Here is a 227699-nt window from a genome sequence, read left to right on the forward strand (position 1 = left end):
GCGAGGCGTCGGGCGACGTGTACGCGTCGACCGACGGCGTCGCGAAGGGCGCCTACGTCTTCGCCGCCGCGAAGAACGGCACGCCCGACGTGGTGCTGATCGCCACCGGCTCGGAGCTGCAGGTCGCCGTCGAGGCGCGCCTGAAGCTCGCGGAGGAGGGCATCGACGCGCAGGTCGTGTCGGCGCCGTGCCTCGAGTGGTTCGACGAGCAGAGCCCGGAGTACCGCGAGTCGGTGATCCCGTCGGCCGTCAAGGCCCGCGTCTCGGTCGAGGCCGGCGCCACGCTCGGCTGGCACAAGTACATCGGCGACCAGGGCCGCGCGGTCGGCATCGACCACTTCGGCGCGAGCGCCGACGGCGACTTCCTGCTGCAGGAGTTCGGCATCACCACCGAGCACGTCGTGGCCGCCGCCAAGGAATCGCTGGGCCGCTGACGCGGTTCCAGTCCACGAACACGAGGAGCTGACATGAGCATCACGGACACCGAGACCGACTCGAACACCGCGGCCCTCTCCCGCGCGGGCGTGAGCATCTGGCTCGACGACCTGTCGCGCGAGCGGATCGCGTCGAAGGGCCTGCAGAAGCTGATCGAGGAGAAGGACGTCGTCGGCGTGACGACGAACCCCACGATCTTCGCCGCCGCCCTCGCCAAGGGCGAGTCCTACGACGAGCAGGTCAAGGAGCTGAAGGCCAAGGGCGCCGACGTCGCCCAGGCGATCTTCGAGATCACGACGAAGGACGTCTCGGACGCGGCGGACGTCTTCAACGACGTCTTCCTCGCCTCGAACGGCTACGACGGCCGGGTCTCCATCGAGGTCTCCCCCGAGCTCGCCCACGACACCGAGGCGACGATCTCCGAGGCGAAGCGCCTCTGGGGCACCATCGACAAGCCGAACGTCATGATCAAGATCCCGGCGACGGTCGAGGGCCTGCCGGCCATCACCGCGGCGATCGCGGCGGGCATCAGCGTCAACGTCACGCTGATCTTCTCGCTCGAGCGCTACAAGGCCGTCATCGACGCGTACCTCGAGGGCCTCGAGCAGGCCGCCGAGGCCGGCATCGACCTGTCGACGATCCACTCGGTCGCGTCGTTCTTCGTCTCCCGCGTCGACACCGAGGTGGACAAGCGCCTCGACGCCGTGGGCACCGACGAGGCGAAGGCGCTGAAGGGCAAGACGGCCGTCGCGAACGCCCGCCTCGCCTACGAGCTCTTCGTCGACGAGTTCGGCACCGAGCGCGCGATCGAGCTGCAGGAGAAGGGCGCCAACCGTCAGCGCCCGCTGTGGGCCTCCACCGGCGTGAAGGACCCGAGCCTGCCCGACACCTTCTACGTGACCGATCTGGTCACGCACGGCGTCGTCAACACCATGCCGGAGAAGACGCTCGACGCGGTCGCCGACCACGGCGACATCACGGGCGACACGATCGTCGGCAAGTACGACGAGGCCCGCGAGGACCTCGCGAAGATCGCCGCCGTCGGCGTGGACGTGGCCGAGGTCACGCTGCTGCTCGAGCGCGAGGGCGTCGACAAGTTCATCGTGTCCTGGCACGAGCTGACCGACACGGTCGCGAAGGCGCTCGAGTCCGCCTGATCGACCTCTGAACGCGGCCGGTGCGATCCGCACCGGCCGCGTTCCCCTGCGCGTCGCGAAGGAGACGACTTGAACGCGCCCCTGATCGGTCCGGGCAGCAACCCCCTCCGGGTCGCCGCGGACCGGCGGCTGAACCGCATCGCGGGCCCCTCGGCCCTCGTCATCTTCGGCATCACGGGCGACCTCGCCCGCAAGAAGCTGATGCCGGCGGTGTACGACCTCGCGAACCGCGGCCTGCTCCCGCCCGGCTTCGCGCTCGTCGGCTACGGCCGGCGCGGGTGGACCGACGAGCAGTTCGCGCAGACCGTCCGGGAGGCCGTGCAGGCCTCCGCGCGCACGCCCTTCCGCGAGGACGTGTGGCAGCAGCTCGCGCGCGGCATCCGCTTCGTGCAGGGCACGTTCGACGACGCGGCCGGCTACGAGCGGCTGCGCGACGCCCTCGACGCGCTCGAGCGGGACCGCGGCACCCTCGGCAACGCGGCCTTCTACCTCTCGATCCCGCCCAAGGACTTCCCGCAGGTCACCGAGCAGCTGTCCGCCGCCGGCCTGGCCGAGCAGCGGGACGGGCGCTGGCGCCGCGTCGTCATCGAGAAGCCCTTCGGCTCCGACCTCGCGACCGCCCGCGAGCTGAACGCGGTCGTCGAGCGCGTCTTCCCCGCCGACGCCGTGTTCCGCATCGACCACTACCTCGGCAAGGAGACCGTCCAGAACATCCTGGCGCTCCGCTTCGCCAACATGCTGTTCGAGCCGATCTGGAACGCGAACACCGTCGACCACGTGCAGATCACGATGGCCGAGGACATCGGCGTCGGCGGTCGCGCCGGGTACTACGACGGCATCGGCGCCGCGCGCGACGTGATCCAGAACCACCTCCTGCAGCTGCTGGCGCTCACCGCGATGGAGGAGCCGGTCTCCTTCGACGCGAAGGACCTCCGCGCGGAGAAGGAGAAGGTGCTGTCCGCCGTGCGCCTCCCCCGCGACCTCGGCACCGCGACGGCGCGCGGCCAGTACTCCTCGGGCTGGCAGGGCGGCGAGCGCGTCGTCGGCTTCCTCGAGGAGGACGGCATGGACCCGGCCTCGGTCACCGAGACCTACGCCGCGATCAAGCTCGAGATCGGCACCCGCCGCTGGGCCGGTGCGCCGTTCTACCTCCGGGCCGGCAAGCGCCTCGGCCGCCGCGTGACGGAGATCGCGGTCGTGTTCAAGCGCGCCCCGCACCAGCTCTTCGCCGAGAGCCAGACCTCGCTGCTCGGGCAGAACGCGCTCGTCATCCGCGTGCAGCCCGACGAGGGCGTGACGATCCGCTTCGGCTCGAAGGTCCCCGGCGCCGGGATGCAGGTGCGGGACGTGACGATGGACTTCGGCTACGGCCACGCCTTCACCGAGGAGAGCCCGGAGGCCTACGAGCGGCTCATCCTCGACGTGCTGCTCGGCGACCCGCCCCTCTTCCCCCGCCACGAGGAGGTCGAGCTCTCCTGGCGGATCCTCGACCCGGTCGAGGAGTTCTGGGCGTCGGGGGGTCGGCCGGAGCAGTACACGCCCGGCACCTGGGGGCCTGCGTCGGCCGACGCGCTGCTGGCCCGCGACGGACGAGTCTGGAGGCGCCCGTGATCGTCGATCTGCCCGGAACCACCGTCGCGAAGGTCAGCCGCGAGCTCGTGCGGCTCCGCGCCGAGGGCGGCGTCGTCGCGCTCGGGCGCGTGCTCACCCTCGTCATCAGCACCGCCGGCGGGGCCGAGGAGGAGGCGATCAGCGCCGCGAACGACGCCTCGCGCGAGCACCCGATGCGCGTGCTCGTCGTCGTGCACGAGCCGGGCGGCCCGACCGCGGCGCCGCGGCTCGACGCGCAGATCCGCGTCGGCGGCGACGCCGGTGCGAGCGAGGTCGTGGTGCTCCGCGTCGCCGGCCCGGTGGGCGCCGACGAGGAGAGCCTGATCACCGGCCTGCTGCTCCCCGACGCGCCCGTCGTGGCATGGTGGCCCGGCGCCGCCGTGCCGGACGTCGTCGCCGCGTCGCCGCTCGGCCGGATCGCCCAGCGGCGCATCACGGACGCATCGGCGCAGCCCGATCCGCAGCGCGCGCTCGAGCACCTCGCCGCCACCTACCGGCCGGGCGACAGCGACTTCGCGTGGACCCGGCTCACGCTGTGGCGCGCCGTGCTCGCGGCCGCGCTCGACCAGCCGCCGTACGAGCCGATCGAGGCCGTCGAGGTGTCGGGCGCCGCGGACTCCCCCTCGACCGAGCTGCTCGCCGCCTGGCTGCGCCTCGCGCTCGACGTGCCGGTCACGGTGGTGCTCTCCGACCGCTCGACCGGCTCGAGCGGGATCCACGGAGTCCGGCTCCGCCGGGCCTCCGGCACCGTCGACCTCGAGCGGGCCGTGCCCGACGTCGCGACGCTCTCGCAGCCGGGCCAGCCGACCCAGGACGTCTCCCTGCCCAGGCGCAGTCTGCGAGACTGCCTCGCGGAGGAGCTGCGGCGCCTCGATCCGGACGACCTCCTCGGCCAGGTGCTGACCGAGGGGCTGCCCGGACTGGACCGCGGCCTCGCCGGTACCGCGACAGCGACTGGAGGATCGTGACCAACGAACGCCGAGTACTCGTCCACCCGGACCTCGACTCGCTCATCGCTGCGGTCGCCGCGCGGTTCCTCACGAAGCTGACGGACCTGCTCGACGAGTACCACGAGGTCAACATCGCGCTGACCGGCGGCACCGCAGGCGGCCAGGGCGTGCAGCACGCCGTGCGGGACTCGCCGATGCGGGGCGCCATCGACTGGTCGCGCGTGCACTTCTGGTGGGGCGACGAGCGCTTCCTGCCCAAGGCCGACCCGGACCGCAACGAGGTCCAGGCCCGCGAGGCGCTGCTCGACCACATCCCGGTCCCGCCGGAGAACATCCACCCGTTCCCGGCCTCGGACGAGGTGCCGGACATCGACGAGGCCGCGCAGGTCTACGCGGAGGAGCTGCGGGCGCACGCCGACCCGAGCCTCCGCCTCACGGTGCCCCGCTTCGACATCACGTTCCTCGGCGTCGGCCCCGACGGGCACATCGCGTCGCTGTTCCCGGAGCACGACGTGCGCATCGACGACGACCGCCTCGTCGTCGCGGACCGCAACGCCCCGAAGCCCCCGCCCGAGCGCCTCAGCCTCACCCTCCCGGTGATCAACAGCTCGCAGCGGATCTGGCTCGTCCTGTCGGGCGCCGAGAAGGCGTCCGCCCTCGGGCTCACCCTCGCCGGCGCGTCGCCGATCGAGGTGCCCGCCGCCGGGGCGGAGGGCCGCCGCCGCACGGTGTTCTTCGTCGACCAGGAGGCGGCGGAGCAGGTCCCGCAGAACCTCATCGCCTCGAGCTACTGAACGCTGCAGCACGACGGAAGGCCCGGTCCAGCACGGACCGGGCCTTCGTCGTACGAGGGCGTCAGCTGTCGGCGCTGATCTTCCCGCGACGGATGCGGAGCTGCTTCAGCGCGTCCTCGAGCAGGCTCGCGGCCTCCTCGTCGGTGCGGCGCTCCTTCACGTACGCGAGGTGCGTCTTGTAGGGCTCGTTCTTCTGCACCGACGGCGGGTTCGCCTTGTCGCGGCCCGCGGGCAGGCCGGAGGACGGCGAGTCGATCGTCGAGGGGATCTCGTCCGCGGGCAGGTTCGCCGCGAAGTAGCGGACGGTCTCGTTGCCCAGGGCGTCCCAGTAGGAGACGGCCACGCGCTCCGCGTGGTGCCCGTGATCCTGCTCGCCCATGGGACCCGCGCCGACTCGAGAGCCGCGGATCGCACTACCGCCAGAAGCCATGTGTACTCAGTTCCTTGTCGTCAGGCGCCGAAGCGGGTGAGGAGGCCGAGCACGACGATGCACGCGAACCAGACCAGGCCGAGGACGACCGTGATCCGGTTCAGGTTGCGTTCCGCGACGCCCGATGCGCCGAGGCTCGAGGTGACGCCGCCGCCGAACATGTCGGACAGCCCGCCTCCACGACCCTTGTGCAGCAGGATCAGCAGCGTGAGCAGGATGCTCGTGATCGCGAGGACCACGAGCAGCACGGCCTGCAGGATCTGCATCCGGATCTCCTCCTGTCGTCGCAGCCGACGTTCAGCCGCGGCAAGTATAACCGCCCGGCCGTTCGAGCCCAGGAGGTGTCGTCGGCGCGGTCCCCCGCGCCGACCGTCGAGCCTATTCGGGCTAGGCGCCCACGTGGTCCGGGAAGCGCGCGATCCCGGCGAACTCGACGGGGTCGAGGCTCGCGCCGCCGACCAGCGCGCCGTCGACGTCGGGCTTCCGCATGAAGCCGGCGATGTTGCCGCTCTTCACCGAACCGCCGTAGAGGATCCGGGTCGCCGCGGCGTCGTCGGCGCCGAGCGCCTCCGCCACCGCGCCGCGGATCGCCGCGCACACCTCCTGCGCCGTCTCGGGCGTCGCGACCTTGCCGGTGCCGATCGCCCAGACGGGCTCGTACGCGATCACGACCGGGGTGCCCGAGGGCACGCCGGCGAGGGCGGCCGCGGTCTGCCGCACCGGGACGGCGCTCGTGCCGTGGCGCTCGAGCTCCTCCTCGGTCTCCCCCACGCAGATCACGGGCACGAGCCCGTGCCGCACGGCGGCGAGCACCTTCGCGTTCACGACCTCGTCGGTCTCGCCGTGGCCCTGCCGGCGCTCCGAGTGCCCCACGATCACGTAGGCGCAGTCGAGCGCCTTCAGGAACGCGCCGGACACGTCGCCGGTGTAGGCGCCGCTGTCGTGCGGGGACAGGTCCTGCGCCCCGAGCCCGACCGTGAACCGCTCGGCGTCGACGAGCGTCTGCACGCTCCGCAGGTCCGTGAAGGGCGGGAAGACCGCGACCTCGACCGCCTTCGGGTCGAAGGAGGCGTCCTTCAGCGTCCACGCCAGCTTCTGCACGAGCGCGATGCCCTGCAGGTGGTCGAGGTTCATCTTCCAGTTGCCGGCGATGAACGGTCGCCGGGCGCTCACGCCTCCGGCTCCCAGCCGAGGACCTCGAGGCCCGGGAGGCGCTTGCCCTCGAGGAACTCGAGGCTCGCGCCACCGCCGGTGGAGATGTGCCCGAACCGGTCGTCCGCGAAGCCGAGGGTCCGCACGGCCGCCGCGCTGTCGCCGCCGCCGACGACGGAGAGCCCGTCCACCTCGGTCAGCGCCTGCGCGACCCGCTCGGTGCCGTTCGCGAAGGCCGGGAACTCGAACACGCCCATCGGCCCGTTCCAGAACACGGTGCGCGACCCGGCGATCGCCGCGGCGAAGGCCTCGGCGGTGTCGGGCCCGATGTCGAGCCCGATGCCGTCGGCGCCGAAGGGGGACGACTCGATCGCGTCCGACGGCACGGTCTCGTGGGCCGCGTCGGGCGCGAACGCCGCCGCGACCACCACGTCCATCGGGACGAGGAGCTGCACGCCGAGCTCGTCCGCCCGCCGCAGGTACTCCTGCACGGTCGGGATCTGGTCCTGCTCGAGCAGGCTCTTGCCGACCGCGTGCCCCTGCGCCGCGAGGAACGTGAAGAGCATCCCGCCGCCGATCAGCAGCGTGTCAACACGCGGCAGCAGGTGGTCGATGACGCCGAGCTTGTCGCTGACCTTCGAGCCGCCGAGGACGACCGCGTACGGCTTCTCCGGACGCTCGGTCAGGCGCTCGAGCACGGAGAGCTCACCCGCGATGAGCAGGCCCGCGGCGCTCGGCAGCACCTCGGCGAGCTCGTACACGCTCGCCTGCTTCCGGTGCACGACGCCGAAGCCGTCCGACACGAACGCGGTGCCGTGCTGCGCGAGGGCCTCCGCGAACGCGCGGCGCTCCCCCGCGTCCTTGCTCGTCTCCCGCGGGTCGAACCGGAGGTTCTCGAGCACCGTGACGGCGCCCGTGCCGGGCTGCGCGTCGGCCGGCGTGCCGGGCACGAACGCGACCTCGCGGCCGAGCAGCTCGCCGAGGCGGACCGCGACGGGCTCGAGGCCGTACTTCGCGTCCGGCTTCCCGTCGGGCCGGCCGAGGTGGCTGATGACCGTCACCGAGGCGCCCGCGTCGAGCAGGCGGGTGAGGGTGGGGACGCTCGCGCGCACGCGGCCGTCGTCCGTGATCGCGCCGTCCTTCAGGGGGACGTTGAGATCGCAGCGGACGACGACCCGCGTGCCGGCGAGGTCCCCGATCGAGTCGAGGGTTCGCAGCGCCATGAGGACTAGAGGCGGGCGGCCACGTAGTCGGTCAGGTCGACGAGGCGGCTGGAGTAGCCCCACTCGTTGTCGTACCAGCTCGACAGCTTGACCTGGTCGCCGATGACGCGGGTGAGCTCCGCGTCGAAGAGCGACGAGTGCGGGTCGCCGACGATGTCGGCAGACACGATCGGGTCGGTCACGTACTTGAGGATGCCCTTCAGCGGGCCGTCCGCGGCCTCCTTGTAGGCGGCCTTGACCTCGTCGACGCTGACCGGGCGCGACGCGGTGACGGTGAGGTCGGTGATCGACCCGACGGGCACCGGCACGCGGAGGGCGAAGCCGTCGAGCTTGCCCTTCAGCTCCGGCAGCACGAGGCCGATCGCCTTCGCGGCGCCGGTCGAGGTCGGGATGATCGACAGCGCGGCGGCGCGGGCGCGGCGGAGGTCGCTGTGCGGGCCGTCCTGCAGGTTCTGGTCCGCCGTGTAGGCGTGGACCGTCGTCATGAGGCCGCGCTCGATGCCGAAGGCGTCGTTGAAGACCTTGGCGAGCGGCGCGAGGCAGTTCGTGGTGCAGGAGGCGTTCGACAGGATGTGCATCGTGTCGGGGTCGTAGGTGCCCTCGTTGACGCCCATGACGAAGGTGCCGTCCTCGCCCGTCGCGGGCGCGGAGATGATGACCTTCTTGGCGCCGGCCTCGAGGTGCTTGCGGGCGTCGTCGGCCTTCGTGAAGCGGCCGGTGGACTCGATGACGACGTCGACGCCGAGGTCGCCCCAGCCGAGCTGGGCCGGGTCGCGCTGCTCGAGGACCTGGACGGGCTTGCCGTCGACCACGATGCGGTCGCCGTCGAGCTCCACGGACTCCTTGAGGATCCCGGCGGTCGAGTCGTACTTCAGGAGGTGCGCGAGGGCCTTGTTGTCGGTCAGGTCGTTGACCGCGACGATCTCGATGTCGCTGCCCTTGGCGAGCGCGGCCCTGAAGTAGTTGCGACCGATCCGGCCGAAGCCGTTGATGCCGACGCGAGTCGTCACTGTTCCTCCGTGATCAGGCGCGCCGGGACGACGCGCGAGGGGGTGCGGGGCCCGCCGCCAGGTCGGCGGCGGGCGCCGCGATCACGGTACCAGCAGGCCCGAGGTCTGCTTCTGGGCGGTGGTGAAGCGCTGCTCCACGTTCGCCCAGTTCACGATGTTCCAGAACGCCTTCACGTAGTCGGCGCGGACGTTCGCGTAGTCGAGGTAGTACGCGTGCTCCCAGACGTCGAGCAGGAGCAGCGGCACGGTGCCGGCCGGGAAGTCCTGCTGCTGGTCGTGGAACTGCACGATGATCGGCCGCCGGCCGATCGAGTCGTAGACGAGCGCGGCCCAGCCGGAGCCCTGCACGCCCATCGCGGCGGCGGTGAAGTGCGCCTGGAACTTGTCGAACCCGCCGAACAGGTCGTCGATCGCCGAGGCGATCTCGCCGGTGGGGCGGTCGCCGCCGTCCGGCGACATGTTGGTCCAGAACACCGAGTGGTTGACGTGGCCCGCGAGGTTGAAGGTGAGGTCCTTCGTCAGCTTGTTGACGTTCGCGAGGTTGCCGCTCTCGCGCGCCTCCTGCAGCTGGTCGAGCGCCGTGTTCGCGCCGGTCACGTAGGCCTGGTGGTGCTTGCCGTGGTGCAGCTCCATGATCCGGGCGCTGATGCTCGGCTCGAGGGCGGAGTAGTCGTACGGCAGCTCGGGCAGGGTGTAGACGGGCATGGTGCCTCCTCCTTGACGTTCGCTCAGGAGCCTATGACCGGCGGTCGCAGGCCCGCTGGGACTTCCACGGGGAGGAACCGGGCGGCGCCCGCGGCATTCCCGCGAGCGTCGACCGGAGGGCTCAGTCCGCGATCTCGGCGGGGACGGCGGCCTCGGTGTTGGGGATGCCCTCCTCCGCGGCGCGCTTGTCGGCGAGCGCCAGGAGGCGGCGGATCCGGCCGGCGACGGCGTCCTTCGTCATGGGCGGGTCGGCGTGGTGCCCGAGCTCGTCGAGGCTCGCGTCGCGGTGGTCGAGCCGCAGCTGGCCGGCGTAGCGGAGGTGCTCCGGGATGGTCGGGCCGAGGATCTCGAGCGCGCGCTCCACGCGGGCGCAGGCCGCGACGGCCGCCTGGGCGCTGCGGCGGAGGTTCGCGTCGTCGAAGTTGACGAGCCGGTTGGTGTTCGCCCGCACCTCGCGGCGCTGACGCAGCTCCTCCCAGTTCTTGACGCTGCGCTTCGCGCCCATGTGGCCGAGCATCTCGCTGATGGCCTCGCCGTCGCGGATGACGACGCGGTGCACCCCGCGGACCTCGCGGGCCTTCGCCTGCACCTGCAGGCGGCCCGCCGCGCCGACGAGCGCCATGGCGGTCTCGTTGCCGGGGCAGGTGACCTCGAGCGCGGCGGAGCGGCCCGGGTCCGTGAGGGAGCCGTGCGCGAGGAACGCCCCGCGCCAGACGGCCTCGATCTCGTCGGGAGACCCGGTGGTGAGGCGGTTCGGCAGCCCGCGGATCGGGCGGCGGCGCGCGTCGAGCAGCCCGGTCTGCCGGGCGAGGGTCTCGCCCCCGTCGACGACGCGGACCAGGTAGTGGTTGTTGCGGCGGACGCCCGAGGCGGACAGCACCGTCATCTCGCTGCGAACGCCGTACAGCTCGCTCAGGTCGCGCCGCACGCGGCGGGCGAGCTGCGGGGTGTCGAGCTCGGACTCGACCGCGATGCGGCCGGAGATGAGGTGCAGACCGCCCGAGAAGCGCAGGATCGTCGCCAGCTCCGCCGCCCGCACCGACGTCTTCCCGACGTCGACCTGGGTCAGCTCGTCCTTCACCTCAGCGGTCAGTGCCAATGCTCGCGACTCCCCGTCTCTCCCCCGGCGTCACCCGTCTGCGCGATTCCCGATCGGCGCACGTCGCGGGTGACGACGACCGGAACAGTGTCGCACCCGCGGCGCGTCGCCGCACATCAGGCGGCGTTCAGAGACGCGTGCTGCTATTCGCGACCGAGGTCGCGGTGCTTCACGTTCACGACGACGCCCGGCTGAGCGCCGATCAGACCCGCGATGCGCTCGACGACGGCGACGGAGCGGTGCTTCCCGCCCGTGCAGCCGATCGCGATCGTCGCGTGGCTCTTGTTCTCGCGCTGGTAGCCGGCGAGCACCGGCCGCAGCGCCTCCGCGTAGCGCTCGACGAACTCGAGCGCCCCCGGCTGGCCCAGCACGTAGTCCGACACGTCCTGGTCCTTGCCCGTGTGCGGGCGCAGCTCCGGCACCCAGAACGGGTTCGGCAGGAAGCGGGCGTCGGCCACCATGTCGGCGTCCGTCGGGACCCCGTACTTGAAGCCGAAGCTGGTGATCGTCACCCGGACGCCCGGGGCGTCGTCGTCCGCGAACAGCTCGTTGATCGCGTTCGCGAGCTGGTGGATGTTCAGCTCGGACGTGTCGATGATGATGTCGCTCTGCTCGCGCACCGCGGCCGTCATCGTCCGCTCGGCGGTGATGCCGTCGAGGATCGTGCCGCTGCCCTGCAGCGGGTGCGGGCGGCGCACGGCCTCGAACCGGCGCACCAGCGCCGCGTCGTTCGCCTCGAGGAACAGCAGGCGGACCTGCGGCCCGTCGACGCCGCCGGTGCCCGCGTCCTTCAGCTCCGACAGCAGCTGGCCGCCGCGCACGTCGACCACGACCGCGATGCGGGCGAGCCGCTCGTCCGAGTGCCCCGCGAGGTCGAGCAGCGGCCGCAGCATCTGCGGCGGCAGGTTGTCGACCACGTACCAGCCGAGGTCCTCGAGCGCGTTGCTCACGGTGGACCGGCCCGCGCCGGACATGCCGGTGACGACGAGGACGGAACGGGCGGACGGCTCCGTCGCGGGAGCCGTTGCCTCGGACGTGGCGTCCGTCATGACGGGAGGGCCCTCCGCACGGTCGGGGTTCAGGTGCGCCCAGCCTACCGGGGCAGCGGGACGCCCTGATCCGCCGCCGCATCCGCCCCGGCCTCCTCGAGCGCCTCGTCGGGCGCCACGTCGGGATCGGGGCCGAGCTCCTGCTCCGCCCCGGGGTCGCCCCCGTGCAGGCGCTCGACGACGGCGGCGGCGAGCACCGGGCCGAACCCGGGCACGTCGGCGATGTCCTCCGCGGTCGCCCGCCGGAGCCGGGCCACCGAGCCGAAGTGCTTCAGCAGCTGCTTCACCCGGGACTCGCCGAGACCGGGGACCGCCGCGAGCTGCGACCCGATGTCGCGCTTCCGCCGGGTCCGCTGGTGCGTGATGGCGAACCGGTGGGCCTCGTCGCGCAGGCGCTGCACGAGGAAGAGGGCGTCGCTGTTGCGCGGCAGGATCACCGGGAAGTCGCTGTCCGGCTGCCAGAGCTCCTCGAGCCGCTTCGCGATGCCCGCGAGCGCGACGCCGGTCACGCCGGCGTCCGCCATCGCGCGCTGCGCGGCGGCGACCTGCGGCTGCCCGCCGTCGACGAGCAGCAGGTTCGGGCGGTAGGCGAAGCGGTCGCCCTGCTGGGCCGGTGCGGCCTCCTCGTCGTCCAGGTGCGCGAGCCGCCGGCTGAGGACCTGGTAGATCGAGTCCGTGTCGTCCGTCGTCGACGCGACGTTGAAGCGGCGGTACTGGTCCTTGCGCGGCAGGCCGTCCTCGAAGACGACCATGGACGCGACGACGTCGGTGCCGGCGAGGTGGGAGACGTCGAAGCACTCGATCCGCAACGGCGCCTCGTCGAGGCCGAGCGCCTCCTGCAGGTCCGCGATGGCCTGCGAGCGCGCGGTGAAGTCCGCGCTGCGCCGGGTCTTGTAGAGCATCAGGGCCTGCGCCGCGTTCCGCGCCGCGGTCTGCGCCAGCGCCGCCTTCTCGCCGCGCTCGGCGACGTGCAGGCGGACCCGGCCGCTCCCCCGCAGACCCTCGTTCTCGCGGCCCTCCGCGCGGCGCTGCGACAGCCAGGTCGTCAGCTCCTCGGCGTCGTCCGGCAGCTCGGGCACGAGCACCTCGCGCGGCGGGTGGACGTCGTCGTCGTAGGCGTTCCGGAGCACGGTCTCCACCAGCTCGCCGAGCGCGACGTCGAGCTCCTTGTCGACGACCCAGCTGCGGGTGCCCCGGATGCGGCCGCCGCGGACGATGAACTGCTGCACGCTCGCCGCGAGCTCGTCGTCGGCGATGCCGAACACGTCGGTGTCGACCTCCTCGCGGAGCACGACGGCGCTCTTCGACAGGGCGGCGTCCATCGCGCCGATCGCGTCGCGGAGGCGGGCCGCCTCCTCGAAGTTCAGGGCGGCGGACGCCTCCTGCATGCGCCGCGTCAGGTCCGCGCGGAACCGCTGGTCGCCGCCCGCCATGAACGTCGCGAGGTCCTCCGCGAGGTCGTGGTGCGCCTCCTTCGGGATCCGCCCCACGCACGGGGCGGCGCACTTCCCGATGTCGCCGAGCAGGCACGGCCGGCCGGTCTGCTCGGCGCGCCGGTAGGTCGTCTCGGAGCAGCTGCGCACCGGGAAGACCTTGAGCATCAGGTCGAGCGTCTCCCGGATCGCCCAGATCTTCGTGTACGGCCCGAAGTACTTGGCGCCCTTGAGCTTCCGGTTGCGCGTGATGAGGACCCGCGGCACCTCGTCGCCGAGGGTGATCGCGAGGTACGGGTACGACTTGTCGTCCCGGAACTGCACGTTGAACGGCGGGGCGAACTCCTTGATCCAGCTGTACTCGAGCTGGAGCGCCTCGAACTCCGTGCCGACCACGGTCCACTCGACGCTGCCGGCGGTGAGGACCATCCGCCGGGTGCGGTCGTGCAGGGCGCGCAGCGGCTGGAAGTAGTTGCTGAGCCGGGCCCGGAGGTTCTTCGCCTTCCCGACGTAGAGCACCCGGCCCCGCGGGTCGCGGAAGCGGTAGACGCCCGGCGAGGTGGGGATCTCACCGGTGCGCGGCCGCCAGCTGACGGTCTCCGCCATCAGGCCTCCACCGCCGTCACGCGGAGACGGCGAGCGCCTGCTGCGGCAGGATCTCGGCGAGGAACCGACCCGTGTGGCTGGTCGGCGTCTCCGCCACCCGCTCGGGCGTGCCCTCGACGAGCACCGTGCCGCCGCCGGCACCGCCCTCGGGGCCCATGTCGACGATCCAGTCGGCCGACTTGATCACGTCGAGGTTGTGCTCGATGACCACGACCGTGTTGCCCTTGTCGACCAGGCCGTTCAGGACCTGCAGCAGCTTGTTGACGTCCTCGAAGTGCAGACCGGTGGTCGGCTCGTCGAGCACGTAGACCGTGCGGCCGTTCGTGCGGCGCTGGAGCTCGGTCGCGAGCTTCACGCGCTGCGCCTCGCCGCCGGACAGCGTCGTCGCGCTCTGCCCGAGCCGCACGTAGCCGAGGCCCACGTCGACCAGCGTCTTCAGGTAGCGGTGGATCGCACTGATCGGCTCGAAGAACTCGGCCGCCTCCGCGATCGGCATGTCGAGCACCTCGGCGATGTTCCGGCCCTTGTAGTGCACCTGGAGCGTGTCCCGGTTGTAGCGGGCGCCGTGGCAGACCTCGCACTGCACGTACACGTCGGGCAGGAAGTTCATCTCGATCTTGATCGTGCCGTCGCCCTGGCAGTGCTCGCAGCGGCCGCCCTTGACGTTGAAGCTGAACCGGCCGGGCAGGTACCCGCGCGCCTTCGCCTCCACCGTCTCGCTGAACAGCGTGCGGATGCGGTCGAAGACGCCGGTGTACGTCGCCGGGTTCGACCGCGGGGTGCGGCCGATCGGCGCCTGGTCCACGTGCACGACCTTGTCGAGGTCCTCCGTGCCGGTGACCCGCTTGTGCTTGCCCGGCACCTTGCGCGCCCCGTTCAAGCGGTTGGCGAGCACCCGGTAGAGGATGTCGTTCACCAGGGAGCTCTTGCCCGACCCGCTCACGCCGGTCACCGCGGTGAGCACGCCGAGCGGGAAGTCGACCGTGACGTCCTTGAGGTTGTTCGCGCTCGCGCCGACGACCTGGATCCGACGGCGGCGGTCCACCGTGCGGCGCTCGGCCGGCACCTCGATGGCGCGGCGGCCCGCGAGGTAGTCGCCCGTGATGGAGGCGCGGTCCTCGAGCAGCGAGCGGTAGTCGCCGGAGTGCACCACGGCGCCGCCGTTCACGCCGGCGCCGGGTCCGATGTCGACGATCCAGTCCGCCGTGCGGATGGTGTCCTCGTCGTGCTCGACGACGATCAGGGTGTTGCCGAGGTCGCGCAGCTTCACCAGGGTGTCGATGAGCCGGCGGTTGTCCCGCTGGTGCAGGCCGATGGAGGGCTCGTCGAGCACGTAGAGCACCCCGGTCAGCCCCGACCCGATCTGCGTCGCGAGCCGGATGCGCTGGGCCTCGCCGCCCGACAGCGTGCCGGCCGACCGGGACAGCGTCAGGTACGTCAGGCCGACCTCGAGGAGGAACTCGAGGCGCGCCCGGATCTCGCGCAGCACCTGCGCGGCGATGCGGGCCTCGCGCTCGGTGAGCTGGACGGTCTCCATGAACCCCGCGGCGTCCGAGATGGAGAGCTCGGCGACGTCGGCGATGCTGCGCCCGTCGACGAGGACCGACAGCACCTCCGGCTTCAGCCGCTTGCCATGGCAGACCGCGCACGGGACCTCGCGCAGGTACTCGGCCCACCGCGCTCGCTGCACGTCGGTCTCCGCCTGCAGCCAGTTGCGCTCGAGGTACGGGATCACGCCCTCGAAGCCCTGCGTGTACGACATCTCGCGCCCGTAGCGGTTCTTCCACTTGACGCGGACCTCGAAGTTGTTGCCGTGCAGCACCGCGTCGCGCACGTCGTCCGGCAGCGCCTCCCACGGGCTGTCGAGCGAGAAGCCGAGGTCGCGGGCGAGGCCGCCGAGCATGCGCTCGTAGTAGTTGTAGAGCTGCTTGCCCTGGTTGCTCCACGGCACGATCACGCCCTCGCGGATCGACAGCGACGGGTCGCCGAGCAGCAGGTCCGCGTCGACGGCCATGCGCGTGCCGAGGCCGGAGCACTCCGGGCACGCGCCGAACGGCGCGTTGAACGAGAAGGTCCGCGGCTCGATCTCGGACAGCTGGATCGGGTGGTTGTTCGGGCAGGACAGCTTCTCGGAGAACGTCTGCCAGGACGCGTCGCCCTCGAGGTCGACGAAGTTGACCTGCACGAGCCCGTCGGTCAGCCCGAGCGCGGTCTCCAGCGAGTCGGTGAGGCGGGTGAGCCCGTCCGGGCGGGACACGAGGCGGTCGACGACGACCGCGATGTCGTGCTTGTACGACTTCTTCAGCGGCTTCGCGTCCGCGAGCTGGACCGTCTCCCCGTCGACGACGGCGCGGCTGTAGCCCTTCGCCTGCAGCTCCTTGAAGAGGTCGACGAACTCGCCCTTCTTCTGCTGCACGACCGGGCTGACGACCTGGAACCGGGTGCCCTCCGGCAGCTCCATCAGGCGGTCGGCGATCTGCTGCACCGTCTGGCTGGCGATGACCTCGCCGCAGACCGGGCAGTGCGGCACCCCGATGCGCGCCCAGAGCAGGCGCATGTAGTCCCAGACCTCGGTGATGGTGCCCACGGTCGAGCGCGGGTTCCGGTTCGTCGACTTCTGGTCGATCGACACGGCGGGCGACAGGCCCTCGATGAAGTCGACGTCGGGCCGGTCGACCTGCCCGAGGAACTGCCGCGCGTAGGCGGACAGCGACTCGACGTAGCGGCGCTGGCCCTCGGCGAAGATCGTGTCGAACGCGAGCGACGACTTGCCGCTGCCGGACAGACCGGTGAACACGACGAGCGAGTCCCTGGGGATCTCCACGTCCACGTCGCGCAGGTTGTGGACCCGGGCCCCCTTGACGCTCAGCTTGGCGTTGCCCGCCACCCTCGAGATCGGCACCGCAGAAGGATACGGAGCCCGTCCGACAGCGCTGTGCGCAATCGCGGTCGGCGACCGTCCGACCGGGTCAGGTCCCGGTCGCACCCGCCTGCACGAGCGCCGTCCGCAGCCGGTCGCGCTCCTCGACGTACTCGCGGCACACGGCGACGAACCGTTCGGCCGACCGGTCCGGCCAGTACGGCGACAGGTAGTAGGCCACGAGCTCCTCGAGCACCGCGCGCCCGCCCTCGTCGGCCAGCTGGGCCGCGACGACCGCCGGTGCGTCCGCGGCCTCGTCGGGCGGGAGGCGGCGGACACGGGCGAGCATCCCCGAGTCGGCCGTGACCGAGGCCGGTCCCGCCGGCGCGGTCACGACGAGCGGCCGGAGCGACGGCAGCCACGCGGTGGCGACAGCGGACACGTCGCTGACGAGCACGTCCGCCCGGGCGAACGACGCCTCCAGCGGCTCGTCGTCGGCGGCGATCACGCGGTGGTCCGCGCCGGCGGCGCGCACCGCGGCGAGCACCGCCGCGTTCGCACCCGCGTACTCCCCCGACGTCACGCCGATCAGGGGGTGGGGCCGGTAGAGCACGCGGTACCGGCCGTCGGCGAGCAGCGCCTCCACCAGGGCGACGCCGTGCGTGAGGACCGAGCTGTAGGCGACCGACGGCTGCGCGCCCTCCCACGTCGGCGCGTAGAGCACGGTCGGGCGGTCCCCGGCCGGCCGCGCCTCCCCCGGAGGCGCGGAGAGCGTCACGGGCTGCCCGACGACCACGCAGCGGCGCTCCGCGTCGAAGCGCATCAGCCGGGCCCGGACGCGGTCGACCGCGGCCTGCCCGGGCGCGAACACCGCGTCGTACGCCTTCAGCTGGTTCGACGCGGACACGCCCTTGTCGCTGTCGCCGTGCCCGATGTAGGCGTGCAGCAGGGAGGCGAACCGGAGGCACTCGAAGTTCGCCGACGCGTGGCCGACGTAGAGCGCGAGCGCCACGTCGGAGCGGGCGATCACCCCGTCGAGCGCGCCGTACCGGGCGAACGTCACGACCCGCACCCCGGTGCGCTCCCGCAGCGCCGCGGCGACCCGCGAGTCCTGGCAGACGATCGCGACGCCGAGCGCCGCGTCGACCTCCGCGAGCGTCGGCAGCCACGGCAGCAGCTGGTAGAGCTGGTCCGGCGGCCCGGGGAAGAAGACGATGACCCGCCCGTCGAGGCGGCCGCCGGGGAGGGCGGCGTCGTCGCCGAGCCGATCGACCATGGACCGGGGGAAGAACGGCGATCGCCGCACCGCGCGGATCGCTCTGCTCTGGGCGCGGCGACGCAGGCCGTGGAGGGTGCGTCGCATCGGGGCGAGTGTAGCCACCGGCCCCCTTCCGGCTCCCGCCCGCCTAGGCTTGCCGGGATGGCCGCAGCCCTGGACCGCGAGGACCTCTCCACCGGGTGGACCCCGGTGCAGGACGTGATCGGCCCGCTCGTCGGCGGGGTGTCCGCCGACGTGCTCTACGCGACCGGCGCGCGCTTCGAGGGCGCCGAGGCGACGCCGTCGGGCGAGCGCGCCCGCCCGGTCGTCGCCGCCGGCACGACCGCGTCCTTCGGCGCCTACTTCAACGCCTTCCCCGCCGCGGTCTGGCGGGCGTCGACCGCCGCACGCCGGGTGCGGCTGGCCCTGCGGCTCGACGGCCCCGCGGCCGTCGTCGTGGTCCGCAGCGACGCAGCGGGCCGGCGGGCCCAGGGGGTCGCCGCGACCGCCGGCGAGGACGGCGCGCTCGAGGTCGAGGTGCCGCTCGGCGACGCCGACGGCGGGTTCGTCTGGTTCGAGATCGCGGCCGACCGCGACACCGCGGTGCTGGCCGGCACCTGGTCCGTCGACGCGGCGCCGCTGCGGGGCGGCCGCGCCGTGCTCGGCATGCCGACCATGGACCGCGGCGCCTTCGTCGCGGCCAACCTGCGGCGCGTCGCGTCCGCGCCCGACCTGCTCCGCCAGGTGCGGCGCATGGTCGTCGTCGACCAGGGGGACGCGGCGGTCGCGGACGACCCGGAGGTCGCCGCGGCGGCCGAGGCGCTGGACGGCGCGCTGCGGATCCTGCGGCAGCCGAACCTCGGCGGGTCCGGCGGCTACTCGCGGATCCTGCAGGAGGCCGTCGCCGAGCCCGGCGCCGACGTCGTGGTCTTCCTCGACGACGACATCCAGGTCGAGCCCGCGTCCCTGCTCCGCTCGCTCGCGTTCGGCCGCCTGACGAGCCGCCCCACGATCGTCGGCGGCCAGATGCTCGACCTCGGCGACCCCGCGGTCGTGCAGGCCGCGGCGGAGCGCGTGACCCGCGGCGCGTTCTGGTGGACGGCGGCGGACGAGCGCACGTCGACGCACGACCACGGCGCCCTGCCGCTGCCGGACGCGCCGTGGGTGCACGCCCGCCGCGACGCCGACTACAACGGCTGGTGGATGTGCCAGTTCCCGCTCGAGGCGGTCCGGCGGCTCGGGTCCGTGCTGCCGCTGTTCCTCAAGTGGGACGACGCCGAGTACAGCCTGCGCGCGGCCGAGGCCGGCGTGCCGACGGTGAGCCTGCCGGGCGCCGCCGTGTGGCACGTCGCGTTCCGCTCCAAGGACGACTCGATCGAGTGGCAGGCGTTCTTCCACGCCCGCAACCGGCTCGTGGTGGCGATGCTGCACGGCGGCTCGCCGCTGCGCGTGGTCGGGCACGGCCTGGCCATCGACGTGAAGCAGCTGCTGGCGAAGCAGTACCCCGCCGCCCGCCTCCGCCACGCGGGCGTCCGCGCCGCCCTCGAGGGCCCCGCGGCGCTCGAGCGCCGCGACGACCTGCAGCGGGCTCGGGCGATCGCGGCCGCGGACCCCGCCCTGCCGCGCCTCCCCCTCGCCGAGGGCGACCGGGCCCGGGCGCTCCGGCCGCGCCTCGCGGCGCCCTCGGGCGCGGGGCTCGCGACCTGGGCGGTGCGCGCGGCGCTGCGGCAGCTGCTCGTCGGCGCGTCCGGGCCGCTCGTCCGGGTGCCGACGGCGCAGTGGTGGGTGCTCGCGCGCTTCGGCCGGGTCCTCGCGCCGACCGCGGACGGCGAGGCGCTGCTGCTGTTCGCGACGGACCGCGCCGCGCTCCTGCAGGGCCTCGCCGAGGCGTTCGCGCTGCACCTGCGCCTGCTGCTGCGCTGGCGGCGGACCGCCGCCCGGTACCGCCGGGCCGCGCGCGACCTCGCGTCGCCGGAGGCCTGGCGCCGCCGCTTCACGGCCTGACGCGGTCGCGCGTCCTGCACGGCGTCGCACGCCGGGCACCCGTCGCCACCGCGGCTCGGTCCACGAGCCGCGGAGCGACACAGGCTTCGATCCGCTCGCGGATCGAAGACCATGAACTCAGACCAGGTGCCCGGCCTTCGACATCTGCCGGAGCTCGCCCTTCAGCTCGCTCAGCTCGTCCCGGAGGCGCCCGGCGAGCTCGAACTTCAGCTCGTTCGCGGCCTGCAGCATCTGGGTGTTGAGGTCCGCGATGATGCTCTCCAGCTCGGCGGCGCCCTTCGCGGCGAGCCCCTCGCGCCGCAGGTTCGGGACAGGCTGCTTCTTCCCGCCGCCGTCCTTCGACAGCATGCGGTCGGTGTCCGCGGCCTCGCGGGCGAGCTGGTCCGTGATGTCCGCGATCCGCTTGCGCAGCGGCTGCGGGTCGATCCCGTGCTCGAGGTTGTAGGCGACCTGCTTCTCGCGGCGGCGGTTCGTCTCGTCGATCGCCTGGGCCATCGACGGGGTGATCGTGTCCGCGTACATGTGCACCTGGCCGGAGACGTTGCGCGCCGCGCGGCCGATGGTCTGGATCAGCGAGGTCGACGAGCGGAGGAAGCCCTCCTTGTCGGCGTCGAGGATGGCGACGAGCGACACCTCGGGCAGGTCGAGGCCCTCGCGCAGCAGGTTGATGCCGACGAGCACGTCGTACACGCCCTGGCGCAGCTCGGTCAGCAGCTCGACGCGGCGCAGGGTGTCGACGTCCGCGTGGAGGTACCGCACCCGCACCCCGGCCTCGCCGAGGAAGTCGGTGAGGTCCTCGGCGCTCTTCTTCGTCAGCGTCGTGACGAGCACGCGCTCGTTGCGCTCGGAGCGGGCGCGGATCTCCTCGAGCAGGTCGTCGACGCGGCCCTTCGAGGGCTTGATCACGATCTCCGGGTCGATGAGGCCGGTCGGGCGGATGATCTGCTCCACCACGCCGTCCGCCATGCCGAGCTCGTACCGGCCCGGCGTCGCGGACAGGTAGACGGTCTGCCCGACCCGGTCGGAGAACTCCTCCCAGGTCAGCGGCCGGTTGTCGAGCGCCGACGGCAGGCGGAAGCCGTGCTCCACGAGCACCCGCTTGCGGGAGGCGTCGCCCTCGTACATCGCGCCGATCTGCGGCACGGTCACGTGCGACTCGTCGATGACGGTGAGGAAGTCGTCGGGGAAGTAGTCGAGGAGGCAGTGCGGCGCCTCGCCCGGCGCCCGGCCGTCGATGTGCCGCGAGTAGTTCTCGATGCCGTTGCAGAAGCCGATCTGCTCCATCATCTCGAGGTCGAAGCCGGTGCGCATGCGCAGCCGCTGCTCCTCGAGGAGCTTGCTCTCGCGCTTCAGGACGCCGAGGCGGTCGTCGAGCTCCGTCCGGATGGTACCCATCGCGCGCTGCATCGTGTCGGGGCTCGCGGCGTAGTGGGTGGCCGGGAAGATCGAGACGGCGTCGAGCTTCGACAGCACCTCGCCGGTCAGCGGGTGGAGCGAGTAGAGCGCCTCGATCTCGTCGCCGAACATCTCGATCCGGACGGCGTGCTCCTCGTAGACCGGGATGATCTCGATCGTGTCGCCGCGGACGCGGAACCGGCCGCGCGAGAAGTCGATGTCGTTGCGCTGGTACTGCATGCCGATGAACCCGCGCACCAGGGCGTCGCGGCTGATCCGCTGCCCGACCTGCAGCGCCACCATCGCGCCCAGGTACTCCTCCGCCGCGCCGAGGCCGTAGATGCAGGACACGGTGGAGACGACGACCACGTCGCGGCGGCTCAGCAGGGAGTTCGTCGTCGAGTGCCGGAGGCGCTCGACCTCCGCGTTGATCGACGAGTCCTTCTCGATGAAGGTGTCCGTCTGCGGGACGTACGCCTCCGGCTGGTAGTAGTCGTAGTACGAGACGAAGTACTCGACGGCGTTGTTCGGCAGCAGCTCGCGGAACTCGTTCGCGAGCTGCGCGGCGAGGGTCTTGTTGTGGGCCAGGACCAGGGTCGGTCGCTGCACCTGCTCGATCAGCCACGCGGTCGTGGCCGACTTGCCGGTGCCGGTCGCGCCCAGCAGGACGATGTCGGGCTCGCCGGCCTTGACCCGGCGGGTCAGCTCGGCGATGGCCGCAGGCTGGTCGCCCGAGGGCTTGTACTCGCTGACCACCTGGAACGGGCGGACGGCACGCGTGGGTCGCATGGACCAACGGTAGATCCGGGCACCGACAGCGGTGCGCCCGTACGCTGCAGGCGTGCAGGTCGACGCCGAGCACGGCCGCGGCCGCTCCATCGCCGCCGTCGCGTTCAGCGCCTCCTCCGTGCAGGCGGGCGCCGCGGTCGGCGCGACGCTCTTCCCGCTGGTCGGGCCGTTCGGCGTCACCGCCGTGCGGCAGGTGGTCTCGGCGATCACCCTGCTCGCGATCGCCCGGCCGCCGCTGGTCCGCCTCGGGGCCCGTCGGCTCGCGCCCGCCGTGCTGCTCGGGCTCGTGCTCGTCGGGATGAACTTCTCCCTCTACTCGGCCGTGGAGCGCGTCGGGCTCGGCCTCGGCGTGACGATCGAGTTCCTCGGCCCGCTCGCGGTCGCGCTGCTCGGGGCGGGGCGCGCCTCCCGCCGGGACGCCGCGGCGCGGGTCGGTTGCGGCGCGCTCGCCCTCGCCGGCGTCGTGCTCATCACCGACCCGCTCACCGGCGCGACGCCCGACCCGCTCGGCCTGCTCGCCGGTGGCGCGGCCGCCGTGCTGTGGGCGGCCTACATCCTGCTGAGCCAGCGGGCCGGCGCCCTGCCGGGCGTCACCGGCACCGCCGTCGCGGGCCTCACCGGCACCGTGCTGACGCTGCCGGGCCTCGTCCTGCTGCTGCTCGCCCTGCCCGCCGACGCCGTGGTCCACGTGCTCCTGCTCGGCGCGGTCACCGGCGTCCTGTCGAGCGCGCTCCCCTACTCGATCGACCTGCTCGTGCTGCGGCGCATGCCGCGGTCGCTGTTCGGGATGCTGCAGAGCCTCCACCCCGTCGCGGCGGCGGTGTTCGGCCTGCTCGTCCTGCACCAGGTGCTCGGCGGCGTGCAGGTCCTCGGGATCGCCGCCGTGTGCGCCGCGAACGTGCTCGCGGTGCTCGCGACGCGGCGCCGCTGACGCCGCGGCCCTCAGCGGGCGATGCGGCCCCAGAGCGCGTCGACGGCCGCGAGGGTCGCGTCGAGCGACCCGCTCGTGTCGACGAGGTCCGTCGCGAGCGCCCGCCGCTCGTCGTCGGACAGCTGCGCGGCGACCCGGGCGCGCGCGTCCTCCTCCGACATCCCGCGCAGGGAGACGAGGCGCTCGACCCGCACGGCCTCGGGCGCGTCCGCGACGACGATGCGGTCGAACTCGCCCACCCCGCGCGCGTCGATCAGCGGCACGTCGTAGACGACGACCGCCCGGGGGTCCTTCGCGAAGGCGGCGCGGAACGCGGCGTGCGAGCGGTGGAGCACCGCGGGGTGCACGATGCCGTTGAGGAGGTGCCGCTTCGCGGGGTCCGCGAACACGATCCGCCCGAGCGCGGCGCGGTCGAGCGAGCCGTCCTCCCGGAGCACGTCGTCCCCGAACGCCTCGCGCACCGCCTCGAGCGCCGGCTCCCCCGGCTCGACGACCTGCCGGGCCAGCGCGTCCGCGTCGACGACGACCGCCCCGAGCTCGCCGAGCCGCTGCGCGATCGTGGACTTGCCGGAGGCGATGCCGCCGGTCAGCGCGATGAGGGGCACGCCCCGAGCGTAGGCCCGGGGCGCGTCGGCGCGCAGGGCCCGGCAGGATGGCGGGGTGCCCGGGTTCGTCGCGTCGCTCGGCGCGCTGCACGAGCCGGACTTCCGCCGGCTCGTCACGGGCACGGCGATCAGCCGGTTCGGCAGCGGGCTCGCGGGCGTCGCCCTCGCCTTCGCGGTGCTCGACCTGACCGGCTCCGCGGCGGCGCTGGGCCTGGTCGTCGGGGTCCGCTCGATCGCGAACGTGGCGCTGCTGCTGCTCGGCGGGGTCCTCGCGGACCGGCTGCCCCGCGGCCTGCTGCTGACCGGCAGCTCGGTGCTGAGCGGGGTGGCGCAGCTCGGCGCGGCCGGCATCGTCGCCGCGCGGCTCGACCTCGTCTGGGTCCTCGCCGCGCTGGCGGCGGTGAACGGGGCTGCGAGCGCGGTCTCGCAGCCGCTCGCGACCGCGCTCGTGCCGCAGACGCTGCCGGCCGACCGGCTGCAGGAGGGCAACGCGCTGGCCCGGATGAGCGGCAACACGACGAGCCTCATCGGCACCGCCGTCGCCGGTCTCGTGGTCGCGGTCGCGGGCTCCGCCGTCGCGGTCGCGGTGGACGGGGTGTCCTTCCTGCTCGCCGCCGCGATCTGGGCCGGCCTCCGCGCCCCCGCGCCCGCCCGCGCCGAGCGGACGACGCTGCTGCAGGACCTCGCCGCGGGCTGGCACGGGTTCCGCACCCGCCGCTGGCTCTGGACCGTCGTCGGCGCCTTCACGCTCTCGAACCTCTGCTACGCCGGGGCCGTCCTGGTGCTCGGGCCCGTGCACGCCGACGCCACCATCGGCCGGCCCGCCTGGGGCCTCGTGCAGGCCGCGCTCCCCGCCGGGCTCGTGCTCGGCGGGCTCGTCGCGCTGCGGCTGCGCCCCCGGCGTCCGCTCGTCGTCGCGATGCTCGCGACCGTGCCGTTCCCGCTCACCGGGCTGGCGATCGGCCTCGTCCCCGTGCCGGCCGTGCTCGTGCTGCTCGTCCTCCTCGCGGGCGTCGGCGCGGAGGTGTTCGAGGTGCTCTGGGAGACGACGATGCAGCGGCGCGTGCCCGCCGACCTGCTCGCCCGGGTGTCGTCGTACGACCTGCTCGGGTCCTACATCGCGATCCCGGTCGGCCAGCTCGCCGCCGCGCCGGTCGCCGCGGTGCTCGGGGTGCGGACGACGATGGTCGCGGCCGGCGCGCTCGGTGCGGCGGCGCTGCTCGCCTGCCTGCTCGTCCGCGACGTGCGCGCCGAGGAGCCCGCCGCGTGAGGGGCGGCGGCGCGTCGCCGCGCGTGGGATGATTTCTACGACGGGTAGACGGACGGCGGCCCTGCCGTCCCGAGCACGAGGCGGGAGGCACGCGATGCAGTCGCTCGGTGAGCTGGAGCGCACCGCCCTCGAGCAGCTCTGGGACGCGGACGAGCCGCTGACCCCCGGCGCCCTGCGCGACCGGCTGGGGACGGGCGACGACCGCGGTCTCGCCCTCACGACCGTGATGACGGTGCTCAGCCGGCTCGAGAAGAAGGGCTTCGTCGCGCGCGACCGCTCGACCCGGCCCGCGACCTACGCGCCGGTCCACGCGCGCGAGGAGTACGTCGCCGAGGTGATGCACGACGCGCTCGGCACCGCCGGCGACCGCACCGAGGCGCTCGCGCGGTTCGTGGGGCGCGCCTCCGCCGACGAGACGGCGGCGCTGCGGCGCCTCCTCGGCCTCGACTGAACCGATGATCCTCGCGGCGGCGCTGCTCGCCGTCCTCGCGATCCTGCTCGCGTGGCCGGTGCCGCTGGCCGTCGCGCGCAGCGCGTGGCCCGACCGCGCGCCGGGCACCGCGCTGCTGCTCTGGCAGGCCATCGCGCTCGCGGGCGTCCTCTCCCTGATCGGGTCGCTGCTCGCCGCGGGGCTCGCGCCGTACGGGGACCACCTCCTGGCCGCGCTGCGCGCCTTCGCGTCGGAGAGCGTCCGCGGCTCCCTCCCGCCCGGCACGACCGCGCTCTCCGGCCTCGCGCTCGCGGCGGCCCTGCTGCTCGGCGGCCACCTCGTCGCGAACCTCGTGCTCACGGTCGTGCGGACCGAGCGCCAGCGGGCCCGGCACCGGAGCCTGCTGCTCATGCTCAGCGCACCGATGCCGGAGGCGCCCCGCACCCGGCTGCTCGACGCCGAGGCGCCGATCGCCTACTGCCTCCCCGGCACGGCGCGCAGCCTGACGGTGCTGTCCGCCGGGCTCGTCGACCTGCTGAGCGACCAGGAGGTGCAGGGCGTCGTCGAGCACGAGCGGGCGCACCTGCGGCAGCACCACGCGCTCGTGCTCGTCGCGTTCCGGGCCTGGCGGATCGCGCTCCCCTGGTTCCCCGTCGCGAGCCGCGCGCAGGACGCGGTCGGCCTGCTGACCGAGATGCTCGCGGACGACGAGGCGCGCACCAAGGTGCCGGACCCGGTGCTCGCGCGCGCGATCACCGCGGTCGCGAGCGGCGGCGGCGTGCTCGGCGAGCCCGGCGCGGACCAGCCCGCGGCGGACCCGTCCTCCGTCGAGCGGCGCGTCCGGCGGCTGGTCCACCCGGCGCCCGTGCCGGGCTACGTCCGCGTCCTGGTGCCGCTCGCGGCGATCGCGCTCGTCGTCGTACCGCCGGTGCTGCTCGCGGCCCCGGCGTTCACCGGCTGACCGCGGGTCGCGGGAGCACCGGCGACCCCGGGCTCAGGACGGCCCGGGAACGCCGAAGGGCGGCTCCCCGACCGGGGAACCGCCCTCCTGCGTGCGATCGATCAGCAGCCGATGATCAGCGGCTGGCGAGACGCTCGCGCAGCGCCGCGAGCGACTCGTCGTCGGCCAGGCGGCCGGCGGACGAGGTGTCGCTCGTGAAGGTGTTCGCGGCGACGGCCTCGGCCTCGTCCGCGAGCTGCTTCTGGATCTGCGCCTTGTGCGCCTCCCAGCGGGCCTGCGCCGCGGCGTACTCCTGCTCCCACTTGTCGCGCTGCTCCTCGAAGCCCTCGCGCCACTCGTTGGTCTCCGGGTCGAAGCCCTCGGGGTACTTGTAGTTGCCCTGCTCGTCGTACTCGGTGAGCATGCCGTAGAGCGCCGGGTCGAACTCGGTGCCCTCGGGGTCCACGTCCTCGTTCGCCTGCTTGAGCGACAGCGAGATGCGACGGCGCTCCAGGTCGATGTCGATGATCTTGACGAACACCTCGTCGCCGACCGACACGACCTGCTCCGCGAGCTCGACGTGACGGGCCGACAGCTCCGAGATGTGGACGAGGCCCTCGATGCCGTCCGCGACGCGGACGAACGCGCCGAACGGCACGAGCTTCGTGACCTTGCCCGGCGCGACCTGACCGATCGCGTGGGTGCGGGCGAAGACCTGCCACGGGTCCTCCTGCGTCGCCTTCAGCGACAGGGAGACGCGCTCGCGGTCCAGGTCGACCTCGAGCACCTCGACGGTGACCTCCTGGCCGACCTCGACGACCTCGCTCGCGTGCTCGATGTGCTTCCACGAGAGCTCGGAGACGTGCACGAGCCCGTCCACGCCGCCCAGATCGACGAACGCGCCGAAGTTGACGATCGAGGAGACCGTGCCCTTGCGGACCTGGCCCTTGTGCAGGTTGTTGAGGAACGTGGTGCGCGACTCGGACTGCGTCTGCTCGAGCAGGGCGCGGCGCGAGAGGACCACGTTGTTGCGGTTCTTGTCGAGCTCGAGGATCTTCGCCTCGAGGCTCTGACCGAGGTACGGCGTGAGGTCGCGGACACGGCGCAGCTCGATGAGGGACGCCGGCAGGAAGCCGCGGAGGCCGATGTCGACGATGAGGCCGCCCTTGACGACCTCGATGACGGTGCCGGTGACGACGCCGTCCTCCTCCTTGATGCGCTCCACGTCGCCCCAGGCGCGCTCGTACTGGGCGCGCTTCTTGGAGAGGATCAGCCGACCCTCCTTGTCCTCCTTCTGGAGGACGAGGGCCTCGACGTTGTCGCCGACGGCGACGACCTCGTTCGGGTCGACGTCGTGCTTGATGGAGAGCTCGCGCGAGGGGATGACGCCCTCGGTCTTGTAGCCGACGTCGAGGAGGACCTCGTCGCGGTCGATCTTCACGACGGTGCCCTCGATGAGGTCGCCGTCGTTGAAGAACTTCAGGGTCTTCTCGACCGCGGCCAGGAAGTCCTCTGCAGAGCCGATGTCGTTGATCGCGACCTGCTTGGGGGCCGATGCGGTCGGTGTGAGAGTCATGGAGTTGATGAGGTGGTTTCTGTCGGGTCGCGACGTGCCGGACGGCCGCCGCGACGTGCGGATGGAGTTGTGGCGGATCCGGCGTCGAAGTGCGACCCGGGACCCGGGCGACCCTCGGGCGACGGCGCCGTCCGGAGGCCTGGTGCGAGCGGCGGCCGAGCGGTCGCGCACGCGATCCAGCAGTCTACCCGCATTCCCCCGACACGGGGAGGGCGTCCGCTCAGCCGAGCAGGGCGGTCCGGAGGGTGTCGAGCCCCATGCCGCCCTGCAGCAGGACGCGGCGGTGCCAGGCCTTCACGTCGAAGCCGTCGCCGGCCCGGAGCGCGGACTCCGCGCGGAGCTCCTCCCAGATCCGCTGGCCCACCTTGTACGAGGCGGCCTGCCCGGGCCACCCGCAGTAGCGGTCGACCTCGAAGCGGAGGATCGCGTCGTCCATGTGCACGTGGCGGCGGAACAGCTCGAGGGCCGAGTCGCGCGTCCAGACGGCGCCGTCCGGGTCGCGCTTGCCGAGGTGCAGGCCGATGTCGATGACGACGCGTGCCGCCCGCATCCGCTGCCCGTCGAGCATCCCGAGCCGGTCGGCCGGGTCGTCGAGGTACCCGAGCTCCTCCATCAGCCGCTCGGCGTAGAGGGCCCAGCCCTCCCAGTAGCCCGAGGTGCCGGCGTTCCGGCGCCACGTGTTCAGGTCCCGGTTCGTCAGCGCGGTCGCGATCTGGAGGTGATGCCCGGGCACGCCCTCGTGGTACACGGTCGTGGTCTCGCGCCAGGTCGTGAAGCGCTCCACGCCCTCCGGCACGGACCACCACATCCGGCCCGGCCGCGAGAAGTCGTCGGTCGGCGGCGTGTAGTAGATGACGCCCGAGTGCGTCGGAGCGATGCGGCACTCGAGGGTGCGCACCGGGCCCTCGATCGCGAAGTGGGTGCGCCCGAGCTCCTCGACCGCGGCGTCGGACAGCCGCTGCATCCACGCCTGCAGCGCGGCGGTGCCGTCGAGGCGCTGCGCCGGGTCCTCCTCGAGGGCGGCGATCGCGTCCTCGACGGTGCCGCCCGGCACGATGCGCTGCGCGACCGCCTCCTGCTCGGCCGCCATCCGGCCGAGCTCCGCGAGCCCCCACTCGTAGGTGTCGTCGAGGTCCACGGCGGCGCCGAGGAATCGGCGGGACTGCAGCGCGTACAGCTCGCGCCCCACGGCGTCCGCCTCGTGCGCTGCCGGCCCCACCTCGGTCTCGAGCACGCCGGCGAGGCGCTCGTAGGCCTCCGCGGCCGACCGGCCCGCGGCGGCGACCTCCTCGGCGAGCGCGGCGGGCACGCCCGCCTCGGCCGCCTGCGCGGCGAGCGACGCGAAGGTGCCGCCGGGACCGGCGAACTCCCGGGCCTGGTCGGCCGCCAGCGCGACCTGCCGCCGCGCCGGCACCGCACCGGTCCGCACGCCCAGGCGGAGGCGCTCCTCGTAGCCGGCGAGCGCGCCGGCGACGTTCGCGAGCCGCGTGCGGATCCGCGCCCAGTCCTCCTCCGTCGCGGTCGGCTCCAGGTCGAGCACGTCGCGGATCCCCTGCACGGGCGACTCGATGTTGTTCACGTCGCGCAGCGGCAGCCCGGCCTCGCGCTGCTCGACCGAGAGCTCGAGCTCCCGCGTCAGGTCGGCCTTCGTGACCGCGTCGACCTCGTCGACGGCCTCGGCCGCGGCGAGGCGGCGCAGCACGGCGCGCTCCGCCTCGTCGTCCGCGGCCAGCCCGTCGGGCGACCAGTCCGCGTACCGGCCGTCGAAGCCCGGCCGGCCCAGGTGGACCGCCTGCTCCGGGTGCAGGGCGACGGAGGCGTCCATCCACTCCTCCGCGATGCGGTCGATCTCGGTCGGGGTCCTGCCTGCCTGCATGCGGCGACGGTAGCCGGTGCCGACCGGGCGGGGCCGGGTCCGCATCCCGTGTACCCGGCGGCAGTGTTGCGCGTCGTTACACGCGTGCAACGCGGCCCGGCGTACCGTGGCCGCAGTAGCCCGCCGGCGTCAAGGGTGTCGCTGGTCCACCCCGACGCGCGCTTGGAGACGACACATGTGCCGACTGCTCGGCTCCGCCTCCCCGGTGCCCGCGACCGTCGAAGCGGTGCTCGGCGGCGGGCAGCGGCAGGTCTTCACCGACATGGCCCGGCTGCACCGGGACGGCTGGGGCACCGCGTGGCGCGACGAGCACGGCGCGATCCGCCGGCACGTGCGGCCGGCGACGGCGGTCGGCGACGCCGACCTCGAGGAGACCCTGGCGAGCGGCGCGTCGACCGCCCGCATCGTGCACCTCCGGCTCGCCACGATGGGGCTCGCCTGCTCGACCGAGAACACCCACCCCTTCCTCGCCGACGGGATGGCGTTCGCGCACAACGGCTCCCTCGAGCCGGCCGGCCCGATCGAGCGGCTGATCGGCGCCGAGCAGCGCGCGACGCTCGAGGGCACGACCGACAGCGAGCGCTACTTCGCGGCCGTCCGGACCCTGGTCGCCCGGGGCGCGAGCACCTTCGACGCGCTCGTCGAGACCGTCGCCGCGCTGCGCATCGCCTACCCGCACCGCAGCCTGAACGCGCTGCTGCTGACCGGCACGGAGCTGTTCGCGGTGCACGCGAGCGAGGACGTGCCGATCCCCCACGGCGTCTTCGCCGCGAGCGGCATCCCCGCCGACCTGCTCCCCCGCCACCACGTCGACGCGTACTACCTCATGCGATCCCGGCGCGGCGAGGACGGCTCGACCCAGTTCGCGTCGAGCGGCCTCGACATCGCGGGCTGGGAGCCGCTGCCCGCGGAGACCGTGACCCGGGTCGACCTCGCGACGCTCGCGACCGAGACCGTGCCGCTGTCGGCCGCGGGCCCCGTGGGGCTGGTCGCCTGAGACGTCGGAGGGGCCCGGCGCCGTCCGGCGCCGGGCCCCTCCGACGAGGGCACCTGCCCGCTACTCCTTGTCGAGGTCCGTCGACAGCAGCTCGACCAGCGAGTCGAGCGCGGCGTCCGCGCCGTCGCCGTCGGCGGAGAGGGTGACCTCCTCGCCGTGGCCGATGCCGAGCGACAGGATCCCGAGGATGCTCGCCGCGTTGACGCTCTTGCCGGCCTTGGTCGTCAGCGTCACGGGCACGCCCGCCTTGGCCGCGGCCTGGCTGAAGAGGGACGCCGGCCGCGCGTGCAGGCCGACGCTCGATGCGATGGAAACGGTGCGCTCAGGCATGGTGCTCCTTGGTTCAGGTGGGCGGGCGGGAGCCCGGTCGGGTCAGTCGTCGTCCTCGTCGGGCGTGAGCAGGGTGTAGACCTGCTCGGCGCTCGTCGCGTTCCGGAGCTGCTCGGCCTTGTCCGGGTCGAGCAGGATCTCGGCGAGCTGCGAGAGCAGGGCGATGTGCCCGCCGCCCGCGGCCGCGATGCCGACGCAGACCGAGACGGCGTTGCCGTCCCAGTCGACGCCGTCCGGGAACCGGAGCACGACGAGGGCGTCGCGCTTCACGGACTCCTTGCCGGCGAGGGTGCCGTGCGGGATCGCGACGCCCTCCCCGACGAAGGTCGAGACGGTGTTCTCGCGCTGGATCATCGCGTCGACGTAGGACTCGTCGACCGCGCCCGCGGCGACGAGCGCCGCGCCGCACTGGCGCACCGCGTCGAAGCGGTCGCTCGCGACGGCGTCCAGCCGGATGGAGTCCTCGGCGAGGAGGGACGTGAGTGCGGCGTCGGCCATGGCTCAGACCTCGACCGTCGTGCCGTCCTGGATCGCCTTGACGATCTTCGCGACCTTCGGGTCGCCCAGGAACAGCTGGAACGGGACGACCGGCACGTCGGGGACGACGCCCTGCGCGCGATCGGCGAGGCCCGCCTGCGTGACGACGACGTCCGCGTCCTGCGGGATGTGCGCGACGGGCGAGTGCTCGACCACGACGCCGCTCTTCTTCAACTGCTTCTTCAGCTGACCGGCCAGCATGACGCTGCTGCCCATGCCCGCGTCGCACGCGACGATCAGCTTCTTGATGCTCGACCCATCGATCGTGGTCATCGACTTCCGCTCCTTCGCTCCGGTCGTTGCCGACCCTACTTCACCCGTGCTGGGGCACACTCGGGGTGCTCCCCGCACATCGTCCTCAACGCGCTCGGGGCGGGAGCAATGCCCCCGCCCCGAGTGTTCGATGAATCGATCAGGCGCCGGCGACCGCGGTCTTCCGGCCCTTGTTCGCGGCGTTCTGCGCGTTGGCCTCGTCGAGGTCCATCGCGGTGCGCTCGTTGCGGCCGAAGCCGAGCAGGAGCATGCCGACGACGAACGAGACACCGGCGGCGATGACGACGCCGATGAGGTTCGCCACGATCGTGCCCGGGGCGGACACGAGGATGTAGGCGATGATCGAGCCCGGCGAGGCGGGGGCGATGAGGCCGCCGCCGAGGAGCACGAAGGTCAGCACGCCCGCGGCACCGCCGACGATCGTCGCGATGACGAGGATCGGCTTCATGAGCACGTACGGGAAGTAGATCTCGTGGATGCCGCCGAGGAAGTGGACGATCATCGCGGACGGCACGGTCGGACGCACGGCGCGCGGGCCGAAGAGCCACATGGCGACGAGGATGCCGAGGCCCGGGCCGGGGTTCGACTCGATCATGAACAGGATCGACGTGCCGCCGCCCTGGGCCTGCTGCGTGCCGAGGGGCACCAGCACGCCGTTGCCGATCGCGTTGTTCAGGAACAGCACCTTCGCCGGCTCGACGATGATCGACGCGAGCGGGAGCAGCCCGGACTCGACGAGGAAGTCGACGACGGCGCCGAGGCCGGTGTTGATCGCGATGATGATCGGCCCCAGCACGTAGATGCCGATGACCGCGAACGCGCCGCCGATGATGCCGGCGGAGAAGTTGTCGACCAGCATCTCGAAGCCGGAGGCGAGCTTGCCGTCGACCAGGCGGTCCCACAGCTTCAGGACGAGCGCCGTCAGCGGGCCCATGATGAAGCCGGCGAGGAAGTTGGGGCCGAGGCCCGTGATGTCCTTCGGGACGGGCAGGCCGGCGGGAGCGATCTGGAGCGCGACCGGGGCGACGACGGCGCCGATCGTGGCGATCGCGCCGACGACGGCACCGCGCTGCCCGTGGACCAGGCGGCCGCCGGTGTAGCCGATCAGGATCGGCAGCAGGAAGACGATGATCGGCCCGACGACGGTCGAGACCGTCGACGAGAAGGACGTCACGTCCTTCGGGCCGAGCCCGAACCAGGCGCGGGCGATGAGGTTCACCCAGCCGTTCTCGATGGTGAGCGCCGTGATCAGGCCCCAGGCGATGAACGCGCCCAGGTTGGGCATGATCATGCCTGCGAGGAAGGCGCCGAAGCGCTGGATCGCCGCGCGCGGGCCGGTGCCCGTCACGGTCGGCGTGAATGCGGACATTGTCCTTGTTACCCCTTTGTAGCGAGTCCGATGTGCGGATGCAGCGAGTTCCATCAGCCCCGGAAGTCCCGGGCCGACTGCATCCAAGTCCGAAACGTTGATCGTGTCAACCACGACGCGATCACGATTCGACCCGCTGCCGGGGCACCCCGTCAGTGGGCGGCGGCGTCCCAGTCGTGACCCGTCCCGACCTGCACCTCGAGGGGCACGCGGAGCGTCGCCGCGTCGCGCATCCGGGACTCGACGATGGCGCCGAGCTCGTCCTCCTCGCCGGGCGCGACCTCGAGCACGAGCTCGTCGTGGACCTGCAGCAGCAGGCGGGAGCGCAGCTCCCGCTCCGCCATGTCCCGGCCGACGCCGATCATCGCGATCTTCATGATGTCGGCGGCCGTGCCCTGGATCGGCGCGTTCAGCGCCGCGCGCTCCGCGTTGCTGCGCAGCACCCGGTTCGGGCTGTTCAGGTCCGGGAACGGGCGCCGGCGGCCGAAGATCGTCTCGGTGAAGCCGTCGACGCGGGCCTGCTCCACGACGTTCCGCAGGTAGTCGCGCACGCCGCCGAAGCGCTCGAAGTAGCCCTGCATCAGGTCCTCCGCCTCGCGGCGGTCGATGCGCAGCTGCTGCGAGAGGCCGAACGCCGACAGGCCGTACGCGAGGCCGTAGGACATCGCCTTGACCTTCGTGCGCATGAACGGCGTGACGTCGCCGGGGTCGACGCCGAAGACGCGCGAGCCGACGAAGCGGTGCAGGTCCTCGCCGGAGTGGAACGCCTCGATGAGGCCCGCGTCCTCCGAGAGGTGCGCCATGATCCGCATCTCGATCTGCGAGTAGTCGGCGGTGAGCAGGGTCGGGTAGCCCTCCCCCGCGACGAAGGCGCCGCGGATCCGCCTGCCCTCCTCCGCGCGGATGGGGATGTTCTGCAGGTTCGGGTCGTTCGAGGAGATCCGCCCGGTGGTCGTGCCGGTCTGCACGTAGGTCGTGTGGATCCGGCCGTCCTCCGCGATGCCGCGCTGCAGCGTCTCGATGATCTGGCGGAGCTTCGACGCATCGCGGTGCTGCAGCAGCACGTCGAGGAACGGGTGCGGGTGGGAGGCCTGCAGGTCCGCGAGGGAGTCGGCGTCGGTCGAGAAGCCGGTCTTCGTGCGCCGGGTCCCCGGCATCCCGAGCTCGCCGAACAGCACCTCCTGCAGCTGCTTCGGCGAGCCGAGGTTCAGCTCGTGGCCGACGATGGCGTAGGCCTCGTCCGCCAGCTCGGCGATGCGGGTCGAGAGCTCGGTGTTCAGCGCGTCGAGCGCGACGGCGTCGACCGCGACGCCCGAGGACTCCATCCGGGCGAGCACCTCGAGCGTCGGCAGCTCGATGTCGACGAGGACCTGGAGCGTGCGGTCGTCGAGGCCCTCCCGCAGCACGTGCGCGGCGCGCAGCACGTACCACGCGTGCGTCGGCGCGGGGCTGCCGCCGCCGACGTCGGGGACGAGCTGGTTCGGGTCCGCCTCGGGCAGGCGCTCCTGCAGGTAGCGGTCGACGACCTGGGCGAGCGTCTTCTCCTGCCCGCTCGGGCGCAGCAGCCAGCCCGCGAGCAGCGTGTCGAACGCCGTGCCCCGCAGCATCAGCCCGCTCGCCGACAGCGCCTTCAGCTGCGTCTTGGCGTCGTGCAGGAGCTTCGGCGCGGTCGGGTCCGCCAGCCACCCCTCGAGCGGGGCGTAGTCGGCCCGGTCGGGCTGCCACGGCAGGTCGACCGTCTCCTCCGCGCCGGCGACGCCGATCGAGACGACGCGACCGCCCTGCGTCTCCACCTGCAGGCCGAGGCCCTCGGGATGGGCGGCGCGCATGCGGTCGAACCAGCCCTGCAGCTCCTCGTCGAGCAGCTGCTGCGGCGCGGGCGCGGGCGGTGCCGCGTCGGCGTCCTCCTCCGCCTCGGGCGCGGAGCCGGAGACCCCGCCGCCCTCGAGCTTCAGGACGCGGTCGAGCAGGGTGCGGAACTCGAGGCGCTTGAAGACCGTGCGGACCGCGTCCTCGTCGATGGGTCGCCGCACGAGGTCGCCGGGGCCGACCGGCAGCTCGACGTCGGTGAGCAGCCGGTTGAGCCGGCGGTTGCGGGCGGCGTTCTCCCACTGCTCGCGGAGCTTGTCGCCGACGACGCCCTTCACCTCGTCGCGGTGCTCGAGCAGGTTCTCGAGCGAGCCGTACTGCTTGATCCACTTGACGGCGGTCTTCTCGCCGACCTTGTCGATGCCGGGCAGGTTGTCGCTCGTCTCGCCGACGAGCGCGGCGATCTCCGGGTACTGGTACGGCTCGATGCCGTAGCGCTCGTTCACCTTCGCGACGTCGTAGCGGGTGAGCTCGCTCACGCCGCGGACCGACGGGTAGAGCAGGGTGACGTCCTCGTTGACGAGCTGGATCGAGTCGCGGTCGCCCGACACGACGAGCACCTCGTAGCCCTGCTCCCGGCCCTGCACGGAGAGGGTCGCGAGGATGTCGTCCGCCTCGAAGTCCTCCTTCGTGACGGAGGCGACGTTCATCGCCTTCAGCGCCTCCTGCAGCAGCGGGATCTGGCCCTTGAACTCCGGCGGCGTCTCGCTGCGCGTGCCCTTGTACTCCGGGTACTCGCGGTTGCGGAACGAGAAGCGGGAGATGTCGAAGGCGACGGCGAGGTGGCTCGGGCGCTCCTTCTGCAGCAGGAGCAGCAGCATCGACAGGAAGCCGTGGATCGCGTTCGTGTGCTGGCCGTCGGAGGTGGTGAAGCTGTCGACCGGCAGGGCGTAGAAGGCGCGGAACGCGAGCGAGTGCCCGTCCACCACGAGGAGCGTCGGCTTCGAGGCGTCGGGCATGATGCCAGCGTAGTGAGCGCCGCCGACGCTCCCAGAGCGCCCCCGGAGGCCCCGATGCAGCTCCCCGACCACCTCGACCCGGAGCTCGTGGAGCGCCTCGTCGGCACTCGCGGCGGCGAGCTCGCCGTGAGGATGGGGATCGAGTTCCTCGAGCTCTCGGCGACCCGCTCGGTCGCGCGGATGCCCGTCGAGGGGAACCGCCAGGTCGTCGGCCTCCTGCACGGCGGCGCCCACGTCGTGCTCGGCGAGAGCCTCGGCAGCGTCTCCTCCGCGATCCACGCGGGCCCCGGCCGCTACGCCGTCGGCATCGAGATCAACGCGACGCACAGCCGCTCGGTCACGGAGGGCTTCGTCACGGCGACCTGCGAGGCGCTCGTGCTCGGCCGCACGCTCTGCACCCACGAGACCGTGATCCGCGACGAGGCGGGCAACCGCTGCTCGACGGTGCGGATGACGAACCTGCTCCGCGACGCGCGCTGACACGCCCCCGCGTCGCGCGGTCACCGCGGCGATGCGCGGTCCGCATGCCGACCGCGCGACGCCAGGACGACCGCGCGACGCGGGGTGCGGGCTACTTCTTGGGGGCGGAGAGCTGCTCGATGACCGCGGCGGCGACGTCGTGCATCGTCAGGCGGCGGTCCATCGACGCCTTCTGGATCCAGCGGAACGCCTCCGGCTCCGTCAGGCCCATCTTCTCGTTCAGCAGGCCCTTGGCGCGGTCGACGAGCTTGCGCGTCTCGAAGCGCTCCACCATGTCGGCGACCTCGGACTCGAGGGCGACGATCTGGGCGTAGCGGGCGAGCGCGATCTCGATCGCGGGCAGCAGGTCGGCGGGCGTGAAGGGCTTCACGACGTAGGCCAGCGCGCCGGCCTCGGTCGCCTGCTCGACGAGCTCCTTCTGGCTGAAGGCGGTGAGCAGCACGACGGGCGCGACGTGGTCCTTCGTGAGGCGCTCGGCCGCCTTGATGCCGTCGAGCTGGGGCATGCGGACGTCCATCACGACGAGGTCGGGACGGAGCTCGGTCGCGAGCTGGACTGCGGTCTCGCCGTCGCCGGCCTCGCCCACGACGTCGAATCCGTTGTCACGCAGGATCTCGACGATGTCGAGACGGATCAGGGATTCGTCTTCCGCGACGACGACGCGGCGAGGCGCGTTGGAAACGGTCTCTGCCACGTCCGAGAGCCTAGGGTATGGAGGCGCACCGGCCGGTGTGGCGGAACGGCAGACGCGGCGCACTCAAAATGCGCTGTCCGTGAGGGCATGTGGGTTCGAGTCCCACCACCGGTACAGCGATCCCGACCCCAAGGAGTGGTCTCGAGTCCCTCGCCCGGGAACACCGGCCGTGGGGCCCATCGCTTCGCTCGCACCTCGACCAGCGGGCAGCGGCGCGGGGCGGCGCGATCAGCGCAGCCGCCTGACCGCCGTGCCGCGGGTCAGCGCCCTCGGGATCTCCGCGACCGCCTCCACGCGGTCGAGCAGCGCAGCCACGGCCGCGTCGTCCGCGGCCGCATCGACCTCGACGACGTAGGCGACGCCGGTCGACGCCCACGTCGCCGGGTCGAAGCCGCCGGAGACCGCGACGCGCACGCCGAGCACGTCGACGCCCGCGTCCTCCGCCTCGCGGTACACGTCGTTCAGCACGCAGCCGCCGACCGCGACGTGCAGCAGGTGCGCGCCGGTGAACGCGCCGCGCACGCTGACGCCGCCCTCCGTCCAGCGATGGGGCGAGACGAACAGCGGCTCGTCCTCGCGGAGCGTGCCGGCCGAGACGGACACGGGGTACGTCTCGGCCACCGTGGACCTCAGACCAGGCGCTGGTAGGCGGGCGCGGCGCCGCCGATCGCGTCGCCCATCACGTGGACGCGCACGTCGTTCGTCGAGCCCGCGATGCCGGGAGGGCTCCCGGCGATGACGACGACCTTCTCGCCGCGCGAGCAGCGGTCGATGCCGAGCAGCACGTCGTCGACCTGGTGCATCAGCTCGTCCGTCGTCGTGACGCGCGGCACGAGGAACGTCTCGACGCCCCAGCTGAGCGCGAGGCGCGACCGGATGCCGGGCTCGGGCGTGAACGCGAGCACGGGGATCTGGGAGCGGAGGCGCACCATGCGGCGCACGGAGTCGCCCGACTCGGTGAAGACGCAGAGGTACTTGGCGCCGACGAAGTCCGCGACCTCGGCTGCGGCGAGCGTGATCGCGCCGCCCTGGGTGCGGGGCTTCGTGCCGAGCGGCTTGATGCGCTCGAGGCCGTGCTCCTCCGTGGAGGAGACGATGCGGGCCATGGTGGAGACGGTGACGACGGGGTACTCCCCCACGCTCGTCTCGCCCGAGAGCATGACCGCGTCGGCGCCGTCGAGCACCGCGTTCGCGACGTCGGAGGTCTCGGCGCGGGTCGGCACCGGCGAGGAGATCATCGACTCGAGCATCTGCGTCGCGACGATGACGGGCTTCGCGAGGCGCCGGGCGATCTCGCACGCCTGCTTCTGCACGATCGGCACCTGCTCGAGCGGCAGCTCGACGCCGAGGTCGCCGCGGGCGACCATCACGCCGTCGAAGCTGTCGATGATCGCCTCGAGGTGCTCGACCGCCTGCGGCTTCTCGATCTTCGCGATGACGGGCACGCGGCGCCCGACCTCGTCCATGATCTCGTGCACGCGGGTGAGGTCGTCCGGGCTGCGGACGAAGGACAGCGCGATCAGGTCGGCGCCCAGCTCGAGGCCCCAGCGCAGGTCGGCCTCGTCCTTGTCGGACAGCGCCGGCACGTTCACCGCGACGCCGGGCAGGTTGATGCCCTTGTTGTTCGAGACCGTGCCGGCGACGACCACGCGGGTGCGCACGCGCACGCCGTCGGTGTCGATGACCTGCACGCGGACCTTGCCGTCGTCGATCAGGAGGAAGTCGCCCGCCTTGACGTCCTGCGGCAGGCCCTTGAACGTCGTGCCGACGAGCTCCTTCGTGCCGAGCACGTCCTCCGTCGTGATCGTGAAGACGTCGCCCTCGGCGAGCTCGTGCGGGCCGTCCGCGAACCGGCCGAGCCGGATCTTCGGGCCCTGCAGGTCGACCAGGACGCCGACCGCGCGGCCGGAGGCGTCGGAGGCCTCGCGGACGTTGCGGTACACCGCCTCGTGGACCTCGTAGCTGCCGTGGCTGAGGTTCATCCGGCAGACGTCGACGCCGGCGTCGATCACGGCTCGGATGTTCTCGAGGCTCGACGTGGCGGGGCCCAGCGTGGCGACGATCTTGGCGCGTCTCATGCGGTGCGGTTCCAGCTTTCGGTGCGGCGGGTGGTGCGGGTCGAGGCTAGCCGCATGACGCGGACGGGGACGAACCGGCGGAGGGTCAGATCGCGATGGCGCGGTCGGTCGGCCGCACCGGGGCGGGCAGCTCGGTGCGGCCCTCCAGGTACGCGTCCACCTCGGCGGCGACGCTGCGCCCCTCGGCGATCGCCCACACGATCAGCGACTGCCCGCGGCCCGCGTCGCCCGCGACGAACACGCCCGGCTCCGAGGTCTGGAAGCGGTCGTCGCGCGACAGGTTGCCGCGCTGGTCGAAGGGCACGCCGAGCTGGCCGGCGAGGTCGTCCTGCTCCGGGCCGGTGAAGCCCATCGCGAGCAGGACCAGGTCCGCCGGGATGAGGCGCTCGGTGCCGGCGCGCGGCACGCGGCGGCCGTCGAGGTACTCGGTCTCCGCGACGCGCAGGGACTGCACGCGGCCGTTTCCGTCGTCCACGAACTCGACGGTCGAGGCGAGGAACTCGCGGTGGCCGCCCTCCTCGTGGGAGGTCGAGACCTCGAACACCGTCGGGGACATCGGCCACGGCTGCGAGTCGCTGCGGGTCGCCGGGGGCTGCCGGCCGATCGCGAGGTTCGTCACGCTCGCGGCGCCCTGGCGGTGGGCGGTGCCGACGCAGTCCGCGCCGGTGTCGCCGCCGCCGATGACGACGACGTGGCGGTCCTCGGCGGTGATCTGGCCGGGCACGTCGTCGCCCGCGACCGCCTTGTTCGCCTGCACCAGGTACTCCATGGCGTAGTGGATCCCGTCGAGGTCCCGCCCGGGGATCGGCAGGTCGCGCGGCACGAGCGCGCCGGTGGCGACCACGACGGCGTCGTACCGCCGGCGCAGCTCGTCCCAGGCGATGTCCTTGCCGATCTCGACGCCCGCGCGGAAGCGGGTGCCCTCGGCGATCATCTGGTTCAGCCGCTGGTCGAGCCGCGACTTCTCCATCTTGAACTCGGGGATGCCGTAGCGGAGCAGGCCGCCGATGCGGTCGTCGCGCTCGTAGACCGCGACGGTGTGCCCGGCCCGGGTGAGCTGCTGCGCGGCGGCGAGGCCGGCGGGGCCGGACCCGACGACGGCGACGGTCTTGCCCGTGAGCCGCTGCGGCGGGTGCGGCTGCACCCAGCCGCGCTCGAAGGCCTGGTCGACGATCGAGACCTCGACCTGCTTGATCGTGACCGCGGGCTGGTTGATGCCGAGCACGCAGGACGACTCGCACGGCGCGGGGCAGAGGGTGCCCGTGAACTCCGGGAAGTTGTTCGTCGCGTGGAGCCGCTCGATGGCGAGGCGGCCCTCGCCGCGGTGCATCAGGTCGTTCCACTCGGGGATGAGGTTCCCGAGCGGGCAGCCCTGGTGGCAGAACGGGATGCCGCACTGCATGCAGCGGCCGGCCTGCCGGCGCAGCTCGCCGGACTCCTGCTGCTCGTACACCTCCTTCCAGTCCATGAGGCGGAGGGAGACGGGACGCCGCGGCGGGAGCTCCCGCTCGCGCGTCTTCAGGAAGCCCTTGGGGTCAGCCATGGTGCCTGCCGATCGGGGTCGATGAGGAGGAAGAAGAAGGGCGCGAAGCGCCCCGGCGGCTCATGCCGCCGAGACGCGGAGGCGCGCCAGCGCCGGAGCAGCGCGCCGCGACGGGGCCGGCGGAGCCGGTCGCGGCGGGGGCGCTCCAGGAGAAGGCCGGCTCACCCATTGGTGGCCTCCAGGATGCGGCGCCAGACGACGTCGCCGTCGGGGTCGAGGCCCTCGCCCTCGGCCTCCGCGCGCGTCGCGAGGACGGCGGCGTAGTTCCGGGGCAGCACCTTGACGAACTCGCCGACGACCGTCTCGAAGCCGTCGAGCATCCGCTGCGCGAGCGGGGAGCCCGTCGTCTCGACGTGGCGGGCGAGCAGGTCGCGGAGGATCTCGGCGTCGGCGCTGTCCATCGGCAGCAGGTCGAGCTCGCCGGCCCGCGCGTCCGTGTTCACGCGCTCGGGCGAGAGCCGGTGGACGTAGGCGGTGCCGCCGGACATGCCCGCGCCGAGGTTGCGGCCGGTCGCGCCGAGGATCACGGCGAGTCCGCCGGTCATGTACTCGAGCGCGTGGTCGCCGACGCCCTCGACGACGGCGGTCGCACCGGAGTTGCGGACGAGGAAGCGCTCCCCCACGACGCCGGAGATGAACATCGTGCCCTGCGTCGCGCCGTAGCCGATGACGTTGCCCGCGATCACGTTGTCCTCGGCGGCGAACGCCGCGTCGGCGTGGGGCCGCAGGACGATCTCGCCGCCCGAGAGGCCCTTCCCGACGTAGTCGTTGCTGTCGCCGATGAGGCGGAGCGTGATGCCCGCGGGCAGGAACGCGCCGAAGGACTGGCCGGCGGAGCCGGTCAGCACGACCTCGATCGAGCCGGACGGGAGGCCGTGCTCGCCGTGGCGCTTCGTCAGCTCGTGGCCGAGCATCGTCCCGACGGCGCGCTCCGTGTTGCGGACCGGCAGCTCGATGCGGGTCGTCCCGCCGTTCGCGAGCACGTCGGCGGCCCGCTGGATCAGCAGGTTGTCGAAGTGCTCCTCGAGCTCGTGGTCCTGCCCGACGCGGCGGGTGCGCGGCTCCTCGTCGGCGAAGGTCGGGCCGACGAGGATCGGCTCGAGGTCGAGGCCGTCGGCCTTCCAGTGCTCGACCGCCGCGTCGACGTCGAGCAGCTCCTTGCGGCCGATGACCTCCTCGAGGCTCCGGTAGCCGAGCTGCGCGAGCAGCTCGCGCACCTCCTGCGCGATGAACTCGAAGAAGTTCACGACGAACTCCGGCTTGCCCGTGAAGCGGGCGCGCAGCTCGGGGTTCTGCGTCGCGACGCCGACCGGGCAGGTGTCGAGGTGGCAGACGCGCATCATGACGCAGCCCTCGACGATCAGCGGGGCGGTCGCGAAGCCGAACTCCTCCGCGCCGAGCAGCGCCGCGACGAGCACGTCGCGGCCCGTCTTCATCTGGCCGTCGACCTGCACGGTGACGCGGTCGCGCAGCCCGTTCAGCATCAGCGTCTGCTGCGCCTCCGCGAGGCCGAGCTCCCACGGCGTGCCCGCGTGCTTCAGCGAGTTGAGCGGGGAGGCGCCCGTGCCGCCGTCGTGGCCGGAGACGAGCACGACGTCGGCCTTCGCCTTCGTCACGCCGGCCGCGACCGCGCCGATGCCCGACTGGCTGACGAGCTTCACGTGCACGCGCGCCGACGGGTTCGCCCGCTTCAGGTCGAAGATGAGCTGCTTCAGGTCCTCGATCGAGTAGATGTCGTGGTGCGGCGGCGGCGAGATCAGGCCGACGCCCGCGGTGGAGTGCCGCGTCCGCGCGATCCACGGGTACATCTTCGCCGGGGGCAGCTGCCCGCCCTCGCCGGGCTTCGCGCCCTGCGCCATCTTGATCTGGATGTCGTCGGCGTGCGTCAGGTACATGCTCGTGACGCCGAAGCGGCCGGACGCGACCTGCTTGATCTTCGAGCGGCGCTCGGGGTCGAGCAGGCGCTCGACGTCCTCGCCGCCCTCGCCGGTGTTCGACCGGCCGCCGAGCCGGTTCATCGCGATCGCGAGGGTCTCGTGCGCCTCCTTCGAGATGGAGCCGTACGACATCGCCCCGGTCTGGAAGCGGGTGACGATCGAGTCGATCGACTCGACCTCGTCCAGCGGCACCGGCTCGCGGTGCGCCGAGGCGAAGCGGAACAGGCCGCGCAGCGTCATCAGGTCGGTCGACTGGTCGTCGACGAGCTTCGTGTACTCCTTGAACACGTCGTATCGGCGCGAGCGCGTGGAGTGCTGCAGCCGGAAGACGGTCTCGGGGTTGAAGAGGTGCGGCGGCCCGCCGCGGCGCCACTGGTACTCGCCGCCGGTCGCCAGGCCCACGTGCGTGAGCGCCGCGTCCTCCTCCGGGAACGCCGCCGCGTGCCGCGCCGCGCTCTCCGCCGCGATCTCGGGCATGCCGATGCCGCCGAGCTTCGTGGTGGTGCCGGTGAAGTACTCCTGCACGAACTCGGCGGAGAGGCCGACGGCCTCGAACGCCTGCGCGGCCGCGTAGGAGGACACCGTGGAGATGCCCATCTTCGACATGATCTTCAGCACGCCCTTGCCGAGCGCCTTGATCAGGTTCCGGACCGCCTTCTCCGGCGTGATGCCCGTGATGGTGCCGGAGCGGACGAGCTGCTCGACCGTCTCCATCGCGAGGTACGGGTTCACGGCGGAGGCGCCGTAGCCGATGAGCAGCGCGACGTGGTGCACCTCGCGCACGTCGCCCGCCTCGACGATCAGGCCGACCTTCATCCGGTTCTGCTTCCGGATCAGGTGGTGGTGGATCGCGGAGATCATCAGCAGGCTCGGCACCGGCGCGAGCTCGCGGCTCGAGTCGCGGTCGGACAGCACGATGTACTCGGCGCCGCGCTCGATCGCGCGGTCGACCTCGGCCCGCATCGCCTCGATGCGGTCCTCGAGGGCCCGCTCGCCGTCCTCGACCCGGTAGAGGCCGCGCACGACCGTCGTCATCGCCGAGCCCGGCGTCGCGTCGATGTGCTGCAGCTTCGCGAGCTCGTCGTTGTCGATCACCGGGAAGTCGAGGACGACCTGGCGGGCGTGCTCCGGCGTGGAGGCGAGCAGGTTGCGCTCCGGTCCGAGGCCGAGCTTCAGGGAGGTGACGACCTCCTCGCGGATCGAGTCGAGCGGCGGGTTCGTGACCTGCGCGAACTGCTGCACGAAGTAGTCGAAGAGCAGCCGAGGCCGCTTCGACAGGATCGCGATCGGGGTGTCGGAGCCCATCGCGCCGAGCGGCTCGGCGCCCTTCTCGCCCATCGGGCCGAGCAGGATCCGCACCTCCTCGTCGGTGTAGCCGAAGGTCCGCTGCCGGCGCTGCACGGAGGCGGGCGTGTGCACGACGTGCTCGCGCTCGGGGAGGTCGGCGAGGCGGATGCGCGCGTGCTCGAGGTACTCGCCCCACGGCTTGCTCGTCGCGAGGGTCGACTTGATCTCGTCGTCCGCGATGATGCGGCCCTCGACGGTGTCGACGAGGAACATCTTCCCGGGGCGGAGCCGGCCGCGGCGGGCCACGCGGCCCGGGGCGATGTCGAGCACGCCGGTCTCCGAGGCGAGCACGATCAGGCCGTCGGTCGTCTCGAGCCAGCGACCCGGGCGCAGCCCGTTTCGGTCGAGGGTCGCGCCGACGAGCGATCCGTCGGTGAAGACGATCGCGGCGGGGCCGTCCCACGGCTCCATGAGGCCCGAGTGGTACTCGTAGAACGCGCGCAGGTCGGGGTCGAGGTCGGGCTGGTTCTCCCACGCCTCCGGCACCATCATCATCACCGCGTGCGGGAGGCTGCGGCCGGAGAGGCTGAGCAGCTCGACGACCTCGTCGAACGACGCCGAGTCGCTCGCGCCCGGCGTGCAGATCGGCAGCAGCGGCGCGACGTCGCCGATCAGCTCGCTCGAGAGCTGCGACTGGCGGGCCCGCATCCAGTTGCGGTTGCCCTGCACGGTGTTGATCTCGCCGTTGTGGGCGATCATCCGGAACGGCTGCGCGAGCGGCCACGACGGGAACGTGTTCGTCGAGTAGCGCGAGTGCACGAGCGCGAGCGTCGAGGCGAACCGCTCGTCGGACAGGTCCGGGTAGAACGGCTCGAGCTGCAGGGTCGTGACCATGCCCTTGTAGACGACGGTCCGGCTCGACAGCGACGCGAAGTAGGCCTGGTGCTCGCGCTCGGCGCGCTTGCGGAGGCGCATCGCGCGGCGGTCGAGGACGATGCCGGCCGGCCGCTCGCCCTCGCCGCGGTGCACCGCGGCGAGGAAGAGCTGCTCGATGACCGGCATCGCGGCGCGCGCCTGCGTGCCGATCGTCTCCGGGCGGGTCGGCACCGGGCGCCAGCCGAGGACCTCGAGGCCCTCCTCCGCCGCGATCGCCGCGACCGCGGCCTTCAGCCCGTTGCGCTCGCGGGCGTCGGTGGGCAGGAAGCCGAGGCCGACCGCGTACTCCCCCGCGCCGGGCAGCGCGAAGGGCGCGACGGCGGCGAGGAACTCGTGCGGGACCTGCGTGACGATGCCCGCGCCGTCGCCGGTGCCGGCGTCGGAGCCGACGGCCCCGCGGTGCTCGAGGTGCCGCAGCGCGTCGAGGGCGTGGTCGATGATGTCATGGCCGGGCGTCCCGCGGAGCGTCGCGACCATCGCGAGCCCGCAGGCGTCCTTCTCGGCGGCGGGGTCGTAGAGACCCGTCGCGGCCGGCACCGTGCTGAACGGCATGCCCGTACGGGGCGGGGTGTCGATCATGGCGTCCTCCAGGGAACCCGGGATCGGGGGGACTGTGATCGGGACGGCGTCGGCCCGTCGTGCGATTGCGGCGCTGCCGCCGATGCGGACGGCGGTCGTGTGCTCCGCCGTGTCACCTCACCGGGACGAGGTCGGGGCTCCGCTTGTGGCGGGCACCTCGGCCTGATCCGCGTCGGGATCGTCCTCGAGGTCCGCGGCGGTGTAGCGGGATACTACCGGCGCATCGGGCACCCACTCGCGCCCCGGCCGGTACACGGAGGTCTCGACCCCCGGGTGGCGACGGCGCGACCACAGGATGATCGCGAGGCCGAGCAGGATCGAGAGGAACGCGGCCCACACGTTGACGCGCAGCCCGAGGTAGACCGTCGTCGGGTCGATGCGGATCGACTCGAAGACGCTGCGGCCGATGCCGTACCAGATGAGGTACATCCCGAGGGCGCGGCCCCAGCGGAGGGCGACCCGCCGCTCGATCAGCAGGATGAGGACCGCGCCGGCGGTGTTCCAGACCAGTTCGTAGAGGAAGGTCGGGTGGAACAGCGTGCCCGCGGGCAGCCCGGCGGGGAAGGCCGCGTTGCTGGTCGGCACCTCGAGGCCCCACGGCAGCGTGGTCGGCATGCCGTAGAGCTCCGTGTTGAACCAGTTGCCGAGCCGGCCGACGGCCTGGGCGAGCAGCATGCCGGGCGCGAGCGCGTCGGCGAACGAGAGGAAGCGGACCCCGGTCCAGCGGCTGGCGATCCAGACGCCGACCGCGCCGCCCAGGATCGAGCCGAAGATCGCGTTGCCGCCGTTCCAGATCGCGATGGCGTTGAGCCAGGTCGCGCCGTCGGTGAGCGGGTGCTCCGGGCCGAAGTAGTCGCCGACGTGGGTGAGCACGTGCCAGGCGCGGGCGCCGATGAGCGCGAGCGGGACGGCGACGATCGCGAAGTCGACGACGACGCCGGGCTGGCCGCCCCGCTTCGTCAGGCGCCGCGACGTGAGCAGGACGGCGACGATGATGCCCGCGAGGATGCACAGCGCGTAGCTGTGGATCGTGAAGATGCCGATCGAGAACGAGGCCCAGGAGGCGGGCGGGCTCGGGATGGACGCCGGGATCACGGCCTCGAAGATACCGGCCGGGTGCGACTCCCCCGCTCGCCGCCGCCGGATCGTGACCCGGGGTCAGCGGCGGCGGGTGCCCTCCGCGAGCCCGTCGGCGGCGTCGGCCAGGGCGTCGAGGCCCTCGCCGAGCGCGGAGACGAGGCGGCTGCCGACGATCGCGCCGTCGGCGTAGCCGAGCACCTCCGCCACCTGCTGCCCCGTCGAGATGCCGAGGCCGACCGCGAGCGGCTCGTCGGTCACGTCGCGGAGGCGCTCCACGAGCGTCCGCGCCGCCGAGTCCACGTCGGAACGGGCACCCGTGATGCCCATCGTCGACACGACGTAGGTGAAGCCGCGGGAGAGCTCGGTCGCGCGCCGGATGCGCTGCTCGGAGGAGGTCGGCGCGGCCAGGAAGACGCGGTCGAGCCCCTCGGCGTCGCTCGCCGCGAGCCACTCCCCCGCCTCGTCGGGCACGAGGTCCGGGGTGATCAGGCCCGCGCCGCCCGCCGCGCGCAGGTCGGCGGCGAACCGCTCGACCCCGTAGGAGAGCACGGGGTTGTAGTAGGTCATGCAGAGCACGGGCACGTCCGGCGAGGCGCGGGTGATCTCGCGGACCGCCTCGAAGGCGTGGCGGAGGCGGAAGCCGTTTCCCAGCGCCTTCGTCGTCGCGGCCTGGATCGCGGGGCCGTCCATCACCGGGTCGGAGTAGGGCAGGCCGAGCTCGAGCACGTCGACGCCGTGGCGGGTCAGCGTGATCGCCGCCTCGATGCTCGTCGCGAGGTCGGGGTAGCCGATCGGCAGGTAGCCGACGAGCGCGCCGGCGCGCTCCTGCTTCGCCGCGCGGATCCTCGCCTCGACGACGGACCCGGTCACTCCTGCACCGCGCCGCGGTCGACGAGGTCGAACCAGCGCGCCACGGTGGTCGTGTCCTTGTCGCCGCGGCCCGAGAGGTTGATCAGCAGCGTCGCGTCGGGGCCGAGCTCGCGGCCGACCTCGAGCGCCCCCGCGAGGGCGTGCGCGGACTCGATCGCGGGGATGATGCCCTCCGTGCGGCTGAGCAGCCGGAGCGCGTCCATCGCCGCGGCGTCGGTCACGGCGCGGTAGGTCGCCCGGCCGGAGTCCGCGAGGAAGGCGTGCTCGGGGCCGACGCCCGGGTAGTCGAGGCCCGCGGAGACGGAGTGGGACTCGACGGTCTGCCCGTCCTCGTCCTGCAGCACGTAGCTGCGGGCGCCGTGCAGCACGCCGGGGCGGCCGACGGAGATGGTCGCCGCGGTGCGCGGGGTGTCCGCGCCGTCGCCGCCCGCCTCGAGGCCCCAGAGCGCGACGCCCGGGTCGTCGAGGAAGGCCGTGAAGATGCCGATCGCGTTGGAGCCGCCGCCGACGCACGCGAGCACGGCGTCCGGCAGGGCACCGGTGCGCTCGAGCATCTGCGCCCGCGCCTCGTCGCCGATGATCCGCTGCAGGTCGCGGACCATGGCCGGGAAGGGGTGCGGCCCGGCGGCGGTGCCGAAGATGTAGGTCGTCGTCGCGACGTTGGTCACCCAGTCGCGCATCGCCTCGTTGATCGCGTCCTTGAGCGTGCGGGAGCCGGACGTGACGGGCACGACCTCGGCGCCGAGGAGGCGCATGCGGGCGACGTTGAGCGCCTGGCGGTCGGTGTCGACCTCGCCCATGTAGATGGTGCAGTCGAGTCCGAACAGCGCCGCGGCCGTCGCGGTCGCGACGCCGTGCTGGCCGGCGCCCGTCTCCGCGATGACGCGCTTCTTGCCGATCTTGCGCGTCAGCAGCGCCTGGCCGAGCACGTTGTTGATCTTGTGCGAGCCGGTGTGGTTCAGGTCCTCGCGCTTCAGGAACACCCGGGCGCCGCCCGCGTGCTGCGCGAACCGCGGTACCTCCGTGAGCGGCGACGGGCGGCCCGTGTAGTCGCGGTGGAGCGCGGCGAGCTCGTCGCGGAAGCCGGGGTCGACGCGCAGCTCGTCCCACGCGGCGGACAGCTCGTCGAGCGCGGCGACCAGCGGCTCCGGCACCCAGCGTCCGCCGTAGGCGCCGAAGTACGGGCCGGTGCCGGAGGGGCTCGGCGCGAGGGTGTCGGTCATCGGTGGGCCTCCTCGAAGGCGCGGATCAGGACGGCGGGGTCGCCGGTGACGAGGGCCTCGCCGACGAGCACGACGTCGGCGCCGGCGGCGCGGTAGTCGGCGACGTCCTCGGGCGTGCGCACCGCGGACTCGGCGACCTTGACTACGCCGTCCGGGACGCGGCCCGCGACGCGGCCGAACAGGTCGCGGTCGAGCTCGAAGGTGTCGAGGTCGCGGGCGTTCACGCCGAGCAGGCGGGCGCCGGCGTCGAGCGCGCGGTCGACCTCGCGCTCGTCGTGGGTCTCGACCAGCGCGGTCATGCGCAGGTCGTGGACGAGGGCGAGCAGCGGGCGGATCTCCTCGTCGGTCAGCGCCGCGACGATGAGCAGCACGAGGTCGGCGCCCGCGGCGCGCGCCTCGAGCACCTGGTAGGCGGACGAGACGAAGTCCTTGCGGAGCACCGGCACGCGCACGGCGGCGCGGACCGCCTCCAGGTCGGCGAGCGAGCCGAGGAAGCGGCGCTGCTCGGTGAGCACGCTGATAGCGCTCGCCCCCGCGTCGGCGTAGGTCGTCGCGAGCGCGGCCGGGTCCGGGATCGCGGCGATGCTGCCGCGCGACGGGCTGGCGCGCTTGACCTCGGCGATCACCTTCACGCGCGCGGGGTCGGGCGCGAGGGCCGCGAGCGCGTCGAGCGGCGGCACGGCGGACAGCGCGGCCCGCTCCACCTCGATGAGGGGGCGCTCGGCCTCGCGGGCGCGGGCGTCCTCCGCCGACCCGGCGGTCAGGTCGGCGAGCAGACCCCGGAGGGTCCCCCCGGCCTCGGTCAGTGCGAGCCCCCGACGCGGGAGCCGCCGACGCCGAACCCGAGGGCCTTCATGACGCCGCCGACGATCAGCCCGATCACGACGAGCGCGGCGCCGACGAAGACGAGCGCGTAGGCGTCGAGGAAGAGGGAGGCGGTGGCGATCGCGAAGCCGATCAGCATGATGACGACCGCGGTCCACGCGGCGGGCGAGGATCCGTGGCCGGGCTCGTCACTGATGTTCGACATGCGCTCGATCCTACCGGTCGGGCCCGTCGGGGCCGTCGGTGGGATCGGCGCCGCGGCTGAGCGCGTCCCACTCCGCGATCGGGTCCGTCGAGCGCGCCGCGGCGGCGTCCGCGCGGAACCGCCGCCCGCCCGTCGACCAGCGCCTCCCGCGGACGAGCACCACGATCCCGAGCAGGGCGGCGAGCACGCCGGCGGCCGGGCCGACCTCCGGCCACACGGTGCCGGACCGGGCGGTCACGAGGCTCCGCGCGTCCGCGACGCCGGTCACCGCGGTGACGGCGGCGGCGGTGCCGACCGCGTCGTCGAGCACGCTCGGCAGGGCCGCGGCGACGATGCCGACGCCGAGCAGCACGAGGACCGCGCCGAGCACGACGCGGGCGATCGGCCCGGCGATCGTGAGCGCGACGCCGAGCGCGAGCGCGACGATCCCGAGCGGCGCGAGGGCGGGCGCGGCGGCCTGGCCGGCGACGACCACCGGCTTCTGCACGCCCGAGACCACGGCGGTGGCGAAGGGCTGCGTGGAGGCGAGCACGGCCAGGGCGCCCGCCGCGAGCGCGCCGAGCACGACGAGGAGCCGTTCGCGGGCCGGGCTCACGCGGGACCGACCTGCCGCATGGCGCTCGCGACGGCGACCGCCTTGAGCGGTGCGGTCGCCTTGTTCCAGCTCTCCGCCCACTCGAGCTCCGGCATGGAGTCCGCGACCAGGCCGCCGCCGGCCTGCACGCGCGCCACCCCGTCCGCGATGAGGGCGGTCCGGATCGCGATCGCGAGATCGAGGTCGCCCGCGAAGTCGAAGTAGCCGACCACGCCGCCGTAGACGCCACGGCGGGCGGGCTCGAGCGCGTCGATGATCTCGAGCGCCCGCGGCTTCGGCGCCCCGGAGAGCGTGCCCGCGGGGAACGTCGCGCGGAGCACGTCGACCGGGCCGACGCCGGGGCCGGCCTCCCCCTCCACGCTCGAGGTGATGTGCATGATGTGGCTGAACCGCTCGATGCGCATGAACTCGGTGACCTCGACGGTGCCGGGCAGGCAGACCTTCGCGAGGTCGTTCCGCGCCAGGTCGACGAGCATCAGGTGCTCGGCGCGCTCCTTCTCGTCGACCCGGAGCTCGGCGGCGAACGCCTCGTCCGCCTCCGGGGTCGCGCCGCGGGGCCGCGAGCCGGCGATCGGGTGGCTGAACACCCGGCCGTCCTCGACCTTGACGAGCGCCTCCGGGGAGGAGCCGACCACGGCGAGCGGCGCCCCGTCCGGGCGCTCGAGCGCGATCAGGTACATGTACGGCGACGGGTTCAGCTGCCGGAGCACGCGGTAGACGTCGAGGGGGCTGGCGCTCGTCGGCAGGTCGAAGCGCTGCGCGACGACGACCTGGAACACGTCGCCCGCGCGGATGTGCTCCTTCGCCGTCTCGACCGACGCGAGGTAGTCGGCGCGGGGCGTGCGCGCGGTCGGCTCGGGCCCGATGCCGAAGTCGACCTCGGCCAGCGACGCCTCCGTCGGCGCGGCCAGCCGGCGCTCGAGCGCGTCGAGACGGCGCTGGGCGTCCGCCCACGCGGCGTCCTCGTCGACCGCCTCCGCGTCGTCGTGCAGCACGGTCGCGATCAGCGACACGGTGCCGCCGAGGTGGTCGACCGCGACGACCTCCGACGCGAACACCATCCCGATCTCGGGCACCGGGTAGTCGGCGGGCGGCGGGGAGGGCAGGCGTTCGAGCAGCCGCACGGCGTCCCAGCCGATGTAGCCGACCAGGCCGCCCGTGAGCGGCGGCAGCCCGGGCACGCGGGGCGACGCCCAGTGCGAGTGCAGGTCGTCGAGCGCTTCCAGGTAGTCGCCGGTGATGCCGCCGCTGCCGAAGGCGCGGGAGGCGGGCAGGCCCCAGTCCTGCCAGATCGGCCGGCCGCGCTGCTCCGTCAGCGCGCCGAACGCGGCGACGCCGACGAAGGAGTAGCGGGACCAGATGCCGCCCTGCTCCGCGGACTCGAGGAGGAACGACCCGGGCCGCATCCGGCCGTCGGCGCGGAGGGCGAGCTTGCGGAAGATGCCGAGCGGCGTCTCGCTGTCCGCGAAGAGCACCCGGACGACGGGTACCACCCGCCGGCCGGGCAGCTGCGCGGCGAACTCCTCGCGGGTCGTGGTGCCGGGCATCCGGCTCATGCGGTCGCTCCCGTGCTGTCGGCCGTCGTGGCGGCGATCGGGTGGGTGTCGAAGCACGCGTGCGCGCCGGTGTGGCAGGCGGGGCCGACCTGGTCGACCTCGACGAGCAGCGCGTCCGCGTCGCAGTCGAGCGCGGCGCCGCGCACGTGCTGCACGTGGCCGGAGGTGTCGCCCTTCCGCCAGTACTCCTGCCGGGAGCGCGACCAGAAGACGACGCGGCCCTCGGTGAGCGTGCGGCGCAGCGCCTCCCGGTCCATGTACCCGACCATGAGCACCTGACGGGTCGACGCCTCCTGGATCACCGCGGGCAGCAGGCCGTCCGCACCGAACCGGGCGAGCGTCAGCGCCTCGTCGGGGTCCAGCACCGGCGCCTGCTCCGTCATCGACCCGTCTCCCGTCGCACCGTGACGCCCGCGTCCGCGAGCGCCGCCTTCACCTGCCCGATCGTGAGGAGGCCGCGGTGGAACACGCTGGCCGCGAGCACCGCGTCCGCACCCGCCGCGACGGCCGGGGCGAAGTGCTCGAGGCCGCCGGCCCCGCCCGAGGCGATCAGCGGGACGCCGCTGACCTCCCGCACCGCCTCGATGAGCCGCAGGTCGTAGCCGGCCTTCGTGCCGTCCGCGTCGATCGAGTTGAGCAGTAGCTCCCCCGCGCCGAGGCCGATCGCCGTCGTCGTCCACTCGATCGCGTCGATGCCCGTGCTCGTCCGGCCGCCGTGCGTCGTGACGGACCAGCCGGAGGGGCTGCGCGGGTCGTGCAGCACGTCGAGCGAGAGCACGCAGACCTGCGCGCCGAACCGGCCCGCGATCTCCGCGATCAGGTCGGGGCGGGCGATCGCGGCGGAGTTCACGCCGATCTTGTCCGCGCCGGACTGCAGCAGCCGGTCGACGTCGTCGACGCTCCGCACGCCGCCACCGACCGTGAGCGGCACGAACACCTGCTCCGCGGTCCGCCGCACCGTGTCGAGCAGCGTGCCGCGCGCCTCCACGGTCGCGGTCACGTCGAGGAAGGTGATCTCGTCGGCGCCGGCCTCCGCGTACCGGGCGGCGAGCTCGACGGGGTCGCCCGCGTCCTCGAGGCCCTGGAAGCGGACGCCCTTCACGACGCGGCCGGCGGCGACGTCGAGGCACGGGATGACGCGGGTCGCCAGCGCCATCAGAGCCTCGCGGCGTGGATCGGCGTGACGAAGATCGCCCGGGCGCCGAGCGCGTAGAGGCGGTCCATGATCAGGTTCATCTCGGTCCGCTTCACCAGGACGCGCACCGCCGCCCACTCCGGGTCGTGCAGCGGCGTGACCGTGGGCGACTCGTAGCCGGGCGCCAGGGCGGCGGCCTCGTCGAGGAGGTCGCGCGGGACGTCGTAGTCGACCATCACCCAGCGCCGGGCGACGAGCACGCCGTTGAGGCGCCGCTCGAGCACGTCGAGGCCCTCGGCGCGCGCGGCGCCGGAGATCAGCACGGCGGTCGACTCGAGGATCACCGGCCCGAAGATCTCGAGGCCCTGGGCGCGGAGCGTCGTGCCCGTCTCGACCACGTCGGCGACCGCGTCCGCGACGCCGAGTCGCACCGCGGTCTCCACGGCGCCGTCGAGGTGGACGAGCGAGACGTCGACCCCTTCCCGCTCGAGGAAGGCGCCGACGAGGCCCGTGTAGCTCGTCGCGACCTGGAGGCCGCGGAGGTCCTCGAGGTGCGCGAAGCGGCCCGCCGGTCCGGCGAAGCGGAAGGTGGACGACGCGAAGTCGAGCGCGGCGACCTCCACGGCCGCCGAGCCGCTGTCGAGCAGCAGGTCGCGGCCGGTGATGCCGACGTCGAGCGCGCCGGACCCGACGTACGTCGCGATGTCGCGGGGCCGGAGGTAGAAGAACTCCGCGTCGTTGCGCGGGTCGGAGACCGTGAGCTCCTTGGGGTCACGGCGGAGCCGGTATCCGGCCTCGCCGAGCATCTGCGCGGCGGTGTCGGCGAGCGCGCCCTTGTTGGGCACGGCGATCCTCAGCATGGGGGTCTTTCCTGGTCGAGTCGGTCGGGGCGGGATCTCGTCAGAGATGTCGCCAGACGTCCTCGAGGGTCAGGCCCTTCGCGACGAGCAGCACCTGCAGGTGGTACAGCAGCTGCGAGACCTCCTCGGCGAGGCGGTCGTCGGTCTCGTACTCCGCGGCCATCCAGACCTCGGCGGCCTCCTCGACGACCTTCTTGCCGATGCCGTGCACGCCGGAGTCGAGCTCCGCGACCGTGCGCGAACCGGCCGGACGCTCGACGGCCTTCGCCGACAGCTCGGCGAACAGCTCCTCGAACGTCTTCACGCGCTCAGGGTATCGGTCCCCCGCGGAGCGCCGCCGCGAAGGGTTGGCGGAGGTGCGTGCGGAGGCGTGCTCCCCTGCTGCCCGTCCGCCTGCCCGCCTGCCTCGCTGGTCCGCGCGCACCTCCCCACCTACTCCGCCGGCCCATGCCATCCGTCTACCTGCGCTGCCGGTCGAGGTCCGAGCACAGCGAGCCTCGAGACCACCCCACCCCCGCTGGTCGACGTAGGAGCGCAACGAGCCTCAAAATCACCCCCTTCCGTTGGTCGAGGTACGAGCGAAACGAGCCTCGAGACCACCCCACCCCGCTGGCGAGGTGCGAGCGAAGCGAGCCTCGAGACCACCCCACCCCGCTGGTCGAGGTGCGAGCGAAGCGAGCCTCGAGACCACCCCGACGACCGCGTTCGTCCGCTTCAGCATCAGTAGGACACGCCGTTCCGCTGAACGGAAAACCCCTGACTTGATCCGGGATGCAGTGTCGGTGCCTCGTGCTCGAATACCTGCATGAACCGGAACGCGGAGGCCCTGCAGCAGCAGGTCGACGCGTACGTCCACGGCTTCGACCGCGTCTCCGCCAGCGGGCGGTTCGACGACGCCTCATCGGACGGGCCGGTCCGGCTGCTGTCCGACCAGGAGCTGCTCGAGGCGACCGATTCGGTGAGCCGGCTCGTCCGCCTGGCGGAGTCGGAGCGAGCGAAGCTCGCCGGCGAGATCGCCCGCCGGAGCGAGATCCGCGACGAGACCAACCTCGCCCGCACGATGGGAACGAGCTCTCCCGCGGCGTTGCTCGCGCAGGTGGCAGGCATCCCGCGCGAACAAGCCGGAACCATCACCGCGCTCGCGACCGCAGTTCAGCCGCGCGAGGCCATCGACGGGACGCCGCTCCCGGCCAAGCGCGCCCACGTCGCTGCCGCCCTCGCATTGGGCTGCCTCGACGTCTCCGTCGCGGCAGCACTCGTCCGGTCGTTGAAGAAGGTCGAGAACGGGCTCACCCCGCTCGAGCTGGAGGAGCTCGAGCGCCAGCTGGTCGAGCGGTGCCAGGAGGGCTACACCGCGGACGAGCTCCTCGAGCACTTCCGACTGGTTCCGGCATACGCGTACCCGGAGGGCAACGGGCCCACGGACGGTGACCTCGCCGGGCAGGCGACCGTCACCAAGCGGAAGCTCGACAACGGTTTGACCCGGTGGGTCCTGGACCTCGACCCGCTGACCGCGGGGTTCTTCGAGACCGCGCTCGATGCGAACACGTCCCAGCGCCGGTTCCAGCTGGTGCTCGACGACGCGCCGAAGCTGGACGACAAGGACCTGCGTCCGTTGAATAAGCGGCGCGTCGACGGGGTGCAGCGGATCGCGAAGAAGGTCCTGAAGATCGACGACGGCCACGTCGCCGGAACCGCCGTCACGATGCTCGTCACCATCTCGGAGGAAGCCTTGCGCACCGGCATCGGCCATGCGCTGCTGCCGGGGTGCATGGAGACGATCTCCGCTGCGACGGCACGGATGCTCGCCGCCGAGGCCGAGATCATCCCCGTCGTGCTCGGCGGGGACTCGCAGCCCCTCGACCTCGGGACCGGGCGTCGGTTCTTCTCCGAGGCCCAACGGCGAGCGATGGCCGTCAGGGACCAGGGCTGCGCGGGCCCGAACTGCGACGCGCCGCTCTCGTGGTGCGACGCGGCGCACATCGATCCCGCCGGATACGGATCCACCTCGATCGAGAACGGGATCTTGCTCTGCTGGCGGTGCCATCGACTGCATGACGAGCACGGGTGGCAAGTCGCGAGAGAAGACGGGCGGTGGTGGTGGACGCCGCCGCCGCATGTCGATCCGCGAGGGAGGCGACGGCCTGGTGGGCCGGTGCCGCCGGTGAACCTCTCCGCCTGACCGAGCTCGAGCATGCGGGGTGGTCTCGAGGCTCGCTGCGCTCGCACCTCGACCAACGGATGCTGAGCGAGTGCGCGTGGCTGTGCGCGACCGTGCGCTCGGGTCAGCGCGTGGTGGCGAGCTCGCGGAGGTGCTGGATCGCCGCGTCGGGGTCCTCCTGGCCGAAGACCGCGGAGCCCGCGACGAAGGTGTCGGCACCCGCGGCCGCGGCGGTCGCGATCGTGTCCGGGCCGATGCCGCCGTCGACCTGCAGCCAGACGTCGCGGTCGCCGATCGCAGCGCGCACCCCGCGGACCTTGTCCATCAGGTCCGCCATGAAGGACTGGCCGCCGAAGCCCGGCTCCACCGTCATCACCAGGATCTGGTCGTACTCGCCGATCGTCGTGAGGTAGGGCGAGACGTCGGTCGACGGCTTGATCGCGATCCCGGCCCGCGCACCGGCCGCCCGGATCGCGCGGGCCGTCGCGATGGGCGACGCGGCCGCCTCCGCGTGGAAGGTCACCGTGTGGGCGCCCGCCTCCGCGTAGCCGGGGGCCCACCGGTCCGGGTCGTCGATCATCAGGTGCACGTCGAGCGGCAGGGCGCTCACCTGCGCCAGCCGCTGCACCGTCGGCAGCCCGAACGTCAGGTTCGGCACGAAGTGGTTGTCCATCACGTCGCAGTGGACGAGGTCGGCGGACGGGATCCGCGCGATGTCCGCGGCGAAGGCGGTGAAGTCGGCGGACAGGATGCTCGGCTCGATGCGGACGACCACGCCTCGACCCTATTCGCCGGGTCGTTCGTGTCCCTCCGGGTTCACGCGTCCCAGCAGGAGACCAGGTTCGCCTTGGGGTTGAACGCGTACGACCAGGACGTGTTCACGCGGTGGGTCGTCTTGCCCGTCGCGGACGAGAACGTGTTGGCCCGCACGTGATAGCGGTACCGGTCACCGCCGGCGTAGGCCTTGGCGGAGTGCCCGGCGGCGACCACGATCGAGCACGACGTCGAGGAGTTCACCTCGGTCGAGTTCGAGATCTCCAGCGAGGCCGTGACATCCGACCGGGACGCCCCGAGCGCGACGCCCACGGTCCGCGTCATGCTCTTGCCCTTCGACACGGTGCACGTCTGCTTCGCGTTCGACGCGGGGCAGCCGCCGATGACGTGGCTCTTGTCGACGTAGTTGTGCGTGACGGACTTGTCGACGACGTCGTAGGTCGTGACCGAACCGCCGCCGATCTGCGGAGCCGCCACGGCCGCTCCCGCGCTGGCAGCCGGTGCCACCGCGCAGACCGTCGTCAGCACTGCGGCGATCGCCCACGTCATCCTCATACCGTCTCCCCTGTCGACCCGAAGGATGCTCATGGAATCGGGCCGCGCGATGCTGCGCAACGCGTCCCCCTGGGTTCCGGGGGTCGCGCGCTCAGGAGGGGCTGGGGACCGCGACCGCGGGGTCGAGCTCGGTCGCGAGGTCGTGCTCGCGGAGGAAGACGCCGACCACGGCGCGGAACGCCTCCGGGTGCTCGAGGTGCGTGCAGTGGCTCGCGTCCGGGAACACCCGCGAGCGGACGTCCGGGATGCGCTCCACGAACGGCGCCCAGGTCTCCGGGGTCGCCTCGTCGAACTCCCCCGCGACGACGAGCGTCGGGGCCGCGACCTCGCCGAGCCGGTCGACGATCGTCCAGTCCTGCAGGGTGCCCGTCACGAAGAACTCGTTGACGCCGTTCATCGTGTGGTAGACGGTCGGCTCCGCCTCCATCTGCCGCTCGGTGTCGACGAAGTCCTGCGGCGCGGGGACGACCCGGCACACGTGCCGCTCGTAGAAGACCCGGGTCGCGTCGAGGTACTCGGGGTCGTCGGTCGTGCCGTCCGCCTCGTGCCGATCGAGGGCGCTGCGCACGTCCTCGGGCAGCTGCGCCCGGAGCGCGTCGGCGCCCTCGACCCACAGCCGCATGGAGGCGGGCGAGTTGCAGATCGACAGGGACGCGAGACCGGCGGGCCGCGTCACCGCGATCTCGGCGCCGAGCATGCCGCCCCAGGACTGGCCGAGCACGTGGTACCGCTCGAGGCCGAGCGCGTCGACGACGTTCCGGAACTCGTCGACGAACAGCTCGGGCGACCAGAAGTCGCGCGGCGCGTCGGGGCGGTGGCTGCTGCGGCCGCAGCCGACCTGGTCGTAGTGCACGACGGTGCGGCCGGTCTCGTCGGCGAGCGCAGCGAGGTTCCGGACGTAGTCGTGCGCCATGCCCGGGCCGCCGTGCAGCACGACGAGCGGCAGCGCGCCCTCCACGGGCGCCGTGGACGTCGTCACCTGCACCCAGGTCTCGAGGTCGCGGAACGGCACCATGCGGGTCTCGACGGGCATGCGACCAGCATGCACCCATTGGTCCGAGGGAGACCTTCTGCCCGCCCGCCGTCCGACGGGCTGTGCGACGCTGACGGCAGGAGCGAGGAGGGTCGCGGGTGGATCCGGACGAGCGGCTGCGCGCCTGGGGCGCCGAGCCGACCGGCGAGCGCTGGACCACGCCCTCCTCGGACCTCGCCGCCGGGGTGCTCGCGGGTGAGCCGGTGATCGTGAAGGCCGCCCGCATCGAGGAGGAGCGGCGCGGGAACCGCCTGATGGCGTGGTGGAGCGAGCACGGCGGCCTCCCGGTGCTCCGCGCCGACGGGGACGCGATCCTGATGCGGCGGGCGGGACGGAGCCTCCTCGACCTGCCGCTCGCGGAGGCGGACCGGGTGATCGCGGACGTCGCGGTCGGCCTCCGCGCGCTCCCCGCACCGCCGTTCCCGCTCGTCCCGCTCGCCGTCTGGTTCCGCGACCTCGTCGACCGGCCGCACGCCGACCCGCTGCTCGACCGGGCCGGGGCCGTCGCCCGGGAGCTGCTCGCCCGCCCGGCCGCGGCCGTCGTGCTCCACGGCGACCTCCACCACGGGAACGTGCTCGACCAGGGCGGGCGCTGGGTGCCGATCGATCCGAAGGGCCTCGTCGGGCACCCCGCGTTCGACGTCGCGAACGCGTGCTGCAACCCGAGCGCGGAGGCGGCCGCCGACCGGCTCGACGCTCGGCTGGCGCTGTTCTCGACCCGGCTCGGCCTGGACGTCGGCGAGCTCGCCGACTGGGTCCTCGCGTGGTGCGGGCTCTCGATCTGCTGGGCGTCGGAGGCCGGTCAGGACCTCGCCTGCCGCACCGTCGCCGAGCGGCTGCTCACCAGCCGGTCGTGAGCACCTCGTCGAGCCGGGCGACGAAGAAGTCCGCCGCGTCCTCCGGCAGCACGAGCGGCGGCTTGATCTTCAGCACGTTCTTGAAGTCGCCGGTCGGCTGCACGATCACGCCGAGGTCGAGCAGCCGGTCGCAGACGAGGGCCGTCTCCGCCGTCGCGGGCTCACGCGTCGCGCGGTCGCGGACGAGCTCGACCCCGAGGTAGAGCCCCTCCCCGTGCACCGCGCCGATCAGCGGGTGCCGCTCGGCGAGCGCGAGGAGGCCCCGCTTGAGCCGGCCGCCGACGGTGCGGGCGCGCTCCTGCAGCCCCTCCTCGCGGATCACCCGGAGCACGGTGGAGGCGACGACGGACGAGACCGGGCTGCCGCCCGTCGAGGAGAAGAACGAGCCCTCGGACGCGAACCGCTCGGCGACGTCCGCGGTCGTGATCACCGCGCCGACCGGGAAGCCGTTCCCGAGCGACTTCGCGAGCGTGACGACGTCGGGGACGACGCCCTGCTGCTCGAACCCCCAGAACCAGCGCCCGAGCCGCCCGAGGCCCACCTGCACCTCGTCGGCGATCGCGACGCCGCCCGACTCCCGCACGGCCGCGTAGACCTGCTCCAGGTACCCGTCGGGCAGCGGCACGCCGCCCGCGTTGCCGAAGAACGGCTCCGCGAGGAACGCCGCGGGCGGGCGCCCCGCGGCGGCGAGCGCGCGGATCGCGGCCGCCGCCTCCGGGCCGTAGCGGTGCGCGTCGGCGTCGCGGTGCCGCCCGCGGTAGTCGTTCGGCGCGTCGACGACGTGCACCCAGTCGGGGCGGGTGCCGAGCGCGTTCGGGTTGTCGGCGACGGAGGTGGAGACGGCGTCGCTCGCGAGCGTCCAGCCGTGGTACGCCTCCGCGACCGCGACGACGTCCTTCCGGCCCGTCGCCGCCTGGGCGACCCGGATCGCGAGGTCGACCGCCTCCGACCCGGAGTTGACGAGCAGCACCCGCTCGAGCGGCTCGGGCAGCGCGGCGGCCAGCGTCGCGGCGAGGTCGGCGATCGCCCGGTAGTGGAACCGCGAGTTCGTGTTCAGCAGCGCGAGCTGGCGAGCCGCGGCCGCGGTCACGGCCGGGTGGGCGTGGCCGATCGCCGTGACGTTGTTCACCATGTCGAGGCGGGCGCGGCCGGTGGTGTCGACGAGGTGCACGGCCCAGCCGCGCTCGATCCTGGGCGGCACGGCCCAGTAGTGCTCCTGCACGCCGGCGAGGACGCGCTCGCGCCGGGCGAGCAGGTCGGGTTCCGACGGCAGGGGCTCGAGGCCGAGCAGCGGCCCGGGGTCGGCGGTCAGCGCGAGCCACCCGGCCGCGTACTCGGGCCGCACCATCGGCGGCACCTCCGGCGCGCCGGCGACGACGACCTGGACCTCCGCGCGACCGCCCGCGGGCACCACCGCGAGCGCGTCGGCGTCGGCCCGGGCGCCGTGGACGCGGAGGACGACGCCGTCGCCCGCGAGCTCGATCGGCTCGCCCGGGCGCACGACCCCGGGCCAGGGCCGCCCGAGCCGGAGGTCCTCGGCGCCGGCCCACAGGGTCGCACCCGTCGGCACGGTCGGCGCCGAGACCGCGTCGAGGACCCGGGCCGCGCCGATCCGCGGGACCCCGGCGCGCGCGACGAGCGGCGCACCCGCCGCGGCCGCGACGCGGTCGTCGAGGCCGGGCTCCAGCCACGCGCCGCCGTCGGCGTGCGGGGACTCGACGCCGAGGTCCACCTCCCGCAGCCCGCGCGCGAGCGGGACGCCGCCTGGCAGGCGCACGGGCCGAGTCCGGCCGAGCGCGTCCCGGATCAGCCCGGTCATGACGGCGGCGGGCACGGCGGTCGCCTCGGCGAACATCCGCCACTCGCGGTCGAGCGCGGAGGACGCGTACGCGTTGTCGCGGTCGAGCGCGACCTGCTGGGCACCGCTGACGACGAGGACCGCGCCGCGCAGCTGCACGAGCGGCCACAGCGCGTCGAGCTCGGCGTCGTCGAGCGGCCGCACCGCGTCGAACGCCCGGACGGCGGGCAGCACGGTGAAGGGCTCGCCGCCCGGGTGGTGCAGCAGGCAGGACAGCGTCACCGCGAGCTCGGAGACGCGCCAGCCGCGCGAGACGTCGCCGAAGTCGATGACGCCGTCGGGCAGCCGCCCGTCGGCGCCGGCGACGAGGTTGTCGTCGGTGAGGTCGAAGTGACCGGCCTGCAGCGGCAGCCCGGCGGCGATCCCGGCGACCGTCGCCCACGCCGCGTCGGCGGCGCGCCGCACCGCGTCCCGGCGCTCGCGGTCGGGGTGCGCGCCGGCGAGCAGGTCGACCACGCGGAGCGACTCGCGGAGGTCCCACTGCAGCACCCGGTCGAGGCCGTCGTGCTCGAAGTCGGCGAGCGCCGCCGAGACCCGGCCGGCGACCGCGCCCATGCGGGCGACGACGTCGGGTGCGAGGCGGCCGCGGTCGACCAGCGTGCCGCCCGGCAGGAACCGGATCACGCGGGCGGTCGTCTCGCCCGCGGGCGTCGGGAAGCGGCCGGACGCGGACCGGCCGTCGCGCTCGAGCACCGTCGCGATCCGCAGCTCCGGCGCCGCGGCCTGCACGGCGGCCGCCGCGGCGTCCTGGGCAGCGGTCTCGACCGCCGGGAAGGCGGCGTTCGCAATCCGCAGCACGCCGGCGGGCCCGTCGTCACCGCGGATCAGGAAGTTCTGGTCCTGCTGGCTGCCGAGCGGCTCGAGCCGGCCGGGCACGCCGAGGGACGCGGCGATCCCGGCCGCCTCCTCCGCGGTGAGGTCGGGGGCCAACAACTCGCCGGCGGCGAAGAAGTCGAACGCGGACTGCACGATCCCAGCATCCCGTACGCCCGCCCGCGCCTCCGATCGACCGCCGCCCGGCCCGGTCAGTCGCGCGTGAGCAGCTGGATGAACATCGCGTCGGTGCCGTGCCGGTGCGGCCACAGCTGCGCCGCCGTGCCGCGCTCCGCGTCGTGGAGCCGGCGCCCGCTCAGCGCGTCGACCACGGGCGCGGTGGGCAGCGCCCGCAGGCCCGGGTGGCGCTCGAGCGCGGCCGCCACGACGTCCGTGGTCTCCGCGATCACCGGCGAGCAGGTGACGTAGGCGAGCACGCCGCCGGGCAGCAGCGCCGCGACCGCCGCGTCGAGCAGCTCGCCCTGGAGCACGGCGAGCGGCGGCACGTCCTCCGGCCGCTTCCGCCAGCGCGCCTCCGGACGGCGGCGGAGGGCCCCGAGGCCCGAGCAGGGCGCGTCGAGCAGGACGCGGTCGAAGCGGCGGTCCCCCGACGCGAATCGGCGCCCGTCGCCGGTCTCGACCGGGCCGGCGCCCGGCACCGCGGCGAGGGCGCGCTCGACCAGGCCGGCGCGGGCCGGCGTGATCTCGTTCGCGACGAGCTCCGCGCCGCCCTGCCGCGCCTCCGCGGCGAGCAGCGCGGCCTTGCCGCCGGGGCCGGCGCACAGGTCGAGCCAGCGCTCGCCGCGCCGGACCGGCCGCGCCCGCGTCAGCGCGAGGGCGGCGAGCTGCGAGCCCGGGTCCTGCACGCGGACGACGCCCTCGGCCACCGCGGGCAGGCGGCCGGGGTCGCCGCCGTCGAGCTCGACGCCGATGGGCGACAGCCGGTGCGGGCGCAGAGGCAGGCCGTCGCCGTCGACGAGCGCGTCGCGGTCCGCGAGTCCGGGCAGCGCGGCGAGGCCGACGGGCGGCGCAGCGTCGTCCACCTCGAGCAGCGGCAGCAGGTCGCCGCCGCCGTCCGCCATGGCGGCGAGCGCGCGGTCGAGCTCCCGCACGACCCAGACGGGATGGCCGGTCGCGAGCGCGGCGCGCTCGGCGGGGTCCTCGACGCCCTCGACGAGCAGGGCGGTCCAGGCGTCGGCATCCCGTTCCCCGACCCGGCGCAGGACCGCGTTCGCGAACCCGGCCGCGCCGCGACCCGCGACCTCGCGCGCCTGCTCGACGGCCTGGTGGACGGCCGCGTGCCGGGCGGTGCGGAGCGCGAGCAGCTGGTGGGCGCCGAGGCGCAGCACGTCGAGCACCGGCGGGTCGATCCGCTCGACCGGGCGCCCGGCCGCTGCGGCGATGATCGCGTCGTACCGGCCGGCGAGCCGGAGCGCGCCGTAGGCGAGCTCGGTGGCGAAGGCGGCGTCCTCGCGCGACGGCCTCCGCCGCTCGAGCAGGACGGGGAGGAGGAGGTTGGCGTAGGCGTCGCGCTCGCGGACGCCGGCGAGCACCTCGAGCGCGATCGCGCGCGCCGGGCTGACGGCCGACCCGCGGGCGCTCACGCGAGCACCGCCCCGGTGCCGGCGCCGCGCAGCCAGGCGTCGGCGGGCATCGCGCCGCGGCCCTCGGGCTGCACGCGGAGCAGCTCGAGTGCGCCCTCGCCGCAGCCGACGAGCACCTGCCGGCCCGCGGCCGCGACCACCCCCGGGTCGAGGCGGGGCGTCTCCCGCGCGGGCGCCGCCTCCAGCACCTTGAGGCGCCGGTCGCCGGTGGTGGTCCACGCGCCGGGCTCGGGCGTGCAGCCGCGGATGCGCGCGAACACGCGGTCCGCGGGCTCCGTCCAGTCGAGGCGGCCGTCCGCGAGCTCGAGCTTGGGCGCGAGCGTCGGCTCGCCCTCCTGCGGCACCGCGACCGCGGAGCCGTCGGCGAGGCGGTCGACCGCGCCCGCGAGGACCCGGGCGCCGATGCCGGCGAGCCGGCCGAGCAGGTGGCCGGCGGTCTCGAGCGCGCCGATCTCGACGGGCTCGCTCGCGAGCACCGGCCCGGTGTCGAGGCCCGCCTCGAGCCGGAACACGGCCACGCCCGCCGTCGTGTCGCCGGCGATCAGGGCGCGCTGCACGGGCGCGGCGCCGCGCCAGCGCGGCAGCAGGGAGAAGTGCAGGTTGACCCAGCCGAGCCGCGGCGCGGACAGCAGCGGCTCGCGCACGAGGCCGCCGTAGGCGACGATCACGGCGAGGTCGGCGCCGAGGTCGGTGAGCTCGGCGGTCTCCGCGGGGCCGAGCCGGCTCGCGCGCAGCACCGGCAGGCCGAGCGCCGTCGCGCGCGCCTCGACCGGCGACGTCGTGAGCACCCGCTTGCGGCCGAGCGGCGCGGGCGGGCGCGTGACGACGCGCACGACCTCGTGGTCGGACGGGGCGAGCGCGTCGAGCGAGGGCACGGCCGCCTCGGGGGTGCCGGCGAAGATCAGGCGCATCCCGTCAAGCCTGGCACGGCGCATGCGGACCGACGACGGCCCGTCGTGAGGCGCGGCGCGTTCAGCGCCGCGCTACGACACCGACTTCGATCCGCCTGCGGATCGAAGGCCATCAACTCAGAAGGGCTCGTGGGGGTCGAAGCGGACGCGGAGGACCGGGGGCGGCGGCGCGGGCGGCTTCGGGCGCCGGGCGCTGCCGTGCTTGAGGAGCGCCTCCTTCGCCACCGCCGCGACCCGCCTGCCGGCGCCGGTGGGGAAGCGGACGACCGCGCGCTCCCCCCGCTCCTCGGGCGCGCGGGTGAGCAGATCGGCCCCGACGGCGGCCCAGGCGTCGACGAGCTCCTCGACGGCACGGACCGGGCCGGTCGCCGCCGCGAGCCGCACGGCGGGCGGGAAGCGCAGCTCGCGGCGGTCGCGCAGCTGCCGCGCGGCGAAGTCGGCAGAGCGCCACGTCGCGAGCGCCGTCGCCACGTCGCCGGTGACGCCGACGAGGTGCACGGGCGCGTCCGGCGCGGCGAGCATCGCGGCGGAGGACCACCAGCGGAGGCAGTCCTCCGCGACCCAGAGCGACTCCCGCAGCAGCATGCGGGCGCCGTCGAGCAGGAGCACGGCGCGGTAGCCGCCGGGCGCGCGCGGCTCGGCGCCGCGGGTGGCGATGACGAGGCGCGGGCCGCCCTCGACCGCGTCGTGCACGTGGTCGCCGTCCGCGACGACGACCGGCACGCCCGGGAACGCGCGGCCGAGCTCGTGCGCGGTGCGGCCGGCGTCGATCGGCGGCGGCGCCTCCCCCGCCCGGAGCGCCCGCAGCGCGGCGTCGCCGGGCTTCGCGACCTGCACGAGCACGGGGCCGGAGGTGAGCCCCTGCTGGGCCGCTCGGTACGCGGCGGAGGGGATGCGGGCGCCGCGGCCGTCGTCGGGGGTGAGCACGACCTCCGGGCGCCCGCGCGGCGGCTCCCACGACTCGACCCAGCCGAGCTCGACCAGCCGCTGCACCGTCGACGACCGGGAGGACGAGAGCAGGAGCAGGCCGGCGCCGGACTGCTCCTGCCGGATCAGCGCGACGTCGCGGGTGCCCGCGTAGGGCGCGAGCGGCTCCTGGTGGAACGGGTCCGCCTCCTCCCACACGACGATCGCGCCGAGCTCCGCAGCGGGCGCGTAGACCGCGGAGCGGTTGCCGATGAGGACGTGCGGGCCCGGCTCGAGCGCGGCGAGGTGCGCCCGGTAGCGGGCGGCCGGCGCCCGGGAGGCGTCGATGCGGAGCACCAGCGCGGCGGCGGGACCGGCGCAGAGCGCCGCCTCCAGCTGGTCGAGGTCCCGCCGGTCGGGCACGGCGACGATGACGCTGCGACCCGCGGCGGCGACCGCCGCGGCCGTCGTGGCGACGTCGGCCGCCCAGCCGCCGACCCACTGCCCGCCGACCTCGACGAGGTGCGTCGTCGGCAGCGTCGCGACGCGGCGCCCGGCGAGCAGCGCGTCCGCGACCTCGTCGCCCGGCGCCTCGACCGCGGCGGGCTCCGTCCGCTCCGCCGCGAGCCAGCGCTGCTCGACCCGCGCCTGCCGCTTCGGCACCGCGATGCGGAGCACGTCGCTCGCCACGCCCGCGTTCCGGTCGGCGACGGTCCGCGCGAGCCGCCAGACCTCCGGCGCGAGCACGGGCGCGGTCGAGACGACGCGGTCGAGCGGCGACAGCTCCCCCGGCGCGTCGGACGTGTCGGCGACGTCGACGATCCAGCCGTCCGCGACCCGGCCCGCGACCCGGAGCGGCACCTTCACCCGGGCGCCGACGACCGCCTCCGCCGCCGTCGCGGCGGGGATGCGGTAGTCGAAGAGGTGGTCGAGCCGCGGCAGCGGCGAGTCGAGGACGACCTTCGCGACCCGCTCGGGCGCTGGGGAGGCGGGAGCGGTCTCGAGGCTCGCTGCGCTCGCACCTCGACCGGCGGGTGGGCTCGCTGCGCTCGCACCTGGACCGGCAGGTGGGGCCGGGTCGGCGACCGCGAGCTCGTCCACGACCGCTACAGGCCGGCGGCGGCCGCCAGGTCGGCGGCGCGGTCCGTGCGCTCCCACGTGAACGCGGGGAGCTCGCGGCCGAAGTGCCCGAAGGCGGCCGTGTCGGCGTAGATCGGGCGGCGCAGGTCGAGGGCGTCGATGATCGCGGCGGGGCGCAGGTCGAACACCTCCCGGATCGCGCTCGTGATGCGGTCCTCCGGGACGTGGGCGGTGCCGAACGTCTCGGCGTACAGGCCGACGGGCTCCGCCGCGCCGATCGCGTAGGCGACCTGCAGCTCGAGGCGGTCCGCGAGGCCGGCGGCGACCGCGTTCTTCGCCACCCAGCGCATCGCGTACGCGGCCGAGCGGTCGACCTTCGACGGGTCCTTCCCGGAGAACGCGCCGCCGCCGTGCCGGCTCGCGCCGCCGTAGGTGTCGACGATGATCTTCCGGCCGGTCAGGCCCGCGTCGGCCTTCGGGCCGCCGACCTCGAAGCGGCCCGACGGGTTGATGTAGACGCGGGGGCTGCGGACCTCGAGCCCGGACTCCTGCAGCACCGGGTCGATCACGAAGCGGTGCACGTCCTCCCGGATCGTGCCCGACTCGACCCACGGCGCGTGCTGCGTCGACACGACGACCGCCTCGACGCTCACCGCGCGCTGCCCGTCGTAGCCGATCGTGACCTGCGTCTTGCCGTCCGGGCGGAGGTACCGGAGGGAGCCGTCCTGACGCAGCCGGGTGAGCCGCTCCGCGAGGCGGTGCGCGAGCGCGATCGGCACCGGCATGAGCTCCGGCGTCTCCCGCACGGCGTAGCCGAACATGATCCCCTGGTCGCCGGCGCCCTGCAGGTCGTACGGGTCGTCGCTGCCCGCCCGCGCCTCGACGGCGACGCCGACGCCCTCCGCGATCTCGCGCGACTGCTCCCCCACGCTGACGCTGACGCCGCAGGTGGAGCCGTCGAAGCTCTGCTCGGACGAGTCGTAGCCGATGCGCCGGATGCGGTCGCGGACGATGCCGGGGATGTCGACGTAGCCCGTGGTCGACACCTCGCCGGCGACCTGGACGAGCCCGGTCGTCACGAGCGTCTCGACGGCGACGTGCGCCTGCGGGTCCTGCGCGAGGAGGGCGTCGAGGATGCTGTCCGAGATCTGGTCGCAGATCTTGTCCGGGTGCCCGGGGGTGACGGACTCGGACGTGAACAGGCGCAGCGGCATGCGGTGGCTCCTCGGGCTGGGGCGATCGGGCTCCGCGGCTCAGGCGGGGGCGACGACGTCCAGGATGGCAGCCGCCACCGACGCCTTGCTGCCCGCCGCCTCCGCGCGCACGGCGCCGCCGGCGTCGATCACGGTCACGGCGGTGTCGCCCGGGCCGAACCCGCGGTCGAGGCCGACCTCGTTCAGCACGAGGAGGTCGGCGCCCTTCCGCGCGACCTTCTCGCGCCCGAGGGCGAGGCGCCGCTCGGCGTCCGGCTCCGTCTCCGCCGCGAAGCCGACGACCACCTGGCCGGGGCGCGGGCGCTCGGCCGCGATCGTCGCGAGCACGTCCGGGTTGCGGACGAGCTCGACGGTCACGGCGTCGCCGAGGTCGTCCTTCTTCAGCTTCTCGGGCGCGAACGCGGCGGGCCGGTAGTCCGCGACCGCGGCCGCCATGACGACGACGTCCGCGGCCGCCGCCTCCCGGCGCATCGCCTCGAGCAGCTCCGCGGCCGTGCGCACCGGCACGATCCGGACGCCCTCCGGCGCGGGCGCCTCGAGGTTCGCCGCGACGAGCACGACGTCCGCGCCGCGGTCGCGTGCCTCGGCCGCGAGCGCGACGCCCTGGCTGCCGGTGGAGGCGTTCCCGAGGAACCGGACGGGGTCGAGGGGTTCGCGCGTGCCGCCCGCGGAGATCACGACCGTGCGCCCCGCGAGGCCCTGCGGCACGGGTGCCGGCTCGGACCGGTCGAGCTCGGGGTTCGCGGCGACCGCCGCGTCGAGCGCGGCCTCGACGACGTCGGCGGGCTCGGACATGCGGCCCGCACCCGCATCGGTGCCGGTGAGCTGCCCGCTCGCCGGCCCGACGACCACGACGCCGCGCGACTCGAGCGTGCGGACGTTCGCCTGCGTCGCCGCGTTCGTCCACATCTCGGTGTGCATCGCTGGCGCGACGACGAGCGGCGCGGCGGAGGCGAGCACGGTGGTGCCGAGCAGGTCGTCCGCGAGCCCGGCGGCGAGCTTCGCGAGCGTGTTCGCGGTCGCCGGGGCGATGACGATCAGGTCGGCCTGCTGGCCGAGGGCGACGTGCCGCACCTCCGCGACGCCCTCGTAGAGGTCCGCCTCGACGGGGTTCCGGCTGATCGCCTCGAGCGTCGGTCGCCCGACGAAGCGGAGCGCGGCCGCCGTCGGGACGACGTGCACGTCGTGCCCCGCGAGCACGAGGGCGCGCACGACCCCGACGGCCTTGTAGGCCGCGATGCCGCCGGTGATCCCGACGACGACCCGCATGACGCCGGCTGCTACTCGGCCGAGGCCTCGGCGTCGGCGACGACCTCCGCCGGCAGCTTCTCCTCGGCGGCGATGCTGAGCTTGTCCTCGTTGATCTCGCGGAGCGCGACCGAGAGGGGCTTGTCGTCGATCGACGACTCGACGAGCGGGCCGACGTTGTCGAACAGGCTGCCCTCGTGCAGGTCGGCGTAGTAGTCGTTGATCTGCCGCGCGCGCTTCGACGCGAAGATGACCAGGCCGTACTTCGAGTCGACCTTCGTCAGCAGCTCGTCGATGGGCGGGTCGATGATGCCCTTGTTCTCGGCCATGTGCGGTCTCCTTCGTGTGACGCGCATTCCGTTTTGAAGGAGTTCTTCGCGCGAAACGCCGAGAACTCCTTCAAAACGAACGCTGGGACGGGACCGCGCAGGGTCCCGAAGAGTTCGCCCGATCAGGCGGTCATCAAGTCTACGACCTCGCGGGCCGCTTCGGGCACGTCCGTGTTCACGACGGTCGCGTCGAACTCCTCCTGGGCCGCCAGCTCGACCTTCGCGGTCTCCAGCCGGCGCGCCTGCTCCTCCGGGCCCTCGGTGCCGCGGCCGACGAGCCGGCGCACGAGCTCGTCCCACGTGGGCGGCAGGAGGAAGACGAGCCGCGCCTCCGGGAACGCCTGCCGGACCTGCCGGGCGCCCTGGATGTCGATCTCGAGCAGCACGCTGCGGCCGGTCGCGAGGGCGTTCTCGATCGGGGCGCGCGGCGTGCCGTAGCGGTACGCGTTGTGGACGGTCGCCCACTCGAGGAACTGCCCGGCCTCGACCATCCGGTCGAACTGCTCGTCGGTGAGGAAGAAGTAGGTGACGCCGTCGATCTCGCCGGGGCGGGGCGGGCGCGTCGTCGCGCTCACCGACAGCTGCACGTCGGGGTAGTGCTCGCGGATGTAGCCCGCGACCGTGCCCTTGCCGACCGCGGTCGGCCCGGCGAGCACGACGAGCCGGCTGCCGGGGGTCTCCGGCTCCGCGGGGCGGCGGGGCGCCTGCCGGCGGACGAGGAACTCGTGGAGGCGCTGGTACTGGTGCACGCCGAGGCCGCCGAGCCGCTTGGAGGGCGAGATGCGCAGCTCCTGCATGATCTTCGCGGTCCTGGTCGGGCCGAGCCACGGGATCGCGCCGATCAGCTCGCTGACCCGCAGGGTCGCCTCCGGCTGCACGCCGTCGCGCGCGGCGGAGGACAGCACCTCGCTCGCGCTGCGCTCGCCGCTCGACACCTGGCGCTTCACCTCGGCGCGCGCGCGGCGCGCCGCGACCGCGGCCCGGGACCCGGCGAGCCGGTCGACCTCCGGCGGGTTCACCACGCCTGCCCCCGTCTCACGCGATCGCCTCGCCGAGCAGCTCGGACTGCCGCGCGATGGACTCGCCGAGGCCCGCGGGGCCGGAGGCGAGGATGCTGCGCGACGCGGTCACGATCGTCGTGCCCGCGGCGACGCCGAAGAGCCGCTTCACGTCCGCGAACTGCGCGCCCTGGTAGCCGAAGCCGGGCGCGAGGATCGGGACGGCAGGGCCCTCGGCGAGCTGCGCGAGGTCGATGCCGTAGTCGAGGAAGTCGACCGTCGCGCCGAGCACGACGCCGATCGAGCCGATCGCCTTGCCCTCGGAGTGCGTCCGGTTCCAGTTCACGGCCCGGCTGGCGAGGGCGCCGGCGAGCGTCTTGCCGCTCTGCGCCTCCCGCTTGATCTCGGCCGTCTGCACGGCGAGCGCCTCCGGGTTCGACGTCGCGGCGAGCACGAAGAGACCCTTGCCGTAGCGGGCGGCGAGGTCGAGCGGGCTCCGGAGGGCGCCGAAGCCCTGGAACGCGCTGATCGTCATCGCGTCGACCTCGAGCGGCGAGCCCGGCGTGAGCCAGGCCTGCGCGTACGCCTCGAGCGTCGAGCCGAGGTCGCCGCGCTTCACGTCGCCGACGACGATCAGCCCGGCGTCGCGCGCCTCCTTCAGCACGTCCTCGAGAACCTTGTACCCGATCGACCCGAACCGCTCGTAGAACGCCACCTGGGGCTTCACGATCCCGACCCGGCCCGCGCACGCCTCGACGACCCGCAGGCCGAACTCGTGGGCGCCGACGGCCGAGACCGGCAGCCCCCACTCGGCGAGCAGGTACTCGTGCGGGTCGATGCCCACGCAGAGGTGACCGTGGTCGCCGAAGGCCTTCGCGAGCCGGTCGCCGAAGGTGTCGACCATCAGCGCACCGCCTTCCCGCCGGCAGGGGTGCTGCGGCGTCGCTCGTACTCCTGGAGCGGAGTCACATCGAATCCTGCCCGAATCGCGTCCACGCTCGCCACCGCGGCCGTGAGCTGAGCCACCGTCGTGAACAGGGGTTTGTCGGCTGCGACCGCCGCGGCGCGGATCTCGTAGCCGTCCGCGCGGGCGCTGCGGCCGCTCGGCGTGTTGACGACGACGTCGATCTCGCCGCGGCGGATCAGCTCCACCACGTCCGGACCGACCTGCTCGGCGTCGCTCACCTTGCGGACCACCTCGGCGGGGATGCCGTTGCGGTGCAGCATCTCCGCGGTGCCCTCGGTGGCCAGCAGGTCGAAGCCGAGCTGGCTGAGCCGCAGCGCGGAGAGCACGACCGAGCGCTTGTCGCGGTCGGCGACCGACACGAACGCGCGGCCGCCCTCCGGCATCCCGCCGTAGGCGGCGTCCTGGCTCTTCGCGAACGCGCGCGGGAAGTCGCGGTCGATGCCCATGACCTCGCCCGTGGAGCGCATCTCGGGGCCGAGGAGGCTGTCGACGACCTGGCCGTCGCGGGTGCGGAACCGCTTGAACGGCAGCACCGCCTCCTTGACCGCGACCGGCGCGTCGGCGGGCACGTCGCTGCCGTCGCGCTCCGGCAGCAGCCCGGCCTCGATCAGCTCGCCGACCGAGGCGCCGGCCATCACCCGCGCGGCGGCCTTCGCGACCTGCACGCCGAGCGCCTTCGAGACGAACGGCACGGTGCGGGACGCGCGGGGGTTCGCCTCGAGCACGTAGAGCACGCCCGCGGCGACCGCGAACTGCACGTTGAGCAGGCCGCGCACGCCGACGCCCTCGGCGATCGCGAGGGTCGCGCGGCGCACTTGGTCGATCACCTCGCGGCCGAGCGTCACGGGCGGCAGGGTGCAGGAGGAGTCGCCGGAGTGGATCCCCGCCTCCTCGATGTGCTCCATCACGCCGCCGATCCAGAGCCGCTCGCCGTCGTAGATCGCGTCGACGTCGATCTCGATCGCGTCGTCGAGGAACCGGTCGACGAGCAGCGGGTGGTCGGGCCCGACGATCGCCTGCCCGGCGATCCGGTCGAAGTACGACACGAGGCTCGGCTCGTCGTAGACGATCTCCATGCCGCGGCCGCCGAGGACGAAGGAGGGGCGGACGAGCACGGGGAAGCCGATGCCGCGGGCGGCGGCGAGCGCCGTCTCCGCGTCGACCGCGGTGCCGTTCTTCGGCGCCTGCAGCCCCGCGTCCTCGAGGATCGACGCGAACAGGCCGCGCTCCTCCGCGAGGTCGATCGCGGCGGGCGAGGTGCCGAGGATCGGCACACCGGCCGCCTCCAGCCCCTTCGCGAGGCCGAGCGCGGTCTGGCCGCCGAGCTGCACGATGACGCCCGCGATCTCGCCCGACGCGGACTCGGCGTGCACGACCTCGAGCACGTCCTCGAGCGTCAGCGGCTCGAAGTACAGCCGGTCGGAGGTGTCGTAGTCGGTCGACACCGTCTCCGGGTTGCAGTTGATCATCACCGTCTCGTAGCCGGCGTCCTTCAGCGTGAAGGCCGCGTGCACGCACGAGTAGTCGAACTCGATGCCCTGGCCGATGCGGTTCGGGCCGCTGCCGAGGATGATCACCTTCCGCGCGTCGGAGGGCTCCACCTCCGTCTCGGCGTCGTAGGTCGAGTAGTGGTACGGCGTGAGCGCCGGGAACTCCCCCGCGCAGGTGTCGACGGTCTTGTAGACCGGCCGGACGCCGGCGGCGTGCCGGGCGGCGCGGACCTCGGCCTCCGTCGTGCCGCGCAGCTCCGCGAGCTGCGCGTCGGAGAAGCCCTCCTCCTTCGCGAGCCGCAGGAGGTCGTCGTCGAGCGCGTCCGCCGCGCGGATCTGCTCGGCGAGCTCGCCGATCGCGACGATCGCGTCGAGGAACCACGGGTCGATCGCGGTCGCCTCGAAGACCTCCTCGACGGTCGCACCGGCGCGGAACGCCTGCTGCACCTGCACGATGCGGCCGTCGGTGGGCGTGCGGATCTCCTCGAGCAGCGCCGCCCGGTCGCCGGGCTCGCCCTGCCAGTGGAAGGAGCTGCCGCGCTTCTCGAGCGAGCGCAGCGCCTTCTGCAGCGCGGCGCCGAAGGTGCGGCCGATCGCCATCGCCTCGCCGACCGACTTCATGGTCGTCGTGAGCTCCGGGTCGGCGGCCGGGAACTTCTCGAACGCGAACCGGGGCACCTTCACGACGACGTAGTCGAGCGTCGGCTCGAAGCTCGCGGGCGTCACCTTCGTGATGTCGTTCGGGATCTCGTCGAGGCGGTAGCCGATCGCGAGCTTCGCGGCGATCTTCGCGATCGGGAAGCCGGTGGCCTTCGACGCGAGCGCCGAGGAGCGGGAGACGCGCGGGTTCATCTCGATCACGATGATCCGGCCGGTGGTCGGCTCGACCGCGAACTGGATGTTGCAGCCGCCGGTGTCGACCCCGACGAGCCGGATGATGTCGATGCCGATGTCGCGCATCCGCTGGTACTCGCGGTCGGTGAGCGTCATCGCCGGCGCGACGGTGATCGAGTCGCCGGTGTGCACGCCGACCGGGTCGACGTTCTCGATCGAGCAGACGACGACCGTGTTGTCGGCCTGGTCGCGCATCAGCTCGAGCTCGTACTCCTTCCAGCCGAGGATCGACTCCTCGAGGAGCACCTCCCCGACCGTGGAGGCCGCGACGCCCTGGGAGACGAACCGCACGAGCTCCTCCGGGGTGTGCGCGAAGCCGGAGCCGAGGCCGCCCATCGTGAAGGAGGGGCGGACGACCATCGGGTACCCGAGGTCCTCCGCGTACGCGAGGGCCTCCTCGACGCTGCGGGCGATCGCGCTGCGGGCGACCTCCGCGCCGGCCTCGATGACGAGGTCCTTGAAGATCTGGCGGTCCTCGCCGCGGCGGATCGCGTCGACCTTCGCGCCGATCAGCTCGACGCCGTACTCGTCGAGGATCCCCGCCTCGGACAGCGCGATCGCCGCGTTCAGCGCCGTCTGGCCGCCGAGCGTCGGCAGCACCGCGTCCGGGCGCTCCTTCGCGATGATCGCCTCGAGCACCGGCGTCGTGATCGGCTCGATGTACGTCGCGTCGGCGAAGTCGGGGTCGGTCATGATCGTCGCCGGGTTCGAGTTCACCAGGATGACGCGCACGCCCTCCTCCCGCAGCACGCGGCAGGCCTGGGTGCCGGAGTAGTCGAACTCGGCCGCCTGGCCGATGACGATCGGCCCGGAGCCGATGACGAGGACGCTCCGGATGTCGTCGCGCTTGGGCATCAGGAGGCTCCGTTCGTCGGGGTCTGCTCGACGGCGATCGCCGCGGCCTCGCCGCGGTCGCGCTCCGCGATGACCATGTCGCGGAAGCGGTCGAAGAGGGCGTCGGCGTCGTGCGGGCCGGCCGCCGCCTCCGGGTGGTACTGGACCGAGAACGCCGGCAGGTCGAGGCAGGCGATGCCCTCGACGACGTCGTCGTTCAGGTCGACGTGGGTCACCTCCGCGCGGCCGTAGCCGGCGGGGGTCTCGACGGGGCCGCCGCGCGGGGCGTCGACGGCGAAGCCGTGGTTGTGCGCGGTGATGCCGATGCGGCCCGAGCGCAGGTCGACGACCGGCTGGTTGATGCCGCGGTGGCCGAACGGCAGCTTGTAGGTGTCGAAGCCGAGCGCGCGGCCGAGCAGCTGGTTGCCGAAGCAGATGCCGAAGAACGGCGTGCGGCGGTTCAGCACCTCCCGCAGCAGCCCGATGTGGTGCTCGCTCGCCTCCGGGTCGCCGGGGCCGTTCGAGTAGAAGACGGCGGAGGGCTCGAGCGCGTAGAGCGCCTCGATCGTCGTCGACTCGGGCACGACGTGGACGTCGAAGCCGCGACCCGCGAGCGCGTTGATCGTCGCCGCCTTGATGCCGAGGTCGAGGATCGCGACGGAGCCGATCCGCTCGCCGCGCGCGGGCACCGTGTAGGTCTCGGCGGTCGAGACCTCGGCGGAGAGGTTGCGGCCGCTCATCTCCAGGCTCTCCCGCACGAGCGCGAGCTGCTCCTCCGCGTCGAGCGCCGCGTCGGCGCCGGAGAAGATGCCGGAGCGCATCGCGCCCTTGTCGCGGAGGTGACGGGTGACGGCGCGGGTGTCGATGCCGGAGATCGAGACGATGCCGTCGCGCTCGAGGTCGCTGTCGAGCGTGCGCTGCGAGCGGTGGTTGGACGCGACGCGGCTCGGCGCGTGCGCGGCGTAGCCCGACACCCAGATGCGGCGCGACTCCGGGTCCTCGTCGTTCATGCCGGTGTTGCCGACGTGCGGCGCCGTCATGACGACGATCTGGCCCGCGTAGGACGGGTCGGTCAGCGTCTCCTGGTAGCCGGTCATGCCGGTCGTGAAGACGGCCTCGCCGAAGGTGCGGCCGCGGGCGCCCCAGGCGCGGCCGGGGAAGCGGCGGCCGTCCTCGAGCACGAGCACGGCGGGGTCAACTGTCGGCACGGGGCACCTCCTGGTCGGCGGGTCGGATGGTCGCGAGCAGGGCGGCCTGCGCGTCGGGGGTCAGGCGGAAGGCGGACTCGACGGGCACCTCGGCGCCGTCGGCGCCCTGCAGGGCCCAGGCGAGCACGGTGAGCCCGTCGCGCTCGACGCCCTTGTCGAGCGCCCAGCTCGCGGTCCCGGCGTCGCCGCCGGCGGGCACGAGGAACGGGTCGCCGCCGGCGCGCTCGACGAGCACGCCGCTGGCGGTCGGCGTCAGCGTCGCCGGGGCGCGGAAGCCGAGACCGGCCGCGACGACGCGGTCGAGCGGCCGGTCGACGAACGTGGTGGCGACGAGCAGGCCCCGGACCGCGGGGCCCGACGCCGCGAGCCCTGAGGGCACGGGCGGCAGGGCGAGGCCGCGCTGCGCCCGACGGCGGCGGCGCCAGCTCCACGCCATGCCGGCGAGCGCCAGCACGAGCAGCGCGACCACGATCGCCACGGACACGGGGTTCACCACGGCGCGCCCACCTCCTCCGGCTCGCGGAGGCGGCCGTCGAGCACGGTCGGGGCGCCGCGGAACACGGTCGCGACGACGCGGCCGGGCAGCTCCTGCCCGAGGTACGGCGAGTTCGTGCTGCGACCCGCGAGGTCGTCGACCGACAGGCGGCGGCGCGCGGCGGGGTCGAGCAGCACCAGGTCGGCCGAGCGGCCGACGGCGATCGGCCGGGCGGCGTCGACGAGCCCTCCGATCTCGGCGGGGCGCCTCGACATCGCGCGCTCCACCTCCGGCCAGCCGAGCAGGCCCGTCTCGACGACGGCCGCCTGCACCACGAGCACCGCGGTCTCGAGCCCGACCATGCCCATGGCGGCGGCGGACCACTCGCTGCGCTTCGCCTCCGCCGGGTGCGGGGCGTGGTCGGTGGCGACCGCGTCGATCGTACCGTCGGCCAGTGCGGCGCGGAGCGCCGTCACGTCCTCCTCGGTCCGCAGCGGCGGGTTCACCTTGAAGCGGGCGTCGTAGCCGCGCGCGGCCTCGTCCGTCAGCCACAGGTGGTGCGGGGTGACCTCCGCCGTGATGCGGATGCCGCGGGCCTTCGCCCAGCGGACCACCTCGACGCTGCCGGCCGTCGAGACGTGGCAGACGTGGAGGCGCGAGCCGGTCGACTCGGCGAGCAGGGCGTCGCGGGCGATGATCGCCTCCTCGGCGACGGCCGGCCAGCCCTGCAGCCCCAGGTCGGCGGCGACCGCGCCGTCGTGGAGCTGCGCGCCCGCGGTGAGCCGGGGCTCCTCCGCGTGCTGCGCGATGACGCCGTCGACGATGCGCGCGTACTCGAGCGCGCGGCGCATCAGCAGCGGGTCGGCGACGCACGAGCCGTCGTCGCTGAACACCCGCACGCGGGCGCGGGAGCGGGCCATGGCGACGAGCTCCGCGAGCTCCTCCCCCTGCCGCCCCTTCGACACCGCGCCGATCGGGCGCACATCGACGTAGCCGGCTTCCTCGCCGAGCGCCGCGACCTGCTCGACGACGCCGGGCCCGTCGGCGGCCGGCGTCGTGTTCGGCATGGCGTGGATCGTCGTGTAGCCGCCCGCGGCCGCGGCGCGTGAACCGGTGAGCACGGTCTCCGCGCCCTCCCCGCCGGGCTGGCGGAGGTGGGTGTGGAGGTCGACGAAGCCCGGCAGCAGCAGCAGGCCGTCGGCGTCGATCGTCCGCTCCCCCGCGGCGGGCGGGAGCGAGCCGAGCTCGACGATCGCGCCGCCGTCGACGCGGACGTCGGTGCAGGTGCCGTCGGCGAGCGCAGCGCCCCGGATGACGTAGGCGCTCATGCCGCCCGGTCCCCTGCGAGCACGTCGTAGAGGACGGCCATGCGCACCCCGATCCCGTTCTGCACCTGCTCGAGCACGGTCGACCGCGGCGAGTCCGCCACCGCGCCGGCGATCTCCAGCCCGCGGTTCATGGGCCCCGGGTGCATCACGAGGCTCGTCGCGGGCAGCCGGTCCGCGCGGGCGACCGACAGGCCGTAGAGGGAGGCGTACTCCTTCGCGGTCGGGAAGAACGCCTCGGTCATCCGCTCCCGCTGCACGCGCAGCATCATCACCGCGTCCGGGCCGTCGTCGACGGCGGCGTCGAGGTCGATGCCGGTCGTGACCGGCCAGCCCTCCGTGTGCGTGGGCAGCAGCGTCGGCGGCGCGACGAGGTGCACGGAGGCGCCGAGCGCGGTGAGCAGCCAGACGTTCGACCGGGCGACCCGGCTGTGCAGGATGTCGCCGACGATCACGACCCGCAGGCCGTCGAGGTCGCGGCCGCGGGAGTCGTCGCCGTGGCGGCGCTTGCGGATCGTGAACGCGTCGAGCAGCGCCTGCGTCGGGTGCTCGTGGGTGCCGTCCCCGGCGTTGACGACGCCCGCGCGGGTCCAGCCGCTGGTCGCGAGGGTGTGCGCGGCGCCGGAGGACGAGTGGCGGATGACGATGCCGTCCGCGCCCATCGCCTGCAGCGTCTGCGCCGTGTCCTGGAGGCTCTCCCCCTTCGACACCGACGACCCCTTCGCGCTGAAGGTGATCACGTCGGCGGAGAGGCGTTTCGCCGCGGCCTCGAACGAGATCCGGGTGCGCGTGGAGTCCTCGAAGAAGAGGTTGACGATCGTCGTCCCGCGCAGGGTCGGCAGCTTCTTCACCTGCCGGCGCTGCGTGTCGGCCATGTCCTCGGCGACGTCGAGCAGGGCGACCGCCCGGTCGCGCGTGAAGCCCTTCGTGGACAGCAGGTGGTCGCTCACTGCTCGCCCCCTTCGATCGTGACCGCGTCGTCGCCGTCGACCTCGGTGAGGGTGACGCGCACCCGCTCGGTCTTCGCGGACGGCAGGTTGCGCCCGACGGAGTCGGGCCGGATCGGCAGCTCGCGGTGGCCGCGGTCGACGAGCACCGCGAGGCGGACCACCGCGGGGCGGCCGAAGGCGGTGACCGCGTCGAGGGCGGCGCGGACCGTGCGGCCGGAGTAGAGGACGTCGTCGACGAGGACGACGGTCGCGCCGTCGAGGTCGACGGGGATCTCGGTGCGCCGTGTGGGGCGGGTCGGCTGCCCGGCGAGGTCGTCGCGGTACAGCGTCGTGTCGAGGACGCCCGCGGGCACCTCGCGCCCGGCGATGCGCGTCATCTGCGCGGCGAGCCGCTGGGCGAGGACGGCGCCCCGGGTCGGGATGCCGAGCAGCACGAGCCGCTCCGCGTCGGGGTCGTGCTCGACGAGCTCGTGGGCCATGCGCGTGATCGCGCGCCGGACGTCATCCGCCTGCAGCAGGGTGCGCAGCGTCATCCGACCTCCTTCCCCGCCTCACTGGACGGTCCGTTAAAGGTGATCGCGGCGAGCCTAGCGCGGGTCGCGGACGTCGTCCCCCGGCGCCGGAGCGAGGTCGTAGGTGACCCACGGCGTCGCGGTCGCGACCCGGTCGTAGACCGCCCGAGCGGTCGCGTTGTCGCTCGCCGTGATCCAGCGGACGACGCTCGCGCCCTCCTTCGCGGCGATCGTCGCAGCGGCGCGGAGCAGCGCGGTCGCGGCGCCGCTCCCCCTGGCCTCGGTCGCGGTGAACAGGTCGTCGAGGTACAGCCCGAGCGTCGCGGTCGACGGCCGGGCGAAGACGCGGAGGTTCGCGAGCGCGACGGGTCGGTCGGTCTCGTCGACGGCGACGAGCCCGCGCAGGCCGTGCCGCCCGTCCCGCACCCACGACCAGGTCGTCGCGACCGCCTGCGCGTCCTCCTGCAGGCGGTAGAACGCGCGGTACCCGGCGTACAGCTCGAGCCAGCGGGACTCGTCGTCGGCATGGATCGCGCGCACGCGGAGGGGCGGATTCACCGTCGCCGTCATCTGCAGGCGCCTCCCCCAACGGTCGAGGCCGATCCGGCCCTCCGTCTCGGCGAGGTCCCGGAGGTACGCGGTGTCCGGCTCGGACTCGACGAAGCCGAGCCGGGCGTAGAAGGGTGCGTTCCAGGGGACGTCGGCGTAGGTCCGCAGCGTGACGCGGCTGTGGCCGCGCCGGGCCGCTTCGGCGGCAGCGGCACGGACCAGGGCGGTGCCGATGCCGAGGCGGCCGTGCGATCGACGCACGGCGAGCTGCTCCAGGTGGGCGCCGTCCTCCTCGAGCACGTGCGCGAACCCGACCGGCTCGCCGTCATCCGTCTCCGCCGCGACGAGCAGGAACCCGGGCCGCTCGGCACGTGCGCGGCCGTTCGCGGCACGGTCCCACTCGTCCGGCCGCAGGTGTTCGACGAGCAGACGGTCGGCGTCGTCCTCGACGTCCGCCAGGCGGTCGAGGTCGCGGTCGCTGGCGAAGCGGATCACAGGCACGGGTCGATCCTCGCGGTTTGTCACGCATAGAGGTCGATCGGCGGGATGCGGCCGCCCGGCCGCCGGCGTCCGGTCGGGTCGATCCACGGCGGCGGGGTCCACCACCATCTGCCGTCCTCCCGCTCGACCTGCCAGCCGTGCACGTCGTGGAGGAGGTGGCACCGCCAGCAGAGGAGCAGGCCGTTGTCGCTCGAGGTCGGGCGGTAGCCGGCGGGGCGGAGGTGGGCGCCGTCGCACCAGGAGGGCGGGGCGTCGCAGAGCGGGCCGGCGCAGCCGCCGTCGCGGACCGCCATCGCCCGCCGCTGCGCCTCCGAGAAGTACTGGCGCCCCTGCCCCAGGTCGAGCGGCTGCGACTGCCCGCCGAGCACCACGGGGATGATCTCGGCGTCCGCCGCGAGCATGCGGGCGACGCCCGCCGAGATCTCGGTGCCGCAGTCCGGCAGCTGCGCGGCGCCGAGGCCGGTCCGCAGCGCCGTCTCGGTGATCGTCACCAGCATCGTGACGGCGGTGCCGCCGACCTGGCCGTCGTCGACGCGGACGGCCTTCTTCGCCAGGCGGTGGACGCCGTCGACGCGGCGCTGCGCGAGCGGGCGGCGGTCCTCCGCGTCCGGGTCGGCGGCCGGGTCGTCGGGCACGGCGATCACGGTCCGCTTCATCGCGGTGTTCGCGTCGATCGCGGTCTTCAGGAACCCGTCGGTGAGCGCGTCGAGGTCGAGCACCCGGCGGACCAGACCGTTGCGGAGCACCTTCCGCGTGACCGACGGCAGCGGGGCGGGCTCGGCGGTCGAGGGCGCGCCGCCCTCGGGGTGCGCCATGCCGGGGGCCTGCTTCAACCAGCCGATGACGTCGTCCGCGGCCCAGCCCTGCAGCGCGATCTCGAGGACCTGCCGCTCCAGCTCGTCCGCCTCGTCGGGAGCGAGACCGGGCGCCGCCTTCGCGAGCGCGCGACGCATCGCGGCCGCCACCTCGGGGTCGAGGAGGCCCGCGGCGAACGCCTCGGCGACCTGCGGGAACGCCGGGGGAAGCGCCTCCCCCGTCAGGCTCTCGCGGGACCGGAACGCCGTGCCGGACGCGACGGCGGTGCCCGCCTGCGCGCGGGTGGTCCCGGTGACCTCGGCCACGAGCGCCGCCGGCCCGGACGCGCCCATCCGCTTCGCGAGCGAGGACCCGTCGCGGGGTTCCGACCGACGCGCGATCTCGCCGGCGATGCGCGCCTGTTCGGCCTGCGCGAGCCGCACCAGCCGGGACGCCTCACCCGCCGCGCGGAGCAGCTCCTGATCGGACACGAGCCGGATCGCCCCCTCCGACGAGGCACCGTCGAACCGGCCGCCCGCGGCGACGCGATCGAACACGGACGCGTAGGCGCCCGCCTGCTCGATCAGCGCCTCGGCGTTCCGGTTCATGCCTGCATCCCACCACGGGCCACTGACACTGCTTCCCGACCAGGACCAGGTGTTTCCCGCTCAGTGGAAGGCGCGTCGAGCACGTCTGAGCCGCCGATACCGGCGTCGTCCGTAGGCTCCGACCGTGCTGTGGCCCGTGTCCGCGAAGGCGATCGTGATCCAGGACGGGGCCGTCCTGCTCGGCCGCAACGACCGCGACGAGTGGGAGCTGCCGGGCGGTCGGGTCGAGCGCGCCGAGGAGCCCGCGGCCGCGGTGGTGCGGGAGGTCGAGGAGGAGACCGGGCTGCACGTCGTCGTGACGACACTCCTCGGCGCGCGCAGGTTCGAGGTGCTGCCGGACCGGTACGTGCTCGTCCTCGGCTACGCCTGCGCGCTCGTGGAGCACGCGCCGCTCGTCGTGTCGGAGGAGCACGGTGCGCTCGCCTGGCACCGCCTCGACCGGCTCGACGAGATCGCGCTGCCCGAGGTCTACCGCGACCTCCTCGCGCCCGCAGCACGACGACGGGTGGTCCTCCTCGGGGACAGCCACCTCGCGAAGCTCGACCAGGCCGCGTCGGACCGCCTCCGCGAGACGCAGCCCGACCGTCCACTGATCGTGAACCGCGCCGTCGGCGGGTCCTCCGTCCTCGACGTGCTCAGCGGGGTCGAGCCGGATCCCGTGCTGCCGCGCGACGTCTCGGTGCTCAGCGTCGGCACGAACGACTACGCGCCATGGAAGCGCGTGCCGCTCGACAGGTTCACGCGCGCCGTCGGCGCAGTGCTCGACCGCCTGCGACTCGGGCGGGTGATCGTGCTGCTCCCACCCGAGGTCGACGAGGCGCGGCAGCGCTCCGCGGGTCGGACCCTCATCCGGACCTCTGTCGACCGCGCCCCCTACGCGGACGCGGTCCGTGCGGCGTCCGCTCGGGTCGGCGCGACCGTCGTCGAGATCCCGCGGGAAGCCACGGCGGGCGCGGACGGCGTGCACCTCGACGCCGACGGCTACGACGTCCTGCTCGATCTGCTCGCTCGCGCACTGGGGTGATCGCCCGACGCCGACCCGTGACGCCGCGTTGCGCGGCACCGGATGCGGAGACGGCCCCGGAGTGGTCTGCTGTCCTCATGCCAACGAAGATCGAGCTCATCGTCGACAACCAGGACGACAACGCCGCGCTGGACGCGGAGTGGCCGAGCCTGCTCGAGAAGGCGCGGGCCCTGCCCGGCCTCGAGCGCCTCGAGTCCGGGAAGGTCTGGCCGAAGGAGGACGGGTCGCCGACGCCGGCGCACCGCTCCCTGCTGCTGTACTTCCCCGGCTACGACGCGGCGTCGGCCGCGACGTCGTCCGCGGAGGGCGGCGAGTTCTTCCCCGCGTTCTTCGGCGCCGCGCACGGCAAGGTGACCGCGCTCTTCACCGACATCGAGTCCTGAGGCCCCCTGGCGGGGCGCTCCGCTGCTGATCCGGCGGAGCGCTCCGCCGTATCAGCAGCGGAGGGCCCCGGGAGGGGTCAGGCCTCGGCCTCGAGCAGGGCCGGGACGTCGGCGAGGCTCGCGAGCAGGTGCGTGTGCCGAGCGGCGCCGAGCTCGGCGACCGTGTGCGCTCCCGTGAGCACGCCGACGACGAAGCGGGCGCCGGCGCGCGTGCCCGCGGTGACGTCGTTCACGGTGTCGCCGGCGACGAGCACCTCCCGCACGTCGACGACGCCGGTCGCCTCCATCGTCCGGAAGACGAGGTACGGCGCGGGCCGGGAGGCGGTCACGTCCTCCGCCGTGACCAGGGCGTCGACGTCGGCGCCGACCCGCCAGCCGACCGCGTCGAGCAGGCCCTCCGCGACCTCGCGGCGGTAGCCGGTCTGCAGCGCGACGCGGACGCCGTCCGACCGCAGCTGCGCGACCGCCTCCCGCACCCCGGGCAGCAGGACCGGCGGGTCCGCCTCGTACGCGGCCGCGAGGTCGTCGGAGAACGCGGCGAAGACGGCGTCCGCCTGCCGCACGTCCTGGTGCAGCGCGACGAGCAGCCCGACGATCGCCTCGCGCTTGTCCGTGCCGCTCCACCGCGACAGCAGGTCGTCGGGCACGTCCTGGCCCGTCGCGCGCTCGACCGACTCGCGCAGCACCGCGTACACGGCGCCGCCCTCGTCGATCGTCGTACCGGCCATGTCGAGCGAGGCGAGGCGGATCGTCACGACGGAGGATCCTGTCGTCCCGCTCGCCCCGGTCTCCCCGGGAGCCCCTGCTGTTCACCCCGAGTTCGTCCGGCCCGCTCCCGGTGACCGGCAGGCGAACGGTCCGTGAGCACTGCTCGGAATCCGCCGTGAGGACCTCCGCGACACAGCACACTCACGGCTCGTGATGGAACGCAGCGCGGACCTGGTGGTCGTGGGAGCCGGCGTCGTCGGCCTCGCGCACGCCTGGCACGCCGTCCGCGCCGGGCTCCGCGTCGTCGTCGTCGAGCGCGACGAGCGGGCCGTCGGCGCGAGCGTCCGCAATTTCGGCCACGTGTGCACGACCGCGCAGGCGGGCGAGGTGCTCGAGCTCGCCCTCGTCGCGCGGGAGGAGTGGCTGCGGCTCGCGTCCGACGCGGAGCTGCGGGTCCAGCGCACGGGCACGGCCGTCGTCGCCCGCACCGACGCACAGGCCCGCGTCCTCGAGGAGTTCGCCGCCGAGCGCGGCGACGCGGTCCGGCCGCTCACCGCCGGCCGCGCGGAGGACCTGCTCGGCTTCGCCGTGCCGGGGCTCGTCGCGGCCGCCCACCTGCCCGCGGACCTCCGCGTCGACCCGACCACCGCCGTCGCGGTCGTCGCCGCGCACCTCGAGCGCCTCGGCGTCGAGTTCCTGTGGCGCACGAACGTGCTCGCGCTCGACCCCGGCGTCGTCCGCACCACCCGCGGCGTGCTCCGCGCCGCGAAGACGGTGCTCGCGGTCGGTCACGACGTCGACCGGTTCCTGCCCGACGTCGCCGACGTGCACGGGCTCGTCCGCTGCCGCCTCCGGATGATGGAGGTGGACTCGCCCGTCGGCGTCGTGCCGCCCGCGGTCCTCACCGGCAGCTCGATGCTCCGCTACGACGGGCTCGCGCAGCAGCCCTCGGCCGCCGCCGTGCGGGCCGAGCTCGCCGAGGCGTCGCCCGCGCTGCTCGAGCAGGGCGTCAACCTCATGCTCACGCAGCGGCCCGACGGCCGCCTCGTGATCGGCGACACCCATCACTCCGGCATCACGGAGGACCCGTTCGAGGACGAGCGGTCCGACGCCCTGATCCTCGACGAGGTGAGCCGGCTGATCGGCGCCCCGCTCACGGTCCGCCGGCGCTGGCGCGGCGTGTACGCGTCCAGCCCGAAGGCGCCCTTCCTCGTCGCGGAGCCGATGACGGACCTCCTCGTCGTCTCCGTCACCACCGGCATCGGCATGACCACCGCGCTCGGCCTCGCGCGCCGCACGGTCGCCGATCACGTGCTGAGCGCCGCCGCGCCCGCGCTCGTCACCACCTGACGCGCGCCCCTCGACCCGGCGCCGGCACCCGTCGACGCCGTCCCCCACCAGGAGGAACTCCCCACATGCACAGCACCATCACCCGCCGCGGCGTCGTGCGGGCCGCGTCGGCCCTCGCGCTGGCCGGCATCACCGCCGCGTCCCTCGCGGCCTGCTCCGGCAGCGCCTCGGGCGCCGCCGGCAGCGGCGCGCCGATCCCGAAGGCGTCGGCCGCGGCCGCGACCTCGGCGGAGGACTTCGGCGGCCTGAAGGGCCTCGAGGCCGCCGCGAACGCGGAGGGCCGCCTCAACGTCATCACCCTGCCGCCGTCGTGGGCGAACTACGGCAAGATCATCGCCGGCTTCGAGAAGAAGTACCCGAAGATCACGATCACCTCGCAGAACCCGAACGGGTCCTCCGCGGACGAGGTCGCCGCCATCAAGGCGCAGGGCACCGGCTCGAACGCTCCCGACGTCGTCGACATCGGCACGGCCGTGCTCGACGCGAACAAGGACCTGTTCACGCCCTACAAGGTGGCGAACTGGGCCGACATCCCCGCGGACTACAAGGACGCAGACGGCCTCTGGTACTACGACTACACGGGCCTGATGTCGATCGGCTACGACTCGTCCAAGGTGAAGGCGCCGACGTCCCTGCAGGACCTCCTCGGCTCCGAGTACAAGGGCAAGGTCGCGATCAAGGGCGACCCGACGCAGGCGAACGAGGCCGCCAGCGCCGTCTACCTCGCGGCGGCGCAGTCCGGCGGCAGCGCCGACGACGTGCAGCCGGGCATCGACTTCTTCGGCAAGCTGAAGAAGGCCGGCAACATGATCTCGGTCCTGCCGACGCAGGCCACCGTGAACTCGGGCCAGACCCCGGTCGTCATCCAGTGGTCGTTCAACAACGTCGCGTGGGGCGCCGCCGGCGGCTCGACGGGCAACCCGAACTGGAAGACCGTCGTCCTGCCCGGCACCGCGATCGGCAGCTACTACAACCAGTCGATCAACAAGAACGCGCCGAACCCGGCCGCGGCCCGGCTGTGGGAGGAGTACATCTACTCCCCCGAGGTGCAGAACCTGTACCTCGCCGCCGGCGCCTACCCCGCCACGCTGAAGGCGATGACGGACGCGAAGACCGTGGACGAGGCGACGCTCAAGTCGGTCGGCGAGCCGCCCGCCGAGCTCGTGCAGCTCACCGCGGACCAGGCCACGAAGGCCGCGTCGGTCCTCAAGGCCGGCTGGTCGAAGGCCATCGGCTGACCCGATGACCACGACCGCCAAGTCGCCCGCGGGTACGACGGCCTCCGCGGCAGCCGTGCCCGCGGGGACCGAGCGGCTCGGCACCCGCGGCGCCGGAGGGTCCACCCTCCGGCGCCGCGGCGTCGGCTGGCTCGGCTTCGCGCCGTTCGGCGTCTACGTCCTGCTCTTCCTCGCCGTCCCCGGCGTCGTCGCGATCACGAGCGGGTTCTTCGACGCGTCCGGCCGCCCCACGCTCGCGAACTTCGCCGCGCTCGGCGATCGGACGATCGCGTCGAACTTCTGGAGCTCGATCTGGCTCTCCGCGGTCTCCGCGGTGATCAGCGCGGTGCTCGGCGCGCTCGTCTGCTGGGCGCTGAGCGCCGCGCGGCCGGACGGCCTGGTCCGCGCCGTCGTCGACTCCGCGAGCAGCGTGTTCGCGCAGTTCGGCGGCGTCATGCTCGCCTTCGCCTTCATCGCCACGGTCGGCGCCCAGACGCTGGTCCAGGGTGTCGTGCAGCAGCTGACCGGATTCGACACGAGCACGTTCCTGTACTCGGTCGCCGGCCTGCTGCTGCCGTACACGTACTTCGGGGTGCCGCTGATGGTGCTGTCCTTCATGCCCGCCTTCGACGGCCTCAGGCCGCAGTGGGGCGAGGCCGTCGCGACCCTCGGCGGCACGCGGCTCGACTTCTGGCGCCGCGTCGGCGTGCCGGTGCTCGCGCCCGCGTTCTTCGGCAGCCTGATCCTGCTGTTCGCGAACGCGTTCTCCTCCTACGCGACCGCGGCCGCGCTGATCTCGCAGGGCGGCATCATCACCCTCGCGATCCGGCAGCAGCTCACGAGCGAGACGATCGTCGGCGTCGCGAACACGGCGGGCGTGCTCGCGCTCGGGATGGTCGTGATCATGGCCGTGCTCATGACGGCCTGCGCGGCCCTCGACCGGCGCACCCGGCGGTGGCAGCGATGACCGCGGCGAGCGGCGCCCCCGTCGCGGGCGTCTCCCCCACCGGGACGACGCCGCCCGTCCGCCGCGCGGCCCGGGGCCGGTACGGCGCGACGCCGGCGAAGGCGACCGGCGCGGCGGTGCTGATCGTCGTCGGGCTCCTCTTCGCGATCCCGCTGCTGTCGATGGGATGGTTCACGCTGCAGCGGGTCGGCTCGCCCGGCATCACGTTCGTGCACTGGCTCGCGCTGTTCGACCCGGCGCAGTCGTCGAACTACAGCGACCTCTTCGCCGGCGTCCAGAACTCGCTCGTCCTGGCCGTCATCGTGGTCGCGATCGTGCTCCTGCTGCTCCTACCCGCGATGCTCCTCGCGGAGCTGCGCCACCCGAAGGCGCACCGCGTGCTCGAGTTCGTCTGCCTCCTGCCGATCACGGTGCCCACGATCGTGCTCGTCGTCGGCTTCGTGCCCGTCTACCAGGTGCTGCAGCAGGTCGTCGGCAGCGACCCGTGGACGCTGTCCTTCGCCATCGGCGTGATCGTGCTGCCGTACGCGTACCGGCCGATCCAGGCGAACATCGGCACGCTGAACCTCACGACGCTGACGGAGGCGGCGCGCTCGCTCGGCGCGTCCTGGCCCGTCGCGGTGTGGCGGGTCGTGCTGCCGAACCTGCGCCGCGGGCTCATCTCCTCGTGCCTGCTGACGGTCTCCGTCGTGCTCGGCGAGTTCACCATCGCGAACGTGCTCTCGCAGAACACGTTCCAGACCGCGCTGCTGCTGCTGCAGCAGACCGACCCGTACGTCGGCGCCCTGCTCGCGCTCGCCGCGCTGCTGTTCGTCTTCGTGCTGCTCGTCGTCGTCTCGACGGCGGGCTCGATCACGCGGGGTCCCCGCCGGAGGAAGTCATGACCACCACCGTCCCCACGCCCGCGGACTCGCTCGTCGTCCGCGGCACGCCCGTCGAGCTCGTCGACGTCGTGAAGGACTACGGCTCGGGCGCACGCGCCCTGGACGGGATCAGCCTCGACATCCGCCCCGGCGAGTTCGTCGCCCTGCTCGGCCCGTCCGGCTGCGGCAAGACGACGGCCCTCCGCGCCATCAGCGGCCTCGAGACCATCGACGCCGGTCACGTGCGGATCGGCGGCCGCCAGATCGAGTCGGTGCCCGTGCACAAGCGCGACATCGGCATGGTCTTCCAGTCGTACTCGCTGTTCCCGCACATGACCGTGACGCAGAACACGGCGTTCGGCCTGCAGATGCGGAAGGTCGGCCGCGCCGAGCGCGACCGCCGGGTGCAGGAGGCGCTCGACCTCGTCGGGCTCGGACACCTCGGCGAGCGGTACGCGCACCAGCTCTCCGGCGGGCAGCAGCAGCGCGTCGCGCTCGCCCGCGCCCTCGTCACGCGCCCCCGCGTGCTGCTCCTCGACGAGCCGCTCTCCGCGCTCGACGCGAAGGTGCGCGTGCAGCTGCGCGACGAGATCCGGCGCATCCAGCAGGAGACCGGCATCACCGCGGTGTTCGTCACGCACGACCAGGAGGAGGCGCTCGCCGTCGCCGACCGCGTCGCCGTGATGAACGCGGGCTCGATCGAGCAGATCGGCACCCCCGAGGACCTCTACCTGCGACCCGCGACCGAGTTCGTCGCCGGCTTCGTCGGGCACAGCAACCGGGTCGAGGGCGTGCTCGAGCACGGCCGCGTGCAGGTCGCCGGGCAGGAGCTGCCGGCGCTGCCGGGCGCCACGCCCGACGGACCGGTCGTCGCGTTCGTGCGGCCGGAGGACGTGCACCTCGCGGCCGACGGCCTGCCCGGCATCGTCGTGTCGACGAGCTTCCTCGGTGCGGCCCGCCGGACCGTCGTGCGGCTCGAGACCGGCATCGCGCTCACGGTGCAGCACGCGGCCGCCGAGCACCCGGAGACCGGCGATCTCGTCCGCGTCGCCTTCGCCGGGCAGCCGGTCGCCGTCGCCGCGCGGTCCTGAGCAGGGGTCCCGGCGGCCGCGTCGCCGGCCGCCGGACCCGCCGGCACGTCGCCCCGCGCAGCCCGGGTGTCGCCGTCGCGCGGCGTCCCGCGCTTCGTACGCTGCTCCGTCGTGCATCCCCGTTCATCCGCGCGTCACCTCGTGATCGCGGTCCGTCCACGGCCGTGATCGACGCTCCGACGGTGGCTCCCTCGCCCCGTCCCGCCGGTCTGTCCTCGCTCCTCGTGCCCGGTCGCCCGATCGTGATCGGCCACCGCGGCGCTCCCGGCTACCGCCCCGAGCTGACCCGCTCGTCCCTCCTCCTCGCGGTCGCCCAGGGCGTCGACGCGCTGGAGATCGACGTCGTGCCGAGCCGCGACGGCGTGCTCGTCGTGCGGCACGACCGCGACCTGGCGGACACCACCGACGTCGCGCGCCGGCCCGACCTGCGCGACCGCCGACGGACCGGGCACGACGGCCGGCGGGCCTGGTACGCGGACGACCTCGACTGGGCCGAGCTCGCCACCCTGCGGGCGCGCGAGCGCATGCCGCGCGTGCGGCCGGAGAGCGCGGAACACGACGGCCGGGAGGGCGTCCTCCGGCTCGACGACGTGCTCGAGCTCGCGGCCGAGGCGGACGTGCTGCTCGTGATCGAGGTCAAGGAGCCGCTCGCGCTCGCAGCCCGCGGCCTGGACCCGGTCCCGCTGCTCCGCGCCGAGCTCGCCCGCGCCCCGCGGCTGCCGAGGATCGTGTTCGAGAGCTTCGAGAAGACCGCGCTGCTCGGCCTCGCCGACCTCCCGCACCCGATCGTCTACCTGCTCGAGCCGGTCGGCATGGCGCCCGACGAGGTGCGGGAGGGGCCGCTCGCCCGGACCTACCGGCAGGAGCTGGCGGACCCGGCGGCCCTCGCGGGCTTCGACGGCGTCAGCATCCCGAGCAGCCGCGTCACGGCCCGCCGGGTGGCCGCGCTGCACGCGCTCGGCCTCGCCGTCTGGACGTGGACGCTCCGGCCCGAGAACCGCTTCCTGCCCCGGCGGCACCGCACCGACGGGCCCCGCGCCGCGCTCGGCGACTGGGAGGCGTACTGGGCGTCGGTGCTGGACGCCGGGGTCGACGGCGTGTTCACGGACCACCCCGACCTGACGATCGCGGTCCGCGACCGTCTCGGCGTCGCCGCCGTCCGACCGGGACCCGCCCGGCGCCCCTGAGCAGCGCCTCGGGCGCCGCTCCGGCCGGGGCTGGCGCGGGCGGAGCGCGCGGAGCAGGATCGCCGCATGGGCGGTCCCGCCGCGGCGACCGAGGAGTCGGTGGCGGAGCTGCGCCTGCGGCTCTACCGCCCGGACCCGCCGCCGGGCGCCGTCGCCGCCTATCTCGAGGCGCTCGCCGTGCTGCCGCCCGCGCCGGAGCCGGTCCTGCCGCGCCTCCGACGGCCGCCGCGTCGACCGCCGTCGCTCCGAGCGATCGCCGTCGTCCTCGCCGTGGCCGCGGCAGCCGCCGGCGGCATCGCGCTGGCCGCGGACGGGAACCGCGCGGCGGTGGAGGCGGACCGGGCCGACCGCGCGGCGCAGGCGGTGCAGGCGGCCGCGATCCTGCTGCCGAACGCGGTCGGGACCCCGATCGGCGTGCTCGCCGGGAGCCGCGACGGCGCGGCGCGGTTCGTCGCCGACGGCCACCGCGTGGTGGTGAGCATCAACTGCACCGGCAGCGGCACCATCGCGCTGCGGATCGGCCCCGAGGACCCGGTCGTGCTGACCTGCGGCAACGGCGGGCCCGCGCTCGCGCTCATCCCCTCGACGGGCGCGCTCGACCGGTTCGTCGTCCGGGTCGAGCCCGATCCGGCCATGCCGTGGGCGCTCGCGGTCGGCGCGCTGCCCGAGGCGTGAACCGGGTCAGCTCGGCTGCCCGGCCTCCTTCACGACCGCGGTGAGCAGGCCGTTGACGAACTTCGGGCTGTCGTCGGTGGACAGCTCCTTCGCGAGCTCGACGGCCTCGTCGATCGCGACGCCGACCGGCACGTCCGGGTTCCAGCGGGCCTCCCAGATCGCGATCCGGAGGATGCCGCGGTCGACCGCGGGCATGCGCTCGATCGGCCAGGACGTGGAGTGCCCGGCGATCAGGCCGTCGATCTCCTCGGCGTGGTCGATGACGCCCTGCACGATCTCGCGCGCGTAGGGCCAGCTCGAGGCGCGCTCGGGCCGGGCCGCCGCGCGCAGCGACTCCGCCTCGAGCGACTGCTCCGGCGTCTCCCCGCGCACGTCCGCGGCGAACAGCACGTCGAGCGCGCGCTTGCGCGCCTTGCTCCGCGCGGACATCGGCTAGGAGACGCGGCCGAGGTAGTCGCCCGTGCGGGTGTCCACCTTGACCTTCGTGCCCGTCTCGAGGAACAGCGGCACCTGGATCTCCGCGCCGGTCTCGAGGGTCGCCGGCTTCGTGCCCGCGCTCGAGCGGTCGCCCTGCAGGCCCGGCTCGGTGTACGTGACCTCGAGCACGACGGAGGCGGGCAGCTCGACGTACAGCGGGTTGCCGTTGTTGACCGCGATCGTCGCCTGCTGGTTCTCGAGCAGGTAGTCGGCCGCGCCGCCGACGGTCGCCGCCGGGATGGGCAGCTGCTCGTAGGTCTCGCCGTCCATGAAGACGAAGTCGTCGCCGTCCTTGTACAGGAACTGGTAGTCGCGCCGGTCGACGTTCTCGATGTCGACCTTCGCGCCCGCGTTGTACGTGCGGTCGACGACCTTGCCGGTCACGACGTTCTTGAGCTTGGTGCGCACGAACGCGCCGCCCTTGCCCGGCTTGACGTGCTGGAACTCGACGACGTTCCAGAGCTGGCCGTCGATCGAGAGCACGACGCCGTTGCGGATGTCCGCGGTGCTCGCCATGGGTTACCTCCGTGAAGTCCTCGGCCCGTCCCGCCCCGTGCGGGGCTCCGGCCGACCCGGCAGTCTACCCGGCCGCGGTCAGGTGCTTCCCGACCCAGTCGAGCGCGAGCAGGTAGCCGTCGACGCCGAAGCCGGCGATGACGCCGGTCGCGACGGGCGACACGACCGACTCCCGGCGGAAGGCCCCCCGTGCCGCCGGGTTCGTCAGGTGCACCTCGACGACGGGCACGCCCGCGGTCGTCACCACGCGCACCGCGTCGTGCAGCGCGTACGAGTAGTGCGTGAAGGCGGCGGGGTTCAGCACGACCGGGGACCTCGAATCGGCGGCCTCGTGCAGCCAGCCGATCAGCTCGGCCTCGTCGTCGGTCTGCCGCACGTCGACCTCGACCCCGCCCGGGGCCGCCGCGGCGAGCGCGGACGCGACGTCGTCGAGCGACGCGGTGCCGTAGACGTCCGGCTCGCGGGTGCCGAGGCGCTGCAGGTTCGGGCCGTTCAGGACGAGCACGCGGGGCACCCGCGTCACGCTAGCGGGGGGCCGGGACCGCCTGCTGGTCGGCGGGCACCTCGAGCGGCGGGTCGCCCGGCCGGCTGAGCGTGAGGACCGCCTCCGCCACGTGCTCGTCCTGCTCCACCGTCCGGCCGATCGACGCGAGCAGCCCGGCGATCTCGTGCTCCGGGGCGTCGCCCGTGAGGTCGACCGCCGCGACGAGGTAGACGCGGGACGGCCCGACGTACTCGAGGTGGAGGTAGGACACCGTCGCCACGTGCTCGTGCGCCGCGAGCATGCGGAGCACCGCCGCCTGCACGCGCGGCGACGGCGACTGCCCGATGATGAAGCGCCGGTTGAGCTGGATCAGCACGATCGCGACGACGCCGAGCAGCACGCCGATGGCGATCGACCCGGCCGCGTCCCACACCGGGGAGCCGGTGATCTCGTGCAGGGCGATGCCGGCCGCCGCGAGCACGAGGCCGATGAGCGCGGCGGCGTCCTCGAAGAACACGGCCCGCACGGTCGGGTCGGAGGTCTTCAGCACGTGCTCGAGCACGTCCTGCCGGGCGGCGGCCGCGGTGCCCCGCAGCTGGTGCAGCGAGCGGAGGAAGGAGACGCCCTCGAGCACGAACGAGACGCCGACGACGAGGTACGCGATCAGCTGGTTCTCGTTCGGCTCGTCAGAGCCGAGCTCGCTGATGCCGTGCTGGATGGAGAGCACCGCGACGACCGTGAACAGCCCGACGGCGGCGAAGAGCGACCAGACGTAGGCGTCCCGGCCGTAGCCGTACGGGTGCGTCCGGTCGGGGCCGCGCGCGCCGCGGCGCTCGGCGATCAGCAGGAACACCTCGTTCCCCGAGTCCGCCCAGGAGTGCGCCGCCTCCGCCGTCATCGACGCCGAGCCGGTGAGCACCGCGGCGACGGACTTCGCGACGGCGATCGCGACGTTCGCGACGAGCGCCACCAGGACGGTGAGGAAGGAGCCGCCCCCGCTCCCCTGCTGCGCGGTGGGCTGCTGCGCGTCCGTCACGTCCACATCATGCTCCGGGTGGTCTCGAGGCTCGCTGCGCTCGCACCTCGACCAGCGGGGCGACACGGTGGTCGAGCCGGGCGCTCCGCGCCAGTGCCGAGACCACCCGCCCCGAGCGGCGGACGGGGCGGGGTCAGTCCGCGATCTCGCCGTAGGCGGTGAAGAGCAGGTGGTCCTCCGGCCCGTTCAGGATGCTCGTGCGGCCGATGCCGTCGAGCAGCACGAACCGGAGCAGCCCGGCGCGGGACTTCTTGTCCCGCCGCATCGCCGCGGTGAGCGCCTCCCACCGGCCGCCCGGGTAGGTGAGCGGCAGGGAGAGCGAGCCGAGCACGTCGCGGTGCAGCTGCACGCCGTCGTCGTCGAGCCGGCCGACGAGCCGGGCGAGCTCCGCGGCGAAGACCATGCCGACCGAGATCGCGCCGCCGTGCCGCCAGCGGTACCGCTCGGCGTACTCGATGGCGTGGCCGAGCGTGTGGCCGTAGTTGAGGATCTCGCGACGACCGGACTCTCGGAAGTCCTCGCTGACCACCTCCGCCTTCACGCGGATCGCCCGCTCGACGAGCTCGGCGAACACCGGCGAGGTCGGGTCGGTCGCGGTGTCGACGTCCGCGGTCAGCCGGTCGAGGATCGTCGTGTCGACGATGAAGCCGCACTTCGCGACCTCGGCGAAGCCGGAGAGCAGGTCGTTGCGGGGCAGCGTGTCGAGCACGTCGAGGTCCGCGATCACGGCGACCGGCGCGGTGAAGGTGCCGACGAGGTTCTTGCCCTCGGTCGTGTTGATGCCCGTCTTGCCGCCCACCGCGGCGTCCACCATGCCGAGGACGCTCGTCGGCAGGCTGACGAACGGCACGCCGCGCAGCCAGGTCGCCGCGACGAAGCCGGCGAGGTCGGTGACCGCGCCGCCGCCCAGCCCGATGACCGCGTCGGTCCGGGTGAAGTCCGCCTGCCCGAGGATGCCCCAGCAGAACGCGGCGACCTCGATGCGCTTCGCGTCCTCCGCGTCCGGCACCTCGGCGAGCAGCACCTCGACCCGGCCCGCGAGGCGCTCGCGGATCGCGTCCGCGCGACGCGCCTGCACGGGCTGGTGGATCAGCAGGGCCTTCTTCGCGCCGGCGGGGACCGCCTCGGCGACCACGTCGCCGAGGCCGCGGCCCAGGACGACGTCGTACTCCCCCGCGTTGCGGACCGGGATGCGGACGGGTGTCACGGTGCGACCTCCTGCAGCTGCGCCGCGAGCTCCGCGGCGATCGTCGTCATGGGTCGGCGGGACGTGTCGACGACCACGTCGGCGAGCGCCGCGTAGACCGGCTCCCGCTCGGCGGCGATCCGTCGCCACGACTCGAGGCCGTCGGTGAGCAGGGGGCGCCTCCCGTCGCCGATCCGCGCCGCGACGGCCTGCTCGGAGACGGTGAGCAGCACGACGGTGCAGCCCGCGAGCGCGGCGCGCGTGGTCGCATCGAGCACCGCGCCTCCGCCGAGGGCGACGACGCCGCCCGTGGCGAGCTCCCGCTGGACCACGTCGCGCTCGATCGCGCGGAACGCCGCCTCGCCGCGCTCGACGAACAGCTGCGGGATCGGCGCGTGCTCGGCGGCGATCACCGCGTCCGTGTCGACGAACCGGCGGCCGAGGTGCTTGGCGACGCGGCGGCCGACCGAGGTCTTGCCGGCGCCCATCGGCCCGATGAGCGCGACGGTGCGCGCGGTCACCGCGGGGCGCGCGTCGCGACGGTCCGCAGGGAGGCGGGGATCGCCGCGAGGTAGGCCTCGAGGTTCCGCCGGGTCTCCTCGACGGAGTCGCCGCCGAACTTCTCGACCACCGCGTCCGCGAGGACGAGCGCGACCATCGCCTCGGCGACGACGCCCGCGGCCGGCACGGCGCAGACGTCGGAGCGCTGGTGGTGCGCGGAGGCGGCCTCGCCGGTCGCGACGTCGATCGTGCGGAGGGCGCGCGGTACCGTCGAGATCGGCTTCATCGCCGCGCGGACGCGGAGCACGTCGCCGGTGGTCATGCCGCCCTCGAGGCCGCCCGCGCGGTCGGTGACGCGCTCGATCGCGCCGTCCGAGAGCACGAGCTCGTCGTGCGCGGCCGAGCCGCGGCGCGCGGCCGTGCGGAAGCCGTCGCCGACCTCCACGCCCTTCATCGCCTGGATGCCCATGAGCGCGCCGGCGAGCCGCGCGTCGAGACGGCGGTCCCAGTGCACGTAGGAGCCGAGCCCGGGCGGCAGGCCCTCCACGACGACCTCGACGACGCCGCCGAGCGTGTCGCCCGCGTGGTGGGCGTCGTCGATCTCCTCGACCATCCGCGCGCTCGTCGCCGGGTCGGCGCAGCGCACCGGGTCCGCGTCGATGCGGTCGACGTCGGCCGGGTGCGGCAGGGGCGCGTCCTCGGGCACCTGCACCGGACCGATCGCGACGACGTGGCTGACGAGCCCGACGCCGAGCTCCGCGAGGAAGGTGCGCGCGACCGCGCCGAGCGCGACGCGGGCCGCGGTCTCGCGGGCGCTCGCGCGCTCCAGCACCGGGCGGGCCTCGTCGAAGCCGTACTTCTGCATGCCCGTGAGGTCCGCGTGACCGGGGCGGGGCCGGGTGAGCGGTGCGCCGCGCCCGCGGGAGGCGTCCGTGAGCGGCACGTCCTCCGCGTTCATGACCTCCTGCCACTTCGGCCACTCGGTGTTGCCGATGGTCAGCGCGACCGGGCCGCCGATGGACCGGCCGTGCACGACGCCGCCGACGACGCCGAGCTCGTCCTGCTCGAACTTCTGGCGGGAGCCGCGGCCGACGCCGAGGCGGCGCCGCGCGAGGTCGCGGCGGATCGCGTCCCCGGTCACGGGCACGCCGGCGGGCAGCCCTTCGAGGATGGCGGTGAGGCTCGGGCCGTGCGACTCACCGGCGGTCAGCCAGCGCAACATCGCCCCGATCCTCCCATGCCCGCGGACCGCATGAACCCGTTGCTCGAGGAACGAGCGCCCGAACCCGCGTCACCAACCAGCCCTGTTGGTCGAGGTGCGAGCGCCAGCGAGCCTCGAGACCGTGCCGCTGCTGATCTCGAGGCTCGCTGCGCTCGCACCTCGATCAGCGGGGAGGCCGCGGAGCGGGACGGGGCCAAGGGCTGCGGTCAGCATCAGCGGCCGGGCGCAGGTGCCGCTCAGCGGCCGACGGCGGCGCGCATCGCGGCGCGCACCTCGGCCTCGCGCGGCAGCGGGACGTCGGGGTCGGCGTCGGTGAAGACCCTCACCTGGAGCACCGCCTGCTCGACCAGCATGTCGAGGCCGTGCAGGAGGCGCCCGCCCGCCCCGAGCCATCGCGCGCCGAGCGCGGTCGGCCAGGGGTCGTAGGCGACGTCGAGCAGCGGCGTGCCGGCTGCGACGGCGCCGGGCACGGGCACCTCCGCCTCCGCGTGCCCCGGCAGGGTCGACACGACGACGTCGGCGTCCGCGAGGTCGACGTCGTCGAGCGGCACGAAGGCGTCCGCGAGCCCGGCGAGGTCGCGCGCCGCCGCCTCCGGCCGTCGGGCCGCGACGACGCGCTCCTGCACGCCCAGCCGACCGAGCGCCTCCGCGGCGCTTGCGGCCGTCGCGCCGCCGCCGAGGACGACGGCGCGCCGCGCACCCGTGTGATCGCGGAGCACCGCCTCCACGCCGCCCACGTCCGTGTTCGCGAGCCGGGGCCGCTCCCCCAGCCGCAGGGTGTTCGCGAGCCCGAGCCGGTCGACGAGCGGCGCGTGCTCGCGCACGAGCGGGAGCACGGCGCGCTTCAGCGGCATCGTCAGGGACAGGCCGACCCACTCGGGGCCGAGCTCCGCCAGCAGCCCGGGCAGGGTCTCCTCCGTCGCCTCGATCCGGTCGTACCGCCAGTCGAGCCCGAGCACGTCCGCGGCCGCGGCGTGGAGCAGCGGCGACCGCGAGTGCGCGATCGGCGATCCGAGGACCGCGAGCCGCCCGGTCACTTCTTGTAGGAGGGGTGGGCGTCCAGCCAGCGGAGGAACTGGTCCGCGTTCCTCTGGTGCTCCGCGTACGTGTTCGCGAACTTCGTCTCGCCCGTCTGGAGGTTCACGGTGACGAAGTACAGCCACTTCCCCTTCTCCGGCGCGATCGCGGCCTTGATCGCGGCGTCGCCCGGGCTCGAGATCGGCCCGGCGGGCAGCCCGTCGCGGAGGTAGGTGTTGTACGGGTTCTTGTCCGCCTTCTCCTTCGCCGTCGGCACCACGGTGGTGCCGCCGGCGCCGTAGCTGACGGTGGCGTCGGACTGGAGGCGCATCCCCTGCGCGATGCGGTTGAGGAAGACGCGGGCGACCTTCGCGTCGTCCTCGCCGTTCCCCTCCTTCTGCACGAGGCCCGCGAGGGTGAGCACGCGCTCGCGCTTCGCCGCGGGAACGCCGGCCTCGTCGAGGGCCTGCTTCATGCGGTCGACCATCTGCTGCAGCATCTCGCGCCCGGTCGTGCCCGGCTGGAACGTGTAGGTCGCGGGGAACAGCCAGCCCTCGATGTTCGGCGCCGACTTCGGCACGCCGAGCGAGGAGTGGTCCTTCGCGATCTTCTTCAGCTCGGCGAGGTCCTGCCCAGTCGAGCGGGCCGTGATCGCGAGGATCTGCGACGACGTCGACCCCTCCGGGATCGCGACGATCGACTGCACGAGGTTCTTGGGGTCCTGCAGGGCGGCGAGGGCCGACGCGGCGCTCATCCGCTCCTTCAGGCGCCAGGTGCCCGGGTTCAGGGACGGCTCGGGCGAGGTGTTCACGAGCAGGTCGTAGAACGCCGACCGCGTCTTCGTGACGCCCTTCGCGACGAGCAGGTCGGCGACGTCGCCACCCGTGTCGCCGGGGCGCACCTCGACCTCGACGGTGCCCTCGCCGGAGCCCGTGTAGTCGTTGCTCCAGCCGAACAGCGACTTCACCTGCTCGGGGTAGGTCTGGTACGCGAACCAGCCGGCGCCGCCGACCGCGACGAGGAGGACGAGCAGCACGCCGAGCACCCACGGCCAGATGCCGCGCCGCTTGCGCCGCTCCCGACCGTGCCGCGAGGGCTCGCCGCCGTCGTCGCCTCCTCCGCCGCCGAGGAGTCGTTCGAACTCGTCGGCCGCGGACGCGCGCGCCTGCTGGGGTCCTGGGCTAGGGGCCACCTGTTCGCTTCCGCTTCGGTTCGAGGAGGGCGCCGGGCGCCTCGCCTCGGGCGCGCTCAGCGTCGAGGGCGTGCTGCAAAAGTATCACCGCGGCCACCTGGTCGATCACGTTCCGCGAGCCCCGCGTGTTCCGGCCGGAGGCGTGCAGCGCCGACTGGGCGCTGACCGTCGTCAGCCGCTCGTCCACCAGCCGCACCGGCACCGGACCCTCCGCCAGGCGGTCGGCGACCATGCGAGCGTCGCCGGTGGAGGGGGTGTCCCGGCCGGAGAGCGCGAGCGGCAGGCCGACGACGAGCTCGATCGCGTCGAGCTCCGCGGCGAGCGCCGCGATCCGGGCCAGCACCGGCTCGAGGTCGCCGCGGCGCTGCACGGTCTCGACGGGGGTCGCGAGCAGGCCGTCGCGGTCGCACCGGGCGACGCCGACGCGGGCCTTGCCCACGTCGACGCCGAGCCGGACGCCGCGGCGGAACCCGCCCTGCTCGTCGCTCAGGAGGAGAGCCCCTGCGCCACGGCGGCGAGCGCGTCCTCGATCGCCCCGGCGTCGCTGCCGCCGCCCTGCGCGATGTCGTCGCGGCCGCCTCCGCCGCCGCCGAGCACGCCCGCAGCGCGCTTCGCGAGCGGCCCCGCCTTCGCCCCGGCGTCGCGCGCCGCGGCGTTCGTCGCCACGATCACGACCGGCCGGTCCTGCACCGTCGCCGCGAGCCCGACGACCGCGGGCACGGCGCCGAGCCGGTCGCGGACGTCGATCACGAGGGCCCGGAGGTCGTCCGCGCCGCCGAGCGCGCCGACCTGCTCGAGCACGGCGGTGACGCCGCCGACGGACCTCGCCTGCGACGCGAGCGCGGGCACCCGCTGCGCGAGGGCCTGGCGCTCGAACTCGGCGATGCGCTTCTCGGCGGCCTTCAGGCTCGCCGCGAGGTCCTGCACCCGCGACACGATCTGGGCCTGCGGCACCTTGAGGTTCGCGCCGAGCTCGGTCACGAGCGCGCGCTCGGTCGCGAACTGCTTGAACGCCTCCGGGCCCACGAGGGACTCGATGCGGCGGCTGGTCGCCCCCACGCTCGACTCGCCGACCACGTTGATCAGGCCGATCTCGGAGGAGTGCCCGACGTGCGTGCCGCCGCAGAGCTCGCGGGACCACGGGCCGCCGATGTCGACCATGCGCACGACGTCGCCGTACTTCTCGCCGAACAGCGCCATCGCGCCCTGCGCCTTCGCCTCGTCCAGCGGCAGCACGCGGGTGACGACCTCGAGGTCCTCGTTCACGCGGAGGTTCGCGATGTCCTCGACCTCGCTGCGCGTGTCGGGGCTGAGGGGCGCGTTCCAGCTGAAGTCGAGCCGCATGTAGCCGGCCTTGTTGTAGGAGCCGGCCTGGTGCGCGTCCGGGCCGAGCACCTGGCGGAGCGCCGCGTGGATCAGGTGGGTGGCGGAGTGCGCCTGGGTCGCGCCGCGGCGGTACAGCGGGTCCACGATCGTCTGCGCCGGGTCGCCGACGGCGACCTCGCCCTCGACGACCTGGACTCGGTGGCTGACGAGCCCCGCGACCGGCCGCTGCACGTCGAGCACCTCGAGCCGGTAGCCCGGGCCGCGGATCTCGCCCTGGTCCGCGTCCTGGCCGCCGGACTCCGCGTAGAGCGTCGTCTCGGCGAGGATCACCTCGGCGATGTCGCCGAGCGCGATGGAGGAGACCGCGCGGCCGTCGCGGATCAGGCCGAGCACGCGGCTTTCCGCGACGAGCTCGCTGTAGCCGAGGAACGCCGTCTCGCCCTTCGCGCGGAAGTCCGAGTAGACCGAGAGGTCCGCGAGCGCGGTCTTCTTCGCCTTCGCGTCCGCCTTCGCGCGGGAGCGCTGCTCCTGCATCAGCCGGTCGAACGCGGCGCGGTCGACGGTGAGGCCCGCCTCCTCCGCGACCTCGAGCGTGAGGTCGATCGGGAACCCGTAGGTGTCGTGCAGGAGGAAGGCGGTGTCGCCCGCGACCTGCTCGGCGCCCGCCGCGCGGGTGCGCTCGATCGCCGTGTCGAGGATGGCGGTGCCCCCGACCAGCGTCTTCAGGAAGCTCTCCTCCTCCGCGTCGGCGAGGCGCTGGATGCGGCCGGACTCGGGCAGCAGCTCCGGGTACGCGGCGCTCATCGCGTCGCGGGAGACCGGGAACAGCTCGCCGAAGGTCGCGCCCTCGACGCCGAGCAGGCGCATCGCGCGGACGGAGCGGCGGAGGAGGCGGCGCAGCACGTAGCCGCGGCCCTCGTTCGACGGCGTCACCCCGTCGAGCATGAGCATCATCGCCGAGCGGATGTGGTCGCTCACGACCCGCATCCGCACGTCGTCCTCGGCGTTCGCGCCGTACGCCCGGCCGCTGAGGCGGGAGGCGGCGTCGATCACGGGGCGGATCTGGTCGATCTCGTAGATGTTCTCGACGCCCTGCTTGATGAAGGCGACGCGCTCGAGCCCCATGCCGGTGTCGACGTTCTTGTTCGGCAGCTCGCGGACGACGTCGAAGTCCTCCTTCGACCGGATGTTCGCGATCTCGTACTGCATGAACACGAGGTTCCAGATCTCGACGTACCGGTCGTCGCCGGTCGCCGGCCCCCCGTCCGCACCGTAGGCGGGACCGCGGTCGAAGAAGATCTCGGAGTCCGGGCCGGCGGGGCCGGGCTGACCGGTCATCCAGTAGTTGTCGGCGTAGCCGAGCCGCTGGATGCGGTCCGCGGGCAGGCCGACCTCGTCGCGCCAGATCGCCTCGGCCTCGTCGTCGTCCTGGAAGACGGTGACCCAGAGGTCCTTCGGGTCGAAGCCGAAGCCGCCGTCCGCCTCGCTCGTCGTGAGCAGCTCCCAGGCCCACCGGATGGCGTCCTGCTTGAAGTAGTCGCCGAACGACCAGTTGCCGAGCATCTGGAAGAAGGTGCCGTGCCGCGGCGTGCGGCCCACCTCCTCGATGTCGAGGGTGCGGATGCACTTCTGGCTGTCCACCGCGCGCGGGTACGGCGCGGGGACGGTGCCGTTCAGGTACGGGATGAACGGGACCATGCCCGCGACCGTGAACAGCAGGGAGGGGTCGGGCGAAACGAGCGAGGCGCTCGGCACGACGGTGTGGCCGCGGTCGGCGAAGAACTGCAGGTAGCGGCGGCGGATCTCGGCGGTCTCCACTTACTTCCCCTCCGCCAGGCGCGCGCGGTACGAGTCGGACACGGCGGCGGCGAACTCGTCCGTCACGCCGTTCACCACGGCGAACACGCGGGCGCCGGCGGGCGTCCGCGACGCGACGTGAGCGAGCGCCGCGCCTGCGAGCAGGCCGACGAGAAAGACGAGCACCTTGCCCATGGCTCCTCCAAGATCAGCGGTCCAGCCTACCCAGGCGCCGCGCGGGGCCTCCACGCCCGGGAACGACGGAGCGCCCGCCCTGCGAGGCAGGACGGGCGCTCCGGGAGCGGTGGCTCAGCGCGCGGCGTAGTACTCGACGACGAGCTGGACGTCGGCGGTCACCGGCACCTCGGCGCGCTTCGGACGACGCACGAGGCGCGCCTGCAGCTTGTCGAGCTCGACCTCGAGGTAGCCCGGGGTCTTCGGCAGCACGTCGGCGTGACCGCCGGCCGCGGCGACCTGGAACGGCTCGAGCTGCTCGCTCTTGCCCTTGACGTGGATGACCTGGCCCGGCTTCACGCGGAAGGAGGGGCGGTCGACGAGCTTGCCGTCCACGAGGATGTGGCGGTGCACGACGGCCTGGCGGGCCTGGGCGGTGGTGCGGGCGAAGCCGGCGCGGAGCACGAGGGCGTCGAGGCGCATCTCGAGCAGCTCGACCAGGTTCTCACCGGTCAGGCCCTGGGTGCGGCGGGCCTCGTTGAAGACGATGCGGAGCTGCTTCTCGCGCAGGCCGTACTGGGCGCGCAGACGCTGCTTCTCGCGGAGGCGGACGGCGTAGTCGCTGTCGGCCTTGCGCTTGGTGCGGCCGTGCTCCCCCGGCGCGTAGGGACGCTTCTCCAGGTAGCGGGCGGCCTTCGGGGTGAGCGCGACGCCGAGCGCGCGCGAGAGCTTGACCTTGCCGCGGGTGCGGGCCTTGGTGGACATGCGGTTCCTTCAGGATTCGGAATGGAGCCGGCCGCGCCGTGCAGCGCGGACGGAAGACATCTCGAGGGATTCGGCGTGCGAGGACCGGCCGGCTACAGGCTCGGGTCCTCTCGCGCACCCGGTGTCGCAGCCGCACGACGCTCGGGCCCGCTCCATGCCGCCGACAAGGATAGCAGCACGCGGTCCCCCGCGGACCGCCGCCGCTCAGTCCTCCGCAGCCGCCGGGTCGACACCGCGGACGCGCCTGCGGAGACGCTCGACGCGGGCCGCGGTCTCGCGCTCGAAGCCGTTGCCGGTCGGCACGTAGTAGTCCCGGCCGACCAGCTCGTCGGGCGGGTACTGCTGCTCGACCACACCGTGCTCGCCGTCGTGCGCGTAGCGGTAGCCCTTGCCGTGCCCGAGCCGCTTCGCGCCCGGGTAGTGGGCGTCGCGGAGGTGCATCGGCACCCGCCCGATCCGGCCGGCGCGCACGTCCGCGAGCGCCGCGTCGATCGCGGCGTAGGCGGCGTTCGACTTCGGCGCGAGGGCGAGGTAGACGACCGCCTCGGCGAGCGGGATCCGCCCCTCCGGCATCCCGATGAGCTGCACGGCGTCGGCCGCGGCGATCGCCATCGGCAGCGCCTGCGGGTCGGCCATGCCGATGTCCTCCGCGGCGAGCACGATGATCCGCCGCGCGATGAAGCGCGGGTCCTCCCCCGCCTCGATCATCCTGGCGAGGTAGTGCACGGCCGCGTCGACGTCGCTGCCCCGCACGCTCTTGATGAACGCGCTGATGACGTCGTAGTGCTCGTCGCCGTCGCGGTCGTACCGCAGCAGCGCCCGGTCGACCGCGGTCGCCACCAGCTCCTCGGTGATCAGGGGCGGCTCCTCCGCCGCGTCGTCGGTCTCCCCCGGCTCCGCCAGGGTGGCCGACGCCTCGAGCGCGGTCAGCGCGCGGCGGGCGTCGCCGGAGGCGAGCCGGACGAGCGCGGCCCGCGCCTCGGGCGCGAGCCGGAAGCGGCCGGCGAGCCCGCGGGGGTCCTCCACGGCGCGGTCGACCAGCACGCCGAGGTCCTCCTCGGTGAGCGGCTGCAGCGTGAGCAGGAGGGAGCGGGACAGCAGCGGCGCGATCACGGAGAACGACGGGTTCTCGGTCGTCGCCGCGATCAGCGTGACCCAGCCGTTCTCGACGCCCGGGAGGAGCGCGTCCTGCTGCGCCTTCGAGAACCGGTGGATCTCGTCGAGGAACAGCACGGTCGACAGCCCGTACAGGTCGGCCTGCTCCCGGGCCTTCTCCATGACCGCCCGGACGTCGCGGACGCCGGCCGTGACGGCGGACAGCTCGACGAACCGGCGCCCGGAGCTCGCCGCGACGGCCTGCGCCAGCGTGGTCTTCCCCGTGCCCGGCGGGCCCCACAGGATCACGGAGACGGCGCCGCTCGTGCCGTCCGGCGACGCGAGCCGACGCAGCGGCGAGCCGGGGCGCAGCAGGTGCGCCTGGCCCGCGACGTCGTCGAGCGACGTGGGGCGCATCCGCACGGCCAGCGGCACGGGGCCCTGGCGCAGCGCGGTCCGCACCTCCATGGGCAGAACCCTATGCAGCGCCTCGGACAGCGGCGTGCGGGGCGGGGCGGCCTCCCGCGCCTCTTCTACGATCGGAGCCGCTCGGAGGGCCGGGCGCGGAGGGAGCGGCGTGGCGAATCGGAGCGCGCGGGACCGCGAGGCGCGGGAGGCGCGTCGGCGGGCCCGCTCCTACTCGGTCCGGCAGGAGGTCCACGCGGAGCGCGGGCGCCGCCGCCGCAGGGACGACGTGATCGCCGCGATCGTCTTCGTGGTCGTCGTCGGCGTCGCCGCGGCGGCTCAGGTCGGCTACTTCACCACGGGCCCCGGCGCGGCGGCGCCGTCGAGGTCGGCGAGCGCGAGCGCCTCCCCCACCCCCGAGCCGACGCGCACGCTCCCGCGGAAGGCGGCCGCGGAGGACCGCACCTGGACCGGCACGATGACCCTGAACGCGACGAAGCTGACGATCTCGCTGGACGGGAAGAAGGCGCCGCAGGCGGTCGCGAACTTCGTCGGCCTGACGGACAGCGGCTTCTACGCCGGTCTCACCTGCCACCGGCTCACCACGAAGGGCCTCTACGTCCTCCAGTGCGGCGACCCGGACGGCGACGGCACCGGCGGCCCCGGCTACACGTTCGGCCCGCTCGAGAACGCGCCGAAGGCGACCGTCACGAAGGGCTCGACGGAGTACGGCGTCTACCCGGCCGGCACCATCGCGATGGCCCGCGGCACCGCGACGGACAGCCAGGGCAGCCAGTTCTTCATCGTCTACGGCGACAGCGAGCTGCCCGCCCCCGGCTACACCGTCTTCGGGAAGGTGACGGGCGGGCTGTCCGGCCTGAAGACGGCGATCACGTCGAAGGGCGTCTCGGGCGGCGGCACCGACGGGGCGCCGAAGGTGCCCGTGTCCCTCGGCGCCATCGAGGTGAGGTGACCGCGGGGTCGCCGGTCGAGTCCGTGCAGTACCCTCAGGCACCGAGGTGAGCGCTGTGACCACGCCCGAGACCGAGACGGCGGCCGAGGTGGCCGACGCTTCGACGACCCCCGCACCGACGCACCCCTGGGGCCGCGTCGACGAGCACGGCGTCGTGTTCGTCCGCGACCGCGACGAGGACCGCCAGGTCGGCGAGTACCCCGACGCGACGCCGGACGAGGCGATCGCCTACTACGAGCGGAAGTACCAGGACCTGGCGAGCCAGGTCGCCCTGCTGGAGCAGCGCGCCCGCCGCGGCGCGCCCCCGGCCGAGGTCGCGCGCGCCGTGCAGCGGCTCGCGACGACGCTCGAGGCGCCCGCCGCCGTCGGCGACCTGCAGGCGCTCCGCGACCGGGTCGCCGCGCTGTCCGGCACCGTCGAGGACCTCTCCGCCCAGCGCTCCGAGGAGCACAAGGCGCAGGTCGAGCAGGCCCGGGCGGACCGGGTCGCGATCGTCGAGGAGATCGAGGCGCTCGCGTCCCGCGACCCCGCCACCGTGCAGTGGAAGGCGACGAGCCAGTCCGTCGACGGCCTGTTCGCGCGCTGGCAGGACGCGCAGCGCACGGGCGCCCGGCTCCCGAAGACCGAGGCGAACGACCTCTGGAAGCGGTTCCGCGACGCCCGCTCCTCCATCGACGGGCAGCGCCGGGCGTACTTCTCCGAGCTCGAGGCGACGCAGGGCGCCGCGCGCGAGGAGAAGGAGCGGATCGTCGCCCGCGCCGAGGCCCTCGCGGGCGGCGGCGGCGACGCGATCGGCGCGTACCGCGGCCTGCTCGACGAGTGGAAGCGCGCGGGTCGGGCCGGCAAGCGGGTCGACGACGCGCTCTGGGCGCGGTTCCGCGCGGCCGGGGACGCGATCTACGCGGCGAAGGCCGAGGAGCAGGCGCAGCAGGACGCCGAGTACGGCGGCAACCTCGAGGCGAAGCTCGCCCTGCTGACGGAGGCCGAGCCGCTGCTCCAGGTCACCGACGCGCAGTCGGCCCGCAGCCGCCTGACGTCGATCCAGCGCCGCTGGGACGCCGCCGGCCGCGTGCCGCGCGACCAGGTGCGCCACGTCGAGGACCGGCTCCGCAAGGTCGAGCAGCACGTCGCGTCGCTCGAGCAGGAGCACTGGCGTCGGACCAACCCCGAGACGAAGGCCCGCTCCGAGGGCCTCGCGTCGCAGCTGAACGCGGCGATCGCGAAGCTCGAGGCCGAGCTCGAGGACGCGAGGGCGTCCGGCGACGCGAAGCGGGTCAAGGACGCGGAGGACGCCCTGAACGCGCGCCGCATCTGGCTCGACGCGATCGGCTGACGGCTCCTCCCCCGACCCGGTTCTCCACAGGACCCGGCCGCGGCGCCCGACACCGTCCGCGGCCGGGGAACACTCGTCGCGTGCGACTGGCCCCTGCCCTCGACCACGACGACTTCCCGGAGGCGGAGCGGTCGGTGCTGCTGCTCGACGGCGAGTGCCGCCCGCTCGGCCTGACCGTGGTGCCCGTGGACGAGCCCGACGGGCCCGGGATCCGCGCCGCCTCGCTCGCGGCCGCCACGGCGCGCTACGACCTCGTCGTGGAGCGCGAGGCCGCGGCCTGGGTGCACGGCGTCGTCCCGGACCTGCCCCGTCCCCTGACGCTCGCCGTCGACCTCGGGCGGTCCCGCCGCACGAAGCTCGTGACTCCCCCGCCCCGCGAGGCGCGGTTCCGGTCGGACGACCTCGTGCTGCTCGGCGGCGTCCGCGTCACGACGCCGCTGCGGACCGCGTTCGACCTGGTGCGGCTCGACCCGGGCGAGGAGGCCTCGTCGACCGCGGCGGCGCTGCTCGCGGTCGCCGGGCTCGCACCCGCGGTCGCCGCGGCGCTCGCCCAGCTGCACCCCGGCTCGCCGGGCAAGCAGCAGGCGATCGACCGCCTCGCCGCGCTCCCGACGGCTTGACCGGGCAGGGCTGCCGGGGCGGGACGGGTCAGCCCGCGGAGACCCGGTAGACGTCGTAGACGGCCTCGATGCGCCGCACCGCGTTCAGCACGCGGTCGAGGTGCGTGGTGTCGCCCATCTCGAACAGGAACCGGCTGAGCGCCAGGCGGTCGGAGGAGGTGGAGACCGTCGCGGACAGGATGTTCACGTGGTGCTCCGACAGCACGCGCGTCACGTCGGACAGCAGGCCGGACCGGTCGAGCGCCTCGACCTGGATCTGCACGAGGAACACGCTCTTCGAGGTCGGCGCCCACTCGACCTCGAGCATCCGCTCGGGCTCGCGCTTCAGCGACGTGATGTTGTTGCAGTCGGAACGGTGCACCGAGACGCCCGAGCCGCGGGTCACGAAGCCGAGGATGTCGTCGCCCGGCACCGGCGTGCAGCACTTCGCGAGCTTCACCAGGATGTCGGGCGCGCCGCGGACGAGGACGCCCGAGTCGCTCGACCGGATCGCGCGCTGGCGCCCGGTGGTCGGCGCCTCGAACTCCGGCTCGTCCGCCTCCTGCGTGTCCTGCACCTGCGCGAGCACGCGCTCGATGACGGACTGCGTCGAGACGTGGCCCTCGCCGATCGCCGCGTACAGCGCGGAGACGTCCTCGTAGCGCATCGACGTCGCGATGCCCACGAGCACGTCCTGGCTCATCAGCTTCGTGAGCGGCAGGTTCTGCTTCCGCATCGCGCGGGCGATGGCGTCCTTGCCCTGCTCGATCGCCTCGTCGCGGCGCTCCTTGGTGAACCACTGCCGGATCTTCGTCCGGGCGCGGGGGCTGCGGACGAACTGCAGCCAGTCCTTCGAGGGGCCGGAGTCCGGGTTCTTCGAGGTGAAGACCTCGACCACGTCGCCGGAGGCGAGCTGGGACTCGAGCGGCACGAGCCGGCCGTTCACCTTCGCGCCCATGGTGCGGTGGCCGACGTCGGTGTGCACGGCGTAGGCGAAGTCGACCGGGGTGGCGCCGGACGGCAGGCCGATCACCTTCCCCTTCGGGGTGAAGACGTAGACCTCCTTCGCCCCGATCTCGAAGCGCAGGCCCTCGAGGAACTCCTGCGGGTCGGCGGTCTCGCTCTCCCAGTCCGAGAGATGCGCGAGCCACGCCATGTCCTCGTCGCCCGTCGTCATCGGGCCGGTGGAGCGGCCCGCGACCTGCTCCTTGTACTTCCAGTGCGCGGCGACGCCGAACTCCGCCCGCTGGTGCATCTCGTGCGTGCGGATCTGGATCTCGACCGAGCGGCCCTCGGGACCCAGCACCGTCGTGTGGAGCGACTGGTACAGGTTGAACTTCGGGGTCGCGATGTAGTCCTTGAAGCGGCCCGGCACCGGGGTCCACCGCGCGTGGATGGAGCCGAGCACGGCGTAGCAGTCGCGCACCGAGTCGACGAGCACGCGGATGCCGGTGAGGTCGTAGATCTCGTCGAACTCGCGGCCGCGGACGATCATCTTCTGGTAGATCGAGTAGTACTGCTTCGGCCGGCCGACGACCTTGCCGCGGATGCGGGCGGCCTTCAGGTCGTCCGTCACCTGGTCGATGACCTGCGCGACGAACTCCTCGCGCTGCGGCGTGCGCCGGCGCACGAGCGACTCGATCTCGAGGTACAGCTTCGGGTACAGCACCGCGAAGGAGAGGTCCTCGAGCTCGAGCTTGATCGTCTGGATGCCGAGGCGGTGCGCGAGCGGCGCGTAGATCTCGAGCGTCTCCTTCGCCTTGCGCTGCGCGCTCTCCGCGGGCACGAAGCCCCAGGTACGCGCGTTGTGCAGGCGGTCGGCCAGCTTGATGATGAGGACCCGGAGGTCCTTCGACATCGCGATGACCATCTTCCGCACGGTCTCCGCCTGCGCGGAGTCGCCGTACTTCAGCTTGTCGAGCTTCGTGACGCCGTCGACGAGCAGCGCGACCTCGTCGCCGAAGTCCGCCCGCAGCTCGTCGAGCGTGTAGTCCGTGTCCTCGACCGTGTCGTGCAGCAGCGCGGCGGCGACGCCGCGCGGACCGATGCCGAGCTCGGCCAGGATCTGCGACACCGCGACGGGGTGCGTGATGTACGGCTCGCCGCTCTTCCGCTTCTGCCCGCGGTGCGCGCGCTCGGCGGCGGCGTAGGCCCGCTCGATGACCGCGGTGTCGGCCTTCGGGTGGTGCTGCCGGACCGTGCGGATCAGCGAGTCGACGGCGTCGACCGGCTGGGCGCGCGAGAACAGGCGCGGCACGCGTCGCCGCATCGACGCGGTGGTCGTCGCGGCGTCCCGCGTCTCCGTCACTCGCCACCTCCTGGTCCGTGGAGGCTAACAGCGCGCGGGGGCGCGGACTTCCCCCCGCTCAGGCCTGCGCCCTCGCGGTCAGGGCGCGCCGCGTCTGCAGCTTGATCGCCGGCTCGTTCGCGCGCAGGTCGGTGTAGAGCGGCGCGGCCACGAAGATCGTCGAGTACGTGCCGACGATGATGCCGATGAAGAGCGCGAGCGCGATGTCGCGCAGCGTCCCGGCACCGAGCAGCGTCGTGCCGATGAACAGGATCGACGCGATCGGTAGCAGGCCCACGATGGACGTGTTGATCGACCGCACGAGGGTCTGGTTCACCGCGAGGTTCACGGTCTCCGCGAACGTGCGGGACGACTTCTCGCTCATCGCCGCCGTGTTCTCGCGGATCTTGTCGAAGACCACGACCGTGTCGTACAGCGAGTACCCGAGGATCGTGAGGAAGCCGATGACCGCGGCGGGCGTGATCTCGAAGCCGATGATGCCGTAGATCCCCGCGGTGATGATCAGGTCGTGGCCGAGCGAGACGAGGCCCGCGACCGACATCTTCCAGGTGCGGAAGTACACCGCCATCACGACCGCGACCAGCACGAGGAAGATCACGAGGCCGCGGATCGCGCCCGCCGAGATGTCCGCGCCCCAGGTCGGGCCGACGAACGAGGACGAGACGCCGCGATCGGCGTCGCCGGGTACCGGCACGTCGTAGGCGCGGCCGAGCGCGGCGGCGACACGGTCGGTGTTCGCCGTTGAGCCCGCCTCGTCGAGCTGCGTCGTCTGCACGCGCAGCTGGTTCCCGCCGACGACCGCGACCTGCGGCTGAACCTCGGTCCCCGTGACGGACTGGACGGTGCGGATCGCGAGGTCCTGGTCCTGCACCTTCGACGAGCCGGACACCGTGAACTGCGAGCCGCCGGTGAACTCGATGCCGAACCGGAAGCCGTGCCCGACGATCGGCAGCACGAGCAGCGGCAGCACGAGTGACAGCACGACCGCGAGGCCCGAGACGAGGTACCAGACGCGGCGCCGCTTGATGAAGTCGATCGACCGCGCCCCGGTGTAGAGGTCGTTGCCGAACCGCGTGAGTCCTCCGCCGGCCATCAGTCGCCCTTCCGCTCGCGCTCGAGCTCCGCGGCCTTGCGCTCCGCGATGGTCTGCCGGCGCTGCGCCTCGCCGATGCTGCGCCCGGTGCGGCCCTCGGGCACCGGTGCGCGGAACTGGCCGCGGCCCCGGTACACGGCGCCGAGCGCGCGCGGGTCGAGGCCGGAGAACCGGTGGCCCTCGGCGAAGAACGGCCGGCGCGCGAGCAGCTGCAGGATCGGGTGGCTGAACAGCACCACGACCAGCACGTCGATGAGCGTCGAGAGGCCGAGCGTGAGCGCGAAGCCCTGCACGTCGCCGACCGCGAGCGCGAACAGCACCGCGGCGGCCAGGAAGTTCACCGCGTCGGACGCCAGCACGGTGCGCCGCGCACGCCGCCAGCCCTGCTCGACCGCGCCCTCGAGGCCGCGGCCCTCCCGCAGCTCGTCGCGGATGCGCTCGAAGTAGACGATGAACGAGTCGGCCGTGACGCCGATCGACACGATGATGCCGGTGACGCCCGCGAGCGAGAGGCGGTAGCCCTCCCGCCACGACAGGAAGTCGAGGACGATGAAGGTCAGCACGGCCGAGATGCCGAGGCTCGCGAGGATCACGGAGCCGAGCAGCCGGTACTGGTAGATCGCGTAGGCGAACACCAGGATCAGGCCGATGAGGCCGGCGAGCAGGCCCGCCTGCAGCTGCGACGAGCCGAGCGTGGCCGAGATCGTGTTCTGGCTCTGCACCGTGAAGTTGACCGGCAGGGCGCCGAACTTCAGCTGGTCGGCGAGCTGCTTGGCGCTCTGCTCGGTGAACGAGCCGGAGATCTGCGCCTTGCCGTTGGTGATCGCGGCGTTCATCGTCGGCGCCGAGATGACCTTGCCGTCGAGCAGGATCGCGAACTGGTTCTGCACGCCCTGGAGCGCGACGAGCCGCTCGGAGATCTGCGCGAACTGGCGCGTGCCCGTGCCGTTGAACGTGAGGTTGACCACCCACTCGCCGGTGGTGGCGCCCTGGCTCGTCTGGGCGAGCCCGGCGGTCGCACCGGAGATGTTCGTGCCGGGCACCTCGACCGGGCCGAGCAGGTACTTCTGCGTGTTCGTGTCGTCGCAGGTGACGAGCGGCACGGTCGCCTTCACCTTCGCCGGCTCGTTGTCCGCGGCGCAGCGGTAGTTCTCGAACTCGTTCGCCAGGAACGGCGTGACCTGCGCGAGGTCGCTGCCGTTGGACGGCTTCGCGCTCGGGGTGTTCGCGAGCGAGGCCGGCGGCGTGTACGGCGCGTCGGAGGAGCCGGCCGACTCGGTCGCCGCCGCGTCGGTGGTCAGCACGGGACGGAAGTCCATCCGCGCCGCCTCGCGCACGGCGTTGATCGTCGCCTGCGACGGGCGCCCGGGCAGCGAGACGTTGATGAAGCGGCCGCCCTGCGTCGAGATCTGCGCGTCTGGGCTGCCGCCCGCGGCGGCGCGCTGCCGGATGATCGTCACCGACTGCGCGAGCTGGTCGGACGTCGGGTTCCCGCCGCCCTCCGTGGTCGCGGCCAGGATGATCTGCGTCCCGCCCTCGAGGTCGAGGCCGAGCTTCGGCAGCAGGGACTGCGCCTTGACGGCGAACGTGTTCCCCGGTGCCGCGAGCACCCCCACGAAGTTCAGGGCGACGCCGGCGAGGATGATCACCACCAGGCCGATGAGCGCGCGCCGGGCATGGCGCTGCGGGGTCACGGTGCTCGGCACGGAGGCCTTTCGGGTCAGGGTGTGCTGCGGGCGCCGGGGACTCGGGTCCCCTGCGGCGCGGCCCGCTGCTCAGGGAACGCGGGCCGAGCCATGGTACGGGCTACTCGCCCGCACCCTTCGAGGCGCTCCCGCCGGTGCGTCGCGCGGTCTCGTCGGCGTCCGTCGTCGTCGACGGCTCCACCCGCTCGCCGAAGGCCGGGTCCGCAGCCGCGTCGTCGAGCACGACCGGCTCGCCGTTCAGCTCGGTGCCGTCCTCCGCGACGGGCGTCACGATGCGCCCGATCGCCTGGCGGTGGATCGTGAGGTGCGAGCCCGGGTGGGTCTCGATGACGACCTTGTTCTCCTCCTCGTCGAAGGAGACGATGCGGCCGAAGATGCCGGACGCCGTCATGATCTCCGCGCCCGGCTTGAGGCCCGTGTTCATGGCCGCTGCGTCGCGCTGACGCTTGCGGCCGTTGCGGAACATCAGCGCGATGATCACGATGATCACGACGCCGAAGAAGATCAGCTGCAGGTCCATGCGGAGGCCTTTCGGGGCGGAGCGCCCGGGTCGGTGCGGCTGCCGCGCACCCGCCTCGAGCGGGCCGGCACGGCGCCGCGACGGGGTCGATCCCCGCCCGATGCTCAGCCCGGGATCATACCGGCTCGTCGAACAGCGACGGCGCGCCCGGGGCGGCCGGCGCCTTGCCCGCGCGGCGCCAGGCGGCCGCGGTGGCGACCCGTCCGCGGGGCGTCCGCGACAGCAGCCCCATGCGCACGAGGAAGGGCTCGACGACCGACGCGATCGTGTCCTGCTCCTCCCCCACGCTCGCGGCGAGCGTGCTGAGGCCGACCGGGCCGCCGTCGAAGCGGTCGATGATCGCGTTCAGCACCGCGCGGTCGAGACGGTCGAGGCCGTCCTCATCGACGTCGTACAGGTCGAGGGCGGCCTGGACGGCGTCGTGGTCGGCGATCCCGCCGTGCACGAGCGCCCAGTCGCGCACGCGCCGCAGGAGGCGGTTCGCGATGCGCGGCGTGCCCCGGCTGCGGCCGGCGATCTCGCGGAGCGCCGGCGGCTGCACGGCCAGGTCGAGCATCGTCGCGGCCCGCAGCAGCACCTGCTCGAGCTCGTGCGTCTCGTAGAACTCGAGGTTCGCGGTGAAGCCGAACCGGTCGCGGAGGGGGTTCGGCAGCAGGCCGGACCGGGTCGTCGCGCCGACCAGGGTGAACGGCGAGAGGTCGAGCGGGATCGACGTCGCGCCGGCGCCCTTGCCGACCATGATGTCGATGCGGAAGTCCTCCATCGCGAGGTAGAGCATCTCCTCGGCGCTGCGGGCCATGCGGTGGATCTCGTCGATGAACAGGACCTCGCCCGGCGTGAGCGACGACAGCACCGCCGCGAGGTCGCCGGCGTGCTGGATCGCGGGCCCGCTCGACATGCGCAGCGGCCGGCCGGACTCCTCCGCGACGATCATCGCGAGGGTCGTCTTCCCGAGCCCGGGCGGCCCCGCGAGCAGGATGTGGTCCGGGGTGCGGTTCTGCATCGCGGCGGCCTGCAGCAGCACCTGCAGCTGCTTGCGCACGTTCGGCTGGCCGACGAACTCGCTCAGCGACTTCGGGCGGAGGGCGCCCTCGAAGGCGAGCTCCGCCTCCGACTGCGGCACCGGGTCGATCGCGCTCACCGGACGGCCTGCGGGCCGAGCGCGGCGAGCGCGGCGCGGAGGAGGACCGCGGTCTGCCGCTCGTCGGGGCGCTCCGCGAGCACGTCGTCGAGCGCGGCCTGCGCGGCGCGCTCCTGGTAGCCGAGCCCGACGAGCGCGATGAGCACGTCGGCGCCCCGGACCGCGGGCTTCGCGACCGGCGCGGCGGTGCGCACGGCGATGAGCTTGCCGGTCAGCGACACGACGATGAGCTTCGCGGTCTTGGGCCCGATGCCCGACACCCGACGGAATACCGCGTCGTCGTCGTTCGCGACCGCGGCCGCGATCTCCTCCGGCCCGAGCGCGGCGAGCACGCCCATCGCGGACTTCGGCCCCACGCCGGTGACGCCGCGCAGCAGGTCGAACACCCCGAGCCGCTCCCGGTCGGGGAAGCCGAAGAGGGACATGTCGTCCTCGCGCACCACCATCGCGGTGTGCACGAGCACCTCCTCGCCCGTCCGGACGGACAGCGCGTGGTCGGGGGTGACCGTCACGGCGTAGCCGACGCCGTGGACGTCGACGACGAGCGTCGTGCCGACCGCCTCGAGGACGGTGCCGCGGAGCGAGGCGATCATGCGGTCGAGGCTAGGCGAGGCCTCCGACGGCGACGCGCCGAACCGCGGGCGCCGCTCGAACACGGCTTCGAGCGGTGGGGGGCATCACGCGACGAGCGGCCAGCGCGTGCCGTTCTGCCGGCGGAGGGCCACCTCGAGGATCTCCGCGTGCGCCCCGGCGCTCTGCGCCGCGACCGGGGCGATCTGCTTGGCGATCTCGTCGTCGACGGCCTCGAAGCGGACCGTCGCCTCCGCGCGGCCCTGGCGCACGCCGACCGACTTCGCCTCGACCGTCGTCAGCGCGCCGACCGCGTTCGCGGCGGCGGGCAGCACGGCCTGCGCGTTCCCGCCGGGGTGGACGCGGCCCACCGTGAGGACGACCCGATACGACGGCATGACGAACACCTCCGAGAACGGCGCCCCGCGCGCCGTCCTCCCATTCTGCGACCGCACAATGGACGGGCTGTGCGGAGGGGGTCCGACATGAGCGGGATGTTCGACGACGGCCGACGGGAGGCCGGAGCGCGCGACGAGCGCGCTGCACGCGCCGTGCGCGCGGCGGCGGAGGTCGCCGACCAGGTGGCGGCGCTGCACGCGCGCGGCCGCGTCCACGGCGCGGTGCGGCCGGAGGCGGTCCTGACCGACGAGGACGGCCGTGCGCTGCTGATCGGCGCGGTCGAGCCGGCGGGCGGCCTCGCCGCGCCGTCGGCTCAGCGTCGCGCGGACCTCGACGGCGTCGGCCGCGTGCTGGCGACCGAGCTCGGCTGGGCGCCGGGAGCCCCGCTGCCGGACGCGGTGCGGTCAATCGTCGCGCGCGCCGCCGCCGACGAGGCGCCGGCGTCCGCCCTCGCGGACGCCCTGCACCGCCTCGTGCGGGACCCGGCGTCCGTCCCCGGCCTGCTGCCGCCCGAGCCGCCGCGCCCGCGGCCCGCCCTCGCGGCGCCCGGCCTGCTCGACTCGATCGTGCCGCGGGCCGACCGCCGCACCACCGGCGTCGCCGCCGGCCTCGTCGCGGCCGTCGCCGTGGTCGGCGCCGCGCTCCTGCTCGTCGGCACCCCGGGCAGCACCGTGCCGCCGCAGGCGGAGGCGGCGCCCGTCGCGCCGTCGGCCGCACCGCGTGAGGACCTCGCGGCGGCGCCGCCCGCCCTCGACGAGGCGGAACCGCCGGCCTCCGCGAAGCGGATCCTCCAGACCGACGCGGCGCGGACGAGCACGGTGAGCCTGCGGGTCGACACGGCGGGCGCCGGGGTGCAGCGCTCCGTGCAGGCCGCCCGACCGGTGACCGGCACGACCGCCCCGAGGGCGACCGGCACGCCCGCGCGCCCCGCGCCCCCGGCCACCTCGGCCCCGGCGGTGTCCTCGCCGCCCGCCTCCGCTTCCCCGAGCACGCCCGCGACGCCGCCGTCGAGCGAGCCGAGCGCGCCCGCCGAGCCGAGCAGCCCGGGGCAGCCGACCGCTCCCGCGCAGCCCAGTGCACCCGCCCAGCCGAGCGCACCGGCCCAGCCGAGCGCCCCCGCGCAGCCCAGTGCGCCCGCGCAGCCCGGTGCATCGGCGAAGCCCGGCACGACGACGAAGCCGGTCGGTCCGGCACAGGCCGGCGCGCCCGCCGCGGCGGCGGCGCAGGGCTAGGCGCAGGCGCCCGTCTGGTCGATGCGACCGGAGGCGCACGCGACGCGGTGCCAGCGCCCGTCCGCCGGGTCGGCGGTGGCGTCCTCGAAGATGAGGACGCCGCGGATGCCGGGACCGGCGCGGTAGTAGCGGACGACCGGGTCGCCCTCCGCGGTCGACGACTCGACGACGAGCTCGCGGCCCTCGTCACCCGCGCCGGCGAGGCACGCGATGCGAGCGGCGGGGATGGGGTCGTCCGCGCCGAGGACGACGTGCCCGCAGGAGGCGTACGGCGGGCGGTCGAGGAAGGAGCGGGGCGCGTCCTCGGCCGAGCCGGACCGCGCGTCGACGCTCGCGGAGCGGACCCCCTCCCCCGGCGCCGCGGCGGGCACGGCGAAGCGGACGACGGCGAAGGTCGCGCCGGCGACGATCGCGACGGCGACGACCAGACCGAGCGCGAGCAGCGCACGACGGACGACGGGCATCCGCGCAGCGTACGGCGTGTCCCCTGTTCAGAGCCAGTTTCGGGTCGACCGCGACCGGGTCAGCGGCGGCGGGCCGACGCCTCCGCCTCGCGCCACGCGCGCTGCGCGGCCGTCATCGCCCCGCCCCGCGCGGCTGCGGCGGGCGGCTGCCGCCAGGCGTGGCACACGGCGATCGCGATGGCGTCCGCGGCGTCCGCGGGCTTCGGCGCCTCGGCGAGACCGAGCAGCCGCGTCACCATCGTGGTGACCTGACGCTTGTCGGCGTTGCCGTAGCCGGTGACCGCGGCCTTCACCTCGCTCGGCGTGTGCAGCCCCACCGGCAGGCCGCGCTCGGCGGCGAGGTGGATGGCGATGCCGCTGATCTGCGCGACGCCCATCACGCTCTGCACGTTCTGCTGCGCGAACACCTGCTCGATCGCGAAGGCGTCCGGGCGGTGCTCCTCGAGCAGGCGCCGCAGCCCGCCGCCGATCCCGAGCAGCCGCAGCTCGAGCGCCTGGTCCGGCGGGGTGCGCAGCACCTCCACGTGCACGAGCCGCGCCGTGCGGTTCGGGGCGACGTCGACGACGCCGACCCCGCACCGCGTCAGTCCGGGGTCGACCCCCAGGACCCGCACGAGGGCGCTCAGTCCTCGTCGTCGAGCGCGGCGGCGACCTGGTCGGAGAAGTCGAAGTTCGCGAACACGTTCTGCACGTCGTCGCTGTCCTCGAGCGCGTCGACGAGCCGGACGATCTTCTTCGCGACCTCGACGTCGTCGATCTCGATCGTGACGCCGGGCACGAACTCGCTGTCGGCCGACTCGTAGTCGATGCCGGCGCCCTGCAGGGCCGTGCGGGCGGCGACGAGGTCGGTCGGCTCCGTCACGACCTCGAACTCCTCGCCGTGGTCCGCGACGTCCTCGACGCCCGCGTCGAGGACCGCGTCGAGCACGTCGTCCTCGGACACCCCGTCGGTCTTCGCGACGCGGATGACGCCCTTGCGGCTGAAGTTGTACGCGACCGAGCCCGGGTCGGCCATCGTGCCGCCGTTGCGGCTCATCGCCGTGCGGACCTCGGCGGCCGCGCGGTTGCGGTTGTCCGTGAGGCACTCGATCAGGAGGGCGACGCCGTTCGGCCCGTACCCCTCGTACATGATCGTGTCGTAGTTGATCGTCTCGCCGGTCAGGCCCGCGCCGCGCTTGATGGCGCGGTCGATGTTGTCGTTCGGGACCGAGGTCTTCTTGGCCTTCTGCACGGCGTCGACGAGCGTCGGGTTGCCGGAGAGGTCGGCGCCGCCCATCTTGGCGGCGACCTCGATGTTCTTGATCAGCTTCGCGAACGACTTCGCCCGCCGCTGGTCCTTGACCGCCTTCTGGTGCTTGGTGGTCGCCCACTTGGAGTGTCCGGACACGTGCGCCTCCTGCCGAAATGCCGCGACGATCCTACCGGCGGCCGATCACGCTTCCGGCAGGCGGACCCCGGAGGCCTTCAGCTCGAGGGCGGCGAGGCGCCGGACGACCTCCTGGTCGCCCCGGCGCCAGGCTCCGACGACGTCCTCGTCCACCCGGGCGACGACCCGCGCGGGGCGGGTGACGAGCGCGCGGAGGGCGAGCAGGTCGAGCGACGGCGAGGACGACGCGAGCCGGGCGACGGCCGCCCGCCGGACGGCGCCGACCAGCCGCGGCCGCACCCAGCCGACGAGCACCACGAGCACGACGAGGGCGGCGACCGTCCAGCCGACCAGCGTCGCGAGGCGCTCGACCCCCTCCTGCCAGTCCGTGCCGGCCCGGGCGAGCGTGCCGCCCGCGTCGCTGGCGCTGCCGAACGGGGCGCTGATGCCGCCGCCGATCAGGGGCACGCCGGAAAGGCGGTCGCCGATGTCGCGCATGGTCGAGGAGAAGTCGTTCCCGGACCGCGCGACGTCCCTGCCGATCCCGGTGAACGCCGCGATCGCGTCGTGGATCGCCACCGCGACGACGATCCCGGCCACGAGCACCGCGACCGCGACGACGTCCCCGAGCACCTGGTACACCCGGCGCCCGCCGAAGTCCGAGTAGAGCTTCACCGCCCCAGTGTCCCCGGACCCGGATCCGAGGCGCCCGCTCGCGCCGCCGCTCCCGCCGGTCGAGGTGCGAGCGCAGCGAGCCTCGAGATCGCTCCTGCTCCTACAGCAGCGACAGGAAGTGCTCGTGGAAGCGGGTCTCCCCCGTGATCTCCGGGTGGAAGGAGGTGCCGAGCAGGTTGCCCTGCCGCACCGCGACGACCCGGCCGTCCTCGAGCGCGGCGACGGTCTCGGCGCCGGGCCCGACGGCCTCGACGATCGGCGCGCGGATGAAGGCGGCGTGCACGGGCGGCCCGTCGAGCAGGTCGACGTCCAGATCTGTCTCGAACGAGTCGAGCTGGTTGCCGAACGCGTTCCGGCGCACCGTCACGTCGAGGCCGCCGAGCGTCTGCTGGTCCGGCAGCGCGTCGAGCACGCGGTCGCTCAGCATGATGAGCCCGGCGCAGGTGCCGTAGACCGGCATCCCGTCCGCGATCCGCTCGCGGAGCGGCTCGCGCAGCCCGAAGGCGCGCGAGAGCTTGTCCATGACCGTCGACTCCCCGCCGGGGATGACGAGGCCCTGCACCTGCTCCAGCTCGCGGGCGCGCCGGACCGGCACGGCCTCCGCCCCGAGCCCGGCGAGCACCGCGAGGTGCTCCCGGAAGTCGCCCTGGAGGGCGAGGACCCCGACCTTCGGCGTCACCAACCGCGGTCGGCGAGGCGGTGCGGCGCGGGCACGTCGGCGACGTTGATGCCGACCATCGCCTCGCCGAGCCCGCGGGACGCGTTCGCGATCTCCTCCGGGTCGTCGAAGAAGGTGGTGGCCTTCACGATCGCGGCGGCGCGCTTCGCCGGGTCGCCGGACTTGAAGATGCCGGAGCCGACGAACACGCCGTCCGCGCCGAGCTGCATCATCATCGCCGCGTCGGCGGGCGTCGCGACGCCGCCGGCGGTGAAGAGCACGACGGGGAGCTTGCCGAGGCGCGCGACCTCCGCGACCAGCTCGTACGGGGCCTGCAGCTCCTTGGCCGCGACGTACAGCTCGTCGGGGCTCTTCGCCTTGAGGGCGTTGATCTCGCCCTTGATGGTGCGGATGTGCTTCGTCGCCTCGGAGACGTCGCCGGTGCCGGCCTCGCCCTTCGAGCGGATCATCGCCGCGCCCTCGGTGATGCGGCGGAGCGCCTCGCCGAGGTTGGTGGCCCCGCAGACGAACGGCGCGGTGAACTTCCACTTGTCGATGTGGTTGACGTAGTCGGCGGGCGAGAGCACCTCGGACTCGTCGATGTAGTCGACGCCGAGGTGCTGCAGCACCTGCGCCTCGACGAAGTGGCCGATGCGGGCCTTCGCCATCACCGGGATCGAGACGGCGTCGACGATGCCGGCGATGAGGTCCGGGTCGCTCATGCGGGCGACGCCGCCCTGCGCACGGATGTCTGCGGGGACGCGCTCGAGCGCCATCACGGCGACGGCGCCGGCGTCCTCGGCGATCTTCGCCTGCTCGACGGTGACGACGTCCATGATCACGCCGCCCTTGAGCATCTCGGCGAGGCCGCGCTTGACGCGGGCGGTGCCGGTGCCGGGCCCGGAGGAGTCGGCGCTGCCGGAGGCGGTGGACGGGGCGAGGGTGTCGGTCATCTCGGGTTCCTGATCAGCGGTCGAAGTCGAACTTCAAGCGTACTGCGGGGTGCAACCGCCCGCGGCTCGCGCGCCTTCCTGCGACGCGCCGGTGCACGCGATCGGGGCGTCAGGCGGGCCAGGCGTCGTGGAGGGAGCGCCAGGTGTCGCCGAGCAGCACCGGCAGCGCCTTCGTCGACCCGATGATCGGGAAGAAGTTCGCGTCCGCCGCCCAGCGCGGCACGACGTGCTGGTGGAGGTGCGCGGCGACGCCGGCGCCCGCGATGACGCCCTGGTTCATGCCGATGTTGAAGCCGTCGCAGCGGGAGTCCTCGCGCAGCACGCGCATCGCGGTCTGCGTCAGCTCGGCGATCTCCGTCGTCTCCTCCGGCGTCGCCTCGTCGTACAGCGGCACGTGCCGGTACGGGCACACGAGCAGGTGGCCGGAGTTGTACGGGAACAGGTTGAGCAGCACGTAGGCGTGCTCGCCCCGGTGGACGATCAGCGCCTCCTCGTCGGTGCGCTTCGGCGCCTCGCAGAACGGGCAGGACCCGTCCGGTGACGAGCCCGCGTTCGGGCCCGTGTGGTTCGACGAGATGTAGGCCATGCGGTGCGGGACCCACAGGCGCTGATAGGCGTCCGGGATCCCGACCGCGGCGTCGACGGCCTCCGGCGCGTCGGTCACACCGCGCCCGCTGCCGCCGCGCCCGCGCCGCCCGCGGGCTCGAGGTCGTCGGCGGTGCCGACCTGCAGCTTCTGCGCGATCGCGCCGGTGATGAGGCCGATCGCCTCCTCGACGGGCACGCCGTTGCGGGTGGTGCCGTCGCGGAAGCGGAAGCTGATCGCGCCCGCGTCCCGGTCCTTCTCCCCCGCGATGAGCAGGAACGGCACGTGCTCGAGCGTGTGCGTGCGGATCTTCTTCTGCATCCGGTCGTCGGACGCGTCGAGCTCGACGCGCACGCCCGCGGCGCGGAGGCGGTCCAGCACGCCCGACAGGTAGTCCGCGTACTCGTCGGCGACGGGGATGCCGACGACCTGGACCGGCGACAGCCAGACGGGGAACGCGCCCGCGTAGTGCTCGAGCAGGATCGCGAAGAAGCGCTCGACGGACCCGAACAGCGCCCGGTGGATCATGACCGGCCGCTGCTTCGTGCCGTCCGCCGCCGTGTACTCGAGGCCGAACCGGTTCGGCTGGTCGAAGTCGAGCTGCACGGTCGACAGCTGCCACGTCCGCCCGATCGCGTCGCGCGCCTGGACGGAGATCTTCGGGCCGTAGAACGCGGCGCCGCCCGGGTCGGGCACGAGCTCGAGGCCCGTCTCGGCCGCGACCTCCGCGAGCGTCGCGGTCGCGGTCTCCCAGATCTCGTCGTTGCCGGCGAACTTGGGGCTGTCGTCGCGGGTGGAGAGCTCGAGGTAGAAGTCGTCGAGTCCGTAGTCGCGCAGCAGGTCGAAGACGAAGTTCAGGGTGCGGGTGAGCTCCTCCTTCACCTGGTCCTGCGCGACGTAGAGGTGCGCGTCGTCCTGCGTCATGCCGCGCACGCGGGTGAGGCCGGCGAGGGTGCCCGACTTCTCGTAGCGGTACACCGAGCCGAACTCGAAGAGCCGCAGCGGCAGCTCGCGGTAGCTGCGCCCGCGCGAGCGGTAGATCAGGTTGTGCATCGGGCAGTTCATGGGCTTCAGGTAGTAGTCCTGGCCCTGCCGGGTGACGTCGCCCTCCGCGTTGACCTCCTCGTCGAGGTGCATCGGCGGGAACATCCCGTCGGCGAACCACTGGAGGTGGCCGGAGGTCTGGAAGAGGTTCGCCTTCGTGATGTGCGGCGACCACACGAACGAGTACCCGCCGACCTCGTGGCGCTCGCGGGAGTAGTCCTCCATCTGCCGGCGGATGACGCCGCCCTTGGGGTGGAAGACGGCGAGGCCGGAGCCGATCTCGTCCGGGAAGCTGAACAGGTCGAGCTCCGCGCCGAGCTTGCGGTGGTCGCGCTTGGCGGCCTCCTCCACGCGGTGCTGGTACTCGCGCAGCTCGTCCTTCGACGGCCACGCGGTGCCGTAGATGCGCTGCAGCTGCGGGTTCTTCTCGGAGCCGCGCCAGTAGGCGGCGGCGACGCGGGTGAGCGCCCAGCCGTTCTTGATGACGCCGGTGTTCGGCAGGTGCGGGCCGCGGCAGAGGTCCTGCCAGATCACCTCGCCGGTCTGCCGGTCGACGTTCGCGTACACGGTGAGGTCCCCGGCGCCGACCTCGACGGCCTCGTCGGAGGACTCCGCGGCGCCGCCCTTCAGCCCGATGAGCTCGAGCTTGTAGGGCTCGGCGGCGAACAGCTCGCGCGCCTCCTCCTCGGTGACGACGCGGCGCTCGAAGCGCTGGCCGGCGCGCTGGATGCGCTCCATCTCCTTCGAGAGGGCCTTGAGGTCCTCCGGGGTGAAGGGCGAGGCGACGTCGAAGTCGTAGTAGAAGCCGTCGGTGACGGGCGGGCCGATGCCGAGCCGTGCCTCCGGGTTGATCCGCTGCACCGCCTGCGCGAGCACGTGCGCGGTCGAGTGCCGGAGGATCGACAGGCCGTCGGGCGACCCGATCGTCACCGGCTCGGCGTGCGCGCCCGCCGGGATCGGGCGGTCGAGGTCCCAGAGCGCGCCGTCGACGCGGGCGGCGACGACCTCGCGGTCCTCGCCGAAGAGCGTGCGCCCCGTCGTCACCTGCACGCCTTCGCCGGGCTGCGGGACGGTGGGATCGGTGGCGCTCACGGCGGCGTTCCTCCTGAGGATCGGACGGGCTCTCAGCCTACGGTCCACCCGCAGACCCCTCCGAACGCCCGCCCTGCCGGTCGGAATCGCCCCGCCCGCGAGGTGGTTTCGGCACGGGCGCGGAGCGCCCGGCTCAACCACCGTGCTCCCCGCTGGTCGAGGTGCGAGCGCAGCGAGCCGCGAGGCCACCCCGCAGGATCGAGCTCGGTCAGGCCGACAGGTTCACCGGTGGCACAGGCCCGCCCGGCCTGCGCCTGCCGCGTGGATCGACATGGGGCGGTGGGGTCCACCACCATCGCCCGTCCTCCCGGGTCACCTGCCATCCGTGCTCGTCGTGCAATCGGTGGCACCGCCAGCAGAGCAGGATCCCGTTCTCGATCGAGGTCGATCCGTACCCGGCAGGATCGATGTGGGCGGCGTCGCACCAGGAGAGCGGGGCGTCGCAGTTCGGGCCCGCGCAGCCCTGATCGCGGACGGCCATCGCGCGGCGCTGGGCCTCGGAGAAGAACCGACGTGCGGTCCCGAGGTCGAGGGGCTGGCTGTCACCGCCGAGCACGATCGGAATGATCTCCGCCTCAGCCGCGAGCATCCGCGCGGTGGCGGCCGAGATGGTCTCCATGCAGCCCGGCAGCAGCGCGTGGCCGACGCCGGTGCGCAGTGCCTCCTCGCTGATGGTCACGAGCATGGTCACCGCGGTGCCGGCGACGTGTCCGTCGTCGATCTTGAGGACCTTCTTCGCGATCCGCTGCACCCCGTCGACCCGCCTCTTGTTCAACGGACGGAGGTCCTTGTCGTCGAGCTTCGGAGCATCGTCAAGGACGAGCTGGAACCGCCGCTGCGACGTGTTGGCGTCGAGGGCGGTCTCGAAGAAGCCCGCTGTCAGCGGGTCGAGGTCGAGCACCCACCGGGTGAGACCGTTGTCGAGCTTGCGCTTCGACACGGTCGCCTGACCCGCGAGCTCGCCATCTTTCGGGCCGTTCCCTTCCGGGTGCGCGTAGGCGGGCACGAGGCGGAAGTGCTCGAGGAGTTCATCGGCGGTGTACCCCTCCTGCGTGCGCTCGACCAGCTGCCGCTCCAGCCCCTCCAGCTCGAGCTGGGTCAGGCCGTTCTCGACCTTCTTCAACGACCGCACGAGCGCGGCCGCGACCGACACGTCGAGGCAGCCGCCGTTCAGTGCTGCCGCGACGTGCGCCCGCTTGGCGGGCAGCGGCGTCCCGTCGATCGCCTCGCGCGGACGGACCGCTGTCGCGAGGGCCGTGATCGTGCCGGCCTCCTCGCGCGGGACGCCCGCGACCTGAGCGAGCAGCGCGGCGGGGCTCGCGGCACCCATGGTTCTTGCGAGGTTCGACTCGTCGCGGATCACGCTGCGCCGCGCGATCTCGCCCGCGAGCTTCGTCCGCTCCGCCGCCAGGAGCCGGATCGCGCGGCTCGCCGCGGCGGTCGCTTCCAGCAGCTCCCGATCGGACAGCAGCCGCACCGGACCGTCTGACGACGCGTCGTCGAAGCGGCCGCTCTCGGACACGCGATCGAACCCGCGGACGTACGCGTCGACCTGCTCCAGCAGGGCCTCCGCGTTCCGGTTCACGCCCGTATTCGACCACGCGGCACCGACACCGCATACCCGCTCGGGCCAGGGCTTTTCCGTTGAGCGGAACAGCGTGTCCTGATGCGGTGGCATCGGACGAATGCGGTGGAAACGGACCGACTTGCTCCGGATTCCTGCCGCTTCACCGGCGCCGGAGCGGCACGAATCCGGAGCAACTTCGAGGCGGTGGTCTCGAGGCTCGCGGCGCTCGCACCTCGACCAGCGGGGGCGGGGCGCGTGACGGGTCAGCGGAGGCGGTCGAGCAGGCGGCGCCACCGCGAGCGCCGGCGCGGTGTCACGGGCACCGCGATCGGCACCGCGTCGCCGCGGACCGCGGCCTCGAGGGCCGGCAGGTCGACGGTCGCGATGAGCCGCAGGCGCTCCCGCAGCCGGTCCTCGTCCTCGACCTGCGCGATCGGGTCGCCGGTCATGGCGCGGGTGAGCGCGGCGTCGACCTCCTCCTGCGCGTCCGCCCTGGCGGCCTCGAGCAGGGCGGCGACCTGCCCGGGGTCGTTCTCCCAGCTCAGGAGCCGCCGCGCGACGAGGCGGTAGACCCGGCGCCGCCGGTCGAGGTTGTCGGCGTCGGGCGCGCGGTAGTCGTGCTCGTGCACGGCGCTGCCGCCCGTCGCGCGGGCGACCGAGCCCTCCTGCTCCATCCGGCGCGCGGACACCTCCGCCTCGAGCCGCAGGCCGCCGAGGACGAGGCGCACCTCGTCCGCCCACGCCTCCGGGTCGATCGAGCCCTGCGCGGTCACCGTGTCGACGATGATCCGGTTCTTCACCCGCATGCGCGTCGCGTACTCCGCGAGCAGCAGGCCCTCGTCGGCCTCCTCCTCGATCGCCCGACGGACGCGGATCGGGCCGGTGACGTCGTCCGGGATGCGCTCGGCCATGGCTCCTCCCCTCACGGCATCAGGTGCCGTGCGAACCGGTCAGGAGCCCCGCGCCCACCGTCCGATTCGTCGCCTCGTCCACCAGGATGAACGATCCCGTCGTGCGGTTCTCCTGGTAGGGGTCGACGAACAGCGGGGACGTGGTCCGGAGGCGCACCCGCCCGATGTCGTTCATCGCGAGCGCGGAGGCGCCGGGATCGCGGTGGAGCGTCTCGACGTCGAGCCGGTACGCCACCTCCACCGCCTTCGCGCGCACCCACCGGGTCGTGTGCTTCAGGGCGTACACGCGGCCCTCGGTCAGCGAGGAGCCCGCGTCGAGCCAGCAGACCTGCGCGTCGAGGTCCTGCGTCGCGGTCGGCGCGTTGCCCGGGCGGCAGACCAGGTCGCCGCGCCCGACGTCGAGCTCGTCCGCCAGCCGCACCACGACCGCCATCGGCGGGTACGCCTCCTCGACGGGCCCCTCCGGCCCCTCGATCGCGGCGACCGTCGTCTCGAAGCCGCTCGGCAGCACCGCGACCCGGTCCCTCGGGCGGAGCACGCCCGACGCGACCGTGCCGGCGAGGCCCCGCGACGCGGAGCCGCCGGGCTGCGGCCGGATCACGGTCTGCACGGGGAACCGCAGGTCGACCAGGTTGCGGTCGGACGCGACGTGGAGGCGCTCGAGGTGCCCGAGGAGGGTGCCGCCGTCGTACCAGCCGAGGTGCTCGCCCCGCTCGACGACGCCGTCCCCGTGCAGGGCGGAGACGGGGATGAAGGCCAGGTCGTGCACCCGGAGGCGGGCGGCGAAGTCCGCGAACTCGTGCCGCACCGCCTCGAAGACGTCGCGGCTCCAGCCGACGAGGTCCATCTTGTTGACGACGAGCACGAGGTGCGGCACCCCGAGCAGGCTCGCGAGGAAGGCGTGGCGGCGGGTCTGCTCCGTCACGCCGCGCCGGGCGTCGACGAGGATCAGCGCGACGTCGGCGGTCGACGCGGCGGTGACCGCGTTCCGCGTGTACTGCACGTGCCCGGGCGCGTCGGCGAGCAGGAACCGCCGCTCGGGCGTCGAGAACGAGCGGTACGCGACGTCGATCGTGATGCCCTGCTCGCGCTCGGCCCGCAGGCCGTCCGTCAGCAGCGCGAGGTCCACGCGGTCGTCGCCGCGCTCGCGGCTGATCCGCTCGACGGTGGCGAGCTGGTCGTCGAGCAGGGACCGGGAGTCGTGGAGCAGGCGCCCCACGAGGGTGCTCTTCCCGTCGTCGACGCTGCCCGCGGTCGTGACGCGCACGAGGTCCGGCATCAGAAGTAGCCCTCCCGCTTCCGGTCCTCCATGGCGGTCTCGCTGCCGCGGTCGTCGCCCCGCGTCGCGCCGCGCTCGGTCACCCGCGCGGTCTCGAGCTCGGCCACGACCTCGGCGACGTCGCGGGCCCGCGACTCGACGGCCGCGGTGATGTCGGCGTCCCCCATCGTGCGGTAGCGGACCGACCGCGTGCCGCTGGTCTCGCCATCTCGGAGCGGGACGGACGCGCCGACGGCCCACAGCATGCCGTCGCGCTCCACCACCTCGCGCTCCGCCGCGAAGTAGAGCGGCGGCACCGCGATCCCCTCGGCGGCGATGTAGCGCCAGACGTCGAGCTCGGTCCAGTTCGAGAGCGGGAAGACGCGGAGGGACTCCCCCGGCCGGACCCGGGTGTTGAAGAGCGACCAGAGCTCCGGCCGCTGGTCCTTCGGGTCCCACTGGCCGAACTCGTCCCGGAAGGAGACGATCCGCTCCTTCGCGCGCGACTTCTCCTCGTCCCGGCGCGCTCCCCCGAACAGCGCGTCGAAGCCGTGCTCCGCGGCGGCGGCGAGCAGCACGGGCGTCTGGATCCGGTTCCGGGACCCGCCCGGCTCGTCGTGCACGAGCCCGCGCTCGATCGCCTCCGGCACGGACGCCACCACGAGGCGGAGCCCGTTCGCCGCGACCCACCGGTCGCGGAAGGCGAGCACCTCCGGGAAGTTGCGGCCGGTGTCGACGTGCAGCAGGGGGAACGGGACCGAGCCGGGCGCGAACGCCTTCCGCGCGAGGTGGGAGAGGACGATCGAGTCCTTGCCCCCGGAGAAGAGCAGGCAGGGCCGCCGCGCCTCCGCCGCGACCTCGCGGAGGACGCCGATGCTCTCCGCCTCGAGCGCGCGCAGCGTCGAGAGGGTGTAGCGCCCGCCGGTCATCGGCGCACCGCCGCGAGGGCGGCGACCACCGCGTCCGCGGCCTCGTCGACCGCGGCGACGGCCGCGTCCACGGTCACGTCGGCGTCGAGGGGCGCCTCGTACGGCGAGGACACGCCCGTGAAGTCCGGCAGGCGGCCCTCGCGGGCGGCGGCGTAGAGCCCCTTCCGGTCGCGCGCCTCGCAGACCGCCAGCGGCGTGGCGACGTGGACCAGCAGGAAGCGGGCGCCCGCCGCCTCCGCCCGGCGCCGCGCCTGCGCCCGGCCCGCGGCGAACGGCGCGATGGGCGCCGCGATCGCCGTGCCGCCGACGCGTGCGATCTCGGCCGCGACCCAGGCGATGCGGGCGACGTTGCGCGCGCGGTCCTCGGCGTCGAAGCCGAGACCGGCGGACAGCACCTGCCGCACCTCGTCGCCGTCGAGGACGCTGACGAGGTCGCCCTGCTCGAGCAGCCGTGCGGCGACGGCGCGGGCGATCGTGGACTTGCCCGCGCCGGAGAGCCCCGTGAACAGCACGACCGCGCCGCCGGCGGCGGTGCCGCGGTGGAACGGCAGGACCTCGGCCGGCAGCAGGGCGCGGGCGGCCCCCGCCGCGTCCGCCTCGAGCGAGGCGAGCACGCGGTGCTCCTCGCTCTCGCCGAGCACCACGACCTCCGCGGCGCCGAGGACGCCCGTGAGCCAGCGCGCGATCGCGTCGGCGCCGTCGAGCTCCGGAGGCAGCGGCAGGCGCGCGGTCCGCGCGGCGAGCGACCACGGCAGCGCCGCGACGAGCGCCCTCCGGCCGGTCCGCTCGGCCCAGGCGGTCGCGGCCGCGCGCACGGCGCCGAGCAGCGGCCCGGCCGCGGGCGCCGTGCGGTCGCGGCCGGTCAGCGCGATCCAGGCGACCGCGTCGCCGGGCAGGCCGTCCGCGACGGCGATCTGAGACCGGGAGGGCAGCGCGTCGAAGACCACCGCGGAGGACGCCCCGCGCAGCGCGGGATCCGCGAGCGGCAGCACGCCGTCCGTCGGGAGGTCGGGCCGCGGCGCGATCGGCCGCAGCGCGGTCACCGCGCCGTCGGCTGCGAGCTCGGCGACCGGGGTGCGTTCCGCGTCCTGCAGCACCGCGGCGAGCCCGGCGGCGAGGGCCGGACCTCCCACGGCGAGGTGCAGCTCGACGAGATCGAGGTCGGCGCCCGCCAGGGCGATCTCCGTCACGGACTCCTCCTCCGCCGCCGGGGCGTCCGACGTCCGGGTCGAGGTCGGGCTGCGCGTGCCGGCACGGCAACGCAACACGATCCGGTCGCCGCCCGCGTCCTCGACGCGCCGAGCGGCGCGGAAGACGGGTCGGGCCGAACGGGCCCGGACATGCGAGAAGCCCCGGGCGACCAGGGCTTCTTCTCGTGGGCGATACTGGGTTCGAACCAGTGACCTCTTCCGTGTCAGGGAAGCGCGCTACCACTGCGCCAATCGCCCGAGCGAGGCGGAGCCTCGTCGAGGTGGGGACGGGATTCGAACCCGCGTACACGGCTTTGCAGGCCGTTGCCTCGCCTCTCGGCCACCCCACCGTCGTGGGTGGACCGTTCGGCCCGCCGGGGTCCGGCTGGTCCCACCGAGCGGATGACGAGATTCGAACTCGCGACCCTCACCTTGGCAAGGTGATGCGCTACCACTGCGCCACATCCGCATCGCCCCTCGCGGGGCGTCCACGACTGTAGCCGATCCCGGGACGTGGTGCGAACCGGCGACACGCCCCGGGCACGTCGCCCCGCAGCTTTCGAGTCGGCGCTGCGGCTGTGGCAGGATGGGACGCCGCGGGCGATTGGCGCAGTTGGTAGCGCGCTTCGTTCACACCGAAGAGGTCGTCAGTTCGAGTCTGGCATCGCCCACCGCACGAAGGCCCTGCTCCCGTGGAGCAGGGCCTTCTCCCGTTCCGGGGCGGTGATCTCGACGCTCGCCGGTCTCCCTCCCCCGCTGGTCGAGGTGCGAGCGGAGCGAGCCTCGAGACCACGCGCCCGGGGACGCGGAAGGCCCGCTCCGCGGGTGCGGAGCGGGCCCTCGTGCGGAGGCGGAGCGTCAGCTGCGGACGATCTCCGCGTCCTCGAACACGTAGCTCTCCTCGCCGTGCACCGTGGTGTCGACGCCGGCGACCTCGTCCTCGCTGTTCACGCGGAAGCCGATCGTCTTCTGGATGATCCAGCCGATCGCGGCGGCGCTGAAGAACGAGAACACGGTCACCGCGGCGGCGCCCACGAACTGCTGGCCGAGCGAGGCCGGGCCGAAGCCGAAGAACAGGCCGCGGCCGTTGCCGAAGAGGCCGATGAACAGCGTGCCGATCCAGCCGCCGACGAAGTGGATGCCCACGACGTCGAGCGAGTCGTCGAAGCCGAGGCGCCACTTCAGGTCGATCGCCAGGGCGCAGACCGCACCGGTGACGAGGCCGAGGACCATGCCCCAGCCCGGCGCCAGGATGTTGCACGCGGGGGTGATCGCGACGAGGCCCGCGACCGCGCCGGAGGCGGCGCCGATCGAGGTCGGCTTGCCGTCCTTCAGCTTCTCCACGATCAGCCAGCCGAGCGTGGCCGCGGCGGGCGCCGCGAGCGTGTTGATCCAGGCGAGGGCGGCGATGCCGTCCACGGCGGCCTCGGAGCCGGCGTTGAAGCCGAACCAGCCGAACCACAGCAGCGCGGCGCCGAGCAGCGTCAGCGGCACGTTGTGCGGCTTGACCATGCCCTTCGCGAAGCCGACGCGGCGGCCGAGCACGATGGCGAGCGCGAGGCCCGCGGCGCCGGCGTTGATGTGCACCGCGGTGCCGCCCGCGAAGTCGTTCACGCCGAGCAGGTGGACGATCCAGCCGCCGTCCGTCGTGGTGCCGTCCTTGCCGAGGGTGAAGTTGAACACCCAGCTCGCGACGGGGAAGTAGACGAGCGTGACCCAGACGCCCGCGAAGACCATCCACGCGCCGAACTTGGCGCGGTCCGCGATGGCGCCGGAGATCAGCGCGACGGTGATGATCGCGAAGGTCGCCTGGAAGCCGGCGAACGCGAGCGCGTTCAGGTCCGGGCCGCCGTCCGACGCGGTCAGCTGCGGGATCATCAGGAAGTTCGTGAACGGGTTGCCGATCACGTGCGGGATGACCCAGTCGCTGCCCGAGGTGAACGAGAACGAGTAGCCGTACAGCACCCAGAGGACGGCGACGAGGGCGATGGCGCCGAAGCTCATCATCATCATGCTGATGACGCTCTTCGCCTTGACCATGCCGCCGTAGAAGAACGCCACACCGGGCGTCATCAGCAGGACGAGGGCTGCGGCGACCATCAGCCACAGCGAGTTCAAGTTGGTGGTGAGTTGCTCCATAGGAGAGCCGGGGACCTCTCTGTGCGTGCGGGAGGGAGGTTCCCGTGCCCGTTCCGCGGTGTGCCGGCCGAACCTGTTCCGCGCATGCACGGGAAGCCGATCAGAGTGTGGAGGGTCGACGTTTCACCGCCCGACGCGCCGTGTTTCCCGCCGGTTACGAAATGGGCCCCGGTGTGAACGTCGTGTTACGGCGCCCTCCGGAGGCGCCCTGAACGGCCCTCGAGGTCAGGCGGCGCCCGCGTGCGTCATCGCCACGAGGCGCGAGATCGCCCGCAGGTACTTCTTCCGGTAGCCGCCGGCGAGCATGTCCTCGCCGAACACCCGGTCGAGCGGCGTCCCGCCCGCGACGATGCGCACCTGCGCGTCGTAGAGGCGGTCGACGAGCGCGACGAAGCGCAGCGCCTCCGTCTGCCCGGGCAGCGGCGCCACGTCGAGCAGCCCCGCGGTGCGCAGCCCGTCGACGAGGCCGACGTAGCGCGCGGGGTGCACGGAGGAGAGGTGCTCGACGAGCGCGCCGAACTCGTCGACCGTGGTGCCCGGCTCCTCCGACAGGGCCAGGACGGCGTCGTCCCCGGCGACGAGCGCGGACTCGGCGGCGTCGCGGCGCCGGTAGTCGAGCCCGCCGATGCGGACGGTGGTGAACCGGTCGGAGAGCCCCTGGATCTCGCGGAGGAAGTCCGCGGCGGCGAAGCGCCCCTCCCCCAGGGCGTTCGGCGGCGTGTTCGAGGTCGCGCCGATCCGGGTGCCGCCCTGCACGAGCTCGCCGAGCAGCCGCGACATGAGCATCGTGTCGCCCGGGTCGTCCAGCTCGAACTCGTCGATCGCGATGAGGGTCGCGCCGGACAGCAGGCGCACCGCCTCCGCGTAGCCGAGCGCGCCGACGAGAGCCGTGTACTCGATGAAGGTGCCGAAGTACTTGCGGCCGGGCGCCAGGTGCCAGAGCGCCGCGAGCAGGTGCGTCTTGCCGACGCCGAACCCGCCGTCGAGGTAGAGGCCGGGCCGCTCGGGCGGCTTCGGCCCGCGGCGGAACAGGCCGCCGGTCCGGGGGCCCCAGCCGGCCGCGAAGACGCGGACCGACTCCACGGCCTCCGCCTGCGACGGGTGCTCCGGATCGGGCCGGTAGTTCTCGAGGCGCGCCTCCGCGAACTGCCGCGGCGGCACCAGCGAGGCGGCCATCCGGGCGGGGTCGACCTGCGGCACGAGGTCCGCGAGGCGCCGGTGGGCGGTCACGAGCGCCATGCGGCGTCACAGAAGCGGGCTCGCGGCACGGTCGTCACTCCTCGTGCATAGGGTCGGGACGTGCCGCTTCCACGGCGCAGGCAGCGTAGCGCCGGCGTCCCGAGCGGCCGGCGAGCACGAGGAGGACCCATGGCAGACGACGACGGCGCGCGCTTCGCGGAGTACGCCCACCCGGAACGGCTCGTGTCGACCGACTGGCTGGCCGAGCACCTCGGCGACGAGGGCCTCGTCGTCATCGAGTCCGACGAGGACGTGCTGCTGTACGAGACCGGCCACATCCCCGGCGCGGTCAAGGTCGACTGGCACACGGACCTCAACGACCCGGTGACCCGCGACTACGTCGACGGCGAGTCGTTCGCCGCGCTCTTCGGCCGGCTCGGCATCGGCCGCGACGACACGCTGGTCGTCTACGGCGACAAGAGCAACTGGTGGGCCGCCTACGCGCTCTGGGTCTTCACGCTCTTCGGCCACCGCGACGTGCGCCTCCTCGACGGCGGCCGGGCGAAGTGGATCGCGGAGGAGCGCCCGCTCACCCGCGACGCGACCGAGCGCCCCGCCACGGACTACCCGGTCGTCGAGCGCGACGACAGCGGCGTGCGCGCCTTCCGCGAGGACGTGCTCGAGCACTTCGGCTCGCCGCTCATCGACGTGCGCAGCCCCCTCGAGTACAGCGGCGAGCGCACGACCGCGCCCGAGTACCCGGAGGAGTCCGCGCTGCGCGCCGGCCACATCCCGACGGCGCAGAACGTGCCGTGGGCGAAGGCGGCGGCCGAGGACGGCACGTTCAAGGGCCGCGCCGACCTCGAGGCGATCTACCAGGACGGCGCGGGGCTCGCTCCGGGCGACGACGTGATCGCCTACTGCCGGATCGGCGAGCGCTCCAGCCACACCTGGTTCGTGCTGACCCACCTGCTCGGCTACGAGAAGGTGCGCAACTACGACGGCTCGTGGACCGAGTGGGGCAGCTCCGTGCGGGTCCCGATCGTCAGGGGCGAGCAGCCGGGCGGGGTACCGTCTCGGGCGTGAGCACCCCCGCAGGCCTCGAGGCCATCCGCGAGGAGTTCCTCGCCGTCGAGCCCCGCGACCGGCTCCTGCTGCTGCTCGAGTTCGCCGACGACCTGCCGCCGCTCCCGGAGCGGTACGGGGACGCGCCGGAGCTGCTCGAGCGCGTGCCGGAGTGCCAGGCGCCCGTCTTCGTGAAGGCGGAGGTCGCGGACGACGGCGTGCACGTGCACGCGACGGCGCCGGCGGAGGCGCCGACGACGCGCGGGTTCGCCTCCGTGCTCGCGCACGGGCTCGAAGGCCTCAGCCGCGAGGAGGCGCTCGCGGTGCCGGACGACTTCCCCGACACCCTGGGGCTGACCGCCGCGGTGTCGCCGCTGCGCCTGCGCGGGATGAGCGGCATGCTCGCCCGCATCAAGCGTCAGCTGCGCGAGGCGTAGGCGTGCCCGTCGTCGACGCGCTCCTCCCGGCGCCGACCGAGCGGGTCGACCTCGACCGCGAGGCGCTGCGCGCCTGGCTCGACGAGCGGTACGGCCTGGAGGGCGACGCGTGGGTCCGGGTGAACCTGGTGACCGCGCTCGGCGGGCAGACGACCGCCTCCGACGGCACCTCGGACGGGCTGACCGGCGGGATCGACCGGCTGCTGCTCGCCGTGCTGCGGCGCAGCGCCGACGTCGTGCTCGTGGGCGCGGGCACGCTGCGTGCAGAGCGCCTCGGCATGCCGCGGACCGCGGCCCTCGCCGTCGCGACGCGGCGGGGCGACCTCGACCCCGCGATCCTCCCGGAGCCGTCCGCCGACGGACGTCGCGCGCTCGTGGTGTGCCCGCACCGGGTGGCGCCCGCGCTGCGGGACCGCCTCGGCGACCGCGGCAGGGTGCTCGCCGTGAACGGCGACCCGAGCACGACGCCGGCGCTGCTCGTCGAGGCGCTCGCCTCGGAGGGGCTGCACCGGGTCGTCTGCGAGGGCGGGGCGGAGCTCGCGGGCCGGCTGGTCACCGCGGGGGTCGTCGACGAGCTCGACCTGACCTCGGCGCCGCTGCTCGCGGGCGGCGGTCCGTCGCTCAGAGCGCTGGGCGGGGCCTGGTCGCTCGTCGGCCTGCTGCACGACGAGACGGATCGGCTGTACGCGCGCTGGCGGGCTCCGGAGCGCTGAGCCGCTCGAGGCGGGGCCGGTCCCCGTCGAGCCAGGCGGCGAGCGCCCCCTCCCACCGGTCGGGGTCGAGGTTCCAGAGCCGGGTGTGCCGGGCGCCGACGAACGGCACGAGCCGCACGAGGTCGGGCCGGGCGGCCGCGAACCGGTGCGCGACCTCGGGCGGCGCGACGCCGTCGTCCTCGCTCTGCAGCACGAGCACCGGCACGGCCAGGTCCGCCGGGTCCGCGGCCTCCCCCGGCCGCACGTCGAGCCCGTCCGCGCCGAGCAGCCGGCCCATCGGACCGGTGAGCAGCGAGAGGGCGCCGCGGGCGACCGGCTCGGGCACGCCCTCCCCGCGGGCGAGCAGCGCGCGGGCGCCGTCGAGCACCGGCGAGTCGAGCACGACGCCCGTGATCACCTCCCGCACCCGCGAGCGCTGCGCCGTCGCGAGCACGATCGAGGCCCCGGAGGACCAGCCGACGAGCAGCACCTCGTTCGCGCCGGCTTCGAGCGCGTGGAGGATGGCCGACTCGACGTCGACCCACTCCGCGTCGGTCACCGCGTACCGGGCCGAGTCGCCGACCGGCGCCTCGCCGTCGCCGCGGTAGGCGGGCACGAGCACCGTCCGCCCCGCGGCGAGCAGCGCCGGCACGGCGCGGAGCGCCTCCTGCCGGACCGAGGACCGGCCGTGCACGAGCACCGCCCAGCGCGAGCCGTCGCCGCCGGGGACCACCCAGGCGGGCACGGCGCCCTGCGTCGTCTGCACGCGCTCCGAGCGGTACGGGACGCCGAACGACTCCGGGCTCAGCCACATCCACCCGTTGAAGCGGCCCTCCCGCGCCTCGGTGAGGTCGCCCGCGTCCACGCCGAGCAGCTCGCGCAGCACCCCGTCGTCGTCGACGCCGAGCACCGCGCCGACCCGCGCGTGCCCGCGGCCCTCCGCGAACCAGAAGCTGTACCGGCCGGGCAGCAGCGCGTCCCGGGTCGGCGCGAACCGGATCGTGCCCCCGGCGAGGTCCACGCCGAGCACCGCGGTCGCGCGCTGCTTCCTCGGCGACGCCATGCGGCGCGCCGTCCTGGCGGTGAGCGCCCCGGTGACGAGCGCGCCCGCGGCGAGCACCGCCGCCGCCGCGACCCCGCGGGCGGGGTCGACGCGTGCCGCCATCGCCCCTCCCGCCTCCGGACCCGTCAGCGCATCGTATTGGTGCGGAGTCCGGCCGTGCGCCGCGTGCCGACGGGCCTCGCGGGAGGGCCGTCGTACACTCCCCCCGTGCCCGGACCGAGCGGAACGTCGGCGCCGTTCGAGCAGGCGCGGGCCTCCGTCGCGGGCGCGCGGCTCCGGAACGACCTCGTCGTGACCGAGATCCCCTCGCCCACCCGCGTCGCGCCGTTCTCGCTCGCCCTCGCGGGCGACGTCCGCCAACGGATCCACGGCGAGGACTCCGAGCTCGGCACCGGCCGCTTCATCCTCCTCCACGACCCCGCGGGTCAGGAGGCGTGGGACGGCGACTTCCGCGTGGTCTGCTTCGCGCAGGCGCCGCTCGAGACCGACATCGGCACCGACCCGTTCCTCGCGGAGGTGACCTGGTCGTGGCTCACCGACGCGCTCGAGGTGCGCGGCGCCGAGTACACGGCCGCGTCCGGCACGGCCACCACGATCGTCTCCTCCGGCTTCGGCGAGCTGGCCGACCAGGGCACCGGCGCGAAGGTCGAGCTGCGCGCCTCCTGGACGCCGACCGACCTCGACCTCGGCAAGCATGTGGAAGGGTGGGGCGAGTTGCTGTGCATGCTCGCCGGCCTCCCGCCGGCGGCAGAGGGAGTGAGTGTGCTGTCCGCACGACGAGCAGGGCGTGACTGACGCCGCCGAGGGGCCCACGCTGCCGGACGCGAAGCCGGCCGAGCCGGTCCGGGTCGTCGACGACCCCGAAGGCTACGCGGACGCCGTGCGCCGCATCGCCGCCGGGACCGGTCCCATCGCCGTCGATGCGGAGCGCGCCAGCGGCTTCCGCTATTCGCAGCGCGCCTACCTGATCCAGCTCTTCCGCCGCGGCTCCGGCACGGTGCTGCTCGACCCGATCGCGTTCGACGACCTGTCCGAGCTCGCCGACGCGATGCGCGACGCCGAGTGGGTGCTGCACGCGGCGAGCCAGGACCTCCCCTGCCTCCGCGAGGTCGGCCTCGAGCCGGAGCGGATCTTCGACACGGAGCTCGGCGCGCGGCTCCTCGGCTTCGAGCGGGTCGGTCTCGGCGCGGTCGTCGAGCGCCTCCTCGGCCTCCACCTCGCCAAGGAGCACTCCGCCGCCGACTGGTCGACGCGGCCGCTGCCCACGCCCTGGCTCGTCTACGCCGCGCTCGACGTCGAGCTGCTGCTCGACGTCCGCGACGCGGAGGAGGAGCTGCTCGCGGCGGCCGGCAAGGCCGAGATCGCCGAGCAGGAGTTCGAGGCGGTCCGCACGAAGGAGGCGCGGCCCGCTCCCGCCGAGCCCTGGCGCCGCCTCTCCGGGCTGCACACCGTGCGCGGGGCCCGGAACCTCGCGGTCGCCCGCGCGCTCTGGCAGGCGCGGGACGCCTACGCGCGCGAGATCGACTCGGCCCCGGGTCGCCTCGTGCCGGACGCGTCGCTCGTCGCCGCGTCGAAGACGCCGCCCGCCAGCAAGCGGGAGCTCGCCGCGATGCGCAGCTTCAGCGGCCGCGCGAGCCGGTCGGAGATCGACCGCTGGTGGTCCGCCGTGGAGGCCGGGCTCGCGAGCGCCGACCTGCCCGCGACGCGCGTGCCGTCGGAGGCGCTGCCGCCGCCCCGGGCATGGGCGGACCGCAACCCGGAGGCGGATCGGCGGCTGAAGGCCGCGCGCCCGGCGGTCGCGGCCATCGCCGAGACCATGTCGCTGCCGGCCGAGAACCTCCTCCCGCCCGAGGCGCTGCGGCGCACCGCGTGGGAGCCGCCGGAGTCGTTCGACGCGCGCTCGATCGGCGACGCGCTCGCCGCGCACGGCGCCAGGCCCTGGCAGATCGTGGCGACGGCACAAGCGATCGGCGAAGCCTTTGTGGCAGCCGCACAAGAGGTCCCGGATCCCGCAGGATCGCCCTCGTAGGTGTCCTGCAGCCGATTCGGCCGCGCCGCGGCCGGACGGCAGGATCCTCCAGGCCCGTTTCCCGGGTCGGAGACGCGAGGAGTGCGAACAGCGTGACGGAGCGCAGCGAGGTCGTGTTCGTCGACGGGGTGCGGACCCCGTTCGGCCGGGCCGGCGAGAAGGGCATGTACTGGGGGACGCGGGCGGACGACCTCGTCGTGAAGGCGATGGTCGGGCTCCTCGACCGCAACCCGCAGCTGCCGAAGGACCGGGTGGACGACGTCGCGATCGCCGCGACCACGCAGCAGGGCGACCAGGGCCTCACCCTCGGCCGCACCACGGCGCTGCTGGCGGGCCTCCCCCGGACCGTGCCCGGCTACGCGATCGACCGCATGTGCGCGGGCGCGATGACGAGCGTCACCACGGTCGCCGGCGCCATCGCGTTCGGCGCCTACGACGTCGCGATCGCCGGCGGCGTCGAGCACATGGGCCACCACCCGATGGGCTTCGACGCCGACCCGAACCCGCGGTTCGTCAGCGAGCGCCTCGTCGGCTCCGACGCCCTCGTCATGGGCCGCACCGCGGAGCGCATCCACGACCGCTTCCCGCAGCTGACGAAGGAGCGCTCCGACCGGTTCGCGATGCGCTCGCAGCACAAGGCCGCCAAGGCCTACGAGGACGGGAACATCCAGCCCGACCTCGTGCCGGTCGCGACCCGCGGCCCCGAGGGCTGGGGCCTCGCCGTCCGGGACGAGCTGATGCGGCCCGAGACGACGATGGAGGGCCTCGCGGCGCTCCGGACCCCGTTCCGCCCGCACGGCAACGTGACCGCCGGCAACGCCTCCGGTCTCAACGACGGCGCGACCGCCTCCCTCATCGCGAGCGAGGAGGCCGCGAACGCGCTCGGGCTGCCCGTGAAGATGAAGCTCGTCAGCTTCGCGTTCGCGGGCGTGGAGCCCGAGATCATGGGCATCGGCCCCGTGCCGAGCACCGAGAAGGCGCTCGTCAAGGCCGGGCTCACGATCGACGACATCGGCCTGTTCGAGCTGAACGAGGCCTACGCGGTGCAGGTGCTGAGCCTGCTCGACCACTTCGGCATCGACGACGAGGACCCGCGCGTCAACCCGTGGGGCGGCGCGATCGCCTTCGGGCACCCGCTCGCCTCCTCCGGCGTGCGGCTGATGATCCAGCTCGCCCGCCAGTTCGAGCAGCACCCCGAGGTCCGCTACGGCCTCACCGCCATGTGCATCGGGCTCGGGCAGGGCGGCAGCGTCATCTGGGAGAACCCGCACTTCGACCGCAAGGCGGCCAAGAAGGCCGCGAAGGGGGCCGGCAAGTGACCGACGTCCAGGAGGCGCCCGTCGACCTCGTCGCCCTGTCGGCGGACGAGGTCGTGACCGAGGCCTACGCCCGCGACCTGCCGCTGCCGGACGGCGGCGTGCTCGTGCTCGTCACGCTCGACAACGGGCGCGACCACACGCGGCCGAACACGTTCGGGCCGAAGAGCCTCCTCGCGCTCGAGGCCGTGCTCGTCGCCCAGAAGGAGCGCGCGGCGCGCGGCGAGATCGCCGGCCTCGCCGTCACCGGCAAGCCGTTCATCCTCGCCGCCGGCGCGGACCTGAGCCAGGCGAGCCGGATCCCCTCCCGCGCCGCGGCGCTCGAGCTCGCGCGGCTCGGCCACCGGGCCCTCGGCCGCCTCGGCGAGTTCGCCGTGCCGACGTTCGTGTTCATCAACGGGCTCGCGCTCGGCGGCGGCCTGGAGCTGCCGCTGAACGCCGACTACCGCACGATCGACGCGAGCGCGCCGGCGGTCGCGTTCCCCGAGGTGTTCCTCGGCATCGTCCCCGGCTGGGGCGGGTCCACGATCCTCCCGAACCTCATCGGCATCGAGGCGGCCCTCAAGGTCATCGTCGAGAACCCGCTGAAGCAGAACCGGACGCTGACCGCCCAGCAGGCGTTCGACCTCGGCATCGCCGACGCGATCTTCCCGTCCGCGGTGTTCCTCGAGCGGTCCGTGGCGTGGGCCGCCGACGTGATCGCGGGGCGGACGAAGGTCGAGCGCCCGCACGCGCCCGGGCGCCTCGAGCGCGCGGTCAAGTGGGACGTGGCGATCCGCATCGCGCGGAAGAGCCTCGAGTCGAAGATCGGCACCGTCCCGAAGTCGCCGTACGCCGCGCTCGAGCTGCTCGCCGGCGCGAAGAAGGCGACGAACCGGGCCGGCGTGCTCGCGGGGTTCGCGGCCGAGGACGAGGCGCTCGCCGACCTCCTCGCCGGCGACCAGGCCGCCGCCTCCCTCTACGCGTTCGACCTCGTGCAGCGGCGCGCCAAGCGGCCCGCCGGGGCGCCCGACCGGTCGCTCGCGAAGAAGGTGACGAAGGTCGGCGTGATCGGCGCGGGCCTGATGGCGAGCCAGTTCGCCCTCCTGTTCGCCCGGCGGCTCAAGGTGCCCGTGCTCATCACGGACCTCGACCAGGCGCGGGTCGACGCGGGCGTCGCGCGCATCCACGGGGAGATCGCGAAGCTCGCGGAGCGCGGGCGCGTGAATCCGGACGAGGCGAACCGCCTCCGCGCGACCATCACCGGCACGACGGACCTCGCCGACTACGCGGACTGCGACTGGGTCATCGAGGCGGTCTTCGAGGACCTCGGCGTCAAGAAGCAGGTGTTCGCGAACGTCGAGCCGCACCTCTCCCCCGAGGCCGTGCTCGCCACGAACACGTCGTCGCTGTCGGTCGACGCGATCGGCGCGGACCTGGCGCACCCCGAGCGGCTCGTCGGCTTCCACTTCTTCAACCCGGTCGCGGTGATGCCGCTGATCGAGGTCGTGAAGGCGTCGAGGACGGACGACCCCTCGCTCGCCACCGCGATGTCGATCGCGAAGGACCTGAAGAAGAACGCGGTCATCACGAAGGACGCCCCGGGCTTCGTCGTGAACCGCGTGCTCGCGAAGGTGCTGGGCGAGGCCATGCACGCCGTCGACACGGGCACCCCGTTCGAGGTCGTCGACCACGCGCTCGACCCGTTCGGGCTGCCGATGACGCCGTTCGAGCTGCTCGACCTCGTCGGGCTGCAGGTCGGCGCGCACGTGCTCGACACGCACCACGCCGCCTTCCCGGACCGGTTCTTCGACTCCGCGAACCTGCACGCGCTCGCCGACGCGGGCGTGCTGCTGGAGAAGGACGACAAGGGCGAGGTGAAGGGCTTCGACAAGCGCGCCCTCGCGATCGTGAAGAAGTCGCTCCCGAAGCAGACCACCCCGATGACGGCGGAGGAGTTCCGCCGCCGGGTCGAGGACGGCCTCGCCGACGAGATCCACCGGATGCTCGAGGACGGCGTCGTGGCGGCGCCGGAGGACATCGACCTCTGCCTGATCCTCGGCGCGGGCTACCCCTTCCAGGCGGGCGGCATCACGCCGTACCTGGACCGGGTCGGCGCCTCGGAGCGCCTCTTCGGCGCGACCTTCCACACCCCGCGGATCGCAGGCCCCGCCTCCCGCTGATCGGTTCTGCCCAGATTCCGGTGGTCTGCCCTCTCGCGCGTCGGGGCAGACCACCGGGATCTGGTCACAGCCGCGTGACGCGGAACTCGGTGGAGTAGTCGGCGATGGTCACGCGACGAGCTTCGGGCACGACGCCGATCCGGGCGAGGATCGGCGCGAGCAGTCGCGGGCTGCGGGACTCCCGGTAGCCCCATCGGCCGAGCCGCGGCACCTCGAGCCGCACTCGGTCCTCCCGTCGCTTCTCCTTGATCACGGCGTCGGCAGCGCCGTTGGGCGCCATCGAGGCGTCGCGGTACTTCTGCTCGCCGTCGGTCTCTCCACCGGCGGGCACCCAGGGGTAGCCGAAGTCCAGGCGACCTGCCAGGCCGTTCCGGTCGAACACCCGCCATTGCAGGATCGGGCGACGGATGCCGATGCGCAGCATCGTGACCCTCGAGGTCGACTCGGCCGGCGACTCCGCGTCGCCGTCCGCGAACGCCACCACCGCCTGCGCACGCCTCCAACCCTTCCGAGACGTCGCTGCGGCGACCGCTCCCTCGAGTGCGACTCGCGGCACACCGAGATGCAGGGCGCCGTCGGCGGTCACGACGCCGCTCTCGAACGTCGAGATGCGCGCGATGTCGACCACCGTCCTCGCCGGCGTCGTGACCTGCAGCCCGCGCACCTCGGCTCGTTCGCCGGCGTCGACGGCGGCCACGCGCGCGGCCACACCGACGAGTCCTCGGTCCGAGGCGTCCTCGACGCTCACGTGCACGCGCTCGAGGTGCTCGCGGCCGAGTACCGGCAGCCCCAGCAGGACTGCCGCGGACCAGTGGGAGAAGAGCGGCGGCCGCGATGCGACCGCTGCGAGGGCTCGCATGGAGACCACGTGCCGCTGCTCCGGCGAGAGCGCGTCATGGACACCGCGCTCGACGTAGACACCGGGACGGACCCGGCGCAGCAGACCGCGCTGCACATCCTTCGCCAGCGTCCGGCGGTGGTCCTCGAACGCCTGCTCGCGCACGATGAGCAGCTCGACGATCCACGGGTCCACGCGGACAGGGTGCCCGCTCAGCGAGCCGTCGGCGCGGCGAGGCCGCGTCTGTGGAGCGATCCGGCCTGGGGAGGGGGATGTTGCGGTCCGCTGCGACTTCAAAGGACCGTCCTGACGAGATCCCGGTCGTCCGACCCCGCGCGCGCGTGGTCGGACGACCGGGATCTGGTCAGAAGGCGGAGGGGTCAGTCGGAGACGCGGGTGCGGGCCGGCTTCGCCGCGGGCTGCTTCGTGCCCGCGAGCTGGCCCACGATGTCGGCCGCGATCGCCGGGGCGGACAGGCCGCTCTCCGCGAGGATCTCGCCGCGCTCCGCGTGCGGGAGGAACGCGTCGGGCAGGCCGACCTCGTTCAGCGCCGTGTCGACGCCCGCCGCGCGCATGTCCTGGCGGAGGCGCGTGCCGACGCCGCCGACGCGCACGCCGTCCTCGATCGTGACGACGAGGCGGTGCTTCGCGGCGAGGTCGATGAGGCTCGGCGCGATCGGGACCGCCCACCGCGGGTCGACGACGGTGACGTGGATGCCCTCGTCCGCGAGCAGCCGCGCCACCTCGAGGCCCTGCGCCGCCATCACGCCGATCGCGACCACGAGCACGTCGGACTCCGAACCGCGAGCGAGCACGTCCACGCCGTCCTCGAGCCGCTCGAGCGCCGGGATGTCCGCCGGCACGGTGCCCTTCGGCAGGCGGAGCACGGTGGGCGCGTCCTGGACCGAGACGGCCTCCGCGAGCTCCTCCGCCAGCGTCGCGCCGTCGCGCGGCGACGCGAGCCGCATGCCCGGCACGATCTGCAGCATCGCCAGGTCCCACATGCCGTGATGGCTCGCGCCGTCCGGGCCCGTGATCCCCGCACGGTGGAGCACGAACGTGACGCCGGCCCGGTGCAGCGCGACGTCCATCAGCACCTGGTCGAGGGCGCGGCCGAGGAAGGTCGCGTAGACCGCGAACACCGGGTGCAGGCCGCCGAAGGCGAGCCCGGCGGCGGAGGTGACGGCGTGCTGCTCGGCGATGCCGACGTCGATCACCCGCTCGGGGTGCCGCCTCGCCAGCGGCTCGAGCCCGACGGGCCGCAGCATCGCCGCGGTCATCCCGATGATCCGGCGGTCGTCCTCCGCGAGCGCGACGAGGTCCTCGCCGAACGCGTCCGCCCAGTCGCGGGCGGGCGACGCCGGCGCGAGGGGCGCGCCGGTCTCCGGATCGATGACGCCGACGGCGTGGAACCGGTCCGCCTCGTCCGCGCGTGCGGGCGCGTAGCCGCGGCCCTTCTGCGTGATCACGTGGACGAGCACGGGCAGCTCGTAGTTCTTCGCCTGCTCGAGCGCGTTCTCGACGGCCACCTCGTCGTGCCCGTCGACCGGGCCGAGGTACTTGATGTCGAGGTTCGAGTACATCCGCTCGTAGTTGACGAAGCGGGCGAGGAAGCCGTGCAGCGCCCCGCGCGTGCCGCGGTAGACGGCGCGGCCGGGCGGGCCGAAGCGGTCGAACAGCCGCTGCGACCCCTTCTGCATGTCGCGGTACGTCCGCCGCGTCCGCACCTCGTTGAGGTAGCGCGCCATCCCGCCGATCGTGGGGGCGTAGGAGCGGCCGTTGTCGTTGACGACGATGACGAGGCGGCGGTTGTTGTCGTCGCTGATGTTGTTCAGCGCCTCCCACGTCATGCCGCCGGTGAGCGCGCCGTCGCCGACCACCGCGACGACGTGCCGGTCGGTCTCACCCCGCACCTGGAACGCGCGGGAGATGCCGTCCGCCCAGGAGAGGGAGCTCGAGGCGTGCGAGCTCTCGACGATGTCGTGCCTGCTCTCCGCCCGGTCCGGGTAGCCGGAGAGGCCGCCGCGCTTCCGGAGGCGGGAGAAGTCCTGCCTGCCCGTCAGCAGCTTGTGGACGTAGGTCTGGTGCCCCGTGTCCCACACGATGGCGTCGTGCGGCGAGTGGAAGACGCGGTGGATCGCGATCGTCAGCTCGACGACGCCGAGGTTCGGGCCGAGGTGACCGCCGGTCCGCGACACGTTCTCGATCAGGAACGCCCGGATCTCCGCGGCCAGCGTCGTGAGCTGGTCCTGGGTCAGCCGGTCGAGGTCCCGCGGGCTCCGGATGGTCTCGAGCACGCTCATCCGTTCACCTTATGAGCAGTGCTCCGAACTGCCTGACCACCTGCGGAGCATCGGAGGGACCGGGGGCTCCGGCCGTGCCGGAGCCCCCGGTCCGCACCCGTCATCGCGGTCAGGCGACGAGCGAGCGGAGGACGTACTGGAGGATGCCGCCGTTGCGGTAGTAGTCGGCCTCGCCCGGGGTGTCGATGCGGACGACCGCGTCGAACTCGATCGGCTGCTTCCCCTCCGGCGAGTGCGCGGTCGGGGTCGCGACCACGTGCACCGTCTTCGGCGTCGCGCCGTCGTTGAGGGCGGTGATGCCCGTCACCTCGAACGCCTCGGTGCCGTCGAGGCCGAGCGAGTCCGCGGTCTCCCCCGCGGGGAACTGCAGCGGGAGGACGCCCATGCCGATGAGGTTCGAGCGGTGGATGCGCTCGAAGCTCTCCGCGATGACGACCTTGACGCCGAGCAGGTTCGTGCCCTTCGCGGCCCAGTCGCGGCTCGAGCCGGAGCCGTACTCCTTGCCCGCGAGGATCACGAGCGGGGTGCCCTCGGCCTGGTAGCGCTCGCTCGCGTCGTAGATGAACGCCTGCGGGCCGTCGGGCTGCGTGAAGTCGCGCGTGTACCCGCCCTCGACCCCGTCGAGGAGGCGGTTGCGCAGCCGGATGTTCGCGAACGTGCCGCGGATCATCACCTCGTGGTTGCCGCGGCGGGAGCCGTAGGAGTTGAAGTCCTTCCGGTCGACGCCGTGCTCCGTCAGGTACCGGCCGGCGGGGCTGTCCGCCTTGATCGAGCCCGCGGGGCTGATGTGGTCGGTGGTCACGGAGTCGCCGAGCTTCGCGAGCACCCGCGCGCCGGCGACGTCGACGACCGGGCTGGTCTCGAGCGTCATGCCGTCGAAGTACGGGGGCTTGCGCACGTAGGTGGAGGACTCGCTCCACTCGAACGTCGCGCCGGTCGGGGTCGGCAGGTTCCGCCACCGCTCGTCGCCGTCGAAGACGCTCGCGTACTCGTGCTCGAACATGTCGGTCGAGATCGAGGAGTCGATCGTCGCCTGCACCTCGCCCGCGTCGGGCCAGATGTCCTTCAGGTAGACGTCGACGCCCTCCTCGTCCTTGCCGAGGGCGTCGTTCTCGAAGTCGAAGTTCATGCTGCCGGCCAGCGCGTACGCGATCACGAGCGGCGGGCTCGCCAGGTAGTTCATCTTCACGTCGGGGTTGATGCGCCCCTCGAAGTTGCGGTTGCCGGAGAGCACCGCGGTGACCGCGAGGTCGTTCTGCTGCACGGCCTCCGAGATCGGCTCCTCGAGCGGTCCCGAGTTGCCGATGCAGGTGGTGCAGCCGTAGCCGACGAGGTAGAAGCCGAGGTCCTCGAGCGGGCCCATCAGGCCGGCCTTCTCGTAGTAGTCGGTGACGACCTTCGAGCCCGGCGCGAGCGTGGTCTTGACCCACGGCTTCGCCTTCAGGCCCTTCTCGCTGGCCTTCTTCGCGAGCAGGCCGGCCGCGAGCATCACGGAAGGGTTCGAGGTGTTCGTGCAGGAGGTGATCGCGGCGATCGCGACGGCGCCGTGGTCGAGCGTGAACTCGCCCGCCGAGCCCTGCACCGTCACCGGGTTGGACGCGTGCTGCGGGGCGTGGCTGACGTGCGCGGCCTCGAACTGGCCGGGGAAGCTCGCGCCCGCCGGCTGCAGCTCGCGGTCCTCGGACTGGTCGTCGTCGCCCGGCGTGGACGCGACGGGGTCGGAGGCCGGGAAGGTGCCCTCGACGGCCACGTCGAGCAGCGTCGGCTTCTCGGCGTAGTCCGCGAGGTCGTGCTCGAACGTCGCCTTGGCGGCCGACAGCTCGATGCGGTCCTGCGGGCGCCGCGGCCCCGCGATCGACGGGACGACGGTGGAGAGGTCGAGCTCCATGTACTCGGAGTACCGCGCCTCGCTCGCCGGGTCGTGCCACAGGGACTGCCGCTTCGCGTACGCCTCGACGAGCGCGACCTGCTCCTCGGAGCGGCCGGTGAGGCGGAGGTAGTCGAGGGTGACGTCGTCGACGGGGAACATCGCGGCGGTCGAGCCGAACTCGGGGCTCATGTTGCCGATGGTCGCGCGGTTCGCGAGCGGGACCTCGCCGACGCCCTCGCCGTAGAACTCGACGAACTTGCCGACGACGCCGTGCTTGCGCAGCATCTGCGTGATGGTGAGGACGACGTCCGTCGCGGTGACGCCGGTGGGGATCGCACCCGTCAGCCTGAAGCCGACCACCTTCGGGATGAGCATCGAGACCGGCTGGCCGAGCATGGCCGCCTCGGCCTCGATGCCGCCGACGCCCCAGCCCAGCACGCCCAGGCCGTTCACCATGGTCGTGTGCGAGTCGGTGCCGACGAGCGTGTCGGGGTAGGCCTGCTCGACGCCGCCCACGACGCGCGTGTAGGTGACGCGGGCGAGGTGCTCGATGTTGACCTGGTGGACGATGCCGGTGCCGGGCGGGACGACCTTGAAGTCGTCGAAGGCCGTCTGGCCCCAGCGGAGGAACTGGTAGCGCTCGCCGTTGCGCTCGTACTCGATCTCGACGTTGCGCTCGAAGGCGTTCTCCGTGCCGAAGAGGTCGGCGATGACGGAGTGGTCGATCACGAGCTCCGCTGGCGCGAGCGGGTTGACCCGCTTCGGGTCGCCGCCGAGCTCGGCGACGGCCTCGCGCATCGTGGCGAGGTCGACGATGCAGGGCACGCCGGTGAAGTCCTGCATGACGACGCGGGCCGGCGTGAACTGGATCTCCGTGTCGGGCTCCGCCTCCGGCACCCAGGAGCCGAGCGCGCGGATCTGGTCCGCGGTGACGTTCGCGCCGTCCTCCGTGCGGAGGAGGTTCTCGAGCAGCACCTTCAGGCTGAACGGCAGCCGGTCGTACCCGTCGACGGCGTCGACGGCGAAGATCTCGAAGGTCTTCCCGCCCACCGTCAGGTCGGTCCTCGCGCCGAAACTGTCCACCGCGGCCATGTCGCTCCTCCACACCTCCAGGGCCGCGACGGTCGGCCGCGACGCCTCCAGCACGATACCGCCCGACGGCCGGGCGCCCCGGCCGTCAGGCGGCGTCGCGGCGCCGCAGCGCCTGCACCGCGAGCACGGTGACGATCAGCACGATCGAGTAGAGGGGCAGGCCGAGGACGATCCGCGCGATGCCGAGCTCGACGACCTTGTCGCCCGCCGCGTAGAGCGGCACCTCGACCGCGAGCCGGACCGCGAAGAGCAGCACCCAGAGCAGGCTGAGCCAGGTGGCGGCGCGGCGCCGGCGCGGCTCGCTCCCCCACGCCCGGTCCGAGGTGATGAGCCCCGTGACGACGCCCACGAGCGGGCGCCGCACCAGCACGGAGACGAGGAACGCCAGGCCGTAGGCGGCGTTGATGAAGAACCCGGGCAGGAAGTTCGTGTTCGCGTCGCCGGTGACGAGCACGAGCGCCGCCGACACCGCGACGAGCACCGCGCCGCTGATGGCGCCGCCCGCGCGCTGCCGCCGCACCAGGCGGATCAGCACGAAGAGCGCCGACAGCACCAGCGGGGCGACGACGATCGGGATCAGCGTCGGCCGGTCCACCGGCGTCGGCGCCTGCCGGATCGCGACGACCTGGTAGGCGACGACGAAGACGAGCGGCGGCAGGACGCTCTCGACGATCCCGAGCGGGCCGCCGATCGCCGCGACGACGCCCCGGCCGGTCAGCGGCGAGTCGTCGGCCGCGCGGGCGAGCCCGGACCGGGGCCGCTCCGGCTCCTGCGGGTCGCCGGTCACGCGCCGAGGCGCGGGCGCTGCGTCGCGTCCGGCTCCGCGCCCTGCGGCATGTGGAGCGGGATGAGGTCGCGGGGCGGCATCGGCGCGGAGCCGCGCACGACGACGACGCTGCGGAACAGCTCCTCCATCGCCGCGCCGACCTGCGGGTCGAGCGCGCCGTCGCCGGAGATGACGCCGCGGAGGAACCAGCGCGGGCCGTCGACCCCGATGAAGCGGGCGATGCGGTTCACCGTGGGCTGCCCCGGCGCCTGCTGCGCCGGGATCTGGGCGAGCAGCTCCGGGCCGAGCCGGCCGTCGACGACGCGCGTCGTGCCGCCCTGCGAGAGGATCTGCTGCTCGATCTGCTCGCGGATCTCGTGCCAGAGCCCGCTCGAGCGCGGCGCCGCGAACGGCTGCACCTGGAGGCTGGAGCTCGCGAAGTCGAGCCCGACGGCGACGACGCGGCCGGTGCCCTCCTCGACCTCGAGGCGGAGGCCGAGGCCCTCGCGCGGCGGGATCTTCACGCCTCCGAGGTCCACGTAGGGCCGGACGGCGTTCGCCTCCTGCACGTCGAGCGGACCGAGGACCTCCCGATCGGCCGGGGCCGACTTCGGCCTGGGCTCCGGGCCGTTCTCCTCGTCGGTCACGGCGCCTCCTCTCCTGGTGCCGGGACGTCGCCCGACCCGGTCGATCCGAATCCCCGCTCCGCGCGGTGGCTCCCGGGCAGACGGACGACGGGGACGAACGCGATCTCCGGCAGCGGCAGCACGAGCAGCTGCGCGATGCGGTCCCCGACCGCGACATCGTACGAGGTGGTGCTGTCCGTGTTCAGGAGCGTGACGCGGATCTCGCCGCGGTAGCCGGCGTCGACGAGGCCGGGGGCGTTCACGATCGTGATGCCGTGCTTCGCCGCGAGCCCGCTGCGCGGCAGCACCAGCGCGGCCGTGCCGGCCGGCAGGGCGATCCGCAGCCCGGTGCCGACGGTCGCGCGCTGCTGCGGCCCGAGCGTCACCGCCTCCGCGCTGCGGAGGTCGGCCGCCGCGTCGCCCGGCACCGCCCGCTCCGGCACGGGCCCGTCCACGAGCACCTCGATCACGAGGGGCGAGGCTACCGGCGCGCGTCCCGGCGGGCGCGGTGGTGGAATGGGGCCGTGCAGCGCTTCCGCGAACGCCTCGTGCCTGGTCCGGGCACGCTCATCGCGGTGCTCCTGCTCGTGCCCGCGATCTTCGTCGTCCTCCTCCCCCTGTCGCCGACGATCGGGATCATCGCCGCGATCGTGCTGACCGCCGCGGTCGAGCTGCTGCTCGTCGTGCTGTCGCCCGTCGTGGCGGTGCAGGACGGGATGCTGCACGCCGGCGCCGCCCGCATCCCGGTCGGCCTCACGGGCGAGACGGCGCTCTACCGGCGGGCGGACGCGACCCAGGCCCGCGGGCCGGGGCTCGACGCCCGCGCCTTCACGCTCTTCCGCGGCTGGGTCGACCCGGTCGTCCGCGTCGACGTCGAGGACCCGGACGACCCGGTGCCCTACTGGCTGATCTCCACCCGGCGGCCGGAGGAGCTGCGCGCGGCCCTCGCCGCCGAGCGGGGCGCGCGCACGTCCTGAGACGGGAACGGGCCCGCCGGCGGTTCGCCGGACGGGCCCGTGGTCGTCGATCGGGGCGGGCGCCCCGGTGCTCGGAGTGCGCGGCTCAGGCCTCGCACTCGCGGCAGATGGGGCCGAGCTTCGTCTCGTGGTCGAGCTGCGAGCGGTGCTTCACGAGGAAGCAGCTCACGCAGGTGAACTCGTCCGCCTGCGGCGGGAGCACGACCACGTCGAGGTCCAGGTCGGAGAGGTCCGCGCCGGGCAGCTCGAAGCCGCCCGGGTTGTCCGCGTCCTCCACGTCCACGACCCCGGACATCTTGTCCGGGACTCGCTCCTTCAGCGCTTCGATCGAGTCGGAGTCGTCGTCCGTCTTGCGGGGGGCGTCGTAATCGGTCGCCATGAAATCCGTGCCTCTCTCAAGCGTCGCGCGGGCTGTTCGCCCGGGGGTCTCGGGCGGAAAGCGGCGACAGTATGCACGAGGCGGAATGCGGATGCAAACGCCTCGCCGCGGCCGTCGTCCCGCGGTCGCAGGCGCATCAACATCCGGGACTCGCCCGGTATTTCCGGGGCGGGCGGCGTGGCGCGTGCGATCCTCGACGCGCCGGAGGGCAGGAGGTGGATCGGACGATGCAGACGCTGAGCGTGCTGACGGTCGAGGACGACGCGATCGTCGTCGCCACCCCGACCGGCGACCGCTTCCGCCTGCCGCTCGACGCGGCCCTCCGCGCGCGCATCGCGAGCACCTCCGGGCCCGCCTCGGAGAAGCGCCTGTCGCCGCGCGAGATCCAGGCGCACATCCGCGCCGGGCTGACGAGCGAGCAGGTCGCGGCCATGACCGGCGTCCCCGTCGCCTTCATCGAGCGCTTCACCGGCCCGGTGCTGGCCGAGCGCTCCTACATCGTCGAGTCCGCGCTCGCCGTGCGGCTGCCGCCGGAGACCGAGGGCGCCCGCTCCCGCACCTTCGGCGCGGTCATGGGCGAGCGCCTCGACGCCCTCGCGGCGAAGGACGTGCGCTGGACGAGCGCCAAGGAGCCGTCCGGCTGGGTGCTCGCCGTCGCCTTCACCGCCGACGACATCCAGCACGCCGCCAGCTGGCGGTTCGACCCGAAGCACATGCGGCTCGACCCGGACAACGTGGAGGCGTCGACGCTGTCGCAGCAGGGCGTGCCCGCCGCGCTGACCCCGCGCCTGCGCGCGATCGAGCCGACCGCGCCCGTGACGATCGTCCGGCCCGCCGAGCCGGACGCGGCCGCACCCGCGCCGGCGCCCGCCACCGGCCCCGGTCCGCGGCTCCCCCACGGGGCGCGGGTCGCCGCCGTGCCCGCGGAGGAGCCGGACCGCAGCCGCTTCGACAGCGCGGCCTTCCGCTTCCCGCCGATGGAGCGGGCGCCGAAGGAGGCGCAGCCCGCCGCGGAGACGGACACCGGCACGACCGCGACGCCGGAGCGGCCGAAGCCGCGGGACGTGCGTCGCGCCCCCGCCGACCGCCCGGCGCCGGGCCAGCGCGCGCAGCCCCGGCGCATCGACCGCACGGACCGGACCGACCGGCCGGAGCGGATCGACGAGCCCGAGCGGCGTCGCCCGACCGGGCGCCAGGAGCAGATCCAGGACACCGACGAGCTGCCGCCCACCGCGGCGATCGACGTGGTCGGCGACGTCTTCGCGCCGCGGCCCGCGGCCGATCGCGCCGCACCCGCGCCGCGCCGCGAGCCCGCTCCCGTGCACCGCCTGCCGGTCCGCGACGCCGCGACGCCCGTTCAGGAGCGCCCGACGGAGCCCATCCGGCGTCGCCGGGACCGGGGCCGCCCGGGCCTCGCCCCCGTCGAGCCGGCACCCGCGACGCCCGAGGACGCGGAGGAGCCCGCCGAGCGGCCGGCTCCCGCCGTCCGACCCCGGCGCGGCCGCACCTCGATGCCGAGCTGGGACGAGATCGTCTTCGGCCGCGACGAGCCCTGATCCCGCAGCGGATCGGGCCGACCGGGCGGCGCCCTCAGCCGTCGAGCCGGACCAGGGGCACGAACCGCTCCGCCGGCGTCCACGCGCCGTGCTGGCCGACCATGCCCCGCGCCGGCGCGTCCTCGGTCGCGTAGAACGCCGCGCCGCCGCGCGCAGCGACGAGCAGGTCCCCGATGCGCGGCAGCACCTCGGGGACCACGGCGCCGAAGCGTCCCGCGGCGACCGCCTCGTCGCGCGTCGCGACCTCGGCCGCGCCGCCCAGCGCCGCCGTCCAGCGGGCCGCGGCCTCCGCCGGGTCGACACCGGGTCGCAGGTGCACGTGCAGCAGGCGCGGCTCGCCCGCGAGGTGCCGCACGTCGTCGTCGAGCCCGAGGCCCTCCAGGATCACGTGCGCGGACGGCGACACGTCGACCATGCCGTGGTCGGCGGTCACGAGCAGCGTCTCGCCGCCGCGCGGCGCCGCGTCGCGCACGGCGCCGTCCACGCGCTCGAGCAGGCCCGTCCACTCCCCCGACCGCCAGCCCTCCCGGTGGGCGGCGACGTCGAGCTCCGGCACGTAGCAGTAGGCGATGCCGCGTCCCGCGCCGCGGAGGGCGGAGAACGCGGCCTCCAGGCGGTCCTCGATCGTCCGGGCGCCGACGTAGCGCGCACCCCTGAGCACCTCCCGCGTGAACCCGGAGGTCGCGTAGTGGCGCGGCCCGACCGCGAAGGCGGCCAGCCCCTCCGCGGTCGCCCGCTCGAAGACCGTCGTCGAGCGCTGCCATCCGGGCGGCAGGTCGGCGTCGAAGCCGCGGAGCTGGTTGACGACCCGATCCGTCGCCGGGTCGAGCGCCGCGTAGGCGACGACCCCGTGCACGCCGGGGTCGGTGCCGGTCGTGAGCGTCGTCAGCGCGGCTGCGGTGGTCGTCGGGCCCCCGGTCGCGATCCGCCGCCGCCCGGCGCCCGCGAGCGTGCGAGCGTGCCCGGCGCGCGCCGAGAGCGCCTCGTCGCCGAGCCCGTCGACCACGAGCACGACCACCCGGCGGCGCGATCCGAGCCGCAGGGCGTCCGGCCTCCCCTGCACCGCGTCGAGGGAGGCGGTGAGCACGTCGCGGAGCACGGGCGCGCCGCTCGCTACGATGGGGGCCACGATCAGGCAGTGTGCCATTCGGGCGCACGCGCGCCGCTCGTGCGGGAGCGGCTGAGCGGCTGACGTCTCCGCGCCGTCCGTGCGACGTCGACCGCGGCGGGCGTCGTCGCGGAGGGGACTTGTCGCATGAGCACCACCGAACCCAACCTGGCCGGCGAGCGCATCGAGGACGTCGACGTCTCGAGCGAGATGCAGGGCTCGTTCCTCGAGTACGCGTACTCCGTCATCTACTCCCGGGCCCTGCCCGACGCGCGCGACGGCCTGAAGCCGGTGCAGCGCCGGATCCTCTACCAGATGGCCGACATGGGCCTCCGGCCCGACCGCGGGCACGTGAAGTGCGCCCGCGTCGTCGGCGACGTGATGGGCAAGCTGCACCCCCACGGCGACGGCGCCATCTACGACGCGCTCGTGCGCATGGCGCAGCCGTTCTCGATGCGGCTGCCGCTGCTCGACGGGCACGGCAACTTCGGCTCGCTCGACGACGGGCCCGCCGCCTACCGGTACACCGAGGTCCGGCTCGCGCCCGCCGCGATGGCGATGGTCGCCGACCTCGACGAGGACGTCGTCGACTTCGTGCCGAACTTTGACGCGCAGCTCGACCAGCCCGAGGTGCTGCCCGCGAGCTTCCCGAACCTGCTCGTGAACGGCGCCTCCGGCATCGCGGTCGGGATGGCGACGAACATGGCGCCCCACAACCTGGTGGAGGTCGTCGCGGGCGTGCGGCACCTGATCGCCCACCCCGACGCGACGCTCGACGACGTCATGCGGTTCGTGCCGGGACCCGACCTGCCCTCCGGCGGCACGATCGTCGGTCTCGCCGGCGTGCGCGACGCCTACGCGACGGGCCGCGGCGCCTTCAAGACGCGCGCCAAGGTGCAGGTCGAGCCGGTCACGGCCCGAAAGGCCGGGCTCGTCGTGACCGAGCTGCCCTACCTCGTCGGCCCCGAGCGGGTGATCGAGAAGATCAAGGACGGCGTGCAGGCGAAGAAGCTCGCCGGCATCGCGAACGTCAGCGACCTCTCCGACCAGCACAACCAGCTCCGGCTCGTCATCGAGATCAAGACCGGCTTCGACCCGATGGCCGTGCTCGAGCAGCTCTACCGGTACACCCCGCTGGAGGAGTCCTTCAGCATCAACAACGTCGCGCTCGTCGACGGCGGCCCCCGCACGCTCGGCCTGCTCGAGCTGATGCAGGTCTACGTCGACCACCGCATCGACGTCGTCACGCGGCGGACGCGGTACCGGCTCGCCCGGCGCGAGGAGCGCCTGCACCTCGTCGAGGGCCTGCTCGTCGCGATCCTCGACATCGACCGCGTCATCGCGATCATCCGCGGCAGCGACGACACGGACGCGGCGCGCACGGGCCTGATGGACGCCTTCCGGCTGAGCCAGGCCCAGGCGGACTACATCCTCGAGCTGCGCCTCCGCCGCCTCACCCGGTTCTCGACCATCGAGCTCGAGACGGAGGCGCAGGAGCTGCGCGACGACATCGAGGCGCTGCGGGCGCTGCTCGCCGAGCCCGGACGCCTGCGGAAGGTCGTCTCCGACGAGCTCGGCCAGGCCGCCGAGCTGTTCGGCACGCCGCGCCGCACGCTGCTCACCGAGGCCGTGGCGGCGCCGCCGAAGTCGTCGAAGGCCCCCGCCCTCGAGATCCAGGACGTCGCCTGCCGCGTGCTGCTGTCGACCAGCGGCCGCGCGGTGCGCGTCGACCTGCCCGAGGGCGCCCGCATCGAGCCGCAGCGGCGCCGGTCGCGGCACGACGCGATCGCGTCGGAGGTCGACGGGACGAGCCGCGGGGAGCTCGGCGCCGTCACCAGCCGCGGCCGCCTCGTCCGGTTCACGCCGGTCGACCTGCCCGTCGTCCCGCCGGCGTCCGCGCAGCCGGCGGCGGGCACGCCGATCGGCGCCTACCTCGGCCTCGAGCCCGCGGAGCGCGTCCTCGCGCTCGTGCGCCTCGACGGCGACCCGATCGCCCTCGGCACCGCCTCCGGCGTCGTCAAGCGCGTCGCGACCGGGGCCTGGCCGAACAAGCCCGCCTTCGAGGTCATCGCGCTGAAGCCGGGCGACGAGGTCGTCGGCGCCGCCCAGGCCCCGGAGGAGGCGGCGCTCGTGTTCGTGGCCTCCGACGCGCAGCTGCTGCGCTTCCCCGCCTCCGCGGTCCGGCCGCAGGGCCTCGGCGCCGGCGGCATGGCCGGCATCTCGCTGAGCGGCGCGGCGAAGGTCGTCTCGTTCACGGCGGCCGACCCCGAGTCGGCCGTCGTCGCCACCGTCTCGGCGACCGACGGCACCATCGAGGGCCTCGAGGCGGGCCGCGGGAAGGTCACCCCCCTCGCCGACTTCCCCGCGAAGGGACGCGCCACCGGCGGCGTGCGTGCGCAGACGCTCGGCCGCGGCGAGACCGGGCTGCGGATCGCGTGGATCGGGACGGCGCCGGTGCTCGCCGCCGGCCCCGACGGCGTGACGCGCCCGTTCCCGGACGACGCGGTGCGCCGCGACGCGCCGGGACTTCCGCTCGAGGGCAAGGTGACCGCGTTCGGGACCGCGCCGCGCTGACGCGGCTGAGCGCGATCTCGGGGCCCGCTGGGAGCGGGCCGCAATCCAGGCTGGACACGCCGCCCGTGTGAACGGGCTGTTTCACTTCCTGAACCGAACATGACGGCGACTGCTGACACGCCCGAGGTCCTACGTAGGTTCGGCTGCGGCGCCACCCCCGACGCCGTGGATCAGTCAGGACGAACCGTGCCCACTCCATCCCGACGACGCGCACTCGAGCGCCGTCTCCTGTCCATCGGTGTCGGTCTCGCCACCGCGACCGCCCTCTCGCTCACCGCGACCGCGGCGCAGGCCGACACGCCGTCGACGCCCGTCCCCCACTCGAAGCCGACCTGGCTCTCGAAGGCGAAGCACCTCGGCGACGCGTCCTCCGGCGCGAAGACGACCGCCAAGGTCTACCTCGCCCCGAAGGGCGGGGTCGACGCGTTGAAGGCCGCCGCGCTCGCCGTCTCGACGCCCGGCTCCGCGAGCTACGGGAAGTTCCTCACGCCGGCGCAGTACCGCAGCCGCTTCGCGCCCTCCGCCCAGGCGGTGCGGACGGTCGAGCACTACCTGCGCGCCGCGGGGCTCACGGTCACGGGCGTCGAGTCCAGCAACCGGTACATCTCGGTCTCCGGCGACGTCGCCGCCGCGAAGAAGGCGTTCGCCGCCCCGATCGGCCGGTACACGCACGGCGGCCGGACGGTGCAGGCGCCGACCACGACGCTGAAGCTGCCCACCGGGATCGCCGGGCTCGTCTCCACGATCACCGGCCTCGACACCACGCCGAACCTCGCGCACCCCGCCGCGGCGACGCCGACGCCGCCGGACGCCGGCTTCCGGAACGCCCGCCCCGCCTCGACGGGCTACGGCTCGCTCGACGCGAAGTACGAGGCGGACTTCAAGACGCCGCTGCCGAAGTTCCAGGGCAAGACGCTGCCCTACGCGGTGTCCGGCTACACCGGTCCGCTCCTCCGCGCCGCCTACGAGGGCACCAAGAACACGCTCACCGGCTCCGGCGTCACGATCGGCATCGTGGACGCCTACGCCTCGCCCTACATCGCGCAGGACGCGTCGCGGTACGCGGCCGCGCACGGCGACGCGGCCTACCGCTCGGGCCAGCTCACGCAGGTGACCCCGGCCGCCTCCAAGTACGACCTGCTCGACGAGTGCGACGCGGGCGGCTGGTACGGCGAGGAGACGCTGGACGTCGAGATCGCGCACGCGATGGCGCCGGCGTCGAACATCCGCTACTACGGCGCCACCGACTGCGACCAGGGCCTGCTCGACTCCCTCGCGCAGGTGGTGGACCAGGACAAGGTCGACGTCGTGTCCAACAGCTGGGGCGAGCTCGGCGAGCAGGACTCCGCCGACGCCGTCGCGGCGTACGAGCAGGTGTTCCTGCAGGCCTCCCTCGAGGGCATCTCGTTCCTCTTCTCCTCCGGTGACGACGGCGACGACGTCGTGGCGAGCGGCCTGAAGCAGGTCGACTACCCGTCGAGCGACCCGTACGTCACGGCGGTCGGCGGCACCTCGGACGCCATCGACTCGAGCGGCGCGCTGCTCGGCCGCACCGGCTGGGGCACCGTCAAGGAGAGCCTGTCGACCGACGGCCGCTCCTGGACCTCCGTCGGCTTCACCTCCGGCGCGGGCGGCGGCTCCTCGTCGCTGTTCAACAAGCCCGCCTACCAGAACGGCACGGTCGGCGGCGGCGCCCGCCAGACGCCGGACGTCGGCGCCCTCGCGGACCCGACCACCGGCTTCCTCGTCGGCCAGACGCAGACGTTCACGGACGGCGTGTACTACGACGAGTACCGGATCGGCGGCACGAGCCTCGCGTCGCCGCTGTTCGCCGGCCTCACGGCCCTGTCGATCCAGAAGGCGAAGCACGACGTCGGTCTGCTGAACCCGACGATCTACGCGTCGAAGGGCGCCTTCACGGACGTCACGGCCAAGTTCCCCGACGCCGGCAACGTCCGAGCCGACTACGCGAACTCGGAGAACGCCGCCAAGGGCATCCTCTACTCCGTGCGGCTCTTCGACCAGGACAGCTCGCTGCCCGTGACCGCCGGCTACGACAACGTGACCGGCATCGGTGCGCCGAACACGGCCTGGTTCTCCGCGATCAAGTGACGCGCTGAACGCGAGGAGGGGGCCGGGTGGTGATCCACCCGGCCCCCTCTTCGTCGCCAGTGGGCGCGTCCGGCTCCCGCCGGCGCCCGCTCAGGCGTCGATGCGGTCGCGGTCCAGCGACGCCGAGTTCTGCGTGATGAAGTCCTTGCGGGGCGCCACGTCGTTGCCCATGAGCAGCTCGAACGTCCGCTCCGCGGCCGCGGCGTCCGTCACGCGGACCCGGCGCAGCGTGCGGTGCCGGCGGTCCATGGTGGTGCTGGACAGCTGGTCCGCGTCCATCTCGCCGAGGCCCTTGTAGCGCTGGATCGGCTCCTGCCAGCGCTTCCGCTCCTTCTTCAGCTGCGCGAGCACGCCCGTGAGCTCCTGCTCGCTGTAGGTGTAGATCGGCTCGTTCTTCCGGTTGCCCATCACGATCACCCGGTGCAGCGGCGGGACGGCCGCGAACACGCGCCCCTCCTCGACCATCGGCCGCATGTACCGGAAGAAGAGCGTCAGCAGCAGCGTGCGGATGTGGGCGCCGTCGACGTCGGCGTCGCTCATCAGGATGACCTTGCCGTAGCGCGTCGCCTCGAGGTCGAAGGTCCTGCCGGAGCCGCCGCCGAGCGCCGTGATGATCGCGGCGCACTCGGCGTTGCCGAGCATGTCGCTGATCGAGGCCTTCTGGACGTTCAGGATCTTGCCGCGGATCGGCATGAGGGCCTGGTACTCGGAGTTGCGGGCGAGCTTCGCGGTGCCGAGCGCCGAGTCGCCCTCGACGATGAACAGCTCGGTGTCGGCCACGTTCGTCGAGCGGCAGTCCTTGAGCTTCGCCGGCAGCGACGAGGACTCGAGCGCGTTCTTGCGCCGCTGCGTCTCCTTGTGCGCGCGGGCCGAGATGCGGGTCTTCATCTCGCTGACGACCTTCTCGAGCAGGACGCCGGTCTGGGCCTTGTCCTCGCGCTTCGGGGAGTCGAACCGCTCCGTGAGCGCCTTGCTCAGCACCTGCCGCACGATGGCGCGGACGGCGGGGGTGCCGAGCACCTCCTTCGTCTGGCCCTCGAACTGCGGCTCGGGGAGGCGCACGGTCAGGACCGCGGTGAGCCCCGCGAGCACGTCGTCCTTCTCGAGCTTCTCGTTGGCACCGACCTTGAGCCGGCGCGCGGCGGCCTCGACCTGGCCCTTCAGCACCGCGAACAGGCCGGCCTCGAAGCCCTGCGCGTGGGTGCCGCCCTTCGGGGTCGTGATGATGTTCACGAAGCTGCGGGTCGTGGTCTCGTACCCCGTGCCCCAGCGCAGGGCGATGTCGACCTCGCAGGTCCGCGCGACCTCGGTCGCCTCCATGTGCCCGTTGGCCTGCAGGACCGGGATCGTCTCGGTGAAGTCGCCGGAGCCCTGGATGCGCCACGTGTCCGTGAGCGGCGCGTCCGGGGCGAGGAAGTCGACGAACTCGGCGATGCCGCCGTCGTACTTGAACGACTCCACGACCGGCTCCCCCTCGCGGAGGTCCTCGACGGTGATGCCGAGCCCCGGCACGAGGAAGGCGGTCTGCCGGGCCCGCCCGGTGAGGTCCGCGAGCGAGAACGTCGCGTCGCGCACGAAGATCTGCCGGTCGGCCCAGTAGCGCACGCGGGTACCGGTGCTGCCCTTGGCCGCGCGGCCGACGACCCGCAGCGAGCTGCCCGAGACGAACGGCTCGAACGGCGCGTCGGGCGAGGGGTGCTTCGGGTCGGCGTCCTTGAACGTGCCGGGCTCGCCGCGGTGGAACGACATGGCCCAGGTCTTGCCGCCGCGGTCGACCTCGACGTCGAGCCGCTCGGACAGCGCGTTGACGACGGAGGCGCCGACGCCGTGCAGGCCGCCGGAGGCCGCGTACGAGCCGGACCCGAACTTGCCGCCGGCGTGCAGCTTCGTGAAGACGACCTCCACACCGGTCAGGCCGGTCTTCGGCTCGATGTCGACGGGGATGCCGCGGGCGCGGTCCCGCACCTCGACGCTCGAATCGGGGTGGAGCAGCACCTCGATGGTGTCGCCGTGACCGGCGAGGGCCTCGTCGACCGCGTTGTCGATGATCTCCCACAGGCAGTGCATGAGCCCGCGGGAATCCGTCGAGCCGATGTACATGCCCGGCCGCTTCCGCACCGCCTCCAGGCCCTCGAGGACGGAGAGATGCCGGGCGGAGTAGTCGTTCGCAGCCATGTCGCCCTCACGCTAGCCGCGGGCTGCGACACACCGGCGCGGCCCGCCGGGCGAGCGGCGAGCCCCTCGGAGCGGGGGTACGCGCACAGCGAACTCGGCGGGAGGACGGCGCACCGTTGAAACATCCCCGTGCGACCATGGTGTACCGGCACGGCAAGCCAAGAGGAGGTCATCATGACCCGCGCGAACGACCACAGCGGCCTCGACTCCCTGGAGTCGCAGTTCTCGCTCACCGCGCTGGACCGCTGCGACAGCTGCGGTGCTCAGGCGTACATCCGCGTGCAGCTCGACAGCGGCGAGCTGCTGTTCTGCGCCCACCACGGCAAGAAGTACGAGGAGAAGCTCTCGGGCATCGCCCAGAGCTGGCACGACGAGTCCAGCCGGCTCCTGCAGGAGTCGAAGGCCTGAGGCCTTCCCACCCGCTCCACGAAGGGCCCGGGACCGCGTTCGCGCGCCCGGGCCCTTCGCGTCCCCGCGATCAGGCGGAGGCGAGGAGCGCGGTGCGGATGCGCGCCGCGGCCGCGTCGGCGGCTGCGGCGGTCTCCCCGCGCACCGAGACCGTTCCGCCGAGGGCGCCGGCGAGGATCGCGTCCGCGAGCGCCGGGTTCTTCGCGAGCACCGGGCCGTGCATCCGCGTGCCGACGATGGAGCCGTGGCGCACGCCGTCCGCGCCCCGCCCGTCGCCGATCCCCCGCCACACGGCGCCGAGCGCCTCGACGCCCGCGTCGAGCACGAGCCCCCGCGAGTGGTTCTCGTAGCCGACGAGGTCGCCCTCCGCCGCCCGGACGACGAGGTCCCCCGCCGCACGGGAGGGCAGGGGCTCCGCGACCGCGGGCACCAGCCCGAGGCCGTCGAGCCGGCCCTCGGGCAGCACGATGCCGCGGCTCAGCGCCTCGAGGCCGGTCCCGACCGCGAGCACCGGCACGCCGTCCTCGATCCAGCCCTCGAGGTCGTCCTGCACCTCGCGCAGCGCCTCGAGGAGCCGCGGCAGCACCGGGTCGGTCGTCGAGCCGAGCACGACGGCGATCGGCGTCGAGGTCGGCGCCTCCCCCGCCGCGAGCCGCTCCACGGCGACGTCGAGGTGGCCGGCCCAGCCCGCCCGACGCGCGAGCACGAGCGCGTTCTGGGCGTCGCCGTTCACGTCGGTGAGCTCCGGGAAGAGCGCCAGCACCCCGCGCGGCCCCGAGGTCGTCGACGGGGTCATCCGGCGAGCCCCAGGTGGCTGCGGGTGCGGCGCATGGAATCGGCAGTGAACACGATCGTCTTGATCCCCCGGTCGGGCTCGGGCAGGGCGAGGAAGTCGTCGAGGGCGCGCCCGAGGTCGGGCTCGATCCGGTCGACCGCGACGCCCTGGTAGAGCAGCTGCAGGGCGACCTCGTCGGCCTTCGAGCCGGACACGATGCGGGCGCGACCGATCCGCGCGGTGTCGGCCGGCCAGAAGTAGGAGGGGTCCCGCACGTCGGACCCCATGGCGACGAGCACCTGGTCGAGCCCCTCGTCGAGCTCGTCGACGTTGAGCTGGAGGCTCGCGGTGTTCTGCACGAGCACGAACTCCACCTGCCGGCCCCGCACGGTGACGACCTCGCCGCGGCCGAACACGGGCGACATCGCGTCGAGCGCGGCGACGGCGGTCCGGGCGTCGAAGGCCGTGCCGAGCAGCTGCTCCGCCGCGGCGAGCGCGCCGGCGGCGTCGACCGCGTAGTGGACGCCCTTCGCGGGCAGCCGGACGGCCAGCGCCTCCCCGCGCACCTCGATCCGCGCCTGCCGGCCCCGGACGTCGACGACGCGGGTGCCGGTCTCGAGCCGCTCCGGCGCCGTCGCGGCGTAGCCGAGCCCGCGCGGCGCGGCCGCGAGGACGTCGACGCTCACGCCGAACGGCACCACCGCCGCCTTCGGCGCCAGCGCCGTCAGCAGCGCGTCGTCGCCGTTCAGCACCACCGCGTCCGAGGCGCGCGCCGCGATGCGAGCGAGCATCGCCTGCACCTGCTGCGCGTCGTGGAAGCGGTCGATCTGGTCCGTCATCACGTTGGTCAGGAGCACGAGGCGGGCGCGGAAGCGCTCGGCGAGGCGGGCGCCGTGGCCCTCGTCCATCTCGAGCACCGCGAGGTCCGCGTCGATGCGGCCGGTGATCGAGGCGCGCTCGAGCAGCGCGGACGTCAGCCCCTGGGTGATGTTCGCGGTCGACGGGTTCGTGAAGACCCGCTTCCCGTGCGCCGCGAGGATCGCGACGAGCATCTTCGTCGTCGTCGACTTGCCGGCCGACCCCGAGACGACGACGAGCCCCTCCGGGAAGGAGGAGAGCACGTCGCCGAGGAAGCCGGGCGCGACGCGGTTGACCACGAGGCCCGGCACCGCCGAGCCGCCGCCCGCCTTCCGCAGGCGGGCGGCAAGCCGAACGCCCCGGCCGAGGAGCACGGCCGGGGCGTAACGGGGAGAACTCACTCGAGGTAGTCGCGGAGCGACTGCGAGCGCGACGGGTGGCGCAGCTTCGCCATCGTCTTCGACTCGATCTGCCGGATCCGCTCGCGCGTCACGCCGAACGTGTCGCCGATCTGGTCGAGCGTCTTCGGCATGCCGTCGCCGAGGCCGAAGCGCATCCGGATCACGCCGGCCTCGCGCTCGGACAGGGAGTCGAGCAGGCTCTCGAGCTGCTTCTGCAGCATCGTGAAGCCCACCGCGTCCGCCGGCACGACGGCCTCGGTGTCCTCGATCAGGTCGCCGAACTCGCTGTCGCCGTCCTCGCCCAGCGGGGTGTGGAGGGAGATCGGCTCGCGGCCGTACTTCTGGACCTCGACGACCTTCTCCGGGGTCATGTCGAGCTCGCGGCTCAGCTCCTCCGGCGTGGGCTCGCGGCCCAGGTCCTGCAGCATCTGCCGCTGGACGCGGGCGAGCTTGTTGATGACCTCGACCATGTGCACCGGGATGCGGATGGTGCGGGCCTGGTCCGCCATCGCGCGGGTGATGGCCTGGCGGATCCACCACGTCGCGTACGTGGAGAACTTGAAGCCCTTGGTGTAGTCGAACTTCTCGACCGCGCGGATCAGACCGAGGTTGCCCTCCTGGATCAGGTCCAGGAACTGCATGCCGCGGCCCGTGTAGCGCTTGGCGAGCGAGACGACGAGGCGGAGGTTCGCGCCGAGCAGATGGCTCTTCGCGCGCTGGCCGTCGCGGGCGACCCACTTCAGCTCGCGGATCAGCTCCTTGTCGAGCTTGTCGCCCTCCGTGGAGAGCTTCTCCTCGGCGAACAGGCCCGCCTCGATGCGCATCGCGAGCTCGACCTCTTCGGCCGCGTTCAGCAGCGCGACCTTGCCGATCTGCTTCAGGTAGTCCTTGACCGGGTCTGCCGTGGCGCCGGTGATCGCCGTCGAGTAGACGGGGATCTCGTCCTCGTCGGACATCGACAGGACCAGCGCGCCCGTGGGCAGCGGCGCGTCCTTCTCGATCGGCGTCTCGTCGGCGACCTCCTCGGTCGCCGTCTCCTCGGTCGTCTCCTCGGAGTCCTCCGGGGTCTCCGCGGTCTCCTCGGAGTCGGTGGTCTCCTCCTCCTCGGCGTCGGCGGGGACCTCGACGTCCTCGTCGTCGACCTCGGTCTCCTCGGCGTCCTCGTCGGCGGCCTTGGTCTTCGCCTTCGTGGCCGCGGGCTTCGCGGCCTTCTTGGCCGCGGGCTTCGCAGCCGGCTTGCGGGCCGTCTTCTTCGCGGCGGGCGCGGTCGGCGTCTGCTCGATCTCCTCGTCCGCGACGATTGCGGTCGGTGTGCTCATGTGGCCCCCTCAGGACGGTGCGCCGGTGTCGGCGCCGGGCGGTGATGTTCGGGTTCGGGCCGCCCTCCCCGACGGGCGACAGCGTGCTCAACGGCGGCGGGACCACCGGCATTCCCGCTCGCGCCCCGGCAGACCTACAATTGTACACGCCTCACGGCGTGTCGGAGGAACCCGTCCCCGTCCTGCGCGCGGCGGACCTCGAGCGGACCGCCCGCCAGAGCGGGCCGACGCGCACGCCCTCGTCCCGCAGCAGGTCGCGGCGGGCCAGCCGACGGGTCAGCAGGAACGCGATCGTGCCGCCGCCGACGATCGCGTACTGCACCGAGAGCGCCGTCTTGAAGGCCGCGAGCGAGTAGAGCGGCGCCCCGGTGGAGCCGTGCTGGGCGTCGAGCAGCACCCCGATCAGGAACATCATCGTGAAGCTCGCGGTGAAGCCGCCGACGTTGACGAAGCCGCTCGCGCCGCCCAGGCCCTCGGGCGCGTTGTAGGTGCGGGCGTAGTCGAAGCCGATCTGCGACCCGGGGCCGCCGACGCCGAGCGCGACGACGAGCAGCACGAGCAGGACCAGCGGCGGGCGCCCCGGCCAGGCGAGCACGAGCGTCCAGGCGACGCCGAGCCCGAGCACGATCGTCAGCACGAGGTTCGAGCGGCGCAGGGGGAACCGGCCGGTCAGGCTGCCGAGCAGCGGCCCGATCAGGAAGCCGGCGAGCACCTGCACGGTCAGCAGCGCCGACGCCTCCTGCCGCGGCAGCCCGACCGCGGAGACGAGGAAGGGGTAGCCCCAGAGCAGCGCGAAGACGACGCCGCTCGACTGCGTCACGAAGTGCGCCCAGAACCCGAGGCGGGTGCCCCGCGTCCCGATCGCCGTACGCAGGCCGCGGAGCGCGCTCCGGAGGTCGACGGGGCCCACGCGCGCACCCGCGGGCGAGTCGACGAGGAGCACGAGCACGACGACGAGCGCCAGGCCGGAGAGGCCGGCGGCGCCGAGGAATGCGCCGGTCCAACCCGCGACGCCGAGGACGGCCGCGAAGGGCACGGCGGACAGCACCTGGCCGAGCTGCCCGAGGTTGCCGAGCCACTGGCTCAGCACGGGCACCCGGCGGGGCGGGAACCAGGCGTTGACGAGCCGCAGCGCGGCGACGAACGTCGTGGCGTCGCCCGCGCCGACGAGCATGCGGCCGAGGACCGCGGCCGGCAGCGTCGCCGACGCGGCGACGGTGAGCTGCCCGGCGATCATGAGCGCGGCGCCGACGGCGATCACCGCCTTCGGACCGAAGCGGTCGACGAGCACCCCGACGGGGATCTGCAGGAGCGCGTAGACGAGCAGCTGGACGACGCCGAGGCTCGACAGCGCCGCCGCGGAGACGTCGAAGCGGTCGGCGGCCGCGACGGCGGCGACGCCGAGGGTGCTCCGCTGCGTGACGGCGCAGAGGTACGCGAAGACCGCGCCCGCGAGGACGAGCCGGGCGCGACGGCCGGGTGCGGCCGCGCTCACGCCTCGTCGTCGTCGGCGCGCCGGATGGCGAGGAACTTCTCCAGCTCCGCGGCGAGCTCGTCCGCGGTGGGGACCTCGCCCTCGTCGTCCGTCAGCGGCGACCGCACGGGGTTGCCCTGCATGTAGGCGTCGTGCCGCTGCTCGAGCGTGCGCACGAGGTTCGCGAGCTCCTCGTTGCCGGCGACCTGCTCGTCGACCCGGGCGAGGAAGTCGCGCGCGCGGTCCCGCACCGGGTCGATCGGGAACAGCAGGCCGGTCGCCGCGGATACGGCCTCCAGCCCCTTCGAGACCGCGGTCGGCAGCTCGGTGTCCGCGAGGTAGTGGGGCACGAGGAGGACGAACTCCGCGACGTCGCGCCCGAGCTCCGCGAGGCGGAACTCGACGAGGTGCAGCACGTTCGATGGCGCCCGGGTCGTCGGCCGCCAGGCGCTCATCGTGTCGATGAGGTCCTGGCGCGTGCCGCCCACCGTGACCTGCATGGGCCGGGTGTGCGGCACCGGCATCGGGATGCCCTGCAGCCAGACGGTCGTCGTGACGCCGAAGCGGTCGATCAGGCCGAGGACCGCGGCCGCGAAGCGGTTCCACTGGAAGTCCGGCTCGTACCCGGTCAGCAGCAGGAACGGCCGCCCGATCTCGTCGCGGCAGAGGCTGAGCACGAGGGAGGCGGGCGTGTACGAGGCGATGTGGTCCTCGTGGAACTCGATGACCGGGCGGCGGGCGCGGTAGTCGAGCAGCTCGTCGTCGTCGAAGACCGCGACGGGGACCGGCGACACGGTGTCCGAGAAGTACTCCCCGAGCTGCTGCACGGCCGCCCCGGCGTCCGCGAAGCCGGTCAGCCCGGCGACGAGCGGCAGGCCCTGCGGCACGTCCGCCGCCTCCGGCGTGAGCTCGTACAGGTCCTCCGGCTCGCGCATCGGTCGATCCTACCGAGCCGGGGGGACGCCGCCGGGCGATGCCGACCCCCGCTCGACCGGCGTCCCGGCGGCCGCCGGTGCCAGGGTGTGCGGATGGTGCAGCACGCCGACGCGGCGGCCGTCGCGGGACGGCTCCGGCAGGCCTGGAGCCGATCCGGCGCCGTGACCGAGGGCTTCCGCTTCCGCGACGCCGAGGTCGAGGTCGACGGGGTGATCCGGGTCGCGTTCGACTGGCGCCGCGACCCGCAGCGCTACGCCGTGCGCATCCCCTTCCCCGGCTGGATCCGCGACGCGATCGGTGACGGGTTCACGGCGCGCGAGGCCGTCGACGAGCTCTCCCTCCGGCTGATGGAGGAGCTCGACACGGGCTTCGTGTCCCGGGCCGCGCGCACGCCCGACGGCGACGTCGTGCTGCTCGAGGACCGCGCCCCGCGACGCACCGGGTGGTGCGTCGGCGACGTGCCGCTCGAGCAGTCGGCCTCGGCACGGGAGCGCGCGCTCGAGCAGGCGCGTCGGACGGGCCGCTCGACCGTCGTCGTGGCCGGTCGCGACGCCGACGACCTCGAGCCGGTCGCGGACCCGGGTCGGCACCTCGACGACGACGGTCTCGACGGGAGCGCCGGTCGCGCGGCGGTGCGGGCCGGGGACCTGATCGCGTGGCTGCAGCTCGACCGCGGCGACCTCGCGTCGCGGTTCGTCGGGCAGGCGGTGGTGACGCGGCTCGACGGCTCGACGGCCCGCGTGGCGCTGCTGGAGCTGCGGACGTCGGACCCCGCAGCGGCCGAGGACCTCGCGATCGCGGCGTGCCGCCGCGCCGTCGAGGCGGGAGCGCAGCGCATCGAGGCGCCGCGCGACCTCGACCTGCTCCTCGACCTCGGCTTCCGCGCCGAGGGCGAGGTGCTCGCTGCCCGGTACGACGAGGTGCGCCCGCCGGAGCCGTGCGGGCGCTCGGGCGCGCCTGCCTAGGCTCCCCGCATGGCCTCCCCCGAACTCCTCGTCTCCGCCGCCGCGCCCGCCGACGCGGCGGCCGACGTCCTCGTCGTGCCGGTCCGCAGCGCGGAGGGCGGCGCCGAGACCGTCGGCGTCGACCTCGGGCTCGACCTCGCCGCGATCGGCGTGATGGGCGCCGTGGGCGACGCGGTGCGCCTGCCGGGCACCGGCGTCGCCGCCGGCTCGGTCCTGCTGATCGGCGTCGGCAAGGCCCTCGACGCCGACGGGCTCCGCGCCGCCGCCGCGAACGCGGTCCGTCGCCTCGCCGGGGTCGGGACCGTCGCGCTGGCCCTCCCGACCGAGGACGACGAGGGGCTCGCCGCGGTGCTCGAGGGCGCGGCCCTCGGCGCGTACGCCTACACCGCCTACCGCGAGAAGAGCCTCGCCGGCCAGAAGCCGCCGGTGGAGCGCGTGATCGTGCTCGGCGCCGCCGAGGCGGAGGCCGCCGTCCGCCGCGCGACCGTGCTGGCCGACGCCGTCGCGCTCGTCAAGGACCTCGTGAACGCGCCGCCGAACGACCAGCCGCCGGCCGTGCTCGCGGACCGCGCCGTGCAGGCCGCCGAGGAGGCCGGCGCGATCGCCCGGGTCTGGGACGAGGCCGCGCTGGAGGAGGGCGGCTTCGGCGGCATCCTCGGCGTCGGCGCCGGCTCGGTGCGCCCGCCGCGCCTGGTCCGCGTCGGGTGGGAGCCCGACTCCCCCGCCGCCTCGGTCGCGCTCGTCGGCAAGGGCATCACCTTCGACTCGGGCGGCCTGTCGCTGAAGCCCGGCGCGTCCATGGTCGGCATGAAGTACGACATGACCGGCGCCGCGACCGTGCTCGCCGTCGTGACCGCGGCCGCTCGCCTGCGCCTCCCGATCGCGGTGACGGCGTGGCTGTGCATCGCCGAGAACCTCCCGTCCGGCAGCGCGATCCGCCCGAACGACGTGCTGCGCATCCGCGGCGGCCGCACCGTCGAGGTGCTGAACACCGACGCGGAGGGGCGACTCGTCATGGCGGACGGTCTCGTGATCGCCGGCGAGGAGCACCCCGACGCGATCCTCGACGTCGCGACGCTCACCGGCGCCGTCATCAGCGCGCTCGGCACCCGGTACTCGGGGGCGATGGGCGACGACGACCTCGTCGCCCGCACCCGGGCCGCCGCCGAGCGCGCCGGCGAGCTGCTCTGGCACCTCCCGCTGCCCGAGGAGCTGCGGGCCGTCCTCAGCTCCGACGTCGCCGACATCGCGAACGTGAAGATCGGCAGCACCGCGGGCGGCGCGCTCGTCGCGGGTCAGTTCCTCAAGGAGTTCGTGCCCGAGCGCGAGGACGGCTCGCCCGTCCCGTGGGTGCACCTCGACATCGCCGGCACGGCCGAGAACAAGGGCGCCGCCTACGGCGCGACAGGCTCGGGCCCCACCGGCGTGATGGTCCGGACGCTGCTCGCGCTGCTCGAGGACATGGCCTCGACGGGGGCGGCGCCGAGCCTTCCCCGACGCGGCGGGGAGTAGGGTTCCAGGGGCGCTCCGGGCGGGGCTCCGCTGCCTCCGACACGATCGGCGGGGCGGTCCTGCGCGGTCGTCCGAACGACCAGAACGGGAGAACCGACGACGTGCCTGACCAGTCCTTCGACCTCGTCATCCTCGGCGGCGGGAGCGGCGGCTACGCCGCCGCGCTGCGGGCAGCGGAACTCGGCATGTCGGTCGCGGTGATCGAGAAGGACAAGGTCGGCGGGACCTGCCTCCACCGCGGCTGCATCCCGACCAAGGCCCTCCTCCACGCCGCGGAGGTCGCCGACGCGGCGCACGACGCCGAGCACTACGGCATCCGCGCGACCTTCGACTCCGTCGACATCGCGGGCGTCACCGCCTACCGCACCGGCATCGTCGCCAAGAAGTTCAAGGGCCTGCAGTCGCTGCTCAAGGCGCGCGGCGTGACCACGATCGACGGGTACGGCCACCTCGCCTCCGCGACGCAGGTGCACGTCGGCGACTCGACGATCACCGGCAAGAAGATCGTCCTCGCGACCGGGTCCTACTCCCGCTCCCTGCCGGGCCTCGAGCTCGGCGGCCGGGTCATCGACTCGGAGAAGGCGCTCGACCTCGACTTCGTGCCGAAGAAGGTCGCCGTGCTCGGCGGCGGCGTCATCGGCGTCGAGTTCGCGAGCGTCTGGAAGTCCTTCGGCGCCGACGTCACGATCATCGAGGCGCTGCCCCACCTCATCCCGAACGAGGAGGAGGTGCTGTCGAAGGCGCTCGAGCGCGCGTTCCGCCGCCGCGGCATCCAGTACTCCCTCGGCGTGCGGTTCCAGTCGGTCACGCAGAACGACTCCGGCGTCGTCGTGACGCTCGAGGACGGCAAGACGATCGAGGCCGAGCTGCTGCTCGTCGCCGTCGGCCGCGGCCCGGCCACGGCCGGCAACGGGTTCGAGGAGGCCGGCGTCGCGATCGACCGCGGCTTCGTCACCGTGAACGACCGGCTCGAGACCTCGCTGCCCGGCGTCTACGCGGTCGGCGACATCGTCTTCGGCCTGCAGCTCGCGCACCGCAGCTTCCAGCAGGGCATCTTCGTCGCGGAGGAGATCGCGGGCCTCAACCCGGCGATCGTCTCCGACGTGAACATCCCGCGCATCACGTACTCGGAGCCGGAGGTCGCGTCGGTCGGCCTCACCGAGGCGAAGGCGGTCGAGCAGTACGGCCGCGACGCGGTCGTCGCCTACGACTACAGCCTCGCCGGCAACGCCCGCAGCGAGATCATCGGCACCACGGGCTCGATCAAGGTCGTCCGCGTGAAGGACGGGCCCGTCGTCGGCGTGCACGGGATCGGCTCCCGCGTCGGCGAGCTGATCGGCGAGGCGCAGCTCGTCGTGAACTGGGAGGCGTACCCCGAGGACGTCGCGCCCTACCTCCACGGGCACCCGACGCAGTACGAGGCCCTCGGCGAGGCGTTCCTCGCGCTCGCCGGCAAGCCGCTCCACGCCCTCTGACCGCACGCACCACGTCCGACGGCACCGCCGCCGCCCGAAAGGAACCATCCGATGAGTGAGTCCGTCACCCTTCCGGCGCTCGGGGAGAGCGTCACCGAGGGCACGGTGACCCGCTGGCTGAAGCAGGTCGGCGACTCGGTCGAGGTCGACGAGCCCCTGCTCGAGGTCTCCACCGACAAGGTCGACACCGAGATCCCGTCGCCCATCGCGGGCGTGATCGAGGAGATCCTCGTCCAGGAGGACGAGACGGTGGAGGTCGGCGCCGCGCTCGTGCGCATCGGCGACGGCTCCGGTTCGGGGTCGACCGGCAGCGAGGCCGCGCCGGAGCCCGAGGAGGCCGACCAGGCCCCGATCGAGTCGAACCCCGCTCCCGCGCCCGTGCAGGTCTCGGACGCGCAGCCGGAGGAGGACGCCGACGCCGGCACCTCCTACACGGAGCCCACGCCGGAGCAGGAGGTGGCCCAGCCCGCCGCCTCGTCCGAGCCGGCCCCCTCCCAGCAGGCGAGCGGCTCGCAGCCGCCGCTCGCCCAGGAGGCGACGAGCTCCACGGACGTCGAGCCGGGCCGGGACGCCGCGCCCGCCGCCGCGCCGAGCGCGCCGCCGACGCCCGCCCAGCCCGCAGCCGCCCCGGCACCGAGCGCGCCGGCGCAGAGCGCGCCCGCCCCGACCCCGGCGCCGAGCGCTCCCGCCGCCGCGCCGAGCACCCCGGCGGAGACCGCGGGCGCCCACGCCGCCGCGCCCTACGTCACGCCGATCGTCCGCAAGCTCGCGAACGACCGCGGGGTCGACCTGTCGAAGCTCCAGGGCTCCGGGGTCGGCGGCCGCATCCGCAAGGAGGACGTGCTCGCCGCCGCCGAGGCGCAGGCCCCGGCCGCCGCCGAGTCGGCGCCCGCCGCGACTCCGGCGAAGCCCGTCGAGCCGTCGCCGCTGCGCGGCACGACCGTCAAGATGTCGCGGCTCCGCAAGGTCGTCGCCGAGCGCGCGGTCGTCTCGATGCAGTCGACGGCACAGCTCACGACGGTCGTGGAGGCCGACGTGACGGCGGTCGCCAGGCTCCGCGCCTCGGTGAAGGACGAGTTCCTCGCCAAGACCGGGCAGAAGCTGTCGTTCCTGCCGTTCTTCGCCCTCGCGGCGGTCGAGGCGCTGCAGCAGCACCCGATCATCAACGCGACCGTCGACGGCGACTCGATCGTCTACCCGGACACGGAGAACGTCTCGATCGCGGTCGACACCGAGCGCGGCCTGCTCACCCCGGTCATCCGGAACGCGGGCGGCCGCTCGATCGCCGACCTCGCGGGCCAGATCGCCGACCTCGCGAGCCGCACGCGCGACAACAAGCTGAAGCCGGACGAGCTGGCCGGCGGCACGTTCACGCTGACCAACACGGGGTCGCGCGGCGCGCTGTTCGACACCCCGCTCGTGTTCCTGCCGCAGGTCGCGATCCTCGGCACCGGCGCGGTCGTGAAGAAGCCGGCGATCGTCCCGACGGCCGACGGCGGCGAGTCGATCGCGATCCGCTCCACGGTCTACCTCGCGCTCAGCTACGACCACCGCATCGTGGACGGCGCCGACGCGGCCCGCTTCCTCACCGCGGTGAAGCAGCGCCTCGAGGGCGGCGACTTCCGGGGCTCGCTCGGCATCTGACCCGCACCCGGCCTCGGTCCGAGGTCACCCTGGAGGCTCCGCGACGACGTCGCGGAGCCTCCAGCCGTTCGGCAGCCGGACGGCCAGCGCGGTGCCGTCCCCGGACGTGCCGAGCGCCGTGCCGCCGCCCTCGGTCACCCGCAGCCCCCGCCGCTCGATCCGGGCGGCCGCGGTGCCCGCCCGCACCGCCGCGAGGTCGGCCGCGAGGACCGGCGAGCCCGGGGCGTCGACCGCGTCGAGGCACGCCTCGCTCCCCCGCGCCAGGCAGTCGTCGCGCGCGGCGAGCAGCCGGTCGAGCGCCGCGGCCGGCTCGACCTCGCGACCGACGTCGGCCGACCGCGGAGCGGCGGCGCGGGTCGTCCCGGCGCGGGGCGTCGCCGTCGGCCGGACCGCCGTGCCGGACGGCGCCGGACGCGCCGAGAGCGGGGACGACGCGGCCGGAGCAGCCGGCGCCGCACCCGCCGGCAGGAGGACCACCGCGACGACCAGCAGGACCGCGGCGCCGCCGAGCGCGAGCCAGGCCCTGGGGCGCACGGCCCCGAGCGCGCGACGGACGCGCAGGGCGGCGGACTCCCCCGGACCGCCCGGCGGATGCTGCCCGGGCGACGCCGGGACCAGCCGCGCGGGCAGCGCCGCACCGATCGGCAGGACCGGCTCGACGGGCCGCCGCAGCCGCACGGGCACCGCGGGCGCGAGGGCGTAGAGCGCTGCCGCGAGGGCGAGGAGGTCGTCCCCCTCCGGGAAGGGCGCACCCGTCGGGGCGAGCAGCGCCGTCCCGAGCAGCCGGAACGCGGCCACGTCGTCCCTGCGCCGTGCGGCGAACGCCTCCGGTCCGACGCGCCGCAGCAGCGCGGGCGCGAGCGGTGCGGACCAGGACGGGCTCCCCTCCGCGTCGAGCAGCACGGCGTCGGCCCGGACCCCGCCGTGCGCGACGCCGGCGCCGTGCAGGCGCGCGAGCGACTGGGCCAGCGGGACGAGGACCGTCACCGCCTCCCCCGTCGGCAGCCCGCCCGGGGCGGCGAGCAGCTCCGGCAGCCGCGCCGCCGGTGCCGGCACGAGCACGACGAGGTCGCCGTTCGGCGCGGTGCCGACGTCGAGGACCGGGGTCAGGTGCGCTCCGGCGCCCACGAGCAGCGCCTCGAGGCGGTCGGTGCGGTCGGGGCGGAGCCGGAGCTCGACGGCGGCGACGTCGGTCGCGGTGTCGGTCACGGCGGGGAGCATGCTCCTCCGCCACGCCCCTCCGCCCGCCTCGGCCTGGGGAGGAGCGGATACGCTGCTCTCATGGCCCGATCCACCGGTCGCCCGGCCCGGGAGCCGGGTCGAGTCCGACAGCTCCTCGACGTCTTCACGATGACCCGGAAGGTCGACCCCACCCTCGTCTGGTGGATGCTGCTCGCCTTCCTCGTGCCCGTCCTCGTCGGGATCGTGCTCGCGTTCGTCGCGGCCGGCTCGGTGCTCGGCGCGATCCTCTGGGTCGTCGTGGGCGTCGCCGCGGGCTTCCTCGCCGCGCTCATCGTGATGAACCGTCGCGCAGAGCGCGCCGCCTACGCCCGCATGGAGGGCCAGCAGGGCGCGGTGGGCGCGGTGCTGCGTGCCACGCTCCGCCGCGGCTGGCGCGGCAGCGAGATCCCCGTCGCGGTCAGCCCGCGGTCCCGCGACGCGGTCTACCGCGCGGTCGGCCGCCCCGGCGTCGTGCTGATCGCGGAGGGGCCGAAGGGCCGTACGCAGCGCCTCGTCGACGAGGAGCGCCGGAAGGTCCTCCGGGTCGCCCCGAACACGCCGATCTCCGTGCTCCGCGTCGGCGGCGACGAGGGGTCGATCCGTCTCGGGCAGATCAACCGCAGCCTCGCCCGCCTGAAGCCCAAGCTGACGCGCGCGGAGGTGCTGGCCGTCAGCAACCGGCTCGAGTCCCTCGCCGGCGGCGTGCCGGTGCCGAAGGGCATCGACCCGACGAGGACGCGCCCCGTCCGTCGGTGACCGCCGCCGGTCCCGCATCGCGCTCGGCGGCGGCCGAGCTGCTCGGCGTGCCGGAGGGCGCGTCGGCGCAGGAGGTGCAGCGCGCCTTCCTCCGCGCCGCACGACGCACCCATCCCGACCTGCAGGGCGAGGCCGACGAGGAGACCCGCCGCGCCGCCGGGGAGGCGTTCGCCGCGCTGACCGACGCGCGGGACGTGCTGCTCGCGGCGCTGCCGATGGACCCGCTCGAGCGCGCGGGGCTCGCCGCGCCGCCGCCCGGTGCCGTCGCGCCCGCCTCCTACCGGGCCCCCGCCCGCGGGCTCGGCGGGTCGCTCGTCGTGCTCGCGCTGCTCGGCTTCCTGCTGATCGGCATCGTCGCGGCCGAGTACGCGCTGCTCGGCCAGGGCGATCCCGGGGCGCCCGTCGACCCGTCGGTGACCCTCGCGCCCTGACGGACCGCGACCGCCGTAACGTCCGCGAAACGAACCGGTGACCTCGCCGAAACGACGCCCCCCGTAGGGTCGTCACCGACTGCATCTGCAGTCGCCTCCCCGGACCACGCGCAGGAGATCGACAGCCGCATGCCCACCCCCACGTTCACGGACTCGTCCGAGGTCATCAAGTTCATCAAGGACACGGACGTCAAGTTCCTCGACATCCGGTTCACCGACCTCCCGGGTGTGCAGCAGCACTTCAACATCCCGGCGTCGACCGTCGACGAGGAGTTCTTCTCGGTCGGCCAGCTGTTCGACGGCTCCTCCATCCGGGGCTTCGCGAACATCCACGAGTCGGACATGCAGCTGATTCCGGACATCTCGACGGCCTACGTCGACCCGTTCCGCGTCGAGCGCACGCTGATCCTCGTCTTCGACATCTACAACCCGCGCAACGGCGAGATCTACGCGAAGGACCCGCGCCAGATCGCGCACAAGGCCGAGAACTACCTCGCCACGACGGGCATCGCGGACACCGCCTTCTTCGCGCCCGAGGCCGAGTTCTACATCTTCGACGACGTGCGCTACGAGGTCTCGCAGGGCTCGAGCTTCTACAAGGTCGACTCGAGCGAGGCGGCCTGGAACTCCGGCCGCGAGGAGATCGGCGGCAACCTCGCGAACAAGACGCCCTACAAGGGCGGCTACTTCCCGGTGTCGCCGGTCGACCAGCACGCGGACCTCCGCGACGACATCTCGCTGAAGCTCATCGAGGCCGGCCTGATCCTCGAGCGCGCCCACCACGAGGTCGGCACCGCCGGCCAGGGCGAGATCAACTACCGCTTCGACACGCTCGTGCACGCGGCCGACGACATCCTGAAGTTCAAGTACATCGTCAAGAACACGGCCCGCCAGTGGGGCAAGACGGCGACCTTCATGCCGAAGCCGCTGTTCGGCGACAACGGCTCGGGCATGCACACCCACCAGTCGCTCTGGAACGGCGGCCAGCCGCTGTTCTACGACGAGGCCGGCTACGGCGGGCTCTCGGACATCGCGCGCTGGTACATCGGCGGCATCCTGAAGCACGCGCCGTCGCTGCTCGCCTTCACGAACCCGACGACGAACAGCTACCACCGCCTCGTCCCGGGCTACGAGGCCCCGGTGAACCTGGTGTACTCGGCCGGCAACCGCTCCGCCGCGATCCGCATCCCGATCACGGGCACGAACCCGAAGGCGAAGCGCATCGAGTTCCGCGCGCCCGACGCCTCCGGCAACCCGTACCTCGCGTTCGCCGCGCAGCTGATGGCGGGCATCGACGGCATCCAGAACCGCATCGAGCCGCACGAGCCGGTCGACAAGGACCTGTACGAGCTGCCCCCGGAGGAGGCGAAGCTCATCCCGCAGGTGCCGGGCTCGCTCGACCTGGTGCTCGATGCGCTCGAGGCCGACCACGACTACCTGACCGCGGGGAACGTGTTCACGCCCGAGGTCATCGAGACGTGGATCGACTACAAGCGGGAGAAGGAGATCAAGCCGCTCGCGGCCCGTCCGCACCCGTTCGAGTACGAGCTGTACTTCGGCGTCTGATCCGAGCCGCACGCACGCGAGGCCGTCGCCCTTCGGGGCGGCGGCCTCCGTCGTTCCCGGCCCTGGCGGGGCGCTCCGCTGCAATCCGCCTCGAGCGCTCGGCCGGATCTGCAGCGGAGGGCCCCACCACCGGCCGGGTCAGGTGAAGAGGCGCTCGAAGATCGTGCGGGCGCGGCGCGTGGCCTTCAGCAGGTCGTCCTCGAGCTGCGCGGCGGAGCCGGGCGGGTACTCGAGGATGCGGGCGATGCCCTCGAGGGCGCCGCGGTCGGTCGGCAGCAGGTCGGACGTGCGGTTCGTCCAGAGCGTGATCGCGCTGCGGAGGCGCGACGCGAGCACCCATGCGGCGCGGAGCTGCGCGGCGTCGTCCCGGTCGATCAGGCCGGCTCCGACGGCGGCGTCGAGCGCGTCCAGCGTGCTCTGCGTGCGGAGCCCCGGGACGGTCGCGCCGGCCTGGAGCTGCAGCAGCTGCACGATCCACTCGACGTCCGACAGGCCGCCGGGCCCGAGCTTCAGGTGGCGCTCCCGGTCGACGCCGCGCGGGAGGCGCTCGGTCTCCATCCGCGCCTTGATGCGGCGGATCTCCCGGACCGCGCCGTCGTCGAGCGACGCCGGGTAGCGCATGCGGTCCGCGAGGGCCTCGAAGTCCTCCACGAGCGTCCGGTCCCCCGCGACGCCGCGCGCGCGCAGCAGCGCCTGCGACTCCCACGTCAGCGACCAGCGGGCGTAGTACGCCTCGTAGGACCGGAACGAGCGGACGACCGGGCCGTTGCGGCCCTCGGGCCGCAGGTCGAAGTCGAGGTCGAGCGGCAGCCGCGGGTCGGTGGTGAGCCGCTTCACCTCGGCCACGAGCGTCGCCGCCTGCTTCTGCGCGACGTCGTCCGGCATCCCCGCGATCGGCCGGTAGACGGCGAGGACGTCGGCGTCGGAGCCGAACCCGAGCTCGGCTCCCCCGTACCGGCCCATCGCGATGATCGCGAACTCCGGCCACGGCCCGTCGTCACGGCGGACGGACCGGACGGCGCCCGCGAGCACCGCGGTGGTGACGTCGGCGAGCGCGGGCCCGAGCTCCTGGACGGAGATCGTGCCGAGCAGCGCTCCGAGGGCGAGCCGCAGCACCTCCCTCCGCCGCGCCTGACGCAGCGCCGCCGCCGCGTCGTCCCGGACCGGGTGCCGGAGGACGGTGGCCGTCGTCTCCGACCGCAGCGCGGACCGCGGGCGGGGCTTCAGGTCGGCGTCGCGCTCGAGCCAGACCGCGGCCTCCGGGTTCGTCTCGAGCAGGCCGACGACGAACCGCGACTCGGAGAGGACGGTCGCGAGGCGCCGCGCCGCGGTCGGCGAGTCGCGGAGCATCCGCAGGTACCAGGCGGTGTCGCCGAGGCGCTCGGAGAGGCGGCGGAACGCGAGCAGGCCCATGTCGGGCGCGGGCCCCTCCGCGAACCACTGGAGCAGGACGGGCAGCAGCGTGCGCTGGATCGACGCCCGCCGGGAGACGCCGGAGGTGAGCGCCGCGATGTGGGCGAGCGCGCCGCGCGCGTCGAGGAAGCCGATCCCCGCCAGGCGGTCGGTCGCGGCCTCCGGCGTGAGCATCAGCTCGTCCTCCGGCAGCCGGCTCACGGCGGTGAGCAGCGGCCGGTAGAAGAGCCGCTGGTGCAGCCCGCGCACCCGGCCGCGGACCCGCGCGATGCGCTCCACGAGGTCGGGCCCGTCGGGCGCGAGCCCGCTCGTCCGCGCGACGACGCGCAGCTCGGCGTCGTCCGTGGGCAGGAGGTGGGTGCGCTGCAGCCGCCGCAGCTGGATCCGGTGCTCGACGAGCCGGAGCACCCGGTAGTCCTCGCCGAACTCCGCCGCCTCGACCCGCCCGACGTACCCGCGCTCGGTGAGGGCCCGGAGCGCGGGCAGCGTCGCGCGCGCGTGCACCCGGTCGTCGGTCCGGCCGTGGACCAGCTGCAGCAGCTGCACGGTGAACTCGACGTCCCGGAGGCCGCCGGGGCCGAGCTTCAGCTGCCGGTCGGTCTGCCCGGCCGGGATGTGCTGCTCGACCCGCTGCCGCATCCGCTGCACGTCCTGCACGAAGTCGCCCCGGCCGGACGCCTGCCACACCTTCGGCCGCACCGCCTCGAGGTACCGGCGGCCGAGGTCGAGGTCGCCCGCGAGCGGCCACGCCTTCAGCAGCGCCTGGAACTCCCATCCCGACGCCCAGCGCTCGTAGTAGCCGACGTGGGAGGCGAGCGTGCGCACGAGGGCGCCGTTGCGGCCCTCCGGTCGGAGGTTCGCGTCCACCTGCCAGAGCGACGGCTCGACGTCCGTGTCGTCGATGACGCGCATCATCGCGATCGCGAGCCGGGTCGCGAGCGGCACCGGGTCGACGTCCGACTCGGGGTCGACCCGGTCGGTGACGAAGATCACGTCGACGTCGCTGACGTAGTTCAGCTCGCGGGCCCCCGCCTTGCCCATGCCGATCACCGCGAGCGGGACGGCGCGCACGCGGTCGGCGCCGCCGGTCGCGGCGACCTCCGCCCGGGCGACCGCGAGCGCCGCCTCCAGCGCCGCGGCCGCGAGGTCGGACAGCGCGGCGGCGACCCGCTCGAACACGGCCGTGCCGGAGCGCTGCTCGAGGTCCCACGCGGCGAGCCGGGTCAGCTCGCGCCGGTACGCGGCGCGGAGCGCGCGCCGCGCCTCGTGCGCGGTGACCGCCGCGACGCCGTCGACCGCGCCGACGGAGGCGAGCAGCGCCTCCCGCAGCGCCTCGGGCGCCTGCGGCCCGGGCACGGCCTGCTGCAGGACCTCGAGCGCGTCCGGCCGGCGGAGGAGGAAGTCGGCGATGCCGCTCGACGCCCCGAGCACCAGCGCGGTGCGGCGGGCGGCGGCGGGCTCGGCGAGCAGCGCGCCGACCGCCTCCGGGGCCTTCTCGACGAGGCGGTCGAGCGCCTGCAGCGCCTCGTCCGGTGCGCCGACCGGGCGGTCGAACGCGGCGAGGACGGTCGTCCGCGGCAGGCCGACGCGGTCCGCGAGGTCCTCGATCGCGGCCCGCGCGCAGGTCAGGTCGCTGAACCCCGCCCGGGCCAGGTCGGTCAGGCGGAGCTCGTCGCCGCCGATCGCGCGGCCGGTGCGGTCGCGGCGCGGCGGCGCCGCGTCAGAGGAGCTCGAGGTTGCTGGCGAGCTCATACGGGGTCACCTGCGCCCGGTACGCCTCCCACTCGCGCCGCTTGTTCGCGAGCACGTAGCGGAAGACGCGCTCGCCGAGCGTGTCGGCGACGAGCTCGGAGTCCTCCATCAGGCGGATCGCGGCGTCGAGGTTCGTCGGCAGCGGGTCGTAGCCGAGCGCGCGGCGCTCGCCGTCGGACAGCGACCAGACGTCGTCCTCCGCCTCCGGCGGCAGCTCGTAGCCCTCCTCGATGCCCTTCAGCCCGGCGGCGAGCATCAGGGCGTACGCGAGGTAGGGGTTCGCGGCGGAGTCGATGGCGCGGTACTCGACGCGGGACGACTGCCCCTTCGTCGGCTTGTACAGCGGCACGCGGACGAGCGCGGAGCGGTTGTTGTGGCCCCAGCAGACGTAGCTGGGCGCCTCGTCGCCGCCCCAGAGCCGCTTGTAGGAGTTCACGAACTGGTTCGTCACGGCGGTGATCTCCGGCGCGTGGCGGAGGAGGCCCGCGATGAAGCGGCGGCCGATCGTCGACAGGTGGTACTCGCCGCTCGCGGAGAAGAAGGCGTTCGCGTCCCCCTCGAACAGCGACATGTGCGTGTGCATGCCGCTGCCGGGCCGGCCGGAGAGGGGCTTCGGCATGAACGTCGCGTAGACGCCCTGCTCGATCGCCACCTCCTTGATGACCGTGCGGAAGGTCATGATGTTGTCCGCCGTCGTCAGCGCGTCGGCGTAGCGGAGGTCGATCTCGTTCTGGCCCGGGCCCGCCTCGTGGTGGCTGAACTCGACCGAGATGCCGAGGTCCTCCAGCATCCGCACGCTGCGGCGACGGAAGTCGTGCGCGGTCCCGCCGGGCACGTTGTCGAAGTAGCCCGCCGAGTCGACCGGCTCGGGCCCGTCCGGCCCGATCGCGCTCGACTTCAGCAGGTAGAACTCGATCTCGGGGTGCGTGTAGAAGGTGAAGCCGGCGTCGTTCGCCTTCGCGAGCGCCCGCTTCAGCACGTTGCGCGGATCGGCGGCGGCGGGCTGCCCGTCCGGCGTCAGGATGTCGCAGAACATGCGGGCGGTCGGGTCGATCTCCCCGCGCCAGGGCAGCACCTGGAACGTGCCCGGGTCCGGCATCGCGAGCACGTCCGCCTCGTAGGAGCGGGTGTAGCCCTCGATGGCGGAGCCGTCGAAGCCGATCCCCTCCGCGAAGGCGCCCTCCACCTCCGCCGGCGCGATGGCGACCGACTTCAGGGTGCCGACGACGTCGGTGAACCAGAGGCGGACGAACTTGATGCCGCGCTCCTCGATCGTGCGGAGCACGAAATCGCGCTGCTTGTCGACCACGGCGGGATGTCTCCTTCTGGACGGCGGCCCGGCCGGTGCCGACGGGGCTCCGCCTAAACTACCGACCGTGTCCGACCCCCGCAGCGCCACGGGCCGCTCGCCCGGCGCAGCGCCGGCGGGCGGGTGACCGACCTCGAGCTCGTGACCGTGCCGGGCGGCCTGCTCCGCTCCCCCGGCTCCGTCCGCCCCGTGGAGCTGGAGCCGTTCGAGCTCGCGCCGGTACCGGTCACCGAGGGCGTGCTCGCCGAGCTGCTCGGCCTGCCGGCGACGGTCCGCGACCGCCCGGCGACCGCGATCAGCTGGCTGCGCGCGATCCGCGCCTGCAACGCGGCGTCGGAGTGGGAGGGGCTCGAGCCCGCCTACCGGATGGACGGCGACGAGGTCGCCTGGGACGTCGAGTCCGACGGCTACCGGCTGCCCACGGAGGCGGAGTGGGAGCTCGCGTGCCGCGCCGGCACGACCGGGCCGACGTACGCCCCGCTCGGCGAGATCGCCTGGACCGCGGCCGACGGGCTGGCCGCGCCGCAGCCGGTCGGCCGGAAGCGGCCGAACGCGTTCGGCCTCCACGACCTGCTCGGCGGCGTCTGGGAGTGGTGCTGGGACCTCGCGGACCCGGAGGAGGACGACCGGTTCCGCGTGCTGCGCGGCGGGAGCTTCGCCGACGACCCGCGGGTCGTGCGCGCCACGGCGCGCCGTGCCGCCCCGCCGCGGCTGCAGCTCGAGGACGTCGGGTTCCGCTTCGCCCGCGGCGAGCTCGAGCCGGCGCGGGTCGTGCAGGGCGCCGCCGTCCGCGGCTGACCGGGCGCCTCGGCGGCGCGGTTACGCTCGCGGCCATGGCGGATCCTCGGGCGAAGGTACGGACGCGGCACTTCCTGGAGGCGAAGCAGCGCGGCATCCGCATCACCGGCCTCACCAGCTACGACACGAACACCGCCGCGATCTTCGACGAGGCGGGCATCGACTTCCTCCTCGTCGGCGACTCCGCCGGCAACACCGTGCTCGGCTACGACACGACGGTGCCGGTGACGACGGAGGAGCTGCTCCCCCTCGCCCGCGCCGTCGCGTCCTCCGTGCGACGCGCCTTCGTCGTCGCGGACCTGCCGTTCGGCTCCTACGAGATCGGCGCGGAGCAGGCGCTCGGCACCGCGATCCGGTTCATGAAGGAGACGGGCGCGCACGCCGTCAAGCTCGAGGGCGGCCGCCGCAGCGCGGCGCAGATCGCCCGCGTCGTGGAGGCGGGCATCCCCGTCATGGCCCACATCGGCTTCACGCCGCAGAGCGAGCACCGGCTCGGCGGCCACCGCGTGCAGGGGCGCGGCGCCGGGGCGGACGAGCTGCTCGCCGACGCGCTCGCCGTCGAGGACGCGGGCGCCTTCGCCGTCGTGCTCGAGATGGTGCCGTCGGAGGCCGCGCGCCGCGTCACCGAGGCGCTGACCATCCCCACGATCGGCGTGGGCGCCGGGCCGCACGTCGACGGGCAGCTGATGGTGTGGACCGACTTCGCCGGCCTCAGCGGCGGCCGGGTGCCGCGCTTCGTCAAGCAGTACGCGGACCTGCGCGGCGTGCTCGGCCGGGCGGTCGCCGACTTCCGCGCCGACGTGGAGTCCGGCGGCTACCCGGGCCCGGAGCACGAGTACCCCGAGTGACCGTGCAGCACATTCCGTTCTGAAGGAGTTCTCGCGCGGATCGCGCGAGAACTCCTTCAGAACGGAATCAGTAGTTCGCGTCCTCCTCGGCGATGCGCCGGCTGTTCTCCGCGATGCGGGCGGGCGCGCCCTCGGCCTCCTCGCGCGTCGCGTAGGGGCCCGCGCGGTCCGACCACGGCGACTGCGCGCCCTGCTCGACCTCGCCGGTCTTCGTGTTGAACCACCACTGCTCGTCGTCGGCCACGACGCCTCCTCTCGGGCAGCGGCGGGGCCGCCCCAGGGCCGATGCTAACGCGGGCGCTACTGTCGTCGTCGTGACGCAGGCGATCGGCATCGACATCGGCGGGACGGGCATCAAGGGCGGTCTGGTCGACCTCGAGACCGGAGAGCTGATCAGCGACCGCGTGAAGCGGCCGACCCCCGAGGGCGGCGAGCCCGACGACGTGGTGAAGGTCGTCAAGTCGATCCTCGCCGACCTCTCCGACGCGGAGGACACCGCGCCCATCGGCGTCTGCTTCCCCGCCGTGGTGCGGAACGGCCGGACCATGTCCGCGGCGAACGTGTCGAAGAAGTGGATCGGCCTCGCCGCCGAGCAGCTGTTCGAGCACTCCCTCGGGCACGACATCACGTTCGTCAACGACGCCGACGCCGCCGGCTACGCCGAGAGCGAGTACGGCGCCGCGAAGGACGTCGACGGCCTCGTCATCATGACGACCCTCGGCACCGGCATCGGCAGCGCGATCATCTACCGCAACCTGCTCGTGCCGAACGCCGAGCTCGGCCACATCGACATCGGTCCGCACCGCGACTACGAGAAGTACGCGTCCAACCTGATCCGCGAGAACAAGGAGCTCAGCTGGAAGCGCTGGGCCGAGCGGCTCCAGACCTACTACGCGACCCTCGAGAAGCTGTTCTCCCCCGACCTCTTCATCGTCGGCGGCGGCGTCAGCAAGCACAGCGACGAGTTCCTGCCCCTCCTCGAGCTCGACACCCCGATCGTCCCGGCGACCCTCCGCAACAACGCCGGCATCCTCGGCGCCGCCTCGCTCGCCGCGCACGGCTCCGGCGACCGGCCGAGCACCGGCGCCGAGCAGCTCGTCCGCGCCGCGAACGAGAACGCACCCGCCTGACCGGCCGGTAGGCTCGTCCGCGGGAACGGGCCGGCAGACGGTCGCGTCGCCGCTCCGCGAGGAGCGGCGCCGAGGAACGTCCGGGCTCCGCAGAGCAGGGCGGTGGGCAACACCCACCCGGGGAGACCCGAGAGCAAGTGCAACAGAGAGCAGACCGCCTCCGAGGACCTTCGGGGCCTCGGCGGTAAGGGTGAAACGGTGGTGTAAGAGACCACCAGGGGCCCGTGCGAGCGGGCTCGCTGGGTAAACCTCGCCCGGAGCAAGGTCGAACAGGGACCGATTCGGCTGCTCGCCGATGGTCCCGGGTGGACCGCTGGAGGGCCGTGGCAACACGTCCCCGAGACAGATGGCCGTCACCGGCGCCTCGGCGCCGGTACAGAACCCGGCGTATCGCCGGCCCGTTCTCCGCAGTGCTCATGGCTGCGCCGCCGCCTCTGCGGCGCAGCTGTGCGCTGCCGCAGCCCTGAACGGGCTGCGGGGTCGCGCCGGGTGGTGTCGTCCGTCGACCGGGGTGCGCGGGGTCAGCCGTGCCCGGCCCAGTGCTTCAGCACGGTCGGCCGCGGCTGTGTCCGATGCCGGCTGCGCTCGGCGACTCCTCCGGGCGGTGCCTTCGTCAGCCGAGGAGGGCGATCACCAGGTTGACCGTCGTCGCGATCACCACCGCGCCCAGCAGGTAGGCGATCAGGGACTGACGCAGCACCATCCGGCGGATCACGCCGTCGCTGATCGTCGTGTCCGACACCTGATACGTCATGCCGAGCGTGAACGCGACGTAGGCGAAGTCGAGGTACGCCGGCGGCTCCTGCTGGTTGAAGTCGATCCCGCCCGGCTTCCCCGAGTAGTAGGCCGCGGCGTAGCCGAGCGTGTAGACGGTGTGGATCGTCGTCCAGGAGGCGACGACGCTCAGCACCCCGAGCACGCCCGCCAGCAGGTCCTGGTGGTGGTTGCTCGCCACCATCAGCAGGGCGACGCCGACGAGGCTCGCGACCGCCGCGATGATGAGGACGAGGTGGGAGGTGCCCACCGTCGGGTCCTCCCGCGTGGCCCTGCGCCGCGTGGTCGCCGCGTCCATCGGGCCGATCGCGATCCACGTCCACGAGAGGTAGAGGACCGACCCGACCAGCCACGTCACCACCGGGCCGAACTGCCAGCCGAGCGGCACCGCGGCCAGCACGCCCGCCAGGAGCCCGAGCACGCCGGCGACGACGAGCCGGCGGCCCGCCAGCCCGTGGGGGTCGCGGGAGGCGCTCATCGGACCCGCGTCAGGCGCGGTCGACGCGGACGAGGATGCAGTTGCTCTCCGGGTCGAGAACGATCGCGTCGGCGGGCGCGGAACGGACCGCGGCGAGGTCGGCGCCCGTCAGCGCCATGTTGCTGCCCTCGGACACCGCCCCGACCAGCCGGGCCGCGCCGACGCCGTAGCGCGTCCGCTGGCGGTCGTAGAGCTCCACCAGATCGGCCGGCAGCTCGGCCACCAGCGCTGCGCGGCGCGCCTCCGCGTCCGCGCGCTGCTCGACGAGCCCGGCGAGGGCGTCGTCCCGGTCGGTGCGCAGCGCGGCGATCCGCTCGTCGACCGCTGCCAGCGCGGTCCCCACCTCGGCCGCGGCCGCCTCGACGGTCTCGACCTGCTCCATGAGCAGGAGCTCGTCGTCCTCCAGCGCCTCGCGCCGGCGGCGGAGGGACGCGATCTCCTGCTCCAGCCCGTGCGCGTCCTTCGGCGAGCTCGTGGACGCGAGGCGCTGGTGGTCGCGCGCGAGGCGCTGCTCGACCGTCGTCACGTCGGACTCGACGCGGCCGATTCGCACCCGCAGGTCCTCGAGCTCCCCGCGCCGGTCGGCGGCCGTGCGGCGGAGGGCGCTGCGCTGCCCCTCGGCGGCCGTGATGTCACCGGCCTGCTCGAGCCGACGGCGGTGCTGGGCGACACGGACGAGCTCGTCGTCGATGCGCTGCAGGTCGAGGAGCCGTGCCTGCACGGCTGGGGGCGCGGTGATGCCCGGGACGGTCATCCCTCCACCGTATCGGCGGGACCGGGGGCGGGCCGGGCGACCCCGTGCCCGGACCGGCCCGCGGCGAGGCCGGCGACCGCGCCGAGGACGAGCGCGACGAGGAGGCCGACGCCCGGGCCGCCCCGCAGCCCGGCTCCGGTCAGCCCGAGCGCCCCGAGCACCGGGCTGGTGGCACCGGGGACGAGCCCGTCGGACAGCAGCCAGCCGAGCAGGACCGCGACGCCGAGCACGGCGGCCGCGACCGCGGGCCGGCGGACGCGCGGGCCGACCGCGAGGAGGCCCGCCCAGGCCGCGACCGGGACGCCGAGGATCCCCGCCACCGCGAGCACCGCGCCCGTGGCGTCGACGCCGGAGGCGAGCACGCCGAGCGCGACGGCCAGGGCGAGCAGGCCCGCCGCGACCGCGCCGAGGCGGACCGGACGCCCCGCGCCGAGCAGGCGGGCAGCGGAGGCCCCGGCCGAGCGCAGCAGCAGGGCCGGGAGGGTGACGGAGGAGCCGAGCAGGATCACCAGCATCGGCGCCGCGAGCACGCTCGCGGAGGCGTCGGAGAGCGCGCCCGCGAAGTCGTCGACCGGGTCGCCCCCGCCCGTGAGGCGCGCGGCGATCAGCGTCGCCGCGCCGAGGAGGAGCGCGCCGCACACCGCGGCGACGACGCCGGCGACCGCGGTGGAGACCGGGTTCGCGAGGTCGGTGCGCCAGCGGGCGACGTCCGCGCCGCACAGCACGAGGACGAGCCCCACGCCGACGAGGCTCGCGACGCCACCGGCGACCGCGCCGCCGGGCGTCGCGGCGACGGCCGCGCCGCCGTTCGGCGCGAGCACCAGGGCGACGAGCACGGTGCCGATCGTGCCGAGCACCGCGGCCACGAGGGTCAGCACGGCGGTGGCGCGCAGCGGCAGGGCCGCGCAGAGCAGGGCGAGCAGCGCGACCGCGGTGCTGCCGAGCAGCGCGGCGTTCGAGGAGCCGAGCCCGAGGGCGCCGGTCCGGTCCGCCCACGCGCCGGCCACGGCGCCGGCGAGCAGCACCACGGCGGCGGCGGCGCCGATCCGGGCGACCAGCAGCACGACCGCCGCCGCCCGGCCCACGACGGGGCCGAGGACCGACGACTCCTGCATCGCGGCGTCGTCCGCGACGGACGCGGACCAGACGCCGCTGCGCACGATCGCGGGCACGGCGAGCAGCGCCCCGAGGAGGCCGACGGCCGCGGAGCCGGCGCCTCCGCCCGCTGCGGCGACCGCGAAGGCGAGCACGAGGGCGAAGGGCGAGGCGAAGGCGCCGAACCAGCGGCCGACGATCGCGGCGGCCCCGGTACCGGTCGGCGACGGCGGCACGGTCGGCAGCTGCAGGATCGCGGTGCGGACCCGTTCGATCAGGACCGGCGCGGTGCGCGGTCGCGGCTCGACCTGCGGGAGGTCGACGGCGCCCGTCGTCGCGGCGCTCACCTGCGGGTGGTCGACCGCGACCTCGTCGATGCCCTCGTCGTCGACGTCGGCGCCCGGCGAGCGGAACGCCTCGACGGGAGCGGTCGGGAGGGGCGCGGGCTCGAGCGCGGCGAACAGCGCCCCGTCCTGCGGACCCGTGACGAAGGGATCGTGCGGCCCCGTGGTGAACGCGTCGTACGGGCCCGTCGTGAACCCGTCCTGCTGCCACACGGGCGCGACCTCGTCCGTCTCCGACCAGGCGAGCGCGGTCGGCCGGGAGACCGGCGCGGTGTCGCCGGGCAGCGCGTCCGGCGGTCCGTCGGCGCGGCGGCGCCCGGACCGGCGCCGCTGCGGCGCCGCGTCCTCGGGGTCCGGCACGGGCAGCGCGTGGGCGCCCCGGTGCGTCGCGGGGTCCGCGGGCACGTCCGGTGCGGCGTCGACGGGCTCGGGCTCGGGCTCGACCCGCGGCGCGGCCGGGAGCGCGGTGCCGCCGGTCTGGACGGGGATCGCGACGGTGGGCAGGTCGGGGTCGCCGCCGGTGGGCACGACCTCGTCGTCCTGCTCCCACGGCGCTCGCGGGCGGCCGATCGCGCGGAGCGACTGCTCCCACTCCTCGTAGAGGCCGTCGGGCAGCCCGGCGGGGTCGCTGTGCCGGGGCGCGGTCGGCAGCGGGCCGGTCTGCGGCTCCGGCTCGACGACGGGCGCGGCGTGCCGCGCGTGCGGCGCCGTCGTCGGCAGGACGCCGACGGGGCCGGTGGCGTCGCTGATGATCGCGTCGAGCAGGCTCGCGGTCGCCTCGGGCAGCACCACCGGCCCGGTCGGCAGCACGCGGTCGAGCGGCTCGACCGGCGGCGCCTCGACCGCGCTGGGCGGCGGGCGGAAGCCGGAGCGGCGCTTCACGGGCAGGTCGTCGGCGGTCGGCAGCGGCGTCGGCTGCAGCACGGGCTCCGGCGGCTCGCGGCGAGCGGCGGGGCGGTCCCCGCGGCGGAAGGACTCGGGCGCCGGCTCGCCGCGCAGGTCGGGCGCCGCGCGCCGGATCGCGCGCTCGACCTCGGCCGCGCGGCGCGCGAAGGCGCTCTCCCGCGCCGCCTCGTCGGGCTCCGCCTCGGGCTGCGGCGCCGCCGTCGCGTCGATGCTCGGCACCGCCAGCGGGACGATCGGAGCCGCGTCCGCGGGCGCCGGCCGGGGCACCGTCGGGACGCTGCCCGTGGCGTAGCGCTCGAGCTCGGCGGCGAGGACCTCGGCGAGCTCGTCGTCGTCGTGGACGTCCTCACCGGCCGTCGCGGCACGCGTGTCCGACCGGTCGTCCGCCATGCCGACGATGCTAGCGACGGGTCGTCGGCCGCCCCGGTCGCCGCCCGGCGTGTGCGGGCGCGTCGTGCACCGCTCGTGCGACGCGGAGCGGCTCGTGCGACGGCGCGCGCCGTCGCAGCAGCCGCGGGGCGTCGCACGAGCGCCGTGCGGCCCGGAGGACCGCGGTGGGCCCTGCCGGGTTCGAACCGACGACATCCACGGTGTAAACGTGGCGCTCTACCAGCTGAGCTAAAGGCCCTGGCGGCGGTCAGCGTAGCGCTGCGGGTCCGCCGCGAAGGAGCGTCGCGCGAGCGGACGCTCCGCCCCCGCGGACTAGCATCGGAAGCCGCTCATCCTCGACCAGGAAGTGAGAGCGCACGGTGGCGGTCAACGATCAGAATCCCTACCTCGCAGGCACCCTCGACCGTGATCCGGCCGAGACCGCCGAGTGGGTGGAGTCCCTCGACACCCTCGTCAGCAGGCTCGGCCACGAGCGCGCCCGCGAGATCATGCTCAGCCTGCTGAGCCGGTCGCAGGAGCTGCACCTCGGCATCCCGATGGTGCCCACGACGGACTACATCAACACCATCGCGCCGGAGGACGAGCCCGCCTTCCCCGGCGACGAGGAGATCGAGCGCCGGTACCGCGCGTGGATCCGGTGGAACGCCGCGATCACGGTGCACCGCGCGCAGCGCCCCGGCATCGCGGTCGGCGGCCACATCTCCACCTACGCGTCGTCCGCGGCGCTGTACGAGGTCGGCTACAACCACTTCTTCCGCGGCCCCGACTTCCCGGGCGGCGGCGACCAGGTCTTCTTCCAGGGGCATGCGTCCCCCGGCATGTACGCCCGCGCCTTCCTCGAGGGCCGCCTCTCCGAGCAGGACCTCGACGGGTTCCGCCAGGAGAAGTCCCGCGCCCCGCACGGCCTCTCCTCCTACCCGCACCCGCGGCTCATGCCGGACTTCTGGCAGTTCCCGACGGTGTCGATGGGCATCGGCCCGATCAACGCGATCTACCAGGCGCAGGTCGGCAAGTACCTCACGAACCGCGGCCTCAAGGACGCGTCCGAGAGCCACGTGTGGGCGTTCCTCGGCGACGGCGAGATGGACGAGGTCGAGAGCCGCGGCCAGCTGCAGGTCGCGGCGAACGAGGGCCTCGACAACCTGACGTTCGTCATCAACTGCAACCTGCAGCGCCTCGACGGCCCGGTCCGCGGCAACGGCAAGATCATCCAGGAGCTCGAGAGCTTCTTCCGCGGCGCCGGCTGGAACGTCATCAAGGTCGTGTGGGGCCGCGAGTGGGACGACCTGCTCGCCCGGGACACCGAGGGCGCGCTGCTGCGCCTCATGAACAGCACGCCCGACGGCGACTTCCAGACGTTCAAGGCGGAGAGCGGCGCGTACGTCCGCGAGAACTTCTTCGGTCGCGACCCGCGCGCCCTGAAGCTCGTCGAGGACTACACCGACGACCAGATCTGGAACCTGAAGCGCGGCGGCCACGACTACCGCAAGGTCTTCGCCGCGTACCAGGCCGCCCTCGAGCACAAGGGCCAGCCGACGGTCATCCTCGCGAAGACCATCAAGGGCTACGGCCTCGGGCCGAACTTCGCGGGCCGCAACGCGACCCACCAGATGAAGAAGCTCACGCTCGACAACCTCAAGCAGTTCCGCGACGAGCTCCGCATCCCGATCACGGACGCGCAGCTCGAGGAGAACCCCTACCTGCCGCCGTACTACCACCCGGGGCAGGACGACGAGGCCGTGCAGTACCTGCAGGAGCGCCGCCGCGCCCTCGGCGGGTACGTGCCGCAGCGCCGGGTCGACCACGCGCCGGTGCCGCTGCCCGACGCGAAGGCGTACCAGGTCGTCAAGAAGGGCTCCGGCACGCAGCCGGTCGCCACGACGATGGCGTTCGTCCGCCTGCTGAAGGACCTGGTGCGCGCCAAGGACTTCGGCGCCCGCGTCGTGCCGATCATCCCCGACGAGGCCCGCACGTTCGGCATCGACGCCTTCTTCCCGACGGCGAAGATCTACAACCCGCGCGGCCAGCACTACACGTCGGTCGACCGCGAGCTGCTCCTCGCCTACAAGGAGAGCCCGCAGGGCCAGATCGTCCACGTCGGCATCAACGAGGCGGGCGCGCTCGCCGCGTTCACCGCCATCGGGACGTCGTACGCGACGCACGGCGAGCCGCTCATCCCGGTCTACGTCTTCTACTCGATGTTCGGCTTCCAGCGCACGGGCGACGCCCTGTGGGCGGCCGGCGACCAGATGACGCGCGGCTTCCTGATCGGCGCCACCGCGGGCCGCACCACGCTGACCGGCGAGGGCCTGCAGCACGCCGACGGGCACTCGCTCGTGCTCGCCGAGACGAACCCGGCCGTCGTCGCCTACGACCCGGCGTACGGGTACGAGATCGGCCACATCGTGGCCGCGGGCCTCGACCGCATGTACGGCGGCAACCACCCGGACCCGAACGTCATGTACTACCTGACGGTGTACAACGAGCCGATGCCGCAGCCGGCCGAGCCCGAGGGGCTCGACGTCGACGGCGTCGTCAAGGGCATCTACCGCCTGCACCGCTCGGAGGCGCAGGGGCCCCGGGTCCAGCTGCTCGCCTCCGGCGTCGGCGTGCCGTGGATCCTCGAGGCGCAGGAGCTGCTCGAGAAGGACTGGGGCGTCTCCGCGGACGTGTGGAGCGTCACCTCGTGGAGCGAGCTGCGCCGCGACGGCCTCCGCGCCGAGCAGGACGCGTTCCTCGAGCCGAACGCCGACCGGCGCACGCCGTTCGTGACGCAGCAGCTCGAGGGCACCGAGGGCCCGGTCCTCGCCGTCGGCGACTGGTCGCACGCCGTGCCGGACCAGATCCGCCAGTTCGTGCCGCGCACCTACATCACGCTCGGCGCCGACGACTTCGGGTTCTCGGACACCCGCGCCGCGGCGCGCCGGTTCTTCCACATCGACGGCCCGTCCGTCGTGGTGCGGGCGCTCGAGGCGCTCGCCGAGGAGGGCAAGGTCGACCCCTACGCCCCGGCGCAGGCGATCGAGCGCTACAAGCTGCACGACGTGAACGCGGGCACGAGCGGCGCGGCCGGCGGCGAGAGCTAGCCGGAACCGCGAGGTGGCGGCTCGTTCGAAGGCGGAGACGCTCGCGTGGCTCCGTCAGATCGCGGGCGAGCTCGCCACCGCGACGCTCAAGCGGCTCGAGGACACCCTCCCGTGGTACCGGGAGATGCCCCCGGGCCGCCGGAGCTCGGTGGGCCTGGTGGCGCAGGCGGGCATCCGCTCGTTCATCAGCTGGTACGACGACCCCGCGTCCACGCCGTGGATCGCGGCCGACGTGTTCGGCACCGCACCGCGCGAGCTGCTGCGCTCGGTCAGCCTGCAGCAGACGCTGCAGCTGATCCGCGCGACGGTCGAGGTCGTCGAGGAGCGGATCTCGAGCTCCACCGACCAGTCGCTGCGGGAGCCGATCCTGCTGTACTCCCGCGAGATCGCGTTCGCGGCGGCCGACGTCTACGCCCGGGCCGCGGAAGCGCGCGGGCTCTGGGACGCCCGCCTCGAGGCGCTCGTCGTCGACTCGATCCTCTCCGGGGAGGCCGACGACGCGCTGCCGAGCCGGATCGCGGCGCTCGGCTGGCACGGCCACGGCGAGGTCGCCGTGCTCGTCGGCACGACGCCGCGGCTGCTCGACGTCGACCAGCTGCGCCGCACCGCGCGGCACCTCGCCGCCGACGTGCTGATCGGGGTGCAGGGCGCGCGGCTCGTCCTCGTGATCGGCCGGTCCGAAGCGGTCACGGGTCCGGGCGTGGGCCCCAGGGCCGAGGACCCGCCGCTCGGCGGCCCGCCGGAGCAGCAGCCGCCGGCCCAGCCGCAGGCCGAGGAGGGCGGCTCGGCGCCGCAGCCGTCCTTCCTCGACATCGCCGAGAGCCTCGAGTCGGGCTTCGGCTCCGGCCCCGTGGTGCTCGGACCGACGGTGCCGGACCTCGTCGCCGCGTCCCGCAGCGCCCGCGCGGCGCTCGCGGGCTTCGCGGCGGCGCGCGCGGTGCGGAACGCCCCGCGGCCCATCGCGGCCGACGACCTGCTGCCCGAGCGCGCGCTCGCCGGCGACCCGCTCGCCCGCACCACGCTCGTGAACCGGATCCACGCCCCGCTCCGCGACCACCACAGCCCGGAGCTGCTCGCGACCCTCTGGGCCTACCTCGACAACGGGCGATCCCTCGAGGGCACGGCGCGGGAGCTCTACGTGCACCCGAACACCGTCCGGTACCGCCTGAAGCGGATCACCGAGCTGCTCGGCTGGGACCCGACGTCGCCGCGGGACGCGTTCGTGCTGCACGCGGCGCTCATCGTCGGCGCGATCAACGAGCCGGTGCAGGTGCGCCGCAAGCGCTGAACGACCCGGTCGAGTTGTAGGACCCGCACGACGATCGGCGCGATCCGTTGGCGATGCGCTCAGGATCCTGGGCCGTCGACGGGCCAGACTTGGACCTCGTGATCGTCGTCGTCGCACCCGGGCAGGGCTCTCAGACGCCCGGCTTCCTCGCTCCGTGGCTCGAGCTCGACGGCGTCCGAGAACGCCTCGACGCGTTCGGCGACGCCGCGCAGCTCGACCTCGTCTCGCTCGGCACCACCGCCGACGCGGACGCCATCCGCCGCACGGAGGTCGCGCAGCCGCTCATCGTCGCCGCCGGCCTCGTCGCCGCGGCGGCGCTCGACCGCCCCGTCACCGCGGTCGCGGGCCACTCGGTCGGCGAGGTGACCGCCGCGGTCGTGAGCGGCGTGCTCGGCGACGCGGACGGAATGCGCCTCGTCGCGACCCGCGGGCGCGCGATGGCCGAGGCCGCCGACGCCGTGCCCACGGGCATGAGCGCCGTGGTCGGCGGCGACGAGCAGGTCGTGGTGGCCCGGCTCGAGGAGCTGGGGCTCACCCCGGCGAACCGCAACGGCGGCGGCCAGATCGTCGCCGCGGGCGAGCTGCCCGCCCTCGACGCGCTCCGCACCGAGCCGCCCGCCGGCGCCCGCGTCATCCCGCTCCAGGTCGCCGGCGCGTTCCACACCCGGTACATGGCGCCGGCGGTCGAGACCCTCCGGGCGTTCGCCGGCGGGCTCTCCCCCACCGACCCGGGCGCCCGGCTCTGGACCAACCGCGACGGCTCGGAGGTCGCCTCCGGCGCCGCCTTCCTCGACCTGCTCGTGGGGCAGGTCGCCTCGCCGGTACGGTGGGACCGCTGCATGGAGTCGTTCGCGGACGCCGGGATCACCGGGCTCGTCGAGCTGGCCCCGGCCGGCACCCTCACCGGCCTCGCGAAGCGGGGCCTCAAGGGCGTGCCGACCGTCGCGGTGAAGACGCCGGCGGACCTCGCCGCGGCGCAGGCCCTGCTGGATGGAGTCGCATGACCGCCTTGAAGCAGTCCGCCGGGCACGCCGGCTCGCGGATCCTCGCCTACGGCGCGGCCCGCGGCGAGAACGTCGTCACGAACGACGACATCGTCGGGCCCATCAACTCGTCGGACGAGTGGATCCGCCAGCGCACCGGCCTCGTCGAGCGCCGCCGCGCCGGCGCGGACGTGCAGGCCGTGGACCTCGCCGAGCAGGCGGCGAAGGAGGCGATCGAGCGGGCCGGCATCCGACCCGACCAGATCGGCGCCGTGCTCGTCTCCACCATCTCGAACACCGTGCAGACGCCGTCGCTGGCGGCGCTGCTGACGGATCGCGTCGGCGCCTCCCCCGCGCCCGCCTACGACATCTCCGCCGCGTGCGCCGGGTTCACCTACGGCGTCGCCCAGGCCGACTCCTTCATCCGCTCCGGTCTCGCCGAGTACGTGCTCGTCGTCGGCGCCGAGAAGCTCTCCGACTACGCCAAGCCGACGGACCGGACGATCTCGTTCCTGCTCGGCGACGGCGCGGGCGCGGCGGTGCTCGGCCCCTCCGACGAGGCCGGCGTCTCCCCGACGGTCTGGGGCTCGGACGGCTCCAAGTGGGACGTCGTGGGCATGGACAGCACGCTCGGCGCGTACCGCGACGGCGCGGGCGAGGTCGACTGGCCGACGCTGCGGCAGGAGGGCCCCACGGTCTTCCGCTGGGCGGTCTGGGAGATGGCGAAGGTCGCGCAGCAGGCGATCGACGCGGCCGGGATCACCGCCGACGACCTGGCGGCCTTCATCCCGCACCAGGCCAACATCCGCATCATCGACGAGCTCGCGAAGCAGCTGAAGCTGCCCGAGCACGTCCTGATCGCCCGCGACATCGTCACGACCGGCAACACGTCGGCCGCCTCCATCCCGCTCGCCGCCCACGCGCTCCTCGCCGAGCACCCGGACCTGTCGGGCGGCCTCGCCCTGCAGATCGGCTTCGGCGCGGGCCTCGTGTTCGGCGCGCAGGTCGTCCGGCTCCCCTGAAGCCGCGACGCGCACCCCAATACACTGATCGCCGACCGGTTCCGCGCGCTGCGGAGCCCGTGAGACCAAGGAGAACGACCCCCACATGGCTCAGTCCACCGAAGAAGTCCTCGCCGGCCTCGCCGAGCTCATCAGCGACGAGACGGGCATCGCGACCGACACGGTCGAGATGGACAAGTCCTTCACCGACGACCTCGACATCGACTCCATCTCGATGATGACGATCGTCGTCAACGCGGAGGAGAAGTTCGACGTGAAGATCCCGGACGAAGAGGTCAAGAACCTGAAGACCGTGGGCGACGCGGTCAACTTCATCACCGCCGCCCAGTCCTGATCCCGTAGCGGAAGGCTCCACCCAGCTCCATGGCAGCTCCAGACGTCGTCGTCACCGGCATCGGCGCGTTCTCGCCCCTCGCGGCGAACGCGCAGGACACCTGGACGGCCCTGCTCGCCGGCGAGTCCGGCGCGCGGACCCTCCCCTACGCGTGGGCGGAGGAGCTGCAGCTGCCGGTGACGTTCGCCGCGACGACGAAGACGGACCCGACCGAGGTGCTGGACCGCATCGAGGCGAAGCGCCTCGACCGCGGTGCGCAGCTCGCGCTGCTCGCGGCGCGGGACGCCTGGGCCGATGCCGGCGCCCCGGACGTCGAGCCCGCGCGGCTCGGCGTCGACTGGGCGACCGGCATCGGCGGCGTCTGGACGCTGCTGTCGGCCTGGGACACGCTGAAGGAGAAGGGGCCGCGGCGCGTGCCGCCGCTCACGGTCCCCATGCTCATGCCGAACGCCGCCGCCGCGGCGATCGAGATGGAGTTCACCGCGCGCGCCGGCGCCCGCACCGTGGTGTCGGCGTGCGCGTCCAGCAACGAGGCGATCGGCAACGCCCTCGACCACCTGCGCCTCGGCTACGCCGACGTGATCATCGCCGGCGGCACGGAGGCGTGCGTGCACCCGCTGCCGCTCGCCGCGTTCGCGCAGATGCAGGCCCTGTCGAAGCGGAACGACGCCCCGGAGCTCGCTTCCCGGCCCTACGACGCGGGCCGCGACGGCTTCGTGCTCGGCGAGGGCGCGGCCGCGCTCGTGCTCGAGCGCGAGGACCACGCCCGCGCCCGCGGCGCCCGGATCTACGCCCGCCTGCTCGGCGGCGCGGTGACGAGCGACGCGCACCACATCAGCGCGCCCGACCCGAGCCCCGACGGCTCCGTGCCGCGCACCATGCGGCTCGCCCTCGAGGACGCCGGCGTCGACGTCGCGGACATCGTGCACATCAACGCCCATGCCACGAGCACCCCGGTCGGCGACATCGCCGAGTACAAGTCGATGCGGAACGTCTTCGGCGACCGCCTCGACGAGATCGTCGTGAGCGCGACCAAGTCCGCCACCGGGCACCTGCTCGGGGCGGCCGGCGCCATCGAGGCCGTGTTCACGGTCAAGGCGCTGCAGGAGCGGACCGCTCCCCCGACGATCAACCTGACGGACCCGGACCCGGAGATCCCGCTCGACGTGGCGACCTCGCCGCGGGCGCTGCCGGAGGGCGACCTCGTCGCCCTCAGCAACTCGTTCGGGTTCGGCGGCCACAACGCGGTGACGGTCTTCGCGACCGCCTGACCCGCACCGACGGCTCGAGGAGCGCGCGATGGACTTCCGGTCGATCCACGAGCACGGGTTCGCCCGGATCGCGGCCTGCACGGGCCTCACGACCGTCGGCGACCCGGCCGCGAACGCCGAGGACATCCTCGAGATGGCGGAGCGCTGCAGCGACGACGCCGTCGACGTCGCGGTCTTCACCGAGCTCGCCCTCTCCGGCTACTCCGTCGAGGACCTCGTGCTGCAGGACGCCCTGCTCGACGCGGTGGAGGCGGGCCTCGACCGCATCGTCACCGCGAGCCGCGACCTGCAGCCCGTGCTCGTCCTCGGCGCCCCGCTGCGGCGCGACGGCCGCGTCTTCAACTGCGCCGTGGTCGTGCACCGCGGCGCGGTCCTCGGCGTCGTGCCGAAGTCGTACCTGCCGACGTATCGCGAGTTCTACGAACGCCGCCAGCTGACCCCCGGCGACGACCGCCGCGGGCAGCGGATCCGCGTCGTCGGGGTCGACGCGCCCTTCGGGCCCGACCTGCTGTTCGAGGCGACGGACCTGCCCGGCCTCGTGCTGCACGTCGAGGTCTGCGAGGACATGTGGGTGCCGATCCCGCCGAGCGCCGAGGCGGCGCTCGCCGGCGCCACCGTGCTCGCGAACCTGTCGGGCAGCCCGATCACCGTCGGCCGGGCCGACGACCGCCGCCTGCTCGCGAAGTCGGCCTCGTCCCGCTGCCTCGCCGCCTACGTCTACGCGGCCGCCGGCCGCGGCGAGTCCACGACCGACCTGTCGTGGGACGGCCAGACGATGATCTACGAGAACGGCGTCCTCCTCGCCGAGACCGACCGCTTCCCCGACGACGACCGCATCGCGGTCGCGGACGTCGACCTCGACCTGCTGCGCCAGGAGCGCATGCGGATGGGCACGTTCGACGACAACCGCCGGACGCACGCCGCCCGGGTCGACGCGTTCCGCCGCATCCGCTTCGACCTGCAGCCGGTGCGCACGGACATCGGCTTCGAGCGGAGCGTCGCCCGCTTCCCGTTCGTCCCCGCCGACGCGGCCCGCCTCGCGCAGGACTGCTACGAGGCCTACAACATCCAGGTCGCCGGCCTCGTGCAGCGGCTCGAGGCGATCGGCCGACCCAAGGTCGTCATCGGCGTCTCGGGCGGCCTCGATTCGACCCAGGCCCTCCTCGTCGCCGCGCAGGCGATGAACCGGACGGGCCGGCCGCGCAGCGACGTGCTCGCCTTCTCGATGCCGGGCTTCGCGACGGGCGAGGAGACGAGCGGCAACGCGAAGGCGCTGATGGCGTCCCTCGGCGTCACCGCGGCGGAGATCGACATCCGGCCGACCGCCACGACGATGCTGAAGGAGATGGGCCACCCGTTCGGCTCCGGCGAGCCCGTCTACGACGTCACGTTCGAGAACGTGCAGGCCGGGCTCCGCACCGACTACCTGTTCCGGATCGCCAACCAGCGCGGCGGCATCGTGCTCGGCACGGGCGACCTGTCCGAGCTCGCGCTCGGCTGGTCGACCTACGGCGTCGGCGACCAGATGAGCCACTACAACGTCAACGGCGGCATCCCGAAGACGTTCATCCAGCACCTCATCCGCTGGGTGATCAGCACGGACCAGTTCGACGCCGACGTCGAGGCGACGCTCGGCCGGATCCTCGACACCGAGATCAGCCCCGAGCTCGTGCCCGGCGAGGAGCTGCAGTCGACGGAGTCGAAGGTCGGCCCGTACGCCCTGCAGGACTTCGCGCTCTTCCACGTGCTGCGCTACGGCTTCCGGCCGGGCCGGATCGCGTTCCTCGCCTGGCACGCCTGGCGGGACGCGGAGGAGGGCGGCTGGCCCCCGAACTTCCCGGACGAGAAGCGGGTCGCCTACGACCTGCCGACGATCCGGAGGTGGCTCGAGGTGTTCCTCCGCCGCTACTTCGGCTTCGCGCAGTTCAAGCGCTCCGCGATGCCGAACGGGCCGAAGGTGCTCGCCGGCGGCTCGCTGTCACCGCGCGGCGACTGGCGCGCCCCCTCCGACGGCTCAGCGACCACGTGGCTCGCCGACCTCGAGCGGTGGGACGCCGAGGGCGCGTTCGACGCCTGAGCGCCGGGGGCTACCGCTCCCCGAAGCCGTCGAGCACGTTGCCGCGCAGGTACTCGAGGTCCAGCTCGATCCCGAGGCCGGGCGCGGAGCCGAGCCGGAGGCGGCCGCCGGTGTTGTCGAGCGGCGCGGTGAGGAACCGGTCGTAGGAGCCGAGGTCGTACGCGCTCGTCTCGATCCGGTAGAAGTTCGGGACGGTGAGCATGACCTGCGCGCCGGCGACGAGGTTGATCGGTCCGCTCGCGTCGTGCGGCGTCATGGGGACGTAGTACGTCTCGGCCAGCGTCGAGATCTTCTTGAGCTCGGAGATGCCGCCGGTCCACGTCACGTCGGGCATGGCGTACTCCGTGAGCCCCTCGTGGAGGATCTCCGCGAAGTCCCACCGGGTGTGCAGCCGCTCCCCCACCGCGATCGGCACCGACACCTGCTCCTTGACCTGGCGGAGCGCGTGCCGGCTCTCCGGCGGCACCGGTTCCTCGAACCAGTCGATCGATCCCGCGGCCTGGAGCGCGGCGCACATCCGGATCGCGGTCGGCACGTCGAAGCGGGCGTGCGCGTCGATCAGCAGGTCCACGTCCGGCCCGACGACCTCGCGGACGACGGCGGTCAGCTCCACCGCGATCCGCTCCCCCTCCGCGCTCATCCGCCCGTCGAGGTAGCGGTCGTTCGCCGGCGACGCCCCGTCGAGGTGCGGGAACGGGTCGATCTTGATCGCGTCGTGGCCGGAGGCGAGGATCGCGCCCAGCTCCTGCTCGATCCCGTCGCGGCTCGTGAAGGCCGACTGGTCCGGGTGGGTGTAGATCGCGACGTCGTCGCGCACCCGGCCCCCGAGCAGGTCCGCGACGGGCACCCCGAGCACCTTGCCGCGGATGTCCCAGAGGGCGATGTCGATCGCGCTCGTCACGAGCGTGCCGGCGCCGCGGCTGCCCATGTAGGTGAAGGCCCGGAAGACCTTGTGCCAGGTGTCCTCGATGCGCGCCGGGTCGTCGCCGATGACGAGGTCGTTCAGCTGGCGGACCATCGCGGCGATCCCGCGGTCGGCCGTGCGCGTCGTCGTCGTGATCTCGCCCCAGCCGGACACCCCCTCGTCCGTCCGCACCTCGACGAAGAGGTACTCGCCCCAGAAGGTGCCGGGCGCCCGCACCAGCCACGGCACGACGCGCGTGATCCTCATCGCCGCTCCTCCCGCTGCTCGGCCCGCTGCGCCCCCTGCTGCTGCTCCGCGCGGCTCCGGCGCCACGCCTCGTACTCCGGGCGCGCCGCCTCGGTCAGCGGGTAGTACCGCCGCAGGTCGCCGCCCGCGGCCAGCCGGGTGCGCGAGAACTCCTCCCACTCGAGGTGCTCCTCGGCCCGCTCCGCGACGGCCTCCGCGAGGGCGATCGGCACGACCACCGCGCCGTCGTCGTCCGCGACGACGACGTCGCCCGGCACCACCGTCGTGCCGCCGCACGCCACGGGCACGTTCACGGCGTGCGGCATGAGCGCGGTCTGCGAATGGAAATTCGGCGTCGTGCCGCGGAGCCACAGCCCGATGCCGAGCCGGCTCGCGCTGCCGAAGTCGCGGATGCAGCCGTCGACCACCACGCCCACGCCGCCCTGCGCGGCGAAGTAGGTGAGCATCATCTCGCCGAAGATCCCGCTCTCGAGGTCGCCCCTGGCGTCGACGACCACGACGTCGCCCGGCCGCGCGTGGTAGAGCACGTGGCGGTGCAGCGAGCGCTCCGGGTCCGCGTACTCGTCGGCCAGCGCGAGGTCCTCCCGCTTCGGGAGGCACTGCAGCGTCAGCGCCGGCCCGGCGACCGTCGCTCCGGGCGTGCGGGGCACCGGCCCGGTGATCGCGGCGCTCCGCACGCCGAGCCGGTTCAGCTCCCCGCTGATCGTCGCCGTGCCGATGGCGCGGAGCCGCGCGACGACGCCGGGGTCCGGCCGGGTGATGCCCGGCGTGCTGATCCCCGGGGAGGTCTCCGCCGCGCCGGCCCGGCGTGCGCTGGTCCCGATCGCCTCGTCCGGCATGCGGCCTCCTCGCCGACGTGCGGGGCGCGCTCGCCGGTCCGGCGCGCATCCCCTGCCCGGATCGACGATAGGCGGCGCGACCGCGTCGCGCGAAACTGGCGCGACCACGAGCGAAACACGGCGTGCGTCACCGCCGGGCGATCGTCCGGCCGCGCCCGGGAAGGGGAAGAGCCCCCGTACCGGTACCCATCCGGACGGGGGCTCTTCTGCCGCGCGATGCTGAGGTTCGAGGGCCGCTACCCATACAGCCCGAACACTGAGAAGTCGCACCTGCGGACGTCTAGAAGGTACTGAATCGGAGGCCGATCAGCGGGGGTGACACGCCGATGAATTACATCTTCGTCATTCGATCGTGGCGTGTCGCCCGATCAGACGGCGGAGCGGTGCAGCCAGGTGACGGACGAGGAGCCGATGGCGTGCCGGAAGGGCTCCAGCTCGTCGTCCCAGGCCTGCCCGAGCGCGAGCCGGAGCTCGCGGTGCAGCTCGATCGCGCTGGTGCCGGCGGCGTCCATCGCGGCGCGGATCCGGTCCTCCGGCACGACGATGTTACCCGCCGCGTCGGTCTGCGCGTGGAAGATCCCGAGGTCGGGCGTGTGCAGCCAGCGGCTGCCGTCCACGCCGTCTCGCGGGTCCTCGGTGACCTCGAAGCGCAGGTGCTCCCACCCGCGCAGCTTCGAAGCGATCGCGGCGCCCGTTCCCGGTGCGCCCTCCCAGTAGAAATCGGTGCGCTGCGCACCGCGCAGCACGGGCTGATCCGTCCACTCGAAGCTCACGGGTCGACCGATCGCATGACCGGCCGCCCACTCGACGTGGGGGCAGAGTGCTCGCGGTGACGAGTGCACGTACAGCACGCCACGGGCGACTGAAGTGGCCATGTTTCGTCCTCCGTTCGAACAGATGCGTCTTCCCCAACGGATCTGTGGTGAACGGGAACCCCGATGCCACCTCTATGAAATTAGCGCGGGCCTATTCGGCACCCGGGAAGTATGCCGGACGACACGCCGGGAACTCAACCGGATCGGTTCGGCCTCGGCGCGCCGCGGGGCGCCCCCAGTTCTCGGGACGCCCCGCGGAGCTCACGGCAGCAGCGCGAGCTTGCCTCCCGGATGCCCCTCGGCGAGGAGCGCGAGGGCCTCGGAGGCCTGCTCCAGCGGGTACGTCCGGGCCATCGGGACCACCAGCTCGCCCCGCGCGGCGCGCGCGATGAGGTCGCCTCGAACGCTGTCGCGGAACGCCGCGCTCTCCGGGTCGCGGCCTCCCACTGCGCGGAAGCCCTCGCGCTGCGCGCGGGCGTGCGCCGCGATCGTGACGATGCGTTCCCTCGCCGCGAGGGCCAGGGACACGTCGACCGCCTCGTCGGTGCCGACGCAGTCGAGCGCGGCGTCGATCCCGTCGGGCGCGAGCGCGCGGACGCGGTCCTCGAGGCCGTCGCCGTAGGTCACCGGCTCGCCGCCGAAGCGGCGCACCTCGTCCGCGCGCCGCTCGCTCGCGGTGCCGATCACGCGCATGCCGCGCGCGACGGCGAGCTGCACGACCATCAGGCCGACCGCACCGGAGGCGCCGTGCACGAGCAGCACGTCCCCCTCGCGTGCGGCGACGACGCGCAGCATGTCCTCCGCGGTGCTGCCGGCGAGCAGGAGGTTCGCGGCCTCCGGGAAGCCGAGGCCCGCGGGCTTCGCGAACACGTCCTTCGCGGGCACGGTGAGCATCGACGCGTAGCCGCCCTGCACGCGGAACGCGAGGACCTCGTCGCCGACGGCGCCGCCGCCCGAGGCGAGCTCGGTGTCGGCACCGAGCGCGGTGACGACGCCCGCCACCTCGTACCCGGGGCGGAGCGGCAGGTCGGCGGGGTCCTTCGAGTAGCCCCCGGCCACCTGCTTGTAGTCGGCCGGGTTCACCCCGGCGGCACGGACCTCGATGGTCACCTGCCCGGGGCCCGCCTGCGTGAGCGGGACCTCGACGGTCTCGAGCACCTCGGGCCCGCCGTAGCGGGGCGCGATCACCTGTCGTGCGGTCGTGTTCGTCATGCCTCGATTCGACGCCGTCCGGCTGGGGACGGCGCTCAGTTCCAGCCCTAGGCCTCGGAGTAGCGGTCCACGACGGCGACGTCGAGGGGGAAGTCGATCGGGAAGTCGGCGAAGAGCAGCCGGCCGGCCGCCGCGGCGGAGGCGGCGACCGCCTCCGCCACCCGGTCCGCCAGGGCGGCCGGCGCGTGGACGATGACCTCGTCGTGCAGGAAGTAGACGAGGTGCGGCCGTGCGGTGATCGGCCCGTCGCCGAGCGCCCAGAGGCGGCCGCGCAGGTCCGCGAGCCAGCACAGCGCCCACTCGGCGGCGGTGCCCTGCACGACGAAGTTGCGGGTGAAGCGGCCGCGGTCCCGCGCCACCGCCCGGGCGCGCTGGAGCACCCGCTCGTCAGCGTCGAAGGCGGCGGCGTCCCGGTCGAGCGCGCGCTGGCGGTCCGAGACCGGCGGGGTCGAGCGGCCGAGGAGGGTCGACACGGTCCCGCCGCGCTCCCCCTCCCGTGCGGCCTGCTCGACGAGCGCGAGCGCCCGCGGGAACCGCTGCGCGAGCCGCGGGACGAGTCGGCCGCCCTCGCCGCCGGTCGCGCCGTAGAGAGCGCCGAGCATCCCGACCTTGGCGCTCTGCCGCGTGGCGACGGCGCCGCTCGCGACGATGCCGGCGTACAGGTCGCGGCCCCGGCCGGCGTCGGCCATGGCACGGTCGTGCGCGAGGCCGGCGAGCACGCGCGGCTCGAGCTGGGCGGCATCGGCGACGACGAGCTTCCAGCCGGGGTCGGCCGCGACGGCCGAGCGGATCTGCTTCGGCAGCTGGAGCGCGCCGCCGCCCCGGGCCGCCCAGCGCCCGGTCACGACGCCGCCGACCAGGTACTCCGGGTGGAACCGCTCGTCGCGGATCCACGCGTCCAGCCACGCCCAGCCGTTGGCGGCGTGGAGCCGGGCGAGCTTCTTGTACTCGAGCAGCGGCGCGACGGCGGGATGGTCGACGGCGCGGAGGTCGGCGGCCCGCGTGCTGTCGACCTGGATGCCGGCCGCCCGGAGGGCGCGCACGAGCTCGACGGGCGAGTCCGGGTTGAGGGTCGGCGCCGCGAGCGCGGCCCGGACGTCCGCGAGCAGGCGCTCGAGCGCCTCGGGGCGCCGGTCGGAGGGCACGCGGGGCCCGAGCACCTCCGCGAGGATGCGCTCGTGCTCCTCCCGCCGCCACGGGAGCCCGGCGAAGCGCATCTCGGCGGCGGCGAGCGCTCCGGCGGACTCCGCGGTGAGGAGCAGCCGGAGGGCCCCGGGACGGGTCGAGGAGGCGATCTCGTCGGCCTGACGGCGGTGCTCGGCGACGGGGTCGAGGTCGGCGGCGAGGTCGAGGGGCAGCGCGCCGTCGTCCGCGAGCGCGAGGTCGTCCCAGCCGTCGGCGGGGAGGCCGGCGACGGCGCCCCGCGTCCCCGCCGCGCGGCGGAGCAGGGCGCGGCCGAGCCGCAGGTCCCACGCGCGTGCGACGCGGACGCCGGCCGCGAGCAGGAGCGGGTACACGTCGGCCGTGTCCCACGCCCAGCGGGGCGAGTCGACCTCGAGCCGCGCGACCTCGGCGGCGAGGGCCTCGCGGGTGACGTCCTCCACGGCGCCGTCGCGCACGAGCGCGTAGCCGTCGGCGGTGCGGCGCACGACGATCAGGCGCTCGTGCGCCGCACCGGTCCGCTGCTCCACGGGGGGAACGCTAGAACACACCTCCGACGCGGCCTCCGCGCCGCAGCGTCACTCGTGCAGGAGCGACCCGTCCTTGCCGAGGACCTGCTTCTCGCCGGCCTCGATGCGGAACGGGAAGCGGTTCTGCTTCGGCGGCATCGGGCAGTTGAAGTTGTACGAGAACGCGCACGGCGGCAGGACCGCGTAGTTGAAGTCGAGCGTGATCGAGCCGTCCGGGTTCGGCGCGATGAAGAGGAAGCGGCCGACGCCGTAGGTGTCGACGTCGCTCGTCTCGTCGGCGAAGACCAGCTGGAGGCGACGCCCGTCCTTGAACGCCGCGAGCCGGTGCTCCTGGCCCTGGATCGTCACCGCGATGTCACCGGGCACCGGCAGCTCGCGCGTCGCGCCGTCGTCCTTGACGTGCGAGAACCCGACCGTCGTCCCTGCCGGGTTCGGCGTGAACGTGCCGGTGACGACCCACTCGTCGTCGTACGGGAAGGTGCTGATCGAGCCGAACTCCTCGATCGCCTCCGACTTCGCGTCCCACACGCGCAGGGCGTACTGCCCGTCCTCGCCCCGGATGACGGTGCCCGTGGTGTGGTCGTCGAACACGATCGAGGACGGCTGCGGGTCGTCCTTGCCGCGGACCACGACCGTGCCGTCGACCGGCTCGCCGTCGACCACGATGCCGTCCGCCGCGGTCGCCGTCACGAGCAGGCCGGACTCGCCGGCCTCGCGCGGCGCCCAGGTGCCGGGCACGCCCCAGATCGTCTGCTCCTCGCCGACCCACTGCGTGTTCGTCAGCGCGAGGAAGCCCTGCGCGGTCTGCACCGCCTGCTCGCGGGCGGCGTGGAACCGCTCCGCTCGCTCGGCGGCGGAGGGGGCGGGTGCGGTGGCGGTGTCGGTCACGGGGGTCCTTCCTCGGGGCGTTCGTGGGGTCGCAACGTACCGGGCGGCTCGGACCTTCCCGAGCGCCGCAGGTGATGTCGAAGCGTGATCTCGAGTCCCTCGCCCGGGAACACCGGACGTGGGGCCCATCGCTGCGCTCGCACCTCGATCAGCGGAGGGAGCGTGCCGGCGAGGCGGGAGTCGGGGGGACGAGGCCCGGTCAGCGCTCGAGGGGCAGGACGGGGACGCCGGGCGGGGTGAAGCCGAGCACCTGGCCGTAGAAGGACAGGGCGGCCTCCCGGGACGAGACCTGCGCCTCGCGGCCGCGGAAGCCGTGCCCCTCCCCCGGGTACTCGATGAGCGCGTGCGGGATGCCGCGCGCCGCGAGCGCGTCGCGGAAGCGCCGGGACTGCGCGGGCGGCACGACGCGGTCGTCGAGGCCCTGCAGCAGCAGGACGGGCGCGGAGAGCCCGTCGACGTGGTTGATCGGCGCGCGCTCGCGGTAGACGTCGGCGGCCTCCGGGTACGGCCCGATCAGCCGGTCGGTGTACCGCGCCTCGAAGTCGTGCGTGTCGGAGGCGATCGTCACCGCGTCCGCGACGCCGTAGCGGGAGACCCCGGCGGCGAACACGTCCGTCCGGGTGAGCGCGGCGAGCACGGTCCAGCCGCCGGCGGAGCCGCCCTCGATCGCGAGGCGGCGGCCGTCCGCGATGCCGCGCTCCGCGAGCCCGCGGACGACCGTCACGACGTCCGCGACGTCGACCACGCCCCACTGCCCGTCGAGCCGCTCGCGGTAGGCGCGGCCGTACCCGGTGGAGCCGCCGTAGTCGACGTCCACGACGCCGATCCCCCGGCTCGTGTAGTAGGCGTAGGCCGGGTAGGTGCGCACCCCGGCCTGCGCGGTCGGTCCCCCGTGCGCGAAGGCGACGAACGGCGGCAGCTCCCCCTCCGGCGCGACGAAGCCGGGGTTCCGGGGCCGGTAGACGACCGCGTGGACGCCGTCGACCTCGACGAGCTCCGCCTCCGGGAAGACCTCGAGCGGCAGGCCGTCGACGCCGCTGCGGACCAGCTCGAACGCGCCGTCCGCGACGTCGAGGGCCCACAGCGACTCGGGATCGCGCGCCGACTGGTCCACGAGCAGCGCCCGGCCGTCGCGCAGGTCCTCCCAGGAGGTGCGGGAGCGGTCGTCGCGGAGCACCGTCGTGCTCCCGTCCTCGGGGTCGAGCAGCAGCTGCCGGTCGCTGCCGAGGGTCGAGGTGAGCAGGATCCGCCCGTCGGGCAGCGGGAGGTACCAGCGGGTGCCGAGCACCCACAGCGGCCCGCCGGTCTCCCGGTCAGCGGCGAGCAGCGGCTCCGGCTCGCCGCCGGCCGGGTCGACGCGGTGGAGGTTCCACCAGCCGCTGCGGTCCGAGATGACGGCGAGGCGCCCGTCGGGCAGCCACTCGGGCTGCAGGACGGACTCGGCCGGGCCGCCGAGGAGCGTGCGCCAGGCGGCGACGCGACCGTCGACGAGGTCGCCGACGCGCAGCTCGGTGCCGTCCCAGGGCATGTTCGGGTGGTCCCAGGCGATCCACGCGATCCGGGAGCCGTCCGGACTGATCCGCGGCTGCGCGAGGAAGCGCGAGCCGCCCACCACGCCGAGGACCGCGGCGGGGTCGGCGGCGCCCGAGCCGTCGAGCGGCACGAGGACGAGGTCGCGCTCGACGTCGGACGGCCCGTCGCCGGTGTGCACCTCCCGCACGGCGAGGACGGCGCCGTCCGCGGGCACGAGGCCGCCGTAGGCGACGCCGGGCCGCTCGGGCGTCAGCGGGACGGGATCGAGGCCGGGTCCGTCGAGGCGGTGGAGGCGGCCGTCGCCGAACGCGGAGAACACGACCGTCGCGCCGACGGCCGTCCAGGCGCCCCCGCCGTACTCGTGCACGGCGCTGCGGACGTTCCAGGGTGCCGGCAGCACCGTCTCGACGCCGTCGGCGGTCCTGCGGCGCAGCGCCGTGCGCCGCTCCTCCGCGACCGGCTCGGCCCACCAGACCTCGTCGCCGACGAAGCGCGCCGAGTCGGGCGCGTGGCTGCCCGCGGCGACGGACTCGGCGTCGAGCGGCGAGCGCCACTCGCCGTGGGGCGCGGTGGTGACCATGCCCGACACGCTAGGGCGTGTCCGTCTTGCCGGTTCCCGGCCGGAGGGCGTACCGTGCGATTCTCGAACACGTGTTCGACTCCAGGAGGTGCGCATGGCCGTCGCGATCGGATCGCCGCAGGACGCCGACCTCGTCACGGGCAGCTCCGGCCGGCCGCGCCTGCTGCGCTGGCACGCGCGGACCTACCGCGTGACGGACGCGCCGACGCCGCTCGAGGACGCGCTCGCCTCGATGACCACCCACCCCCTCCCCGTGCACGGCTGGCGGTTCCAGGGCACGTGCACGCACGACGGCGAGACGCTCGTGTTCGACGTGGTCGCGCTCGGCGCCGGGTGGCGGGTCCTCAAGACCTACGCCTGACCTCGGCCTGACCTCGGCCTGACCGTCCCGGGCGGGGCGAGCCGGCCTCCGCGCGCCGCCCGGCCGCGACCGGGCGCGCGCCTACCCTGTGCGGATGCGGTCGGGGCGGCGGAGGGCGTCGGTCGCCGTGCTCGTCCTCGGGCTGGCCGTGCTCGGCGTGAACCTGGGCCCGACGGCGGCCCGGGCGGACGACCCGACGTGGGCCGAGGTGCAGGCGGCCAAGAACGACGTGAAGACGAAGGCCCGCGAGGTGCAGCGCATCCAGGCGGCGCTCGACGGGCTCGAGGACGAGGCCGCGCGGCTCGGCACGATCGCCCTGCAGAAGGCCGCCCTGGCCACTGCTGCGCAGAACCGGCTCCAAGCGGCGCAGCGCGTCACCGAGCGGCTCGAGGACCAGACCCGTGCCGCCGCGAAGCGGGCGACGGCGGCGCGCCGCACCGCGGCGACGGTCGCCACGCAGCTGTACCGCGGCGGCGACCCGGGCCTCTCCGTCTGGTTGTCCGGCCGCGGCTCCGGCTCCCTGCTCTACCGGCTGGGCGCGCTCTCGCAGATCGGCGACGCCTCGTCCGCGCTGCTCGGCCAGGCCGAGGTCGACCAGCGGGAGGCGGAGGCGCTCGGCGACCAGGCCGCCGCGCAGGCCGCGATCCGCGACGGGCTGGCGAAGCAGGCGCGGTCGGCGGCGGTCGCGGCGAAGGCCGCGGAGCAGGCGGCCGAGCAGCAGGTCGCGCGCACGCAGGCGCGACGCGCGACGCTGCAGAAGCAGCTCGCATCGCTGCAGGCGAGGTCGAGCTCGCTGCAGGCCTCCTACGCCGCCGCGCAGGCGGCGAAGGCCGCGGCGGCGCGCGCCGGCGCGACGAGCGGCGGCACCGGGCTCGGCGGGATCGCCGCCGGGCCGGGATCGTTGACGCCCGCCGCCGCGCAGGCGTACGCGGCCTCCCGCCTCGGCGCCTACGGCTGGGGCAGCGGCCAGATGCCGTGCCTCACCCGGCTCTGGAACATCGAGTCGGGCTGGCGCTGGAACGCCTACAACGCCTCGTCGGGCGCCTACGGGATCCCCCAGTCGCTGCCGGGCTCGAAGATGGCGACGGCGGGCGGCGACTGGACCACGAGCTCGCGCACGCAGATCGAGTGGGGCCTCGGCTACATCCGGGCGCGGTACTCGACGCCGTGCGGCGCGCTGAACTTCGAGACGAGCCACGTCCCGTACTGGTACTGATCGGCGCGACCGCCGGGTCGGGCGTCAGTCCGCGAGGGCGTGGTAGCCGCTGCGGTAGTAGACGAGCGGCGAGGCCGCGTCGAGGCCCGGCGCCTCGAGGGCGCGGACGCGGCCGACCACGATCACGTGGTCGCCGCCGTCGTGGACCGCGTCGATGTCGCACTCGACGTGCGCGAGGGCGCCGTCCAGCAGCGGGTTGCCGAGCGCGCCGGGCCGCCAGCCCTGGCCGGCGAACTTGTCGGCGCCGCTGACGGCGAACCGGTTGCTCACCTCCTGCTGGTCGGCGGCGAGCACGTTGACGGCGAACCGGCCGGTCGCGGCGATGCGGGGCCAGGTCGTCGAGGACCGGGCGGTGCTCAGCAGCACGAGCGGCGGGTCGAGGGAGAGGGAGGAGAACGACTGGCAGGTGAGCCCTGCGGGCCCGTCGGGCGTCGCACCCGTCACGACGACGACGCCGGTCGCGAATCGGGCGAGGACCTGCCGGAACGCGGCCTCGTCGAACGTCTCGGTCGGGGGGATCGCCACCGGAAGAGCCTAGGAGCCCTTCCGGTGGCGATGACTCCGCGTGTCAGGCGGGGAGCTGCAGCTTCTGGCCGACGTAGATCAGGTCGGGGTTCGCGACCTTCTGGTTCGCGGCCCACAGGCGGGTCCAGCCGCCCTTCACGTGGAGCTTCTTCGCGATCTTCGACAGCGAGTCGCCCGACTTGACGGCGTACGTCTTGCCCGAGGTCTTCACGGGCGCCGGACGCGACGGGGCCGCGACGGCCTTCGGGGCCTTCGCGACGCTCTCCGTGTTGCCGGAGACCGACGCGTGGTAGCTCCGCGTCGAGGACGACGACGAGTGCGACGACGACGAGGACGAGCGCGGCGAGGACGACGCGTGCGACGAGCCGCTCGAGGACGAGCCGGCGGAGCTCGACGAGCCGGTCGCGCCGGCCTTCACCGAGCAGACCGGCCAGGCGCCCCAGCCCTGCCCCGCGAGCACCTTCTCGGCGATCGCGATCTGGGTGGACTTGCTGGCGTTCGCCGGGTTGCCCGAGCCGCCGTAGCCGTGCCAGGTGGCGAGGCTGAACTGCAGGCCGCCGTAGTAGCCGTTGCCCGTGTTGATGTGCCAGTTGCCGCCGGACTCGCAGGCGGCGACGCGGTCCCACACGCTGGTGGGTGCGGCCTGCGCGGGTGCTGCGCCGAGGGCCAGGCCCGCGGTCGCGAGGCCCGCGACGGCGATGCCGGAGAGGACGGCACGGGTGTTGGTCAGGATCTTCATCGGTACGTGCTCCGTCGGGACCGCCTGCGCTCGTCCCATCCCTGGGATTCGGCGCGCCGCTGCCCACCCTGGTGTCGCGAAAGAGATGTCGAGCGGTGCGGTCTGGGGGCAGCGCGAGGCGTGGCCGCACCGGGCAGTAGCCCGAGGAGGAATTCGGTCACGGCGGTTCCTGGTCGCCGGCTCCCCCGAGGGCGCGACGAGATTGCCACGGTTCTCCAGGGCACTCCGCACGCGCGGCTCAGTCTTCCGGCCTACGGAAACCTCAGGCGGGGAGGCGCAGGCGCTGCCCGACCCGGAGCGCGTCCGGGTTCTTCAGGTGGTTCACGGCCGCGATCCGCTTCCAGCCGCCCTTCGCGTGCGTGCGGCTCGCGATGCGGACGAGCGTGTCGCCGGAGCGCACCACGACCGTGCGCGAGGACGCGGCGGGCCGGGCCGCTGATCGCTTCGCCGCGTGGTGCACGACGCGCTTCTTCGCGTGCTTCACGACGTGCTTCTTGCCGTGCTTCTTCGCGTGCGCCGCGGGCGTGCCGTGCAGCCCGAGCCGGCGGGAGCACGAGGGCCACGCGCCCCAGCCCTGGCTGCGGAGGACCTTCTCGGCGACGCGGATCTGCTTCGACTTGGTCGCGCGCGCAGGATTGCCGCTGCCGCCGTGGGCCCGCCAGGTGCCCATGCTGAACTGCAGGCCGCCGTAGTAGCCGTTGCCGGTGTCGATGTGCCAGTCGCCGCCGGCCTCGCACCTCGCGAGGCGGTCCCAGGTGCGGGTCGGCGCGGCTTCGGCCGGTGCGGCGGTGGCGACGAGGCCGCCGAGGACGAGGACGCCCGCGGCGAGCGAGGACACGAGGGCGCGGCGGAGGGACAGGAGGGGCATGGGTACGTGCTCCGGCGGGTCCGCCGCCGCTCGGCCCGTCCCCGGGTCTCAACACGCCGCTGCCCACCCTCACGGGTACGGAACTGTGGAGACGACGCGGTGTGGGGGCAGCGCAGGGCGTGGCCGCGTCGGGCAGGTATGCCGCGGAGGAGGGGTGTCCGGCGGTTCCTGATCGCCGGTTCCTTCGCGAGTGGTGTGAGAGTGCCATCAGTTCCATGGGCACGTCAAAGCCCGATCGCGCCTGCTTCCGCGTGCCGGAAGCGGGCTCCGGGGCCTTCCGCGGGACCGGGCCCGGTGCGACCCTGACCCCGTGGCCGACGATCCCGAGCTCGCGGAGCGGGTCCGCGCCCTGCTCAGGGCGGTGCCCGACGTGGTCGAGCGGCGCATGTTCGGCAGCCTCGGGTTCCTGGTCGGCGGTGTGCTCCGCGTCGGCGTCGGGCGCCACGCGGACCACGTGATGCTCGCGCGCGTGCCGCGCTCGGCCGAGGCGGCTGCGCTGGTCGAGCCGGGGGTCGGCCGCGCGATCATGCGCGGCCGGCCGGTGCGCGGGTGGCTCTTCCTGCAGGACGAGGCGGTCGCCTCCGACGACGCGCTGGCCCGCCGGGTGCGCCTCGCGCTCGACGCGGAGGCGTGAACCCAGGTCCGTCGGCGAGCATGCCGCGATGGTCTCCCCCGCGTCCCTGCCCGTGCCCGACCTGACCGGTCGCACCTTCGTCGTCACCGGCGCCGACAGCGGCATCGGCTTCGAGGCGGCGAAGCGGTTCGCCGCGGCGGGCGCGCGCGTCGTGCTGGCCTGCCGGAACCGGGAGAAGGCGGAGGACGCCGCCTCCCGCATCGACGGCGAGACGGTCGTGCGCCTGCTCGATACGAGCTCGCTGGAATCCGTGCGGGCGTTCGCCGCCGCGACGCCCGAGCGCGTCGACGTGCTCGTGAACAACGCCGGCGTCATGGCCTCCGACGAGACGCGGACCGTCGACGGCTTCGAGCTGCAGCTCGCCACGAACTACCTCGGCGGCTTCGCGCTGACCGCGCTGCTGCTCCCCCGGCTGGGCGACCGCGTCGTGATGACGTCGAGCCTCGCCCACTGGGGCGGTCGGATCGTGCTCGACGACCTGAACCGCACCCGCCGGCGCTACTCGCGCTGGGCGGCGTACGCCGACTCGAAGCTCGCGGACCTGATGTTCGCCTTCGACCTGCAGGCCCGCTTCTCCGCGGCGCGCTCGCCGCTCCGCGCGATGGCGGCCCACCCGGGCATGGCGGGCACGTCCCTCACCCGGGACCTGCACGTGCCCGCGCCGGTCGACGCGGTCTCCGAGGCGATCCTGCACGTCATCGGGCAGTCCGCGGCCGAGGGCGCCCTCCCGACCGTCTACGCGGCCACCGCGCCGGACCTCGCGGGCGGCACGTTCGTCGGGCCGAACGGGCTCGGCGGCCTGCGGGGCGCGCCGATCGCGGCGGCGTCGAGCCGGACGTCGCGGAACCGCGAGCTGCAGCGCCTCCTCACGGCCGAGTCGGAGCGGCTCACGGGCACTCGCATCGAGGTCCCCGCCGCCTGAACGAGCGACGCCCCGCCCTCCCGGGTGGGAGGACGGGGCGCCCGTCATGAGGAGTCCGCTCTACTCGTCCGGGCTCCGGATCCGCGGTCCATCGTTCATGTCCTCACGGTGCGCCGAGAAACCTGAGTTCCGGGTGTGGATCTCGAGGTCCGCCGCGCCCGCCGCCCTCAGGGGCACGACCTACAGTCGGAGGGTGCCCGAGGACGCCGAGCTCGCGCTGCTGCGGGACGCGTGGTTGACCGCGCAGGACGGCGAGACCGGCACCCGCTACGCGGAGGCGCTCGGGTCCGCCGGCGACGTCGAGGCGGCGCTCGCCGTCTGCCGCGAGGTCGAGGACCTCGGCTACTTCGCCGGCTGGTACACGGAGGCCTGGCTCGAGCACGACCGGGGCGACACCGTGCGCGCGATCGCGCTGATGCGCGAGGTCGCCGCCCTGCTCGACGACGACGAGGACCGGCGCTACCCGCTCGCCGTCGCGGCGCACTGGCGGTGGGACGAGGACGGCGACCTGACCGCCGAGGCCGACCTGCGGGCCGGTCTCGAGGCGTACCCGACCGCCGCCGCCGACCTCGCGCACCTGCTGATGGCGACCGACCGGCGGGAGGAAGGCGTCCGCGTGCTCGCCGACGGCGTGAAGGCGGGCTGGGTCGAGTGCATGCTGCCGCTCGCGAACATCCTCAGCGAGGGCGGCGAGAAGGCGGCCGCGGAGGACCTGTACCGGCGGGCCTACGAGCGGGGCGACGCCTACTCGGCCTGGAACCTCGCGATCCTGCTCTGGGAGACCGACCGCGGCACCGAGGCGCGGGAGTGGGTGTGGAAGGCGGCGGAGGGCGGCGACGACCTGGCGATCGCCTACCTCGCGGACGTGGACCCGCAGGACGCCGAGTAGTTCCGGGCACCGAGCGGTCGCCCGCCCAGCGCGCTGCCACCCCGGGGTGGCAGCGTGCGGGCATGAGGGGCGCGCGCCGGATCCTGCTGATCGCGACGCTGACCGCGGCGGTGACCGCCGGCGTCGCAGGATGCACGGCCGCACCGGACGGGACCGTCACGACGACCGTCACCGCGACCGCGTCCTCGGCGGTGCCCTCCTCCGCCGCCCCAGCCAGCGCGTCCGTCCCGACGGCCGCCGGCTCGAGCGGACCGACGGCGTCGGGCGGGCCGCGCGCCGACCCGGATGCGCCCGCCGGGCAGTGCTCCGACGCGGATCTCGCCGTCTCGGTGCAGGCCGACCCCGAGGGCGGCGCGGCCGGGCACGACGACTCGTTCGTCGTGTTCCGCAACACGGGGTCCGCCTCCTGCCGGCTCGAGGGCTTCCCGGGGCTCAGCGTCGTCGGGCACGGGAACGGCACGCAGCTCGGGCGCCCCGCGAGCCGGCCCGACGGTGCGGCGACGCCGCTCGTCGTCCTGCGGCCGGGCGGCACCGCGGTCGCCGAGACGGTCTACTCCGTGGTCGACGCGAAGGGCGGCGTGTACGACGAGGGCGGTGGGAAGGACCCGAGGTGCCGTGCGGAGCGCGGCGACGGCTACCGCGTGTACCCGCCGCACTCGACGCGCGCCTTCTTCGTCCGCGCCGCGGTGTACGCCTGCACCACGGGCATCGACTGGATCAGCGTGCAGCCCGTCAGGGACCACGTCACCGGGTTCACGCCGCGAACCTGATCAGGACGAGAACTCGCCCCGCAGCTCCCCCGCCGCGTCGACGGTGAGCACCGCCCGGTCCTTCGGCCAGTTCGTCAGCCGGACGGCGAGCACGATCAGCCAGAACCCGCCCGTGATCAGGACGAGCGCGATGTTGAGGAGGAAGTTCACGCGCTGCCGCTTCGCCACGACGGCCCGGGTGCCGGTGTTGTACTCGACCGCGTAGCCGTGCTCGACGTAGCGGGCGACCGCCCGCTCGAGGATCGCGCTCCGCTCGGCGTCGGACAGCTGCCCGCCGCGGGCGACGCCGCCGGGATCGACGAAGTGGTCGGTCCAGCGGGCGCCGTCCCACCAGCGCCGACGGCCGGACGCGTCGCTGTAGAAGCCGGGCGGCGGCGCGGTCGGGTCGGTCATGCTCGGACCCTAGCCGCGGCGGCCGCGGTTCCCGGCCCTGCGCGCCCGGTCGCGGCACGATGACGGGATGTCGTGGTCGTCGCCCGAGGAGCGCGAGCGCCGACTGCGCCGCGCCCGTCTCGCCAACCGGATCGCGATCGGCGCCTTCGCCGTCGCGCTCGTCGCGCTCGTCGTGCTGCTGGTCCTCGACGGCCCGTCGCCGATGCTGCTGCTCGCCGGTCTCCTCGTCGTCGTCTCGACGGTCCGCACCGCCCTCCGCCTCCGCGCGATCGGCCGGGCGCTCGCGGTACCGCCGGAGGGCTGAGCCTCAGCGCCGCGGCACCGGACGGTGCCGCGCGAGCAGCACGACGCCCGCGACCGCGACCGCGCCGGTGAGCGCGAAGACCCCGGGCGCCCAGGCGGGCGCCTGCGCCGCCTCCCCGAGCACGACGACCCCGAGCGTGACGCCCACCACGGGGTCGACGACCGTGAGGCCGGCGACGACGAGGGACGCGGGCCCGGACGCGTAGGCCGTCTGCACGAGCACGGCGCCGAGCCCGCCCGCGAGTCCCATCCCGATCACGCAGACCGCGGACGACCAGTCGGCGGCCGTGAAGCCGGTGCCGGTCGCCCAGATCGTGTGCAGGCGGTCGAGCACCACCTTCGTGAGGCTGCCGACGAAGCCGAAGAGCACGCCGGCGCCGAGCACGAGGGCGATCGGCGGAAGGCGGGTCCGCAGCAGCAGCACGACCGGCAGGGCGACGACGAGGACGACGGCGAGCACGGCGAGGACCGCGACCAGCTGCGTCTCCTGCACGGGGCGGGACGTCGTGGTCGCCGCCGCGACCGCGACGAAGAGCCCGATGCCGACGACGCAGAGGGCGACCGCGACGACGAGCGCCCGCTCGGGCCGGCGACCGCGGGCCCGCGCGTCGAGCAGGGTCGAGAGGACCAGCGCGGCCGCACCGAGCGGCTGGATCACCGTGAGGGGCGCGAGGAACAGGCTGAGCAGCTGGAACGGGATCGCGAGCGCGAGCAGTCCCGTGCCCATGAGCCAGACCGGACGGCGCAGGAGCGCGAGCAGCGCCCGCAGCCGCGGCACCGCCTCCCCCGCCGTGCCGGCACGGACGCCGCGGTGCTGCAGCTCCGCCCCGGCGGCGAGCAGCAGCGACCCGACGAGCGCGACGGGGATCCCGAGCGCCTGCAGCGGGGTCAGCGTGCCGACGTGCAGATGCGCCTCCCGGGTCTCGTCCGGCCCCTCGACCGGTGCGTCGCAGGCAGTCTGCCGGGTCGCGCGGTCAGTCGATGCGACGCCGCTCGCGGCGGAAGCGCGGGACGGCGACGGCCAGCATCGCGATCGATCCGGCGGTCAGCAGGACGCCCACGCCGAGCAGGTGCCCGAGGCCGAGCAGCGCCCCCGCGACCAGGTCGAGCGCGCCGACGGCGATGAGCATCCCGTACCGCGCGGGATCGCGCCGACCGACCACGGCTCGCACCCTACGTCCGCCTGCGAGGAGGAGGTGGGCGCTACCGGACGCCACGGGCGCGGTACAGACCGACCCCGACGACCCCGCAGGCGAGGATCACCAGGACGCCGGATGCGGGGCTGAAGCCGCCGTCCGGCTGCCGGAGGGCCACCGCGACCGCGAGCAGCACGCCGACGACGGCCAGGTACGGCACGAGTGCGACTAGGCGCGGGCTGCGCTTCACGGCGCCACGGTAGCGGGCGGCCGATCCGGACCGCGCAGCCGTTCGTAGGGCGGACGGGACTTGAACCCGTGACCGATGGATTATGAGTCCACTGCTCTGACCGGCTGAGCTACCGCCCCGCCGTCACGATAGCCGTCGCCTCCGCCGCCGACCCGCCCACGCCGGGTCGGCGTCGAGATCCGGCGGCCTATGGTCTGGACGGTGACCGACCAGACGTTCCCGGTGCCCGGCGCCGAGCTGTCCTACGAGGTGCACGAGGGGGCCGGGCCGACCGTCGTGCAGCTGCACGGGCTCTCCTCCTCCAGGGCCGGCGAGGCCGCCGCGGGATTCTTCGACTGGTCCCCGGTCGCCGCCGCCGGACGCCGCCTGGTCCGGTACGACGCGCGCGGGCACGGCCGCTCGACCGGCCGCGCGGAGCCCGCCGACTACGCGTGGTCCCACCTCGCGGAGGACCTCCTCGCCCTGCTCGACGCGGTCGCGCCGACGGAGGCGGTCGACGCGATCGGGGTGTCGATGGGCGTCGGCACGCTGCTGCACGCGGCGGTGATCGCGCCGCAGCGCTTCCGGCGACTCGTGCTCGTGATCCCGCCGACCGCGTGGGCGACGCGGACCGCGCAGGGCGACGCGTACCGGCAGATGGCGGACCTCGCCGAGCAGCACGGGGTCGATGCGCTCCTGCGCGCCATGAGCGCCTACCCGCCGCTGCCGATCCTCGCCGAGGGCGGGTGGACCACCGCGCCGGCGCCGGACATCGCGGCGGACCTCGTCCCCACCGTGTTCCGCGGCGCCGCCGCCACCGACTTCCCCGCGCCCGAGGCCGTCGCGTCGATCCGGCAGCCGGTGCTGCTGAAGCCGTGGGTCGGCGACCCCGGCCACCCGGTCTCGACGTCGGAGCGGCTGGAGGAGCTGCTGCCCGACGCGCTGCTCGAGCCGATGGCCCGGCCGGACGACATCCGCGCCCTCGGCGGCCGCATCGCCGACTTCCTCCGCTGAGGCGCGGGCTCGCCACTTCCGGCAGGCGACACCCCGCCCGGGGTGCCGAAAGCGGCGAGTGTGCGCGTCGGGGAGGTGGTCTCGAGGCTCGCTGCGATCGCACCTCGATCGGCGGGGGCGGGTGGAGGAGCTCGACGGCGGGCGCGTGAGGTGGGTGCGGTCTCGAGGCTCGCTGCGCTCGCACCTCGACCAGCGGGGGGGGGCGAGGGCGGGGCGGGGCGGGGCACGGCGAAGCTCAGTCGGCCAGGCGGAGGCGGGCCGCCACCACGCGCTCCGCGGCCGCCGTCAGCTGCGCCGAGAACGCCGGGTCGTCGGCCGCCTCCTGCACGAGGGCGCCGTGCATCGCCCCGAGATCCCCCGGCTGGATGTCGAGCAGGAGGTCGCCGCCCGCCCGGACGAACTTCACCGCGCGCTGCGCCGGCGTCCACGCTCTCACCGCCGCCGCTCCCCCGACGTCGTCCGACATCACGACGCCGTCGAAGCCGAGCCGGTCGCGCAGCAGCCGCTGGACGATCCGCGACGAGAACAGCGCGGGCGTGCCGGGGTCGATCCGGGCGTACTCGGCGCTCGACACCATCACGAACGTCGTCCCCGCGTCGATCCCGGCGGTGAAGGCGGCGATCCGGAGCGAGTCGGCCGTCGTCTCCCGGTCCACGACGTGCGCCGCGGTGTCCGTGTTCGCCGTCACGCAGCCGAGGCCCGGGAAGTGCTTCACCGCGGTGTCCACGCCGGCCGCGCGCATGCCCGCGACGAACGCGGCGACGTGCCGCCCGGCCGTCGATGGGTCGGAGGAGAACTGCCGCCGCAGTGCGGCGATCGGCGGGTTGTTCCCGACCGTGTCGGCGCACGGCACGTCGGCGACGGGCGCGAGGTCGAGCCGGACGTCGGCGGCCGCGAGCTGCCGGCCCCAGCGCTCCGCGTCGGCCCGGGTCGCGTCCGCCGAACCAGCGCCCTGCCGCACGGCGCTCGGGATCGCGGAGAAGCCGGGCCCGCTCAGCACCTGGACGGTGCCGCCCTCCTGGTCGGTCGCCGTGATCAGCGGCAGCCCGGTCGGCGCGGCCGCGCGCACCGGCCCGAACGCCGCCGCGACGGCCTCCGTGCCCGCGGCGCTGCGCCCGCGGACCATCACGCCGGCCAGGTGGTACCGGCCGACGGCGCCCGCGAGGCCCGGCAGCTGCGGCACGGTGCCCGCGGTCATCAGCACCTGCCCGGCCCGCTCCTCGGCCGACATCCCGGCGACGAGGGCGGCGGCGCGCTGCTCGAGGGTCGGCGTGGGCGTGACGCTCGGCGTCGGGCGCGGCGCGGTCACCGTCACGGTCACCACCGGCGCCGGGTGGGCCGGACCCGCGCAGCCGCTCAGCGCGACGCCGAGCGCCGCGACGAGCGGCAGGACCAGCGCGCGCCTCAATCCGAGATCGCGCTCCGGGCCCGCCGTGCGAGCGAGCGGAACTGCTCCCGCACCTTCGCGGGCAGCGGCGGCACCTCCGTCACCGGATCGGTGACCTCCTCGCCGCGGTAGAGCCGCTCGAAGATGGTGATCGTCGTGTCGATGTCGTGCGGCTCGAGCAGGCGGAGGGACGCGCGCTGCATCACCTCGTACTCGTCGTGCGGCATGCGCAGCACCCGCTCGAGGCGCTCCGCGAGCGCTGCGACGTCGCGGGGCGGGAACAGGTAGCCGTTCTCGCCGTCGCGGACGAGGTGCGGCAGCGCCATCGCGTCGGCGGCGACGACGGGCAGCCCGCTCGCCATCCCCTCCATGGTCGCGATCGACTGCAGCTCCGCCGTCGACGGCATCGCGAAGACGGTGGCGCGGGACAGGATGGCCCGCAGGTCCTCGTCGCTGACCCGGCCCGGGAAGTGGACGCGGTCCGCGATGCCGAGGCGCTGCGCCTGCTGCTCCAGCGCCTTGCGGATGTCGCCCTCGCCGACGAGGTCGAGGTGCGCGTCGAGCTCGCGCGGGATGCGGGCGACCGCCTCCACGAGGTCGGGCAGCATCTTCTCGCCCGTGATCCGGCCGACGAAGACGATGCGGTTGCCGGTCTTCTCCTCGAAGTCGGGCGTGTAGTCGCTCATGCGGATGCCGCAGGAGATCGCGTGCACGTGCTGCAGGCCCGTGCGGGACTCGAGGTAGGCGGCGGCCCGCTTCGTCGGCGTCGTCAGCGCGGCGGCCTTCCGGTAGAGCCGGGTGCAGTCCTTCCACGCGAGCCAGGTGATGAGCGGCCAGGTGGACTTCGGGAAGGGCGTGTGCTCGATCAGGTTCTCGGGCATGAAGTGGTTCGTCGCCACCACCCGGATCCCGCGCTTGTGCGACTCGGTCGTGAGGCCGCGGCCGATCAGCATGTGCGACTGCATGTGCGCGACGTCGGGCCGGACCTGGTCGATGACCTTCGCCGCGTTGTGGTGGATGCGCCACGGGTAGACGGCGCGGAGCCAGTCGTGCAGCGGCCAGCGGAAGCTGTTGAGCCGGTGCACCGTGAGCATCTGCCCGAGGTGCTCCTCGCGGTACGCGCCCTGCTTCTCGCCGTGGCTCTGGGCGAGGATGTGCACGTCGTGGCCGCGGGACGCGATGCCGGCGGCGAGGCGGACCGAGAAGCTCGCGGCGCCGTTCACGTCGGGCGCGAACGTGTCGCCGCCCATGAGGACGGTCAGCCGCGGCTTGGCGGCGTCCTCCGTCGAGTCGCTGATGGCGTTCTCCTCCGGGGGATGGTGCCCCGTACACGGGGGGCCTGGGCGTTTGCGACGCTAGCGCATGGCCGCGGAGGGGGCGGTCGCGGCCGCGGCGCGCCTCATCGGGACCTCGCGGCCTCCCGGTCGGCCACCTCGGGGTGGTGCCGCGACAGCTGGAACACCCCGAACACCGCGATGGCGCCCGAGACGAGGAAGGCCGGGCCGGCCCACCAGGGCGCGTTCTGCGCCTCCCCGAGCACGAGCACGCCGATGCCGACGGCGACGATCGGGTCGACGACCGTGAGGCCTGCGATCACGAGATCGGGCGGCCCGACGGCGTAGGCGGTCTGCACGAGGTAGAGCCCCGCCGCGCCGGCGGCGAGCAGCCCCACGCCGCACAGCACCGTGAACCAGTCGAACTGGCCCGCGATCAGGCGGTTGATGACGGTCTTCGCCATCGTCGCGACGAAGCCGTAGAGGATGCCGGCCCCGACGATGTAGGCGACGGGGGTCATCCGCGCCCGGTAGATCGCATAGAGCGTGCCGAGCACGACGAGCACCACCGCGAGCAGCACGAGGATCGTGCGGAGGTCGTCGTCGGAGATCGCGCTGTCGGTCGCGCTCGGCGCGGCGATCGAGACGAAGATCGCGACGCCCCCGACGCAGAGGACGATCGCGCGGACCACCTTGCGGCTCAGGTGGATGTGGTTCATCCGCGCGTTGAGGATCGCGGTCACCACGAGCGCGATCGCGCCGATCGGCTGCACGACGATCAGGGCGGCGAAGCGGAGGCTCGTCAGCTGGAGCACGATCGCGAGCCCGAGCATCACGGTGCCCATCAGCCAGGACCGGGTGCGGATCAGGCGCAGCAGCTCCGAGCCGCCGAGCTCCGTGCCGGCGGTCGCGCGCCGCGCCTCCACCTGCTTCACCCCGCGCGACTGGAACTGCGCGCCGAAGCTCAGGAACACGGCGCCGACCAGGGCGATCGGGATGCCGACCGCCTGCGCCGTGTTGAGCACCTGGGGGCCGAGGTGCAGTTCGAGGACGGGCGGCACGGCGGCACCCTAGCGGGCGGGGCGGGAGCAGCGACGGCGCTACGCTGATGAGGCGCCTGTTTCGCGAGTGACCCGGAGGTTCGACAGGGTGAGCGTGCTGCCGATCCGGATCACCGGCGACCCCGTGCTGCACACGCCGGCCGCGCCGGTCGTGACGTTCGACGACGAGCTGCGGACGCTCGTCGCCGACATGTTCGAGACGATGGACGCGGCGCCCGGCGTCGGCCTCGCCGGCCCGCAGGTCGGGGTGCCCCTGCGGCTCTTCGTCTACTCCTACGAGCACGACCCCGACGGGCCGCAGCGCGGCGTCGCGATCAACCCGACGCTCTGGATCACCCCGACGCCCGTCGGCGAGGCCGACGAGGACGCCGAGAGCGAGGGCTGCCTCTCCGTGCCCGGCGAGCGCTTCCCCCTCCGCCGCTCCCCGCGGGCGCGGCTCGAGGCCGTGGACCTCGACGGGAAGCCCTTCACCCTCGACGCCCGCGGCTGGTTCGCGCGCATCCTGCAGCACGAGACGGACCACCTCGACGGCGTGCTCTACGTCGACCGCCTCGACTTCCTGCACCAGCGCCGCGCGAAGAAGGCGATCAGCGGCAACCGGTGGGGGCGGCCCGGCAACAGCTGGACGCCGGGGGTCGACGACCTGGAGGCGTGACCATGGAGTTCGAGCACGAGGCGGACCGCCGCCGGTACCTCGGTCGCATCGACGGCGAGGTCGTCTGCTCGCTCGACTACGCCGACGACGGCGCGGTCGTCTCGATGACCCGCACCTTCACCGGGCCGCCGTACCGCGGCCGCGGCTACGCGGCGCAGATCACCGAGCACGCCGTCGACGAGGCGGAGCGGGCCGGCCGCCGGGTCCGGCCGATGTGCTGGTACGTCGCGCAGTGGTTCGACGAGCACCCGGAGCGCGCGGGCCTGCTCGCGTAGGCGTTCCTTCCCACATCCGGGGATGTGGGCGTGCGGGCGCCGGTTCCCCGGACGTGGGAAGAAAGAAGCGGATCGGGCTAGGGAGCGACGCGGCGGAGGGCGGCCGCCGCGCGGATCGCGGCGAGCAGGTCGTCGGGCGGCGCGTCCTTGTAGAGCAGCGCGTCGGCGCCCGCCTCCCGGCCGGGACCCGCGTGCCGGTCGAGGTCCGTCGCCGTCACGAGCACGACGCGCGTCACGGGCGCGCCCTGGGTCAGCCGGATCCGCGCGTCGGAGCCGATCGTCTCCGTGACCTGCACGCCGCCGAGGCGCGGCATCCGCACGTCGACGACCGCGACGTCGACGGGAACGCGGCGCAGCACCGCGAGCGCCTGCACGCCGTCGGGCGCCTCCGCGACGACCTGCAGGTCGGGCTGCGCGTCGACGACGAGGCGCCAGCCCTCCCGCTGCAGCGGGTCGGCGTCCGCGAGCAGCACGCGGATGGGCTCAGCGCTCACCGGTGCGACAGGTCGACGCCGTGCACCCCGTTGTGGAACCGGATGGAGGGGAAGGTCGCGCTGATCGAGAACCCGACGCCGGGCGTCTCCGAGGCCGTCAGCGTGCCGCCGAACAGCTCCGTGCGGGCCCGCATCTCCTGGATGCCCGGGCCGGTCAGCTCCTGGGTCAGCGACCGGAGGTCCTCCTCGACCCCGTAGGACAGCTCCGCGGCGGCCTCGTCCGCCGACAGCCCGCGGCGAAGCACCGCGTTGCGGAACCCGTCGTCGTCGACCTTCACCGCGAGCCCGGACGCGGTCCACGTGAAGGCCACGCGCACCTCCGTGCCGTCCCCGCCGTACTTCAGCGAGTTCGACAGCGCCTCCTGCAGGATCCGGTAGACGGCGAGCTCGGCACCGGCGTTCAGGTCGTAGGGCTCGCCGTGCTCCTCGACGAGCACGCTGAGGCCCGCGTTCCGCATCGTCGTGAACAGCTCCCGCGTCGACCTCAGCCGCGGCTGCGGCCCGGCCTCCGCCTCGCTCTCGCGCACGAGCGTCATGACGCGGCGCATGTCGGCGAGCGTCTCCCGGCCGGTCTCGGCGATCGTCTGCGCCGCGCGGACGGCCGCGGTCGGGTCGGTCGCGCCGGCGTACCGGGCGCCGTCGGCCTGCGCGACCATCGCGGAGACGCGGTGGACGGCGACGTCGTGCAGCTCGCGGATGATCCGGAGGCGCCCGCTCTGGTCGGCGACGGAGACCTGGAGCCGCGCGGTGTAGCGGTCGTCCTCGGCCGCCTCGCGCCGCTCGGCGCGGAGCCGCCGCGCGGTGACGAGCAGCAGCACGAGCAGCACGATCGCGACGACGAGCAGGCCGCCGCTGACGGCGAGCCAGACGGGCTGCGGGAGGCTCGGCATGGGAGCCGAGTCTATGGACGGTGCCGCCGGATGCCGCGGAGGCGCGGGCGCCGCGCTCCCCTCCTTCCACAACTATCGCCGCACCCCCGTCTTGCGGCAAGACCCCCCTCCCGCGGCAGCATGCCGAGCCCGTCGCGCGCGGTGCGCGACGGGCGGAGGGGACGGCGATGACGGAGCGGTTCTTCGAGCTCGCGGAACGGGCGGCGCACAAGGGCGCGCCGCGGCTGATCGGCGGGGACGAGCGGGCGTTCGCCCGCATCGCGGCGACGCTCGCGGCGGAGGTCGACCGCACCCGGCGGGCGCTGGACGAGGCCCGCCGCGTCCGGGCGTCGTGGGGGCAGGCGGCGGTGCAGCGGGACGCGGAGGTGCGCCGGTTGGAGGCTCACCTCCGCGTGCTGCGGCGGGTGCGCGCCGACCTCGCGCTCGGCCGGATGGACGTCGCAGGAATCGGCAGCAGGACGTGGATCGGCCGCATCGGGCTCGCGGACGAGGACGGCGAGCGGGTGCTCGTCGACTGGCGCACGCCCGCCGCGACCGCCTTCTTCGCGGCGACGCCGGCGACGCCGCTCGGGCTCGCCCGGCGCCGCCGCTACCGGTGGGCCCACGGGCGCGTGATCGACTACTGGGACGAGGCCCTCGATCCGGGCGTCGACGCCGACGACCTCGTGCTGGAGGCGGACTCCGCGTTCCTCCGCAGCCTCGGCGAGCACCGCTCGGGCCGGATGCGCGACGTGCTGGCCACGATCCAGGCCGACCAGGACGCGATCGTCCGCGCCGACGCGCACGGCGCGCTCGTCGTCGACGGCGGACCGGGCACCGGCAAGACCGTCGTCGCGCTGCACCGCGCGGCGTACCTGCTCGCGGCCGAGGAGCGGATCCGGGAGGGCGGGCTGCTGTTCGTCGGGCCGCACGAGCCGTACCTCGCGTACGTGGCCGACGTGCTGCCGGGGCTCGGCGAGGAGGGCGTCGTCACCTGCACCCTCCGCGACCTCGTGCCGGAGGGCGCCGGGGCTCAGCCGGAGACCGACCGGGCGGTCGCCGCTCTGAAGGCGTCGCCGCGCATGCTCGACGCGGTCCGCCGCGCCGTCGCCGCATGGGAGCGCCCGCCCGAGGAGCCCCTCGAGGTCGGCACGCCCTGGGGCGGGGCGGTGGCGGACGCCGCGGCCTGGGCGGAGGCGTTCGCCGCCGCCGACCCGGCGTCGACCCACGACGACGCGCGGGACGAGGTCTGGGCGGCGCTCCTCGAGGTGCTCGCCGAGCAGATCGACGAGGAGGAGGCGCGGCCGGAGGCGGTGCGCCGGGCGCTCGCCCGCGACGAGGCGCTCCGGAGCGCGTTCGGCCGCGCCTGGCCCGTGCTCGACCCCGCGGGGCTCGTCGCGGACCTCTGGTCGCACCCCGCGCTGCTGCGGCGGTGCGCGCCGTGGCTGGCCGAGGACGACGTCCTCCGGCTGCAGCGAACGGATCCGCGGGCGTGGACCGAGTCGGACCTGGCGATCCTCGACGCGATGCGGGCGCTGACGGGCGAGCCGGAGGCGGTCCGCCAGCGGCGCCGGCGCGAGGCCGCGGTCGCCGCGGAGCGGGCGGGTCGGAACCGCGTCGTCGACGAGCTGATCGCCGGCGACGACGGCGAGGGGCTCGTCGCCCTACTGCGCGGCGCCGACGCCCAGCGCTCGCTCCTCGACGAGGCGGCCCTGCCCGCGCCGACCCCGGACGCGCTGCGGGGCCCCTTCGCGCACGTCGTCGTCGACGAGGCGCAGGAGCTCACGCCGATGCAGTGGGCGGCGGTGCTGCGTCGCTGCCCGAGCGGCAGCCTCACGGTCGTCGGCGATCGCGCGCAGGCCCGCGCCGGCTTCGCCGAGTCGTGGGAGGAGCGGCTGCGGACCGTCGGGGTCCGCTCCGTGCGGCGACGGACGCTCGGCGTGAACTATCGGACGCCGGAGGAGGTGATGGCCGAGGCCGAGCCGGTGATCCGCGCGGCGCTGCCCGACGCGGCCGTGCCGGTGGCGGTCCGCACCTCCGGGGTGCCGGTGCACCACGGCTCCCCCGACGAGCTCGCGGCCGTGCTGACGGCGTGGCTCGAGCGGGAGCAGGAGGGGGTCGCGTGCGTGATCGGCGCACCGAGCCCGGTGGCCGATCCGCGGGTGCGGGCGCTCGACCCCGTCGCCGCGAAGGGGCTCGAGTTCGACCTCGTCGTCCTCGTGGACCCGGCAGGGTTCGGCGGCGGCGTGCGCGGCGCGGTCGATCGGTACGTCGCGATGACCCGGGCGACGGAGCGCCTCGTCGTGCTCGGCAGGTGAGGCCGAAGGGCGCGCCGGGGCGCCCGCCGCCTGGTCGCGACCTGCACCCCGCGGGCGCCCGCCTCCCCGTGGCGGTCCGCGTGCTGCACGATGAGCGGGTGACCGCGCACCGCCCGCCGCTCCTCGTCGTCGAGGACGACCCGCGGATCGGCCCGATGGTCGTCGCCATGCTCGCCGGCGACTACGACCCCCTGCTGACCGCGAGCGCCGCGACCGCGCTCCGTCTGGCGGAGGAGCGGGACTTCGCCGCCGTCGTGCTCGACCGCCGCCTGCCCGACGGCGACGGCCTCGACGTCGTGCGGCGGCTCCGGGCGCGGGGAGACGGGGTGCCGATCATCCTGCTCACCGCGCTCGGGTCCATCGAGGACCGGGTCGGCGGGCTCGACGCGGGCGCGGACGACTACCTCGTGAAGCCGTTCGCCTCCGCCGAGCTCCTCGCGCGGCTGCGCGCGATCACGCGCGAGCACTCGGACCGCGACAGCGCCCTGATGATCGGCGACTGGGAGTTCCGGCCGGCGACGCGCATCATCAACTCCCCCTACGCCGGCCGGATCGTGCTGAGCCGCTCGGAGGCGGAGCTGCTGCACCTCCTCGCCCGCCACCCCGACCAGACGCTCTCGCGCGAGCGGATCCTGCGCGAGGTGTTCTCCCCCGAGGACACGCCGGGGACGGTGGACACCTACGTCCACCACCTCCGGCGCAAGACGGACCGCGACATCGTCACGACCGTGCGCGGGCTCGGCTACCGCGTGGGCGCGCCCTGACCCGCGCCCCTCGAGCCGTCCAGGAGCTCCCTATGAGCCGACCATGAGAACTGATGCCGCGCGGGTCGACGCCCGTTCCTGACGGGTTTCTGACGGTTCCGGCCGAAGCATCGGCATCCGGAGGTCCTCATGCCCAGCTGGTTGTCGTCGGTGCCGATCGAGACGATGCGCACCCTCGCGATCGTCTACGCGATCGCGGTCGTGCTGCTGATCGCGCTCGTGCTGCCGTTCGGCGTCGTCGCCCGCCGCCGCGCCCGCTGGTACGCCGCCCTCGGACTCGCCGCCCTGGCCGGCGCGGGCATCGGGTGGGGGCTCGTCTGGCTGCTCGGCGACGTCGACGACCTCTTCGGCGTGCAGCTGACGACCGTCGTGCACCTCGCCGGCGCCGGCCTGTTCGCCGGGCTCGCGGTCGCCGTCGTGAACCTCGTGCGCACCCGCTGGTGGCGGAAGGCGATCGCGGTCGTCGCGATCCCGGCGGTCCTGCTCGGCGCCGGCGTGATGATCAACGAGGACTTCGCCTACTACCCGACGCTCGGCGACGTGGTCGGGGACACCGGCGTCGGCGCGCTCGTCGCCGGGAGCATCCGCGCCTCCGCCGAGCCGCTCTCCCGGTGGCGCCCGCCCGCCGACATGCCGACCGAGGGCTCCCTCGGCACGGTCCGCATCCCCGGCACGGTCTCGCACTTCGCGGCCCGCGACGCGTGGGTGTGGCTGCCGCCCGCCGCCCTCGTGAAGGACCCGCCGCGCCTCCCGGTCGTCGTCGGGCTCTCCGGCCAGCCCGGGCAGCCGTCGGACCTCTTCCTCGCCGGGCACCTCGACACGGCGCTCGACGCGGTCGCCCGCGCCCACCACGGCGTCGCCCCGATCCTCGTCGTGCCCGACCAGCTCGGCTCCCCGTCGAGCAACCCGATGTGCGTCAACTCGCGGCTCGGGAACGTGCGGACCTACCTGACGGTCGACGTGCGGCACTGGATCCTCGCCCACGAGCCGGTGTCCGTGAACCGCCGCGACTGGACGATCGCGGGCTTCTCCGAGGGCGGCACGTGCGCCATCCAGCTCGGCGCCGGGTACCCGGCGATGTTCGGCGGGATCGTCGACGTCTCGGGCGAGCTGGCGCCGCGGAACGGCACGGTCGCGCAGACGATCGCGCGAGGGTTCCACCACTCGAAGGCCGCCTACCGCGCCGCCGCGCCGCTCCACCTGCTCGCCACGCACCGGTACCCCCGGACGACCGCGGCCTTCGCCGTGGGCGGGGACGACCAGCGGTACCGTCCGATCATGGTGCGGATGTCCGCCGCCGCGGCCGCCGCCGGCATGACGGTGCAGCGCTGGGCGGTGCCCGGCACCGCGCACGACTGGCACACCGCCTCCCAGGGCCTCGCCTGGGGCATCGGTCGGCTCGTACCGCTGTGGGGGCTGCCGAGGTGACGCGGGCGATCCGCCGCCGGGCCGTCTCCGTCGGCTTCGCGGCGCTCCTCCTCGTGCTCGCCGTCGCGACGCGGTCCCTGCTCGGGCCCTCGCCCGCGCTGCGCGAGACCGTTGGCACCGGCCTCGACCGCGTCGTCGTCGGCCACGACCTGCTGTCCTTCCTCACCGCGGTGCTCTTCGCGCCCGACCCGGCCGCGCTCGTCGTCGCGATCGTCGCGATCGTCGTCGTGATGGGCTCCGCCGAGCTGCTGCTCGGCCACCGGCGCACGCTGCTCGTCGCGGTCGCCTCCTCCGTGCTCGGCATCGCGATCGGCATCGGCCTGCAGGCCGCAGGCATCCTCGTGCGCGGCGTCTGGACGCAGGCGCCGCTCGACACGATCGTGCTCGACCCGCTGATCCCGGTCGCCGGCACGGCGATGGCGGCGAGCGCCTTCGCCGGTCCCCTCTGGCGACGGCGCATCCGCGTGCTCGGCGCCACCGGGCTGATCGTCGTGCTGCTCTACTCCGGGTCGCCCTCGGACGCGGACCGGCTCGCGGCCGGCGCGGTCGGCCTCGTCCTCGGAGAGCTGCTCGCGCGCCGCCTCCCCCGGTTCCGCTGGCGCCGCAGCAGCCACCACGAGGTCCGCAGCCTGCTGTCGGCCGTCGTCGGCGTCACCGCCGCCGGGCCCGTCGTCGCGATCCTGTCGCGGTCCGGCTACGGTCCCCTGCGCCCGCTCGGGCTGCTCTTCCGCGACTCGCTGCCGGGCGCCGGCTTCCTCGCCGACCCCTGCGACCGCATCCCCGACCGCGTCGTCTGCTCGCAGCACATCCTGCTCGCGCACGCGAACGGTCCGGGCGTCGCGGTGATGCCGGTGCTCGTGCTCGCCGCCCTCCTCGCCGCCGCGTGGGGCATGTGGCACGGCCGCCGGGCCTCCGCCGTGCTGGCGATCGCGCTCGACGCCGTCATCGCGGGGCTGACCGCCTTCTTCTTCGGCGTGCTGCCGGCGCTCCGCGACCCGGCGTCGCTGCTCAGCACCGCGGTCGGCACGGCGCCGACGCTGCAGACCGCCCTCGCCGCGCTCGTCCCCGCCGCCGTCGCGGTCGTCGTCGCGATCAACATCCGGCACTTCGACGTCGCGCCGCGGCGCCGCACCGCGCTGCTGATCGGCGCCGCCGCGCTGGTCGCGCTCCTCGCCGGCGCGACCGCGTACGTGGCGACGGCCGCGCTGCTGCCCGGCGAGTTCCGCCCCCGCGGCAGCGCCGCGCGGGCGCTCGCGGACCTGCCCGAGCGCTACGTGCCGATCGGCTTCCTCCACGAGCGGCACCTCGGCCTCGTGCCGATCGGCCAGCCCGCGCACCTCGTGCACGACTGGATCGGCGCGCTGCTCTGGGCGGTCGTGCTCGTCGGCGCGCTCGTGCTCCGCTTCGACCTCGCGGACACGTCGGTCGCGGACGGGCGACGGCTGCGGGCCCTGCTGCGGACCGGGGCCGGCGGCTCCATCTCCTACATGGCGACCTGGACCTCGAACCGCACCTGGTTCTCCCCGGACGGTCGGCACGCGGTCGCCCACCGCGAGGTCGGCGGCATCGCCCTCGCGCTCGGCGAACCGGTCGGGCCGGCGGAGGGTCGGGAGGAGGCAGCGCGCGGGTTCGCCGTGGACTGCGACGACCGCGGGCTCACGCCGGTCTTCTACGCCGCCTCCCCCGCCTTCGTCCGGCGCCTGTCCGACCAGCGGCG

Annotated in this window: 204 protein-coding genes, 7 tRNA genes and 1 other RNA gene (2 of these 212 only partly in view); 73 read left to right on the top strand and 139 right to left on the bottom strand. The window is 74.0% G+C overall.

All coding sequences use genetic code 11. The annotated features are described in order from the left end of the window. The 5 genes from tkt to pgl all read left to right on the top strand — a co-directional run. Nucleotides 1–434: the 3' portion of a transketolase gene (gene tkt, locus D1781_RS10665; protein ID WP_119482278.1), read on the top strand. It extends 1708 nt beyond the left edge of the window; only the last 434 of its 2142 coding nucleotides appear in the window; its start codon lies off the left edge, out of view; its stop codon occupies nt 432–434. A gap of 33 nt (nt 435–467) precedes the next feature. Continuing rightward, nucleotides 468–1592, top strand: a complete 1125-nt coding sequence (tal, locus tag D1781_RS10670) for a transaldolase (RefSeq protein WP_119482279.1) — start codon at nt 468–470, stop codon at nt 1590–1592. Nucleotides 1593–1661: 69 nt separating this feature from the next. Then, a complete protein-coding gene (zwf, locus tag D1781_RS10675) occupies nt 1662–3203 on the top strand; it encodes a glucose-6-phosphate dehydrogenase (protein WP_233551271.1) in 1542 nt (513 codons plus the stop codon). Beyond that, the gene (locus tag D1781_RS10680) at nt 3200–4171 is read left to right on the top strand and encodes a glucose-6-phosphate dehydrogenase assembly protein OpcA (protein ID WP_119482280.1); all 972 of its coding nucleotides are present in this window, start codon (nt 3200–3202) and stop codon (nt 4169–4171) included. Before zwf ends, D1781_RS10680 begins: the two co-directional genes overlap by 4 nt. After that, a complete protein-coding gene (pgl, locus tag D1781_RS10685) occupies nt 4168–4947 on the top strand; it encodes a 6-phosphogluconolactonase (protein WP_119482281.1) in 780 nt (259 codons plus the stop codon). Before D1781_RS10680 ends, pgl begins: the two co-directional genes overlap by 4 nt. Nucleotides 4948–5008: 61 nt before the next feature. On the opposite strand, the gene D1781_RS10690 is transcribed toward pgl, so the two are convergent. From D1781_RS10690 to D1781_RS10740, 11 genes are all read right to left on the bottom strand, one after another. Beyond that, nucleotides 5009–5377 carry an RNA polymerase-binding protein RbpA gene (locus D1781_RS10690; protein WP_119482282.1) on the bottom strand — a complete coding sequence of 123 codons (369 nt, stop codon included), beginning with the start codon at nt 5375–5377 and terminating at the stop codon, nt 5009–5011. 20 nt (nt 5378–5397) lie between these two features. Further along, on the bottom strand, nt 5398–5643 hold the full coding sequence (gene secG / locus D1781_RS10695) for a preprotein translocase subunit SecG (RefSeq protein ID WP_119482283.1): 246 nt from the start codon (nt 5641–5643) through the stop codon (nt 5398–5400). A gap of 121 nt (nt 5644–5764) precedes the next feature. Then, a complete protein-coding gene (tpiA, locus tag D1781_RS10700; protein WP_119482284.1) occupies nt 5765–6550 on the bottom strand; it encodes a triose-phosphate isomerase in 786 nt (261 codons plus the stop codon). Further along, nucleotides 6547–7752, bottom strand: coding sequence for a phosphoglycerate kinase (locus D1781_RS10705; protein ID WP_119482285.1), 1206 nt, complete (start codon nt 7750–7752; stop codon nt 6547–6549). Before D1781_RS10705 ends, tpiA begins: the two co-directional genes overlap by 4 nt. A gap of 5 nt (nt 7753–7757) precedes the next feature. Continuing rightward, entirely contained in the window at nt 7758–8762 is a 1005-nt protein-coding gene (gap, locus tag D1781_RS10710) for a type I glyceraldehyde-3-phosphate dehydrogenase (RefSeq protein WP_119482286.1), read from the bottom strand. Between the two features lie 81 nt (nt 8763–8843). Next, complete coding sequence (locus tag D1781_RS10715; protein WP_119482287.1) at nt 8844–9467, bottom strand: superoxide dismutase; 624 nt, start codon at nt 9465–9467, stop codon at nt 8844–8846. A 121-nt stretch (nt 9468–9588) separates the two neighbouring features. Then, on the bottom strand, nt 9589–10566 hold the full coding sequence (gene whiA / locus D1781_RS10720) for a DNA-binding protein WhiA (RefSeq protein WP_119482288.1): 978 nt from the start codon (nt 10564–10566) through the stop codon (nt 9589–9591). Between the two features lie 143 nt (nt 10567–10709). Further along, nucleotides 10710–11615 carry an RNase adapter RapZ gene (rapZ, locus tag D1781_RS10725; RefSeq protein WP_119482289.1) on the bottom strand — a complete coding sequence of 302 codons (906 nt, stop codon included), beginning with the start codon at nt 11613–11615 and terminating at the stop codon, nt 10710–10712. Between the two features lie 44 nt (nt 11616–11659). Then, on the bottom strand, nt 11660–13654 hold the full coding sequence (gene uvrC / locus D1781_RS10730) for an excinuclease ABC subunit UvrC (protein ID WP_119482290.1): 1995 nt from the start codon (nt 13652–13654) through the stop codon (nt 11660–11662). Nucleotides 13655–13670: 16 nt separating this feature from the next. After that, nucleotides 13671–16556, bottom strand: coding sequence for an excinuclease ABC subunit UvrA (gene uvrA / locus D1781_RS10735; protein ID WP_119482291.1), 2886 nt, complete (start codon nt 16554–16556; stop codon nt 13671–13673). Between the two features lie 67 nt (nt 16557–16623). Next, nucleotides 16624–17877 (bottom strand): CDP-glycerol glycerophosphotransferase family protein, encoded by a 1254-nt coding sequence (locus D1781_RS10740; RefSeq protein ID WP_119482292.1) that lies wholly within the window; start codon nt 17875–17877, stop codon nt 16624–16626. A 57-nt stretch (nt 17878–17934) separates the two neighbouring features. On the opposite strand from D1781_RS10740, the gene D1781_RS10745 reads away from it, so the two are divergent. Further along, entirely contained in the window at nt 17935–19776 is a 1842-nt protein-coding gene (locus tag D1781_RS10745; protein WP_119482293.1) for a glycosyltransferase, read from the top strand. 117 nt (nt 19777–19893) lie between these two features. Here the strand turns inward: D1781_RS10745 and uvrB are convergent, their stop codons facing one another. Beyond that, nucleotides 19894–21960, bottom strand: a complete 2067-nt coding sequence (uvrB, locus tag D1781_RS10750; protein ID WP_119482294.1) for an excinuclease ABC subunit UvrB — start codon at nt 21958–21960, stop codon at nt 19894–19896. Between the two features lie 52 nt (nt 21961–22012). On the opposite strand from uvrB, the gene D1781_RS10755 reads away from it, so the two are divergent. Next, complete coding sequence (locus D1781_RS10755) at nt 22013–22891, top strand: EamA family transporter (protein ID WP_233551273.1); 879 nt, start codon at nt 22013–22015, stop codon at nt 22889–22891. A gap of 11 nt (nt 22892–22902) precedes the next feature. Here the strand turns inward: D1781_RS10755 and coaE are convergent, their stop codons facing one another. Continuing rightward, complete coding sequence (coaE, locus tag D1781_RS10760; protein WP_119482295.1) at nt 22903–23496, bottom strand: dephospho-CoA kinase; 594 nt, start codon at nt 23494–23496, stop codon at nt 22903–22905. 55 nt (nt 23497–23551) lie between these two features. Between coaE and D1781_RS10765 the strand changes: the two genes are divergently transcribed. From D1781_RS10765 to D1781_RS10775, 3 genes are all read left to right on the top strand, one after another. After that, entirely contained in the window at nt 23552–24766 is a 1215-nt protein-coding gene (locus tag D1781_RS10765; protein ID WP_119482296.1) for an MFS transporter, read from the top strand. Between the two features lie 94 nt (nt 24767–24860). Next, the gene (locus tag D1781_RS10770) at nt 24861–25217 is read left to right on the top strand and encodes a BlaI/MecI/CopY family transcriptional regulator (RefSeq protein ID WP_119482297.1); all 357 of its coding nucleotides are present in this window, start codon (nt 24861–24863) and stop codon (nt 25215–25217) included. Nucleotides 25218–25221: 4 nt separating this feature from the next. Next, nucleotides 25222–26157, top strand: coding sequence for a M56 family metallopeptidase (locus D1781_RS10775; RefSeq protein ID WP_119482298.1), 936 nt, complete (start codon nt 25222–25224; stop codon nt 26155–26157). A gap of 115 nt (nt 26158–26272) precedes the next feature. Here D1781_RS10775 and rpsA read toward each other — a convergent pair whose 3' ends face one another. Both rpsA and D1781_RS10785 read right to left on the bottom strand, forming a co-directional pair. After that, the gene (gene rpsA, locus D1781_RS10780) at nt 26273–27712 is read right to left on the bottom strand and encodes a 30S ribosomal protein S1 (protein WP_119482299.1); all 1440 of its coding nucleotides are present in this window, start codon (nt 27710–27712) and stop codon (nt 26273–26275) included. 220 nt (nt 27713–27932) lie between these two features. Beyond that, entirely contained in the window at nt 27933–29588 is a 1656-nt protein-coding gene (locus tag D1781_RS10785) for a DUF885 domain-containing protein (RefSeq protein WP_119483194.1), read from the bottom strand. Nucleotides 29589–29763: 175 nt separating this feature from the next. Here D1781_RS10785 and D1781_RS10790 point away from each other — a divergent pair, with 175 nt between their 5' ends. Beyond that, nucleotides 29764–30585: a class II glutamine amidotransferase gene (locus D1781_RS10790; RefSeq protein ID WP_119482300.1), complete on the top strand. Its 822-nt coding sequence runs from the start codon at nt 29764–29766 to the stop codon at nt 30583–30585. Nucleotides 30586–30645: 60 nt separating this feature from the next. On the opposite strand, the gene D1781_RS10795 is transcribed toward D1781_RS10790, so the two are convergent. The 5 genes from D1781_RS10795 to polA all read right to left on the bottom strand — a co-directional run bounded on the left by D1781_RS10795 (nt 30646) and on the right by polA (nt 35922). Next, nucleotides 30646–30915 (bottom strand): HPr family phosphocarrier protein, encoded by a 270-nt coding sequence (locus D1781_RS10795; protein ID WP_119482301.1) that lies wholly within the window; start codon nt 30913–30915, stop codon nt 30646–30648. Between the two features lie 42 nt (nt 30916–30957). Next, nucleotides 30958–31413 (bottom strand): PTS sugar transporter subunit IIA, encoded by a 456-nt coding sequence (locus D1781_RS10800; protein ID WP_119482302.1) that lies wholly within the window; start codon nt 31411–31413, stop codon nt 30958–30960. A gap of 3 nt (nt 31414–31416) precedes the next feature. Beyond that, complete coding sequence (locus D1781_RS10805; RefSeq protein ID WP_119482303.1) at nt 31417–31725, bottom strand: PTS lactose transporter subunit IIB; 309 nt, start codon at nt 31723–31725, stop codon at nt 31417–31419. Between the two features lie 139 nt (nt 31726–31864). After that, nucleotides 31865–33094: a PTS transporter subunit EIIC gene (locus D1781_RS10810; protein ID WP_119482304.1), complete on the bottom strand. Its 1230-nt coding sequence runs from the start codon at nt 33092–33094 to the stop codon at nt 31865–31867. A gap of 152 nt (nt 33095–33246) precedes the next feature. Beyond that, nucleotides 33247–35922 (bottom strand): DNA polymerase I, encoded by a 2676-nt coding sequence (gene polA / locus D1781_RS10815; RefSeq protein WP_119482305.1) that lies wholly within the window; start codon nt 35920–35922, stop codon nt 33247–33249. 54 nt (nt 35923–35976) lie between these two features. Between polA and D1781_RS10820 the strand changes: the two genes are divergently transcribed. Next, the gene (locus D1781_RS10820; protein ID WP_119482306.1) at nt 35977–36402 is read left to right on the top strand and encodes a PaaI family thioesterase; all 426 of its coding nucleotides are present in this window, start codon (nt 35977–35979) and stop codon (nt 36400–36402) included. Nucleotides 36403–36493: 91 nt separating this feature from the next. Here the strand turns inward: D1781_RS10820 and D1781_RS10825 are convergent, their stop codons facing one another. Further along, a complete protein-coding gene (locus tag D1781_RS10825) occupies nt 36494–37096 on the bottom strand; it encodes an ANTAR domain-containing response regulator (protein WP_119482307.1) in 603 nt (200 codons plus the stop codon). 31 nt (nt 37097–37127) lie between these two features. Between D1781_RS10825 and D1781_RS10830 the strand changes: the two genes are divergently transcribed. Continuing rightward, nucleotides 37128–37210: transfer RNA gene (locus D1781_RS10830), tRNA-Leu, on the top strand. A gap of 114 nt (nt 37211–37324) precedes the next feature. On the opposite strand, the gene D1781_RS10835 is transcribed toward D1781_RS10830, so the two are convergent. The 15 genes from D1781_RS10835 to D1781_RS10905 form a co-directional block, all read right to left on the bottom strand. After that, nucleotides 37325–37717 carry an OsmC family protein gene (locus D1781_RS10835; RefSeq protein ID WP_119482308.1) on the bottom strand — a complete coding sequence of 131 codons (393 nt, stop codon included), beginning with the start codon at nt 37715–37717 and terminating at the stop codon, nt 37325–37327. An 8-nt stretch (nt 37718–37725) separates the two neighbouring features. Next, complete coding sequence (gene pyk, locus D1781_RS10840; protein WP_119482309.1) at nt 37726–39174, bottom strand: pyruvate kinase; 1449 nt, start codon at nt 39172–39174, stop codon at nt 37726–37728. Between the two features lie 85 nt (nt 39175–39259). After that, entirely contained in the window at nt 39260–40717 is a 1458-nt protein-coding gene (locus D1781_RS10845) for a glutamate synthase subunit beta (protein ID WP_119482310.1), read from the bottom strand. A 161-nt stretch (nt 40718–40878) separates the two neighbouring features. Next, nucleotides 40879–45456, bottom strand: a complete 4578-nt coding sequence (gene gltB / locus D1781_RS10850) for a glutamate synthase large subunit (RefSeq protein ID WP_233551275.1) — start codon at nt 45454–45456, stop codon at nt 40879–40881. A gap of 117 nt (nt 45457–45573) precedes the next feature. Next, nucleotides 45574–46551, bottom strand: coding sequence for a prolipoprotein diacylglyceryl transferase (gene lgt / locus D1781_RS10855; RefSeq protein WP_407641665.1), 978 nt, complete (start codon nt 46549–46551; stop codon nt 45574–45576). Between the two features lie 63 nt (nt 46552–46614). Then, nucleotides 46615–47406: a tryptophan synthase subunit alpha gene (gene trpA / locus D1781_RS10860; RefSeq protein WP_119482311.1), complete on the bottom strand. Its 792-nt coding sequence runs from the start codon at nt 47404–47406 to the stop codon at nt 46615–46617. Then, nucleotides 47403–48629: a tryptophan synthase subunit beta gene (trpB, locus tag D1781_RS10865; protein WP_119482312.1), complete on the bottom strand. Its 1227-nt coding sequence runs from the start codon at nt 48627–48629 to the stop codon at nt 47403–47405. Before trpB ends, trpA begins: the two co-directional genes overlap by 4 nt. Beyond that, nucleotides 48626–49405 carry an indole-3-glycerol phosphate synthase TrpC gene (gene trpC / locus D1781_RS10870; RefSeq protein ID WP_119483197.1) on the bottom strand — a complete coding sequence of 260 codons (780 nt, stop codon included), beginning with the start codon at nt 49403–49405 and terminating at the stop codon, nt 48626–48628. The genes trpB and trpC overlap by 4 nt, the downstream gene beginning before the upstream one ends. A 26-nt stretch (nt 49406–49431) precedes the next feature. Next, on the bottom strand, nt 49432–49659 hold the full coding sequence (locus D1781_RS10875) for an HGxxPAAW family protein (protein ID WP_119482313.1): 228 nt from the start codon (nt 49657–49659) through the stop codon (nt 49432–49434). A 10-nt stretch (nt 49660–49669) separates the two neighbouring features. Next, nucleotides 49670–50254 (bottom strand): Trp biosynthesis-associated membrane protein, encoded by a 585-nt coding sequence (locus D1781_RS10880; protein WP_158590072.1) that lies wholly within the window; start codon nt 50252–50254, stop codon nt 49670–49672. Continuing rightward, a complete protein-coding gene (locus D1781_RS10885; protein WP_119483198.1) occupies nt 50251–51801 on the bottom strand; it encodes an anthranilate synthase component I in 1551 nt (516 codons plus the stop codon). Before D1781_RS10885 ends, D1781_RS10880 begins: the two co-directional genes overlap by 4 nt. 5 nt (nt 51802–51806) lie before the next feature. Further along, the gene (hisI, locus tag D1781_RS10890; protein ID WP_119482315.1) at nt 51807–52193 is read right to left on the bottom strand and encodes a phosphoribosyl-AMP cyclohydrolase; all 387 of its coding nucleotides are present in this window, start codon (nt 52191–52193) and stop codon (nt 51807–51809) included. After that, nucleotides 52190–52966, bottom strand: a complete 777-nt coding sequence (hisF, locus tag D1781_RS10895) for an imidazole glycerol phosphate synthase subunit HisF (RefSeq protein ID WP_119482316.1) — start codon at nt 52964–52966, stop codon at nt 52190–52192. Before hisF ends, hisI begins: the two co-directional genes overlap by 4 nt. Next, nucleotides 52966–53805: an ATP phosphoribosyltransferase gene (hisG, locus tag D1781_RS10900; protein WP_119482317.1), complete on the bottom strand. Its 840-nt coding sequence runs from the start codon at nt 53803–53805 to the stop codon at nt 52966–52968. Before hisG ends, hisF begins: the two co-directional genes overlap by 1 nt. Before the next feature lie 40 nt (nt 53806–53845). Continuing rightward, a complete protein-coding gene (locus tag D1781_RS10905) occupies nt 53846–54109 on the bottom strand; it encodes a phosphoribosyl-ATP diphosphatase (protein ID WP_119482318.1) in 264 nt (87 codons plus the stop codon). Nucleotides 54110–54610: 501 nt separating this feature from the next. Between D1781_RS10905 and D1781_RS10910 the strand changes: the two genes are divergently transcribed. After that, nucleotides 54611–55987: an HNH endonuclease signature motif containing protein gene (locus D1781_RS10910; protein ID WP_119482319.1), complete on the top strand. Its 1377-nt coding sequence runs from the start codon at nt 54611–54613 to the stop codon at nt 55985–55987. 103 nt (nt 55988–56090) lie between these two features. On the opposite strand, the gene rpe is transcribed toward D1781_RS10910, so the two are convergent. The 3 genes from rpe to D1781_RS10925 all read right to left on the bottom strand — a co-directional run bounded on the left by rpe (nt 56091) and on the right by D1781_RS10925 (nt 58328). Continuing rightward, complete coding sequence (gene rpe / locus D1781_RS10915; RefSeq protein ID WP_119482320.1) at nt 56091–56741, bottom strand: ribulose-phosphate 3-epimerase; 651 nt, start codon at nt 56739–56741, stop codon at nt 56091–56093. Between the two features lie 41 nt (nt 56742–56782). Continuing rightward, nucleotides 56783–57289, bottom strand: coding sequence for a hypothetical protein (locus tag D1781_RS10920; RefSeq protein WP_147392080.1), 507 nt, complete (start codon nt 57287–57289; stop codon nt 56783–56785). Between the two features lie 97 nt (nt 57290–57386). After that, complete coding sequence (locus D1781_RS10925; protein ID WP_119482322.1) at nt 57387–58328, bottom strand: proline iminopeptidase-family hydrolase; 942 nt, start codon at nt 58326–58328, stop codon at nt 57387–57389. Nucleotides 58329–58426: 98 nt separating this feature from the next. On the opposite strand from D1781_RS10925, the gene D1781_RS10930 reads away from it, so the two are divergent. Then, nucleotides 58427–59185: an aminoglycoside phosphotransferase family protein gene (locus D1781_RS10930; protein WP_119482323.1), complete on the top strand. Its 759-nt coding sequence runs from the start codon at nt 58427–58429 to the stop codon at nt 59183–59185. On the opposite strand, the gene D1781_RS10935 is transcribed toward D1781_RS10930, so the two are convergent. The 17 genes from D1781_RS10935 to D1781_RS11015 form a co-directional block, all read right to left on the bottom strand. Next, on the bottom strand, nt 59169–62012 hold the full coding sequence (locus tag D1781_RS10935; RefSeq protein ID WP_119482324.1) for an aminotransferase: 2844 nt from the start codon (nt 62010–62012) through the stop codon (nt 59169–59171). The two genes, D1781_RS10930 and D1781_RS10935, sit on opposite strands and share 17 nt — an antisense overlap. Nucleotides 62013–62068: 56 nt before the next feature. After that, nucleotides 62069–63460 carry an RsmB/NOP family class I SAM-dependent RNA methyltransferase gene (locus tag D1781_RS10940; protein WP_119482325.1) on the bottom strand — a complete coding sequence of 464 codons (1392 nt, stop codon included), beginning with the start codon at nt 63458–63460 and terminating at the stop codon, nt 62069–62071. Continuing rightward, nucleotides 63457–64371: a methionyl-tRNA formyltransferase gene (gene fmt / locus D1781_RS10945; RefSeq protein ID WP_119482326.1), complete on the bottom strand. Its 915-nt coding sequence runs from the start codon at nt 64369–64371 to the stop codon at nt 63457–63459. The genes D1781_RS10940 and fmt overlap by 4 nt, the downstream gene beginning before the upstream one ends. 117 nt (nt 64372–64488) lie before the next feature. Beyond that, nucleotides 64489–66378: a primosomal protein N' family DNA-binding protein gene (locus D1781_RS10950; protein WP_199706559.1), complete on the bottom strand. Its 1890-nt coding sequence runs from the start codon at nt 66376–66378 to the stop codon at nt 64489–64491. Nucleotides 66379–66383: 5 nt separating this feature from the next. Continuing rightward, nucleotides 66384–67571, bottom strand: a complete 1188-nt coding sequence (metK, locus tag D1781_RS10955) for a methionine adenosyltransferase (protein ID WP_119482327.1) — start codon at nt 67569–67571, stop codon at nt 66384–66386. 39 nt (nt 67572–67610) lie between these two features. After that, a complete protein-coding gene (coaBC, locus tag D1781_RS10960; protein WP_119482328.1) occupies nt 67611–68840 on the bottom strand; it encodes a bifunctional phosphopantothenoylcysteine decarboxylase/phosphopantothenate--cysteine ligase CoaBC in 1230 nt (409 codons plus the stop codon). An 11-nt stretch (nt 68841–68851) separates the two neighbouring features. Beyond that, a complete protein-coding gene (rpoZ, locus tag D1781_RS10965) occupies nt 68852–69148 on the bottom strand; it encodes a DNA-directed RNA polymerase subunit omega (RefSeq protein ID WP_119482329.1) in 297 nt (98 codons plus the stop codon). Between the two features lie 122 nt (nt 69149–69270). Next, nucleotides 69271–70170, bottom strand: a complete 900-nt coding sequence (gene gmk / locus D1781_RS10970; protein WP_233551276.1) for a guanylate kinase — start codon at nt 70168–70170, stop codon at nt 69271–69273. A gap of 13 nt (nt 70171–70183) precedes the next feature. After that, nucleotides 70184–71050, bottom strand: a complete 867-nt coding sequence (pyrF, locus tag D1781_RS10975) for an orotidine-5'-phosphate decarboxylase (RefSeq protein ID WP_119482330.1) — start codon at nt 71048–71050, stop codon at nt 70184–70186. Continuing rightward, the gene (carB, locus tag D1781_RS10980; RefSeq protein WP_119482331.1) at nt 71050–74352 is read right to left on the bottom strand and encodes a carbamoyl-phosphate synthase large subunit; all 3303 of its coding nucleotides are present in this window, start codon (nt 74350–74352) and stop codon (nt 71050–71052) included. The genes pyrF and carB overlap by 1 nt, the downstream gene beginning before the upstream one ends. Next, nucleotides 74352–75539: a glutamine-hydrolyzing carbamoyl-phosphate synthase small subunit gene (gene carA / locus D1781_RS10985; RefSeq protein ID WP_119482332.1), complete on the bottom strand. Its 1188-nt coding sequence runs from the start codon at nt 75537–75539 to the stop codon at nt 74352–74354. Before carA ends, carB begins: the two co-directional genes overlap by 1 nt. Beyond that, complete coding sequence (locus D1781_RS10990; RefSeq protein WP_119482333.1) at nt 75526–76035, bottom strand: PH-like domain-containing protein; 510 nt, start codon at nt 76033–76035, stop codon at nt 75526–75528. The genes carA and D1781_RS10990 overlap by 14 nt, the downstream gene beginning before the upstream one ends. Continuing rightward, a complete protein-coding gene (locus D1781_RS10995) occupies nt 76029–77342 on the bottom strand; it encodes a dihydroorotase (RefSeq protein ID WP_119482334.1) in 1314 nt (437 codons plus the stop codon). The genes D1781_RS10990 and D1781_RS10995 overlap by 7 nt, the downstream gene beginning before the upstream one ends. Further along, nucleotides 77339–78289 (bottom strand): aspartate carbamoyltransferase catalytic subunit, encoded by a 951-nt coding sequence (locus D1781_RS11000; RefSeq protein ID WP_119482335.1) that lies wholly within the window; start codon nt 78287–78289, stop codon nt 77339–77341. Before D1781_RS11000 ends, D1781_RS10995 begins: the two co-directional genes overlap by 4 nt. Then, complete coding sequence (pyrR, locus tag D1781_RS11005) at nt 78286–78822, bottom strand: bifunctional pyr operon transcriptional regulator/uracil phosphoribosyltransferase PyrR (protein WP_119482336.1); 537 nt, start codon at nt 78820–78822, stop codon at nt 78286–78288. The genes D1781_RS11000 and pyrR overlap by 4 nt, the downstream gene beginning before the upstream one ends. 54 nt (nt 78823–78876) lie before the next feature. Then, the gene (locus D1781_RS18115; RefSeq protein WP_325048819.1) at nt 78877–79851 is read right to left on the bottom strand and encodes a GNAT family N-acetyltransferase; all 975 of its coding nucleotides are present in this window, start codon (nt 79849–79851) and stop codon (nt 78877–78879) included. Nucleotides 79852–79871: 20 nt separating this feature from the next. Next, nucleotides 79872–81254, bottom strand: a complete 1383-nt coding sequence (locus tag D1781_RS11015; RefSeq protein ID WP_119482338.1) for an HNH endonuclease signature motif containing protein — start codon at nt 81252–81254, stop codon at nt 79872–79874. Nucleotides 81255–81378: 124 nt separating this feature from the next. On the opposite strand from D1781_RS11015, the gene D1781_RS18120 reads away from it, so the two are divergent. Together D1781_RS18120 and D1781_RS11025 are read left to right on the top strand one after the other, a co-directional pair. Continuing rightward, the gene (locus D1781_RS18120) at nt 81379–82278 is read left to right on the top strand and encodes an NUDIX domain-containing protein (protein WP_119482339.1); all 900 of its coding nucleotides are present in this window, start codon (nt 81379–81381) and stop codon (nt 82276–82278) included. Between the two features lie 77 nt (nt 82279–82355). Continuing rightward, nucleotides 82356–82661 (top strand): EthD family reductase, encoded by a 306-nt coding sequence (locus D1781_RS11025; RefSeq protein WP_119482340.1) that lies wholly within the window; start codon nt 82356–82358, stop codon nt 82659–82661. 77 nt (nt 82662–82738) lie between these two features. On the opposite strand, the gene D1781_RS11030 is transcribed toward D1781_RS11025, so the two are convergent. After that, on the bottom strand, nt 82739–83416 hold the full coding sequence (locus D1781_RS11030) for a phosphonatase-like hydrolase (protein ID WP_119482341.1): 678 nt from the start codon (nt 83414–83416) through the stop codon (nt 82739–82741). Between the two features lie 166 nt (nt 83417–83582). On the opposite strand from D1781_RS11030, the gene D1781_RS11035 reads away from it, so the two are divergent. The 7 genes from D1781_RS11035 (at nt 83583) to D1781_RS11065 (ending at nt 90719) form a co-directional block, all read left to right on the top strand. Beyond that, nucleotides 83583–84719 carry a TIGR03364 family FAD-dependent oxidoreductase gene (locus tag D1781_RS11035; protein ID WP_119482342.1) on the top strand — a complete coding sequence of 379 codons (1137 nt, stop codon included), beginning with the start codon at nt 83583–83585 and terminating at the stop codon, nt 84717–84719. Nucleotides 84720–84784: 65 nt separating this feature from the next. Continuing rightward, entirely contained in the window at nt 84785–85957 is a 1173-nt protein-coding gene (locus tag D1781_RS11040) for an ABC transporter substrate-binding protein (protein ID WP_119482343.1), read from the top strand. Nucleotides 85958–85961: 4 nt separating this feature from the next. Beyond that, entirely contained in the window at nt 85962–86903 is a 942-nt protein-coding gene (locus D1781_RS11045; RefSeq protein ID WP_119482344.1) for an ABC transporter permease, read from the top strand. Further along, nucleotides 86900–87787: an ABC transporter permease gene (locus D1781_RS11050; protein WP_119482345.1), complete on the top strand. Its 888-nt coding sequence runs from the start codon at nt 86900–86902 to the stop codon at nt 87785–87787. The genes D1781_RS11045 and D1781_RS11050 overlap by 4 nt, the downstream gene beginning before the upstream one ends. Then, complete coding sequence (locus D1781_RS11055) at nt 87784–88857, top strand: ABC transporter ATP-binding protein (protein WP_119482346.1); 1074 nt, start codon at nt 87784–87786, stop codon at nt 88855–88857. Before D1781_RS11050 ends, D1781_RS11055 begins: the two co-directional genes overlap by 4 nt. A 182-nt stretch (nt 88858–89039) precedes the next feature. Then, nucleotides 89040–90044, top strand: a complete 1005-nt coding sequence (locus D1781_RS11060) for a glycerophosphodiester phosphodiesterase family protein (protein WP_233551278.1) — start codon at nt 89040–89042, stop codon at nt 90042–90044. A gap of 66 nt (nt 90045–90110) precedes the next feature. Next, nucleotides 90111–90719, top strand: coding sequence for a hypothetical protein (locus tag D1781_RS11065; RefSeq protein ID WP_119482347.1), 609 nt, complete (start codon nt 90111–90113; stop codon nt 90717–90719). Between the two features lie 6 nt (nt 90720–90725). Here the strand turns inward: D1781_RS11065 and nusB are convergent, their stop codons facing one another. From nusB to D1781_RS11130, 14 genes are all read right to left on the bottom strand, one after another. After that, nucleotides 90726–91148, bottom strand: a complete 423-nt coding sequence (gene nusB / locus D1781_RS11070; RefSeq protein WP_119482348.1) for a transcription antitermination factor NusB — start codon at nt 91146–91148, stop codon at nt 90726–90728. 3 nt (nt 91149–91151) lie between these two features. After that, nucleotides 91152–91712 carry an elongation factor P gene (gene efp, locus D1781_RS11075; protein ID WP_119482349.1) on the bottom strand — a complete coding sequence of 187 codons (561 nt, stop codon included), beginning with the start codon at nt 91710–91712 and terminating at the stop codon, nt 91152–91154. A gap of 64 nt (nt 91713–91776) precedes the next feature. Then, the gene (locus D1781_RS11080) at nt 91777–92226 is read right to left on the bottom strand and encodes a type II 3-dehydroquinate dehydratase (RefSeq protein ID WP_119483202.1); all 450 of its coding nucleotides are present in this window, start codon (nt 92224–92226) and stop codon (nt 91777–91779) included. Nucleotides 92227–92236: 10 nt separating this feature from the next. Further along, complete coding sequence (locus D1781_RS11085) at nt 92237–93232, bottom strand: cation diffusion facilitator family transporter (protein ID WP_119483203.1); 996 nt, start codon at nt 93230–93232, stop codon at nt 92237–92239. A 133-nt stretch (nt 93233–93365) separates the two neighbouring features. Continuing rightward, nucleotides 93366–94439 (bottom strand): 3-dehydroquinate synthase, encoded by a 1074-nt coding sequence (gene aroB / locus D1781_RS11090; protein ID WP_119482350.1) that lies wholly within the window; start codon nt 94437–94439, stop codon nt 93366–93368. Beyond that, nucleotides 94436–94906 (bottom strand): shikimate kinase, encoded by a 471-nt coding sequence (locus tag D1781_RS11095; protein WP_119483204.1) that lies wholly within the window; start codon nt 94904–94906, stop codon nt 94436–94438. Before D1781_RS11095 ends, aroB begins: the two co-directional genes overlap by 4 nt. A gap of 29 nt (nt 94907–94935) precedes the next feature. Next, nucleotides 94936–96141, bottom strand: a complete 1206-nt coding sequence (gene aroC, locus D1781_RS11100) for a chorismate synthase (RefSeq protein ID WP_119482351.1) — start codon at nt 96139–96141, stop codon at nt 94936–94938. A gap of 236 nt (nt 96142–96377) precedes the next feature. After that, the gene (locus D1781_RS11105) at nt 96378–97178 is read right to left on the bottom strand and encodes a shikimate dehydrogenase (RefSeq protein WP_119482352.1); all 801 of its coding nucleotides are present in this window, start codon (nt 97176–97178) and stop codon (nt 96378–96380) included. Beyond that, nucleotides 97175–98350 (bottom strand): endolytic transglycosylase MltG, encoded by a 1176-nt coding sequence (gene mltG, locus D1781_RS11110; RefSeq protein ID WP_119482353.1) that lies wholly within the window; start codon nt 98348–98350, stop codon nt 97175–97177. The genes D1781_RS11105 and mltG overlap by 4 nt, the downstream gene beginning before the upstream one ends. Continuing rightward, nucleotides 98340–98789, bottom strand: coding sequence for a Holliday junction resolvase RuvX (gene ruvX, locus D1781_RS11115; protein WP_233551282.1), 450 nt, complete (start codon nt 98787–98789; stop codon nt 98340–98342). The genes mltG and ruvX overlap by 11 nt, the downstream gene beginning before the upstream one ends. 47 nt (nt 98790–98836) lie before the next feature. Continuing rightward, the gene (gene alaS, locus D1781_RS11120) at nt 98837–101494 is read right to left on the bottom strand and encodes an alanine--tRNA ligase (RefSeq protein WP_119482354.1); all 2658 of its coding nucleotides are present in this window, start codon (nt 101492–101494) and stop codon (nt 98837–98839) included. After that, nucleotides 101495–101668 carry a hypothetical protein gene (locus D1781_RS17580; RefSeq protein WP_158590073.1) on the bottom strand — a complete coding sequence of 58 codons (174 nt, stop codon included), beginning with the start codon at nt 101666–101668 and terminating at the stop codon, nt 101495–101497. A gap of 114 nt (nt 101669–101782) precedes the next feature. Continuing rightward, complete coding sequence (rpsD, locus tag D1781_RS11125) at nt 101783–102412, bottom strand: 30S ribosomal protein S4 (RefSeq protein WP_119482355.1); 630 nt, start codon at nt 102410–102412, stop codon at nt 101783–101785. Nucleotides 102413–102616: 204 nt separating this feature from the next. Then, nucleotides 102617–103975 (bottom strand): replication-associated recombination protein A, encoded by a 1359-nt coding sequence (locus D1781_RS11130; RefSeq protein WP_119482356.1) that lies wholly within the window; start codon nt 103973–103975, stop codon nt 102617–102619. 109 nt (nt 103976–104084) lie between these two features. On the opposite strand from D1781_RS11130, the gene D1781_RS18125 reads away from it, so the two are divergent. The 3 genes from D1781_RS18125 to D1781_RS11145 all read left to right on the top strand — a co-directional run bounded on the left by D1781_RS18125 (nt 104085) and on the right by D1781_RS11145 (nt 106838). After that, nucleotides 104085–104885, top strand: a complete 801-nt coding sequence (locus tag D1781_RS18125; protein ID WP_325048821.1) for a peptidylprolyl isomerase — start codon at nt 104085–104087, stop codon at nt 104883–104885. Between the two features lie 154 nt (nt 104886–105039). After that, on the top strand, nt 105040–106218 hold the full coding sequence (locus tag D1781_RS11140; RefSeq protein WP_119483209.1) for a DUF349 domain-containing protein: 1179 nt from the start codon (nt 105040–105042) through the stop codon (nt 106216–106218). Nucleotides 106219–106298: 80 nt separating this feature from the next. Beyond that, nucleotides 106299–106838, top strand: coding sequence for a hypothetical protein (locus tag D1781_RS11145; RefSeq protein WP_119482357.1), 540 nt, complete (start codon nt 106299–106301; stop codon nt 106836–106838). Nucleotides 106839–106866: 28 nt separating this feature from the next. Here D1781_RS11145 and D1781_RS11150 read toward each other — a convergent pair whose 3' ends face one another. From D1781_RS11150 to D1781_RS11180, 7 genes are all read right to left on the bottom strand, one after another. After that, entirely contained in the window at nt 106867–109086 is a 2220-nt protein-coding gene (locus D1781_RS11150; protein WP_119483211.1) for a RelA/SpoT family protein, read from the bottom strand. A 97-nt stretch (nt 109087–109183) separates the two neighbouring features. Then, nucleotides 109184–110218, bottom strand: coding sequence for a protein translocase subunit SecF (gene secF / locus D1781_RS11155; RefSeq protein WP_119482358.1), 1035 nt, complete (start codon nt 110216–110218; stop codon nt 109184–109186). Further along, nucleotides 110218–111924, bottom strand: a complete 1707-nt coding sequence (secD, locus tag D1781_RS11160) for a protein translocase subunit SecD (RefSeq protein ID WP_119482359.1) — start codon at nt 111922–111924, stop codon at nt 110218–110220. The genes secF and secD overlap by 1 nt, the downstream gene beginning before the upstream one ends. A 100-nt stretch (nt 111925–112024) precedes the next feature. Further along, the gene (yajC, locus tag D1781_RS11165) at nt 112025–112444 is read right to left on the bottom strand and encodes a preprotein translocase subunit YajC (protein ID WP_119482360.1); all 420 of its coding nucleotides are present in this window, start codon (nt 112442–112444) and stop codon (nt 112025–112027) included. A 115-nt stretch (nt 112445–112559) separates the two neighbouring features. Further along, nucleotides 112560–113585: a Holliday junction branch migration DNA helicase RuvB gene (gene ruvB / locus D1781_RS11170; RefSeq protein ID WP_119482361.1), complete on the bottom strand. Its 1026-nt coding sequence runs from the start codon at nt 113583–113585 to the stop codon at nt 112560–112562. Further along, nucleotides 113582–114178, bottom strand: coding sequence for a Holliday junction branch migration protein RuvA (ruvA, locus tag D1781_RS11175; protein WP_119483213.1), 597 nt, complete (start codon nt 114176–114178; stop codon nt 113582–113584). The genes ruvB and ruvA overlap by 4 nt, the downstream gene beginning before the upstream one ends. 84 nt (nt 114179–114262) lie before the next feature. Beyond that, nucleotides 114263–114553: a hypothetical protein gene (locus D1781_RS11180; RefSeq protein ID WP_147392081.1), complete on the bottom strand. Its 291-nt coding sequence runs from the start codon at nt 114551–114553 to the stop codon at nt 114263–114265. Nucleotides 114554–114640: 87 nt separating this feature from the next. Here D1781_RS11180 and D1781_RS17585 point away from each other — a divergent pair, with 87 nt between their 5' ends. Then, the gene (locus D1781_RS17585; protein WP_158590074.1) at nt 114641–115786 is read left to right on the top strand and encodes a hypothetical protein; all 1146 of its coding nucleotides are present in this window, start codon (nt 114641–114643) and stop codon (nt 115784–115786) included. Here D1781_RS17585 and D1781_RS11190 read toward each other — a convergent pair. From D1781_RS11190 to D1781_RS11265, 16 genes are all read right to left on the bottom strand, one after another. Next, complete coding sequence (locus tag D1781_RS11190; RefSeq protein WP_119482363.1) at nt 115783–116250, bottom strand: hypothetical protein; 468 nt, start codon at nt 116248–116250, stop codon at nt 115783–115785. The two genes, D1781_RS17585 and D1781_RS11190, sit on opposite strands and share 4 nt — an antisense overlap. Nucleotides 116251–116309: 59 nt before the next feature. After that, nucleotides 116310–116864: a crossover junction endodeoxyribonuclease RuvC gene (gene ruvC / locus D1781_RS11195; RefSeq protein WP_199706563.1), complete on the bottom strand. Its 555-nt coding sequence runs from the start codon at nt 116862–116864 to the stop codon at nt 116310–116312. Nucleotides 116865–116872: 8 nt separating this feature from the next. Further along, entirely contained in the window at nt 116873–117637 is a 765-nt protein-coding gene (locus D1781_RS11200; protein WP_119482364.1) for a YebC/PmpR family DNA-binding transcriptional regulator, read from the bottom strand. A 45-nt stretch (nt 117638–117682) separates the two neighbouring features. Beyond that, nucleotides 117683–118291 (bottom strand): hypothetical protein, encoded by a 609-nt coding sequence (locus D1781_RS11205; RefSeq protein WP_119482365.1) that lies wholly within the window; start codon nt 118289–118291, stop codon nt 117683–117685. Nucleotides 118292–118391: 100 nt separating this feature from the next. Further along, a complete protein-coding gene (gene pdxT / locus D1781_RS11210) occupies nt 118392–118970 on the bottom strand; it encodes a pyridoxal 5'-phosphate synthase glutaminase subunit PdxT (RefSeq protein WP_325048822.1) in 579 nt (192 codons plus the stop codon). After that, the gene (gene pdxS / locus D1781_RS11215; RefSeq protein ID WP_119482367.1) at nt 118967–119902 is read right to left on the bottom strand and encodes a pyridoxal 5'-phosphate synthase lyase subunit PdxS; all 936 of its coding nucleotides are present in this window, start codon (nt 119900–119902) and stop codon (nt 118967–118969) included. Before pdxS ends, pdxT begins: the two co-directional genes overlap by 4 nt. A 109-nt stretch (nt 119903–120011) precedes the next feature. After that, complete coding sequence (locus D1781_RS11220; RefSeq protein ID WP_233551284.1) at nt 120012–120566, bottom strand: HIT family protein; 555 nt, start codon at nt 120564–120566, stop codon at nt 120012–120014. Continuing rightward, nucleotides 120563–122575, bottom strand: a complete 2013-nt coding sequence (gene thrS / locus D1781_RS11225) for a threonine--tRNA ligase (RefSeq protein ID WP_119483217.1) — start codon at nt 122573–122575, stop codon at nt 120563–120565. Before thrS ends, D1781_RS11220 begins: the two co-directional genes overlap by 4 nt. 256 nt (nt 122576–122831) lie before the next feature. Next, nucleotides 122832–124208 carry an HNH endonuclease signature motif containing protein gene (locus tag D1781_RS11230; RefSeq protein ID WP_158590075.1) on the bottom strand — a complete coding sequence of 459 codons (1377 nt, stop codon included), beginning with the start codon at nt 124206–124208 and terminating at the stop codon, nt 122832–122834. Nucleotides 124209–124453: 245 nt separating this feature from the next. Then, nucleotides 124454–125101 (bottom strand): hypothetical protein, encoded by a 648-nt coding sequence (locus tag D1781_RS11235; RefSeq protein ID WP_119482369.1) that lies wholly within the window; start codon nt 125099–125101, stop codon nt 124454–124456. Between the two features lie 19 nt (nt 125102–125120). Then, nucleotides 125121–126380: a sulfate adenylyltransferase subunit 1 gene (locus D1781_RS11240; RefSeq protein ID WP_119482370.1), complete on the bottom strand. Its 1260-nt coding sequence runs from the start codon at nt 126378–126380 to the stop codon at nt 125121–125123. After that, complete coding sequence (gene cysD, locus D1781_RS11245) at nt 126380–127288, bottom strand: sulfate adenylyltransferase subunit CysD (protein ID WP_119482371.1); 909 nt, start codon at nt 127286–127288, stop codon at nt 126380–126382. The genes D1781_RS11240 and cysD overlap by 1 nt, the downstream gene beginning before the upstream one ends. Next, entirely contained in the window at nt 127285–128478 is a 1194-nt protein-coding gene (cysC, locus tag D1781_RS17780) for an adenylyl-sulfate kinase (protein ID WP_199706565.1), read from the bottom strand. The genes cysD and cysC overlap by 4 nt, the downstream gene beginning before the upstream one ends. A gap of 186 nt (nt 128479–128664) precedes the next feature. Then, nucleotides 128665–128736 (bottom strand) — tRNA-Val (locus tag D1781_RS11255). Between the two features lie 21 nt (nt 128737–128757). Then, nucleotides 128758–128828: transfer RNA gene (locus D1781_RS11260), tRNA-Cys, on the bottom strand. A 47-nt stretch (nt 128829–128875) separates the two neighbouring features. Further along, nucleotides 128876–128947: transfer RNA gene (locus D1781_RS11265), tRNA-Gly, on the bottom strand. 129 nt (nt 128948–129076) lie between these two features. Between D1781_RS11265 and D1781_RS11270 the strand changes: the two genes are divergently transcribed. Next, nucleotides 129077–129149 (top strand) — tRNA-Val (locus D1781_RS11270). A 187-nt stretch (nt 129150–129336) separates the two neighbouring features. Here D1781_RS11270 and D1781_RS11275 read toward each other — a convergent pair. Then, complete coding sequence (locus D1781_RS11275) at nt 129337–130617, bottom strand: ammonium transporter (protein WP_233551286.1); 1281 nt, start codon at nt 130615–130617, stop codon at nt 129337–129339. A gap of 225 nt (nt 130618–130842) precedes the next feature. Continuing rightward, entirely contained in the window at nt 130843–131856 is a 1014-nt protein-coding gene (zapE, locus tag D1781_RS11280; protein ID WP_119482373.1) for a cell division protein ZapE, read from the bottom strand. Nucleotides 131857–131985: 129 nt separating this feature from the next. On the opposite strand from zapE, the gene D1781_RS11285 reads away from it, so the two are divergent. From D1781_RS11285 to D1781_RS11295, 3 genes are read left to right on the top strand one after another with little or no spacing between them, the layout of a single operon-like run. Continuing rightward, nucleotides 131986–132882: a sulfurtransferase gene (locus D1781_RS11285; RefSeq protein WP_119482374.1), complete on the top strand. Its 897-nt coding sequence runs from the start codon at nt 131986–131988 to the stop codon at nt 132880–132882. Next, nucleotides 132879–133298, top strand: a complete 420-nt coding sequence (locus D1781_RS11290; protein ID WP_119482375.1) for a SufE family protein — start codon at nt 132879–132881, stop codon at nt 133296–133298. The genes D1781_RS11285 and D1781_RS11290 overlap by 4 nt, the downstream gene beginning before the upstream one ends. A 2-nt stretch (nt 133299–133300) precedes the next feature. Further along, nucleotides 133301–134011: a dihydrofolate reductase family protein gene (locus tag D1781_RS11295; RefSeq protein ID WP_119482376.1), complete on the top strand. Its 711-nt coding sequence runs from the start codon at nt 133301–133303 to the stop codon at nt 134009–134011. Here the strand turns inward: D1781_RS11295 and D1781_RS11300 are convergent. Continuing rightward, complete coding sequence (locus tag D1781_RS11300) at nt 133920–135155, bottom strand: alpha/beta hydrolase (protein WP_119482377.1); 1236 nt, start codon at nt 135153–135155, stop codon at nt 133920–133922. The two genes, D1781_RS11295 and D1781_RS11300, sit on opposite strands and share 92 nt — an antisense overlap. Before the next feature lie 105 nt (nt 135156–135260). Between D1781_RS11300 and D1781_RS11305 the strand changes: the two genes are divergently transcribed. The 4 genes from D1781_RS11305 to D1781_RS11320 all read left to right on the top strand — a co-directional run bounded on the left by D1781_RS11305 (nt 135261) and on the right by D1781_RS11320 (nt 140560). Continuing rightward, the gene (locus D1781_RS11305; protein ID WP_119483221.1) at nt 135261–135848 is read left to right on the top strand and encodes a DUF3000 domain-containing protein; all 588 of its coding nucleotides are present in this window, start codon (nt 135261–135263) and stop codon (nt 135846–135848) included. Beyond that, a complete protein-coding gene (locus D1781_RS11310; RefSeq protein ID WP_119482378.1) occupies nt 135841–137082 on the top strand; it encodes an HRDC domain-containing protein in 1242 nt (413 codons plus the stop codon). Before D1781_RS11305 ends, D1781_RS11310 begins: the two co-directional genes overlap by 8 nt. 92 nt (nt 137083–137174) lie before the next feature. Beyond that, a complete protein-coding gene (locus tag D1781_RS11315; protein ID WP_119482379.1) occupies nt 137175–138401 on the top strand; it encodes a thiolase family protein in 1227 nt (408 codons plus the stop codon). Next, nucleotides 138398–140560 carry a 3-hydroxyacyl-CoA dehydrogenase NAD-binding domain-containing protein gene (locus D1781_RS11320; protein ID WP_119482380.1) on the top strand — a complete coding sequence of 721 codons (2163 nt, stop codon included), beginning with the start codon at nt 138398–138400 and terminating at the stop codon, nt 140558–140560. Before D1781_RS11315 ends, D1781_RS11320 begins: the two co-directional genes overlap by 4 nt. A gap of 64 nt (nt 140561–140624) precedes the next feature. Here D1781_RS11320 and D1781_RS11325 read toward each other — a convergent pair whose 3' ends face one another. From D1781_RS11325 to dut, 6 genes are all read right to left on the bottom strand, one after another. Then, nucleotides 140625–141593, bottom strand: coding sequence for a hypothetical protein (locus D1781_RS11325; protein ID WP_119482381.1), 969 nt, complete (start codon nt 141591–141593; stop codon nt 140625–140627). A 185-nt stretch (nt 141594–141778) separates the two neighbouring features. Beyond that, nucleotides 141779–143701 carry a 1-deoxy-D-xylulose-5-phosphate synthase gene (gene dxs, locus D1781_RS11330; RefSeq protein WP_119482382.1) on the bottom strand — a complete coding sequence of 641 codons (1923 nt, stop codon included), beginning with the start codon at nt 143699–143701 and terminating at the stop codon, nt 141779–141781. Nucleotides 143702–143810: 109 nt separating this feature from the next. Continuing rightward, nucleotides 143811–146663, bottom strand: coding sequence for an aconitate hydratase (locus tag D1781_RS11335; protein ID WP_119482383.1), 2853 nt, complete (start codon nt 146661–146663; stop codon nt 143811–143813). A gap of 85 nt (nt 146664–146748) precedes the next feature. Next, entirely contained in the window at nt 146749–147450 is a 702-nt protein-coding gene (locus D1781_RS11340; protein ID WP_119482384.1) for a DUF3159 domain-containing protein, read from the bottom strand. After that, a complete protein-coding gene (locus D1781_RS11345; protein ID WP_119482385.1) occupies nt 147447–148076 on the bottom strand; it encodes a DUF3710 domain-containing protein in 630 nt (209 codons plus the stop codon). Before D1781_RS11345 ends, D1781_RS11340 begins: the two co-directional genes overlap by 4 nt. Next, nucleotides 148073–148522 carry a dUTP diphosphatase gene (gene dut / locus D1781_RS11350; RefSeq protein ID WP_119483223.1) on the bottom strand — a complete coding sequence of 150 codons (450 nt, stop codon included), beginning with the start codon at nt 148520–148522 and terminating at the stop codon, nt 148073–148075. Before dut ends, D1781_RS11345 begins: the two co-directional genes overlap by 4 nt. Before the next feature lie 57 nt (nt 148523–148579). Here dut and D1781_RS11355 point away from each other — a divergent pair, with 57 nt between their 5' ends. Continuing rightward, the gene (locus tag D1781_RS11355; protein ID WP_119482386.1) at nt 148580–149032 is read left to right on the top strand and encodes a DUF3093 domain-containing protein; all 453 of its coding nucleotides are present in this window, start codon (nt 148580–148582) and stop codon (nt 149030–149032) included. Nucleotides 149033–149117: 85 nt separating this feature from the next. On the opposite strand, the gene D1781_RS11360 is transcribed toward D1781_RS11355, so the two are convergent. Beyond that, nucleotides 149118–149411 (bottom strand): DUF4193 domain-containing protein, encoded by a 294-nt coding sequence (locus D1781_RS11360; protein ID WP_119482387.1) that lies wholly within the window; start codon nt 149409–149411, stop codon nt 149118–149120. 227 nt (nt 149412–149638) lie between these two features. On the opposite strand from D1781_RS11360, the gene sepH reads away from it, so the two are divergent. Continuing rightward, a complete protein-coding gene (gene sepH, locus D1781_RS11365) occupies nt 149639–150967 on the top strand; it encodes a septation protein SepH (protein ID WP_158590076.1) in 1329 nt (442 codons plus the stop codon). Between the two features lie 34 nt (nt 150968–151001). On the opposite strand, the gene D1781_RS11370 is transcribed toward sepH, so the two are convergent. Beyond that, nucleotides 151002–152096 (bottom strand): alkaline phosphatase family protein, encoded by a 1095-nt coding sequence (locus tag D1781_RS11370; RefSeq protein WP_233551288.1) that lies wholly within the window; start codon nt 152094–152096, stop codon nt 151002–151004. A gap of 126 nt (nt 152097–152222) precedes the next feature. Here D1781_RS11370 and D1781_RS11375 point away from each other — a divergent pair, with 126 nt between their 5' ends. Both D1781_RS11375 and D1781_RS11380 read left to right on the top strand, forming a co-directional pair. Continuing rightward, the gene (locus D1781_RS11375) at nt 152223–154649 is read left to right on the top strand and encodes a DNA gyrase/topoisomerase IV subunit A (RefSeq protein WP_119482390.1); all 2427 of its coding nucleotides are present in this window, start codon (nt 152223–152225) and stop codon (nt 154647–154649) included. A gap of 186 nt (nt 154650–154835) precedes the next feature. Then, a complete protein-coding gene (locus tag D1781_RS11380) occupies nt 154836–156761 on the top strand; it encodes a S53 family peptidase (protein ID WP_199706567.1) in 1926 nt (641 codons plus the stop codon). 90 nt (nt 156762–156851) lie between these two features. Here D1781_RS11380 and D1781_RS11385 read toward each other — a convergent pair whose 3' ends face one another. After that, nucleotides 156852–158936, bottom strand: a complete 2085-nt coding sequence (locus tag D1781_RS11385) for a DNA gyrase/topoisomerase IV subunit B (RefSeq protein ID WP_119482392.1) — start codon at nt 158934–158936, stop codon at nt 156852–156854. A 174-nt stretch (nt 158937–159110) separates the two neighbouring features. On the opposite strand from D1781_RS11385, the gene D1781_RS11390 reads away from it, so the two are divergent. After that, nucleotides 159111–159344: a DUF7455 domain-containing protein gene (locus D1781_RS11390; protein WP_119482393.1), complete on the top strand. Its 234-nt coding sequence runs from the start codon at nt 159111–159113 to the stop codon at nt 159342–159344. Nucleotides 159345–159414: 70 nt separating this feature from the next. On the opposite strand, the gene D1781_RS11395 is transcribed toward D1781_RS11390, so the two are convergent. The 5 genes from D1781_RS11395 to D1781_RS11415 form a co-directional block, all read right to left on the bottom strand. Then, nucleotides 159415–160140 carry a glutamine amidotransferase gene (locus D1781_RS11395; RefSeq protein ID WP_119482394.1) on the bottom strand — a complete coding sequence of 242 codons (726 nt, stop codon included), beginning with the start codon at nt 160138–160140 and terminating at the stop codon, nt 159415–159417. After that, nucleotides 160137–161351 carry a Mur ligase family protein gene (locus tag D1781_RS11400; protein ID WP_119482395.1) on the bottom strand — a complete coding sequence of 405 codons (1215 nt, stop codon included), beginning with the start codon at nt 161349–161351 and terminating at the stop codon, nt 160137–160139. Before D1781_RS11400 ends, D1781_RS11395 begins: the two co-directional genes overlap by 4 nt. Before the next feature lie 23 nt (nt 161352–161374). Next, nucleotides 161375–162697, bottom strand: a complete 1323-nt coding sequence (locus D1781_RS11405; RefSeq protein ID WP_119482396.1) for an RNA polymerase sigma factor — start codon at nt 162695–162697, stop codon at nt 161375–161377. Between the two features lie 151 nt (nt 162698–162848). After that, nucleotides 162849–164192 (bottom strand): MFS transporter, encoded by a 1344-nt coding sequence (locus D1781_RS11410; protein WP_119482397.1) that lies wholly within the window; start codon nt 164190–164192, stop codon nt 162849–162851. Further along, a complete protein-coding gene (locus D1781_RS11415; RefSeq protein WP_119482398.1) occupies nt 164189–165106 on the bottom strand; it encodes a proteasome assembly chaperone family protein in 918 nt (305 codons plus the stop codon). The genes D1781_RS11410 and D1781_RS11415 overlap by 4 nt, the downstream gene beginning before the upstream one ends. 93 nt (nt 165107–165199) lie before the next feature. Here D1781_RS11415 and D1781_RS11420 point away from each other — a divergent pair, with 93 nt between their 5' ends. The 4 genes from D1781_RS11420 to sucB all read left to right on the top strand — a co-directional run bounded on the left by D1781_RS11420 (nt 165200) and on the right by sucB (nt 170703). Then, nucleotides 165200–166072, top strand: coding sequence for a hypothetical protein (locus tag D1781_RS11420; RefSeq protein WP_119482399.1), 873 nt, complete (start codon nt 165200–165202; stop codon nt 166070–166072). Nucleotides 166073–166081: 9 nt separating this feature from the next. Further along, nucleotides 166082–167584, top strand: a complete 1503-nt coding sequence (locus D1781_RS11425) for a leucyl aminopeptidase (protein WP_119482400.1) — start codon at nt 166082–166084, stop codon at nt 167582–167584. 101 nt (nt 167585–167685) lie between these two features. After that, complete coding sequence (gene lpdA / locus D1781_RS11430; RefSeq protein ID WP_119482401.1) at nt 167686–169059, top strand: dihydrolipoyl dehydrogenase; 1374 nt, start codon at nt 167686–167688, stop codon at nt 169057–169059. A 51-nt stretch (nt 169060–169110) separates the two neighbouring features. After that, nucleotides 169111–170703: a 2-oxoglutarate dehydrogenase, E2 component, dihydrolipoamide succinyltransferase gene (gene sucB / locus D1781_RS11435; protein WP_119482402.1), complete on the top strand. Its 1593-nt coding sequence runs from the start codon at nt 169111–169113 to the stop codon at nt 170701–170703. A gap of 24 nt (nt 170704–170727) precedes the next feature. Here the strand turns inward: sucB and D1781_RS11440 are convergent, their stop codons facing one another. After that, nucleotides 170728–171912, bottom strand: coding sequence for a hypothetical protein (locus D1781_RS11440; protein WP_147392082.1), 1185 nt, complete (start codon nt 171910–171912; stop codon nt 170728–170730). A gap of 72 nt (nt 171913–171984) precedes the next feature. Between D1781_RS11440 and D1781_RS11445 the strand changes: the two genes are divergently transcribed. The 3 genes from D1781_RS11445 (at nt 171985) to glnA (ending at nt 174677) form a co-directional block, all read left to right on the top strand. Continuing rightward, nucleotides 171985–172680 (top strand): DUF4191 domain-containing protein, encoded by a 696-nt coding sequence (locus D1781_RS11445; RefSeq protein WP_119482404.1) that lies wholly within the window; start codon nt 171985–171987, stop codon nt 172678–172680. Continuing rightward, nucleotides 172677–173111, top strand: a complete 435-nt coding sequence (locus D1781_RS11450; protein ID WP_119482405.1) for a J domain-containing protein — start codon at nt 172677–172679, stop codon at nt 173109–173111. The genes D1781_RS11445 and D1781_RS11450 overlap by 4 nt, the downstream gene beginning before the upstream one ends. A gap of 129 nt (nt 173112–173240) precedes the next feature. Continuing rightward, nucleotides 173241–174677, top strand: coding sequence for a type I glutamate--ammonia ligase (glnA, locus tag D1781_RS11455; RefSeq protein ID WP_119482406.1), 1437 nt, complete (start codon nt 173241–173243; stop codon nt 174675–174677). A 138-nt stretch (nt 174678–174815) separates the two neighbouring features. Here the strand turns inward: glnA and D1781_RS11460 are convergent, their stop codons facing one another. After that, nucleotides 174816–177842, bottom strand: a complete 3027-nt coding sequence (locus D1781_RS11460; protein ID WP_119482407.1) for a bifunctional [glutamine synthetase] adenylyltransferase/[glutamine synthetase]-adenylyl-L-tyrosine phosphorylase — start codon at nt 177840–177842, stop codon at nt 174816–174818. After that, on the bottom strand, nt 177811–179151 hold the full coding sequence (locus D1781_RS11465) for a glutamine synthetase family protein (protein WP_119482408.1): 1341 nt from the start codon (nt 179149–179151) through the stop codon (nt 177811–177813). The genes D1781_RS11460 and D1781_RS11465 overlap by 32 nt, the downstream gene beginning before the upstream one ends. Before the next feature lie 123 nt (nt 179152–179274). Here D1781_RS11465 and D1781_RS11470 point away from each other — a divergent pair, with 123 nt between their 5' ends. Next, on the top strand, nt 179275–179949 hold the full coding sequence (locus D1781_RS11470) for a formylglycine-generating enzyme family protein (protein ID WP_119482409.1): 675 nt from the start codon (nt 179275–179277) through the stop codon (nt 179947–179949). Nucleotides 179950–179984: 35 nt separating this feature from the next. Continuing rightward, on the top strand, nt 179985–180797 hold the full coding sequence (gene panB, locus D1781_RS11475) for a 3-methyl-2-oxobutanoate hydroxymethyltransferase (protein WP_119482410.1): 813 nt from the start codon (nt 179985–179987) through the stop codon (nt 180795–180797). A 67-nt stretch (nt 180798–180864) separates the two neighbouring features. Here panB and D1781_RS11480 read toward each other — a convergent pair whose 3' ends face one another. Beyond that, nucleotides 180865–181041 (bottom strand): SPOR domain-containing protein, encoded by a 177-nt coding sequence (locus D1781_RS11480; RefSeq protein ID WP_199706569.1) that lies wholly within the window; start codon nt 181039–181041, stop codon nt 180865–180867. A gap of 70 nt (nt 181042–181111) precedes the next feature. On the opposite strand from D1781_RS11480, the gene ppgK reads away from it, so the two are divergent. Continuing rightward, complete coding sequence (gene ppgK, locus D1781_RS11485; protein WP_119482411.1) at nt 181112–181927, top strand: polyphosphate--glucose phosphotransferase; 816 nt, start codon at nt 181112–181114, stop codon at nt 181925–181927. A 25-nt stretch (nt 181928–181952) separates the two neighbouring features. Beyond that, nucleotides 181953–182333: RNase P RNA component class A (gene rnpB / locus D1781_RS11490), an RNA gene on the top strand. A 207-nt stretch (nt 182334–182540) separates the two neighbouring features. On the opposite strand, the gene D1781_RS11495 is transcribed toward rnpB, so the two are convergent. The 4 genes from D1781_RS11495 to D1781_RS11510 form a co-directional block, all read right to left on the bottom strand. Further along, entirely contained in the window at nt 182541–183179 is a 639-nt protein-coding gene (locus D1781_RS11495; RefSeq protein ID WP_119482412.1) for a DUF1345 domain-containing protein, read from the bottom strand. A gap of 10 nt (nt 183180–183189) precedes the next feature. Continuing rightward, complete coding sequence (locus D1781_RS11500; RefSeq protein WP_119482413.1) at nt 183190–183933, bottom strand: zinc ribbon domain-containing protein; 744 nt, start codon at nt 183931–183933, stop codon at nt 183190–183192. Further along, complete coding sequence (locus D1781_RS11505; RefSeq protein WP_119482414.1) at nt 183930–186668, bottom strand: hypothetical protein; 2739 nt, start codon at nt 186666–186668, stop codon at nt 183930–183932. The genes D1781_RS11500 and D1781_RS11505 overlap by 4 nt, the downstream gene beginning before the upstream one ends. Before the next feature lie 165 nt (nt 186669–186833). Continuing rightward, a tRNA-Val gene (locus tag D1781_RS11510) sits at nt 186834–186906 on the bottom strand. 121 nt (nt 186907–187027) lie between these two features. Between D1781_RS11510 and aceE the strand changes: the two genes are divergently transcribed. The 7 genes from aceE to D1781_RS11545 all read left to right on the top strand — a co-directional run bounded on the left by aceE (nt 187028) and on the right by D1781_RS11545 (nt 196729). Next, nucleotides 187028–189754, top strand: a complete 2727-nt coding sequence (gene aceE / locus D1781_RS11515) for a pyruvate dehydrogenase (acetyl-transferring), homodimeric type (protein WP_119482415.1) — start codon at nt 187028–187030, stop codon at nt 189752–189754. A gap of 13 nt (nt 189755–189767) precedes the next feature. After that, the gene (locus D1781_RS11520) at nt 189768–191042 is read left to right on the top strand and encodes a PucR family transcriptional regulator (protein WP_119482416.1); all 1275 of its coding nucleotides are present in this window, start codon (nt 189768–189770) and stop codon (nt 191040–191042) included. A 98-nt stretch (nt 191043–191140) separates the two neighbouring features. After that, nucleotides 191141–192046 (top strand): ACP S-malonyltransferase, encoded by a 906-nt coding sequence (locus D1781_RS11525; protein ID WP_119483226.1) that lies wholly within the window; start codon nt 191141–191143, stop codon nt 192044–192046. Next, nucleotides 192043–193047: a beta-ketoacyl-ACP synthase III gene (locus D1781_RS11530; RefSeq protein ID WP_119482417.1), complete on the top strand. Its 1005-nt coding sequence runs from the start codon at nt 192043–192045 to the stop codon at nt 193045–193047. Before D1781_RS11525 ends, D1781_RS11530 begins: the two co-directional genes overlap by 4 nt. A gap of 85 nt (nt 193048–193132) precedes the next feature. Then, a complete protein-coding gene (locus D1781_RS11535) occupies nt 193133–193381 on the top strand; it encodes an acyl carrier protein (protein ID WP_119482418.1) in 249 nt (82 codons plus the stop codon). A gap of 29 nt (nt 193382–193410) precedes the next feature. Continuing rightward, on the top strand, nt 193411–194652 hold the full coding sequence (locus D1781_RS11540; protein ID WP_119482419.1) for a beta-ketoacyl-[acyl-carrier-protein] synthase family protein: 1242 nt from the start codon (nt 193411–193413) through the stop codon (nt 194650–194652). 28 nt (nt 194653–194680) lie between these two features. Beyond that, nucleotides 194681–196729, top strand: coding sequence for an NAD(+) synthase (locus tag D1781_RS11545; RefSeq protein ID WP_119482420.1), 2049 nt, complete (start codon nt 194681–194683; stop codon nt 196727–196729). Between the two features lie 10 nt (nt 196730–196739). On the opposite strand, the gene D1781_RS11550 is transcribed toward D1781_RS11545, so the two are convergent. The 7 genes from D1781_RS11550 to D1781_RS11580 form a co-directional block, all read right to left on the bottom strand. Further along, nucleotides 196740–197900, bottom strand: coding sequence for a mandelate racemase/muconate lactonizing enzyme family protein (locus D1781_RS11550; RefSeq protein ID WP_119482421.1), 1161 nt, complete (start codon nt 197898–197900; stop codon nt 196740–196742). Beyond that, complete coding sequence (locus tag D1781_RS11555; protein WP_119482422.1) at nt 197897–198739, bottom strand: RraA family protein; 843 nt, start codon at nt 198737–198739, stop codon at nt 197897–197899. Before D1781_RS11555 ends, D1781_RS11550 begins: the two co-directional genes overlap by 4 nt. 368 nt (nt 198740–199107) lie before the next feature. Next, nucleotides 199108–199614, bottom strand: a complete 507-nt coding sequence (locus D1781_RS11560) for a DUF3145 domain-containing protein (RefSeq protein ID WP_119482423.1) — start codon at nt 199612–199614, stop codon at nt 199108–199110. A gap of 201 nt (nt 199615–199815) precedes the next feature. After that, entirely contained in the window at nt 199816–200766 is a 951-nt protein-coding gene (locus D1781_RS11565) for an NADP-dependent oxidoreductase (protein ID WP_119482424.1), read from the bottom strand. A 47-nt stretch (nt 200767–200813) separates the two neighbouring features. Beyond that, a complete protein-coding gene (locus tag D1781_RS11570; protein WP_233551291.1) occupies nt 200814–202457 on the bottom strand; it encodes a bifunctional 3'-5' exonuclease/DNA polymerase in 1644 nt (547 codons plus the stop codon). Nucleotides 202458–202505: 48 nt separating this feature from the next. Beyond that, nucleotides 202506–203345 (bottom strand): DUF1684 domain-containing protein, encoded by an 840-nt coding sequence (locus tag D1781_RS11575; RefSeq protein WP_233551293.1) that lies wholly within the window; start codon nt 203343–203345, stop codon nt 202506–202508. 199 nt (nt 203346–203544) lie between these two features. Continuing rightward, entirely contained in the window at nt 203545–205458 is a 1914-nt protein-coding gene (locus D1781_RS11580; RefSeq protein WP_119482426.1) for a S9 family peptidase, read from the bottom strand. 94 nt (nt 205459–205552) lie between these two features. Here D1781_RS11580 and D1781_RS11585 point away from each other — a divergent pair, with 94 nt between their 5' ends. Together D1781_RS11585 and D1781_RS11590 are read left to right on the top strand one after the other, a co-directional pair. Continuing rightward, the gene (locus D1781_RS11585) at nt 205553–205819 is read left to right on the top strand and encodes a hypothetical protein (RefSeq protein ID WP_119482427.1); all 267 of its coding nucleotides are present in this window, start codon (nt 205553–205555) and stop codon (nt 205817–205819) included. A 94-nt stretch (nt 205820–205913) separates the two neighbouring features. Then, nucleotides 205914–207035 carry a coiled-coil domain-containing protein gene (locus tag D1781_RS11590; protein WP_147392083.1) on the top strand — a complete coding sequence of 374 codons (1122 nt, stop codon included), beginning with the start codon at nt 205914–205916 and terminating at the stop codon, nt 207033–207035. A 24-nt stretch (nt 207036–207059) separates the two neighbouring features. Here the strand turns inward: D1781_RS11590 and D1781_RS11595 are convergent, their stop codons facing one another. The 3 genes from D1781_RS11595 to D1781_RS18135 all read right to left on the bottom strand — a co-directional run bounded on the left by D1781_RS11595 (nt 207060) and on the right by D1781_RS18135 (nt 209167). Further along, entirely contained in the window at nt 207060–207560 is a 501-nt protein-coding gene (locus D1781_RS11595; protein ID WP_119482429.1) for a flavin reductase family protein, read from the bottom strand. Nucleotides 207561–207603: 43 nt separating this feature from the next. After that, nucleotides 207604–208299, bottom strand: a complete 696-nt coding sequence (locus tag D1781_RS18130) for a LysM peptidoglycan-binding domain-containing protein (protein ID WP_119482430.1) — start codon at nt 208297–208299, stop codon at nt 207604–207606. Nucleotides 208300–208561: 262 nt separating this feature from the next. Then, the gene (locus D1781_RS18135; RefSeq protein ID WP_119482431.1) at nt 208562–209167 is read right to left on the bottom strand and encodes a LysM peptidoglycan-binding domain-containing protein; all 606 of its coding nucleotides are present in this window, start codon (nt 209165–209167) and stop codon (nt 208562–208564) included. 310 nt (nt 209168–209477) lie between these two features. On the opposite strand from D1781_RS18135, the gene D1781_RS11610 reads away from it, so the two are divergent. The 4 genes from D1781_RS11610 (at nt 209478) to D1781_RS11625 (ending at nt 212382) form a co-directional block, all read left to right on the top strand. Next, entirely contained in the window at nt 209478–209801 is a 324-nt protein-coding gene (locus tag D1781_RS11610; protein ID WP_119482432.1) for a TfoX/Sxy family protein, read from the top strand. Nucleotides 209802–209829: 28 nt separating this feature from the next. Further along, entirely contained in the window at nt 209830–210723 is an 894-nt protein-coding gene (locus D1781_RS11615; RefSeq protein ID WP_119482433.1) for an oxidoreductase, read from the top strand. Between the two features lie 193 nt (nt 210724–210916). Continuing rightward, entirely contained in the window at nt 210917–211612 is a 696-nt protein-coding gene (locus tag D1781_RS11620; protein WP_119482434.1) for a tetratricopeptide repeat protein, read from the top strand. 62 nt (nt 211613–211674) lie between these two features. Continuing rightward, nucleotides 211675–212382 (top strand): DUF4232 domain-containing protein, encoded by a 708-nt coding sequence (locus D1781_RS11625; RefSeq protein WP_119482435.1) that lies wholly within the window; start codon nt 211675–211677, stop codon nt 212380–212382. On the opposite strand, the gene D1781_RS11630 is transcribed toward D1781_RS11625, so the two are convergent. Then, on the bottom strand, nt 212383–212775 hold the full coding sequence (locus D1781_RS11630) for a DUF2510 domain-containing protein (RefSeq protein ID WP_119482436.1): 393 nt from the start codon (nt 212773–212775) through the stop codon (nt 212383–212385). It abuts the gene before it with no gap. Nucleotides 212776–212842: 67 nt separating this feature from the next. On the opposite strand from D1781_RS11630, the gene D1781_RS11635 reads away from it, so the two are divergent. Beyond that, on the top strand, nt 212843–213079 hold the full coding sequence (locus D1781_RS11635) for a hypothetical protein (RefSeq protein ID WP_119482437.1): 237 nt from the start codon (nt 212843–212845) through the stop codon (nt 213077–213079). A gap of 3 nt (nt 213080–213082) precedes the next feature. Here D1781_RS11635 and D1781_RS11640 read toward each other — a convergent pair whose 3' ends face one another. From D1781_RS11640 to D1781_RS11650, 4 genes are all read right to left on the bottom strand, one after another. Beyond that, nucleotides 213083–213985, bottom strand: coding sequence for a DMT family transporter (locus D1781_RS11640; RefSeq protein WP_119482438.1), 903 nt, complete (start codon nt 213983–213985; stop codon nt 213083–213085). A gap of 67 nt (nt 213986–214052) precedes the next feature. Beyond that, on the bottom strand, nt 214053–214241 hold the full coding sequence (locus D1781_RS11645) for a hypothetical protein (RefSeq protein WP_119482439.1): 189 nt from the start codon (nt 214239–214241) through the stop codon (nt 214053–214055). 40 nt (nt 214242–214281) lie between these two features. Then, nucleotides 214282–214464 (bottom strand): hypothetical protein, encoded by a 183-nt coding sequence (locus D1781_RS17350; RefSeq protein ID WP_147392084.1) that lies wholly within the window; start codon nt 214462–214464, stop codon nt 214282–214284. A 45-nt stretch (nt 214465–214509) separates the two neighbouring features. Then, a tRNA-Ile gene (locus D1781_RS11650) sits at nt 214510–214583 on the bottom strand. Between the two features lie 82 nt (nt 214584–214665). Between D1781_RS11650 and D1781_RS11655 the strand changes: the two genes are divergently transcribed. Further along, nucleotides 214666–215457 (top strand): alpha/beta fold hydrolase, encoded by a 792-nt coding sequence (locus tag D1781_RS11655; protein WP_199706573.1) that lies wholly within the window; start codon nt 214666–214668, stop codon nt 215455–215457. A 235-nt stretch (nt 215458–215692) separates the two neighbouring features. On the opposite strand, the gene D1781_RS11660 is transcribed toward D1781_RS11655, so the two are convergent. The 3 genes from D1781_RS11660 to D1781_RS11670 all read right to left on the bottom strand — a co-directional run bounded on the left by D1781_RS11660 (nt 215693) and on the right by D1781_RS11670 (nt 219179). Beyond that, nucleotides 215693–216865, bottom strand: a complete 1173-nt coding sequence (locus tag D1781_RS11660) for a glycoside hydrolase family 3 N-terminal domain-containing protein (RefSeq protein ID WP_119482441.1) — start codon at nt 216863–216865, stop codon at nt 215693–215695. Beyond that, entirely contained in the window at nt 216862–218094 is a 1233-nt protein-coding gene (locus D1781_RS11665) for a glycosyltransferase (RefSeq protein ID WP_119482442.1), read from the bottom strand. Before D1781_RS11665 ends, D1781_RS11660 begins: the two co-directional genes overlap by 4 nt. Before the next feature lie 149 nt (nt 218095–218243). Next, the gene (locus D1781_RS11670) at nt 218244–219179 is read right to left on the bottom strand and encodes a DMT family transporter (protein ID WP_119482443.1); all 936 of its coding nucleotides are present in this window, start codon (nt 219177–219179) and stop codon (nt 218244–218246) included. A gap of 88 nt (nt 219180–219267) precedes the next feature. Here D1781_RS11670 and def point away from each other — a divergent pair, with 88 nt between their 5' ends. Both def and D1781_RS11680 read left to right on the top strand, forming a co-directional pair. After that, a complete protein-coding gene (def, locus tag D1781_RS11675; RefSeq protein WP_233551295.1) occupies nt 219268–219834 on the top strand; it encodes a peptide deformylase in 567 nt (188 codons plus the stop codon). 2 nt (nt 219835–219836) lie between these two features. Then, entirely contained in the window at nt 219837–220109 is a 273-nt protein-coding gene (locus D1781_RS11680; protein WP_119482445.1) for a GNAT family N-acetyltransferase, read from the top strand. Nucleotides 220110–220186: 77 nt separating this feature from the next. Here D1781_RS11680 and D1781_RS11685 read toward each other — a convergent pair whose 3' ends face one another. Both D1781_RS11685 and D1781_RS11690 read right to left on the bottom strand, forming a co-directional pair. Next, nucleotides 220187–220603 (bottom strand): response regulator, encoded by a 417-nt coding sequence (locus tag D1781_RS11685; RefSeq protein WP_119482446.1) that lies wholly within the window; start codon nt 220601–220603, stop codon nt 220187–220189. Next, nucleotides 220600–221493 carry a sensor histidine kinase gene (locus tag D1781_RS11690; protein WP_119482447.1) on the bottom strand — a complete coding sequence of 298 codons (894 nt, stop codon included), beginning with the start codon at nt 221491–221493 and terminating at the stop codon, nt 220600–220602. The genes D1781_RS11685 and D1781_RS11690 overlap by 4 nt, the downstream gene beginning before the upstream one ends. A 167-nt stretch (nt 221494–221660) precedes the next feature. Between D1781_RS11690 and helR the strand changes: the two genes are divergently transcribed. The 4 genes from helR to D1781_RS11710 form a co-directional block, all read left to right on the top strand. After that, nucleotides 221661–223790: an RNA polymerase recycling motor ATPase HelR gene (gene helR / locus D1781_RS11695; protein ID WP_119482448.1), complete on the top strand. Its 2130-nt coding sequence runs from the start codon at nt 221661–221663 to the stop codon at nt 223788–223790. A gap of 98 nt (nt 223791–223888) precedes the next feature. Then, nucleotides 223889–224554: a response regulator transcription factor gene (locus D1781_RS11700; protein ID WP_119482449.1), complete on the top strand. Its 666-nt coding sequence runs from the start codon at nt 223889–223891 to the stop codon at nt 224552–224554. Nucleotides 224555–224683: 129 nt separating this feature from the next. Beyond that, nucleotides 224684–225982, top strand: coding sequence for an alpha/beta hydrolase (locus D1781_RS11705; protein WP_119482450.1), 1299 nt, complete (start codon nt 224684–224686; stop codon nt 225980–225982). Next, nucleotides 225979–227699, top strand: partial view of a bifunctional lysylphosphatidylglycerol flippase/synthetase MprF gene (locus D1781_RS11710; RefSeq protein WP_147392085.1) — the 5' portion only. Its footprint extends 736 nt past the window's final position; the window shows 1721 of its 2457 coding nt (coding positions 1–1721); the start codon lies at nt 225979–225981; its stop codon lies beyond the right edge, outside the window. The genes D1781_RS11705 and D1781_RS11710 overlap by 4 nt, the downstream gene beginning before the upstream one ends.

The organism is Amnibacterium setariae (assembly GCF_003581425.1).
GTDB lineage: Bacteria > Actinomycetota > Actinomycetes > Actinomycetales > Microbacteriaceae > Amnibacterium > Amnibacterium setariae.

Excerpts from the sequence above, each read along its gene's own strand:
- tal (WP_119482279.1), top strand. The coding sequence starts at position 468 with ATGAGCATCACGGACACCGAGACCGACTCGAACACCGCGGCCCTCTCC.
- D1781_RS10690 (WP_119482282.1), bottom strand. The coding sequence starts at position 5,377 with ATGGCTTCTGGCGGTAGTGCGATCCGCGGCTCTCGAGTCGGCGCGGGT.
- secG (WP_119482283.1), bottom strand. The coding sequence starts at position 5,643 with ATGCAGATCCTGCAGGCCGTGCTGCTCGTGGTCCTCGCGATCACGAGC.
- D1781_RS10705 (WP_119482285.1), bottom strand. The coding sequence starts at position 7,752 with ATGGCGCTGCGAACCCTCGACTCGATCGGGGACCTCGCCGGCACGCGG.
- D1781_RS10715 (WP_119482287.1), bottom strand. The coding sequence starts at position 9,467 with ATGCCCGTCTACACCCTGCCCGAGCTGCCGTACGACTACTCCGCCCTC.
- rapZ (WP_119482289.1), bottom strand. The coding sequence starts at position 11,615 with ATGACGGACGCCACGTCCGAGGCAACGGCTCCCGCGACGGAGCCGTCC.
- uvrC (WP_119482290.1), bottom strand. The coding sequence starts at position 13,654 with ATGGCGGAGACCGTCAGCTGGCGGCCGCGCACCGGTGAGATCCCCACC.
- D1781_RS10740 (WP_119482292.1), bottom strand. The coding sequence starts at position 17,877 with ATGCGACGCACCCTCCACGGCCTGCGTCGCCGCGCCCAGAGCAGAGCG.
- D1781_RS10745 (WP_119482293.1), top strand. The coding sequence starts at position 17,935 with ATGGCCGCAGCCCTGGACCGCGAGGACCTCTCCACCGGGTGGACCCCG.
- uvrB (WP_119482294.1), bottom strand. The coding sequence starts at position 21,960 with ATGCGACCCACGCGTGCCGTCCGCCCGTTCCAGGTGGTCAGCGAGTAC.
- D1781_RS10770 (WP_119482297.1), top strand. The coding sequence starts at position 24,861 with ATGCAGTCGCTCGGTGAGCTGGAGCGCACCGCCCTCGAGCAGCTCTGG.
- D1781_RS10775 (WP_119482298.1), top strand. The coding sequence starts at position 25,222 with ATGATCCTCGCGGCGGCGCTGCTCGCCGTCCTCGCGATCCTGCTCGCG.
- rpsA (WP_119482299.1), bottom strand. The coding sequence starts at position 27,712 with ATGACTCTCACACCGACCGCATCGGCCCCCAAGCAGGTCGCGATCAAC.
- D1781_RS10785 (WP_119483194.1), bottom strand. The coding sequence starts at position 29,588 with ATGCAGGCAGGCAGGACCCCGACCGAGATCGACCGCATCGCGGAGGAG.
- D1781_RS10790 (WP_119482300.1), top strand. The coding sequence starts at position 29,764 with ATGTGCCGACTGCTCGGCTCCGCCTCCCCGGTGCCCGCGACCGTCGAA.
- D1781_RS10795 (WP_119482301.1), bottom strand. The coding sequence starts at position 30,915 with ATGCCTGAGCGCACCGTTTCCATCGCATCGAGCGTCGGCCTGCACGCG.
- D1781_RS10800 (WP_119482302.1), bottom strand. The coding sequence starts at position 31,413 with ATGGCCGACGCCGCACTCACGTCCCTCCTCGCCGAGGACTCCATCCGG.
- D1781_RS10805 (WP_119482303.1), bottom strand. The coding sequence starts at position 31,725 with ATGACCACGATCGATGGGTCGAGCATCAAGAAGCTGATCGTCGCGTGC.
- D1781_RS10810 (WP_119482304.1), bottom strand. The coding sequence starts at position 33,094 with ATGTCCGCATTCACGCCGACCGTGACGGGCACCGGCCCGCGCGCGGCG.
- polA (WP_119482305.1), bottom strand. The coding sequence starts at position 35,922 with ATGCCCGACGCCTCGAAGCCGACGCTCCTCGTGGTGGACGGGCACTCG.
- D1781_RS10820 (WP_119482306.1), top strand. The coding sequence starts at position 35,977 with ATGCAGCTCCCCGACCACCTCGACCCGGAGCTCGTGGAGCGCCTCGTC.
- pyk (WP_119482309.1), bottom strand. The coding sequence starts at position 39,174 with ATGAGACGCGCCAAGATCGTCGCCACGCTGGGCCCCGCCACGTCGAGC.
- D1781_RS10845 (WP_119482310.1), bottom strand. The coding sequence starts at position 40,717 with ATGGCTGACCCCAAGGGCTTCCTGAAGACGCGCGAGCGGGAGCTCCCG.
- gltB (WP_233551275.1), bottom strand. The coding sequence starts at position 45,456 with ATGATCGACACCCCGCCCCGTACGGGCATGCCGTTCAGCACGGTGCCG.
- trpB (WP_119482312.1), bottom strand. The coding sequence starts at position 48,629 with ATGACCGACACCCTCGCGCCGAGCCCCTCCGGCACCGGCCCGTACTTC.
- D1781_RS10875 (WP_119482313.1), bottom strand. The coding sequence starts at position 49,659 with ATGTCGAACATCAGTGACGAGCCCGGCCACGGATCCTCGCCCGCCGCG.
- D1781_RS10885 (WP_119483198.1), bottom strand. The coding sequence starts at position 51,801 with ATGCCCGGCACCACGACCCGCGAGGAGTTCGCCGCGCAGCTGCCCGGC.
- hisI (WP_119482315.1), bottom strand. The coding sequence starts at position 52,193 with ATGACGGAGCAGGCGCCGGTGCTGGACCCCGACGAGGCGCTGACGCTC.
- hisF (WP_119482316.1), bottom strand. The coding sequence starts at position 52,966 with ATGGCGCTGGCGACCCGCGTCATCCCGTGCCTCGACGTCGCCGCCGGC.
- hisG (WP_119482317.1), bottom strand. The coding sequence starts at position 53,805 with ATGCTGAGGATCGCCGTGCCCAACAAGGGCGCGCTCGCCGACACCGCC.
- D1781_RS10910 (WP_119482319.1), top strand. The coding sequence starts at position 54,611 with ATGAACCGGAACGCGGAGGCCCTGCAGCAGCAGGTCGACGCGTACGTC.
- D1781_RS10920 (WP_147392080.1), bottom strand. The coding sequence starts at position 57,289 with ATGACGTGGGCGATCGCCGCAGTGCTGACGACGGTCTGCGCGGTGGCA.
- D1781_RS10925 (WP_119482322.1), bottom strand. The coding sequence starts at position 58,328 with ATGCCCGTCGAGACCCGCATGGTGCCGTTCCGCGACCTCGAGACCTGG.
- fmt (WP_119482326.1), bottom strand. The coding sequence starts at position 64,371 with ATGCGCCTGATCTTCGCCGGCACCCCCGAGGCGGCCGTGCCCTCGCTC.
- metK (WP_119482327.1), bottom strand. The coding sequence starts at position 67,571 with ATGCCGCTGCGCCTGTTCACGTCCGAGTCCGTCACCCCCGGGCACCCG.
- coaBC (WP_119482328.1), bottom strand. The coding sequence starts at position 68,840 with ATGCGGGTCGTCGTCGGGATCACCGGCGGCATCGCGGCCTACAAGGCC.
- rpoZ (WP_119482329.1), bottom strand. The coding sequence starts at position 69,148 with ATGGCCGAGAACAAGGGCATCATCGACCCGCCCATCGACGAGCTGCTG.
- pyrF (WP_119482330.1), bottom strand. The coding sequence starts at position 71,050 with ATGGTCGACACCTTCGGCGACCGGCTCGCGAAGGCCTTCGGCGACCAC.
- carB (WP_119482331.1), bottom strand. The coding sequence starts at position 74,352 with ATGCCCAAGCGCGACGACATCCGGAGCGTCCTCGTCATCGGCTCCGGG.
- D1781_RS10995 (WP_119482334.1), bottom strand. The coding sequence starts at position 77,342 with ATGAGCGCCTACGTCATCCGGGGCGCTGCGCTCGCCGACGGCACCTGC.
- pyrR (WP_119482336.1), bottom strand. The coding sequence starts at position 78,822 with ATGACGCTGCGCACCCTGCTGCAGGCGGATGACGTCCGGCGCGCGATC.
- D1781_RS11015 (WP_119482338.1), bottom strand. The coding sequence starts at position 81,254 with ATGAACCGGAACGCCGAGGCGCTGATCGAGCAGGCGGGCGCCTACGCG.
- D1781_RS11025 (WP_119482340.1), top strand. The coding sequence starts at position 82,356 with ATGCCAACGAAGATCGAGCTCATCGTCGACAACCAGGACGACAACGCC.
- D1781_RS11035 (WP_119482342.1), top strand. The coding sequence starts at position 83,583 with ATGGAACGCAGCGCGGACCTGGTGGTCGTGGGAGCCGGCGTCGTCGGC.
- D1781_RS11040 (WP_119482343.1), top strand. The coding sequence starts at position 84,785 with ATGCACAGCACCATCACCCGCCGCGGCGTCGTGCGGGCCGCGTCGGCC.
- D1781_RS11045 (WP_119482344.1), top strand. The coding sequence starts at position 85,962 with ATGACCACGACCGCCAAGTCGCCCGCGGGTACGACGGCCTCCGCGGCA.
- D1781_RS11050 (WP_119482345.1), top strand. The coding sequence starts at position 86,900 with ATGACCGCGGCGAGCGGCGCCCCCGTCGCGGGCGTCTCCCCCACCGGG.
- D1781_RS11055 (WP_119482346.1), top strand. The coding sequence starts at position 87,784 with ATGACCACCACCGTCCCCACGCCCGCGGACTCGCTCGTCGTCCGCGGC.
- D1781_RS11065 (WP_119482347.1), top strand. The coding sequence starts at position 90,111 with ATGGGCGGTCCCGCCGCGGCGACCGAGGAGTCGGTGGCGGAGCTGCGC.
- nusB (WP_119482348.1), bottom strand. The coding sequence starts at position 91,148 with ATGTCCGCGCGGAGCAAGGCGCGCAAGCGCGCGCTCGACGTGCTGTTC.
- efp (WP_119482349.1), bottom strand. The coding sequence starts at position 91,712 with ATGGCGAGCACCGCGGACATCCGCAACGGCGTCGTGCTCTCGATCGAC.
- D1781_RS11095 (WP_119483204.1), bottom strand. The coding sequence starts at position 94,906 with ATGGGCGCCGGCAAGACCTCGGTCGGCCGCCGCGTCGCCAAGCACCTC.
- aroC (WP_119482351.1), bottom strand. The coding sequence starts at position 96,141 with ATGTTGCGCTGGCTGACCGCCGGTGAGTCGCACGGCCCGAGCCTCACC.
- D1781_RS17580 (WP_158590073.1), bottom strand. The coding sequence starts at position 101,668 with ATGGGCAAGGTGCTCGTCTTTCTCGTCGGCCTGCTCGCAGGCGCGGCG.
- rpsD (WP_119482355.1), bottom strand. The coding sequence starts at position 102,412 with ATGTCCACCAAGGCCCGCACCCGCGGCAAGGTCAAGCTCTCGCGCGCG.
- D1781_RS11130 (WP_119482356.1), bottom strand. The coding sequence starts at position 103,975 with ATGGAGGTGCGGACCGCGCTGCGCCAGGGCCCCGTGCCGCTGGCCGTG.
- D1781_RS11150 (WP_119483211.1), bottom strand. The coding sequence starts at position 109,086 with ATGCGGCGACGCGTGCCGCGCCTGTTCTCGCGCGCCCAGCCGGTCGAC.
- secF (WP_119482358.1), bottom strand. The coding sequence starts at position 110,218 with ATGGCCGGCGGAGGACTCACGCGGTTCGGCAACGACCTCTACACCGGG.
- yajC (WP_119482360.1), bottom strand. The coding sequence starts at position 112,444 with ATGGACCTGCAGCTGATCTTCTTCGGCGTCGTGATCATCGTGATCATC.
- ruvA (WP_119483213.1), bottom strand. The coding sequence starts at position 114,178 with ATGATCGCCTCGCTCCGCGGCACCGTCCTCGAGGCGGTCGGCACGACG.
- D1781_RS11180 (WP_147392081.1), bottom strand. The coding sequence starts at position 114,553 with ATGCCGTCGTATCGGGTCGTCCTCACGGTGGGCCGCGTCCACCCCGGC.
- D1781_RS17585 (WP_158590074.1), top strand. The coding sequence starts at position 114,641 with ATGAGCGGGATGTTCGACGACGGCCGACGGGAGGCCGGAGCGCGCGAC.
- D1781_RS11190 (WP_119482363.1), bottom strand. The coding sequence starts at position 116,250 with ATGCCCGTCGTCCGTCGTGCGCTGCTCGCGCTCGGTCTGGTCGTCGCC.
- pdxS (WP_119482367.1), bottom strand. The coding sequence starts at position 119,902 with ATGACCGACACCCTCGCCCCGTCCACCGCCTCCGGCAGCGCCGACTCC.
- D1781_RS11235 (WP_119482369.1), bottom strand. The coding sequence starts at position 125,101 with ATGGCCGAGCGCATCCCGGACGACGTCACCGGCCCGATCCGCGTCCGT.
- D1781_RS11240 (WP_119482370.1), bottom strand. The coding sequence starts at position 126,380 with ATGCCGGACCTCGTGCGCGTCACGACCGCGGGCAGCGTCGACGACGGG.
- cysD (WP_119482371.1), bottom strand. The coding sequence starts at position 127,288 with ATGACCGGCGGGCGCTACACCCTCTCGACGCTGCGCGCGCTCGAGGCG.
- D1781_RS11275 (WP_233551286.1), bottom strand. The coding sequence starts at position 130,617 with ATGGAGCAACTCACCACCAACTTGAACTCGCTGTGGCTGATGGTCGCC.
- zapE (WP_119482373.1), bottom strand. The coding sequence starts at position 131,856 with ATGGCGCTCGTGACCGCCCACCGGCGCCTCGCGGACCTCGTGCCGCAG.
- D1781_RS11285 (WP_119482374.1), top strand. The coding sequence starts at position 131,986 with ATGGCAGACGACGACGGCGCGCGCTTCGCGGAGTACGCCCACCCGGAA.
- D1781_RS11300 (WP_119482377.1), bottom strand. The coding sequence starts at position 135,155 with ATGGCGGCACGCGTCGACCCCGCCCGCGGGGTCGCGGCGGCGGCGGTG.
- dxs (WP_119482382.1), bottom strand. The coding sequence starts at position 143,701 with ATGAGCGTGCTCGAGACCATCCGGAGCCCGCGGGACCTCGACCGGCTG.
- D1781_RS11335 (WP_119482383.1), bottom strand. The coding sequence starts at position 146,663 with ATGGCCGCGGTGGACAGTTTCGGCGCGAGGACCGACCTGACGGTGGGC.
- D1781_RS11360 (WP_119482387.1), bottom strand. The coding sequence starts at position 149,411 with ATGGCGACCGATTACGACGCCCCCCGCAAGACGGACGACGACTCCGAC.
- sepH (WP_158590076.1), top strand. The coding sequence starts at position 149,639 with ATGCAGACGCTGAGCGTGCTGACGGTCGAGGACGACGCGATCGTCGTC.
- D1781_RS11375 (WP_119482390.1), top strand. The coding sequence starts at position 152,223 with ATGAGCACCACCGAACCCAACCTGGCCGGCGAGCGCATCGAGGACGTC.
- D1781_RS11385 (WP_119482392.1), bottom strand. The coding sequence starts at position 158,936 with ATGGCTGCGAACGACTACTCCGCCCGGCATCTCTCCGTCCTCGAGGGC.
- D1781_RS11390 (WP_119482393.1), top strand. The coding sequence starts at position 159,111 with ATGACCCGCGCGAACGACCACAGCGGCCTCGACTCCCTGGAGTCGCAG.
- D1781_RS11395 (WP_119482394.1), bottom strand. The coding sequence starts at position 160,140 with ATGACCCCGTCGACGACCTCGGGGCCGCGCGGGGTGCTGGCGCTCTTC.
- D1781_RS11405 (WP_119482396.1), bottom strand. The coding sequence starts at position 162,697 with ATGAGCACACCGACCGCAATCGTCGCGGACGAGGAGATCGAGCAGACG.
- D1781_RS11415 (WP_119482398.1), bottom strand. The coding sequence starts at position 165,106 with ATGCGCGAGCCGGAGGACCTGTACGAGCTCACGCCGGAGGCGGCGGAC.
- D1781_RS11420 (WP_119482399.1), top strand. The coding sequence starts at position 165,200 with ATGGTGCAGCACGCCGACGCGGCGGCCGTCGCGGGACGGCTCCGGCAG.
- D1781_RS11425 (WP_119482400.1), top strand. The coding sequence starts at position 166,082 with ATGGCCTCCCCCGAACTCCTCGTCTCCGCCGCCGCGCCCGCCGACGCG.
- sucB (WP_119482402.1), top strand. The coding sequence starts at position 169,111 with ATGAGTGAGTCCGTCACCCTTCCGGCGCTCGGGGAGAGCGTCACCGAG.
- D1781_RS11445 (WP_119482404.1), top strand. The coding sequence starts at position 171,985 with ATGGCCCGATCCACCGGTCGCCCGGCCCGGGAGCCGGGTCGAGTCCGA.
- glnA (WP_119482406.1), top strand. The coding sequence starts at position 173,241 with ATGCCCACCCCCACGTTCACGGACTCGTCCGAGGTCATCAAGTTCATC.
- D1781_RS11460 (WP_119482407.1), bottom strand. The coding sequence starts at position 177,842 with ATGAGCTCGCCAGCAACCTCGAGCTCCTCTGACGCGGCGCCGCCGCGC.
- panB (WP_119482410.1), top strand. The coding sequence starts at position 179,985 with ATGGCGGATCCTCGGGCGAAGGTACGGACGCGGCACTTCCTGGAGGCG.
- D1781_RS11495 (WP_119482412.1), bottom strand. The coding sequence starts at position 183,179 with ATGAGCGCCTCCCGCGACCCCCACGGGCTGGCGGGCCGCCGGCTCGTC.
- D1781_RS11500 (WP_119482413.1), bottom strand. The coding sequence starts at position 183,933 with ATGACCGTCCCGGGCATCACCGCGCCCCCAGCCGTGCAGGCACGGCTC.
- D1781_RS11505 (WP_119482414.1), bottom strand. The coding sequence starts at position 186,668 with ATGGCGGACGACCGGTCGGACACGCGTGCCGCGACGGCCGGTGAGGAC.
- D1781_RS11530 (WP_119482417.1), top strand. The coding sequence starts at position 192,043 with ATGACCGCCTTGAAGCAGTCCGCCGGGCACGCCGGCTCGCGGATCCTC.
- D1781_RS11535 (WP_119482418.1), top strand. The coding sequence starts at position 193,133 with ATGGCTCAGTCCACCGAAGAAGTCCTCGCCGGCCTCGCCGAGCTCATC.
- D1781_RS11540 (WP_119482419.1), top strand. The coding sequence starts at position 193,411 with ATGGCAGCTCCAGACGTCGTCGTCACCGGCATCGGCGCGTTCTCGCCC.
- D1781_RS11545 (WP_119482420.1), top strand. The coding sequence starts at position 194,681 with ATGGACTTCCGGTCGATCCACGAGCACGGGTTCGCCCGGATCGCGGCC.
- D1781_RS11550 (WP_119482421.1), bottom strand. The coding sequence starts at position 197,900 with ATGAGGATCACGCGCGTCGTGCCGTGGCTGGTGCGGGCGCCCGGCACC.
- D1781_RS11555 (WP_119482422.1), bottom strand. The coding sequence starts at position 198,739 with ATGCCGGACGAGGCGATCGGGACCAGCGCACGCCGGGCCGGCGCGGCG.
- D1781_RS11560 (WP_119482423.1), bottom strand. The coding sequence starts at position 199,614 with ATGGCCACTTCAGTCGCCCGTGGCGTGCTGTACGTGCACTCGTCACCG.
- D1781_RS11565 (WP_119482424.1), bottom strand. The coding sequence starts at position 200,766 with ATGACGAACACGACCGCACGACAGGTGATCGCGCCCCGCTACGGCGGG.
- D1781_RS11580 (WP_119482426.1), bottom strand. The coding sequence starts at position 205,458 with ATGGTCACCACCGCGCCCCACGGCGAGTGGCGCTCGCCGCTCGACGCC.
- D1781_RS11585 (WP_119482427.1), top strand. The coding sequence starts at position 205,553 with ATGGCCGTCGCGATCGGATCGCCGCAGGACGCCGACCTCGTCACGGGC.
- D1781_RS11590 (WP_147392083.1), top strand. The coding sequence starts at position 205,914 with ATGCGGTCGGGGCGGCGGAGGGCGTCGGTCGCCGTGCTCGTCCTCGGG.
- D1781_RS18130 (WP_119482430.1), bottom strand. The coding sequence starts at position 208,299 with ATGAAGATCCTGACCAACACCCGTGCCGTCCTCTCCGGCATCGCCGTC.
- D1781_RS18135 (WP_119482431.1), bottom strand. The coding sequence starts at position 209,167 with ATGCCCCTCCTGTCCCTCCGCCGCGCCCTCGTGTCCTCGCTCGCCGCG.
- D1781_RS11615 (WP_119482433.1), top strand. The coding sequence starts at position 209,830 with ATGGTCTCCCCCGCGTCCCTGCCCGTGCCCGACCTGACCGGTCGCACC.
- D1781_RS11625 (WP_119482435.1), top strand. The coding sequence starts at position 211,675 with ATGAGGGGCGCGCGCCGGATCCTGCTGATCGCGACGCTGACCGCGGCG.
- D1781_RS11630 (WP_119482436.1), bottom strand. The coding sequence starts at position 212,775 with ATGACCGACCCGACCGCGCCGCCGCCCGGCTTCTACAGCGACGCGTCC.
- D1781_RS11635 (WP_119482437.1), top strand. The coding sequence starts at position 212,843 with ATGTCGTGGTCGTCGCCCGAGGAGCGCGAGCGCCGACTGCGCCGCGCC.
- D1781_RS11665 (WP_119482442.1), bottom strand. The coding sequence starts at position 218,094 with ATGGGCGGCGACACGTTCGCGCCCGACGTGAACGGCGCCGCGAGCTTC.
- D1781_RS11680 (WP_119482445.1), top strand. The coding sequence starts at position 219,837 with ATGGAGTTCGAGCACGAGGCGGACCGCCGCCGGTACCTCGGTCGCATC.
- D1781_RS11690 (WP_119482447.1), bottom strand. The coding sequence starts at position 221,493 with ATGCCGAGCCTCCCGCAGCCCGTCTGGCTCGCCGTCAGCGGCGGCCTG.
- helR (WP_119482448.1), top strand. The coding sequence starts at position 221,661 with ATGACGGAGCGGTTCTTCGAGCTCGCGGAACGGGCGGCGCACAAGGGC.
- D1781_RS11705 (WP_119482450.1), top strand. The coding sequence starts at position 224,684 with ATGCCCAGCTGGTTGTCGTCGGTGCCGATCGAGACGATGCGCACCCTC.